219 protein-coding genes, 5 tRNA genes and 1 other RNA gene (1 of these 225 running past the window's edge) are annotated in these 229,400 nt (G+C 67.9%); 103 read left to right on the top strand and 122 right to left on the bottom strand.

Translation table 11 applies throughout. The annotated features are described in order from the left end of the window. Positions 1–79: 79 nt before the first annotated feature. The gene (locus V4U86_RS01670; RefSeq protein WP_395309573.1) at positions 80–727 is read left to right on the top strand and encodes a helix-turn-helix domain-containing protein; all 648 of its coding nucleotides are present in this window, start codon (positions 80–82) and stop codon (positions 725–727) included. Between the two features lie 464 nt (positions 728–1,191). Here the strand turns inward: V4U86_RS01670 and V4U86_RS01665 are convergent, their stop codons facing one another. Genes V4U86_RS01665 through V4U86_RS01650 form a run of 4 tightly spaced genes read right to left on the bottom strand, consistent with a single transcriptional unit; the run spans position 1,192 to position 5,482 of the window. Next, complete coding sequence (locus V4U86_RS01665; protein ID WP_395309572.1) at positions 1,192–1,737, bottom strand: hypothetical protein; 546 nt, start codon at positions 1,735–1,737, stop codon at positions 1,192–1,194. A 25-nt stretch (positions 1,738–1,762) separates the two neighbouring features. Further along, positions 1,763–4,465, bottom strand: coding sequence for a glycohydrolase toxin TNT-related protein (locus tag V4U86_RS01660; protein WP_395309571.1), 2,703 nt, complete (start codon positions 4,463–4,465; stop codon positions 1,763–1,765). A gap of 4 nt (positions 4,466–4,469) precedes the next feature. Beyond that, on the bottom strand, positions 4,470–4,760 hold the full coding sequence (locus V4U86_RS01655; protein ID WP_395309570.1) for a WXG100 family type VII secretion target: 291 nt from the start codon (positions 4,758–4,760) through the stop codon (positions 4,470–4,472). Continuing rightward, positions 4,760–5,482, bottom strand: a complete 723-nt coding sequence (locus tag V4U86_RS01650) for a WXG100 family type VII secretion target (RefSeq protein WP_395309569.1) — start codon at positions 5,480–5,482, stop codon at positions 4,760–4,762. The genes V4U86_RS01655 and V4U86_RS01650 overlap by 1 nt, the downstream gene beginning before the upstream one ends. A 231-nt stretch (positions 5,483–5,713) precedes the next feature. On the opposite strand from V4U86_RS01650, the gene leuA reads away from it, so the two are divergent. Continuing rightward, positions 5,714–7,537, top strand: coding sequence for a 2-isopropylmalate synthase (gene leuA / locus V4U86_RS01645; protein WP_395309568.1), 1,824 nt, complete (start codon positions 5,714–5,716; stop codon positions 7,535–7,537). 167 nt (positions 7,538–7,704) lie between these two features. Further along, a complete protein-coding gene (locus V4U86_RS01640) occupies positions 7,705–10,842 on the top strand; it encodes an NAD-glutamate dehydrogenase domain-containing protein (RefSeq protein WP_395309567.1) in 3,138 nt (1,045 codons plus the stop codon). Between the two features lie 65 nt (positions 10,843–10,907). Here the strand turns inward: V4U86_RS01640 and V4U86_RS01635 are convergent, their stop codons facing one another. After that, entirely contained in the window at positions 10,908–11,987 is a 1,080-nt protein-coding gene (locus tag V4U86_RS01635; protein ID WP_395309566.1) for an LLM class flavin-dependent oxidoreductase, read from the bottom strand. 354 nt (positions 11,988–12,341) lie between these two features. Here V4U86_RS01635 and V4U86_RS01630 point away from each other — a divergent pair, with 354 nt between their 5' ends. Next, positions 12,342–12,974, top strand: a complete 633-nt coding sequence (locus V4U86_RS01630; protein ID WP_395309565.1) for a TetR/AcrR family transcriptional regulator — start codon at positions 12,342–12,344, stop codon at positions 12,972–12,974. 15 nt (positions 12,975–12,989) lie between these two features. Here the strand turns inward: V4U86_RS01630 and V4U86_RS01625 are convergent, their stop codons facing one another. Further along, the gene (locus V4U86_RS01625; protein WP_395309564.1) at positions 12,990–13,307 is read right to left on the bottom strand and encodes a cupin domain-containing protein; all 318 of its coding nucleotides are present in this window, start codon (positions 13,305–13,307) and stop codon (positions 12,990–12,992) included. A 31-nt stretch (positions 13,308–13,338) separates the two neighbouring features. Beyond that, on the bottom strand, positions 13,339–13,842 hold the full coding sequence (locus tag V4U86_RS01620; protein ID WP_395309563.1) for a flavin reductase family protein: 504 nt from the start codon (positions 13,840–13,842) through the stop codon (positions 13,339–13,341). Positions 13,843–14,045: 203 nt separating this feature from the next. Here V4U86_RS01620 and V4U86_RS01615 point away from each other — a divergent pair, with 203 nt between their 5' ends. Next, the gene (locus V4U86_RS01615; protein WP_395309562.1) at positions 14,046–14,612 is read left to right on the top strand and encodes a 3,4-dihydroxy-2-butanone-4-phosphate synthase; all 567 of its coding nucleotides are present in this window, start codon (positions 14,046–14,048) and stop codon (positions 14,610–14,612) included. Positions 14,613–14,621: 9 nt separating this feature from the next. On the opposite strand, the gene V4U86_RS01610 is transcribed toward V4U86_RS01615, so the two are convergent. Then, positions 14,622–15,482, bottom strand: a complete 861-nt coding sequence (locus V4U86_RS01610) for a mycofactocin-coupled SDR family oxidoreductase (RefSeq protein ID WP_395309561.1) — start codon at positions 15,480–15,482, stop codon at positions 14,622–14,624. A gap of 329 nt (positions 15,483–15,811) precedes the next feature. Between V4U86_RS01610 and V4U86_RS01605 the strand changes: the two genes are divergently transcribed. Together V4U86_RS01605 and V4U86_RS01600 are read left to right on the top strand one after the other, a co-directional pair. Continuing rightward, positions 15,812–16,582 (top strand): SDR family NAD(P)-dependent oxidoreductase, encoded by a 771-nt coding sequence (locus V4U86_RS01605; protein ID WP_395309560.1) that lies wholly within the window; start codon positions 15,812–15,814, stop codon positions 16,580–16,582. 51 nt (positions 16,583–16,633) lie between these two features. Further along, positions 16,634–17,899: an ethanolamine utilization protein EutH gene (locus V4U86_RS01600; RefSeq protein WP_395309559.1), complete on the top strand. Its 1,266-nt coding sequence runs from the start codon at positions 16,634–16,636 to the stop codon at positions 17,897–17,899. Between the two features lie 65 nt (positions 17,900–17,964). Here V4U86_RS01600 and V4U86_RS01595 read toward each other — a convergent pair whose 3' ends face one another. After that, complete coding sequence (locus V4U86_RS01595; RefSeq protein ID WP_395309558.1) at positions 17,965–18,954, bottom strand: DEDDh family exonuclease; 990 nt, start codon at positions 18,952–18,954, stop codon at positions 17,965–17,967. A gap of 73 nt (positions 18,955–19,027) precedes the next feature. Here V4U86_RS01595 and V4U86_RS01590 point away from each other — a divergent pair, with 73 nt between their 5' ends. Together V4U86_RS01590 and V4U86_RS01585 are read left to right on the top strand one after the other, a co-directional pair. After that, entirely contained in the window at positions 19,028–20,251 is a 1,224-nt protein-coding gene (locus V4U86_RS01590; RefSeq protein WP_395309557.1) for a MurT ligase domain-containing protein, read from the top strand. A gap of 32 nt (positions 20,252–20,283) precedes the next feature. Continuing rightward, positions 20,284–20,955, top strand: coding sequence for a type 1 glutamine amidotransferase (locus V4U86_RS01585; RefSeq protein WP_395311878.1), 672 nt, complete (start codon positions 20,284–20,286; stop codon positions 20,953–20,955). 52 nt (positions 20,956–21,007) lie between these two features. On the opposite strand, the gene recR is transcribed toward V4U86_RS01585, so the two are convergent. Then, complete coding sequence (gene recR / locus V4U86_RS01580) at positions 21,008–21,619, bottom strand: recombination mediator RecR (RefSeq protein WP_073859248.1); 612 nt, start codon at positions 21,617–21,619, stop codon at positions 21,008–21,010. A 13-nt stretch (positions 21,620–21,632) separates the two neighbouring features. Next, on the bottom strand, positions 21,633–21,962 hold the full coding sequence (locus tag V4U86_RS01575; protein WP_395309556.1) for a YbaB/EbfC family nucleoid-associated protein: 330 nt from the start codon (positions 21,960–21,962) through the stop codon (positions 21,633–21,635). Positions 21,963–22,066: 104 nt separating this feature from the next. On the opposite strand from V4U86_RS01575, the gene V4U86_RS01570 reads away from it, so the two are divergent. Continuing rightward, entirely contained in the window at positions 22,067–22,834 is a 768-nt protein-coding gene (locus V4U86_RS01570; protein WP_395309555.1) for an Rv3717 family N-acetylmuramoyl-L-alanine amidase, read from the top strand. On the opposite strand, the gene V4U86_RS01565 is transcribed toward V4U86_RS01570, so the two are convergent. After that, positions 22,831–23,268, bottom strand: a complete 438-nt coding sequence (locus V4U86_RS01565) for an SRPBCC family protein (protein ID WP_073859246.1) — start codon at positions 23,266–23,268, stop codon at positions 22,831–22,833. The genes V4U86_RS01570 and V4U86_RS01565 overlap by 4 nt on opposite strands. A gap of 70 nt (positions 23,269–23,338) precedes the next feature. Between V4U86_RS01565 and V4U86_RS01560 the strand changes: the two genes are divergently transcribed. Both V4U86_RS01560 and V4U86_RS01555 read left to right on the top strand, forming a co-directional pair. Beyond that, on the top strand, positions 23,339–24,721 hold the full coding sequence (locus V4U86_RS01560; protein ID WP_395309554.1) for an FAD-binding oxidoreductase: 1,383 nt from the start codon (positions 23,339–23,341) through the stop codon (positions 24,719–24,721). Next, positions 24,718–26,022: a class I SAM-dependent methyltransferase gene (locus V4U86_RS01555; RefSeq protein ID WP_395309553.1), complete on the top strand. Its 1,305-nt coding sequence runs from the start codon at positions 24,718–24,720 to the stop codon at positions 26,020–26,022. Before V4U86_RS01560 ends, V4U86_RS01555 begins: the two co-directional genes overlap by 4 nt. Here the strand turns inward: V4U86_RS01555 and V4U86_RS01550 are convergent. The 4 genes from V4U86_RS01550 to ffs form a co-directional block, all read right to left on the bottom strand. Continuing rightward, the gene (locus V4U86_RS01550; protein WP_395309552.1) at positions 25,961–27,016 is read right to left on the bottom strand and encodes a GGDEF domain-containing protein; all 1,056 of its coding nucleotides are present in this window, start codon (positions 27,014–27,016) and stop codon (positions 25,961–25,963) included. The two genes, V4U86_RS01555 and V4U86_RS01550, sit on opposite strands and share 62 nt — an antisense overlap. A gap of 141 nt (positions 27,017–27,157) precedes the next feature. Beyond that, a complete protein-coding gene (locus V4U86_RS01545; protein WP_395309551.1) occupies positions 27,158–29,107 on the bottom strand; it encodes a DNA polymerase III subunits gamma/tau in 1,950 nt (649 codons plus the stop codon). Positions 29,108–29,146: 39 nt separating this feature from the next. Then, positions 29,147–30,427: an aminotransferase class I/II-fold pyridoxal phosphate-dependent enzyme gene (locus tag V4U86_RS01540; protein WP_395309550.1), complete on the bottom strand. Its 1,281-nt coding sequence runs from the start codon at positions 30,425–30,427 to the stop codon at positions 29,147–29,149. A gap of 60 nt (positions 30,428–30,487) precedes the next feature. Continuing rightward, positions 30,488–30,584, bottom strand: an RNA gene (gene ffs, locus V4U86_RS01535) — signal recognition particle sRNA small type. Positions 30,585–30,715: 131 nt separating this feature from the next. Here ffs and V4U86_RS01530 point away from each other — a divergent pair. The 4 genes from V4U86_RS01530 to V4U86_RS01515 all read left to right on the top strand — a co-directional run bounded on the left by V4U86_RS01530 (position 30,716) and on the right by V4U86_RS01515 (position 33,821). Beyond that, positions 30,716–30,801 (top strand) — tRNA-Ser (locus tag V4U86_RS01530). 70 nt (positions 30,802–30,871) lie between these two features. Further along, a complete protein-coding gene (locus V4U86_RS01525; protein ID WP_395309549.1) occupies positions 30,872–31,558 on the top strand; it encodes a hypothetical protein in 687 nt (228 codons plus the stop codon). Between the two features lie 83 nt (positions 31,559–31,641). Further along, positions 31,642–32,664 (top strand): S1C family serine protease, encoded by a 1,023-nt coding sequence (locus V4U86_RS01520; protein WP_395309548.1) that lies wholly within the window; start codon positions 31,642–31,644, stop codon positions 32,662–32,664. Positions 32,665–33,557: 893 nt separating this feature from the next. Beyond that, positions 33,558–33,821, top strand: coding sequence for a hypothetical protein (locus tag V4U86_RS01515; RefSeq protein ID WP_395309547.1), 264 nt, complete (start codon positions 33,558–33,560; stop codon positions 33,819–33,821). Positions 33,822–33,833: 12 nt separating this feature from the next. Here the strand turns inward: V4U86_RS01515 and ligD are convergent, their stop codons facing one another. From ligD to V4U86_RS01480, 7 genes are read right to left on the bottom strand one after another with little or no spacing between them, the layout of a single operon-like run. After that, positions 33,834–34,886 (bottom strand): non-homologous end-joining DNA ligase, encoded by a 1,053-nt coding sequence (gene ligD, locus V4U86_RS01510; protein ID WP_395309546.1) that lies wholly within the window; start codon positions 34,884–34,886, stop codon positions 33,834–33,836. Then, entirely contained in the window at positions 34,886–35,941 is a 1,056-nt protein-coding gene (locus V4U86_RS01505; protein WP_395312279.1) for an ATP-dependent DNA ligase, read from the bottom strand. Before V4U86_RS01505 ends, ligD begins: the two co-directional genes overlap by 1 nt. Positions 35,942–35,983: 42 nt before the next feature. Next, a complete protein-coding gene (locus V4U86_RS01500) occupies positions 35,984–37,351 on the bottom strand; it encodes a TRAP transporter large permease (RefSeq protein ID WP_395309545.1) in 1,368 nt (455 codons plus the stop codon). Further along, positions 37,348–37,866, bottom strand: coding sequence for a TRAP transporter small permease subunit (locus tag V4U86_RS01495; protein WP_395309544.1), 519 nt, complete (start codon positions 37,864–37,866; stop codon positions 37,348–37,350). Before V4U86_RS01495 ends, V4U86_RS01500 begins: the two co-directional genes overlap by 4 nt. Then, positions 37,863–38,942, bottom strand: coding sequence for a C4-dicarboxylate TRAP transporter substrate-binding protein (locus V4U86_RS01490; protein ID WP_395309543.1), 1,080 nt, complete (start codon positions 38,940–38,942; stop codon positions 37,863–37,865). Before V4U86_RS01490 ends, V4U86_RS01495 begins: the two co-directional genes overlap by 4 nt. A 1-nt stretch (position 38,943) precedes the next feature. Next, positions 38,944–39,741, bottom strand: a complete 798-nt coding sequence (locus V4U86_RS01485) for a carbon-nitrogen hydrolase family protein (protein WP_395309542.1) — start codon at positions 39,739–39,741, stop codon at positions 38,944–38,946. After that, the gene (locus V4U86_RS01480) at positions 39,738–40,517 is read right to left on the bottom strand and encodes an HpcH/HpaI aldolase family protein (protein ID WP_395309541.1); all 780 of its coding nucleotides are present in this window, start codon (positions 40,515–40,517) and stop codon (positions 39,738–39,740) included. The genes V4U86_RS01485 and V4U86_RS01480 overlap by 4 nt, the downstream gene beginning before the upstream one ends. Positions 40,518–40,610: 93 nt before the next feature. Here V4U86_RS01480 and V4U86_RS01475 point away from each other — a divergent pair, with 93 nt between their 5' ends. Beyond that, on the top strand, positions 40,611–41,312 hold the full coding sequence (locus tag V4U86_RS01475; protein ID WP_395309540.1) for a GntR family transcriptional regulator: 702 nt from the start codon (positions 40,611–40,613) through the stop codon (positions 41,310–41,312). Between the two features lie 23 nt (positions 41,313–41,335). Then, entirely contained in the window at positions 41,336–42,010 is a 675-nt protein-coding gene (locus V4U86_RS01470; protein ID WP_395309539.1) for an alpha/beta fold hydrolase, read from the top strand. 99 nt (positions 42,011–42,109) lie between these two features. Here V4U86_RS01470 and V4U86_RS01465 read toward each other — a convergent pair whose 3' ends face one another. Beyond that, on the bottom strand, positions 42,110–43,555 hold the full coding sequence (locus tag V4U86_RS01465; RefSeq protein WP_395309538.1) for an HNH endonuclease signature motif containing protein: 1,446 nt from the start codon (positions 43,553–43,555) through the stop codon (positions 42,110–42,112). Positions 43,556–43,896: 341 nt separating this feature from the next. On the opposite strand from V4U86_RS01465, the gene V4U86_RS01460 reads away from it, so the two are divergent. Together V4U86_RS01460 and V4U86_RS01455 are read left to right on the top strand one after the other, a co-directional pair. Then, entirely contained in the window at positions 43,897–44,997 is a 1,101-nt protein-coding gene (locus tag V4U86_RS01460) for a threonine aldolase family protein (protein WP_395309537.1), read from the top strand. Beyond that, positions 44,994–46,115 carry an ATP-dependent DNA ligase gene (locus V4U86_RS01455; protein ID WP_395309536.1) on the top strand — a complete coding sequence of 374 codons (1,122 nt, stop codon included), beginning with the start codon at positions 44,994–44,996 and terminating at the stop codon, positions 46,113–46,115. Before V4U86_RS01460 ends, V4U86_RS01455 begins: the two co-directional genes overlap by 4 nt. A 57-nt stretch (positions 46,116–46,172) precedes the next feature. Here the strand turns inward: V4U86_RS01455 and V4U86_RS01450 are convergent, their stop codons facing one another. After that, positions 46,173–46,622, bottom strand: a complete 450-nt coding sequence (locus V4U86_RS01450) for a DinB family protein (RefSeq protein WP_395309535.1) — start codon at positions 46,620–46,622, stop codon at positions 46,173–46,175. A 338-nt stretch (positions 46,623–46,960) separates the two neighbouring features. Here V4U86_RS01450 and V4U86_RS01445 point away from each other — a divergent pair, with 338 nt between their 5' ends. From V4U86_RS01445 to V4U86_RS01430, 4 genes are read left to right on the top strand one after another with little or no spacing between them, the layout of a single operon-like run. Beyond that, positions 46,961–47,605, top strand: coding sequence for an MBL fold metallo-hydrolase (locus tag V4U86_RS01445; protein WP_395309534.1), 645 nt, complete (start codon positions 46,961–46,963; stop codon positions 47,603–47,605). Positions 47,606–47,611: 6 nt separating this feature from the next. Next, a complete protein-coding gene (gene gluQRS, locus V4U86_RS01440; protein WP_395309533.1) occupies positions 47,612–48,472 on the top strand; it encodes a tRNA glutamyl-Q(34) synthetase GluQRS in 861 nt (286 codons plus the stop codon). A 44-nt stretch (positions 48,473–48,516) separates the two neighbouring features. Further along, positions 48,517–50,013, top strand: coding sequence for an ABC transporter permease subunit (locus V4U86_RS01435; RefSeq protein ID WP_395309532.1), 1,497 nt, complete (start codon positions 48,517–48,519; stop codon positions 50,011–50,013). Beyond that, positions 50,010–50,777, top strand: coding sequence for an amino acid ABC transporter ATP-binding protein (locus V4U86_RS01430; protein WP_395309531.1), 768 nt, complete (start codon positions 50,010–50,012; stop codon positions 50,775–50,777). Before V4U86_RS01435 ends, V4U86_RS01430 begins: the two co-directional genes overlap by 4 nt. A gap of 24 nt (positions 50,778–50,801) precedes the next feature. Here the strand turns inward: V4U86_RS01430 and V4U86_RS01425 are convergent, their stop codons facing one another. The 6 genes from V4U86_RS01425 to tgt all read right to left on the bottom strand — a co-directional run bounded on the left by V4U86_RS01425 (position 50,802) and on the right by tgt (position 57,832). After that, complete coding sequence (locus V4U86_RS01425) at positions 50,802–51,362, bottom strand: TetR/AcrR family transcriptional regulator (protein ID WP_395309530.1); 561 nt, start codon at positions 51,360–51,362, stop codon at positions 50,802–50,804. After that, entirely contained in the window at positions 51,359–52,708 is a 1,350-nt protein-coding gene (gene hpnE / locus V4U86_RS01420) for a hydroxysqualene dehydroxylase HpnE (RefSeq protein ID WP_395309529.1), read from the bottom strand. The genes V4U86_RS01425 and hpnE overlap by 4 nt, the downstream gene beginning before the upstream one ends. Positions 52,709–52,736: 28 nt before the next feature. Continuing rightward, on the bottom strand, positions 52,737–54,077 hold the full coding sequence (locus tag V4U86_RS01415) for an acetyl-CoA hydrolase/transferase family protein (protein ID WP_395309528.1): 1,341 nt from the start codon (positions 54,075–54,077) through the stop codon (positions 52,737–52,739). A 10-nt stretch (positions 54,078–54,087) separates the two neighbouring features. Then, the gene (locus V4U86_RS01410) at positions 54,088–55,293 is read right to left on the bottom strand and encodes a saccharopine dehydrogenase family protein (protein WP_395309527.1); all 1,206 of its coding nucleotides are present in this window, start codon (positions 55,291–55,293) and stop codon (positions 54,088–54,090) included. A 78-nt stretch (positions 55,294–55,371) separates the two neighbouring features. Continuing rightward, positions 55,372–56,595 (bottom strand): cytochrome P450, encoded by a 1,224-nt coding sequence (locus V4U86_RS01405; protein ID WP_395309526.1) that lies wholly within the window; start codon positions 56,593–56,595, stop codon positions 55,372–55,374. 19 nt (positions 56,596–56,614) lie between these two features. Beyond that, positions 56,615–57,832, bottom strand: coding sequence for a tRNA guanosine(34) transglycosylase Tgt (gene tgt / locus V4U86_RS01400; protein WP_395309525.1), 1,218 nt, complete (start codon positions 57,830–57,832; stop codon positions 56,615–56,617). 55 nt (positions 57,833–57,887) lie between these two features. Between tgt and V4U86_RS01395 the strand changes: the two genes are divergently transcribed. Together V4U86_RS01395 and V4U86_RS01390 are read left to right on the top strand one after the other, a co-directional pair. After that, positions 57,888–58,328 (top strand): lipoprotein LpqH, encoded by a 441-nt coding sequence (locus V4U86_RS01395; RefSeq protein ID WP_395309524.1) that lies wholly within the window; start codon positions 57,888–57,890, stop codon positions 58,326–58,328. A 118-nt stretch (positions 58,329–58,446) separates the two neighbouring features. Beyond that, entirely contained in the window at positions 58,447–58,965 is a 519-nt protein-coding gene (locus tag V4U86_RS01390; protein WP_395309523.1) for a lipoprotein LpqH, read from the top strand. 52 nt (positions 58,966–59,017) lie between these two features. Here the strand turns inward: V4U86_RS01390 and V4U86_RS01385 are convergent, their stop codons facing one another. Further along, a complete protein-coding gene (locus tag V4U86_RS01385; RefSeq protein ID WP_395309522.1) occupies positions 59,018–59,380 on the bottom strand; it encodes a DUF732 domain-containing protein in 363 nt (120 codons plus the stop codon). Positions 59,381–59,477: 97 nt separating this feature from the next. Between V4U86_RS01385 and V4U86_RS01380 the strand changes: the two genes are divergently transcribed. Continuing rightward, positions 59,478–60,881: a PE-PPE domain-containing protein gene (locus V4U86_RS01380; protein ID WP_395309521.1), complete on the top strand. Its 1,404-nt coding sequence runs from the start codon at positions 59,478–59,480 to the stop codon at positions 60,879–60,881. Here V4U86_RS01380 and V4U86_RS01375 read toward each other — a convergent pair. Next, on the bottom strand, positions 60,845–62,041 hold the full coding sequence (locus V4U86_RS01375) for a zinc-binding dehydrogenase (protein WP_395309520.1): 1,197 nt from the start codon (positions 62,039–62,041) through the stop codon (positions 60,845–60,847). The two genes, V4U86_RS01380 and V4U86_RS01375, sit on opposite strands and share 37 nt — an antisense overlap. A 113-nt stretch (positions 62,042–62,154) precedes the next feature. On the opposite strand from V4U86_RS01375, the gene V4U86_RS01370 reads away from it, so the two are divergent. After that, the gene (locus V4U86_RS01370) at positions 62,155–63,825 is read left to right on the top strand and encodes an alpha/beta hydrolase (RefSeq protein ID WP_395309519.1); all 1,671 of its coding nucleotides are present in this window, start codon (positions 62,155–62,157) and stop codon (positions 63,823–63,825) included. 54 nt (positions 63,826–63,879) lie between these two features. Here the strand turns inward: V4U86_RS01370 and V4U86_RS01365 are convergent. The 3 genes from V4U86_RS01365 to V4U86_RS01355 all read right to left on the bottom strand — a co-directional run bounded on the left by V4U86_RS01365 (position 63,880) and on the right by V4U86_RS01355 (position 65,041). Next, positions 63,880–63,970, bottom strand: a tRNA-Ser gene (locus V4U86_RS01365). Positions 63,971–64,076: 106 nt separating this feature from the next. Beyond that, positions 64,077–64,526 carry a nucleoside deaminase gene (locus V4U86_RS01360; protein ID WP_395309518.1) on the bottom strand — a complete coding sequence of 150 codons (450 nt, stop codon included), beginning with the start codon at positions 64,524–64,526 and terminating at the stop codon, positions 64,077–64,079. Further along, entirely contained in the window at positions 64,523–65,041 is a 519-nt protein-coding gene (locus V4U86_RS01355; RefSeq protein ID WP_395309517.1) for a tRNA adenosine deaminase-associated protein, read from the bottom strand. The genes V4U86_RS01360 and V4U86_RS01355 overlap by 4 nt, the downstream gene beginning before the upstream one ends. Positions 65,042–65,172: 131 nt before the next feature. Here V4U86_RS01355 and V4U86_RS01350 point away from each other — a divergent pair, with 131 nt between their 5' ends. Next, positions 65,173–66,078, top strand: coding sequence for a prephenate dehydrogenase (locus V4U86_RS01350; protein WP_395312278.1), 906 nt, complete (start codon positions 65,173–65,175; stop codon positions 66,076–66,078). On the opposite strand, the gene V4U86_RS01345 is transcribed toward V4U86_RS01350, so the two are convergent. Genes V4U86_RS01345 through V4U86_RS01325 form a run of 5 tightly spaced genes read right to left on the bottom strand, consistent with a single transcriptional unit; the run spans position 66,041 to position 70,132 of the window. Further along, positions 66,041–66,631, bottom strand: a complete 591-nt coding sequence (locus V4U86_RS01345) for a putative glycolipid-binding domain-containing protein (protein ID WP_395309516.1) — start codon at positions 66,629–66,631, stop codon at positions 66,041–66,043. The genes V4U86_RS01350 and V4U86_RS01345 overlap by 38 nt on opposite strands. Next, entirely contained in the window at positions 66,618–67,388 is a 771-nt protein-coding gene (locus V4U86_RS01340; RefSeq protein WP_395309515.1) for an ABC transporter permease, read from the bottom strand. Before V4U86_RS01340 ends, V4U86_RS01345 begins: the two co-directional genes overlap by 14 nt. Beyond that, positions 67,385–68,041, bottom strand: coding sequence for an ABC transporter permease (locus V4U86_RS01335; protein WP_395309514.1), 657 nt, complete (start codon positions 68,039–68,041; stop codon positions 67,385–67,387). Before V4U86_RS01335 ends, V4U86_RS01340 begins: the two co-directional genes overlap by 4 nt. A gap of 32 nt (positions 68,042–68,073) precedes the next feature. Then, the gene (locus V4U86_RS01330) at positions 68,074–69,183 is read right to left on the bottom strand and encodes an ABC transporter ATP-binding protein (protein WP_395309513.1); all 1,110 of its coding nucleotides are present in this window, start codon (positions 69,181–69,183) and stop codon (positions 68,074–68,076) included. Positions 69,184–69,190: 7 nt separating this feature from the next. Next, positions 69,191–70,132, bottom strand: coding sequence for an ABC transporter substrate-binding protein (locus V4U86_RS01325; RefSeq protein ID WP_395309512.1), 942 nt, complete (start codon positions 70,130–70,132; stop codon positions 69,191–69,193). Positions 70,133–70,262: 130 nt separating this feature from the next. Here V4U86_RS01325 and V4U86_RS01320 point away from each other — a divergent pair, with 130 nt between their 5' ends. Continuing rightward, positions 70,263–70,622, top strand: coding sequence for a LapA family protein (locus V4U86_RS01320; RefSeq protein ID WP_395309511.1), 360 nt, complete (start codon positions 70,263–70,265; stop codon positions 70,620–70,622). 4 nt (positions 70,623–70,626) lie between these two features. Here V4U86_RS01320 and V4U86_RS01315 read toward each other — a convergent pair whose 3' ends face one another. Together V4U86_RS01315 and V4U86_RS01310 are read right to left on the bottom strand one after the other, a co-directional pair. Continuing rightward, entirely contained in the window at positions 70,627–71,643 is a 1,017-nt protein-coding gene (locus tag V4U86_RS01315) for a phosphotransferase family protein (RefSeq protein WP_395309510.1), read from the bottom strand. Positions 71,644–71,668: 25 nt separating this feature from the next. Beyond that, positions 71,669–72,274, bottom strand: coding sequence for a histidine phosphatase family protein (locus tag V4U86_RS01310; protein ID WP_395309509.1), 606 nt, complete (start codon positions 72,272–72,274; stop codon positions 71,669–71,671). A 17-nt stretch (positions 72,275–72,291) separates the two neighbouring features. On the opposite strand from V4U86_RS01310, the gene V4U86_RS01305 reads away from it, so the two are divergent. Beyond that, positions 72,292–73,062: an SDR family NAD(P)-dependent oxidoreductase gene (locus tag V4U86_RS01305; RefSeq protein WP_395309508.1), complete on the top strand. Its 771-nt coding sequence runs from the start codon at positions 72,292–72,294 to the stop codon at positions 73,060–73,062. Here V4U86_RS01305 and V4U86_RS01300 read toward each other — a convergent pair. Genes V4U86_RS01300 through V4U86_RS01290 form a run of 3 tightly spaced genes read right to left on the bottom strand, consistent with a single transcriptional unit; the run spans position 73,059 to position 76,660 of the window. Beyond that, positions 73,059–74,936: an alkyl/aryl-sulfatase gene (locus V4U86_RS01300; protein ID WP_395309507.1), complete on the bottom strand. Its 1,878-nt coding sequence runs from the start codon at positions 74,934–74,936 to the stop codon at positions 73,059–73,061. The two genes, V4U86_RS01305 and V4U86_RS01300, sit on opposite strands and share 4 nt — an antisense overlap. A 39-nt stretch (positions 74,937–74,975) precedes the next feature. After that, the gene (locus tag V4U86_RS01295; RefSeq protein WP_395309506.1) at positions 74,976–75,821 is read right to left on the bottom strand and encodes an NAD(P)-dependent oxidoreductase; all 846 of its coding nucleotides are present in this window, start codon (positions 75,819–75,821) and stop codon (positions 74,976–74,978) included. Beyond that, positions 75,818–76,660, bottom strand: a complete 843-nt coding sequence (locus tag V4U86_RS01290; protein ID WP_395309505.1) for an NAD(P)-dependent oxidoreductase — start codon at positions 76,658–76,660, stop codon at positions 75,818–75,820. Before V4U86_RS01290 ends, V4U86_RS01295 begins: the two co-directional genes overlap by 4 nt. Before the next feature lie 98 nt (positions 76,661–76,758). Here V4U86_RS01290 and V4U86_RS01285 point away from each other — a divergent pair, with 98 nt between their 5' ends. Continuing rightward, positions 76,759–77,103 carry a winged helix-turn-helix transcriptional regulator gene (locus tag V4U86_RS01285; protein ID WP_395309504.1) on the top strand — a complete coding sequence of 115 codons (345 nt, stop codon included), beginning with the start codon at positions 76,759–76,761 and terminating at the stop codon, positions 77,101–77,103. Here V4U86_RS01285 and V4U86_RS01280 read toward each other — a convergent pair. Continuing rightward, a complete protein-coding gene (locus tag V4U86_RS01280; RefSeq protein ID WP_395309503.1) occupies positions 77,084–77,575 on the bottom strand; it encodes a metallophosphoesterase family protein in 492 nt (163 codons plus the stop codon). The genes V4U86_RS01285 and V4U86_RS01280 overlap by 20 nt on opposite strands. A gap of 91 nt (positions 77,576–77,666) precedes the next feature. On the opposite strand from V4U86_RS01280, the gene V4U86_RS01275 reads away from it, so the two are divergent. Next, complete coding sequence (locus V4U86_RS01275) at positions 77,667–80,009, top strand: putative bifunctional diguanylate cyclase/phosphodiesterase (protein ID WP_395309502.1); 2,343 nt, start codon at positions 77,667–77,669, stop codon at positions 80,007–80,009. Here the strand turns inward: V4U86_RS01275 and V4U86_RS01270 are convergent. Further along, a complete protein-coding gene (locus V4U86_RS01270) occupies positions 79,975–80,358 on the bottom strand; it encodes a nuclear transport factor 2 family protein (protein ID WP_395309501.1) in 384 nt (127 codons plus the stop codon). The two genes, V4U86_RS01275 and V4U86_RS01270, sit on opposite strands and share 35 nt — an antisense overlap. A 275-nt stretch (positions 80,359–80,633) precedes the next feature. Between V4U86_RS01270 and V4U86_RS01265 the strand changes: the two genes are divergently transcribed. From V4U86_RS01265 to V4U86_RS01255, 3 genes are read left to right on the top strand one after another with little or no spacing between them, the layout of a single operon-like run. Then, a complete protein-coding gene (locus V4U86_RS01265) occupies positions 80,634–81,557 on the top strand; it encodes a TIGR04222 domain-containing membrane protein (protein ID WP_395309500.1) in 924 nt (307 codons plus the stop codon). Further along, on the top strand, positions 81,554–82,420 hold the full coding sequence (locus tag V4U86_RS01260) for a DUF692 domain-containing protein (RefSeq protein WP_395309499.1): 867 nt from the start codon (positions 81,554–81,556) through the stop codon (positions 82,418–82,420). The genes V4U86_RS01265 and V4U86_RS01260 overlap by 4 nt, the downstream gene beginning before the upstream one ends. Beyond that, a complete protein-coding gene (locus tag V4U86_RS01255; protein ID WP_395309498.1) occupies positions 82,417–82,608 on the top strand; it encodes a hypothetical protein in 192 nt (63 codons plus the stop codon). Before V4U86_RS01260 ends, V4U86_RS01255 begins: the two co-directional genes overlap by 4 nt. A 1-nt stretch (position 82,609) precedes the next feature. On the opposite strand, the gene V4U86_RS01250 is transcribed toward V4U86_RS01255, so the two are convergent. Together V4U86_RS01250 and V4U86_RS01245 are read right to left on the bottom strand one after the other, a co-directional pair. Continuing rightward, positions 82,610–82,682, bottom strand: a tRNA-Arg gene (locus V4U86_RS01250). A gap of 25 nt (positions 82,683–82,707) precedes the next feature. Then, positions 82,708–82,796: transfer RNA gene (locus V4U86_RS01245), tRNA-Ser, on the bottom strand. A 118-nt stretch (positions 82,797–82,914) separates the two neighbouring features. Between V4U86_RS01245 and hisC the strand changes: the two genes are divergently transcribed. The 3 genes from hisC to V4U86_RS01230 are packed head-to-tail and all read left to right on the top strand — an operon-like array spanning position 82,915 to position 85,248. Next, positions 82,915–83,967, top strand: coding sequence for a histidinol-phosphate transaminase (gene hisC, locus V4U86_RS01240; protein ID WP_395309497.1), 1,053 nt, complete (start codon positions 82,915–82,917; stop codon positions 83,965–83,967). Then, the gene (locus V4U86_RS01235; RefSeq protein WP_395309496.1) at positions 83,964–84,410 is read left to right on the top strand and encodes a hypothetical protein; all 447 of its coding nucleotides are present in this window, start codon (positions 83,964–83,966) and stop codon (positions 84,408–84,410) included. Before hisC ends, V4U86_RS01235 begins: the two co-directional genes overlap by 4 nt. A gap of 28 nt (positions 84,411–84,438) precedes the next feature. Beyond that, a complete protein-coding gene (locus tag V4U86_RS01230) occupies positions 84,439–85,248 on the top strand; it encodes a crotonase/enoyl-CoA hydratase family protein (protein ID WP_395309495.1) in 810 nt (269 codons plus the stop codon). Here the strand turns inward: V4U86_RS01230 and V4U86_RS01225 are convergent. Beyond that, the gene (locus V4U86_RS01225; protein ID WP_395309494.1) at positions 85,235–86,143 is read right to left on the bottom strand and encodes an NAD-dependent epimerase/dehydratase family protein; all 909 of its coding nucleotides are present in this window, start codon (positions 86,141–86,143) and stop codon (positions 85,235–85,237) included. The two genes, V4U86_RS01230 and V4U86_RS01225, sit on opposite strands and share 14 nt — an antisense overlap. Further along, positions 86,144–86,527, bottom strand: a complete 384-nt coding sequence (locus tag V4U86_RS01220; protein ID WP_395309493.1) for a hypothetical protein — start codon at positions 86,525–86,527, stop codon at positions 86,144–86,146. A gap of 47 nt (positions 86,528–86,574) precedes the next feature. On the opposite strand from V4U86_RS01220, the gene V4U86_RS01215 reads away from it, so the two are divergent. After that, positions 86,575–87,963, top strand: coding sequence for a PLP-dependent aminotransferase family protein (locus V4U86_RS01215; protein ID WP_395309492.1), 1,389 nt, complete (start codon positions 86,575–86,577; stop codon positions 87,961–87,963). On the opposite strand, the gene V4U86_RS01210 is transcribed toward V4U86_RS01215, so the two are convergent. The 3 genes from V4U86_RS01210 to V4U86_RS01200 form a co-directional block, all read right to left on the bottom strand. Next, on the bottom strand, positions 87,934–88,959 hold the full coding sequence (locus tag V4U86_RS01210; RefSeq protein ID WP_395309491.1) for a linear amide C-N hydrolase: 1,026 nt from the start codon (positions 88,957–88,959) through the stop codon (positions 87,934–87,936). The two genes, V4U86_RS01215 and V4U86_RS01210, sit on opposite strands and share 30 nt — an antisense overlap. A gap of 35 nt (positions 88,960–88,994) precedes the next feature. Beyond that, positions 88,995–89,084, bottom strand: a tRNA-Ser gene (locus V4U86_RS01205). A 19-nt stretch (positions 89,085–89,103) separates the two neighbouring features. Next, positions 89,104–89,616, bottom strand: coding sequence for a MarR family winged helix-turn-helix transcriptional regulator (locus V4U86_RS01200; protein ID WP_395309490.1), 513 nt, complete (start codon positions 89,614–89,616; stop codon positions 89,104–89,106). A gap of 41 nt (positions 89,617–89,657) precedes the next feature. Between V4U86_RS01200 and V4U86_RS01195 the strand changes: the two genes are divergently transcribed. Continuing rightward, entirely contained in the window at positions 89,658–90,629 is a 972-nt protein-coding gene (locus V4U86_RS01195) for an NAD(P)H-quinone oxidoreductase (RefSeq protein WP_395309489.1), read from the top strand. A gap of 16 nt (positions 90,630–90,645) precedes the next feature. Here the strand turns inward: V4U86_RS01195 and V4U86_RS01190 are convergent, their stop codons facing one another. Further along, the gene (locus V4U86_RS01190) at positions 90,646–91,842 is read right to left on the bottom strand and encodes a cysteine desulfurase-like protein (protein ID WP_395309488.1); all 1,197 of its coding nucleotides are present in this window, start codon (positions 91,840–91,842) and stop codon (positions 90,646–90,648) included. Positions 91,843–92,106: 264 nt separating this feature from the next. On the opposite strand from V4U86_RS01190, the gene V4U86_RS01185 reads away from it, so the two are divergent. Genes V4U86_RS01185 through V4U86_RS01145 form a run of 9 tightly spaced genes read left to right on the top strand, consistent with a single transcriptional unit; the run spans position 92,107 to position 99,081 of the window. Then, on the top strand, positions 92,107–92,610 hold the full coding sequence (locus tag V4U86_RS01185; RefSeq protein WP_395309487.1) for a bacterial proteasome activator family protein: 504 nt from the start codon (positions 92,107–92,109) through the stop codon (positions 92,608–92,610). A gap of 6 nt (positions 92,611–92,616) precedes the next feature. Continuing rightward, positions 92,617–93,453 (top strand): galactan export ABC transporter ATP-binding subunit Wzt/RfbE, encoded by an 837-nt coding sequence (locus V4U86_RS01180; protein ID WP_395309486.1) that lies wholly within the window; start codon positions 92,617–92,619, stop codon positions 93,451–93,453. Continuing rightward, positions 93,446–94,351, top strand: a complete 906-nt coding sequence (locus V4U86_RS01175; protein ID WP_395309485.1) for a galactofuranosyltransferase GlfT1 — start codon at positions 93,446–93,448, stop codon at positions 94,349–94,351. The genes V4U86_RS01180 and V4U86_RS01175 overlap by 8 nt, the downstream gene beginning before the upstream one ends. Continuing rightward, the gene (locus tag V4U86_RS01170) at positions 94,348–95,178 is read left to right on the top strand and encodes a galactan export ABC transporter permease subunit Wzm/RfbD (RefSeq protein WP_395309484.1); all 831 of its coding nucleotides are present in this window, start codon (positions 94,348–94,350) and stop codon (positions 95,176–95,178) included. The genes V4U86_RS01175 and V4U86_RS01170 overlap by 4 nt, the downstream gene beginning before the upstream one ends. Positions 95,179–95,196: 18 nt before the next feature. Next, entirely contained in the window at positions 95,197–95,988 is a 792-nt protein-coding gene (locus V4U86_RS01165) for an alpha/beta fold hydrolase (RefSeq protein WP_395309483.1), read from the top strand. 10 nt (positions 95,989–95,998) lie between these two features. Next, positions 95,999–97,234 (top strand): DUF222 domain-containing protein, encoded by a 1,236-nt coding sequence (locus V4U86_RS01160; RefSeq protein WP_395309482.1) that lies wholly within the window; start codon positions 95,999–96,001, stop codon positions 97,232–97,234. A 36-nt stretch (positions 97,235–97,270) separates the two neighbouring features. Next, positions 97,271–98,353, top strand: a complete 1,083-nt coding sequence (locus V4U86_RS01155) for an IS110 family transposase (protein WP_395309165.1) — start codon at positions 97,271–97,273, stop codon at positions 98,351–98,353. Continuing rightward, a complete protein-coding gene (locus tag V4U86_RS01150) occupies positions 98,340–98,735 on the top strand; it encodes a hypothetical protein (protein ID WP_395309481.1) in 396 nt (131 codons plus the stop codon). The genes V4U86_RS01155 and V4U86_RS01150 overlap by 14 nt, the downstream gene beginning before the upstream one ends. Positions 98,736–98,772: 37 nt before the next feature. After that, on the top strand, positions 98,773–99,081 hold the full coding sequence (locus tag V4U86_RS01145; protein ID WP_395309480.1) for a zf-TFIIB domain-containing protein: 309 nt from the start codon (positions 98,773–98,775) through the stop codon (positions 99,079–99,081). On the opposite strand, the gene V4U86_RS01140 is transcribed toward V4U86_RS01145, so the two are convergent. The 4 genes from V4U86_RS01140 to V4U86_RS01125 all read right to left on the bottom strand — a co-directional run bounded on the left by V4U86_RS01140 (position 99,078) and on the right by V4U86_RS01125 (position 101,616). Beyond that, entirely contained in the window at positions 99,078–99,449 is a 372-nt protein-coding gene (locus tag V4U86_RS01140) for a hypothetical protein (protein WP_395309479.1), read from the bottom strand. The two genes, V4U86_RS01145 and V4U86_RS01140, sit on opposite strands and share 4 nt — an antisense overlap. After that, positions 99,446–100,162, bottom strand: a complete 717-nt coding sequence (locus V4U86_RS01135) for a TMEM165/GDT1 family protein (protein ID WP_395309478.1) — start codon at positions 100,160–100,162, stop codon at positions 99,446–99,448. The genes V4U86_RS01140 and V4U86_RS01135 overlap by 4 nt, the downstream gene beginning before the upstream one ends. Before the next feature lie 306 nt (positions 100,163–100,468). Then, positions 100,469–101,194 carry a phosphotransferase family protein gene (locus tag V4U86_RS01130; RefSeq protein ID WP_395309477.1) on the bottom strand — a complete coding sequence of 242 codons (726 nt, stop codon included), beginning with the start codon at positions 101,192–101,194 and terminating at the stop codon, positions 100,469–100,471. Next, complete coding sequence (locus tag V4U86_RS01125) at positions 101,146–101,616, bottom strand: carboxymuconolactone decarboxylase family protein (protein ID WP_395309476.1); 471 nt, start codon at positions 101,614–101,616, stop codon at positions 101,146–101,148. The genes V4U86_RS01130 and V4U86_RS01125 overlap by 49 nt, the downstream gene beginning before the upstream one ends. Positions 101,617–101,666: 50 nt before the next feature. On the opposite strand from V4U86_RS01125, the gene V4U86_RS01120 reads away from it, so the two are divergent. Beyond that, entirely contained in the window at positions 101,667–103,073 is a 1,407-nt protein-coding gene (locus V4U86_RS01120; protein ID WP_395309475.1) for a PLP-dependent aminotransferase family protein, read from the top strand. Here the strand turns inward: V4U86_RS01120 and V4U86_RS01115 are convergent. Continuing rightward, positions 103,063–103,686: an HD domain-containing protein gene (locus tag V4U86_RS01115; protein WP_395309474.1), complete on the bottom strand. Its 624-nt coding sequence runs from the start codon at positions 103,684–103,686 to the stop codon at positions 103,063–103,065. The two genes, V4U86_RS01120 and V4U86_RS01115, sit on opposite strands and share 11 nt — an antisense overlap. 30 nt (positions 103,687–103,716) lie before the next feature. On the opposite strand from V4U86_RS01115, the gene V4U86_RS01110 reads away from it, so the two are divergent. The 5 genes from V4U86_RS01110 to V4U86_RS01090 are packed head-to-tail and all read left to right on the top strand — an operon-like array spanning position 103,717 to position 111,481. Then, a complete protein-coding gene (locus V4U86_RS01110) occupies positions 103,717–104,148 on the top strand; it encodes a GtrA family protein (RefSeq protein WP_395309473.1) in 432 nt (143 codons plus the stop codon). Between the two features lie 41 nt (positions 104,149–104,189). After that, positions 104,190–105,602 (top strand): FAD-binding oxidoreductase, encoded by a 1,413-nt coding sequence (locus V4U86_RS01105; RefSeq protein ID WP_395309472.1) that lies wholly within the window; start codon positions 104,190–104,192, stop codon positions 105,600–105,602. A gap of 31 nt (positions 105,603–105,633) precedes the next feature. Continuing rightward, positions 105,634–106,413, top strand: a complete 780-nt coding sequence (locus V4U86_RS01100; protein ID WP_395309471.1) for a decaprenylphospho-beta-D-erythro-pentofuranosid-2-ulose 2-reductase — start codon at positions 105,634–105,636, stop codon at positions 106,411–106,413. Then, a complete protein-coding gene (locus V4U86_RS01095; protein ID WP_395309470.1) occupies positions 106,413–108,266 on the top strand; it encodes a galactan 5-O-arabinofuranosyltransferase in 1,854 nt (617 codons plus the stop codon). Before V4U86_RS01100 ends, V4U86_RS01095 begins: the two co-directional genes overlap by 1 nt. Next, a complete protein-coding gene (locus tag V4U86_RS01090; protein ID WP_395309469.1) occupies positions 108,266–111,481 on the top strand; it encodes an arabinosyltransferase domain-containing protein in 3,216 nt (1,071 codons plus the stop codon). The genes V4U86_RS01095 and V4U86_RS01090 overlap by 1 nt, the downstream gene beginning before the upstream one ends. Here V4U86_RS01090 and V4U86_RS01085 read toward each other — a convergent pair. After that, on the bottom strand, positions 111,478–112,968 hold the full coding sequence (locus tag V4U86_RS01085) for a GMC oxidoreductase (RefSeq protein ID WP_395309468.1): 1,491 nt from the start codon (positions 112,966–112,968) through the stop codon (positions 111,478–111,480). The two genes, V4U86_RS01090 and V4U86_RS01085, sit on opposite strands and share 4 nt — an antisense overlap. A 261-nt stretch (positions 112,969–113,229) precedes the next feature. Between V4U86_RS01085 and V4U86_RS01080 the strand changes: the two genes are divergently transcribed. Genes V4U86_RS01080 through V4U86_RS01070 form a run of 3 tightly spaced genes read left to right on the top strand, consistent with a single transcriptional unit; the run spans position 113,230 to position 120,889 of the window. Further along, positions 113,230–114,414 (top strand): alkane 1-monooxygenase, encoded by a 1,185-nt coding sequence (locus V4U86_RS01080; protein WP_395309467.1) that lies wholly within the window; start codon positions 113,230–113,232, stop codon positions 114,412–114,414. 5 nt (positions 114,415–114,419) lie between these two features. Beyond that, positions 114,420–117,662, top strand: coding sequence for an arabinosyltransferase domain-containing protein (locus V4U86_RS01075; protein WP_395309466.1), 3,243 nt, complete (start codon positions 114,420–114,422; stop codon positions 117,660–117,662). A gap of 35 nt (positions 117,663–117,697) precedes the next feature. Continuing rightward, the gene (locus tag V4U86_RS01070; RefSeq protein WP_395309465.1) at positions 117,698–120,889 is read left to right on the top strand and encodes an arabinosyltransferase domain-containing protein; all 3,192 of its coding nucleotides are present in this window, start codon (positions 117,698–117,700) and stop codon (positions 120,887–120,889) included. Positions 120,890–120,896: 7 nt separating this feature from the next. Here the strand turns inward: V4U86_RS01070 and V4U86_RS01065 are convergent, their stop codons facing one another. From V4U86_RS01065 to glf, 14 genes are all read right to left on the bottom strand, one after another. Beyond that, entirely contained in the window at positions 120,897–121,274 is a 378-nt protein-coding gene (locus V4U86_RS01065) for an RDD family protein (RefSeq protein ID WP_395312277.1), read from the bottom strand. Positions 121,275–121,476: 202 nt separating this feature from the next. Then, complete coding sequence (locus V4U86_RS01060; protein WP_395312276.1) at positions 121,477–123,033, bottom strand: acyl-CoA carboxylase subunit beta; 1,557 nt, start codon at positions 123,031–123,033, stop codon at positions 121,477–121,479. Positions 123,034–123,047: 14 nt separating this feature from the next. After that, positions 123,048–128,450, bottom strand: a complete 5,403-nt coding sequence (pks13, locus tag V4U86_RS01055; RefSeq protein WP_395309464.1) for a polyketide synthase Pks13 — start codon at positions 128,448–128,450, stop codon at positions 123,048–123,050. A 61-nt stretch (positions 128,451–128,511) separates the two neighbouring features. Beyond that, positions 128,512–130,401, bottom strand: coding sequence for a long-chain-fatty-acid--AMP ligase FadD32 (gene fadD32, locus V4U86_RS01050; RefSeq protein WP_395309463.1), 1,890 nt, complete (start codon positions 130,399–130,401; stop codon positions 128,512–128,514). Positions 130,402–130,617: 216 nt separating this feature from the next. Further along, positions 130,618–131,628, bottom strand: coding sequence for a cutinase family protein (locus V4U86_RS01045; RefSeq protein ID WP_395309462.1), 1,011 nt, complete (start codon positions 131,626–131,628; stop codon positions 130,618–130,620). Positions 131,629–131,692: 64 nt separating this feature from the next. After that, on the bottom strand, positions 131,693–132,196 hold the full coding sequence (locus tag V4U86_RS01040; protein WP_395309461.1) for a DUF732 domain-containing protein: 504 nt from the start codon (positions 132,194–132,196) through the stop codon (positions 131,693–131,695). Between the two features lie 74 nt (positions 132,197–132,270). Then, positions 132,271–133,158 (bottom strand): esterase family protein, encoded by an 888-nt coding sequence (locus V4U86_RS01035; RefSeq protein ID WP_395309460.1) that lies wholly within the window; start codon positions 133,156–133,158, stop codon positions 132,271–132,273. A 148-nt stretch (positions 133,159–133,306) separates the two neighbouring features. Next, positions 133,307–134,305, bottom strand: a complete 999-nt coding sequence (locus V4U86_RS01030; RefSeq protein ID WP_395309459.1) for an esterase family protein — start codon at positions 134,303–134,305, stop codon at positions 133,307–133,309. Between the two features lie 98 nt (positions 134,306–134,403). Next, entirely contained in the window at positions 134,404–135,378 is a 975-nt protein-coding gene (locus V4U86_RS01025) for an esterase family protein (protein WP_395309458.1), read from the bottom strand. A gap of 155 nt (positions 135,379–135,533) precedes the next feature. Beyond that, positions 135,534–137,501 (bottom strand): flagellar motor control protein ZomB, encoded by a 1,968-nt coding sequence (gene zomB, locus V4U86_RS01020; protein ID WP_395309457.1) that lies wholly within the window; start codon positions 137,499–137,501, stop codon positions 135,534–135,536. Next, on the bottom strand, positions 137,479–138,393 hold the full coding sequence (locus V4U86_RS01015; RefSeq protein WP_395309456.1) for a decaprenyl-phosphate phosphoribosyltransferase: 915 nt from the start codon (positions 138,391–138,393) through the stop codon (positions 137,479–137,481). The genes zomB and V4U86_RS01015 overlap by 23 nt, the downstream gene beginning before the upstream one ends. Then, positions 138,390–138,920 carry a phosphatase PAP2 family protein gene (locus V4U86_RS01010; RefSeq protein WP_395309455.1) on the bottom strand — a complete coding sequence of 177 codons (531 nt, stop codon included), beginning with the start codon at positions 138,918–138,920 and terminating at the stop codon, positions 138,390–138,392. Before V4U86_RS01010 ends, V4U86_RS01015 begins: the two co-directional genes overlap by 4 nt. Position 138,921: 1 nt before the next feature. After that, a complete protein-coding gene (locus tag V4U86_RS01005; protein WP_395309454.1) occupies positions 138,922–140,877 on the bottom strand; it encodes a glycosyltransferase in 1,956 nt (651 codons plus the stop codon). Beyond that, the gene (glf, locus tag V4U86_RS01000; RefSeq protein WP_395309453.1) at positions 140,874–142,088 is read right to left on the bottom strand and encodes a UDP-galactopyranose mutase; all 1,215 of its coding nucleotides are present in this window, start codon (positions 142,086–142,088) and stop codon (positions 140,874–140,876) included. The genes V4U86_RS01005 and glf overlap by 4 nt, the downstream gene beginning before the upstream one ends. Positions 142,089–142,354: 266 nt before the next feature. Here glf and V4U86_RS00995 point away from each other — a divergent pair, with 266 nt between their 5' ends. Both V4U86_RS00995 and V4U86_RS00990 read left to right on the top strand, forming a co-directional pair. Next, on the top strand, positions 142,355–143,332 hold the full coding sequence (locus V4U86_RS00995; RefSeq protein WP_395309452.1) for a hypothetical protein: 978 nt from the start codon (positions 142,355–142,357) through the stop codon (positions 143,330–143,332). Positions 143,333–143,478: 146 nt separating this feature from the next. Beyond that, complete coding sequence (locus V4U86_RS00990; protein WP_395309451.1) at positions 143,479–145,071, top strand: N-acetylmuramoyl-L-alanine amidase; 1,593 nt, start codon at positions 143,479–143,481, stop codon at positions 145,069–145,071. 6 nt (positions 145,072–145,077) lie between these two features. Here the strand turns inward: V4U86_RS00990 and V4U86_RS00985 are convergent, their stop codons facing one another. From V4U86_RS00985 to V4U86_RS00975, 3 genes are read right to left on the bottom strand one after another with little or no spacing between them, the layout of a single operon-like run. Beyond that, positions 145,078–145,896 (bottom strand): HAD family hydrolase, encoded by an 819-nt coding sequence (locus tag V4U86_RS00985; RefSeq protein WP_395309450.1) that lies wholly within the window; start codon positions 145,894–145,896, stop codon positions 145,078–145,080. Beyond that, positions 145,893–146,099: a hypothetical protein gene (locus V4U86_RS00980; protein WP_395309449.1), complete on the bottom strand. Its 207-nt coding sequence runs from the start codon at positions 146,097–146,099 to the stop codon at positions 145,893–145,895. Before V4U86_RS00980 ends, V4U86_RS00985 begins: the two co-directional genes overlap by 4 nt. A gap of 18 nt (positions 146,100–146,117) precedes the next feature. Continuing rightward, positions 146,118–146,891, bottom strand: coding sequence for a lysophospholipid acyltransferase family protein (locus tag V4U86_RS00975; protein ID WP_395309448.1), 774 nt, complete (start codon positions 146,889–146,891; stop codon positions 146,118–146,120). Between the two features lie 97 nt (positions 146,892–146,988). On the opposite strand from V4U86_RS00975, the gene V4U86_RS00970 reads away from it, so the two are divergent. After that, complete coding sequence (locus tag V4U86_RS00970; RefSeq protein ID WP_395309447.1) at positions 146,989–148,548, top strand: Rieske 2Fe-2S domain-containing protein; 1,560 nt, start codon at positions 146,989–146,991, stop codon at positions 148,546–148,548. Beyond that, positions 148,545–148,880, top strand: coding sequence for a hypothetical protein (locus tag V4U86_RS00965; RefSeq protein WP_395309446.1), 336 nt, complete (start codon positions 148,545–148,547; stop codon positions 148,878–148,880). Before V4U86_RS00970 ends, V4U86_RS00965 begins: the two co-directional genes overlap by 4 nt. On the opposite strand, the gene V4U86_RS00960 is transcribed toward V4U86_RS00965, so the two are convergent. The 4 genes from V4U86_RS00960 to serS are packed head-to-tail and all read right to left on the bottom strand — an operon-like array spanning position 148,877 to position 155,294. After that, positions 148,877–149,866: an MOSC domain-containing protein gene (locus tag V4U86_RS00960; protein WP_395309445.1), complete on the bottom strand. Its 990-nt coding sequence runs from the start codon at positions 149,864–149,866 to the stop codon at positions 148,877–148,879. The two genes, V4U86_RS00965 and V4U86_RS00960, sit on opposite strands and share 4 nt — an antisense overlap. A 7-nt stretch (positions 149,867–149,873) precedes the next feature. Beyond that, positions 149,874–150,677 carry a DUF5718 family protein gene (locus tag V4U86_RS00955; protein ID WP_395309444.1) on the bottom strand — a complete coding sequence of 268 codons (804 nt, stop codon included), beginning with the start codon at positions 150,675–150,677 and terminating at the stop codon, positions 149,874–149,876. Positions 150,678–150,692: 15 nt separating this feature from the next. After that, positions 150,693–154,007, bottom strand: a complete 3,315-nt coding sequence (locus tag V4U86_RS00950) for a BTAD domain-containing putative transcriptional regulator (protein WP_395309443.1) — start codon at positions 154,005–154,007, stop codon at positions 150,693–150,695. A 27-nt stretch (positions 154,008–154,034) separates the two neighbouring features. After that, positions 154,035–155,294: a serine--tRNA ligase gene (serS, locus tag V4U86_RS00945; RefSeq protein ID WP_395309442.1), complete on the bottom strand. Its 1,260-nt coding sequence runs from the start codon at positions 155,292–155,294 to the stop codon at positions 154,035–154,037. A gap of 113 nt (positions 155,295–155,407) precedes the next feature. Between serS and V4U86_RS00940 the strand changes: the two genes are divergently transcribed. Both V4U86_RS00940 and V4U86_RS00935 read left to right on the top strand, forming a co-directional pair. After that, positions 155,408–156,868, top strand: coding sequence for a septum formation family protein (locus V4U86_RS00940; protein WP_395309441.1), 1,461 nt, complete (start codon positions 155,408–155,410; stop codon positions 156,866–156,868). 16 nt (positions 156,869–156,884) lie between these two features. Continuing rightward, positions 156,885–157,223 carry a metallopeptidase family protein gene (locus tag V4U86_RS00935; RefSeq protein ID WP_395312275.1) on the top strand — a complete coding sequence of 113 codons (339 nt, stop codon included), beginning with the start codon at positions 156,885–156,887 and terminating at the stop codon, positions 157,221–157,223. Positions 157,224–157,478: 255 nt separating this feature from the next. Here the strand turns inward: V4U86_RS00935 and V4U86_RS00930 are convergent, their stop codons facing one another. Further along, on the bottom strand, positions 157,479–158,180 hold the full coding sequence (locus V4U86_RS00930; protein WP_395309440.1) for a histidine phosphatase family protein: 702 nt from the start codon (positions 158,178–158,180) through the stop codon (positions 157,479–157,481). Beyond that, entirely contained in the window at positions 158,177–159,103 is a 927-nt protein-coding gene (gene pheA, locus V4U86_RS00925; protein WP_395309439.1) for a prephenate dehydratase, read from the bottom strand. Before pheA ends, V4U86_RS00930 begins: the two co-directional genes overlap by 4 nt. Positions 159,104–159,217: 114 nt before the next feature. Here pheA and V4U86_RS00920 point away from each other — a divergent pair, with 114 nt between their 5' ends. From V4U86_RS00920 to V4U86_RS00905, 4 genes are all read left to right on the top strand, one after another. Then, entirely contained in the window at positions 159,218–160,009 is a 792-nt protein-coding gene (locus tag V4U86_RS00920; protein WP_395309438.1) for a DUF2470 domain-containing protein, read from the top strand. Positions 160,010–160,031: 22 nt separating this feature from the next. Then, positions 160,032–160,799 (top strand): CPBP family intramembrane glutamic endopeptidase, encoded by a 768-nt coding sequence (locus V4U86_RS00915; RefSeq protein WP_395309437.1) that lies wholly within the window; start codon positions 160,032–160,034, stop codon positions 160,797–160,799. 61 nt (positions 160,800–160,860) lie between these two features. Then, complete coding sequence (locus V4U86_RS00910) at positions 160,861–162,069, top strand: LCP family protein (RefSeq protein ID WP_395312274.1); 1,209 nt, start codon at positions 160,861–160,863, stop codon at positions 162,067–162,069. A 139-nt stretch (positions 162,070–162,208) separates the two neighbouring features. Beyond that, complete coding sequence (locus V4U86_RS00905; protein WP_395309436.1) at positions 162,209–162,754, top strand: ferritin; 546 nt, start codon at positions 162,209–162,211, stop codon at positions 162,752–162,754. 17 nt (positions 162,755–162,771) lie between these two features. Here V4U86_RS00905 and V4U86_RS00900 read toward each other — a convergent pair whose 3' ends face one another. From V4U86_RS00900 to V4U86_RS00890, 3 genes are read right to left on the bottom strand one after another with little or no spacing between them, the layout of a single operon-like run. After that, positions 162,772–163,575 (bottom strand): glycerophosphodiester phosphodiesterase, encoded by an 804-nt coding sequence (locus V4U86_RS00900; protein ID WP_395309435.1) that lies wholly within the window; start codon positions 163,573–163,575, stop codon positions 162,772–162,774. Between the two features lie 40 nt (positions 163,576–163,615). Continuing rightward, positions 163,616–164,617 (bottom strand): DUF4328 domain-containing protein, encoded by a 1,002-nt coding sequence (locus V4U86_RS00895; protein ID WP_395309434.1) that lies wholly within the window; start codon positions 164,615–164,617, stop codon positions 163,616–163,618. A 20-nt stretch (positions 164,618–164,637) separates the two neighbouring features. After that, a complete protein-coding gene (locus V4U86_RS00890) occupies positions 164,638–164,979 on the bottom strand; it encodes a rhodanese-like domain-containing protein (protein ID WP_395309433.1) in 342 nt (113 codons plus the stop codon). A gap of 476 nt (positions 164,980–165,455) precedes the next feature. Here V4U86_RS00890 and V4U86_RS00885 point away from each other — a divergent pair, with 476 nt between their 5' ends. From V4U86_RS00885 to V4U86_RS00870, 4 genes are all read left to right on the top strand, one after another. Beyond that, a complete protein-coding gene (locus tag V4U86_RS00885) occupies positions 165,456–165,608 on the top strand; it encodes a hypothetical protein (protein WP_097934192.1) in 153 nt (50 codons plus the stop codon). Positions 165,609–165,764: 156 nt separating this feature from the next. Continuing rightward, positions 165,765–166,388 (top strand): superoxide dismutase, encoded by a 624-nt coding sequence (locus V4U86_RS00880; protein ID WP_073857340.1) that lies wholly within the window; start codon positions 165,765–165,767, stop codon positions 166,386–166,388. Positions 166,389–166,569: 181 nt separating this feature from the next. Next, positions 166,570–167,103: a peptidase gene (locus V4U86_RS00875; protein WP_395309432.1), complete on the top strand. Its 534-nt coding sequence runs from the start codon at positions 166,570–166,572 to the stop codon at positions 167,101–167,103. A 458-nt stretch (positions 167,104–167,561) separates the two neighbouring features. After that, positions 167,562–167,960 (top strand): helix-turn-helix transcriptional regulator, encoded by a 399-nt coding sequence (locus V4U86_RS00870; protein WP_030137603.1) that lies wholly within the window; start codon positions 167,562–167,564, stop codon positions 167,958–167,960. Positions 167,961–168,024: 64 nt separating this feature from the next. Here V4U86_RS00870 and V4U86_RS00865 read toward each other — a convergent pair whose 3' ends face one another. The 3 genes from V4U86_RS00865 to V4U86_RS00855 all read right to left on the bottom strand — a co-directional run bounded on the left by V4U86_RS00865 (position 168,025) and on the right by V4U86_RS00855 (position 170,796). Further along, positions 168,025–169,209 (bottom strand): hypothetical protein, encoded by a 1,185-nt coding sequence (locus V4U86_RS00865; protein ID WP_395309431.1) that lies wholly within the window; start codon positions 169,207–169,209, stop codon positions 168,025–168,027. Next, entirely contained in the window at positions 169,206–169,697 is a 492-nt protein-coding gene (locus V4U86_RS00860) for an ImmA/IrrE family metallo-endopeptidase (RefSeq protein ID WP_073857343.1), read from the bottom strand. Before V4U86_RS00860 ends, V4U86_RS00865 begins: the two co-directional genes overlap by 4 nt. A gap of 91 nt (positions 169,698–169,788) precedes the next feature. Then, a complete protein-coding gene (locus V4U86_RS00855; RefSeq protein ID WP_395309430.1) occupies positions 169,789–170,796 on the bottom strand; it encodes a hypothetical protein in 1,008 nt (335 codons plus the stop codon). Between the two features lie 221 nt (positions 170,797–171,017). Here V4U86_RS00855 and V4U86_RS00850 point away from each other — a divergent pair, with 221 nt between their 5' ends. The 6 genes from V4U86_RS00850 (at position 171,018) to rraA (ending at position 174,988) form a co-directional block, all read left to right on the top strand. Then, a complete protein-coding gene (locus V4U86_RS00850) occupies positions 171,018–171,686 on the top strand; it encodes a DUF6474 family protein (RefSeq protein ID WP_395309429.1) in 669 nt (222 codons plus the stop codon). A 1-nt stretch (position 171,687) separates the two neighbouring features. Next, positions 171,688–172,227 (top strand): copper resistance CopC family protein, encoded by a 540-nt coding sequence (locus V4U86_RS00845; protein ID WP_395309428.1) that lies wholly within the window; start codon positions 171,688–171,690, stop codon positions 172,225–172,227. Further along, on the top strand, positions 172,224–173,141 hold the full coding sequence (locus tag V4U86_RS00840) for a CopD family protein (protein ID WP_395309427.1): 918 nt from the start codon (positions 172,224–172,226) through the stop codon (positions 173,139–173,141). Before V4U86_RS00845 ends, V4U86_RS00840 begins: the two co-directional genes overlap by 4 nt. A 61-nt stretch (positions 173,142–173,202) precedes the next feature. Continuing rightward, on the top strand, positions 173,203–173,694 hold the full coding sequence (locus tag V4U86_RS00835) for a hypothetical protein (RefSeq protein ID WP_395309426.1): 492 nt from the start codon (positions 173,203–173,205) through the stop codon (positions 173,692–173,694). Between the two features lie 53 nt (positions 173,695–173,747). After that, entirely contained in the window at positions 173,748–174,503 is a 756-nt protein-coding gene (locus tag V4U86_RS00830) for a MerR family transcriptional regulator (RefSeq protein ID WP_395309425.1), read from the top strand. Beyond that, positions 174,500–174,988, top strand: a complete 489-nt coding sequence (gene rraA, locus V4U86_RS00825) for a ribonuclease E activity regulator RraA (RefSeq protein WP_395309424.1) — start codon at positions 174,500–174,502, stop codon at positions 174,986–174,988. The genes V4U86_RS00830 and rraA overlap by 4 nt, the downstream gene beginning before the upstream one ends. A 6-nt stretch (positions 174,989–174,994) precedes the next feature. Here the strand turns inward: rraA and V4U86_RS00820 are convergent, their stop codons facing one another. Next, the gene (locus V4U86_RS00820) at positions 174,995–176,464 is read right to left on the bottom strand and encodes a flavin-containing monooxygenase (protein WP_395309423.1); all 1,470 of its coding nucleotides are present in this window, start codon (positions 176,462–176,464) and stop codon (positions 174,995–174,997) included. A gap of 78 nt (positions 176,465–176,542) precedes the next feature. Between V4U86_RS00820 and V4U86_RS00815 the strand changes: the two genes are divergently transcribed. From V4U86_RS00815 to V4U86_RS00805, 3 genes are read left to right on the top strand one after another with little or no spacing between them, the layout of a single operon-like run. Then, positions 176,543–177,175: a TetR/AcrR family transcriptional regulator gene (locus V4U86_RS00815; RefSeq protein ID WP_395309422.1), complete on the top strand. Its 633-nt coding sequence runs from the start codon at positions 176,543–176,545 to the stop codon at positions 177,173–177,175. 24 nt (positions 177,176–177,199) lie between these two features. After that, positions 177,200–178,420, top strand: a complete 1,221-nt coding sequence (gene dinB, locus V4U86_RS00810; RefSeq protein WP_395309421.1) for a DNA polymerase IV — start codon at positions 177,200–177,202, stop codon at positions 178,418–178,420. A gap of 48 nt (positions 178,421–178,468) precedes the next feature. After that, positions 178,469–178,759 carry a YiaA/YiaB family inner membrane protein gene (locus tag V4U86_RS00805; RefSeq protein ID WP_395309420.1) on the top strand — a complete coding sequence of 97 codons (291 nt, stop codon included), beginning with the start codon at positions 178,469–178,471 and terminating at the stop codon, positions 178,757–178,759. A 1-nt stretch (position 178,760) separates the two neighbouring features. Here V4U86_RS00805 and V4U86_RS00800 read toward each other — a convergent pair whose 3' ends face one another. Beyond that, a complete protein-coding gene (locus tag V4U86_RS00800) occupies positions 178,761–179,759 on the bottom strand; it encodes a PHP domain-containing protein (protein ID WP_395312273.1) in 999 nt (332 codons plus the stop codon). 38 nt (positions 179,760–179,797) lie between these two features. Continuing rightward, the gene (locus tag V4U86_RS00795) at positions 179,798–180,373 is read right to left on the bottom strand and encodes a TIGR03086 family metal-binding protein (protein ID WP_395309419.1); all 576 of its coding nucleotides are present in this window, start codon (positions 180,371–180,373) and stop codon (positions 179,798–179,800) included. 84 nt (positions 180,374–180,457) lie between these two features. Here V4U86_RS00795 and V4U86_RS00790 point away from each other — a divergent pair, with 84 nt between their 5' ends. Then, positions 180,458–181,318, top strand: a complete 861-nt coding sequence (locus V4U86_RS00790) for an LLM class F420-dependent oxidoreductase (RefSeq protein WP_395309418.1) — start codon at positions 180,458–180,460, stop codon at positions 181,316–181,318. Between the two features lie 378 nt (positions 181,319–181,696). Here V4U86_RS00790 and V4U86_RS00785 read toward each other — a convergent pair whose 3' ends face one another. Together V4U86_RS00785 and gltB are read right to left on the bottom strand one after the other, a co-directional pair. Beyond that, a complete protein-coding gene (locus V4U86_RS00785; protein ID WP_395309417.1) occupies positions 181,697–183,163 on the bottom strand; it encodes a glutamate synthase subunit beta in 1,467 nt (488 codons plus the stop codon). Further along, positions 183,156–187,745, bottom strand: coding sequence for a glutamate synthase large subunit (gene gltB / locus V4U86_RS00780; protein WP_395309416.1), 4,590 nt, complete (start codon positions 187,743–187,745; stop codon positions 183,156–183,158). The genes V4U86_RS00785 and gltB overlap by 8 nt, the downstream gene beginning before the upstream one ends. Before the next feature lie 509 nt (positions 187,746–188,254). Between gltB and V4U86_RS00775 the strand changes: the two genes are divergently transcribed. Together V4U86_RS00775 and aqpZ are read left to right on the top strand one after the other, a co-directional pair. Next, a complete protein-coding gene (locus V4U86_RS00775) occupies positions 188,255–189,064 on the top strand; it encodes a hotdog domain-containing protein (RefSeq protein ID WP_395309415.1) in 810 nt (269 codons plus the stop codon). A gap of 127 nt (positions 189,065–189,191) precedes the next feature. Continuing rightward, complete coding sequence (gene aqpZ / locus V4U86_RS00770; RefSeq protein ID WP_395309414.1) at positions 189,192–189,962, top strand: aquaporin Z; 771 nt, start codon at positions 189,192–189,194, stop codon at positions 189,960–189,962. Positions 189,963–189,965: 3 nt separating this feature from the next. Here the strand turns inward: aqpZ and V4U86_RS00765 are convergent, their stop codons facing one another. The 3 genes from V4U86_RS00765 to V4U86_RS00755 all read right to left on the bottom strand — a co-directional run bounded on the left by V4U86_RS00765 (position 189,966) and on the right by V4U86_RS00755 (position 191,843). Continuing rightward, positions 189,966–190,508, bottom strand: coding sequence for a Dps family protein (locus tag V4U86_RS00765; RefSeq protein WP_395309413.1), 543 nt, complete (start codon positions 190,506–190,508; stop codon positions 189,966–189,968). Between the two features lie 69 nt (positions 190,509–190,577). After that, positions 190,578–191,474 (bottom strand): DNA-3-methyladenine glycosylase family protein, encoded by an 897-nt coding sequence (locus V4U86_RS00760; protein WP_395309412.1) that lies wholly within the window; start codon positions 191,472–191,474, stop codon positions 190,578–190,580. 9 nt (positions 191,475–191,483) lie between these two features. After that, on the bottom strand, positions 191,484–191,843 hold the full coding sequence (locus V4U86_RS00755; RefSeq protein ID WP_395309411.1) for a DUF427 domain-containing protein: 360 nt from the start codon (positions 191,841–191,843) through the stop codon (positions 191,484–191,486). A 63-nt stretch (positions 191,844–191,906) separates the two neighbouring features. Between V4U86_RS00755 and V4U86_RS00750 the strand changes: the two genes are divergently transcribed. Beyond that, entirely contained in the window at positions 191,907–192,371 is a 465-nt protein-coding gene (locus V4U86_RS00750; protein ID WP_395309410.1) for an SRPBCC family protein, read from the top strand. A gap of 1 nt (position 192,372) precedes the next feature. Here the strand turns inward: V4U86_RS00750 and V4U86_RS00745 are convergent, their stop codons facing one another. After that, positions 192,373–193,743 (bottom strand): NAD(P)/FAD-dependent oxidoreductase, encoded by a 1,371-nt coding sequence (locus V4U86_RS00745; protein ID WP_395309409.1) that lies wholly within the window; start codon positions 193,741–193,743, stop codon positions 192,373–192,375. Between the two features lie 75 nt (positions 193,744–193,818). On the opposite strand from V4U86_RS00745, the gene V4U86_RS00740 reads away from it, so the two are divergent. Then, a complete protein-coding gene (locus V4U86_RS00740) occupies positions 193,819–194,301 on the top strand; it encodes a DUF4262 domain-containing protein (RefSeq protein WP_395309408.1) in 483 nt (160 codons plus the stop codon). Positions 194,302–194,405: 104 nt separating this feature from the next. Next, complete coding sequence (locus V4U86_RS00735; RefSeq protein ID WP_395309407.1) at positions 194,406–196,043, top strand: HNH endonuclease signature motif containing protein; 1,638 nt, start codon at positions 194,406–194,408, stop codon at positions 196,041–196,043. Here V4U86_RS00735 and V4U86_RS00730 read toward each other — a convergent pair. From V4U86_RS00730 to V4U86_RS00715, 4 genes are read right to left on the bottom strand one after another with little or no spacing between them, the layout of a single operon-like run. After that, on the bottom strand, positions 196,031–196,849 hold the full coding sequence (locus V4U86_RS00730; RefSeq protein WP_395309406.1) for a class I SAM-dependent methyltransferase: 819 nt from the start codon (positions 196,847–196,849) through the stop codon (positions 196,031–196,033). The genes V4U86_RS00735 and V4U86_RS00730 overlap by 13 nt on opposite strands. 31 nt (positions 196,850–196,880) lie before the next feature. Beyond that, a complete protein-coding gene (locus V4U86_RS00725) occupies positions 196,881–197,915 on the bottom strand; it encodes an NAD-dependent epimerase/dehydratase family protein (protein ID WP_395309405.1) in 1,035 nt (344 codons plus the stop codon). Further along, a complete protein-coding gene (locus V4U86_RS00720; RefSeq protein ID WP_395309404.1) occupies positions 197,912–198,409 on the bottom strand; it encodes a nuclear transport factor 2 family protein in 498 nt (165 codons plus the stop codon). Before V4U86_RS00720 ends, V4U86_RS00725 begins: the two co-directional genes overlap by 4 nt. A gap of 20 nt (positions 198,410–198,429) precedes the next feature. Continuing rightward, positions 198,430–198,867 carry a hypothetical protein gene (locus V4U86_RS00715; protein WP_395309403.1) on the bottom strand — a complete coding sequence of 146 codons (438 nt, stop codon included), beginning with the start codon at positions 198,865–198,867 and terminating at the stop codon, positions 198,430–198,432. Between the two features lie 68 nt (positions 198,868–198,935). On the opposite strand from V4U86_RS00715, the gene msrA reads away from it, so the two are divergent. Continuing rightward, a complete protein-coding gene (msrA, locus tag V4U86_RS00710) occupies positions 198,936–199,445 on the top strand; it encodes a peptide-methionine (S)-S-oxide reductase MsrA (protein ID WP_395309402.1) in 510 nt (169 codons plus the stop codon). Here the strand turns inward: msrA and V4U86_RS00705 are convergent. Next, positions 199,442–200,770: a cytochrome P450 gene (locus tag V4U86_RS00705; protein WP_395309401.1), complete on the bottom strand. Its 1,329-nt coding sequence runs from the start codon at positions 200,768–200,770 to the stop codon at positions 199,442–199,444. The genes msrA and V4U86_RS00705 overlap by 4 nt on opposite strands. Positions 200,771–200,870: 100 nt before the next feature. Here V4U86_RS00705 and V4U86_RS00700 point away from each other — a divergent pair, with 100 nt between their 5' ends. After that, on the top strand, positions 200,871–201,452 hold the full coding sequence (locus V4U86_RS00700) for a TetR/AcrR family transcriptional regulator (protein ID WP_395309400.1): 582 nt from the start codon (positions 200,871–200,873) through the stop codon (positions 201,450–201,452). Here V4U86_RS00700 and V4U86_RS00695 read toward each other — a convergent pair. Then, on the bottom strand, positions 201,449–202,018 hold the full coding sequence (locus V4U86_RS00695; protein ID WP_395309399.1) for a TetR/AcrR family transcriptional regulator: 570 nt from the start codon (positions 202,016–202,018) through the stop codon (positions 201,449–201,451). The genes V4U86_RS00700 and V4U86_RS00695 overlap by 4 nt on opposite strands. Before the next feature lie 54 nt (positions 202,019–202,072). Between V4U86_RS00695 and V4U86_RS00690 the strand changes: the two genes are divergently transcribed. Beyond that, positions 202,073–202,723 (top strand): class I SAM-dependent methyltransferase, encoded by a 651-nt coding sequence (locus V4U86_RS00690; protein ID WP_395309398.1) that lies wholly within the window; start codon positions 202,073–202,075, stop codon positions 202,721–202,723. On the opposite strand, the gene V4U86_RS00685 is transcribed toward V4U86_RS00690, so the two are convergent. The 4 genes from V4U86_RS00685 to V4U86_RS00670 all read right to left on the bottom strand — a co-directional run bounded on the left by V4U86_RS00685 (position 202,720) and on the right by V4U86_RS00670 (position 206,292). Next, positions 202,720–203,790 carry a prenyltransferase gene (locus V4U86_RS00685; RefSeq protein WP_395309397.1) on the bottom strand — a complete coding sequence of 357 codons (1,071 nt, stop codon included), beginning with the start codon at positions 203,788–203,790 and terminating at the stop codon, positions 202,720–202,722. The two genes, V4U86_RS00690 and V4U86_RS00685, sit on opposite strands and share 4 nt — an antisense overlap. A 1-nt stretch (position 203,791) precedes the next feature. After that, positions 203,792–204,526: a class I SAM-dependent methyltransferase gene (locus tag V4U86_RS00680; protein ID WP_395309396.1), complete on the bottom strand. Its 735-nt coding sequence runs from the start codon at positions 204,524–204,526 to the stop codon at positions 203,792–203,794. After that, positions 204,513–205,760 (bottom strand): glycosyltransferase family 4 protein, encoded by a 1,248-nt coding sequence (locus tag V4U86_RS00675; protein ID WP_395309395.1) that lies wholly within the window; start codon positions 205,758–205,760, stop codon positions 204,513–204,515. The genes V4U86_RS00680 and V4U86_RS00675 overlap by 14 nt, the downstream gene beginning before the upstream one ends. Before the next feature lie 67 nt (positions 205,761–205,827). Further along, entirely contained in the window at positions 205,828–206,292 is a 465-nt protein-coding gene (locus V4U86_RS00670) for a hypothetical protein (RefSeq protein WP_395309394.1), read from the bottom strand. A 155-nt stretch (positions 206,293–206,447) separates the two neighbouring features. Between V4U86_RS00670 and V4U86_RS00665 the strand changes: the two genes are divergently transcribed. The 5 genes from V4U86_RS00665 to V4U86_RS00645 are packed head-to-tail and all read left to right on the top strand — an operon-like array spanning position 206,448 to position 210,670. Then, the gene (locus tag V4U86_RS00665; protein ID WP_395312272.1) at positions 206,448–208,274 is read left to right on the top strand and encodes a hypothetical protein; all 1,827 of its coding nucleotides are present in this window, start codon (positions 206,448–206,450) and stop codon (positions 208,272–208,274) included. A 9-nt stretch (positions 208,275–208,283) separates the two neighbouring features. Further along, positions 208,284–208,433: a hypothetical protein gene (locus V4U86_RS00660; protein ID WP_395309393.1), complete on the top strand. Its 150-nt coding sequence runs from the start codon at positions 208,284–208,286 to the stop codon at positions 208,431–208,433. Beyond that, a complete protein-coding gene (locus V4U86_RS00655; RefSeq protein WP_395309392.1) occupies positions 208,430–208,798 on the top strand; it encodes a hypothetical protein in 369 nt (122 codons plus the stop codon). Before V4U86_RS00660 ends, V4U86_RS00655 begins: the two co-directional genes overlap by 4 nt. Then, positions 208,795–210,102 (top strand): hypothetical protein, encoded by a 1,308-nt coding sequence (locus V4U86_RS00650; protein WP_395309391.1) that lies wholly within the window; start codon positions 208,795–208,797, stop codon positions 210,100–210,102. The genes V4U86_RS00655 and V4U86_RS00650 overlap by 4 nt, the downstream gene beginning before the upstream one ends. A gap of 16 nt (positions 210,103–210,118) precedes the next feature. Then, positions 210,119–210,670: an isochorismatase family protein gene (locus V4U86_RS00645; RefSeq protein ID WP_395309390.1), complete on the top strand. Its 552-nt coding sequence runs from the start codon at positions 210,119–210,121 to the stop codon at positions 210,668–210,670. Here V4U86_RS00645 and V4U86_RS00640 read toward each other — a convergent pair. Further along, positions 210,660–211,457, bottom strand: coding sequence for an enoyl-CoA hydratase/isomerase family protein (locus V4U86_RS00640; protein ID WP_395309389.1), 798 nt, complete (start codon positions 211,455–211,457; stop codon positions 210,660–210,662). The genes V4U86_RS00645 and V4U86_RS00640 overlap by 11 nt on opposite strands. Before the next feature lie 65 nt (positions 211,458–211,522). On the opposite strand from V4U86_RS00640, the gene V4U86_RS00635 reads away from it, so the two are divergent. The 3 genes from V4U86_RS00635 (at position 211,523) to V4U86_RS00625 (ending at position 213,598) form a co-directional block, all read left to right on the top strand. Next, complete coding sequence (locus V4U86_RS00635) at positions 211,523–211,975, top strand: MarR family winged helix-turn-helix transcriptional regulator (RefSeq protein ID WP_395309388.1); 453 nt, start codon at positions 211,523–211,525, stop codon at positions 211,973–211,975. Continuing rightward, on the top strand, positions 211,972–212,793 hold the full coding sequence (locus tag V4U86_RS00630; protein WP_395309387.1) for an ABC transporter ATP-binding protein: 822 nt from the start codon (positions 211,972–211,974) through the stop codon (positions 212,791–212,793). The genes V4U86_RS00635 and V4U86_RS00630 overlap by 4 nt, the downstream gene beginning before the upstream one ends. Positions 212,794–212,857: 64 nt before the next feature. After that, positions 212,858–213,598, top strand: a complete 741-nt coding sequence (locus V4U86_RS00625) for an ABC transporter permease (RefSeq protein ID WP_395312271.1) — start codon at positions 212,858–212,860, stop codon at positions 213,596–213,598. Positions 213,599–213,606: 8 nt separating this feature from the next. Here the strand turns inward: V4U86_RS00625 and V4U86_RS00620 are convergent, their stop codons facing one another. Continuing rightward, positions 213,607–214,845 carry a maltokinase N-terminal cap-like domain-containing protein gene (locus tag V4U86_RS00620; protein WP_395312270.1) on the bottom strand — a complete coding sequence of 413 codons (1,239 nt, stop codon included), beginning with the start codon at positions 214,843–214,845 and terminating at the stop codon, positions 213,607–213,609. Between the two features lie 80 nt (positions 214,846–214,925). On the opposite strand from V4U86_RS00620, the gene V4U86_RS00615 reads away from it, so the two are divergent. Further along, the gene (locus V4U86_RS00615) at positions 214,926–215,729 is read left to right on the top strand and encodes a HugZ family protein (RefSeq protein ID WP_395309386.1); all 804 of its coding nucleotides are present in this window, start codon (positions 214,926–214,928) and stop codon (positions 215,727–215,729) included. 34 nt (positions 215,730–215,763) lie between these two features. Beyond that, on the top strand, positions 215,764–216,330 hold the full coding sequence (locus tag V4U86_RS00610; RefSeq protein WP_395309385.1) for an orotate phosphoribosyltransferase: 567 nt from the start codon (positions 215,764–215,766) through the stop codon (positions 216,328–216,330). A 13-nt stretch (positions 216,331–216,343) separates the two neighbouring features. Here the strand turns inward: V4U86_RS00610 and V4U86_RS00605 are convergent, their stop codons facing one another. Then, positions 216,344–217,453 carry an ABC transporter substrate-binding protein gene (locus tag V4U86_RS00605; protein ID WP_395309384.1) on the bottom strand — a complete coding sequence of 370 codons (1,110 nt, stop codon included), beginning with the start codon at positions 217,451–217,453 and terminating at the stop codon, positions 216,344–216,346. Between the two features lie 49 nt (positions 217,454–217,502). Between V4U86_RS00605 and V4U86_RS00600 the strand changes: the two genes are divergently transcribed. Both V4U86_RS00600 and V4U86_RS00595 read left to right on the top strand, forming a co-directional pair. Beyond that, a complete protein-coding gene (locus V4U86_RS00600) occupies positions 217,503–217,913 on the top strand; it encodes a TIGR03668 family PPOX class F420-dependent oxidoreductase (protein WP_395309383.1) in 411 nt (136 codons plus the stop codon). A 25-nt stretch (positions 217,914–217,938) separates the two neighbouring features. Next, positions 217,939–218,253 carry a hypothetical protein gene (locus V4U86_RS00595; RefSeq protein WP_395309382.1) on the top strand — a complete coding sequence of 105 codons (315 nt, stop codon included), beginning with the start codon at positions 217,939–217,941 and terminating at the stop codon, positions 218,251–218,253. Here V4U86_RS00595 and car read toward each other — a convergent pair. From car to V4U86_RS00550, 9 genes are all read right to left on the bottom strand, one after another. After that, positions 218,250–221,675: a carboxylic acid reductase gene (car, locus tag V4U86_RS00590; RefSeq protein WP_395312269.1), complete on the bottom strand. Its 3,426-nt coding sequence runs from the start codon at positions 221,673–221,675 to the stop codon at positions 218,250–218,252. The two genes, V4U86_RS00595 and car, sit on opposite strands and share 4 nt — an antisense overlap. A gap of 189 nt (positions 221,676–221,864) precedes the next feature. After that, on the bottom strand, positions 221,865–222,752 hold the full coding sequence (locus tag V4U86_RS00585; RefSeq protein WP_395309381.1) for a DMT family transporter: 888 nt from the start codon (positions 222,750–222,752) through the stop codon (positions 221,865–221,867). A 29-nt stretch (positions 222,753–222,781) separates the two neighbouring features. Then, positions 222,782–223,801, bottom strand: coding sequence for a phosphotransferase (locus tag V4U86_RS00580; protein ID WP_395312268.1), 1,020 nt, complete (start codon positions 223,799–223,801; stop codon positions 222,782–222,784). A 50-nt stretch (positions 223,802–223,851) separates the two neighbouring features. After that, the gene (locus V4U86_RS00575; protein WP_395309380.1) at positions 223,852–225,081 is read right to left on the bottom strand and encodes a cytochrome P450; all 1,230 of its coding nucleotides are present in this window, start codon (positions 225,079–225,081) and stop codon (positions 223,852–223,854) included. A 104-nt stretch (positions 225,082–225,185) separates the two neighbouring features. Further along, complete coding sequence (locus V4U86_RS00570) at positions 225,186–226,163, bottom strand: LacI family DNA-binding transcriptional regulator (RefSeq protein WP_395309379.1); 978 nt, start codon at positions 226,161–226,163, stop codon at positions 225,186–225,188. A gap of 7 nt (positions 226,164–226,170) precedes the next feature. Continuing rightward, entirely contained in the window at positions 226,171–227,520 is a 1,350-nt protein-coding gene (locus V4U86_RS00565; protein WP_395309378.1) for an MFS transporter, read from the bottom strand. A gap of 53 nt (positions 227,521–227,573) precedes the next feature. Continuing rightward, on the bottom strand, positions 227,574–228,572 hold the full coding sequence (locus tag V4U86_RS00560; RefSeq protein WP_395309377.1) for a TerC family protein: 999 nt from the start codon (positions 228,570–228,572) through the stop codon (positions 227,574–227,576). 199 nt (positions 228,573–228,771) lie between these two features. Next, on the bottom strand, positions 228,772–229,230 hold the full coding sequence (locus tag V4U86_RS00555) for a hypothetical protein (protein ID WP_395309376.1): 459 nt from the start codon (positions 229,228–229,230) through the stop codon (positions 228,772–228,774). Between the two features lie 22 nt (positions 229,231–229,252). Beyond that, positions 229,253–229,400, bottom strand: partial view of a ubiquinol-cytochrome c reductase iron-sulfur subunit gene (locus V4U86_RS00550; RefSeq protein ID WP_395309375.1) — the final stretch only. It continues 257 nt past the right edge of the window; only the last 148 of its 405 coding nucleotides appear in the window; its start codon lies off the right edge, out of view — the gene reads right to left on this strand; it ends in the stop codon at positions 229,253–229,255.

The raw sequence follows: 229,400 nt of genomic DNA, 5'->3' as shown, positions 1-229,400 counted from the left end.
GCACAACCCGAGGGCAGATGCACTTTGGAAATCGTGGTTCCCCTAGCAGGATGGAGGAGATCCGCGAGACAGGAGAGCCGTGAACGACCAACCGCTGCTTCGGAATGAGTCCGGGACCGCTCGTGAACGCAATCCGCACGAGCCGGTTGACGAGCTGGAGTTCGAAGCCGCGATCGGCCGGAATGTGCGGCAGCTACGCCAGCAGCATGGGCTCACGGTGGCGGATATGGCGGCGCGGGTCGGTATATCCAAGGCGATGATGTCCAAGATCGAGAACGCCCAGACCTCCTGCAGCCTGTCCACGTTGGCGCTGCTGGCGCGGGGGCTGGACGTCCCGGTTACCAGCCTGTTCCGCGGCGCGGATGTCGAGCGACCGGCGGCATTCGTGAAGGCGGGGACCGGGGCGGAGATCGTGCGCAACGGCACCAGACAGGGGCACGAATACCAGCTGTTGAGCTCGCTGCGTGGGGAGCACAAGCGTCTGGAGTGTCTGCACGTGACGCTCACCGAGAAGAGCCAGACCTACCCGCTGTTCCAGCATCCCGGCACCGAGTTCATCTTCATGCTCGAAGGGGTGATGGACTACAGCCACAGCCGGTCGGTCTACCGGTTGCATCCCGGCGATTCGCTCCAGATGGACGGCGAAGGTGCGCACGGGCCGGTGGATCTGGTGGAGTTGCCCATCAGGTTCCTGTCGGTGATCGCGTTCCCGGATTCGCAGGTCTAGCCCGGGGTACCGCGGCGGTGCCGGCTGCAGGAACAGGCGATGGTCCTGTTCGCGCCGCCGGCAGGACGCCTCCAAATCGATTTCCGTGGCTGGGTCTCAGAGGAGTCCGTCGAGTTCAGCGGACGAAAGCTCTTAGAGCTCCTCGTAATACACCATCCGATCACTCAGCGGGAAGGCCAGGTAAACGACGGCCGGATGCTGTCTCGGTGCCGATTACGTAGCGTGTTCCCGGAGACGAAGCGTCATCGACGTACATAACGGGCTCCTGCACCGTCCCCGTACCGATGTCATAAACGCGGTCGCGATCACCTGGAGCTGGAGGTTGTTCGAAGCGAACCACGTCGACGAAGTCCGGGCGCACCCTCCACTCCGTAGGCCGCCGGAATTTCTGCGGGCGTTCGCAGTCCGGCAACGGTGGATGAATGTCCGTCTGAGGTCCTCGCAACCAGCGCGGGAACGACTGGTCACCTGTCGACTTCAGGAAACCCTTTGAGCAGCATTTGCCCCAGGTCCTCGTAGGTCAGAAGTAGTAAGTGGCTGTAGGCTCGGTCACCACGAGCCATGACGCAATAGACTTCGTGATCCCTTCGTAGGCGGTACGTCACTCGACTATCGCTGCTGACGATCTCTTCCACTCCCGGCGGTACACCTTCGTCGTCCCAAGTCCAGCTAACGGGATCCAGACGACGATCGATCCGAAGGTAGTCGCCGATAGCAGCGATGACATACTTTCCGGCATCCTCAAACCTCGAGAAGTACCCTTGATGACTCGTTACTGGATCTGAACGTCGTTCTGTCGTCGCCTGCAGCAGATCGTATCCATTGCCGGTTCGCTCGATGACGAACGCAGACCAGTCAGGATTTGGGAACCCGTCTCGCAGCCACAGCCCACCATCCTGCCAATCAGGTTCATCGCGTGGCGGTTTGCCGAACCGCCCGTATATGTTTCTCCAAGCGTTGTAGTGCTGGAGAAAGCTCTCGGCACCGACAAACTCGTTGCGTTCGGACACTAGCGATGACCCCCGAGGTTGATCGTCATGGCGTGGTCTCCCTCAGCATCCTGGCACGAATAAGGTCTTCGACCTTCACTGGATAACCTGTACTCCTGTCGATTACAACCCACTGTTCCGCGCCCCCCGGTTGACCGAACGCTGACTTCACTGGCCCGTGTTGCACGACCCAGTCCTTGCCTTCTGGAACTGGTCGTCCGGTGCCCTCAAATGTGTGGTACTGCGCAGCGGGGCCAGGTGCCATTGCTCGCTCCGCCATCGGCGCTCCCTCGTCAGCCATGAAGCCACCACCATTGAACCCCAGTCGATCAAGCTGGTGGCCGGATGGAATGTTGTCCAATTCCACGGGCTCACCATCAAAGCCGTTATTTGGGGCCTGATTCTGCCAATCCCAAGCAAGATTGCCATTCTTATCAAGAACGGTAAATTCGTCACGAAAGTCGGCTAATTGGCGTCCAGCCAACGGATCGTAGCCCTCAAGCACGCTGTCCGGGATTCCGCCTTCAGATAGCCGTCGGATCTCAGCGGCCGGATCACTGAGGACCTGCATCGCATCTTCCGCTGGGAGTGCGAAGTCGACGCCGGGGACCCTTTCAGGTACCTGGGACGTAGGCGCGCCGTGTGACTCCGTCGATTCTGTGACGGCATGATCATTCGCGTCTTGATCGGATAGCTGGTCTTGCGTACCGGCATCTACCGTCTGTGAACTATCAGCAACATGGTCAGAGCTCTCTGCTGACAGCGGCGAGCTCTCCGCTGCAGGCGGACGATCGGAAGTGCTCGCTCCCGGCTCGCTGTTCGACGGGCCTCCCGAACCATCACCGCTGCCCGTTCCCGGTGCATCCGCCGACGGGCTAGCCGGCGGGGCCACCGGTTGGTCGGTGTCCCGCCCCGAGCCCGACCCACCCGACGAAGAGCTACCCGGCCCATCACCGTTGCCGGATGGACCTCCGCCTGAACCGGACCCACCAGACGACGAGCCACTCGACCCGTCACCCGCACCCGCCGCAACACCTGCAGGCACCGGCGCACCCGACGACGAACCCGAACCCGACCCACCACTCGACGAACCACCCGGCCCGTCACCCGCACCCGCCGCAACACCTGCAGGCACCGGCGCACCCGACGACGACCCCGGCCCCGACCCGTTGGGCGAGTCCCCGGTCGGCGCATGCCCACCGCCGGCTCCCGAACCCGGCGACGCCGAGGACGGCGAACCGGCGCCCGGATCCACGCTCTGCGGCCGCATTGGCGCGCCCGAACCACCGGGAGCCAGTACCGACTCCGGAATACCTGGCCGATCGAATTCCGGAACATCCGGCGCGCCAGGCGCTTCCGGCAGCTCGCCCATGTCCGGAACGCGGTTACCACCAAGCCCGGGCAGCCTGCTCGGCGATCCGCTGTCGATCTTGTCGAGCAGGTGCCGGGTCGCGCTCAGCCCCTTGGCGACCGAGCCTCCCTTGGCCAACGCCCCACCCGGGACGAACAACGACCCGATGTTGAACGCGGCCTCACCGAACCCCCGGCCCGGGTTGTCGCCCTGCCATTGTTCCAGTGCGATGAACTGACTGCCGATCTCCTTCAGCACATCATCGGTCTTCGAGGGGTCGTCGATGAGCATCATCGCGGTGTCGGCGAGACCTTTCCAGGTATCCGGATCGGCCATCGCCACGGTCCCGGAGACCAGATTGATCAACCCGGACGCCGCACCGACCTGGATGTCGGTGTACAGCTTGATGCCATCGGCCAACCGATTGCCGACCTGATCCCCGAAGGTCTCCACCAGGACTGGCCGTATCCATTTCTGGAAGGCGTCAGCGGCCTCACCGAGAAGCGTCTTGAGCTCCTCGAGCAGGCCCATGACGCCCTTGACCTGGTTCTGGAAGTTCTCCAACACCGTGCTGACATCGTCGGCTATCTCCCGCAGAACCCGGTCCCCGTCGCCGCTGAGGAATCCGGTGACGGTGTCCCACAACCCATCCAGCGAAATTCTGTTGAGCAGGTTACGAATAGCGTCCTGCGTCTCCTGCACTCCGGTGGCGAATTCGCCGATCGTGGTCGCCAGTCCGCCGGCGAACTTGGACAGGTCCGAAACCCGGGTACCCAACTCCTCAAGAGCCGTCTTGATGGTTCCCTTTTCCGGAATGTCCTGGGCATCGACGGACGCCTTGGCTCCCGCCATCGCCCCCTCGAACACAGATAATCCCTGCCCGATGTTGCGCCACTGCGCGGCAGTCAGATTCATCATCGCGGCATTACCCGACGGCCAGGTCATGGCCACTCCAGCCGCGATCCCGATGCCGGGAATCATCCGGAGGAACGGGGTGATCAGCCACCACTTGCCCGGCGGCGGCACATTGCTCCCGTTCGGACCGTATGGCGCGTCGCCGGCCGTCGTCCTGGCCTGCTCACCGCTGATTCCTCCGGATGGGCCGGGCCCGCCCGGGGTCGAGGCGGCGTCGGCGTTGCGGTAGTTGAACCCGGTCGCCTCCAACATCAGGCCGACATTCTTGAACGCGTTGGCCGCGTCCGCCAGCGCCTGACCGAACTCGTCGGCCTGCCGTCCGTAGGTGATGCCGAAGTTCAGGCCTGCCGGATCCGACCCTGATGCGATGCCGCCGGCCAACACCTGGCCCATCGCGTCCGACAGCGCACCGAGTTGGGTCCCCAGCGATCCGACGTGTTTTCCCGCACCGATCAGCTGCTGCGGTTCTACTTCGATCCGCACGCGATCAGCCCGCCCACATCTTTCCGTTCTTGTCGACGGCGTCGGAGTAATTCTTGTGTGCGCCCTCGGCAACCTTGCGCAGCTGTTCCAGGGCCGTCTTCATCTGCTCGGCACCGTCGTTCCACTGCCGTTGCGACTGCTCCTGGGCATCCGATCCGGATCCCGCCCAGTTGGCCCGCAACGCGGTCATCGCCTGCTCGATCTCTTCCAGCACCTCGGTGACGTCGCGGCCGAACTGCTCCATGTGATCGATGGCCCCCTGCAACTGCGAGAAGTCCACCACCAACTTCGTCATCACAGCTCCCGTTCGGCCGCGGGTTCTGCGTCGGGCTCCGCGGGCCGGCCCACCGGCGCCTTCTCGGTCGGCTCCTCACCAGCGGCCGCCTCCGCGCCGGTCTCGGCCTGCTGCGCCACCTCGGTCGCCATCTGCACCGCCTGCTGGGCGGCACCGGCAACAACCTGCCCGGCCTGGGTCAACCCGCCGGCCAGCTGTCCGGCCACCTGGGCGGGCATCCCCGCCGCCTGGGATATCGGTTGCATGACCTCCCCCAGGTTCATCTGTTGGGCGAGGTCCGGCTTCTGCCCCGCGCCGGAGGCACTGCTGCTTCCCGACGGCGCGGCCGCCTCTCCACCTGAGCCGGCCGACGCCCCGGACCCAACGGCACCCGCACCATCGGAAGTACCACCACCCGTAGCGGCACCACCACCGCCGCCCTGCATGGTCCCGTCCAGCGCTCCCCCGGCACTCTCGTCGGTCGCTGCGTAGTTCCGGGCGGCCACGTCGAGAGCATCGGACATGGTCTGCAGGGCGCGGACCACCTGGCCGGCACCGCTGTGCCACTGGTCCCAGTACTTCTCGAACGCCGTCGCCGCCTCGCCCTGCCAGCCGGATCCGAGGAGGTTGCTGGTCTCCAGATCCACCGAGGACAAACCGTCCTGCAGCCGCTGTCCAGCCCCCCGCAAACGGTCCGCTGCCAGGTGTAACTCCGAGGTCACGACCTCGACCGACTGCCCCATGCTCCCCCCGCAATCCATAGCCTGCCTAGCAGCCTAAGCCGAGTCCGGGCACCGCACCGACACCAAAATTGGGCTCCACGGGCGACCGGGAGTACAGTTGCCACCGTGCTGCGGGTGCTCCTTCTCGGACGCCGCGACGGGGTCTGATCCAGACTGGCCTCCCGTCGCGGGTTTTCGCGATGCGCCGGTCTGAATCCCACAGGATGAAACCAAGACCCCGGAGCCGAGATCATGACCACCCCTGATACCACTTCTTCTGCCGTTTCCCCGGACGCCTTCTCGTCGGTGCGCACCATCACCACCCCCAGCGGCGCCCCCAACCCCGGCCAGCCCGCCTGGAACACCCAGCGCGGCTCGTCGATGCCGGTGAACCGCTACCAGTCCTTCGCCCGAGAGGTCGAGGACATCACGCTGCCCGACCGCAGCTGGCCCGACAAAGTCATCGACCGGGCCCCGCAGTGGTGCGCGGTGGACCTGCGGGACGGCAACCAGGCGTTGATCGATCCGATGAGCCCGGCCCGCAAGCGCCGGATGTTCGATCTGCTGGTCCGGATGGGTTACAAGGAGATCGAGGTCGGATTTCCCTCGGCCAGCCAGACCGATTTCGACTTCGTCCGCGAGATCATCGAGGATGGTGCCATCCCCGACGATGTCACCATCCAGGTGCTGACGCAGTCCCGCCCCGAGCTGATCACCCGCACCTTCGAGGCCTGCCGTGGCGCCAAGAGTGCGATCGTGCACTTCTACAACTCGACGTCGATCCTGCAGCGTCGCGTCGTGTTCCGCGCCGACAAGGACACGATCAAGAAGATCGCCACCGATGCCGCCGAGCTGGTCCTGCAGGAGGCCAAGAAGTACCCGGACACCCACTGGCGCTGGGAGTACTCCCCGGAGTCCTACACCGGCACCGAGCTGTCCTACGCCAAAGAGGTCTGCGACGCGGTCACCGAAACCCTGGGCGCCACCCCGGAGAACCCGGTCATCCTGAACCTGCCCGCCACCGTCGAGATGGCCACCCCCAACGTGTACGCCGACTCGATCGAGTGGATGCACCGCAACCTGGCCCGGCGCGACTCGGTGATCCTGAGCCTGCACCCGCACAATGACCGCGGAACCGGCGTCGCCGCAGCGGAATTGGGCTACCAGGCCGGCGCCGACCGGATCGAGGGCTGCCTGTTCGGCAACGGTGAGCGCACCGGCAACGTCTGTCTGGTGACGCTGGGCCTGAACATGTTCAGCCGCGGTGTCGACCCGCAGATCGACTTCTCCAACATCGACGAGATCCGCCGCACGGTCGAGTACTGCAACCAGCTGCCGGTCCACGAACGCCATCCCTACGGCGGCGATCTGGTCTACACCGCCTTCTCCGGCAGCCACCAGGACGCCATCAACAAGGGCCTGGACGCGATGAAGTTCGATGCCGACGCCGCCGATACCGATGTCGACGACTTCCTGTGGCAGGTCCCGTATCTGCCGATCGACCCCAAGGACGTCGGCCGTACCTACGAGGCCGTGATCCGGGTCAACTCGCAGTCCGGCAAGGGTGGCGTCGCCTACATCATGAAGGCCGACCACGGCCTGGTGTTGCCGCGACGCCTGCAGATCGAGTTCAGCCAGGCGATCCAGCAGATCACCGACGGCGAGGGCGGCGAGGTCTCGCCCAAGGAGATCTGGGATGTGTTCTCCGAGGAGTACCTGGCCCCGATCCTGCCGCTGGAGCGGATGCGCCAGAAGGTGGTCGCCTCCGAGGTCGACGGCGGCACCGACACCATCACCGCGATCGTGAAGATCAACGGTGAGGAGCGCGAGATCGTCGGCGCCGGCAACGGTCCACTGGCGGCGTTCTGCGACGCCCTGGGCGCGGTCGGCTACGAGGTGAGCGTGTTGGATTACTCCGAGCACGCGCTGTCGGCCGGTGAAGAGGCGCAGGCCGCGGCCTACGTCGAGGCCTCGATCGGCGGCAAGACGGTCTGGGGTGTCGGGATCGCCACGTCGATCACCACCGCATCACTGCGTGCCGTGGTGTCCGCGGTCAACCGCGCCGCCCGGGACTGACCACCCGGGTTACACAGTGTATTGATCGCCGGTCAATCCGTAACGAAGTGATCCGGACCGTTTCACAATTTCCCCTGGAGACTCATAGCCGACGGCCCGCCGGGCCAAATCGGTTGTGAATCGCTAAAACTCGTGCCGCAACGACGCGGCACGCCCAGGAGGAATCCGTGATCCCGCACGCCTCGTTCTTCGACGCCGAACGTCAGACCGCCCTGGCAGGTGATGACATCGCGGTCGGTGTGACCGATACCGGCGAGGAGGGAAGACTCCGGTTCTCGCTGTCCGCGCTGCATCCGGTGCCGCTGCGCCGGATGCTGCCGGCGCTGGAGAGTATGGATCTCGAGGTCATCAACGAGCACACCAACTCCTGGACCCGGCCGGACGGATCGGTGTGCCATGTCTACGACCTGGTGCTGGACACGGACGGCCCGGTGGCCTCCGAGCAGATCTGCGACACCTTCCGCGCCGTCTGGGCGGGCCGGATCGAAGCCGACCGGTTCAATGCGCTGATCCCGGTGGCCGGTCTGCACTGGCGCCAGGTCGCGGTGCTGCGCAGCTACAGCCGCTACCTGCGGCAGCTGCCGATGCCCTACGGCCAGAACCGTATTCAGCAGGTGCTGTTGGACAACCCGGGTGCGGCCGCTGCCGCGGTCGCCCTGTTCGAGGCGCGCTTGCGCCAGGGCGGCGATTCCGCGGCGATCGCGGCAGCCGACGAGCGACTGGCTGCCGAGATCGACCGGGTCGCCCATATCGACGCCGACCGCGTGCTGCGTGCCTACCGCAACCTGATCAACGCGACCGTACGGACCAACGCGTTCCAGGACGGGGCATTCAGCCCGGAGGCGCCGTACCTGGTACACAAGTTCGACGCCGGCCAGATCGACGAACTGCCGCAACCCCGGCCACTGTCCGAGATCTTCGTCTATGCACCGGAATTCGAGGGACTGCACCTGCGCTTCGGCCTGGTGGCCCGCGGCGGCCTGCGTTGGTCGGACCGTCACGACGACTACCGCGCCGAGGTGCTCGGCCTGGTCAAGGCGCAAGCGGTGAAGAACGCGGTGATCGTTCCGGTCGGCGCCAAGGGTGTCTTCGTCGTCCGGCAGCCGGGTGCCGGCCGTGATGAGGCACTGCACTGCTATCGGCATTTCGTCTCTGCGCTGCTCGATGTCGTCGACAACGACACCGAGGGCGAGGACCCCTACCTCGTGGTGGCCGCCGACAAGGGCACGGCCACCTTCTCCGACGCGGCCAACGCCGTTGCCCTGGGGCGCGGCTACTGGCTGGGTGACGCCTTCGCCTCGGGCGGCTCCGCGGGCTACGACCACAAAGCCATGGGCATCACCGCCCGGGGCGCCTGGGTCAGCGGCGACAGCCATCTCGAGGAACTCGGAATCGACGCGGACACAGACGCATTCCGTGCCGTCGGCATCGGCGATATGAGCGGCGACGTGTTCGGCAACGGGATGTTGCTGCGACGCGGCACCCAACTGGTCGCCGCATTCGACCATCGGCACATCTTCGTCGACCCCGATCCTTCGGCCCAGGCGCGCGGTGAGCGGGAGCGGCTGTTCGCGCTGCCCCGTTCGTCCTGGGACGACTACGATCGCGGCCTGATCAGCGCCGGCGGCGGGGTCTGGTCCCGCGAGTCCAAGACCATCGCGGTGTCCGAACAGATGCGCCGGGCGCTCGACATCACCGAATCAGCCACCCACCTGACTCCCAACGACCTGATTGGCCACATTCTGCGGGCCCCGGTCGATGTGCTGTTCAACGGCGGGATCGGCACCTACGTCAAGGCCGGCGACGAGCAGCACAGCGAGGTCGCCGACAAGGTGAACGACGGCGTGCGGGTGAACGCCGCGGAGGTCCGGGCCCGGGTGATCGTGGAAGGCGGCAACCTCGGGGTGTCCCCGCGTGGCCGGGTGGAGTTCGCCCGTCTAGGAGGCCACATCAACACCGACGCCATCGACAACGCGGCGGGTGTGGACTGCTCCGATCACGAGGTCAACTTGAAGATCCTGTTGGCCGGCCGCTTCCCGTCCGCCGAGCGCGACGCGCTGCTGGCCGAGATGACCGACGAGGTCGCCGCCCACGTCCTGGCCAACAACACCGCCCACAACCGGTTGTTGCGTGACTCCCGTTCCGACGCGGCCGCGCTGGTGAGTGTGCACGCCCGGATGGTCACGATGTTGGAGGACAAGCGCGGATTACACCGCGAGCGCGAGCAGCTGCCCAGCACCGAGGAGTTCCTCGCGATGGCCAAATCCGGTGCGGGCCTGACCCGGCCAGAACTGGCCACCCTGATGGCGCACGCCAAACTCGACCTGAAGGCCGAGCTGTTGGCATCCGACGAGTTCGACGATCCGTACTTCACCGCGGCCCTGCACCGCTACTTTCCGGCGACGTTGCGCCGCCGGCTCGGTGCACAGGTCGAAGAGCATCCGTTGCGGCGCGAGATCATCGCCACCACGGTGGTCAACCACTTGCTGGCCACCTCCGGTCTGACCTACGCCTTCCGGCTGGCCGAGGAAACCGGCGCCACCGCGGGCGATATCGTGCGGGCACACGCCATCGTCTCCGAGGTCTTCGAGCTCGATCGGCTCTGGGACGACATCCATTCCGCGGCACTGGCGCCCGACCTCACCGCCGCGCTGATCGTGGAGAGTCGCCGCCTGCTGGACCGGGCATCCCGGTGGTTCCTGCTGAACCGTCCGCAGCCGCTGTCCATAGCCGACGAGATCGGCCGGTTCGGCCACACCGTTGCCACCCTGCGCGGCAAGCTGCCCGAGATGCTGCGTGGCGACGAGCTTGCCACCGCCGGCCGGATCTTCGATGATTTCGCCAATCGCGGGACTCCCGCCGGTATCGCCGGCCGGATCAGCGAATCCCTCTACGCCTACAGCCTTCTCGATATCGTCGACATGGCCCTTGCCGACGGCGAGGATGCCGCGGCCTTGGCGCACATCTACTTCGAACTCTCGGCGCACCTGGGGGTCGACCATCTGCTGCTGGCCGTCTCGGCGCTGCCGCGAAGCGGACGGTGGAACGGTCTGGCCCGGCTCGCGGTGCGTCAGGATCTGTACCGGTCGCTGCGCGACCTGGCCCGGGAAGTGAACCGGATGATCGGCGCCGGCCCCGGCCCGGTGGACACCATCGCCGAATTCGAGGCCTACAACCGGCCGCGGATCGAGCGGGCACGGCGCACGCTGCAGGACTTCCTCGCCGTCGAGAACCCCGACCTGGCGGTGGTCTCGGTGGCGGCCACCCAGATCCGCCGGCTCACCAACGCCAATCAGCCGGGCTGAGACATGAAACAGCCGGGGTGAGCGATGCTCACCCCGGCTGGTCCGGTCAGACTGTTGCTGACGCCTCAGGGCTTCAGGTGCGCGACCTGGGGCAGCACCTTGGTGCCGACGAGTTCGAAGCTGCGGCGGTAGACATCCGGGTTGTCGGTGTACTCGTGGCCGAAGGAGATCAGCGAGCCGAAGCCGCCGACCTCGTTGTACAGCTCCTCGATCTTGCCGGCGACCGTCTCGGGCGAACCCACGAAGTGGAAGTTGTCCACCATCCACTCGGCGGACAGCTCCTCCAGGGTGATGGTGCCGCCGGTCATCATCTCGCCGATGCCGAGCTTGATGAAGGTGGGGATGTTGTAGTTGCCCCAGAGGTCGCCCATCGCACCGTTGAGGTAGGCGTCGCGTGCCTCCGCGTCGGTGTCCGCGACGAACACATCACGACAGATGCGCCAGTCGGCGCGGTTCGGGGTGTGACCGGCGGCCTGGGCAGCCTCGGCGTAGGTGGCCCAGTGCTCCTTGAGCACCGAGTTGTGCACCTGCTGGCTCATCGGGAAGTAGCCGTTGCGTCCGGCGACGGCCAGGGTCGGCGACTTGGCCTGCATACCGGTCATGATCACCGGGATGCGGTCCTGCTTGGGCGCCAGGTGCGGGCCGTGGATGTCGTCGTCGTAGGCCGGCATGTCGACGGTCCAGTACTTGCCCTCGATCCGGAACGGTCCCTTCTTGGACCAGATGCTCTCGATGATCTCCAACGCCTCGGTCATCATCTCCGGGTTCTGCTTACCGGTGTTGAAGAGCTGGGCATCACTGGGGAATGCGCCGGGAGCGAAGCCCGCGATGTAGCGGCCCTCGGTCATGTGGTCCAGCCACATGATGCGGTGCGCCAGCGCGATGGGGTTGTGGTAGGCCAGCAGGTGGGCGGCGGCACCGAGCTTGATCTGCGAGGTGATCTGCGACGCGGCCGCGATCATGGCGTCCGGGGCCGGGCTGGGCTCGCCACCGAGGGTGTAGTGCTCGGCGAAGTAGGCCTCCGACCAGTTGTACTCATCCGCCCACTTGGTCAGCGTCAGATCCCAGTCGATGACCTGCTTGGCCGTGCGCTTGCCATGTGAATATGCGCGCGAGTAGGGGATGTTGAAGATGCCGAACTTCATCTCGGTGTCCTTCCGTAGGGGTGTGCGGAGAAATCGGGAAACCTTGCCGCCATGGGGATCTGCCCCGTTTGACGCGACTCGCACTTTTCGTACATTTGTAGAAACAAGGCGATAGCCGTCAACGTAGCGACGCTGTGGCGCGGGTGTCAACAGGTAGGACGAAGAAATCTTCTATTTACACAAGCCAACGGGCACAGGGGAATTCGCTCGACAGCCAACAAACATCAGGGCCACCGCAGCATGCGACGCGCTGACCTGGACTTTCTACATCCGTAGGGTTCCAACCGGCGCCCGCCGGGCCGCGGGTAATGGTTGCGGTACCCTCACCAAAACACGCACAGTCAGGAGTCGACGGTGAAGAGATCGGGCAGCCGCTCAGAGGCGACCGCCATGGCCCTCGTCGAGGCCGCACTGCAGATCATCCGCGAATCCGGGGTCAAGAGCGTCACACACCGCAAGGTGTGCAGCTACGCCGGCGTTGCCCTGGGGAGCAGTACCTACCACTACGAGAACCTCGACAACCTCATCCTCGACGCATTCGCGCATTACGTGGAGCGCGTCTCGGTGCGGTACGAGAAGCATTTCGAGGGCGCGACCTCGGACGACGACCTGATCGACGCGATCCTCACGCTGGTCAACGCGATGACGACCGATATGGGTAACGCGATTCTGGAATGGGAGCTGCTGGCCGAGGCGGGCCGCCAGGACGCCTACCGGGAACTCGGCCACAAGTGGTCGAGCCGTGCCCGCGGGGCCGTCGAGCGCTACGTGTCGCCGAAGGTCGCCCACATGCTGGAGACGATCTGGGACGGATCCACCGTCCAACGCGTGCTCAACGGCACCGAATTGGACGACGCCGGCCTGCGCGAGCTTCTCAGAGCTGCAATCGAGTTGGATCCTGCCCGGGGTTACCCCCGGCGTGAGGAGCCCGCCAAGCCGGCCAAGAAGCCGGCAAAGAAGGCGGCTACCAGGCGAAAGGCCTCGTAGCCGCCTCCGGCGCCGTCACGAGTTGATGACGAACACCTTGCGGATCTTCTCGTGCACGGTCCAGGTCATCTTCTCGCCGGGCTGACAGATGAAGACGTCACCCTGGCCGACCTCCACCATCTGCCCTGATTCGCCGACGACCGTGGCGCAACCCTGCAGGATCACGACGGTTTCCTGGCCCTGGTAGTCGCTGTGCACACCGGGCTCGGCCTCCCACACGCCGTGCTTCTGACCGTCCGCGGTATAGAGCACCGCCGAGCGTACCGGCGCGGTGCTTCCGGGCCGGTCAGTCTCGGCGAGGTCCACGGTCAACGGGTCATAACGCTTGATCACAGTTCCATCCTCATGGTTTGTCGGGTCATTGCTACAGATCCGGCGAGCCGAGCTGCCGGAAACTCGATCGGAAGAACACCAGCGGTTCGGACCGTTCGTCCTGCGCCAGTTGCATGCTCAGTACATCGGCGGTGATGATCACGTGGTCCCCACCGTCGAAGGTGTCCGCCACCTGCGCCTCGATCCAGGTGTGCGAACCCTCGATCATCGGCACACCCGTTTCCGGTGCTGGCGCCCAGCGCATTTCGGCGAACTTGTCGGTGCCCGATCTGGCGAAGGTCAGCGCGACTGCCTGCTGGTCCGAGGCCATCACGTTCACCACGAAGTTCCCGGTGGCCGCGATCAACGGCCAACTGGTCGACTTCCGATCCACCGACAACAGAATCATCGGCGGGTCAAGAGACAGGGACATGAAGGACTGAACGGTCAGTCCGACCGGCGTTCCCCCGGACAGGCCGCTGACCACCACCACCCCGGTCGGGAAGTTGCCCATCACCGTGCGGTAATCCGCACTCCGCTCCGTCTTTACGGGCATCTTGCTCCCCAATCTTCGAAGGACTCTTCACATTGCCGAGTTTCTACATATGATGAAACTACTAGTTGCGGGTGGCGTCAACCCGCGACAAAACGCTGGACCGAAAGGCCGATATGAACACGAAAATTCTTGCTACAGAACTGGATGAGCCGACACCGGTCTCGGAACTGGGCGCCGGACGGGTCCATCGGGCATGCAGCGCGATGGCAGCGGGCGAGCCGGTAGTGCTGTCCGATGGCACGGAATCCTCACTGGTGCTACTGAGCTCGGCGGCGACCCCCGCCGGGGTATCCCGACTGATCAAGGCCGGTTCGGGCCTGCTCTTCGTCGCCGTAGAACAAGATCGTCTGCGCCAGTTGCGTATTCCGCCGATGGCCGCCGACCACTACTCGTCCACCAGCCGATTCCACGTCGCCGTGGATGCTGCGGTCGGCATCGGGACCGGAATCTCGGCGACCGACCGCGCACGCACCGTTCGGCTCCTCAGCGATCCCCATTGCGGCATTGACGATTTCGTCCGCCCCGGGCATGTGATCCCGGTTGCCGCCGACATGACTCCCCCGCACGCGCCCGGCACTCCCGAGCTGGCACTGGCACTGGCCCGACTGGCGGGGCACGGTGTTCCCACCGCGACGTATTGCGCACTGACATCGGAGGGCGATCCACGCTCGGTGGCCGGGCCCGAGGAGGGCGCCGCGATCGCCCGGCAGAACGGGCTCGCATTCATCCTGCGCGAGGATGTGCTCGCCGCGTTCTACCGGGCGCGATAGCGCAGAACCTCAGTCGTTGGGAATCTTGAAGGGGCCCATGGCACCGGCATCGACCACCATGGCGGTGCCGGTGACATAGCGGCTGACATCGGAGGCCAGGTACAGCACCGCGTTACTGATGTCCTCGGGCTGCACGAACGGAATCGGCAGCGCGTTCATCCCCTTCAGAGCAGGAATCGAATCCTCCTGCGTCGCACCGGGTTTACCGCCCGAGAAGAGCGTATTGTAGGCGTCGTTGTTGATCATCAGGGTCTCGACGTTGGTCGGGTTCACCGAGTTGACCCGAATCCAGTGCGGGGCCAGTTCACCGGCGAGCGTGCGCATCAGCCCGTTGGCGCCATGCTTGGACGCCGCGTAGTGACCGACATTGAGTTCGGCCACCAACCCGGAGATCGAACTGATGATGATGACCGATCCGCCGCGATTCTGCTCGATCAGATGCGGCACGGTGGCCTTGATGGTCTTCCACACGCCGGTGAGGTTGGTGTCCAGCTGATCCTGGAACTGCTCCTCGGAGATTTCCCACATCGGCGCGATATCGTTGACCGTCCCGGCGTTGGCGACCACGACGTCAAGTCGACCCAGTTCCTTTATACCCTGGTCAACAAAGCTTTTCAGTGCTGCGAGATCGCGGACATCGACCTGTCCGGCAACGATGCGCCGGCCGGTCTCGCGCACCAGTCGCACCGTCTCATCCAGGTCGGCCGGCGTGGACATCGGGTACGGCACGGTATCGATCTGCTTGCAGATGTCGATGGCCAGAATGTCTGCGCCCTGTTCGGCCAGCTTGATCGCGTGCGACCGCCCCTGCCCGCGCGCGGCGCCGGTGACGAACGCGACCTTGCCGGTGAGGTCCAACGGGTTGCTCATGTAACTCCTACCTGCTCTTTTTCCCACATTTGTAGGAATTTAGTGCACGGTACGGACGGGCGCGGCCCATGTCAATGGTTTCCCGAGAAGTCGGAATCCCGCTGCTAGCCAACACTATTACGTCTATGTCGACGGGGACCCCCGCTCGACCGCCCCGTTGACACCCGCAGCGATTCGTGGTTATTGTCGGCTGGATCACACTTTCTACAAATGTCCATATTCGGGTCGCGGCATGAGCCATCCGCTGGCAGCATTCCCGGATATCCCGAGCGGCCGGTCACCGACAGACCGTGTCGCGTGGACCATCTCAGAGATAAGGAACACCCAGCATGACGACTCCTAGCCGACTTGTCGGACGCATCGCACTGGTTACCGGTGGCAGCAACGGACAGGGCGCCGCGCACACCCGCCGGCTCGCTCAAGAAGGTGCCATCGTCTACTTCACCGACGTCGACACCAAGAACGGCCCCGAGCTGGAGAAGGAGTTGCGCGCAGAGAATCTCGACGTCCGGTTCCACCAGCAGGACGTGAGCAGCTTCGATGCTTGGCAGAAGATCGCATCGGTCATCGAGTCCGAACAGGGCCGACTCGACATCCTCGTCAACAACGCCGGCATCGCCGACCTCTACACCGCGGAGGAGGCCACCGAAGAGTCCTGGCAGCGCATCATCGACATCAACCAGAAGAGCATCTTCCTGTCGTTCAAGGCTCTGCTGCCGCTGCTGCGCAAGAGCTCGGCCGCCTCGGTGATCAACACCTCGAGCATCTTCGGTGTGGTCGGGGCCGACGGCTACCTGGCCTACGTCGGCTCCAAGGGCGCAGTGACCATGATGACCAAGTCGCTGGCCATCTCCTACGGCCGAGAAGGCGTACGCGTCAACAGCATTCACCCCGGATACATCGCTACGCCGATGCTGGAGGAGGAACTGGCCGGACTGGGCGACGGCGCCGAGGAACGAATCCTCGCCACGATCCCGCTGGGACGCTTCTCAAGCGCCGACGAGATCTCCGGTTCGGTCGCGTTCCTGGCCTCCGACGACGCTTCCTATATCACCGGTGCCGAGCTGCTCATCGACGGCGGTCACCTGGCAGGCCGCTGAGTTCTCAGGAAACTCCGGCACACTACTTCTGATTTGAGAGGGTGATTCACCTTGGAACTCGTTGGACAGATCATCATCTGGATCATGATGGGATTCATGGTGCTCGGTGCGGGCGCCTACATCCTTCGCCCCGAGTCCCCGCTGGCGGGTGAGTTCCGGGACGGCATCTACACCATCGGACAGCTGTTCATCCCGGTGGCCGGCATGATGGGCATCATCCCGCTGCTGGTGCCCATGATCGACAGGTTCGTCGGCCCGGTCTACGAGTGGTTGCACTCGGACCCGGCGATCGCCATCAGCACCTTCCTGCCCAGCGACCAAGGCGCCTACGCGCTGTCGCTGGAGGTCGCCAACAGCCACTCGGCCTGGATCCTGGCCTTCACCGTCAGCCTCACCTCGGGCGCGGTGATCGCCTTCTCGATTCCGACCGGCCTGGCGATCCTGGACAAGAAGTACCACAAGTACATGGCGCTGGGCACCATGTGCGGCCTGTTGGCGATCCCGTTCACCTGTCTGATCATGGCGCTGCTGCTCATGCAGAGTGGTGTGCCACTGCGGGAGGGCATCGACACCTCAGGGGAAGGCACCAAGCCGTTCGACCTGTCCTTCGGTGAGGTCGTACTGAACCTGGTGCCGCTGGTCATCATCATGATCGTTCTGGCGTTGGCGCTGAAGTACTTCACCGACTTCATGGTCAAGGCGTTCCTGGTGTTCGGTAAGGCCATCGTGGTGGTGACCACCATTTCGATGACCGCCAACGTGGTCGAGTACTTCACCGGGGTGTTCTCGAAGGTCTTCGGTTCGTTCCCGCTGGCCCCGTTCATCGCCGACGCCGAGGATCAGTTCCGGGCGTTGGAGGTCGTCGGCTACATCGGCGTCATGCTGGCCGGAGCGTTCCCGATGGTGTACGCCATCCGTACCGGCCTCGCCGGGCCGCTGCAGGCGATCGGCAATCGGGTCGGCGTCTCCGAGGCCGGTATCACCGGCTTCCTGGCGGGTGCGACGAACATCCTGGCGCTGTACCGCGTCGTGCCGGTGATGCCGCCGCGGGACCGGGTGCTGACCATCGCGTTCGCGACCTGCGCCGGCTTCGCCATCGGCGACTACCTGGCATTCACCGCCAACTTCCAGCCGACCATGATCGTCCCGATGATCATCGGCAAGCTGGTCGGCGGGGCCATCGCGGTGGCGATCGCGGTCTGGCTGGCGGTGCCCTATCTGAAGCGCTTCGCGCTGGAGGACACCGAGAAGGACGGGCCGGCCACGGACGGAACGGGGAAGGACGACGACCCGGTCCTGGCAGATCGCACCGTATAGATCCGTTCCGAGCCCGCCGGCCGGTCCGCCCTCCCCCGAGGCGGATCGGCCGGTGTGCTTTCGGCTCAGAAAAGCGTGAACTGGTCGCCGTCGCCGGTGGTGTCGACGAACTCCTCCATATCGGTGCCGCCGACCACCTGATCGATCAGCGACATGAACTCCCGATCGGTGACCAGCGGGATGCCGTGCTCGGCGGCCTGATAACCCTTGCCCTGATCGGGGGCGGCCTCGTTGCAGATCACCAGGGAGGTCTGCTGGTCCACCGCCTCGGCGTAGCCCAGCCCGGCATGCAGGATGCGCTCGATGACCTCTTCGTGGGTGCGTGTCATCTCCGCCGACAACGCCACCCGCATGCCCTGCACCAGCGGTTGCCCCGGGACGTAGAGGCCCGGATTCTGGAACTCGCAGGGCAGCCGCGCCGCCAGCACCTTCAGCGGCCGCAACTCCTCGTGGGTCACCCGGCCGTTGGGCCATACCCGGCGGTTCACCGACCGGACCGGCAGCCACGCCCTGCGCTCCCGGGCCGCGATCAGCGCCGGCTTGAGGATCTGGGTGAGCACCAGTGCGTCGTCCAAAGCGTCATGCGGGCGCAGCTGGGTGGCCCCGTAGTGCCGTGCCAGTGTCTCCAGCCGCAGGTTTTCGGTGCCCAGGTCCAGCCGGCGGGCGAGCTCCACCGTGCACATGACGGTGTCGACCGGCAGCTGGGCCTCCACCAGTTCGGCCTCGGCGGCCAGGAACGCGTAATCGAACGCGACGTTGTGGGCGACCAGGGTCCGCCCGTGCAGGATCTCCATCAGCTGCGGCGCGATGTCCCCGAAGGTGGGTTGGCCGGCCAGCATCTCCGCGGTCAACCCGTGCACGTGCGTCGGGCCCGGATCCACCCCGGGATTGAGCAGGGACGACACGCTGTGCTCGATGCTGCCGTCGTCGCTGACCGCCAGCGCCGCGACACTCACAACCCGTGCCTGGCCCGGCCGGAAGCCCGTCGTCTCCACATCGACGACGGCCCATCCGGTGCCCGCCTCGGCCGACGGTCGGCCCCAGCACTGGCTCATACCCCGAGGATGGCACGGGGGTCTGACAACACCGAATCGCACCGCCGCGTGTCGGGCACCTAATATTCGCAGGATGGCTCTCACTAACCGCGGGAAGCTGGCGCTCGGTGCCGGTGCGGCCGCGCGCTGGGCCTCCCGCGTCACCGGACGCGGCGCCGGCGCGATGATCGGCGGTCTGGTCGCGATGACGATCGACAAATCCGTCCTCGCCCAGCTCGGGGCGGGCCGCAGGACCGTGGTGGTGACCGGCACCAACGGCAAGTCCACCACCACCAGGATGACCGCCGCGGCGCTGCAGACCCTCGGCCCCGTCGCCAGCAACAGTGAAGGCGCCAATATGGACGCCGGCCTGGTGGCTGCGCTGGCCGGTGCCCGCAAAGCCGAGCTGGCCGCCCTGGAAGTCGACGAGATGCACGTGCCGCACGTCAGTGACGCGGTGTCACCGTCAGTGATCGTGCTGCTCAACCTGTCCCGTGATCAGCTCGACCGGGTCGGCGAGATCAATCACATCGAACGCACGCTGCGCGCGGGACTGGCCCGCCACCCCGGCGCCGTGGTGATCGCCAACTGCGACGACGTGCTGATCACCTCGGCCGCCTACGACTGCCCGAACGTCGTGTGGGTGGCCGCCGGCGGCAGCTGGGCCGGCGATTCGGTGAGCTGTCCGCGGTCCGGTGAGATCATCGTCCGCGACGGGAACCACTGGTACTCCACCGGAAGCGATTTCAAACGGCCCACTCCCCAGTGGACCTACGATGAGTCCGATATCCATGGTCCAGAGGGCTTTTCGGCTCCGATGACGCTCGCGCTGCCGGGTGCGGTCAACCGTGGCAACGCCACCCAGGCGGTCGCCGCGGCGGTCGCGCTCGGTGCCGATCCGGTCGCGGCGGTCGCCGCGGTGTCGACGGTCGACGAGGTCGCGGGCCGGTACCGCACCGTCCGGGTCGGCGACCACACCGCCCGACTGCTGTTGGCGAAGAACCCCGCCGGTTGGCAGGAAGCGCTGTCGATGATCGACAAGGACGCTGCGGGAGTGGTCATTTCGGTCAACGGCCAGGTCCCCGACGGTGAGGACCTGTCCTGGCTTTGGGATGTCCGGTTCGAGCATTTCGAACGGACCCAGGTGGTGGCCGCCGGTGAACGCGGTACCGATCTGGCGGTGCGCCTCGGATATGCCGGCGTGGCGCACACCCTGGTGCACGACACCGTCGCCGCCATCGCCTCCTGCCCCCCGGGTCACGTCGAGGTGATCGCGAACTACACCGCGTTCCTGCAACTGAACAGGCGGATCTCGTGACCGTTCGGATCGGGTTGGTGCTGCCCGACGTGATGGGCACCTACGGTGACAGCGGCAATGCGGTGGTGCTGCGACAACGGTTGCGGCTACGCGGGATCGACGCCGAGATCATCGAGATCACCCTGTCCGACCCGGTGCCCGACTCCCTGGACATCTACACCCTCGGCGGCGCCGAGGACTACGCCCAGCGTCTGGCCACCAAGCATCTGATCCGGTACCCCGGTCTGCAGCGCGCGGCCGTGCGCGGCGCACCGGTGCTGGCCATCTGCGCAGCCATCCAGGTCCTCGGGCACTGGTACGAGACGTCGGCCGGAGAGCGGGTCGACGGTGTCGGCCTGCTCGACGTCACCACCTCACCCCAGGACGCCCGCACCATCGGCGAGGTGTCCTCCACGCCGCTGCCGGCCGGACTGTCCCAACCGCTCACCGGATTCGAGAATCACCGTGGCGGAACGGTTCTCGGCACCGACGCCGAACCGTTGGCCGCTGTCACCAAGGGTGCCGGCAACCGCGCCGGCGACGGTTACGACGGGGCCGTGCAGGGCAGCGTCATCGCCACCTATCTGCATGGGCCGTGTCTGGCCCGCAACCCGGAGCTGGCCGATCATCTGCTGTCCCAGGTGGTCGGCGAGCTGCCGCCGCTGAACCTGCCCGAGGTGGACCTGCTGCGCACCGAGCGGCTCGCCGCTCCGCGGCGCCCCTGACGTCTCTACGCCGTTTCCCGCCCAAACGAACGAACAAACGGGCGGGAAAAACTCAGACCATGGCGCGGCGGCCGGCCAGGGCGCGCCCCAGTGTCAGCTCATCGGCGAACTCCAGGTCACCGCCCATCGGCAGACCCGAGGCGATCCGACTCACGGTCAGGCCGGGGATGTCGCGCAGCATCCGCATCAGGTACGTTGCGGTCGCCTCGCCCTCGGTGTTGGGGTCGGTGGCGATGATGACCTCCGCGACGTCCACTCCGTCGACCCGCTCCCCGATCCGGTTGAGCAGCTCCCGGATGCGCAGCTGATCGGGCCCCACCCCGGACAGCGGATCCAGCGCCCCACCCAGCACGTGGTAGCGACCGCGGAATTCGCGGGTGCGTTCCACCGCCTGGATGTCCTTGGGTTCCTCCACGACGCACACCAGCGAAGCATCCCGGCGCGGGTCGTTGCAGATGCGGCAGCGTTCCTCATCGGAAACGTTGCCGCAGACCGCGCAGAAGGTGACCCCGTCGCGGATCCGTCCGAGCACGGCGGTCAGCCGGTCGATGTCGGGCGGTTCCACCGACAGCAGGTGAAACGCTATGCGCTGCGCGCTCTTGGGCCCGATACCCGGCAGCTTGCCGAGCTCATCGATCAGGTCCTGGACGGGTCCTTCAAACATCGCGGTGAATCAGTTACCCGGGCAGCCCGAAATTGCCCATCCCGCTGGCCAGCGGACCGAGCCGGGTCTGGGCCAGGATGGTGACCTGCTTGGCGGCGTCGGCGAGCGCGCCGACGATCAGATCCTGCAGGGTCTCCGGATCGGCGGGATCGATCACCTTGGGATCGATGGCCACCGCGATGACCTCACCGCTGCCCTTCATGGTGACCTGCACGAGGCCACCGCCGCCCTGACCGTGCACCTCGGCGTTGGCCAGCGCTTCCTGCGCCTCCATCAGTTGCTGCTGGACCTGTTGTGCCTGCGCGAGCAGCGCAGACATATCGGGCTGACCACCGGGTTGCATGACTGTCCCCTCTTGATTGCGACCTGGTCTCGACTTCATTTCACTCACGAGCCCGAGGCGGTTTGCCCTTCAACATTAGCCGCCGCCGCGACTACCGTGGCGGCGTGCACGTCCCCTCCCGTTTGCGTGTCGGCAGCCTACGAGTCGGCAGAGTCGCGGCCACTGTCCTGCTGGCCTCCGGCCTGTCCTGTTCCGCGGTTCCCGCGGCCGTCGCCGCGCCCAGTGCGATCGCCGGAAAGATCGTGTTCCTGGACCCGGGCCACAACGGTGCCAACGACGCATCCATCAGCCGCCAGGTCCCGACCGGCCGGGGCGGCACCAAGGACTGCCAGGCCAGCGGCACCACCACGAACTCCGGCTACCCGGAACACACGTTCAACTGGGATGTCACGCTGCGCGTCCGGGCGATCCTGGACGCCAACGGGGTCCGCACCGCGATGTCGCGCGGCAACGACGACGCCCTCGGCCCGTGCGTCGACGAGCGGGCGGCGATGGCCAACGCGCTGCGGCCGAACGCCATCGTGAGCATCCACGCCGACGGCGGGCCGGCCACCGGCCGTGGGTTCCACGTCCTGTACTCCTCGCCGCCGCTGAACACCGTGCAGGCCGGACCGTCGGTGACGTTCGCCGGAATCATGCGCGATCAGCTGCAGGGATCGGGGATCCCGCCGGCCACCTACATCGGCTCGAACGGCCTGAACCCGCGCTCGGACATCGCCGGGCTCAACCACGCCCAGTTCCCGTCGATCCTGGTCGAGCTGGGCAACATGAAGAACCCGGCCGACTCCGCCCTGATCGAGTCGGAGGCCGGCCGGCAGAAGTATGCCGAGGCGGTGGCGCGCGGAATCGCCACCTGGTTGGCCAACAGCTAGCCTTCGAGTTCCTTCTTGAGGTTGCCCAGCACCTCGTCCTGGATCTTGCGCAGGCCCAAGGGCGCGAACGTCTTCTCGAAGAAGCCCTTGACGCCGCCGGCGCCGGTCCACGAGGTCTTCACGGTGACGGTGGAGCCGGTGCCCGCAGGTGCGACCGTCCAGTTCGTCACCAGCGAGGAGTTGGCGTCCTTCTCGATCACGGTCTTGCCCGCGACGTCGACGGCGGCCTTTACATCGCGGGAACGCGACTTGGTGGCCTGCAGCTTCCAGGTCACCACGGTGCCGGCGCCCTGACCGCCTTCGAGCACGGAGTAATTGCTGTAGTGCGAGGAGAGAATCTTCGGCCGCACCGTCTGGTAATCGGCGACCGCGGCGAGCACAGCTTCCGGCGCGGCATCTATCAACACGGTGCTGGAAGCGCTGACCTGTCCCATGAGTGCAAAACTCCTGTCATCACGTATCGGTTCGGTCGCGTCGTCGGCGACCGAGGACTAGCGTATATGTGTGTCTGTTGTTGCAACCGACGCACAAGCTGTACACGGGGAGGGCGTGCAGCGTTTACTGGCGAGTTATCGCGCCATCCCCGCGACTGCGACTGTGCGACTGAGCAAACCCACGTCGAATCTGTTCCGGGCGCGGGAGCATAATGCTGCGCCGGGCCTGGACACCTCGGGACTGACCAACGTCATCGCGGTGGACCCGCAGGCGCGCACCGCCGATGTCTCCGGCATGTGCACCTATGAGGACCTGGTCGCCGCGACGCTGCCGTACGGGCTGTCCCCACTGGTGGTTCCACAGCTCAAGACGATCACGCTGGGCGGTGCCGTGACCGGGCTCGGTATCGAGTCCGCCTCGTTTCGTAACGGGCTGCCGCACGAATCGGTGCTCGAGCTCGACATTCTCACCGGCGCCGGTGAACTCGTCACGGCGAGCAGAGACAACCACCCGGATCTGTATCGCGCTTTCCCGAACTCCTATGGCACCCTCGGTTATTCGGTGCGGCTGCGTATCGAACTGGAGCCGGTGCTGCCCTTCGTCGCGCTGCGCCATCTGCGTTTCCACTCGATCGAAGAGATGGTCACGACGATGGACCGCATCATCGAAACCCGTGGATACCAGGGCGTGCCGGTGCACTACCTCGATGGCGTGGTGTTCAGCGCCCAGGAGAGTTATCTGTGTCTCGGCATCCAGACCGACACCGCCGGGCCGGTGAGTGATTACACCGGCCAGGACATCTACTACCGGTCCATTCAGCATGCCGACGGGGAACATCACGACCGCCTCACCATCGCCGACTACCTGTGGCGCTGGGACACCGACTGGTTCTGGTGCTCAAGGGCTTTCGGCGCCCAGAACCCGACGCTGCGGCGATTGTGGCCGCGACGCTTCCGGCGCAGCAGCTTCTACTGGAAGCTCATCGGGTACGACCAGCGCTTCGACATCGCCGACCGGATCGAGAGGCGCCGTGGCCGTCCCGCCCGGGAGCGGGTGGTACAGGACGTCGAGGTACCGCTGCAGGACTGTGCACCGTTCCTGAACTGGTTCCTGGACAACGTCCCCATCGAACCGATCTGGATATGCCCGTTGCGGCTGCGCGAGACCGGTGCGCAGTGGCCGCTTTATCCGCTGCAACCGCACCGCACTTACGTCAACATCGGGTTCTGGTCCTCGGTGCCGGCCGGACCCGTCCCCGGGCACACCAATCGGCTCATCGAGGCCAAGGTGTCCGAGTTCGGCGGGCACAAGTCCCTGTACTCGGAATCCTTCTACAGCGCCGAGGAATTCGATTCGCTCTACGGCGGCGAGACGTACAGGTCCGTGAAGAAGACCTACGACCCCGACTCGCGATTGCTCGACCTCTACGACAAGGCGGTGCGCAGGAAATGACGACCTTCAAAGAGCGCGCAGATCAGCGCCGGATGAACCTCGCCGAAATCCTGGAACTGTTTGCCTCAAGCAAACTTCCGTTGCGGTTCTCCGCCTACGACGGCAGCACCTCCGGCCCACCGGACGCCGCGGTGGGCCTGGATCTCAAGTCACCCCGCGGCACCACCTACCTGGCGACCGCACCGGGCGAATTGGGCCTGGCCCGCGCCTATGTCTCCGGTGATATCGAGCCGCTGGGAGTGCATCCGGGCGACCCGTATGACCTGCTGCGGGCACTGGCCGATCGGATGAAGATCAAGCGGCCACCGGCCCGTGTGCTGGCCTCGATCATCTCGTCGATCGGCATCGAACATCTGGTGCCGATCCCGCCGCCGCCGCAGGAGGCCCTGCCACGCTGGCGCCGGATCGCAGAAGGTCTGCGGCACAGCAAGTCCCGTGACGCCGAAGCGATTCACCACCACTACGACGTATCGAACGCGTTCTACGAGCGAGTACTCGGCCCGTCCATGACCTATACCTGTGCCTGCTACCCGGACAAGGACGCCACCCTGGAAGAGGCACAGGAGAACAAGTACCGGCTGGTGTTCGAGAAGCTGCGGCTGGGGCCGGGCGACCGCCTGCTCGACGTCGGCTGCGGCTGGGGTTCCATGGTGCGCTACGCCGCCCGCCGCGGGGTACGTGCAGTGGGCGTCACCCTCTCGGCCGAGCAGGCCGCGTGGGCCCAGCGCGCGATCGCCGACGAAGGTCTGTCCGATCTGGCCGAGGTGCGCCACGGCGACTATCGCGACGTCACCGAGTCCGGCTTCGACGCGGTCTCCTCGATCGGTCTGACCGAACACATCGGGGTGGCCAACTATCCGGCGTATTTCGCTTTCCTGCAGGCGAAGCTGCGCGTCGGCGGCCTGCTGCTCAACCATTGCATCACCCGGCCGAACAACCGGGCCGGGGCAACGGCCAACTTCTTCATCGACCGTTATGTCTTCCCGGACGGCGAGCTGACCGGTTCCGGACGCATCATCGCCGAGGCGCAGGACGTCGGTCTGGAGGTCCTGCACGAGGAGAATCTGCGCCGGCACTACGCATTGACGTTGCGCGATTGGGGCCGCAACCTGGTCGAGCACTGGGATGAGGCGGTCGCCGAGGTCGGCCTGCCCAGCGCCAAGGTGTGGGGCCTCTACATGGCCGGTTCGCGGCTCGGTTTCGAATCGAATGTGGTGCAGCTGCACCAGGTTCTGGCGGTCAAGCTGGACGATCAGGGGCACGACGGCGATCTGCCGATGCGGCCGTGGTGGACTCCGTAGGGTAGCCGACGCACATCGCTCCGCCGGCCCGCTTCGCCTCGTACATGGCCGCGTCGGCGTGCCGGACCACCGCGTCCAGGGTGAAGTGCGGCTCGGTCGAGGACATCGCCGCGATGCCGATGCTGACGGTGAGTTCCACGTCGCCGACCTGAACCCGCGTCAGCGCCCGCACCCTTTCGGCCAGATCCGCCAGGGCGGCCTCGTCGTCCAGCAGGGACACCAGCACCAGTTCGTCGCCGCCGATGCGAGCGGTGAACTCCTCGGGCCGGGTCACCTCCTGCAGCCGGGCGGCCAGGGCGACCAGCGCCGCGTCGCCCGCCGCGTGCCCGTCGGCGTCGTTGAGGCTCTTGAACCGGTCGATATCGCACACGGCCATCGCGACCGTCGTCCGCGGTCCGCGCGCCAGCGCCCGCCCCACCGATGCCTGTATACCGCGCCGGTTGCGCAGTCCGGTCAACGAGTCGCTGTGTGCCGACCGTGCCGTGCGGACGATGGCCCGTCTGCCAATATCGATCAGCACCGATCCCACCAGCGGAACGGCCACCACCCACACCAGCGCGGGCATGAAGTGGACGAACAGCTCGAACACGCTGTGTTGCTCGGCCAGCACCGCCCACGCGGTGATGCCCGCGATCACGGCACCGCCGACCACGCAGTGCACCAACAGGACCCGGGCTCCGAGCAGGAATCCGGCGAACCCACCGATGATGCCCATGTAGGTCATCGTGGACAGCTGGGCCGCGGCCGTGGACAGGGTGCCCGCGGTGAGGATGAGGGCGATGTCGGCCCACACCACGAACGCGATGGCCTGGCGGTAGGACGGCCACGGCCCGCGTATCCAGCGCCACCCCACCGCGACGGCCGACACCGCCACCAGCATGTGCAGGACCCGCACCGGCACAGCGGTGGGTCCGGCCGGGTGGAACTGCACGATGACGAGCAACGCCGCCATCCCGACACAGCACACCCCGGTCACCCGGGCGAACAGGCGCATGAACCGACCGTCGATCAGCGAGCGTGTCGCGAACCGGTACTCGCGTGCGCCCCAAGCGTCAGCAATCGGGTTGGCCACTGTTTACCTCTCGAAACCGGTTAGTCCGGCAAACAGATTAGCCTAACCGAAGAACCACTGCAGCTAACCCCGGTCGATGCGCTTGGCGCCCAGTTCGTTCTGCAGCAGCTCGATCGCCACTTCCTCCGGATCACGGCGCACCACTTCCGAGGTGTCGCTGCTGGCCTCGGCCAGCATGCGCTCCTCCTCGGCCTCGTGGTCCTGCCGCGGCACCGGACCGGTATCCGAGGGTGCGGGTTCCCCGGAATCCGGCACACAACGGATCTGCCAGTTCACCCCGAGGGCATCCTTGAGTGCTTCCCGGATGACGTCGGCGTTGCGTTGTTCGCTGAGCCGCCGAGCCAGCGGCGGTGCCCGGTGGCTGAGTACCAGGGTGTCACCGTCCAGCGCCCGGACGATCGCGTCCGCGAGCATGGCGTTGACCGGCTTGCTGCGGGCATTCACCTTCTCCCGCACGGTGTCCCACATGGCACGGACCGCGGCGGCGTCCGGCTGGCCGACCGCCGGGGCCGGTGGCGGCACCTCGACCGGCTGCGGAGCCGGTTCCGGCTCGGGGACCGGCGGCGGCGGGGTGGGCGCCACCGGCTCGGGCGCCGGGGCGGGCTCGGGCTGTGGCAGCGGTCGCGGCTGCGGCACCGGCGCCGGCGGGGGCGTCGGAACGGGTTCCGACGGGGGTGGCGGCTCGGGCGCCGGGGCGGGTGGCGGCGCGGGTGGCGGCGCGGGTGGCGATACCGGCGCCGGAGCCGCGGCGGGTGGCGGCGCGGTTTCGGCCGCCGCCTGCGCCCTGCTGGCCCGGACGAACTGCCGTGCCGGGGTCGGCGCGGTGGCCGGCGGACTGGCCCCGTCACCGGGGATGGCCATGTCCAGCCTGGTTTCGATCCGCTCGATACGTTGCAGCAGAGCCGATTCCGTATCGTGCGCCGAGGGCAGCAGCAGCCGGGCGCACACCACCTCGAGCAGCAGCCGCGGGGCGGTGGCCCCGCGCATCTCACCGAGGCCGGCGTGCACCACCTCCGCGTAGCGGGCCAGCGTGGCCGCACCCAGCTTGCCGGCCTGCTCCCGCATCCGGTCCAGCACAGCGTCCGGGGCGTCCACCACCCCGCGGTCGGCGGCATCCGGAACCGCTTGCAGCACAATGAGATCGCGGAAACGTTCCAGGAGATCGGTGGCGAACCGGCGCGGATCGTGTCCGGCGTCGATCACCGACTCCACCGCACCGAACAGCGCCTCGGCATCGCCGGCGGCCAGTGCGTCCACCGCCTCGTCGATCAGCGCGACGTCGGTCGCCCCCAGCAGGGACAGCGCCCGCTGGTAGACGACGTGGTTGTTGTCGGCGCCGGCGACCAGTTGGTCGAGTACCGACAGACTGTCGCGCGGGGACCCGCCGCCGGCGCGAATCACCAGCGGGTAGACGGCGTCCTCCACGGTGACGCCCTCGTCGCGGCAGATCCGCTCCAGCAGCGTGCGCATCGTCTTGGGCGCCAACAGCCGGAACGGGTAGTGATGGGTGCGGGACCGGATGGTGGGCAGCACCTTTTCCGGCTCGGTGGTGGCGAATACGAAGATCAGGTGGTCCGGCGGCTCCTCGACGATCTTGAGCAGCGCGTTGAAGCCCGCATTGGTGACCATGTGGGCCTCATCGATGATGAAGATGCGATACCGCGACTGGGCCGGCGCATAGAACGCGCGGTCACGCAGTTCACGGGTGTCGTCCACGCCGCCGTGGCTGGCCGCGTCCAGTTCGGACACGTCCACGTTGCCCGGGCCGTTGGGGGCCAGCGCCACACACGAATCGCACACCCCGCACGGGGTCGGGGTGGGACCCTGCTCGCAGTTCAGCGAGCGGGCCAGGATGCGCGCCGACGAGGTCTTGCCGCAGCCGCGCGGCCCCGAGAACAGATAGGCGTGGTTGATGCGTCCCGCGGACAGCGCTGTGGACAGCGGTGCGGTGACATGCTCCTGGCCGACGACCTCGGCGAAGGTTGCGGGTCGGTACTTCCGGTAGAGCGCCACGGTCAGCAGGTTACCGAGTGATGCCGACGTACCACGCGGTCAGTCACGTGCCAGCAGCGATTCGGTGGCCGCCAGCAGCGCGCAGGTCGACAGACCGTCGATCGCGGACCGCAGATCGGACTCCGCCGGGAAACTCGGCGCGATCCGGATGTTCTTGTCCTCCGGGTCGTTTCCGTAGGGGAACGACGCTCCCGCCGCGGTGACCGCGATGCCGGCGTCCTTAGCGAGCGCCACGGTGCGCTTCGCGGTGCCGGGCAGCACATCGAGGCTGACGAAGTACCCGCCCTTGGGGTCGGTCCAGGACGCGATCTTGGATGCGTCCAGGCGGTCGGCCAGGATCTCGGCGACGAGGGCGAACTTCGGCGCCAGCAGGTCCCGATGGCGCAACATGTGCGACCGGACGCCGTCGGCATCACCGAAGAAACGCAGGTGACGCAGTTGATTCACCTTGTCCGGGCCGATCGACTTCTTACCCGCGTGCTTGAGGTACCAGGCCAGGTTCTCCGCCGAGGCACCGAAGAAGCTCACCCCGGCACCGGCGAAGGTCATCTTGGAAGTGGAAGCGAACACCAGCGGCCGATTCGGTTTACCCGCGGCCGCCGCCAGGCCCAGCACGTCGATCGGCTCGACGAAGTCGGGCGTGAGGGTGTGCACCGCGTAGGCGTTGTCCCAGAACAACCGGAAGTCCGGTGCCGCGGTCCTCATCTGCACCAGTCGCGCGACGACGTCCGGTGAATAGGTGGTGCCGGTCGGGTTCGCGTAGACCGGCACACACCACATGCCCCGGACGGCCGGATCGGCGGCGACGAGTTCCTCGATCAGGTCGACGTCGGGCCCGTCCTCGCGAAGTGGCACCGGAAGCATCTCGATGCCGAAGCTCTCGGTGATGGCGAAATGGCGGTCATACCCCGGCGCCGGGCAGAGGAATTTCACACCCGGCTCCGCCGACCACGGCCGCGGCGAGTCCACCCCGCCGTGCAGCAGCGAGAACACCACGGCGTCGTGCATGAACTCCAAGCTGGCGTTGTTCCCGGCGATCAGGTTGGCGACCGGGATGCCGAGCAGCTCACCGAAGATCGCGCGCAGTTCCGGCAGGCCCTGCAGACCGCCGTAGTTGCGGGTGTCGGTGCCGTCACCGTCGCGGAAATCCTCCCGCCCGGGAAGCTCGAGCAGACCGTTGGACAGGTCCAGCTGAGCCGGGGACGGTTTACCGCGCGTGAGATCGAGGGCGAGACCTTTGGCCTGCAACTCGGCGTAGTTGCGCTGTTGCAACTCGTGCTGAACCGACAGTTCGTCGCGGCTCAGTGACTCAAACGACACGGTGGACCTTTCACGCGAAGCCGCGAACACCCAGGTGGTCAGAAAAACAGTGCCCAGAACACAAAGGGGACCCCGCGCACCCGCCAGAGCCCATTGACCCTTGCTGCCTTCCGGCCCTGGGGGAGTTCACAGGATGGACGCCGCGCGGGGTCCGGTGACCGAGTGTAGTCCCCCACCCCGAGAGGCAGCGGAGCGACCGGGGGATGTACCCGGCGGGCTGGAGCGAAGCGACCGGGGGATGTACCCGGTTGGTCGGGGCACCCCTGTCGGTCGGTTAGGATTGCCGACGGAGGATTCGCCTAGTGGCCTATGGCGCTCGCCTGGAACGCGGGTTGGGTTAATAGCCCTCAGGGGTTCAAATCCCCTATCCTCCGCAGTTGGTCCGGGGCGCGATCGGATATCGATCAGGTCGCGCCCCGGGACCACAAATCGTCGAGGAGGACTATGCGGCGCGGTATCGCATCGCTATGGCACGCGTCATCGCTGGTACTCGCCGGAGTTCTGTTCTTCCTGTTCGTTTTGCCGCGCTGGTTCGAGCTGACCGGGCAATGGCCGGTCGCGCTGGGCACCGTGATGCGCATCGTGTGCGGCCTGCTCGTCGGCCTCACCGCACTGCCCGTCGTCCTGACGCTGGTCCGCACCCGGAAGCCCGAACTCGGGACACCGACGTTGGCGCTGTCGCTGCGGGTCTGGTCGATCGTCGGTCACATCGCCGCCGGGTTGTTGATCCTGGGAGCGGCGATCAGCGAGATCTGGCTCGATCTCGACGAGGCCGGCCCATGGCTGTTCGGCATCTACGGCGCGGCCGCCGCGATCGCATTGCTCGGCGCATTCGCCTTTTATCTGGCGTTCGTGGCCGAATTGCCGCCGCCGCCGCCGAAACCGCTCAAGGTCAAGGCGGAGAAGCCCGGCACATCTCCGGCAGCGGAGCGCACCGAGTCGGCCGAGGCCGACGAAACCACGGAATCCGAAGCTGCCGGCGAGGACGCCGAGTCCGCTGCCGAGGAGCCGGTCGACGAGACCGAATCTGCCGAAGAAACCGCTTCTGAGCAGGGCAAACTGCGTAACCGTCGGCCTTCCGGAAAGTCTCGTCGCACCCGCACCCGCGGCGGCGTCGCCACCGAGAATTGACGCTCCGGACGGCTTTTACGTCGACAGTTCGCCGCGACCCCGTCAATATTGAGGTGACACCTCGGGCGCTCGGAAGGCGGCGAATGCGCAAGCTCCTCTCTTGGTGGTGGCTCACCGCCCTGCTCACCGCGCTCGCCGCCGTGCTCCTGGCGACGCCGGCCACCGCGACCGCCGACCCAGCGGAACTGTCGCTGGCGGCCGATCAGGTCGAGCCGTCGGTCGTGCGGTTGGACACCGTCGTCGACTACCAACACGTGATGGGCACCGGTACCGGCTTCGTGATCGACGGGGCGGGTCAGGTTCTCACAAATCACCACGTCGTGCAGGGCGCCGATGCCATCACCGCGGTGGTGGGCGGGCGCTCCTTCGACGCCGACATCCTCGGATTCGACCGCGGTCGCGACATCGCGGTGCTGCAGCTGCGCGGAGCGGGTGGGCTGCCGGTGGCGGCGCTGGGCGATTCAACCCGCATCGCGATCGGCGATCCGGTGATCGCGATCGGCAATGCCGGCGGCAGCAACAGCCCGCTGACCAGGGAACCCGGGACCATCACCGCGCTGGGCCGCACGATCAGCGCCGAGGACGAGCTGACTGGCGCCAAGACGCAGATGTCCGGGCTGTTCGAGATCGCCGCGCCGGTGCGCTCCGGTGACTCCGGCGGACCGGTGATCAACGCCGCCGGGCAGGTCATCGGCGTGACCACCGCGGCGACGGTGAATTTTCAGACCGATCCGGGCGGCGAGGGTTTCGCGATCCCCATCAACGAGGCGATGGCCATCGCGGGTCAGATCCGGTCCCGCACGCCGTCGGACACCGTGCACATCGGTCCACCCACCCTGCTCGGCGTCGGCGTGAGCAGCGCCGAGCAGCACGAGGCCTTCCCGGGCGTGCTGGTGCACGAGGTGCTGCCGGGTGGGCCGGCAGAATTGGCCGGCCTGGCCAACGGCGATGTCATCCTGACCATCGACGGGACGCCGATCGAGTCCGCCGCGGGCCTGACTCAGGTCCTGGATCGGCACTACCCGGGGGACGTCGTCGACCTGACCTGGGTGGACCGGGCGGGCCAGCACAGGACCGGAAAAGCCGCGTTGGGGGCGGGCGCGTAAACGCTGCCACCCCGCGACACGCCCGCTGAATCAGCCGGGCACGCCGGTCCGCAAGATTTATTTTTGAAATATTCGGCGGCGTCGATTCAGCACCGCGGGCGTTGCTCACGCAACCCTCGGCGACAAAATGTGACGTATTCGTCAAATTCTGCTCCCGTCTTCCCGGGGCCCCGATCCGTGTGGCAATGTAGAAAACGGTTGTTGTCAACATCGTGACGATCGGCCGTGAAAAGTGGTCGCCGGTGCCGCCCGCACCCCGCGGGGAACCGCGCGGTCGCGGCAGGATCGCACGTCAGGCATGGTTCGGCAACCGCGGGCGCGACGGCTCGGCCTGCGCTTGGGCAGCCGTGCCATTCGCGCACGTTTGTTGCGGCATTTGCGCGGATCTCGATCTGTTCTTGAATCCGTCAGTGCCATAAGCGCTTTCGCGCAACATCACATCCGACCTGGGCCACTGCGGAGCGTCTCTGCGGCGCGCCGGACCGCGGCGAATCGAGAGCCCGGGTCATCCGTTGACATGGCGCGCAAACACGCCCGAAACCCCGCAGGATCCAGACCGGCTCCGATCGCAGATCCGGCGCGGCGGCACCCATCGGTCCGGGCCCCGACGGCTAACGCCGATGCGAGCGGCTGGCAACGCTCGCCGAACCTGTCGGCGCGGCGCCTGCGCGACGGTCACGTTTCTTACATCTACGTCAGTTAGTTGCGAGAGCAACGGACCTGCCCGTTGCTGGGCGACTCACAAGGCCGCTGACCTGCGGGTTATCCATCCACAGCCAGGTGAGGAAAGCCTTTCCGACGTCGCAGTTCGGCGTTACATTGACTCCAAGAATTGCGGATCGCAGCTGTGCACGAGCAACAGTCTGTCCCGCGCCCGGCAAGGGGGAGACATCGTGGTCGAAACCGTCGTAGCGGCTTATCTGATCGGATGGGCGATCAGCGCGGTGGGGATCTTCGTCGCCAGCAGGCGGGTGGGCGGCCAAGACCCGGTGCCGTACCAGTTCGCCCTCAGCGCCGCCGCCGGCGCACTGTGGCCGCTACTGATTCTGGGTGCCGTCGAGTTCAGCTCGGTAGCCGCGGCCTCGAGCGCCGCCGCGCACCTCGATTCCCCGGAGCACCGCCTCCTGGTCAGCGCCCCGGTCGTACCGCTGCGCTGACCTCCGCTCCGGTCATCCGTTCTTGACCGGGTTTCCGTCCTCGTCCCAATTCTCGGCGACCTTCTTACTCGGCTGCACTCGCGGTGGTTCCCCCGGCATCTTCGGATAGCTCGGCGGATACGGCATATCCCCCAGCCCGCGGTCCTCATCGGCCTTGACCATATCGAGCAGCACCTGGATCGACTGTGCGTTGTCGTCGATGCCCGCCCACGGGTCGGGCCGGCCGGCGACGAAGTCCGGCACCGTCGAGATGGTGTAGTCATCCGGGTCCGCGGAACCCAGCTCTTCCCATGTCAACGGTGTCGATACGGTGGCGATCGGCGTCTTGCGCGCCGAGTAGGCCGAGGCGAACGTGCGGTCGCGGGCGTTCTGGTTGTAGTCGATAAACAGTCGCTTGCCCCGCTCCTCCTTCCACCAGGATGTCGTCACGGCCTCCGGAGCGCGGCGTTCGATCTCCCGTGCCAGCGCGATACCGGCGCGGCGCACAGCGATGAAGTCCCAGTCGGTCGCGATGCGCAGGAAGACGTGCACACCCCGGCCGCCGGAGGTCTTCGGGTAGCCCACCAGGCCCAGCTCGTCCAGCAGCGGTTTGAGGACGTCGACGGCCACGGCGGCGGCCTCGGCGAACCCGGTGCCGGGCTGGGGGTCCAGGTCGATGCGCAGCTCGTCGGGATGCTCGGTGTCCGGGCAGCGCACCTGCCACGGGTGCAACGTCACCGACCCCATCTGGGCGGCCCACGCGATGGCCGACGGGTGGGTGATCTTCAGCGCGTCGGCGGTACGTCCGGACGGGAAGGTGACGGTGCAGGTCTGCAGGTAGTCGGGATGCTTCTGCGGCACCCGCTTCTGGTAGATCTCCTCGCCCTCGATGCCGTCCGGAAAGCGCTGCAGGTGAACCGGCCTGTCCCGCAACAGGTCCACCATCCGGTCGGCGACGGCGAGGTAGTAGTCGAACAGCGCCCCCTTGGTGCCCTGGGCGCCCAGCTCCGGGAAGTACGGTTTGTCGCGGCTGGTCAGCCGCACCGAGACACCGTTGACGTCGACCTCTTCTGCCTTGCTCGCCATCAGTTCTTCTCCAGGACGTCGGACAGGTCGTAGTTCAGCGGCACGTCCAACTGCGCGAACGTGCAACTGTCCGGATCGCGGTCCGGTCGCCAGCGCAGGAACTTCACCGCGTGCCGGAATCGTTGCGCACCCGGCCCATTGCCTTCCATCTGGTCATAGGCCACCTCACATACCCGCTCGGCCCGCACCGGAATCCAGCGCTTGTCCGCCGCGGAGTTCCACCGGCTCGGTTCACCGTCGCGGACGTCGTCACCGATCCGCAGCGGTTCCAGGTCGGCCAGCAGCGACAGCCGCGCCTTGGCGGTGAAAGAGGCTGCGCCGCCGACCATCTGCAGTTCGCCGTCCTCGCGGTACAAACCGAGCAGGATCGATCCGATGCCTTCCCCGCTCTTGTGGATGCGGTACCCGATGGCCACGCAGTCCGCGTCGCGATGATGTTTGACCTTCACCATCTCCCGCTTGCCGGGCAGGTACGGGCCATCCAGGCGTTTGGCGATCACCCCGTCCAATCCGGCGCCTTCGAACTCCTGCAGCCACTGCACGCCGAGCGCGGGGTCCTCGGTGGTCCGGGTGACATGGCACCAGCGCTTCTGGTCGACGGAATCCAGGAGCGCGCGGCGGCGGGCGGTGAACGGATCCTTCATCAGCGACGTGTCCCCGACGGCGAGGGCGTCGAAACCGATGAAATGCGCCGGAGTCTCCGCCGAGAGCTTCTTGATCCGGCTCTCGGCGGGATGGATGCGCTGGCTCAGCGACTCCCAGTCCAGCCGGGTGCGGCCGCCGATCTCACGGGGCACCACGATCTCACCGTCGAGGACGCAGCGCGGCGCGAGTTCGTCGCGGACCGCGTCGATGACCTCCGGGAAATACCGGCCGAGGTCCTTACCGCTGCGGGACAGCAGCACGACGTCGTCACCGTCTCGGAACACCAGCGCCCGGAAGCCGTCCCACTTGGGCTCGAAGGACCAGACACCGTCATCGGTCGGCACCTTGGTCTGGGCCTTGGCCAGCATCGGCTCCAGCGGCGGTGAAACGGGGAGTCCCATGGGTTCCATAGTCACGTAGACCCGGGCACCCCCACAATCTCATCGCGCCGGCTATTGCGCCCCCGACATCGACGGCAGGAACGTCACGGTGGCGGGGAATGCGATGAGCAGCCCCACCACGACCAGGTCTGCCACCACGAACGGCACGATGCCCCGGAACACCCGGTCCAGGCCGGCCTCGCGTACCGCACCGGAGTAGACGAAGGCATTCATGCCGACCGGCGGGGTGACCAGTGCCATCTCGGCCACCTTGACGATCAGCACACCGATCCAGATGCCGTCGAACCCGTAACCGCTGAGGATCGGGTGCAGCAGCGGCGCGGCGATCAGGATCATCGAGATGCCGTCGAGGAACATGCCCAGCGGCAACAGCACCGCGAGGCAGGCAACCAGCACCACATACGGCGGAAGATCCGCCGCGGTCACCGCATTCACCAGGGAAGTGCTCGCGCCGCTGAGCGCCAGCACATAGGTGAACACCCCCGCCCCGGCCATCAGCAGGAAGGTCATCGCTGTCAACCCCACGGCCTCGCGCAGCGATTCCTCGATATTGCGCAGCCACGCCGAGGGCCGGCTGCGCAGCAGCAGGATGATCAGCGCGGCAAAGGCGCCAAACGAGGCGGCCTCGGTGGGGGTGGCCACGCCCAGGTAGATCGTGCCGACCGACACCGCGAAAATGACGACGAGATACAGGAATCCGGTGATGTCCCGGCTGGTCGGTTCCGCGGGTTCGTCGTCGGCGACATCGGTGGCCGGCCCGGATCCCGCACCGACGAGCACGCTGGCACGATCGGACGCGCGGCGGCGCTGCCACGCCACCAACGCCACGATGGTGACCGCGTAGGCGGCGATGGTGAGCAGCCCGGGGCCGATCCCGGCGATGAGCAGTTGCCCGATGCTCTCCTCGGTCACCACGCCGTACAGGACGAGCACGATCGACGGCGGAATGAGAACGCCCAGCGTGCCACCCGCGCAGACAACGCCCGCGGCGAGGCGGATGTTGTAGCCGGCCGCCACGATCGCATCGGTCGACACCCGCGCCATCGTCGCGACGGTGGCGACGCTGGATCCGGTGACGGCGGCGAACATCCCGGACCCGGCCAGCGAGGCCAGGGCCGGTCCGCCCGGCAGCCGCCGGAACGCCGAGGTGGCCAGATCGAAGGCGGCCTGGGCCAGTCCGGCCCGGACGGCGAACACCCCCATCACGATGAACAACGGGATGATCGTCAACGAGTAGTCGGCGGCGGTGGAGAACGGTTGGTTCGCCACCGTGCTCACGCCTGCTCCGGTGCCGCGCAGGATCAGCACACCGGCCAGGGCCGACAACATGAGGGCCAGTCCGACGTGCAGCCGGATCGCCAGCAGCCCGAAGAACAGCACGAGGACGACGATCAGGGCGCCGATGGTGGCTGCGGTCATCGCGACACTCCCGTCTGCTCGGATCGAATTTCCTTGAGGGTCAACGCCTCACGCCATACGGCGACGACGAAAAACGCGGCGAACGAGATCAGCAGGATCACCTTGGCCGGCCAGGTCGGCAGCCGCAGGATGTCATTGGTCGTCTCCCCCCGCTCGGCCGCACTGATCAGGACCTCGGTCAGGCCCCAGGTCATCAACGCGCCCAGACCCACCAGCAGCGCTGCCCGCAGCACGGAGAACACCGATCGTGCCCGCGCCCCCAACCGGCTTTCCACGAGTTCGACGGAGACGTGCCGTCCGTCGGCCTCCGCCGATGCCAGCCCCAGGTATGCGGTGGCGACCAGCAGCATCGTGGTGATGTCGACGGTTCCGACGATGGAGCGGTCGCGCAGATTCCGGCTGACCACGTCAGCGACGGTCAGCAGGATGATCGCCAACAGCAACAACCCGGCCAGCAGTCCGAGGCCCCGGATGAACAGGGTCAGCGGCCGCGGCAACGTGATTTCTGCACTCATCGGCCCTGTCCCTCCAGACACTCGATGAACGGATCGGCATAGTCCGAACGAGCGGATTCCTCGCGGATGATCCGGCGGTAGTCGGCCAGCACCCCTTGCGCGTCATAGCCGCGCTCGGTGTAGCGGTCGACCCACTGCTGTGCGATGCCGGCCCGCTCTTTCCACTCCGCGACCGCATCGGCGGGCATCGTCGACAGTTCGGTGCCGGATTCGCGGAGTTCGGTGCACGCGCGGTCGCCGAGCGCATCCATCTCGTCCAGCCCGTTGGGGATGGCGTTCTCCGATGCCTGCGCGAGGGCGTCCTGATACTCCTGCGGCATTCCCGACAGCAGCTCTGAGTTGATCACCACGATCGAGGAGGCGTAGCTGCCGATGCCCGGGTCCACCAGGTACGGCGTGTTTCGGGTGAGTCCGAAGGTCGGCAGGTTCGCGATAGCCAGGGACGTGTATCCGTCGACGACCCCGCGTTCCATCGATTCGTAGACGTCGGTGGCCGTCATCGCGACCGGGTTCGCACCGACCGTGAGCAGCGCCTCCGACGTCAGGCCACCCGAACGGATGCTGCGGCCGGCCAGATCGGCGGGCACCGCGGCGGGTTGTTCCAGCCCGACGACCGCGATCCCGAGCGGCAACGGGAACAGCAGCTGCACACCCTGACGGTCGAAATCGTCTCGGTAGGTGTCGTTCTCGTCGTAGAGCCGTTCGATCGCCGTCATCTGGACCTGCGGGTTGGTGGTCTCGAACGGCAGCTCGATGACGGTGTACATGGACAGATCGGAGGCGGCGTAGAGGGAGCCCACCTGGGCCAGATCGGCGCGCCCGTCCAACGTGGCCTGCACCGACTCGTCGGCCCCGACCAGGCTCTGCGAGTAATGGAACCGCACCTGCACACCGCCGTCGGTGAGCTCCTCGACCTCCTCGGCCCACCGCTGCACGGTCAGCGACTGATCCGAGGTAGGCGACGAATATGTGGTGTAGTGCAACACATATTCGCCGTCACGCTGAGCGCAGGCCACCAGCGCCGCTGCGGTCAGCGTCGCCAGTGCCGCGGCGGCGATGCGCCGGCCCGGACGCATCTCAGTTCCCCGGCTCGACCCGGTAACGCCGCAGCGTCAGGGCCGGGTTGATGGTGCGGACGTGAGCCAGCCGCGACTGATCCAGGACGGCGACGCCGATGCCTTCCGCCTCGCCGAGCGCGGCCAGCGGGATGCCCATCGGGTCGAGGATGGCGCTGTTGCCCGATCCGGCCGGCGAGATCTGGTCGGCGGCAAGCACATACACGGTGTTCTCGATGGCACGCGCCCGCAGCAGCGTGTTCCAGTGGTACTCCTTGAGCGGTCCGGGAACCCATTCGGCCGGCAGCGCGATGACGTCGGCACCGGCGTCGACCAGAGTGCGTGTGGTCTCCGGGAAGCGCAGGTCGTAACAGGTCTGCATGCCGATCGTGAACCCGTTGAGCTCGAGCAGCTGCGGTGTCGACGGGTCCGCGGCGATCACCCGGTCGGATTCCTTGTAGCCGAACGCGTCATACAGATGCACCTTGCGGTAGACGGCGGCGACGGCACCGTTCTGCAGCGCGACGAGGGTGTTGTGGATCTTGCCGTCGGCGGCGGATTCGTTGACCCCGACGATGACACTCAGCCCGAGATCGGCCGAGGCCTGCGCCAGCCGGGTCACCGACGGTCCGTCCAGCGGTTCGGCGCTGTCGACGAAGCGGTCGTCCATGGCAGGCACGGTGAACACCGCGTACTCGGGCAGCACCACCAGCTGCGCTCCGCGCGCGGCCGCCTGCTCCAGCAGACCGATCATGGTCTGCAGGTTCGCGGCCTTGTCCTCGGTGGGTGCGAACTGTGCGATCGCAGCAGTCAGGGTCATCGGGCACCCACCTCGGATCGGATCTGCGCGAGATTCTGTCTGGTCGCGGTGAAACCGGCCAGCATCGCGCCGTACTGCATGGAGGCGACGATCGTGTGCGCCCGCTCCTCGACGGCGAGCTGCTGTTCGGCCGCGCTCCAGGCGGGCAGCACCCACGGCTTGCCCGCGGAGTTGGCGGCGCGGGCCAGCGCCCGGATGTCGGCGAGGTCGGCCTCGGTGACCGAATAGGCGCCGCGGTTCCGGCGCAGCGACAGGTCCGAGGGGCCGATGAAGATCCCGTCGACGACCGGCAGCGCCAGGATGGCGTCGATCTCGTCGAAGGCCGAGGCATCCTCGATCATCGGATAGCAGTGGGTGTTCCGGTCCTGAGCGGTCACCCAGTCGTCGGTGAACCCGCGGTAGTCCGAGGTCCGGCCGCCGGCGAAGGATCGATCGCCCAGCGGGGGGAACTTCGCGAATCCGCAGATCTCGGCGGCGTGTTCGGCGGAGTCGATGTGCGGGATCGCCACCGCGTCGGCGCCGAAGTCGAGCGCCTGCTGGATGGGACCGCGCTCGGGGCCGAGCACCTTGGCGATGACGCGCATCTGCTTGGCCTTGATGAACGGGATGAGCGCGTCGAGGGCGCGCAGGTCGAAGCAGCCGTGCTCGATGTCGAGCACCACGGTGTCGTAGCCGGCCAGGCGACCCATCTCGACGGCCGCCGTCGACGGCTCGGTGAGCCAGATCGCGACGTGCTGGTCCGGGGTCGTCGGACCGCTCTCATGTGGCGATGACATTCGGCACCTCTCGTGACTATCGTGCGAAACACAACATGTAGACATGTTGTATACAACAAAAATGCACCGCGTGTAAATGGTTGAATGCAATGCATGTCCTCGACAACGCCACGCACCGATGCGGGGCCGGCCAAGACCTCCGCGGGCCAACGCGCCTACGAATGGATCCGCGACGCGATCCTGCGAGGCGACTTCGCCGAAGGCGAGTTCATCGACGAAGTGGCACTCGCCGCCCAGGTCAACACCTCACGGACCCCGGTGCGCGAGGCGCTGCAACGGCTGCAGGTCGAGCGCTACATCGAGCTCCTCCCCCGGCGCGGAGCGCAGGTCCGGGTGGTGACCGCGGTCGAGATGCGCGAGATCTACCAGGCCCGGTTCCTGCTCGAATCCGACGCGCTGCGCACCATCTGCACCCGCGGTGCGGGTGCTCCCGAGTCGGCCGAGGAACTGATCGCCGAGATGGAACGGGCCGGTGAGGCCCGCGACTGGAACCGGTTCGCCCAGCTCGACCAGATGTTCCACGCGGCGATCGTGCGCCATCAGCGCAACGCCGTCATCGCCGATCTCTACGATGCCCTGCAACCCCGCCAGGTGCGATTGGGCACCCGGACCCTGGTCGAGGCGCCCGGCCGCCTCACGACCATCGAGAAAGAACACCGCGAGCTGATCGCCGCGATGGTCGCCGCCGATGCCGATACCTGCGTCAGCGTGCTGCGGACACATCTGCGCGAGGTTCCCGAATTGGTGGACGCCTTCGGCGGCAACGGAATTCAGCCAACGCCCTCCGGTATCTGAGCGCAGGTGGCATCCTCACCTGCGTGACCGACTTCCTGCTGATACCCGGCGGAGGCTCCGATCCGTCGTACTGGCAGTACGTGGTGGCCGAATTGGCGCTGCGCGGGCATCGCGGGATACCAATCGACCTCCCGTGCGAGGACGACACTGCCGATCTGCACGCCTACGCCGATGCGGTGGCCGCGCAGCACACGGGCGCGGGACGACCGATCGTCGTCGCCCACTCGCTCGGCGGGTTCACCGGCCCGCTGGCCTGTCCCCGGGTCGACGCGGCCGCGCTGGTGTATGTGTCGGGGATGGTTCCGCGCCCCGGCGAGCGCCCCGGCGACTGGTGGGAGGCCACCGGGTGCGCCGAGGCGCAACGCCGGGCGGCCGACGCCGGAGGCTATGACGCCGACGATATGGGCGCGCTGTTCTACAACGGCGTGGACCCGGCGGTCATCGCCGGTGTGGTGGAGCGCGAGCAGTCCGATACGCCGATGGAGGCGCCCTGGCCGGGCGATGCGCTGCCGCAGTTACCCACCCACTTCGTGCTGTTCGCCGATGACCGCTTCTTCCCGGAACCGTTCATGCGCGCGACGGTGGCGCAGCGGCTGGGCGTCGAACCCGAGGTGATACCGGGCGGGCACATGGCGATGCTGTCGCATCCCGGGGAACTCGCCGACCGATTGGTCGCCGCGATCCCCTCGGACTCCTGATCCGACGTGCCACGGCGCGGCGGAACCTAGAGGATGGCACTCAGTGCGCGCACTCTTCGGTTCAGCACCGCCGCGAATATTCCCCGGCCCGGCGCGTTTCTAGGGAGGGGGTTCGTCGTCCCGTGGTCCGAGGAGGCGTTCGGGGTGGTGCAGGTTGTTGAGGTGGGCTTGGCCGGTGGTGGGATCGATCCATTCGAATCGGCCGTCGGGGCGGCGTCGGGTGGTCCAGCCGGTGTCTTCGATCATCTGGTTGGCGGGGCTGCAAGCCAGGGTCAGGTCGTCGATGTTGGTCTGCCCGTTGTGTTTCCAGTCCGCGAGGCCGTGGTGGGCCTCGGTGTCGTAGAAAGCGGCGTCGCAGCCCGGGCAGGTGCAGCCCCGTTCGCGGCCGAACAGTGCGAGTTTCTGTGCCCCGGTGGCGCATCGCTGGGCTCGTCCGAGGTGCAGTGCCATGGAGGTGTGGCCGTCGAAGACGGCGAGGTAGTGGTAGGCCCCGGCGGCGGCCATCGAGATCAGATCTCGTATCGGCAGCAGGGAGCCGCCGCCGGTGACGGCGAATCCGGCGCCGGCCTGGAGTTCCTGCAGGGTCGTCGTCACCACCACGGTGGTGGGTAATCCGTTCAGCCTGCCCAGGGTCTGGGAGCGCAGCAGCAGGTCGAAGGCAGCTGCGACCGCGTCGTGGAGGTACTGGGCCTTGGTGCGCCACTGGGAATCCAGCAGCGGGGTGGACGGTGGTGGCGTGAATGGATTGTCCTCGCCGGTAACGTCATCGGGCACGGGATCCGGTTCCGGTTCGGGTTCGTCGAACAGGTTGGGTTCGGCGGTTACGGGCTCGGGTTCGCGGGCGGGGTGGCGGCCGCGTTCAGCGAATTTGGCGAGGATGGGTTCGATCATGGCCCGCAGTTTCGGAGTGACCCACCCGGATAGGTAGCTCAGGCCGTCGGGTTGTTGAGAACCCAGGTGTAGACCCGCTTTGCGGGCGGCCGCGTCGGCGGGTTCGTCGCCGTCGGGGTGCAGCAGGGCCAGCAGGCGGATCGCCAGGACGGTCAACGAGTGCGGGTCCAGGTCGGCGGCGGCTGTGACCAGGGACTGTTCGGCTTGGGTGCGGGTGATCGGATCGACGGTGGTGGGCAGGGCGTGGAAGAACTTGCGGATCACCTCGAGGTGCTCCTCGCCGAAAGCGCCGCGGGTCAGTGCGGCGGCGGTGTGCTCCCATTGCGGTGCCATGTGCTGGCCCTGCAGTGTTCGCCGCGGTGCGAGTTGGGTGGCGCGGGTGAGGAGTTTGTGGGCGCGGCCCTTGCTCATCCGGTTGCGCAGGGTGAGCAGTTTCGTCCAGGAGGTCGCACCCAACTCGGCGGGATTGGATTCGCGTTGCAGGCGGGCCAGGATCGCGTACTCCAGCATGGGGACTCGGTGGGTGGCGGTCTCGAGGTCGGCGAACGCGGCGAGCAGTTCGCGGTGTGAGCAGGCGTCGACGTCGGCGGCCAGCAGTGCGTCCACACTCGCGGTGTAGGCGGCGACTGCAGTAGTCAAATCCGACGTTGTCATGATTCGAACATACGTGCGACCACCGACAGATCCGGCCGCCCGTGTGACTGATGAAACCAAAGGGGCAGAAGGTATTTGATCGAATCTCGTGGAACCTGCACTGCTACCAGGACACTACCGGCGGTAGTGTCGCGACTGCCTCCGTCACGGAGCGTGGGCATTGCGATGACGAGCGTCTACACCGCGACAAGATCAAGGCCACCAACCCGATGTAGCGTTTCGGCGACCCCGAGGAGGTGGCCACGGCGATCCGCTATCCCGGGTTCGAGGCGACGTACACGGCGGCGCCTCCGACCTCTGATCCATGCGCCGCACTTGCGCGCGCTGGGAGGATCGACGGCGTGCCTGTTCCCACACTTCACGATCCCGGCCGGCGCGGCTTCGCGAGCGACAACTACGCGGGCGTGCACCCCGAGGCACTCGCCGCGGTCGCGGCCGCCAATGGCGGTCACGAGATCGCTTACGGCGGGGATGCCTACACCGCCCGGTTGCGTGAGGTCATCCGCGGCCACTTCGGCGCTGCCGCACAGACGTTCCCGGTGTTCAACGGCACCGGGGCCAATGTCATCGCGCTGACCAGCATGCTGCCGCGCTGGGGTGCGGTCATCGCCGCGGACACCGCACACATCAACACCGACGAGGCGGGCGCCCCGGAACGGGTGACCGGTCTCAAGCTGCTCACCGTGCCCACCCCCGACGGCAAGCTGACCCCCGACCTGGTGGCCCGCCATGCGTACGGCTGGGGTGACGAGCACCGCGCCCAACCGCTGGCGGTGAGCATCACCCAGACCACCGAACTCGGCACCCTTTACACCCCCGAGGAGATCCGCGCTGTGGCCGACCACGCGCACGCGCACGGCATGGCGGTGCACATGGACGGGGCGCGGCTGTGGAACGCGGCCGCGGCACTCGACGTGCCGTTCCGCGAATTCACCACCGACGCCGGGGTCGACGTACTCAGCCTCGGCGGCACCAAGAACGGCCTGCTCGGCGCGGAGGCGGTGGTGGTGCTCGATCCCTCCTCGGCGGGCAGGAGCGCAGCGACCGGAGGATCGTCTACGGCGGACGGGCTGGTGTACCTGCGAAAGTTCACCATGCAGCTGGCCAGCAAGATGCGCTTCGCGTCGGCCCAGCTGTTGAGCCTGTTCGATGACGATCTCGGGCTGCGCAGCGCCCGGCATGCCAACGCGATGACGTCTCGGCTGCGTACCGAGCTGGAGGCCGCGGCGCTGCCCGGGCTGGCGTTCACCCAGCCCAGCCCGGCGAACGCCATCTTCGCGACGCTGCCCAACGACGTCGCGGACCGGATCCGCGAACGGGTTCGGTTCTACGACTGGGACCGGGCGCGCGGCGAGGTGCGCTGGATGACGGCCTGGGACACCACACCCGAGGACGTCGACGCATTCGTGGCCGTCATCGGCGAGGAACTGAGCACGGCGTGAAACTGCCCGTGTCACCGCCGGTGCTGCCGATGCTGGCCAAACCCGTCGCGGAGATCCCGGCGGGCGCCAGTTACGAACCCAAGTGGGATGGCTTCCGGTCCATCCTGTTCCGCGACGGTGACGAGGTGGAGTTGGGCAGCCGCAATCTCCGCCCACTGACCCGGTACTTCCCCGAACTCGTCGCCGCGGCCCGCGCCGAGCTGCCGCCGCGCTGCGTGATCGACGGGGAGATCGTGATCGCCGGCGAGCACGGCCTGGACTTCGAGGCGCTGCAACTGCGTCTGCACCCGGCCGCATCCCGGGTCCAGCTGCTGGCCGACCGGACACCGGCGGCGTTCATCGCCTTCGATCTGCTGGCGCTGGGCGACGAGGACCTGACCGGCCGCCCGTTCGCGCAACGGCGCGCCGCTCTGGTCGACGCGCTGACCGGATGCGGGCCCACGTTCCACGTCACGCCGGCCACAACGGATCCCGTGATCGCGCAACGGTGGTTCGACGAGTTCGAGGGTGCCGGCCTGGACGGGGTGATCGCCAAACCCCTGGACGGCAGCTACCAACCGGACAAACGGGTGATGTTCAAGATCAAGCACACCCGCACCGCCGATTGTGTGCTCGCCGGCTACCGGCTGCACAAGTCCGGAGACGATGCGATCGGTTCGCTGATGCTCGGCCTCTACGACGACGCCGGCACTCTGGCCTCGGTCGGCGTGATCGGCTCGTTCACGATGGCGCGCCGCCGCGAACTGTTCACCGAATTACAGCCACTGGTAACCACATTCGACGACCACCCGTGGAACTGGGCAGCGCACATACCGGTGGGGCCCGCTCAGCGCCGTACCGCGAACTCCCGGTGGAATCCCCAGAAGAGCCTGTCCTTCGTCCCGCTGCGCCCGGAACGGGTCGTGGAGGTGCGCTATGAGCGCATGGAGAACGGCCCCGGGGGCGAGCGAAGCGACGGGGGAAGACCCCGCTTCCGGCACATGGCACAGTTCAACCGCTGGCGCCCGGACCGCGATCCCCGTACGTGCGGCTTCGCCCAACTCGAACAACCACGCAGCTTCAATCTGGGCGACATCATCCCCGGCATCCGTCGCCGACACGATGAGGGCGACACGTGACCTCTCGACGGGTGAGTCACTGGCGTTACCGGCAAAGGCGGACGCGCCTGCGCCAGGTTATTCCGGCTCCGGGGCTTTCGGCCGGTCGATCTGTTCGCGAATAATATCGCCGTGGCCTGCGTGCCTGGCGAACTCCTCGATCAGCATCAGTAGCGTCCATCGCATACTCACTGTTCCTTCGCGCGGATTGTCCTTCGTCTCGTCCAGATCGAAGCGCGAGGCGATCAAGCGTGATTGTTCACCGGCGCGCTCGAATTCTGTGATCACATCGGCGAGCAGCTCATCGTCGCCGACCTCGAAGGTGCCCAGGTCTCGGTTCGAGTAGCCGTCAACCTCGGATTCCTCGAGTCCGGCCCAGAATCGTTGAAACCAGATTCGTTCCGCGGCGGCACAGTGTTTGATCAACGAAATCGGCGTCGTCAGCGACGAGACAAGCCGTCGACGACTGTCCGCTTCAGACAAGCCGCGAACGGTCGCGACGAGCGCTTCACGGTTGCGGTCCAGCATGTTCTCTAGCATCGCTCGTTCCGAACCATCTCTTATTACGTTGCCCATCAACGGTTTCCAACCCTTTCCAGTCGGTTTTGCAGGCATAGGTTCGCCACGCAGGCTGCGGCGAATGAGAGAACGTCCGGGATGAGCCGGCGCCTCATGAAGGATTGAGCCAGGCGAAGAAATGGGTGAGGCGAAAACCTCGCCCCGATGCAGGGTGATCCCCTGCCGCCTGTCCAGAACTGTCTCACGGAAACACGTCCTGCGCCAGGTGCTGGCCTGCGCCGATAAATCAGTTGACCTCAACAATGGTTGATGTTTAAGGCTGGGACCACATCGACCAGGAGGCAGACATGTTGCAGATCCGCTCCGACCTGTGGGAGACCCGACAGGACAACCCCTTCCCCGGCTTGAAGACCCACGCCTACCTGTGGACCGGTGGGCCCGACGGGAATGTGTTGTTCTACAGCCCACAGACCGACGCCGACTTCGCCGATCTGCACCGGCTCGGCGGAGTGTCCCACCAGTACCTGTCCCACCGCGACGAGGCCGGCCCGATGCTGGCCGTGATCGCCGAGCAGTTCGGCGCCGGCCTGCACGCACCGGCCGCCGAACTGCTCGATATCGGCAGACACGCCCACGTCGACGTGCCGGTCGCCGGCAGGCACGTCGACTCCTGCGGCATCGAGGTGATCCCGACACCGGGCCACACACCGGGCAGCACCAGTTACCTGGTGCCGGGCGCGAACGGGCAGACCTACCTGTTCACCGGGGACACCATCTTCCTGGGTGCGGACGGCCACTGGACGGCCGGCTACATTCCGCCCATCAGCGATCCGGTGCCGCTGGCGCACAGTCTGCGGATCCTCGGCGCGCTGACACCCGACCTCGTCATCTCCAGCGCCTTCGGGCACGAATCGGCGGTCCAGGCCCCCGGGCCCCGCCGCTGGGCGCAGTGCGCCGCACAGGCCCGCGAGAGACTGGCGGAGGTAGCCTGATGCAGCGTGGCACCCCTCTCCGGCCGGTTCGCGCCCAGCCCGTCGGCCGACCTGCACATCGGCAACCTGCGCACCGCGGTGCTGGCATGGCTGTTCGCCCGGTCGTCGGGACGCCGGTTCCTGATCCGGGTCGAGGACCTCGATGACCGCACGTTCAGCGATGTGGCTGCCCGCCAACTCGCCGACCTGAACGCCATCGGCGTCACCTCCGACGAGCCGCCGGAGTACCAGACGGCGCATACGGCCCGTTACGACGCCGTCATCGCGGAGTTGGCCGCGCGCGGCCTGGTGTATGAATGCTATTGCAGCAGAAAGGATATTCTCGCCGCACCGCGGGCCCCGCACGCGCCGGAGGGCGCCTACCCCGGCACCTGCAGGGACCGGCCGGCACCGCCCGACCCGACCCGGCCGCCGGCACTGCGACTGCGCAGCGACACCTTCTCCTACACGGTCACCGACATACTGCACGGCGAGTTCACCGGGGTCGTCGACGATTTCGTGCTGCGCCGCGGGGACGGGGTAACCGCCTACAACCTGGCGGTGGTGGTCGACGACGCCGCACAGAACATCGATCAGGTGGTGCGTGGGGACGATCTGCTGTCATCCTCGCCGCGGCAGGCGTATCTGGCCACGCTGCTGGGTTATCCCCCGGTGACCTACGCCCACGTCCCGCTGGTACTCAACGAGGACGGCAAGCGCCTGGCCAAACGCGACGGTGCGGTCACCCTGGCCGAGATCGGCGTGCAGCAGACCCTTGCCCTCATCGCGGGTTCCCTGGGCTACCGCGCCACCACACTGGACGGGATGCTGACCGAATTCGATCCCGTGTCTCTTCCCCGCGAGGCGTGGGTATACCGCCCCATGTGAGCGAAACCCTGTGCCCGGCCGATCGCGATTGCTACCGTCCGGCCGTGCTCGGAATTCTCCGGCGGGCGCTGCTCGCCATCCTCCTGGTCGCCGTGGTGATCGCCGGCGCCGTCGGTTGCGGCTCCGCCGGTGACAGCACCGACGACCCGATCAGGTCGGCCGGCGTGCTGCGGGTGGGCACCGAGGGCGTGTACGCACCGTTCAGCTACCACGACCCGAGAACCGGGGAACTCGTCGGCTACGACGTGGACGTCGCCAGAGCGGTCGGCGAAAAGCTGGGTGTCCCGGTCGATTTCGTCGAGACGCCCTGGGACTCGATCTTTGCCGCGCTGGAGGCCAACCGGTTCGACATCGTCGCCAACCAGGTCACCATCAACCCCGAACGCCAGGGCAAATACGATCTGTCCCAGCCCTACACCGTCGGCGAGGGGGTCATCGTCACCCGCGCAGACGACGACTCCATCACCTCCCTCGCGGACGTCAAGGGCAAGATCGCGGCCGAGAACGCCACCAGTAACTGGTCGGAGGTCGCCCGTAACGCCGGCGCGAAGGTCGAGGCCGTCGAGGGCTTCACCCAGGCCATCACGTTGCTCACGCAGGGGCGCGTCGACGTCGTCATCAACGACAGCATCGCGGTCTACGCCTACCTCGCCGAAACCGGAGACAAGGGCATCAAGATCGCCGCAACGGTGGGCGAGAAGAGCGAGCAGGGCTTTGCCGCCCGCAAGGACAGCGGTTACCTGCCCGAGCTCGATCGTGCGCTGACCGAGCTGCGCGCCGACGGCACGCTGAGCGAGATCTCACAGCGCTATCTGAGGGCCGACGCCACCGGCGCCGCGCAGGGCCCGGCCGGCACCGATCAGCAACCGCCGCAGTCACGTTCGGCGCTGCAGCTGGTCCTCGACAATCTGTGGCCGCTGGCCAAGGCCGCTCTGACGATGACGATTCCGTTGACGATCATCAGCTTCGCCCTGGGGTTGGTGATCGCACTTGCGGTGGCGCTGGCCCGGTTGTCCTCGAACCCGGTCCTGAGCAACGTGGCCCGGTTCTACATCTCCATCATCCGCGGCACTCCGCTGCTCGTGCAGCTGTTCATCGTGTTCTTCGCGCTGCCCGAGTTCGGGGTGCGGATCGACCCGTTCCCCGCGGCGGTGATCGCGTTCAGCCTCAATGTCGGCGGGTACGCGGCGGAGATCATCCGGTCGGCGATCCTGAGCGTGCCCAAGGGGCAGTGGGAGGCTGCCGAGACCATCGGCTACAACTACCCGGGCGCACTGCGGCGCATCATCTTGCCGCAGGCCACCCGCGTCGCCGTGCCGCCGCTGTCGAACACGCTGATATCGCTGGTGAAGGACACGTCGCTGGCCTCCACGATCCTGGTGACCGAACTGCTCCGACAGGCCCAGATCGTGGCGGCACCCACCTTCGAGTTCTTCGCCCTGTACGGCACCGCGGCGATCTACTACTGGGTGATCTGCCTGGTGCTGTCGTTCGGGCAGGCCCGGGTGGAACACCGACTGGAAAGGTACGTGGCGCGATGAGTGAAGCGCAGACCGAGCATCGGGTGGAAGCCACCGGCGTCACGAAGGCGTTCGGCGAGCTCAAGGTTTTGAAGGGGGTCTCCTTCAAGGTCCCGACCGGGACGGCCACCACCATCATCGGGCCGTCCGGGTCGGGCAAGACCACCCTGCTGCGCACCTTGAACGCCCTCGACCGGGCCGACTCCGGGGTGATCCGGGTGGACGACGTGGAGATCGACTTCGGCACGCCGACACCGAAAGCCGACGTGCGCCGGTTCCAGTCACGCAGCGGCTTCGTGTTCCAGGGACACAACCTGTTTCCGCACAAGACGGCGCTCGAGAACGTCATCGAGGGCCCGCTGATGGTCCAGAAGCGGCCGAAGGACGAGGTCGTCGCCGAGGCTATCGCACTCCTCGATCAGGTCGGCCTGGCCGACAAACGCGACCAGTACCCGTTCCAGCTCTCCGGCGGGCAGCAGCAACGGGTGGGTATCGCGCGGGCGCTGGCGCTGAAGCCGAAACTGGTGTTGTTCGACGAACCGACCTCGGCGCTGGATCCCGAGCTGGTCGGTGAAGTGCTCTCGGTGATCAAGGATCTGGCCGTGCAGGGCTGGACGATGGTGATCGTCACCCACGAGATCCAGTTCGCCCGTCAGGTGTCCAACCAGGTGCTGTTCACCGACCAGGGCATCATCCTGGAGAAGGGCACCCCCGAGCAGGTCATCGGCGACCCCAAAGAGGAACGCACCCGCCAGTTCCTGCAGCGCATCCTCAACCCGCTCTAACGGGCCTGGTCAGGGCGTGTCCGGCTACACCAGCGATGCCCGCTCGCGCGCCCAATCGACCAACGAGGCCAGATATTCCAGCACCAATTCGTCGGGATGCGCCTCGGGGTCCTCCAGGTGCAACCGGGCCAGCTCCTCGATGGACGCCAACAGGATCCGCGCGGCCGGGCCGTCCGGATCGAGGTGCAACGACCGGGCCGCGACGGCCCTGGCGTAGGCCCGCCCCAGCTCGATCCGCACCCGGGCTTCCGGCGGGGCGCCGTCGGGCGGTCGCAGGATGATCCGCCAACTCCTGGGCGCGGCGTGCAGGTAAGCCAGGATGCCGCGGCCCAGCTCGTCGATACCGCGCGCCCCCTCGACGCTGCCCATCCCGGCGAACGCGATCGCCGATTCCCGGTCCAGCAGCGCGGTCGTCAGACCGTCCAGATCCGTGAACTGTTGATAGACAACCGCTCTGGTGACATCCGCGGACCGCGCGACGCGGTCGATGGTCAACGCGGAGTAACCGTCAGCGGCGACGATATCGCGGGCCACATCGAGCAGCTGGTCGCGACGCTGCGCGCCGCTGAGCCGGCGGCGGGTCACTTCTTCAGCAGCAGGTCGACGGCCTTGGCCGCGCTTTGCACCGCGCTCTCCATGGTGGCCGACCAGTCGGTGGCGGTCCAGTCCCCGGCCAGCACCAGTGAGGGCACCGAGGTGCGCTGCGGCGGACGCAACCCGTCGGTGCCGACGACCTGAGAGAAGGTGGCCCGTGGCATCTTGACCACCTGCGCCTCCAGCACCTTCGCCTCCGAGGCTGCGGGATAGTAGCGCCGCAGCAGGGCCATCTGCTCGTCGACGATCTCCTCGTTGCTCTTGTGGATCTGCTCGTAGGCGCCGCTGGTGGTCAGGCAGTACAGCCAGGCCCGCTCGGTGCTGCGGCCGTGCATGATCTGCCGGTCGAAGACCTCGTCGATGACGCCGGTCCCGCCGATCAACCCTTCGAAGGCCGACTCGGTACCCAGCGGCCGGTCCAGGTAGAGATTGGTGCTGACGATCGGGGTGTAGCCGAGTTTGTCTGCGGCGGCATAGATCTCGGCATGCTCGGGGAGATCGTCGAGTAGTCCGCCGATGCTCGAGTTGGGCACCGCGCACACCACGGCATCCGCCGGGATCTCGGTGCCGTCGGCCAGCGCCACACCGGTGACCGCACCGTCGGCGATGTGGATCTTGCGCGCCACCGCCCGGTACCGTACGTCGACCCCGTGCTCCTCGAAGACCCTGAGCGCGCCCTGGATGTAGAGGGTGTCCAGGTCGACGGTCGGGTAGCCGATGGTGACCGGAGTGCGATGCCTGATCCCGAGCCGGATGCCGGTTCCGAGCACGTTGGCGAAGACCTTCGCCGACTCCTGCGCCACCGGTTCGGCGGCGATACCCAGAGCCAGCCAGTCCCACAACGCTTCTCGGGCCGGGGCCGGCATGCCGACCCGGTCGAACCACTGTTCTGTGGACAGGTCGGTCAGATCGGCCGGCTGCCGCAGCGCCTGCCAGCCCAACAGCATGGTCGCCCGCGCGGCACGCAGCTTGTCGGCCCAACTAGCATCCGGGTGCACCCCGAGCAGGGTCTTGACCGCACCCAGACCGGTGGTGTGCATGGTGACCTTGCGCCCGTCCGGCCAGCGCAGCGTCGAGGACTTCGGGAAGGCGATGTGTTCGCGGGTGCCGACGCTGCGCAGGTACCGGTACAGGTGCTGGTATCCGCTGGCAATGACGTGCTGACCGTTGTCGGGCACGTCATCGACGGCCTCGGCCCGCATGGCGTGCGCACGGCCGCCGAGGCTGCCGCGACGTTCCAGCAGGGTCACGGTGCAGCCGGCCTCAGCCAGCCAGATCGCCGAGGCCAAACCGGCCAAGCCGCCACCGATGACCACGAAACGCCGCGTATCCGTCATGCGGTGACCATAACTTACATTCTGTAAGTTACAGCAGGATCGTGCGATCCGGCACCGGCGAATTGCCCTTGGCTGCACGCGCAGCGGCTTCGAGCAGCCCCTTACGGAACTGCGGATCGGCGATCGCCGCGAGCGCCTCGCCTCGCTCGCGGACCGTCAGGCCCTCCAGTTCGGCGGTGCCGTGTTCGGTGACTATGACGTCCACATGGTGACGCGGGGTGGTGATCACCGCCCCGGGACCGAAGTAGGGGACGATTCGCGAGCGCAGTTCGCCGTCCTTGGTGTAGGTCGACGGCAGACAGATCAGCGACCGGTCTGACAGTTCCAGGCCGGCGCCGGCCACGAAGTCCTCGGCGCCACCGATCCCGCTGAACTGCGCACCGTTGATGGTGTCGGCGACCACCTGCCCCTGGATGTCGATGCCCAACGCGCCGTTGATGGTGATCATCCGGTTGTTCTCGGCGATCACCTCGGGAGAGTTGACGACCTCGACCGGCAGGAACGCCACCTCTTGATTGTCGTCCAGCCATTCGTAGAGTTCGGCCGACCCGAACGCGAACGTGGTCACGCTGACGCCGTCGAACTGCCCCTTGTGCACATTGGCGATCTTGCCCGCCCGGTGCAACCGCATGCAGCCGTCGGTGAACATCTCGCTGTGCAGGCCGAAGTCGCCGCCGTCGCCCTCAGCGAGCAGCGTGGCGATCTGATTGGGGATCGACCCGATACCGGTCTGCAGGGTGACCCCGGACGGCATGTAGGCCACGGCGTTCTTGGCGATCGCCCGGTCCACGTCATTGGGTTCCGCGTCAGCGCCGGGCAGCGCGAGCGGAGCTTCCGAGGACCGCACCAGGATGTCGATCTCGTCGACGTGCAGCGCGTGCCGGTACTTCTCGCCGAGACCGTAGGTCCTCGGGAAGGCATCGGAGGCCTCCACGATCAGCAATCGGTCGGGATCGGCTCCGGCGCGGTGCAATTCGTCGATGGTGCCGCCGGCGTGCAGCGACAGTGAGCACCAGCCGTCGGCGTCCGGGGGTGCCGTCACCGTCGTCATCACGCGTGGGGCCTGGCGTTGCAGCAGTGGCCCGAACCGCCGGAAGTCGGCGGGCGCGAAGTCGATGTCGCCCCCGCCGTCACGCACCGCCCGGTCCAGCGGGCCGAAGAAGCCCGACAGATAGCGCACGCCCTTGCGGGTGAACAGTTCGGTCATCACCGCGAGCAACGCGCCGTAGACCCGCAGATCGGTCCAGTCGTCGCGGTCACCCAGTGCGCGCAGGAAGGCCGGTGGCTGGCCGGGCCCCAGCGGGATGCCCAGGGTGTCCACGGACTGCAGTCGGGCGGCGGCCTGCTCGGCGGTGAGCTCTACTGGCATGGCCGTGACGCTACAGCTCCTTGATCCCCCATGGTGAGCCGTAGGCGGTCAACAACTCCAGGAACGGCACCGCGTCGAAGGCCTCCGGGCCCAGCACCCCGGCGCCCTTCCAGGTTCCGGTGGCCAGAAGTTCCAGGGCGACAACGGGATTGATGGCCGTCTGCCAGACCACGCATTGATGTCCGTACTCGGCCATCGACCATTCGTTGTCGACCACGTGGTAGAGGTAGGTCGAGCGCGCCCGGCCGTCCTTGCCGGTGCCGGTCACCCAGAGCCCCGCACAGGTCTTGCCCTTCATCTTCGGGCCCAGCTCTGCCGGGTTCGGCAGGCAGGCGGCGACGACGTCGCGTGGGCTGACCTGGACGCCCCCGACCGTCACCTTGTCGGTGCGGTCCAGGCCCAGCTTGTGCAGCGTCTTGAGGACGTCGATGAACTCTTCGCCGAGCCCGTATTTGAACGTCGCCCGCTTGCAGTCCACCCAGCGCGGCATCAATAACACCTCTTCGTGTTCGACGTTGACGCACTCCACCGGCCCGATACCCTCGGGGAAGTCGAAAACCTCTGGCTCACTGAAGGGTTCGGTGACGAACCAGCCGCGATCGGCCTCCCAGATCACCGGCGGGTTGAGGCATTCCTCGATGGTGGTCCAGATCGAGAAGGATGGCGCGAATTCGTAGCCGTCCACGGTGAGGTTGGAGCCGTCGCGGGTTCCGAGTTCCTCGATTTCGCCGAACAGATGGTCGGCCGCGTACCGGGCGAAGACATCCGACAGACCGGGTTCGACGCCGATACCGACCAATGCCAGCCGGCCCGCCGACTCCCAATCCTTTTGCACCGCGAACTGTTCGTCGCCGAGTTTCACCCCGGTCTGCTCGTAGGGCTTGTCCGGGTGGCGCACGGACAGGCTCATCGCCATGTCCAGGTAGTCGGCGCCGCCGGCGTATGCGCCGTTGAAGATCGGCATGACGAACCGGGGATCGACGGCGTTCATCACGTGCGTGATGCCGTGCTCGCGGACCAGGGCCGCGACGGCATCGGCGGAGGTGGCATCGACCTGGGCGGCGCTGAACCGGGCATCGCCGACCGCGTCGGCCGCCCGCTGCGCGCGGGAACCGTCGTAGTCGCTCACCATGATCTTCTCGAAGAAGTTTCGTCGCGCGGCGATCGCACAGAACGCCGAGCCGACGCCGCCGGCACCCACCAGGAGAATCCGCATGCCGACACCATACGGTGCCGAGATCGACGAAATGGTGACTTTCCCCCGCAGTTTTACACCGAATTGATCGTTTGTGCGCTAAAAACCAACTGAAAGCGAAGCCAGACCGCGAAGGGTGACGTTCGGTTTGTAGACCGGCTCGGCAGTCAGCCGGGCCTGCGGAAAACGGGCGGTGAGTTTGCTCAGCGCCACTCGACCCTCCAGCCGGGCCAGTGGTGCGCCCAGGCAGAAGTGCGGTCCGAGCCCGAAGGACAGATGCCGCACCGCACCCCGGTCCGGCCGGAACTCGTCGGGAGCCTCGTACATGGCCGGATCCCGCTGGGCCGCCGCCAGCAGTAGCAGCATGCTGTCACCCTTGGGGATCTCCTGCCCGCCGATCCGCATGTCGGCCCCGGCGATCCGCATCGACAACTGCACCGGCGGATCGAGCCGCAGCGTCTCCTCGACGATCGCGCCCGCCCGATCCGGATCGGCCGCCAGCGCCGCCCAGTGCTCGGGCATCCGCAGCATCTGCTGCGCCGCGTTGGCGATCAGGTTCACCGTGGTCTCGTGTCCGGCGATCAGCAGCAGGTTGCAGGTCGCGACGATCTCGTCGGCGGTCAGCTGGTCGCCGTCCTCCTCGGCGGCGATCAACGCCGAGATCAGATCCGCACGCGGGTGGGCACGGCGCTCCTCGACCAGGCCACCGAGGTATTCGCGCAGCCAGTCCCCCGCGGCGATGCGGGCGTCGGCCTGCTCGGCCGGCTCGCCGGTGATCGTCATGATCGGGTCCAGCGCCTGGGCCACCAGCGCTGCCGCGCTGCTGAACTCGGACTCGTCGGCGACCGGGACACCGAGCAGCCGGCAGATCACCGCGACCGGCAGCGGGTAGGCCAGATCGCTGATCAGGTCGGCCGATCCCGCCTCGGCCATCGCGTCGAGCAATCCGTCCACCGTGGCGGCGATCTCGGGCTCCAGTTCACGTACCACCCGGGGCGCGAACGCCTGCTGTGCCAGCTTGCGCAGCCGGGTGTGATCGGGCGGGTCCAGGAAGAGAAACCCCGGCGTGTTCCCGCGCGGCGGCACTGCTCCGGCGGCCAATTGCCGTTGCACCACAGTGGATTTCATACTGTCACTGCAGGAATCCGGGTGCCGTAGCACCTCGTCGCAGTCGGCGAACGAGGAGAACACCGCCATATTCGCTTCCGGCATCAGCAGCGGACCGTGTGCGCGGATCTGCGCGAACAGTGGATACGGATCCGCCCGGTTGGCCGGGTCGAGCATCTGGACCAGCAACATCTGCGCGTCCGCAGCACTCGTCATGGCTTTATTGTACAAATGTCTAAGAAGCGCTCGGGCTGCCGTAATACCGGCCCAGGACGTCCTCGCGCAGCTCGTCGAAGTCCCCGGAGACGATCGATTCCCGGATCCGGTCGACCAGTCGGATGATGAACCGCTCGTTGTGGATGGTGCACAACGTCGAGGACAGCATCTCCTTGGCCTTGAACAGGTGGTGGATGTACGCCCGGGTGTAGTGCGCGCAGGTGTAGCAGTCGCATTCGGCGTCGATGGGCGTGAAATCACGCTTGTACTTGGCGCCGGTGATGTTGAACCGCCCGCTCGCCGAGTACACCGCCGCGTTGCGCGCGACCCGCGACGGGGAAACGCAGTCGAAGGTGTCCGCGCCCGCGGCAACCGCCGCGAACAGGTCATCCGGCTCGCTGATCCCCAGCAGGTGCCGCGGTTTGTCGTCCGGCAGCTCGTCGGTGCACCAGCCGACGATGGTGGCCAGGTTCTGCTTCTCCAGCGCCCCACCGATACCGAAGCCGTCGAAGCCGAGGTCGGCCAGGCCGCGCGCGGCCTTCCGGCGCAGATCCTCGTATTGCGCGCCCTGCACCACCCCGAACAGGGCCTGATACGGCTTGTCGTGGCGCACCTCGGTGAGCCGGCGGTGCTCGGCCACGCAGCGCACCGCCCAGTCGTGGGTGCGGCGCACCGACTCTTCCTGATAACTGCGGGTGTTCACCAGCGTGGTCAGCTCGTCGAACGCGAAGATGATGTCCGCGCCCAGCTGATGCTGGATGCCGATGGACACCTCGGGGGTGAACCGGTGCACGGACCCGTCGCGGTGCGAGCGGAACGTCACCCCGTCCTCGTCGACGTGAGCCAACCGTTCCTTGCCCTCGGCGATGACGTCATCGGCCTGTACCCGACTGGCATCCATGGCCAGCACCTTCTTGAATCCGACGCCCAGCGACATCACCTGGAAGCCGCCGCTGTCGGTGTAGGTGGGTCCCGGCCAGTTCATGAACGCGCCGAGGCCCCCGGCCTCGTCCACGACATCGGGGCCCGGCTGCAGATAGAGATGGTAGGCGTTGGACAGGACTGCCTGTGCGCCAATGTCTTTCATGGTCTCCGGCAGCACCGACTTGACGGTGGCGGCGGTTCCGACCGCGATGAACGCCGGGGTCTGGATATCGCCGTGCGGGGTATGGATGGTGCCGGCGCGCCCGGACCGGCCGGGTAGTTCGGCCCGTACCTCGAAGAACTGCTCACTCACCCCGACATTCAACCAAGTCACTGTGCCCGCCCCCGCCCGGCCGTACATTCGGTCCATGAAATTCCGAGCGTTGTTCCTGATCGCAGCAGCCGGGGCGACCTCGGTCGCCTGCTCGTCCGACCGCGAAGCCGAGCCGCTGCCGGAGGGTGTGTTGCCGGCCGGTACGGCGCAGATCAGCATCGACGGCCGTGACGGCGGCACCACCCACGACGTGCACTGCTCGTCGACGGGCTTTCTGACCACCATCACCGCCGGCACCGACGCCTCCGGGCTGACCGCCCTGGTTTCCGGTGGCGACGGGCTCGTCGCCGAATCGGTCGGTATCCGCGACAAGGCCGGGTTCACCGGCAATTACAACGCGGGGTTGGGTGAGCCGGCTGCCGAGGTCTCCATGACCGGCCCCACCTATGTCATCACGGGCACCGCGACCGGCTTCCGGACCGACGCGCAGAGCTTCGTCACCGACGGAAAGTTCACGCTCCGGGTGTCCTGCTGACCACGGCGGCCAAGTCAAGTATTTCGCGCAAACTGATCATGAAGTGTCGACAGCGCACCATACTGCTCAAAGGCCGTCGGGGGGTCCTTGACGGGTAACACGGAAAAGGAGATCAGACGTGAAACGTGGCTTCGTAGTCGCCGTGGGTGGTGCCGCACTCGTGATCGCAGGTCTGTCCGGTTGTTCGTCGGACGACAAATCCTCATCGGCCACCACAACCGAAGAGACCACCGTAACGGCCACCACCACCGTCGAGGAGACCACCACGGCCGCCGAGTCGCCGTCCGTCACCACGGGGGCGGGCACCACCAAGGTGACCATCGACGGACAGGACAAGGCCGTCGAGGGCAACGTGGTGTGTGCCGCGATGGGCGGCAACGTCAACATCGCGATCGGTGAAGCCATGACCGGCATCGCCGCGGTGGTCAGCGAGGGCGACGCCCCGACCGTCAGCTCGGTCGCGCTCGGCAACGTCGACGGTGTCTCGCTGGGCTTCACCCAGGGTGCCGGCGGCGAAGCCACCGCCGAGAAGATCGGCAACACCTACAAGATCAGCGGGACCGCCACCGGCGTCGACATGGCGAACCCGACGACACCGTTGAACAAGCCGTTCACCATCGAGGTCACCTGCCCCTGATCGGGTAGCTCACAAGGACGGCGGCGCTCCGGCACGGGGCGCCGCCGTTCTGTCATCCGGTGTAGCCGGCGGCCGATTCGCGCAACTGCCAGATCTGGGCCGGGCACAGCTCGTTGACGGCCTGGTTGATCAGATAGCCCGCCTGGTAGTAGTCGCTGGTGTGGAAATCGGCCTTGAGCTGATTCACCAACTCCGCATACGGCATCTTCGCCGCGACCCGGTCGCAGACGCTGTTCCCGTAGGCGATGGCGACATCCCCGTTGGGGAAGTTGTATCCGGGGCGCACATGCACATTGACCAAGTAGGCCACCACATCCGCCCGGGCCGGTGGCGCGCTGTGTGCCGAGACACCCGCCATACCGGCCACTCCCGCCGTCACCGCAGCGGCCGCCACCAATACCCGAGAAGCCTTCATGCGCGCTGACTCTAATCCCCCGCCGATCGGGACGTGGCAAATCCCTCTTGCGATCCGCAATACCCCGGTACCGTCCTGATCGTCGAGGGGACATCACATGGCTGTAGGACTCCGCAGATCACTTCTCACGGCGCTGACCGCCATCGGGTTGTCGGTCGCCCTGGTGCTCGGGCAGGCGACCGGGGCGGCGGTGCATTCCCTGGTCACCTTGGTCAACACCGTCATCGGGATCGGTGGCGGTAAGGACACCACCTCGGAGCGGTTGCTCCTGAAGCTCAATGGAGCCGTCGTGCCACCCGGCTACTCCTACATCGGCAGCCCGTACCCGGCCACGCTCGACATGACCAACAGCGTCCGGGTCGGAATGCCGGCGCTACGCGAAAACCTGGACGACACGCTGGCGGGTTCGCCCGGGAAGATCCTCGTCGTCGGCTACTCCGAGGGGTCGCTGCTCGCCCAGCAACTCAAGCGGGACCTCGCCCGGTCGACGAACCCACCGTCACGGCTGGATCTGAGCTTCCTGGAGATCGCCACGCCCTTCATCCCCAATGGCGGCATCTACGCCAGGTTCCCGGGCCTGAACATTCCCGGCGTCATACCGGGCCTCGCAATACCCGGCATGGGCCCCGATCAGCCCACCCAGTACGACACCACCTTCATCATCAACGAATACGACCCGTACGGCGACTTCCCCGCCTACTTCAATCCGGTGGCGCTGCTGAACAGTCTTCTCGGCCATGAGTATGCGCATGTCGACCGGTCCTACAACCCGATGGACCCGTACGCCGAGGACAACCTCGTCAAGGAGGTGCCCAATGGGGCCGGCGGCACCGACACCTACATTCTGGTGCCGAATCCTCAACTGCCGCTGCTCGGCCCGTTACGCGACATCGCCGCCCGACTCGGTGTGACCCCGGTATCCGAGCGCTTCCTCGGGTTCATCGAACCGCTGCTGCGGGTCATCGTCGATATGGCCTACACCGACCGGTTGAACCTGAATCCCGAAGTCCGCAAGCCATTCTCGTTGATCACCCCGCCGCACAAGGTCCTGGAGGCGCTGAACGCCGTACCGGGGGCACTGCGCGAAGGGGTGCAGAATCTCCTCGGCAGGAAAAGCACGCCGGCCGTGCCGGAGCAGGAACCCGACCTCGCGGCCACCGGAACCCAGGACCGGACTGCACCGGTGACGTTGCGCAGCGTCCCCGATCCAGAACCGGCATCCGAGGCCGACCTTGAGGCCGAGGACGCAACCGAGGACAGTGCCGAACACCCGGTGACCACGGTCCAGAAAAAGAAGAAGTTCGCGGCCGGTCCGCTGGAGAAGGCGCTGCGCGGCACGATCCGGACGGTGTTCGGCGACAAGTCCACCACCAAGAAGCCGACGACCGAACCGACGGACACCCCCGACAACTCCGACAGCTCCGGTTCGGGGGCGTCGGAAGCGTCCGAGGCGTCCGGCTCCGATCAGGGCAGCCGGGACGGCGGCGCCGAGGCGGCCTGACCGGGGTCGACGGCTGCGCTACGCGGGTCGATCAACACCTTCGCGTGGGCTTCCGGATCGCCGAGCGCCCGGAAAGCCGCGGCCACCCCGTCCAGCCCGACGGTGCCGGTGACCAAGGCCGAGGCATCGACCTTGCCCTCGGCCAACAGGTAGAGGGTGTCCCGGAATTCCAGTGGTGTGTAGGCGAACACGAATCGCAGATCGATCTCCTTGCCGTTCGCCAGCGCCGGCCGGATCCGGTCGTCACCCATGCAGACCCCGACCACGATGACCCGGCTGTTGACCGGTGCGGCGGTGATGGCCCCGTCGATCATGCCCGGCACACCGACACATTCGAAGATGACGGGCCGTTTCGGTCCTGCGGCCCCCAGCTTCTCGGCAACCCGGTACAGATGAGCCCAGCCGGGCACCTTGCGCAGCTTCTCCATCGAGCCCATGCCGAGCTCGTACAGGTCGGGGGCAGCGGTGATGACGCCCTTCTGCCGAGCCACCCGGTCATACGGGGACTCGTGCGCGGGATCGACCACCACGTGCGCGCCGCACCGGCCCGCAAGCTCGCGGCGCGTGGGCGAGAAATCGGACGCGACGATGGTGGACACCCCCATCGCCTTGAGGTGGCAGATGACGGCCAACCCGACCGGGCCGCAGCCGATCACGATGGCGGTATCCCTACGTCCGATGTCGCTGCGCCGCACCGCATGCAAGGCGACCGCCATCGGCTCGGTGAGCGCGGCGATGTCGACATCCAGCCCGTTGGGCACCACGAAACTCATGGCGGCCTCACTGAGCACCTGCTCGGCGTAGCCGCCGGGCGCCAGCGGCGAGAGCCCGGTCAGGTGCACGCCGCCGTGTGCGCGCAGCAGCGGGAAGGACACCACGGTGGCGCCGACCTTGAACTCCTTGGCGACGCCATGACCCCGCTCGACGATATCCCCGCAGAATTCGTGCCCCATCACCACCGGCGTGTCCCCGCGCATGAAATCCGGGTATCCGACCGCGTCCATCACCTCGACAAGTTCGTCGGCGTGATCCTTGGCGTGCAGATCCGACCCGCAGATCCCGCATCTCCGCACGTCGAGAACCAACTGGCCGGGCGCCGGGCGCGGGGCGGGAAGATCGACCACCGACAGTTCGCCGGATACACAGCTGACAGCCCTCATAGGTATTTCCCTTCGTCAGTACCTGAGTATGGCGCTCTACCAAAACCGCCCGTGGCGGTTACCGCCCTGTCAATATGCGGAAGGAATTTCTTCGTCGAATGTCAGGGGGAAACATGGAGCGCCTCTCGGTGTGGGTCAGCACGGGGCTTCTGTCGGCCGGGGTCTCGGCGGCCGTGCTGGCCGGTGCGGGCGTGGCGGTGGCCGACGACGCCACCGCGGGCAACACAGAGGGGTCGTCGACGAATGCCGCGTCGGGTCCCGCCTCGGACTCGCCCGATTCCGGGTCACCGGTTTCCGGCCCGACCACCGATCCGGACACCAAGGCCGACGCCGCCACCGACAACGATGCCAACGACGATGCCGTGATCGAGGCCGCGCCTGCGCCCGAACCCGAGCCCGAAGCACAGACCCCGGCCGATGACCACGAGGACACCGTCGCCGAAGCCCCGAAGAAGCCCAAGCGCCACCTCTTCGCCCGGGCCGCCGGGTCGACGTCGCTCAAACCCCGCAGCGCGGCAGTGACCGCTTCGGCGCCCGAACCGGCCGCCGCTGAAGTCAGCTCCCCGGCCGCCGCCGACCCGCCGGCCGTGCTCACTCCCCACGCGGCCGACATCAGCTCCGCCCTCGCACCGTCGGCCGGACCCGGTGCATCGCTGGCACTGGCCGCCGTCCCGGCACAGACGGCGCCCGTGCAGGCCGCGGCCGCGCCGGGCGGGTCGCTGTTCCGCTGGATCGCCGGGGTGACCGACTCGGTGATGCGGGCGATCGGAGGGCTGGCCATAAACTCTCTGCAGGCGCTGGAGGCGCTGCTCGCCGGACCGCCGTCGCTGCCCGCGAAAAGTACGGTGACGGTGCGTAATTCGACCATCTCGCTGTCCAACGGCCAACGCCTGAAGGCGAACTGGTACTACCCCGAAGGGGATACCGTCCCGGACAAGCTGATCGTGCTGCAGCACGGATTCCTGGCACTCGGCCCGATGTACAGCCACACCGCGGCCAACCTCGCCGAGGCGACCGGCGCCATCGTGGTCACCCCGTCGATCCCGTCGAACTTCTTCGACCGCAACGACCGCTGGCTCGGCGGTGAGGACACCGCAATGGCCATCGCCGACCTGTTCACCGGCGACCGCAAGGCGCTGAACGACAGCGCATTGGCCGCCGGCTTCGCCACCCGCTACGGTCTCGACCCGGCCACCGCCAAGCTGCCGGTGAAGTTCGGCCTGGCCGGGCATTCGCTGGGTGGTCAGCTGGTGTCGGCGGCCGCGGGATACCTCGTCGACAAAGATGCCGCCGGCGATCTGGTCGGGGTGATCACCCTGGACGGGGTGCCCACCGGGGACACCATGGCCAACGCGCTGCGCAAGCTGCAGGACTACGAGGACGTCACCGGGCGCTACATACCGGTCCGGGAGATCGGCGCGCCGTCGAACGCGTTCAACTCCGTGAGCAACGTCAAGCAGGCACTGAACGAGGCGCGGCCGGGCCGGTTCAACGGGGTGGTGCTCTCCGGCGGCGTGCATATGGACTCGATGCGCGGCGGCAACCCGATCATTCAGTTCGCCGCCTACCTGATCGCGGGTTTCCCCAAGTCACAGAACCAGGCGGCCGTCGACATGCTGTCGGCCACCTGGTTCACCGACTGGTTCGCCGGGGACACCGACAACGGCGATGAGCTGGCACCGGGAAGCGCCATCTCGATCAGCACTCCGAAGGGCACCTCGAACGGCGTCGTCATCGGTTCGGCGCCGGTGCCCGCGGCGCGGTTCGTCACCCTCGCGGTCTGAGTGGGCCGTCTGAAAAACCAGAAGCCCCCGTCCGCATTCGGACGGGGGCTTTCATGGCGGTGGCGGAGGGATTTGAACCCTCGGACGGGGGTTACCCGTCACACGCTTTCGAGGCGTGCTCCTTAGGCCGCTCGGACACGCCACCGGCGAGAAGCTTACCGGGCGCGCGCGGCTGGCCATAATCGCGTCGATTTCTACGCCAGGGCTGCGGTCGACGCCCGCGCACGACCCTGGTGCAGAAACCGGCGATGTCAGCGCTGCCGGGCGAAGAACTCCTCCAGCGGGGCGGCGCACTCGGCGGCCAGCACCCCGCCGCGCACCTGGGGCCGGTGGGTGAGCCGACGGTCACGCACCACATCCCACAGCGATCCGACGGCGCCGGTCTTGGGTTCCCAGGCGCCGAACACCAGCACCCCGATCCGCGCCATCACCAGCGCCCCGGCGCACATGGTGCACGGTTCGACGCTCACCGCCAGCGTGCAGCCCTCCAGCCGCCATCCGTCACCGAGCCGGGCCGCGGCGGCACGCATCGCCAGGATCTCGGCGTGCGCGGTCGGATCACCCAGTTCTTCGCGGGCATTGGCGGCGCGGGCCAGCTCGGTGCCGTCGGGCGCGAACACCACCGCGCCGATGGGGACGTCGCGGGGCCCGGCCGCAGCCGCGGCGTCCAGGGCGGCCCGGATCAGTTGCTCGGGGTTCACCGACCGAGTTTGTCGAGCACCGCGACCAACTCGTTCTCGAAGCCCAACCGCTGGGCGATCGCGGTGATCTGTTCCTCGATCTCCATCTCCTCATCGGAGACGATGACGCCGAGCACCCCCTCGGGCAGTCCGACGTCGGAGAGCACGCCGAGGTCGCCCTCCTCGAACGGGTCCTCGTCCTCGAGGTCCTCGTCGTCGATATCGGAGTCCAGCTTGTCCAGCACCTCGGCGGCGATGTCGTAGTCCAGCGCGGCCGTCGCGTCCGACAGCAGCAGCCGGGTGCCCGCCGGGGCCGGCCGCACGATCACGAAGAATTCCTCGTCGACATCGAGCAGACCGAAAACCGCACCGGCGCTACGTAGTTCCCGCAGCTCGGTCTCGGCCGCCGCCAGGCTGTTCAACGCGGCCTTACGCATCGGAGTGCACCGCCACTTGCCGTCCTCGCGGACGACCGCCACTCCGAATCCACCGGGCAGGTTGGCAGCCTCCTGCGCCGGGGCACGCTGTGCTCCCATGGGCGATAACGGTAGTCCCCGGCCGGGGCGTTGACCACCTATTCACCACCCGCCGGAAGGTGTGCCAACCTAGACCGGTGACCGACACTCCGGTATGCGTGCTGGGCCTGGGATTGATCGGCGGATCGCTGATGCGGGCGGCGGCCGCGGCGGGCCGCGAGGTGTTCGGCTACAACCGTTCGGTGGACGGTGTGAAGGCCGCCCGGTTCGACGGCTATGACGCCACCACCGCGATCGACGCCGCGTTGTCCCGCGCCGCCGAGACCGGTGCCCTGATCGTGCTGGCCGTCCCGATGCCCGCGCTCGCCGTCATGCTCGACCACGTCCGGGCCATCGCCCCGGACTGCCCGCTCACCGACGTGATCAGCGTGAAGGGTCCGGTGCTGGCGCAGGTCGAGGCCGCCGGGCTGCGCCCGAAATTCGTCGGCGGGCACCCGATGACGGGCACCGCGCACTCCGGTTGGGCCGCGGGCAACGAACATCTGTTTGCCGGTACCCCCTGGGTGATCAGCGTGGACGACGACGTCGACGCCGGCGTGTGGGCCGAGGTGATGCATCTCGCCCTGACCTGCCGCGCCTTCGTGGTGCCGGCCCGCTCCGATGAACACGACGCCGCGGCGGCGGCGATATCGCACCTGCCGCATCTGCTGGCCGAGACGCTGGCGGTGACGGCCGGGGACGTCCCGCTGGCCTACGCCCTGGCCGCCGGATCGTTCCGGGACGGCACCCGGGTGGCGGCCACCGCCCCGGACCTGGTCCGCGCGATGTGCGAGGCCAACTCCGAGCAGCTGCTCACCGGACTGGACCGCAGCATCGAACTGCTCACCCGGGCGCGGTCGAACCTCGCGAAGCACAAATCGGTGGCCGATCTGGTGGAGGCGGGTCACGCCGCCCGGATCCGCTACGACAGCTTCAGCAGACCCGACATCCTGACCGTCACCGTCGGCGCCCCGCAGTGGCGCGAGGAACTCGCCGCGGCCGGCCGGGCCGGCGGAGTGATCAGATCCGCTCTGCCAGTCCGGGGTAGTCGAGGATGAAACCGTCGTCGTCGACGGTGATGGTGGTCTCGGCGACCGGCGACTTCAGGTTGATCCCGTTCGACCCGGCACCGGCGTAGCTGATCGTCTCCAACTCCACGGTCAGCTCCGGCAGCCGCACGTACACCACGGGCAGCTCCAGCGATTCCGCCCGCTGGTAGAGCCCGGTGCGCCGGATCGGCAGCGCGTTGAAGAACGGACTGAACACCACGTCGACGTCCAATGCGCCCTCGAAGGCGGCCCGGCTGGTCTGGTTCTGGTGATCCCGCACCAGCCACATGCCCTCTTCGTCACGGGCGATGGACAGCTGGCGTTCCCGCTCGGCCAGCGTCATGGTCAGTGACAGTCGTTTGGTGGCCCCGGACTCGTCGGTGACCAGATCGTAGGACGCGCTGAATGCGGGGTGTGACGATGTGGCGGCGGCCACGATACGGCCGTACGCCTTGATCCGGTTGCCGGACAACTGCACGCGCACCGACTCCATCCGCGGCACATCGTGCGCACGCCAGGTCAGGATCGCCGGCCACTTTTCGGCTGGTTCAGTCACCCTCATACCGTATGCGACCGCCCCCGGACTGCGTAGCCGCGTTGGGCGATTCGAGGGCCACCTCATCGTTGAGCAGCGGTTGCGGTAACCGGGCACCCCGCCCGAACCGGTCGGCACCCGGTTGGGACAACCACACCGCCAGGGCGAGCGCCGCGTCCAGGATCAAGGCCAGCGCGGTCACCATCAGGGCCCCGACCAGCGCAAGGTAGAACTCGCGCACCTTGATCCCGTCGATCAGGTACCGGCCCAGCCCGCCCAGACTGGCGTATGCCGCGACGGTGGCGGTGGCCACGATCTGCAGGGTGGCGGTGCGGAGGCCACTGAGGATCAGCGGCAGCGCGTTGGGCACCTCGACGCGCAGCAGGATCTGCCGCTCGGTCATACCCATGGCCCGGGCCGCGTCGACGACCGCACGGTCGACGTTCGCGATACCCGAATAGGTCCCGGCCAGCAGTGGCGGGATGCCCAGCAGCATCAGCGCGACCGTGGGTGGGATCAGCCCCAGCCCCCACAGCAGGACACCGAGCAGCAGCACACCCAGGGTGGGCAGAGCACGTAGCGCGTTGACGCCGGTGACCACCAGGAAGGTGCCCCGACCGGTGTGGCCGATGAGCAGCCCGACCGGGATGGCGATCAGCGCCGAGAACAGCACCGCGATCAGGGTGTACTGCAGATGCTCGGCGATCCGGATGCCCAGGCCGGCCGGCCCGGACCAGTTGGCCGCGGTGAAGATGTAGGACAGCGCCTCGTTCAGAAAGTTCACCGGGCACCGGCCTTCGCACGGGGGCGTCGGTCCCACGGGGTGAGCGCCTTGCCCGCCAACAGGATCAGCGTGTCGATCACCACGGCCACCACGAAGATCGCGATGATGCCGGCGATGATCTGTCCGCTCTTGTTGGCCTGGTAGCCCTCGGTGAACCAGGTGCCCAGCCCGCCGATACCGATCACCGAGCCGACCGACACCATCGAGATGTTGGTCACCGCCACGACTCTCAGGCTGGCGATCAGCACCGGGATGGCCAGCGGCAGTTCGACTTTGACGATCCGGGTCAGCGGTCGGTAGCCGACGGCGGTGGCCGCGTCGAGCACATCGGCGGGCACCGCGTCCAGCGCCTCGGGTACCGCGCGCACCAGCAGCGCGGTGGTGTAGAGCGTCAGCGCCACAAGGACGTTCGCCTCATCCAGGATGCGGGTCGGAATGACCAGCGGCAGCACCACGAACAGCGCCAGCGACGGGATGGTGAACACGATGCTGGCGATCACCGTGACGATCCGGCGCGGCGCGGTGGTCCGCTGGATGATCGCACCGAGCGGCACCGCGATGAGCAGTCCCAGCACGATCGGCACCAGGGACAGCCGCAGGTGGATCAGCGTCAGCGTCCACGCGTCGTCGAGGTGGGTCAGTAGGTACGTCATGGCTGTCGGTTCGCTCCGCAAGCGTCGCTCATCTAACCGACCTTCGGAACCCGGCGCTGCTGCCGCAGGGCGGCCAGCACATCGTCGGCCTGCACCCCACCGAGCAGCCGGCCGTCCTGGTCGACCGCCACCCCCAGCCCGGACGGCGAGGACAGCGCGGCATCCAGTGCGAGCCGCAGGCTGCCGCCGGGCCGGAAGAACGAGCCCCCGCCGATTGTGCTGTCGTAGAGGCTACTTCCGTTGCGGTGCACCTCCACGCCTTCGGCATTGATCCAGGCGAACGGCTTTCCGTCGGCGCGGGTCACCAGCGCCCAGTCCCCCGGTGCCAGCTGCAAGTGGTCGACGTCCTCCTCGGCGACCTGGCGGATGTCATGCAGTGGCAGACCGTTGGCCTCGAAGAACTGCAGCCCGCGGTACCCACGGTCGGCGCCGACGAATCCGGACACCGTTTCGTTGGCCGGGTTCGACAGCACGAAGGCCGGGTCGGCGTACTGCTGCAGCACGCCTCCTCGGCCGAACACCGCCACCTTGTCCCCGAGTTTGACCGCCTCGTCGATGTCGTGTGTGACGAACACGATGGTCTTGCGCAGTTCGCCTTGCAGCCGCAGGATCTCGGCCTGCAGTTCCTCGCGCACCACCGGATCGACGGCGCTGAACGGCTCGTCCATCAGCAGGATCGGCGGATCGGCGGCCAGCGCTCGGGCAACCCCCACGCGTTGTTGCTGACCACCGGACAACTGCGCGGGATAGCGTTGCGCCAGTTTCGGATCCAGACCGACACGCTCCAGCACCTGCAGGGCGGCCCGGCGTGCGCTGCGCCGCGACTCGCCCTTGAGCACCGGCACGGTGGCGACATTGTCGATGACCCGCTGATGCGGCATCAGGCCCGCACTCTGGATGACGTAGCCGATGCCGAGCCGCAACTTGACCGGGTCGACCTTGGTGACGTCCTCGCCGCCGACGGTGAGCGTCCCCGAGGTCGGCTCGATCATCCGGTTGATCATCCGCATCGAGGTGGTCTTACCGCAGCCCGACGGCCCGACGAAGGCCGCCAGGGTGCCCTCCGGAATGTCGAGGGTGAGGTCGTCGACGGCAACGGTGCCGTCCGGGTAGCGCTTGGTGACGTTTGTGAACGTGATCATCGCGTCCTCACTTACCCGGCAGCGGTTGGTCGAAACCGTGGTCTTTGATCCAGCTTTCGGCCGCCTCATCCGGGTCCACGCCCGCATTGCCCTCGACCGAGGTGTTCAGCGCGATCAGCGCCTCGGTGGTCAGCTCGGCGCTCACCGCATCGAGCACGGATTTCAGCGGGGTCGACATCTTCTGCGATGCGACCAGGGGCACCACGTTGGCGGCGAGGAAGACGCTCTCCGGGTCCTCCAGGACCACCAGATTGCTCTTCTCGATGGCGGGCGAGGTGCTGAAGATGTTGGCGGCGGTGACGGTTCCGTTGGTCAGCGCCTGCACGGTCGCGGGGCCGCCGCCGTCGCTGATCGCGATGAAGTTCGCCGGCGAGATGTCCAGGCCGTACTTCTCCTTCAGTCCGACCAGTCCGGTCTGGCGGGTCTGAAACTCCGAGGGTCCACCGACTTTCACCTCCGCCGAGTGGGTTGCGAGATCGGCGATGGACTTCAGGTTCCAGCGCTGCGCGGTCTCCTCGGACACCGCCAGGGTGTCCTTGTCCTCGGCGGGCGAGGGGTACAGGATCGACAGATCACCCGGCAGCGCCTTGAGCAGCGCGAGCAGCACGGCGTCCGAGGTCGTCGCGGTGGCTTTCGCGTCGAAATACTGCAGCAGGTTCCCGGTGTACTCCGGGATCAGATCGATGGAATGGTCCTGCACGGCGGGAATGTAGGTTTCCCGGCTGCCGATGCCGAACTGCCGTTTCACGGTGAAGCCGTTGGCCTCCAACGCCTGAGCGTAGATCTCGGCGATGATCTTCGACTCGGTGAAGTCCGCCGAACCGACCGTGATCGACCGCAGGTCACCGGATATCTCACCGCCGCCGAGCGGATTCGAGCTGCCGCACCCCGCGCAGAGCAGCACGAGCAAAGCGGTGCAGACGACGATCACTTTACGGATGCTGCGCATACCGTCCCCTCGGCCCTCATGCGTCGACGCGTGGCAATTTCACGACAGTAACGGGCCACGAGGCGACATGCCGGACTTTGATTCAGCGTGAGGGGCTTTCGCACGCCGGTAAAAAGGGCAAGATGGCAACATGAGCAATGATCCGTACGCGACCCCGTCCGACCCGGACTACCCGCTCGAACCCCTCGGACCGACCGATCCCGTTCCCCCGGTAACCGGTCCAGCAAACCTGGAACCCAAGAAGCCGGTGAAGTTCACCCGGGCCGCCGCACTGTGGTCGGCGCTGGTGATCGGCCTGCTGATCCTCATCGTGTTGCTGATCTTCATCGCGCAGAACACCGCTTCCGCACAGTTCGCCTTCCTCGGCTGGCACTGGAGCCTTCCGCTGGGCGTGGCGATCCTGGGCGCCGCGGTGTGCGGTGGGCTGCTCACCGTTGCCGTCGGCGCGATGCGGATGCTGCAATTACGGCGCGCCGCGAAACGCCGGTAGCGCGCTACAGCGCGGCAAGCCCCTCTGCGACCAGCGGCGCCACCGCCTCGCCGACCTGGGCGGGCGCATCCGAGCCCTCGCGGCGACGGAAGTCGATGCCGGCGGCGATGATGGCCAGCTTGAAATAGGCCAGCGCCATGTAGAAGTCCCAGTTCTGCAGCTCCTGGCCGCTGGCCACCGCGTAGCGCTGGGCCAGGTCGTCGGCCGGCGGCAGCAGTTCGGAGGTCCACGCCGCGCGCATGCCCAGCACATCGTCGAAGTTGGGATTGCGGTAGACGCACATCAGCGCGGCATCCGAGAGCGGGTCACCGAGGGTGGACAACTCCCAATCCAGCACCGCGCGCACCACGGTGGGATCGTCCTCGTCCAGGATGGTGTTGTCGATGCGGTAGTCACCGTGCACGATCGAGGCCCGGGGGCTGGCCGGAATCCGTTCTGCCAGAGCAGAATGCAGCCGTTTCACATCGTCGTCACGGGTATCGTCGGGCAGCCGGACGTGCTCCCACTGCGAACCCCAGCGGCGCACCTGGCGTTCCAGGTAGCCCTCGGCCTTGCCGAAATCGCCCAGACCGACCGCCTGTGGGTCGACGGCGTGCAGATCGGCCAGCACCTTGATCAACGCATCCACGGTCTTCTCGATCACCGGGGCGCCACCGGGCAACGCTTCGAGTTCCGAGGCGCTGCGGATCACGACGCCGTCGACGTTCTCCACCATCTGGAACGGGGCGCCCAGCACCGAGTCGTCGTTGCGCATGGTGATGGCGCGGGCCACCGGTACGGCACTGCCGGCCAGCGCGGCGACAACCTTGTACTCGCGGGCCATATCGTGCGCGGACGGGGTGAGCCCGTGCAGCGGCGGGCGGCGCAGCACCCAACTCGACGCATCGTCGGACACCCGGAAGGTCAGGTTGGAGCGGCCGCCGGAGAGCAGTTCGGCGCGCAGCTCCCCGGAACGCGCGACACCTTCGGCGCGCAGGTGGCGATCCAGGGCGTCCAGGTCCAGGCCGTCAAGATTGGTCACGGGGAATGTCTACCAGCGGGCACGGTCAGCGCGTGTTCCGGGGCAGCAGGTCCCAGACGTGCTCGGTCTCGTTGACCGATCCGACCATCAGCCGGCCCGAGCGCGACGACAGCACCCGGGTCACCGACACGTAGTCGACGTGGAAGGACAGCAGCCGCTCGGTGCCCAGGATGTGGTGCAGAGCCACGTTGATCACCCCGCCGTGACTGAACACCGCGACGGTGTCCTCGTGGTCTCCCGCCGCGACCAGGTCCTCGATGGCGGCGATGACCCGCCCTTTGAACTCGGCCTCGTCCACCGTGCTGGGCAGCTTCCCGGCGGCCAGTCGGGCCATCTCCTCGGGGTTCTCCTTCGCGATCTGCTCGATCGGCACGTAATGGCCCAGGTCGCGGTCGTACTCGGCCAGCCGCGGGTCGACCTGCACGCTGAGCCCGAGCTTCTCCGACAGCGGGCCGGCCGTCTGGATGGCGCGCCGCTGCGGGCTGCTCACCAGCCGGTTGACCGAGAACCGGGCCAGCGCATCGGGCAGTCGCCGGGACTGCTCGACACCTTGCTCGGACAGCTGCGGGTCGGAGCCCTCCCCGGGCTCGCTGCGCAATGGCAGCGCATGTCGGACGAAAAGGAGTTGCACCGTGCCACCATATGGCCATGGGCTCCGGCAAGGATTTTGTAGCCGATTTGTTCGACCTCACCGACCGCGTCGTACTGATCACCGGCGGCAGCCGGGGGCTCGGCCGGGAGATGGCCTTCGCGGCCGCGCGGTGCGGTGCGGACGTGGTGATCGCCAGCCGCAAGTACGACGCCTGCGTGGCCACCGCGGAGGAGATCACCGCCCAGACCGGGCGGGCGGCCTTCCCCTACCAGGTGCACGTCGGGCACTGGGATGAGCTCGACGGTCTGGTCGATGCCGCCTACGACCGGTTCGGCCGGGTCGACGTGCTGGTGAACAACGCCGGGATGTCCCCGCTCTACGACAAGCTGACCGACGTCTCGGAGAAGCTCTTCGACGCGGTGTTCAACCTCAACCTGAAGGGCCCGTTCCGGCTTTCCGCACTCGTCGGTGAGCGGATGGTGGCGGCCGGGCGCGGCTCCATCATCAACGTCAGCACACACGGCTCGTTGCGACCGCACCCGTCGTTTGTCCCGTACGCGGCGTCCAAGGCCGGCCTCAACGCCCTGACCGAGGCGCTGGCGCTGGCCTACGGCCCCACCGTGCGGGTCAACACGTTGATGCCCGGGCCGTTCCTCACCGATATCAGCGCGGCGTGGGACTTCGGTGAGCAGAACCCGTTCGGTCACAGTGCACTGCGACGCGCCGGGCAACCGCCCGAAATCGTCGGCGCCGCACTGTTTCTGATGTCGGATGCGTCGAGCTTCACCACCGGTTCGATCGTGCGGGCCGACGGCGGGATCCCCTAGGGCGTCACGATGGCGAAGTTCGGGTCGGGCCGGTCGAGCGCGCCGAGCAGGGTGGCCAACGCGGCGGTGTCGCCGGTGGTCTCGACACCGGGCGAGTCGGTGTCACCGGCGGCGAAGGCGAGCAGCCGGCCCTTCGTGGCGAAGGTGACGGTCGCCGTGGCGGTCGCCGGATCGGCCGGAACCCGGCGGTGCACCAGCACCCCGTTGCGCAGCGTCAGCCGGTAGTCGGCCGCCAGATCCACGAACGTCACGTCGATGGTCAGGTCGAGATCCCATGCGCGCGGGCCGTTCACGTTGATGGCGAAGGTGTCGAAGATCTGCTCGGGAGTCAACTGCCCCAGCAGCGAGGGGGACGCCGCCGTGGTGGGCGTGCCGAAGGCACCGTCGCGCAGTTCGGTGGCCCCGGACAGGAAGAAGTTGCGCCACACCGCGTTCTCGGCACCGTAGGCGAGTTGCTCGAAGGTGTCCGCGTAGAGTTCACGCGCACCGGCGTGGTTCTCGTCGGTGAAGATGACGTGATCAAGAAGTGTTGCAGCCCAACGGAAATCTCCGTCATCGAAGGCGACCTTCGCGAGTTCCACGACTTTGTCGACACCGCCGATGGCCGCGACGTAGCGCGGGCCCAACGTTTGGGGCGGGTGCTGCCAGAGCCGGCCCGGGTTGCCGTCGAACCATCCCATGTAGCGCTGGTAGACGGCTTTGACGTTATGGCTGACCGAACCGTAGTAGCCGTGGGTGTGCCAGGCCTTCTCCAGAGCGGGCGGCATCTGGAAGGTCTCGGCGATCTCGATGCCGGTGAAGCCCTGATTGAGCTGGCGCAGGGTCTGGTCGTGCAGATAGGCGTACAGATCCCGTTGCACCGACAGGTATTCGACGATGTCGTCGCGCCCCCAGGTGGGCCAGTGGTGCGAGGCGAACACCACGTCGGCGCGGTCACCGAAGGTGTCGATGGCCTCGGTCAGATACCCGGCCCAGCCGTGCGGGTCACGCACCAACGCACCGCGCAGCGTCAGCAGGTTGTGCAGATTGTGGGTGGCGTTCTCGGCCATGCACAGCGCCTTGAACTTCGGGAAATAGAAGTGCATCTCCGCGGGCGCCTCGGTGCCCGGCGCCATCTGGAACTCGATCTCGACGCCGTCGATGGTGTGCTTCTCACCGGTGCTACGCACGTCGACGGTCGGCACGATCAGCGCTACCTCCCCGGTCGAGCCGACCTGCCCCAGGCCGCAGCCGACCTGTCCCCGCGGGCCGCGCTCGAGCCGGGCCCCGTACATGTAGGACGCGCGGCGCGCCATCGCGGTGCCGGCGTAGACGTTCTCCTGCACGGCGTGCTCGGTGAAGCCCTCCGGCGCCAGCACCACCACCTCGCCGGCATCGACCGCTTCCTGCGTGGTCACCCCGAGCACACCACCGAAATGGTCGACGTGACTGTGGGTGTAGATGACCGCCCGGACCGCACGATCACCGCGGTGCGCCCGGTAGAGCGCCAGCGCGGCCGCCGCCGTCTCGGTCGAGATGAGCGGGTCGATGACGATGATGCCGGTGTCACCCTCGATGAAGCTGATGTTGGACAGGTCCAGTCCGCGCACCTGATAGATACCCGGAACAACCTCGTAGAGTCCCTGTCTGGCACACAGCTGGGATTGCCGCCACAGGCTCGGGTGCACGCTGTCGGGCGTGTCAGCCTCCAGGAATCGGTAGGAGTCGTTGTCCCACACCACTCTGCCGTCCGCAGCGGTCACCACGCACGGTTCGAGCTTCCCGATGAACCCCCGGTCCGCATCGGTGAAATCCCGGGTGTCCTCCAACGGCAGGGTGCTGCGATGCGCGCGGTTGGCGGCGGCGATGGCTTCGGTGGGCGGCTTGTGCTCCATGGGGCTCAACCCTGCCACGCATAGCCGCACCGCGCGCCGCTATGACGGTGCCAGCACGCTTATTTCCTGTGCACCGTGCCCGTCCGCCACAGCCCTGTCCACGATCCGTGCAAACGCCTCCAGCGCGCCGGTATCCGCGCCCACGTCCCGCGACGTCGCGATCAGGTGATGCAGGGAAGCCTTGACCGACGAGACCGGCGCACTGGCGTCACCGTGATGTCCGGAATCGACCCGTTCAACGATCTCGGCGAATATCGGGCCGAGGATGCCGACTATGCCCAGTGCATGCGGCAACAATTCTCCCGCTCCGATGCCGTGCGCCTTGCCGATCTCGAGGGCATGCAGGAATCCGCCGACCGACGTCCAGAACACGTCGAGCAGTGCCATGTCGTACGTCGCGGCACGATCATATTCGGCACCCAGCCAGGTAGCGGTGCCCAGCACGCCGAACACGTCGGCGCCGGCGTCGTAGTGATCCCGGGGGCCGGCGAAAAGGACGGCGGCGTCCGGAGTCCCGATGGTCGTCGTCGGCGTCATGATGGCACCGTCGAGGTAGCGCCCGCCGAGTTTGTCGACCAGCGCGGCGGTGCGGCGGGCCCGTTCGGGGGTGTCCGAACTCAAGCCCACGATCAGCTTGCCCGCGACCGCATCCCCCGCGGCGTCGAGCACCGTGTCGACGGCGGCATGGTCGACGACATTGATCAGCGTCAGATCTGCCGTCCCGACCGCCGCGGCCGGGTCGGCGGCCGCCTGCGCGCCGCGGACCAGCAACGGTTCGGCCTTGGCGGCTGTCCGATTCCACACGGTGGTACGAAGTTCGGCGTCGAGCAGGGCGCCGGCGATCGCCTGGCCCATTGGGCCGAGACCGAGCACGGCGACGTTCATGCCACCGCCCGCAGACCCTCGATGATGCGGGCGAAGCCTTCGGTACCGTGGCCCGCGTCGATCTGACGGTGGATGAGGCGTTGGACCACGTCGACCACTTCGGTACTCACCCCCTGATCGCGACTGGCGTCGATGATCTCGCTGATATCGGAGAACAGCAGACTCTGCTGGCCGGGTACCGTGTAATCGGTGCCGTCGATGACGGTCGCAAAATTTGGTAACGCCTCGGCGGTCACCTGTAGCCACGGCACTGCCATCGCCGCGAAGTCACCGGCCGTGACGCCCGACGCGGACAGCATCGCGGCGCCGTGGAAGAACCCGGCGAACATGACGTACATTGCCGACAGCAGCGCCAGGTCGTACAACGAGGCCACCCCGGCGTCGTCTCCGAAATATTCGGCGCTGCCCCACAGTTCGAGGACGGCGCGGTGATCCTCGAGCAACTGGGCGTCGCCGCTGTAGAAGATCCGGGATTCCGGTGTCCCGATCATCTCCGGTGTGGCCAGGATGCCGCCGTCGAGGTACGTCGCGCCGAGACCCGTTGCCCACTGCGCCAATTCGCGCGCCCCGGCCGGTGAGGTGGTGGTCAGGTTCAGGAGCCGGACACCCGCCAGCTGGTCGGCCACCGGGTCGAGCACGTCGTGCACCGACCGGTGATCGAACAGGCACACCACGACCAGATCGGCCTTGACGGCCTCCCCTACGGTGGCAGCCACCACCGGGAATCCCTCGGCCTTGGCGGCGCTGCGGTTCCACACCGTGACGCGGTGGCCGGCGCCCGCGACGGTCCGGGCCAGCGCCGACCCCATTTCTCCCAGTCCCACGAAGCTGATGTTCATGGCACCATCGTCGATAGCGCGCGGAGTATCCGGCAAGTACCCACTTTAAAGTGGGATACTTACCTTTACGTAAGCATTGGAGCTGAGCAGGAGCGATCATGACACAGCTTGGTGAGTTCACCTGCGGGCTCGACGCCGCGTTCGCCGTCGTGGACGGCAAATGGAAGCCCCTGATCCTGTGGGAACTGCAGGGCGGCCCCAAACGGTTCAACGCGCTGCATCGCAGCCTGCCCGGCGTCTCGCAGAAGATGCTGACCCAGCACCTCAAGGAACTGCAGCGCCACGGTGTGGTGCACCGCGAAAGCTACCACGAGGTGCCACCGCGGGTGGAGTACTCGATGACGCCCGCCGGCAAGAAACTCCTGAAAGCCCTTGAACCACTGAGCGACTGGGCCGAAAGTCACATCGAGTTGATCTGCGCGGCTATACCCGATGCAGGGTGACGTCGGTCAGCGTGCCCTCGACGATGGACGCGGTCATGTAGGTGCAGAACGGTTGACGCCGCCGGTCGGTCGGCGAACCCGGATTGAGCAGACGTAGGCCCGTGGAGGCCGTCGCGTCCCACGGGATGTGGCTGTGCCCGAAGACCAGGACATCGGTGTCGGGGTAAAGCCTGCCCATCCGCTCATCCCGCCCGCCGGACGCCCCCGTCTCGTGGGTGACGGTGAATCGCACCCCGTCGAGGGTGACGTCGGCGCGCTCGGGCAGTCGCGACCGCAACTCATCCCCGTCGTTGTTTCCCCAACACGCCACCAGCAACCGCGCCCGCTCCTGCAGCCGGTCCAGCAGATCCGGGGTCACCCAGTCACCGGCGTGCAGCACCACGTCGGCCTCATCGACCGCCTCCCACACCGCGGCGGGCATGTCCCGCGCCCGCTTCGGTACGTGGGTGTCCGAAATCAGCAAAAGCCGCACCCTTACCACGCTATCGCAGCCACATCGGGTTGCTGGACCGGCTGCGGCCAATCGCCACGCGAGTGCGCAAAACGGCTCTAAGCTGCATGTAATGCACATGAACGGCGCAAACCCATGCTATCCCGCCGGCCTGGCGGTGTATCTGGCGTTTGTTTGCTGGTTGGCGGTCGGCTGGGGCGGTGTGCAGGTAACCACGATTGTCAGCTCGGTCGGCTTCGTTGCGTTCAGTGGACTGGCCTGCGCATGCGCCGCCGCGGCCGCACACGCCGGACGCGGCACCATCCGGGCCGGGTGGGCCGCGGTCGCCGTCGGATTCCTCGGCTGGGTGGCGGGCAGCGTGATCTGGGCCTACTACCAACTCGTCCGCGGGGTCGAGCCGCCGGTCCCGTCCGCCGCCGACATCGGCTTCCTGGCCCTGCCCGTCGCCGTCGGCGTGGTGTGGGTGCTGCGGACCGCCAACGGCAGACTCTCGACCTTCCGGCAGCTGCTCGACGGTGCCGTCATCGCCTCCTCACTGTTCCTGCTGGCCTGGGTCACCGCACTGCACGACGTGTTCGGCCGCAACCAGATGGACGGCCTGAACTCCACGCTGACCGTTCTCTACCCGATCGCGGCGCTGACCATGGTCACCATGTCGATGCTGGTGTTGACCGCGGTCCCGCCGGGCCGTCGCTACATCCTCGGCCTCGTCACCGTCGGCCTGGTGGCGATCGCCCTCGGCCAGGTCACCACGCTGTACGTGCGGATGTACGACGTGTCCCCCGGCAACCACTTCCCGATCATCAGCAATGTCACCGGACTGCTTATGATCGCGGCGGCCGCGCACATGTCGGCCACCGAGAGACGTCCGCGCCACGCCGATGATCACCGCCCGCTGCGCACGACCATCCTGTGGTTACCGTTCGCACCCATGCCGTTCGCGGTGTTGGCCGCCGCAATCCACCTGTGGCCCAACGCCGGAAGCCGCCCGGTGCTGCTCGGCGCGGCGGTCCTGGTGATCGCCGCTCTGATCCGCCAGCTCACGGTGCTCTTCGAGAACCAGCACCTGCTGGAAGAGGTCGCCGAGCACGCGTTCCGGGACCCGCTCACCGGGCTGGCGAACCGCCTGCTGTTCACCGACCGCCTCGACCATGCGATGGCGTTGCAGCACCGCGACGGACGCCCGCTTGCGGTGCTGTCCCTGGACCTCGACGACTTCAAACTCGTCAACGACAACCTCGGGCACCACTGCGGGGACACGCTGCTGCGCGAGATCGCGGTCCGTCTGCTGCGCACCGTCCCGCCGGGCCATACCGTCGCCCGTCTCGGGGGCGACGAGTTCGCGATCATCATCGAGGCTGGCCCGGATTCCCCCGAGGAGCTCGCCGACCGCGTCATGCACGCCTTCGATCCCCCGTTCCACCTGGACGGGGAGGACCTGTACATGCATCCCAGCGTCGGGGTGGCCGCCGCACCCAACCCGTGGGAACCCCCGATCAGCACCGAGGAACTACTCAAACGCGCCGACGTGGCGATGTATGTGGCCAAGCGTTCCGGAGTGGGCGGGGTCCAGATGTTCGTCCCCGGCATGCAAATCGGCACCGGCGACGGCGACCCGGTCCGCCGGGACAGCGGCCCGATCCAACTGCCCGCGATCTCGGAGATCCGGATGCTCGGCCAGCTGCGCCGGGTCGTGGAAGGCCGCGAACTCCAGCTCGCCTATCAGCCACAGATCTCGCTGGCCACCGGTGAGATCGTCGGCGTCGAGGCGCTGGTGCGGTGGCCGCACCCCGAACTGGGCTTGCTGACGCCCAACCAGTTCCTGCCGCTGATCCGACGGAACAACCTGATGGGCGCGGTCACCGATCTGGTGCTCGAACAGGCGGCCCGCGACGTCGCGAGCTGGTACCAGCCCGGCATCCGGGAGATCCCGGTCGCGGTCAACCTGTTCGCGCCGTCCTTCAACGACACCACCCTGCCCGCCCGGATCGAGGCGGTGCTGGCCCGGCACGGGGTGCCGTCGGCGGCGGTGACCATCGAGCTGACCGAACACTATCTGTTGGCCAATGTCCGGCAGGCTCGGCACGTCATCGAGCAGCTGCGCGGGGCCGGGCTGAGGGTCTCCATCGATGACTTCGGCAGCGGCTACTCGACCATGAGCTACCTGCGCGACCTGCCGATCGACGAACTCAAACTGGATCGCAATTTCGTGGCCCCGATGCTGCACAATCCGCGGGCCGCCGCTATCGTGCATTCGGTCATCAAACTCGCCCACACGCTGGGGATCACCAGCGTCGCCGAGGGTGTCGAGGACGCCGAGACCGTCGAACTGCTGCGCGGGTACGGCTGCGCGGTGGCGCAGGGCAACTACTTCGCCGAGCCGGCGTTCAGTGCGGCGCTGCACGCCCAACTGGAGGCCTCTAGCCGGCGAGCAGCTCCGCCATCCGCGGTATGACCGCCTGCAGTCCCTTCAACGGCCGGATCATCACCTTGAACGAGACGATCTTGCCCTCGGCGTTCCAGTGGATCATGTCGATCCCGTCGACCACGATGCCGTCCAGGGTGGCGGTGAACTCCAGGATCGCCGAGTTCTCGCCCTGCCACTGCTCGACGTAGCGGAAGTCGGTGCCGCCGAAGACTTTCGCTGCGGCGTTCAGGTACATCGCGGTCTTGGCGCGGCCCTGCTGCGGGGTGAACACCGCCGGTGAGTAGAAGACGGCGTCCTCGGCCAGCATCTCGTCGAGTGCCGCCGGGTCGTGTGTGCCGATGAAGTCGATCCAGCGTTGGAGCACCTGCGCAGTCATGGACCCATAGTGCACGCACCGTGCGGTTGCGTGGACCCGAAATGGTATGAATCACGGCGTGTCACCGATTCCGGAAGCAAGCAAATCCGCAGGAAAAGCTTAAGGACAATCTGTGCATCTCGCGCAACCTTATGCGACGCATAACATCCGGTCCGAATCTTATGCTCCGCTCACCAAACCGACTGCTAGACATGGGGACCCAATCAAGATCGTCAACGATGACGCCCGAGGCCCGGGGCCGGTGACACGGCCCGAACCAGCAAGGGGGTGAAGCGATGTCGACACTGGACAGGATCATCGGTTTCTACGGCGGGGCGATGAACGGCGTGGCGTACGGAATTCTGGCCGCCCTGGCCGCGGCCACCGCGTTCGCGGTGGTGTGGCGATTCATCACGCCGGCACGCCCCACCGCGTCGACCGACGGGATCAGCGCCACCGAATTGGCCTATCTGCGATCGGACGCCGCTCCGGTGGTGACGGCACTGGCCGGGCTGCGCGCCCGCGGGCGGATCACCTCCGATGGCCGGGTCGACCCCTCGGTGCCCGCCGGCCCGGAGTCCGACTGGTTCACCCAACGCGTGCTGCAACGCGTCGCCGCCGACCCCCGACATACCGTGCGCAGCTTGATCATCGCCTCGCGCGGCGATCTGCCCACCCTGGAACGGTCACTGTGCGCCCGCGGTCTGATGCGACCGGCGGCCGAACGAACCCGGATCCGCCTGGGTGCGCTGCCGGCACTGGCCGTCACCGCCATGGCCATCGCCTATTGCGTGTATCAGCTGATACAGCTGCCCGCCCGCTCCAGCACCTGGGCATGGGTGACGATGATCATCGTAATCCCGTTTGCGCTGGTTGTGCTCCCCGCCCTGTTCAGCGTGGACCGGCGCACCCGCGCCGGTCGCAGACTGCTCAAGGTGCAGCAGAAGCAGCAGGAGTTCCTCCGGCCGGCCCGGCGCCCGGCGTTCACCACCTACGGTCCGGCCTCGGCCGCCGTCTCGGCGGCACTGTTCGGTACGGCCGCGCTGTGGATGCTCGACCCCGACTATGCGACCGCGGTGGAACTGAACGGCGATACCGACGGCGGTGGCGACGGCGCGAGTTGCGGGGGATCTTCCTGCGGCGGCGATGGCGGTGGCGGCGGGGGCGGCGGCGGCGGATGTGGTGGCTGCGGTGGCGGCGGCGGTGGGTGCGGCGGATGAGCACCGCGGCCCGCGCCGTGCCCGCGCTCGGCGATGTCGGGATCGGCTGGCGCAAGGAGATAGCCGGGGTGGTCGCGGACCTGCGTCCGGGATTCTGTGAAGTGATCGCCGAATCGGTACCCGTCCGTCGCGGCCGGGCCCGGCCCGACCCGCTGCTCACGAAACTGGTGAGCGCCCGGGTGCCGGTGGTGCCGCACGGCGTGGGGCTGTCGCTCGGTGGTGCTGAACCCGTGCAGCCCGCCCGGGTACGTCGTCTCGCCGCATGCGCCGAGGCACTGGCGGCGCCGATCGTCAGCGAGCATGTCGCGTTCGTACGTGCCGGCGGTATCGAGGCGGGTCACCTGCTTCCCGTGCCACGGACCCGGGAGGCGCTGGACGCGTTGGCCGCGAACATCGCACGCACCCGGGCGGAGCTGCCGGTGCCGCTGGCAGTCGAGAACATCGCCTCGTTCCTCGAGTGGCCCGAATCGGATCTCACCGAATCGGAGTTCCTCACCGAACTGGTGGACCGGACCGGGGTGCTGCTCGTGCTGGACGTCGCGAACGTCTTCGCCAACGCCCGCAACCGCGGGCGGGATCCGCACCGGGAGCTGGCCCGGTTACCGGTGGAGCAGGTCGCCTACAGCCATGTGGCGGGCGGGCATCAGGGCGAGCAGTTCTATCACGACACCCATACCGCGGCGACTCCGCCGCAGGTGCTGGAACTGGTCACCTCGCTTCGGCAGCGGGTGGACACCCCGTTCATGTTGGAGCGTGACGGTCATTACCCGCCGGCGGCCGAACTGTTCGACGAGCTGGATGCGATCGCCATGGCCGCCGGTGTCGCACCGGTGACCACCGAGGCACGAAAGGTGTGGACATGACGGAGCGGGCAACATTGGCGCAGCGCCAGGAGGCGCTGGTGCGGGCGTTGGTGGCCGGTGGCCCGGTACCGCCGGGTTTCGACCCGGCTGCCGTCGTCGCTGCGGGAGAGGTGTGCCGGCACAAACGGGATGCCCATGCGGCCCCGGCTTCGGGGCGTGCCCCGAAATGGCCGAGAAGGAAGAACTGAGTGCGCCCGAAGGGATTCGAACCCCTAACCTTCTGATCCGTAGTCAGATGCTCTATCCGTTGAGCTACGGGCGCTTGGTACTGCTATTCAACTATCCGGCGGAGGCGAGAGGATTTGAACCTCCGGTCCCCTGTAAGGGGGACAACTCATTAGCAGTGAGTCCCATTCGGCCGCTCTGGCACGCCTCCTGAACGATCTGAGGGTACCGGACCCCCGGAACCGCCGAGCGCAAAGATTACACAGGCCGGGCGGTCAAAGGCAAAGCGCGTCATCGGGCGCCTCGAGGAGCACCCCTAGAATGGCTGGGTGACCGCCCGTCTGCGACCCGAGCTGGCCGACCTGCCGGCCTACACTCCGGGACGCACCGTGCCCGGCGCCATCAAGATCGCGAGCAACGAGACCGTGCACGGTCCGCTGCCCAGCGTGCTGGAGGCCATCGCCGCCTCCGCCGAGACCATCAACCGGTATCCGGACAACGGCTACCGCGATCTGCGCGAGCGGCTGGCCAAGCACGTCGACTTCGCGCCGGAGAACATCTCGGTGGGGTCCGGATCGGTGAGCCTGTGCCAGCAGCTCATCCAGATCACCTCGACCGTCGGCGACGAGGTGATCTTCGGTTGGCGCAGCTTCGAGATCTACCCGCTACAGGTCCGCACCGCCGGTGCCACCCCGGTCGCGGTGCCGCTCAAGGACCACGTGCACGACCTGGACGCGATGGCCGCCGCGATCACCGACCGCACCCGGCTGATCTTCGTCTGCAACCCGAACAACCCCACCTCCACGGTCGTCGAGCCGGCCGCCCTGGAGGCCTTCGTCGAGTCGGTGCCGTCGGACATCCTGGTCGTCATCGACGAGGCCTACGTCGAGTACATCCGCGACGGCCTGCTGCCGGACAGTCTCGGCCTGGTCCGCAAGCACCCGAACGTCGTCGTACTGCGCACCTTCTCCAAGGCCTACGGGCTGGCCGGGCTGCGCATCGGTTACGCGGTCGCCGACCCGGACATCGTCACCGCACTGGGCAAGGTGTACGTCCCGTTCACCGCGACCACCATCTCCCAGGCCGCGGCCATCGCCTCGCTGGATGCCGCCGAGGAACTGCTGGCCCGCACCGACGCCGTGGTCGCCGAACGCGCCCGGGTCAGCGCCGCATTGACCGAGGCCGGTTACGAGGTGCCGCCCTCGCAGGCCAACTTCGTCTGGCTACCGATGCCCGGCCGGTGCGCCGAGTTCACCAACGCCGCGGCCGACGACCGACTGCTGGTGCGCCCGTACGGAGAGGACGGCGTGCGGGTGACGGTGGCCGCGCCCCACGAGAACGACGCGTTCCTGGCGTTCGCCCGGAAATGGATCCGGCAGTGATCCGGGCAGGGACAGCCGCCGCCATCGGTCTGGTCGCGCTGGGCCTGCTGACCGGCTGCGGGCGGACCACCGAGGGCACGGTGGCCCAGACCACCGAACCGGGACCGCCGCTGTCCTCGGCGCCCAGCCGCCCCGGGTTGCCGCAGTTGCCCACCTTCCCCGGGCTGCCCGACATCACTATCCCGAACTTCCCGATGCCCGGCCAGCAGCCCGATGTGCCGGACGTGCCGGCCCCGCCGAACGCGCTGACGATGAAGTGCACCGAGTTCAACAAGCTCGATGCGGCCACCAAGAAGGCCGTCGTCAACGCCATCCTGGAAAACGAACAGTCGATCCTGGGCCCGGACAACATCGACATCGCCCGATCGCTGGCCGAGGCGGTGTGCCAGTTCCTGACCGGCGCCACCGTCCGGGAGGTGCTGCTGGGCGGGCCCGTACCTTAAGGTTTCGCGCGCGGGTTAGCCTGACGCCATGGCATACGAATCCGTGACCGTGGACATCGCCGACCATGTCGCCCGGGTGACCCTGATCGGGCCGGGCAAGGGCAATGCGATGGGGCCGGCGTTCTGGGCCGAACTGCCCGAGGTGTTCGGCACTCTGGACGACGACCCCGAGGTCCGGGCCATCGTGCTGACCGGCTCGGGCAAGAACTTCAGCTATGGGCTGGACCTGGCCGCGATGGGCGCCACCCTGCCCGGTCTGGACTCCGGAGCCAAGGGCCGGCTGGACTTCCACAAGAAGCTGTCCACCATGCAGGGCGCCATCAACGCGGTGGCCGACTGCCGCACCCCCACCATCGCTTCGGTGCACGGCTGGTGCATCGGCGGCGGTGTGGATCTGATCAGCGCGGTGGACATCCGCTACGCCAGCACCGATGCCAAGTTCTCGGTGCGCGAGGTGAAGCTGGCCATCGTCGCCGATGTCGGCTCGCTGGCCCGGCTGCCGCTGATCCTCTCCGACGGCCACCTGCGTGAACTCGCCCTGACCGGCAAGGACATCGACGCGGCACGCGCCGAGAAGATCGGTCTGGTCAACGATGTGTACGCCGACGCGGACGCCGCCCTGGCGGCCGCGCACGAGACCGCCACCCAGATCGCGGCCAACCCGCCGTTGACCGTGCACGGGGTCAAGGACGTGCTGGATCAGCAGCGCATCGGCCGGGTCTCGGAGAGCCTGCGCTATGTGGCAGCGTGGAATTCGGCGTTCCTGCCGTCCAAGGATCTGGGTGAGGCGGTCACCGCGATGTTCCAGAAGCGCCCGCCCCAGTTCACCGGGGAATAGGGGTCCAGCCGAGGTCGGTCTTGGCGGCGGTGTTGGACAGCGGCAACCAGGCGGTGCCGAACGCGATGGCCGGATACGGGGCCACCAACCGCACCAGACGGCTCGACACCGGAATCGGCGGGGGCCTGCGCAGCCGCGAATTGAGTTCGCGCACATAGTCTGCGAACGATTGCGGCCGGTCGTCGACGATGTTGTAGATCTGTCCGGGCCGGCCCTTGTCCAGCGCATCGGCGGTGGCGCGGGCGACATCGTCGATGTGCACCCAGGACAGCACCCCAGTGCCCGTCAACGCCGGCATAGCCCACCATCTGGCCAGCTTGCGGAACAGATCATCGTGGGTCACCCCGGGACCGTAGAAGACGCCGTAGCGCAACACGATTCCCTCGGTCGCACTGTGCTTTCCAGACTCCAGCACATTGCGTTCCATCCCGCGCAGCGCGGCGAGCATCTCGTCGCCTCCGGGCGGCGGCGGCCCCGGGTAGGGATCGGATTCATCCAGCGGCGCCGGCCTTTTCGGCCCATATCCGTAGGCGAAGATCACCGATTCCGCGATCACCCGGCGCACCCCGGCACGCTGCGCCGCGGCCACCAGATTGCCCGCCCCGCGCGTCCACAGCTGTTTGGCCGGTTCGAAGTCCTTGATCCGTTTGGGCCCGAGCCTGGGCAGCGTGGTCAGCAGGCTCACCACCACCTCCGGCGCGAATTCGGCGACCACCGAGTCGATCTGGCCCGCATCGAGCACGTCGGCGATCACCGGCCTGGCACCCTGCTCCGATATCCGCGCAGCCTTGGCCTCTGACCGTGTCACGCCCAGGACATCGTGGCCCCGCCCCTTGAGTTCCCGCAGCAGCGGTATGCCCGGGACGCTGGTCGCCCCCGCCACCAGTACACGCATTTATCCGACCCCCACCTTCTGTTCGACGATGCTCTTGCTCAGCGCGATGGCCAACAGGCATGTGGTGAACACCAGCCCGGCCGCCTCCAGCCAGCCCACCCACTCACCTGCGCCGTGGTGCGGGTCGACGAGGTGGCTGACGGCGTGCAGCGCCCAGTGCGCGGTGGCGAAGGCCAGCGCCGGCACCCGCCAGCCCGGCAGCCGTACCGCGGCCAGCATGAGCAGGCCCAGCGGCAATTCGAACGACGCGTTGTCGAATATGTAGTGGTCGTTGCGCACTCCGAACGCACCCAGGGTCTCGAAGAACACGCCCGGTGCCACCAGCATGAAGATGCCCAGCACGACCGAGTAGATCCCGAAAACCAGCAGTACCACCTTCGGCATGCTGATCACGCTAGCCGCCCAATGGTGTCCGAGTAGGCTCCACTTTCATGGAGGTTTCGGGTACCAGTTCGGGTCCGGAGCTCTTGCTGGAGCTGGACCGGGGCCGGGCCGTCCCACTGCATCGCCAACTGGCCGACGGACTGCGCGAGGCCGTCCGCTCCGGCCGGCTGGCACCGGGGACGCGGCTGCCCTCGAGCCGGGTACTCGCCGCCGACCTGGGCGTCTCACGTCGCTTGGTGGTCGATGCGTACAGCCAGCTCAGCGCCGAAGGATTTCTGCACAGCAGGCACGGAGCCGGCACCCGGGTCGCCGCCGTCGACGCGGCGCCGCTCGCCCCGGCGGCACCGGCCTCCCGCGGGAGCTACCAGATCGATTTCCGGCCAGGCTCACCGGATCTGAGCAGCTTTCCCCGGGAAGCCTGGCTGCGCGCACTGCGCCAGGGCCTGGCCGAAGTCGAATCCGGGGCGTTCGGCTACGTGTCCCCACACGGCCTGCCCGCCGCACGCACGGCCGTCGCAGACTATCTCCGGCGGACTCGCGGAGTCATCGCCGACCCCGGTGACATCGTGCTGTGCTCAGGGGCCACCCAGGCCGTCGCCTTGGTGGCACGCATCCTGGAGGGTCCCCTGGGCGTCGAGGATCCGTGCTTCTGGTTGCACCGGATGGTACTGCGACACAACGGTATCGAGCCCGTACCGGTACCGGTGGATGCCTACGGGCTGGACGTGGCAGCCCTGGCGGCCAGCGGTGCCGCCGCGGTGCTGGCGACCCCGGCGCACCAGTCCCCGACCGGTGTCGTGCTCTCCGCGGACCGGCGTGCGGCACTGCTGGACTGGGCACGTGCCGGCCACCTCGTGATCGAGGACGACTATGACGCCGAATACCGTTACGACCGGGCCCCGGTGGGGGCGCTCCAGGGCCTTGCCCCCGATCGGGTCATCTACATCGGGTCCACCAGCAAGACCCTGGCCCCCGGGCTGCGCATCGGGTGGATGGTACTGCCCAGGCACCTGGTTGCGGCCGCACGCTCGGCGAAAAGCCTTGCCGACACCGGCAGCTCGGTGATGGACCAGATCGCTTTCAGCCGGTTGTTGAGCTCGGGCGGCTACGACCGGCACCTACGCCAGATGCGCAGGCGCTACGTGTCCCGGCGCAACGCCCTCATCGACGCGTTGGCGCGACATCTACCCGAGGCCACGGTGCTGGGCACCGCAGCCGGGGTACATCTGACCGTGGTGCTGCCCGCGGACTGGCCGGTCGACGCGATCGTGCGCCGGGCCGACGAGCGCCGGATGCGGATCGAGGCACTGGCGCCCTGCTATGCCGATACCGACTGCGCGCCACCGGGTTTGATCCTCGGATACGCCAACCTGACCGAAGCGCAGATCGAGTCCGGCGTTCGGATGCTACGAAGCGTCGTGTGCCCCGGCCTGTAGCTGCTGCAGCAGTTGCAGCGACAGGAACGTCATCGGACCCTTGTCCTCGAACCGGTCCGACACGTTGCCGGCGATGCCGCCCTGCACGGCCAGTTCACCGATCAGGTCCAGCTTGAGTTGCGGGCTGCCCTCGGCGAAGTCGAGATCGGCCAGGTCCACCCAGACGATGTTCGGGCGGGTGGTGGACTCGTAGACGTAGCGCTTGTTGGTCAGGTCGAGAACCACCTGCCAGATGGTCTGGGACGCATCGGGTTTGCCTGGGTCGGGGATGCGGAACGGCTGCGCCGCGTTGCGGATCACCGAGAACATCCCGGCAATCGCCTCGACCTGCCCGGCCGGCCTCGGTAACCGGCTCGCGTAGTAGCTCGCCCGCGCGAACCGGTCGGAGGCCAGCGTCGACCCCGGCAGCGGGTTCGATCCCCCGAGCCCGTCGAACGCTTTCACCAGCTCCAGCTGCTGGTCGAAGGTCGGCGAATTGGTCATCACCCGGTAGTCGCGGCCGTGGTAGACCTTCGCCTTGCCGTCGATGTATTCGATGATCGCCGAGTCCCCGGTGGCGTCGTCGAGCGCCAGATGGATGGCGGGCGGCTTGCCGCCGGTGGGGTCGTCCATCTGGACGACCTGCACATCGGTCTGCTCGATCCAGGCCACCGCATCGGCGACCGTGGCGAAGTTGTCCAGGAAGTACTGCAGCCAGATCGCCTGGCTGAGCTGGGTGCGGTCGGGATCCGGTGTGCCGAAGGTCGATTCGGCGAGCCAGAGCACATGCCCGGCCAGCCCGGCCTCGTTGAGACCGTCCACCGAGATGATGTCGAAGGCGGTGGCGATGACGCTGCCGTACCTGGAGGTCCACTGCAGCTTGCCGCTGACGCCGTCATCGCGCTTCACCCCGCGCGGCTGCTTCCACAAGTTGGTCATCAGATCCTTGTGGAAGTCCATGTTCCGTCCCACCAGGACCGCGTCGCCGGCGTCCGGCCAGATCACTCGGGTGCACACGCGCAACAGCCTAGCCGTGGCCGCGCACGAAAGTCTGGCGGTGGCGGAGGGATTTGAACCCCCGGACGGTGTTAGCCGTCTCTCGCTTTCAAGGCGAGTGCATTAGGCCGCTCTGCCACGCCACCGCGGAACAGCCTAAGCGGTCTACACCCGTCCGAGTTTGGCGGGCCGAGCATTGGACTGCAGCCCGGCACTGATCCGGCGGCAGTTCTCCCCCGTCGCGGTGATCTGCGAACGGGACAACCGGCCCAGATAGTGGTTGCGCACCCCGGCGCTGTAGGTCTGTCTCGCCTCGGCCAGCAGCGCCCGGCCCTCGTCGGTGATGGTGGCCAGCACGCCGCGCCGGTCGTCCGGGCTGGCGACCCGGGTGACCAACTGCAGCTTTTCCAGCCGATGGATCTGCCGGGTCACCCGACTGGGCAGGGACATCAGTCCCTCGGCCAGATCCCCCATCCGCGCCGAACCACTGTCCGAGGTGTCCAGAATGTCGAGCAGGCGGACATCATTGAGAGCCAGGCCATGAGTATCCACCAAGGACCTGTTCAGAGTCGCGTACAACCGTAACGCCGAGTCCAGAAAATTTTGCCAAGATTTCTGCTCAGCGATATCCAAGCCTGGCATGGTGCTTGCCGTGCGGCCACCGATGATCGCTTCCATGGCCAAATCTTAAGGTCCGAACACGTAGTAGCGTGAGCCGAATGCGGGCCATCATTGCAGTTTCAACCGAACGTATGACATGGCAAGAAGTTCCCGACGTCGCAGCTCACGCGGGTGAAGTGGTGATCAAGGTGGTTGCCGCGGGCGTGAATCGGGCCGACCTGCTACAGGCCGGAGGTAGCTACCCGCCGCCGCCGGGCGCCAGCGAAACCCTCGGCCTTGAGGTCTCCGGGACCATCTCCGAGGTCGGGCCGGGTGTCACCGGCTGGACCGTCGGCCAACCGGTCTGCGCTTTGCTGGCAGGTGGTGGTTACGCAGAATTCGTCGCGGTGCCGGCTGCCCAGCTGATGCCCGTTCCCGACGGGGTCGGGTTGGTCGAGGCGGCCGCTCTGCCCGAGGTGGCGTGCACCGTCTGGTCCAACCTGATGATGACCGCCCGCCTTCATCCCGGCGCATTACTGCTGATCCACGGCGGGGCGAGCGGTATCGGGACCCACGCCATCCAGTTGGCCCGCGCCCTGGGAACGCGCGTCGCGGTGACCGCCGGTTCAGCCGAGAAGCTCGCAGTGTGCTCGGAGTTGGGCGCGGAAATTCTGATCAACTACCGCGACGAGGACTTCGCCGAAAGGGTGCGCGAGGCGGGCGGCGCCGACGTGATCTTCGACATCATCGGCGCCAAGTACCTGGACCGCAACATCGATGCGCTGGCCGACGGGGGCCGGCTGGTGATCATCGGCATGCAGGGCGGAGCGAAGGCCGAATTGAACATCGGCAAGTTGCTCGGCAAACGCGCCGGGGTGATGGCGACGGCCTTGCGGTCCCGACCGGTGGACGGTCCGGACGGTAAGGGCGCCATCGTCGCCGAGGTGACCGCCAACGTGTGGCCGCTGATCGCCGACGGGAAAATCCGGCCCATCATCGGGGCGGAACTGCCCGTCGAGCAGGCCGCCGAGGCTCACCGGTTGCTGCACGACAGCACCGTGACCGGCAAGGTGCTGTTGCGAGTCGGCTGAGCACCCCGACTGCCCGTCAGCCCAGCGAGGCCAGCACCCGCACCAACTGGTCGATCTCGGCGGCGGTCGAGTAGTGCGACAGGCCCACCGTGATCGCGCCGCCGATGTCGTCCACACCGAACGCGTCCAGCACGCGGGAGTGCTCGCTGTGCCCGACCAGAACCCCGTTGTCGGCCAGGCGTGCAATCACGCGCTCCGCGGGAACCCCGTCCACGACCAGGCTCAGCACCGGGATGCGTTCGGCCGGGCTGCCCAGCACGAGCACCCGCGGCAGCGAGCGCAGTGAGGACAGCAGGTAGTTGAAGAGCCGGTCCAGGTAGAGCGCCGCCGATTCCATCGAGACCGCGAGCCGCTCCCGGCGGGACCCGGACGCGGCCTCGTCCAGGTTGGCGAGATATTCGACGCTGGCGACCACACCGCCGAGCAGGCCGTACTGGTGGATCCCGGTCTCCAGCCGGGCCGGCCCGCGGGCATGCGGGTTCAGCGATACGGAACTGAACTGCTCGATGACAGCTGGATCACGGAACACCAGGGCGCCGATCGGCGGGCCGCCCCAGGCGACCGCGTTCAGGGCGACCACGTCGGCATCGATGTCGTCGATGTCGATCATCCGGTAGGGCGCCGCGGCGGAATGATCGACGATCACCAGGCCGTTGTTCTCGTGCACCAGCTTCGTGACCGGCGTCAGATCGGTGACGGTGCCCAGCGTCGCCGAGGCCGACGTGATCGCCGCCAACCGGGTCGGCGGGGTGATCAGGCCTTCCCACTGCCAGACCGGCAGTTCACCGCTCTCGATGTCGACCTCGGCCCATTTGACCTTGGCGCCGTACCGATTCGCCGCGCGCAGCCAGGGCGCGATGTTGGCCTCGTCATCGAGCCGGGACAGCACGATCTCGTAGCCCAGGCCGACCCGCACCGAGGCGGCGTCGGCCAGCGAGGTCAGCAGCACCGCACGATCGGCACCGAGCACCACACCGTCCGGATCGGCCCCGACGAAGTCGGCGATCGCCTGCCGGGCCGCGGCGAGCACCGTCGCGCTGCGCCGGGCCGACGGGTGCGGTCCCGTCGTGGTCGGCTTGGAGCCGCGGAACGCGGTCGAGACCGTGGTCGCCACCGAGTCGGGCAGCAGCATCCCGTTCTGCGCGTCGAGGTGCACCCAGCCGTCGCCCAGCGAAGGGTGCAGCCCCCGCACCCGGGCAACGTCGTACGCCATGTCAGCCACCTTAGAACGTCCGTGAATCGCACAGACGAACACGCATTGGGTTAGGGGATCCGGCCGCCCCGCACGGGAGGGGCCTTGATCACATCGGCAGCCATACTAATGCAGCGGGCTCCACGACCGGGGCGCTAATTGCCCCGTCTGCTGCTGATGCAGCAAGCCGGTCGTTCGCGGGTCGGCGACGCCGGACGGACTAGTGTCGCTAGACAGCTCACGGTCGTGGACGAAGATCGATGACAACGGGACGACAGGAAAGCAATGACGATCAACCCGGACGACGACGACAACGTCGAGATCCTGACCGGCGGCACAGCCGACGAGGCCGCCGACGACGACAAGGCCCTGACCGACCTGATCGAACAGCCTGCCAAGGTGATGCGGATCGGGACGATGATCAAGCAGTTGCTCGAGGAGGTGCGGGCGGCGCCGCTGGACGAGGCGAGTCGAAGCAAGCTCGCGCAGATCCACAGCAGCAGCATCCGCGAGCTCGAGGAGGGCCTGGCCCCCGAACTGCGCGAGGAGCTGGAGCGGCTGACGCTGCCGTTCAGCGATGACGCGGTGCCCAGCGATGCGGAGCTGCGCATCGCGCAGGCCCAGCTGGTGGGCTGGCTGGAGGGCCTGTTCCACGGCATCCAGACCGCGCTGTTCGCCCAGCAGATGGCCGCCCGCGCCCAGCTGGAGCAGATGCGTCAGTTGCCTCCGGGGATGGCGCCGCCGGGACAACGCGGCCCCGGCCACCCGGGGACCGGGCAGTACCTGTAGCCGCCCGTGTCGAACGAACCGTTCATCTCCACCGAGAACGCCTGGGTGGAATTCCCGATCTTCGATGCCAAATCACGGTCGCTGAAGAAGGCGTTTCTCGGTAAGGCCGGCGGCACCATCGGCCGCAACGAATCCAACGTCGTGGTCATCGAGGCGCTGCGCGACATCACCATGTCCCTGCAGATGGGCGACCGGGTGGGGCTCGTCGGCCACAACGGCGCCGGCAAGTCCACGCTGCTGCGGCTGCTCTCGGGTATCTACGAGCCCACCCGCGGGTCGGCGACGGTGCGCGGCCGGGTGGCACCGGTGTTCGATCTCGGGGTCGGGATGGACCCGGAGATCTCGGGATTCGAGAACATCATCATCCGCGGCCTGTTCCTCGGCCAGACCCGTAAGCAGATGCTGGCCAAGGTCGACGAGATCGCCGATTTCACCGAACTCGGCGACTATCTGTCGATGCCGCTGCGCACCTACTCCACGGGTATGCGGGTGCGACTGGCCATGGGGGTGGTCACCAGCATCGACCCGGAGATCCTGCTGCTCGACGAGGGGATCGGCGCGGTCGACGCGGAGTTCATGAAGAAGGCCCGCACCCGGCTGCAGAGTCTGGTGGCCCGCTCGGGAATCCTGGTGTTCGCAAGCCATTCCAACGAGTTCCTGGCCCAGCTGTGCAAGACCGCGATGTGGGTGGACCACGGCACCATCAAGATGACCGGCGGTATCGAGGAAGTCGTCGGCGCCTACGAGGGTCCCGATGCGGCCCGGCACGTGCGTGAGGTGCTCGCCGAGAACGCCCGCGGCGATGAGTCGCTGGCGCGAAGAGCAGACAACACCGATGAGTGAGCAGGTGACGGCGGTCGTCGTCACCCATCGCCGGGTGGCCGAACTCGCCGTGTCGCTGCAGGCGGTGTGCGGCCAGACCCGCCCGCCGGATCACCTGATCGTGGTCGACAACGACGACGATCCGGCGGTGCGCGCGCTGGTGGCCGCCCAGCCGGTGGCGTCGACCTATCTCGGGTCGCACCGAAACCTCGGCGGCGCAGGAGGTTTCGCACTCGGCATGCTGCACGCGCTGAGCCTCGGAGCGAACTGGGTATGGCTGGCCGACGATGACGGGCGCCCCGCCGACCCGAGCGTGCTGGCCACCCTGTTGGCTTGTGCGGCAGAGCATTCGCTGTCCGAGGTGTCACCCATGGTGTGCGACCTCGACGACCCCAGCCGGCTGGCGTTCCCGTTGCGGCGCGGCCTGGCCTGGCGCCGGCACGTCGACGAACTGCGGGTCGATGGCGCCGGGGATCTGCTGCCCGGCATCGCCTCGCTGTTCAACGGTGCACTGTTCAGTGCGCAGGCCCTGGAATCGGTCGGGGTACCCGACCTGCGGCTGTTCATCCGTGGCGACGAGGTCGACATGCACCGTCGGCTGGTGCTGTCCGGGCTGCGCTTCGGCACCTGCCTGGAAGCGGTGTACCTGCACCCACAAGGCTCCGACGAGTTCAAGCCGATCCTCGGCGGGCGCATGCACACGCAGTACCCGTCCGACGAGGTCAAGCGGTTCTACACCTACCGCAACCGCGGGTACCTGCAGGCGCAGCGCGGACTGCAGCACCTGATCCCGCAGGAGTGGGTGCGGTTCGGTTGGTTCTTCCTGGTGACCCGCCGCGACCCGGCGGGGTTGCGCGACTGGCTGCGACTGCGGCGGCTGGGTAGGCAGGAGAAGTTCGAGAGGTTCAAACAGACATGACGATTCTTGACGCCGCGGCGCAGTCCAAGACGATGGCCCGGGCCTGGGGCGATCTGCGCGACGGGTTCGGCAAGCGGGAGCTGTGGCTGCACCTGGGTTGGCAGGACATCAAGCAGCGCTACCGGCGTTCGGTGCTGGGGCCGTTCTGGATCACCATCGCCACCGGCACCATGGCGGTCGCGCTCGGCGGGCTGTACTCGAAGCTGTTCAAGCTCGAACTCGCCGAGCATCTGCCCTACGTCACGCTGGGCCTGATCATCTGGAACCTGATCAACGCCGCCATCATCGAGGGTGCCGACGTGTTCGTCGCCAACGAGGGCCTGATCAAACAGCTACCCACACCGCTGAGCGTGCACGTCTACCGGCTGGTGTGGCGCCAGGTCCTGCTGTTCGGGCACAACATCATCATCTTCGTGATCATCGCGATCATCTTCCCGCAGCACTGGACATGGACCTCGCTGGCCTTCATCCCGGCGCTGGCGCTGATCGTCGCGAACTGCGTATGGGTGGCACTGGTTTTCGGCATCCTGGCGACCCGCTACCGCGATATCAGCCCGCTGCTGTTCAGCCTGGTCCAGCTGCTCTTCTACATGACGCCGATCATCTGGAACGACGAGACGCTACGCCAGCAGGGCGCCGAGGGCTGGGCGAAGATCATCGAGTTCAACCCGCTGCTGCACTACGTGGACATCGTGCGGGCGCCGCTGCTCGGCGCCGATCAGGAACTGCGGCACTGGATCGTGGTGCTGGCCTGCACGGCGCTCGGCTGGATCGCCGCCGCGTTCGCCATGCGTCAGTACCGGGCACGGGTGCCCTACTGGGTGTGATCGCCTAACGTGCTGTCGGTGGGCATCTCGCTGACTGCACCGGACGGCACCGAACTCGTCACCGAGGTCACCGGGTCGGGTCCGCCGGTGGTCTTCGTGCACGGCTCCAACGGCGGCCTGGACTCCTGGACCGATATCGGCGGCCGGCTGACGGGCTATCAGGTGGTGTGCTACGCCCGCCGCAACCATCTGCCCAGCGGTACCGGCCCGGCCCCGAACAGTTTCGCCCTCGAGGCCGGTGATCTGCAGGTGGTGCTCGACGCCGTCGGGCGCGCACACGTGGTGGGTGGTTCATACGGGGCCACCGTCGCACTGCACGCCGCCGCGGCCGATACCACCGGCATCCGTTCGCTGTCGTTGTTCGAGCCGCCGCTCCTGCAGTCGGGGCCGCACCTGGCGCCGGTCGTCGAGCAGTACCAGCGTCTCTACGTCACGGTGCGCTACGCCGACGCGCTCCAGCTCTTCCTACGGGAGGCCGCGCGGATGCCGGCCGAGCTCATTTCGGAGGGTCCGCCGATTCCCGATGACCCGGTGGTCGCCATGTCGGCGCTGGCCGATCTGGAGGCGATGGCCGGCGATACCGACGACGTCGACCGGTGGGCTGCGATAGACATCCCGGTCCTGCTGATGCAGGGCGCGCTGAGCTGGTCACCGCTCCCGGAGGGGATGGACCTGCTGGCCCGGGCGCTGCCCCGGGCGCAGCGGGCGGTCTGGCCCGATCAGTCGCATTTCGCGACCGCCACCGCTCCGGACATGGTGGCCGCGGCGCTGCAGGAATTCCTGGATTCAGTTGTCCGGGGTGCGGAGTAGTATCGAACACATGTTCGACGGATCAGGTGCGGTCACCCACCTGGACTCCGCGCGTGATCAGCTCCGCGCCGAACGCGCGGCGGTCGCGCACAAGCTCGTCGCCGCCGGGAAGTTCGCGTTGGCTCGGATGGCCGAGCTGGGGTACAGCTTCGACGACCTGATCGTCGACGACTGGGAACTGGCCGCCGCCGAACTCGGCGCCGAGCTCGGGATCAGCCGCGGCCGGGCCTGCACCCAGATGACCCACGGCCGGGACCTGCTCCAGCGGCTGCCCGAGTTCGCGAAGGTCTTCCTCACCGGCGCGGTGGACTTCCGGGTGTTCCTGATGATCTCCCGGCGGACCGCGTTGATCACCGACCCCGACATCCTGTCGGTCATCGATGGCCAGGTCGCCGAGCGGGCCCCGTCCTGGAATGCGTTGTCAGACGAGCGGATCGCCGACCTGATCGACTGGTTGGTCATCGAGGTCGATCCCGACGCCGTGCGCCGGGCGCGGGAATCCCGGCGCAACCGGCAGATCACGGTCGAGCCGGTCGGTGACGGCATGGTCGAGATCCACGGCCGCGTCGACGCTCTCAAGGGTGCCTTCTTCGACCAGCGACTGGACGCCCTGGCCCGTACCACCTGCCCCGACGATTCCCGCACCTTCGACCAGCGTCGCGCCGACGCGGTGGAACCGCTGGCCGCGGGAGCCGCCGTGCTGGCCTGTGAGTGCGGCAACGAGAACTGCCCCGCCCCCGGCAACGAGGCGCCAACCGGCCAGATCGTCATCCACATGCACGCCGACCGGGCCACCGTCACCGGGGAACAGCCAGTCGCCGATCCGGCGTCACGACCGGCTTTGTTGCCCGGCTACGGCACCGTCCCGGCCGAGCAGGTCCGCGACCTGATGCCGCGCAGTGTGGTCCAACCGGTGCCCGAGGGCGGGGAGTTGGGCACCGAGTCGGGCTACCGGCCATCGAAGAAACTCACCGGCTTCATCCGCTGCCGCGACCTGACCTGTCGCTGGCCCGGCTGCAACGTCCCCGCCGAGCGTTGCGATGTCGACAGAGAGGATAAAGGTGTCACTCGCGGTGACGGTCTGGCTCGGATATCGATTGACGCCGACAGGCTGTCCTTGTGTGGATCTGTCGGCCGGCGCCGCGGGTGGCGTCGTAAGCGTCACCGACGCGACGGCGGTGACCTAATAGGAGCTTGCGGCAACAAGCCACCCATCTCTGTCCTGTCCAACCGTCAACGCCGGTGACGTCACCATCCACCTGCAGAGGACGGTTGAACCAGCATGACAACTCAACAGCGATTCCGCCACGTCGTCATCGGAGTCGATACTCACAAGGCCACCCATCACGTGGCCGTCGTCGACGCCGGCACCGCCAAACTGCTTGGCGATCATGAGTTTCCTGCTACCGCAGCTGGCTACCGCAAGCTCCTAGCCTGGGTCCTCACCCTGGGCCAGTTGGTCAAAGCCGGTATCGAAGGAACCGGTTCCTACGGTGCGGGATTGAACCGATACCTCACGGCCCACGGTGTTGTCACAGTCGAAGTATCCCGCCCGAACCGTCAGGACCGTCGAGCGCGAGGTAAGTCAGATCCAATCGATGCCATCAACGCAGCCCGAGCCGTGGTCGCTGAAACTGCGACTGGCACACCAAAAGATCGTGACGGTTTCGTCGAAACCGTGCGAATGATCCGCGCCACCCGACGCAGTGCCGTCAAAGCACGCAAGGCAGCCCTACACCAGATCCACGGACTGCTGTGGTGCGCTCCTGAGGACCTGCGTAGCAAGCTGTCCCAGTACGACCGGGCAGCGCTCGTCGCCCGCTGCGCACGACTACGGCTCTCCTCGGCAGCGCCCGCCGATGACGCCGCCGCCGCAGCGCGCCGCATGCTGCGTCGCCTGGCCCGCCGAGTCCAATTCCTCGACGAGGAGATCGCTGAAGCCAATGTCGAACTGCAGGCGATCCTCCAGCAAATGACACCACACCTGTTGGCCGTGACTGGCGTCGGGACCGAGGCGGCGGGCCAGATCCTCACCACGGCCGGCGAGAACATCGACCGGCTCAAATCTGAGGCGTCCCTGGCGCGGATCTGCGGGGTCGCCCCAATCCCGGCCAGCAGCGGCGCCACGACACGGCACCGATTACATCGCGGTGGTGACCGTGATGCCAACAGTGCGATCCATCTGATCGTGATCAATCGCCTGCGCTGGCACGAGCCCACCAAAGCCTATGTTGCCCGCCGCACAGCCGAAGGAAAGACCAAAAAAGACATCATCCGCTGCCTTAAGCGTGCCGTTGTTCGCGAACTCTACCGTGCACTTCAGGCCGATTTATACCGTCCAAAACTGGTACTTGACGCTGCATAGGAGCATCCACACGACACCGTGGCCGTACGGCCCCACCCACCCGAGCAACACCAAACTGTATTGCCGGATCCACCACCTGCTGAAGACCTTCCACGGCGGGCCGGACGGCTGGACAGATCGCCAGAACAGCGATGGCTCCATCAATTTCACTGCACCCAACGGGCGCACCTACACCACCACACCGGGCGGGACACTGTTCTTCCCCCAGGCCGCCCGGGGCACCGGAACGCTGGTCCTGCCGCCGACCCCGCCGCGGCATCCGCTGCGCGGCCTGGCCATGCCGATCCGAAAACGCACCCGTGCGCAACAGCGAGCGTATCGGATCGCGCACGAACGGGCGCGCAATCGCGCCTTCCATGAGGCGAACCCGCCGCCGTTCTGACCGGGCACTTCCGCGGATCATCACGCGTTGTGCGCATATGAGCATCCCGCCATACCAGCCGCCGACGCCTCCCCCCTTCTCCGGTGGGGGCAACACCCTGCTGTGCCCGAAGTGCGCGGGGGTGATGAAAACCTACGAACGCAACGGCATCCATCTGGAGCAGTGCGACTCCTGCCGCGGCATCTTCCTGGACTTCGGTGAACTGGAGTCCCTGACCCAGATGGAAAACCGGTTCATGCAGTCGGCGCCTCCGCCCATGCAGCACGGCTACGGCCCGGACTGGGGACATCGCGGTAACAAGCACTACCGCAAGCAGGGCTTCGGACGGCTGTTCTTCTCCAGCTAGCTTTCGCGTCGACGCCCGAACAGCCAGCACGTCAAGCTGATCGATGCGGCGGTGACCAGTAGGGCGCCCGGCACGTGCGCGGCGAGGGTGGTCCCGTCGCCCAGATAGGCCTGCACGAAGGTGAACGCGAACAGTGCGGCGGCCAACCCGGCGGCCCACCATCCCGTGCGTCGCTGCCAGGCCAGACCCGCGAGAGCGACAGCCAGTGCACCGGTGGAGACGTGCAGTGCGATCGCCGCCGCGCCGTGGACATCCTCGAATTGGTGCGCCTGAATGAGCGCTCCCGCGGTGACGAACAGGATCACCACCACGGCCACCGTCAGCGCGGCCAGGCATCGGGACGCGGTCAGCCAGACGGCAGAGTTCACGACGCCATCTTCTCGCTCTCGACAGCGCTCGGGGCCGGTTTCAGGACAGCCGGACGAAACCGGTCCGGCAGGGCGTACAGGCCCGCGCCGAAGAGTGCGAGCAGCCCCGCGGTGGCTACCGCAATGATCCAGAACGGCGCGGTGGCGAACACATTCTCCAGCAGCATGAAGACGCCGAAGAGCAGGAACAGCGCGGCCGCCGCGATCTGGATCAGGCGCTCGGGCAGATGCTTGCCCGCCACGGCGCCCACCACGATCGCAAGCCCGTCGGCGACCACCATGCCCAGCGTCGACCCGATCCAGACGCCCAGCCAGTCGTTGTCCGCGGCCAGTGTGATGGTCGCCAGCATGGTCTTGTCGCCGAGTTCGGCGAGGAAGAAGGCCGAGGTCACCACGAAGAACGCGATACCGGAGGCGCGTTCCACCCGGCTCTTCTCGTCGTCGCTGAGTGCGTCTCCCCGCAGCGTCCACAGTCCGAAAAAGACGAACATGGCGCCGGCCAGGATGCCCAGTAGGTGCCCGGGCAGGGCAGCGCCCAGGTAGTGCCCGATGGCAACCGAGAGCACATGCACCAGAGTGGTCGCCACGGTGATCGCACCGAGCACGACCCACCACTTGTAGCGCAGCGCGAACGTCATTGCCACGAGCTGTGTCTTGTCGCCGAGCTCGGCGACAAAGATGACGGCGAAGCTCAGCAGTAGCGCGGAGACCACGGACAACTCCTCGATCGGTGGCTCCCGGCGAGGATCGACAGATTCCTCCGGCCGGCAACCGATACGGTTTGTACGGCCGAAGGTCTCGCCCACCGGCGGATGCCGGTCCGGTGACCGGGCTTCGCGGTGTCCGCTCAGCCAGTATGTCGATCAACCGATTTGGGGGCTACTCCCCTTCGCGCCACCCAGCTTGGCACACCATTGCCCGTCGCGCAAACGCTTGTGCTTGAAAGACGTTACGTATCAATAGTTTTCACAACCCATAGCGCAAAGTTCGAGTGCTCGAAAAATTCTGTTCCGAAGCTCTCAGGCCATCCGCGCGCAGGCTGCGACCAGCAGTTCGTCGTCGGGATGGTTGGCCGCGGCGGCGATCACGGCAGCGCGGGCGAACGGGTCCAGCGCGGGCCACGGGTCCCCGTGCCCCAACGCCGGTCCACCGGCGGACCGGTAAGCGTCGAGGAACGCATCCAGGTCCGTGTCCGGTAGCAGCCCGGCAGCCCAGAACCCGGCCGGTCGGGACAGATCCCAGCGAGGATCCCCGACGCCCAGATCGTCGACGTCGAAGAGCACCCAGGCCCGCCCGTCCCAGCCCAGTTGGCCGAGGTGGAAGTCGCCGTGCACCAGAGCGGGTGGCCCGTCCGGGATCTCCAGCGCGTCGGCGGCGCGGCGAATGACCTCGGCCGCGCCGTCACCGCCCAGCCGGTGCAGCGCCCGGGCCAGCCGCGCGGGTGCACCGTGCGGAACATCGAAGTCGTCCACCGGCTCCCGGTGCAGCCGCGCCAACAGTTCACCGGCCTGGGCCCACGGCAGGCGGACCGGATCCGGCTCGACCACCTCGACCCGCGGCCATCGGGTCAGCCATTGCGTGCCCACCGCTTCGGGTTCGATGACCAACGGCGACAACAACTCCGGACAACGCGCAGCGACCCGCAGGCGCTCCCGGAGCGCCTGCGGGTCGGTGCCGGGCGGATGGAGTTTGGTGATTACCGCCGGGGCGCCGGCATCCGGGTGGCGACGTTGAACCGGTTCCATGCATTGATGGTGACGGCCATCGCGATCACCTGCGCGAGTTCGCGCTCATCGAACACCGTGGCGGCCTTGGCGTAGACCTCGTCGGACACGTGACCGTGGTGCAGTTCGGTGACGGCCTCGGTGAGTTCCAACGCGGCGCGCTCCCGCTCGGTGAAAAGGTTTCCGGCCTCTTCCCAGGCTGCGATGAGCGCCAGGCGCTGCTCGGTTTCACCGTTCTTGCGCGCGTCGGTGACGTGCATGTCCAGACAGAACGCGCAGTGGTTGATCTGCGAGGCGCGGATCTTGATGAGCTCCCCGAGGGTCGGGTCGATGTCCTTGGCCGCGGCGGTGGACAGCTTCATCATCGCGTCGTACACCTCCGGTGACACCTTGTAGATGTTGAGGCGGTCGATGGCGGTGGGGTGGTCCAGTGTCTGCGTCATGACACTCACGCTAGGACCACAAAGACCCAGTTACATGGTTCAATTCTGATGTGACTTCATGGGCCAATTCCGGGCCGAGAGATCTGCACCTCGAGCTGCGTGAGGTCATCACCCCCGCCCTGCGTGGCGCCAGGAACACCCTGGTGGACGCCCTCCGGGAGGCCATCCGGTCCGGTCGGCTTACCCCGGGGGCGATGCTGCCGCCGTCGCGCAGCCTGGCCGCCGACCTCGGATTGGCCCGCAACACCGTGGCCGAGGCCTACGCCGAACTGGTCGCCGAGGGCTGGTTGGCCTCCCGCCAGGGCGCGGGCACCTGGGTGGCCAACGTCGGAACCGACCCGCTGCCGGCCCGCCCCCGCGGACGCCCCGGCGTCGCACTGCACAATCTGATGCCCGGTTCCCCGGATGTCTCCCAGTTCCCCCGCGCGGCCTGGCTGGCCTCGACCAAGCGGGCCCTGGCGACGGCACCCACCGAGGCGCTGCGGATGGGGGATCCGTTGGGCCGCATAGAATTACGGGAGGCACTGACCGAGTATCTGGGCCGGGTGCGCGGCGTCCGCACCAACCCGGACGAGATCGTCATCTGCGCGGGGACCCGCCACGCGGTGGAGATCCTGGGCAGGGTGCTGGGCGGCCCGATCGCCGTCGAGGCCTACGGGCTGTTCCTGTTCCGCGAAGCGCTGCAGTCCGTGGGCGTGGCCACCACCCCCATCACCGTCGACGAGGACGGCGCGGTGATCGCCGACCTCGACAGCACCGGGGCGCGAGCGGTATTGCTCACCCCGGCGCACCACTTCCCGCACGGCGTACCGCTGCATCCACGCCGGCGCACCGCGGTCCTGGACTGGGCTCGCCGCACCGACGGCTACCTGTTGGAGGACGATTACGACGGGGAGTTCCGCTACGACCGGCAGCCGGTGGGCTCGGTGCAGGGCCTGGATCCGGACCGGGTGGCCTATCTCGGCTCGACCAGCAAGAGCCTGTCCCCGGTCCTGCGGCTGGGCTGGATGGTGCTACCGGCGCCACTGATCGACCGGGTGGTGGCGGCACTGGGCGGTCAGCAGTTCTACGTCAATGCCCTGACCCAGCTCACCATGGCCGACTTCATCGCAAAGGGCAGCTACGACAAGCACATTCGCCGCATGCGAGTCCGCTACCGGCGCCGCCGTGATGTCCTGGCCAAGGCGCTGGAACCGTTCGACGTCGGCATCCGCGGACTATCGGCGGGTCTGCACCTGCAGCTGACGCTGCCCGAGGGCACCGAGGCGGAGGTGTTGCGCCGCGCCGGGGAGGCCGGCATCGCGTTGTCCGGTCTGCAGATCCTGCGCCACCCCGACGCCGGCCCAGAGGTTCCCGCCGCCGACGGGGTGGTGGTCAGCTTCGGCACCCCGGCCGATCACGCGTTCGGCGCGGCCGTCGACGCGCTGTGCCGGGTGCTGGCGGCCGTCACCCGTTGAGGGTGCGCAACTCGGCCGTCAGGTTCTCCCGGGCCGCGGCCTCCCACCGCCGCTGCCCTTGCGCGGTGCGGTACAGCGCCGGGGCGGCCAGCAACGCGGCGATGATGCGGGCCCGGCCGGCCCGGAAGTCCTCGTCGGGCACATGGCCGTACTCGGCACGCACCCGCGCGGTGTTGCGGCGGTACTGCTCGGAAGTCACCGCGAGCTCCGCCAGATCCGCATCCGAGAGCACCTGCCCGTTGCGGTCCTCCGGTCCGGGGTCGTGCTCGACGGTCAGCCGGACCAGTCGGGTGACCTCGTCCACCAGCGCGGCCGGCACCTGCAGCGAGCGCAGATCGGCCTCGGCGAGCAGCGCGCTGTTCTCCTCGTCATCGGGGGCGCCCGCGTACACCGCGTCGTGGTACCAGGCCGCCAGCCGCACCGCATCCGGGTCATCGGCGTGGTCGGCGAGCGCATCGACGGCGTCGAGCACACCCTGCAGATGTGCCGTGTCGTGGTAACGACGGTGCGGTTCGGACCAGCGGGCCAGCATGGTGGCGCCGACGGCACCGATGTCCGGTGATGCGGTGTGGCGCGCAAGCAGCACCAGCCACTCCTGGAGCAGATCGGTCACGCGCCCATTCTGGACCCGTAAGCTGCCCGCGTGGCCGACACCCCGGATAACGCTCCCCTGAGCCTGCGCACCCAGGCGGCGCGTTTCATCATCACCGGCGGGTTGTCCGCGATCGTCGACTTCGGGTTGTACGTCGCGCTGCTCGCGCTCGGCCTGCACGTCAACCTGGCAAAGACGCTGAGTTTCATCGCCGGCACCACCACGGCGTATCTGATCAACCGGCGGTGGACCTTCCAGGCGCCGCCCAGCCGCGCCCGGTTCGTCGCGGTGATGGCGCTCTACGCACTCACCTACGCCGTCCAGGTCGGCATCAATTACCTGTTCTACCTGGAGTTCGCCGGGCGGCCCTGGCAGGTCCCGGTGGCCTTCGTGATCGCCCAGGGCACCGCCACGGTCATCAACTTCGTGGTGCAGCGAGCGGTGATATTCCGGTGGGCAGGAGCGCCGCGACCGGGGGATTAATCAAGCTGGAGTGACCGCGAACGGTACCCTTCATCACTGATATGTCTACCGAAACGGGCACCACCCTGCCGCTGACCGCGCGCACCCTGACCGGCTTCGGCCGCACCGCGCCGAGCGTGGCCCAGGTGTTGTCGACACCCGATGTCGAGGTCATCGCCGACGCCGTCAAGCGGGTCGCCGACGCCTCGGCCAGTGATCCCTCCTACTTGAAGCGCGGCATCATCGCCCGCGGCCTCGGCCGTTCCTACGGTGATCACGCCTGCAACGGCGGCGGCATCGTCGTCGACATGACCGCGCTGAGCCACATCCACTCGATCTCCGGGGACACCGCGATCGCCGATGTGGACGCCGGGGTCAGCCTCGACCAGCTGATGAAGGCCGCCCTGCCCTTCGGACTGTGGGTCCCGGTCCTGCCGGGCACCCGGCAGGTCACCGTGGGCGGGGCCATCGGCTCCGACATCCACGGCAAGAACCACCACAGCGCGGGCAGCTTCGGGAACCACGTGCTGTCGTTGGATCTGTTGATGGCCGACGGCGAGGTCCGCACGCTGGAGCCCGACGGTGACACCAGCGAGCTCTTCTGGGCCACCATCGGCGGCAACGGCCTGACCGGCATCGTGATCCGCGCCCGGATCGCCATGACCCGCACCGAGACCGCCTACTTCATCGCCGACGGGGTGGCCACCGCCGATCTGGACGAGACCATCGCCGTGCACACCGATGGCAGCGAGGACGCCTACACCTACTCCAGCGCGTGGTTCGACCTGATCAGCCCGCCGCCGAAGCTGGGCCGGGCCGCCGTCAGCCGGGGCAGCCTGGCCAAGCTGGATCAGTTGCCCGCCAAGCTAGCCCGCAATCCGCTGAAATTCGATGCGCCGCAACTGTTGAAGGTGCCCGACATCTTCCCGGTCAGTGCGATGAACAAGCTGTCGTTCACCGCGATCGGCGAGGTGTACTACCGCCTGGGCGGGACGTACCAGGGCAAGATCATGAACCTGTCGCAGTTCTACCACATGCTGGACCTGGTCAGCGGATGGAACAACGCTTACGGCCCAAAGGGATTCGCGCAGCACCAGTTCCTGGTGCCGCCGGACGCGCTGGACGAGTTCAAGGACATCATCCGGTGGATCCAGACCCGCGGCCAGTACTCGGCGCTCAACGTCTTCAAGCTGTTCGGCCCCGGCAACCGGGCGCCGCTGAGCTTCCCGATGGCGGGCTGGAACGTCGCGATGGACTTCCCGATCAAGGCCGGCGTCAACGAGTTCCTCAACGAACTCGACGACCGTGCCATGGAGTTCGGCGGCCGGGTCTACACCGCCAAGGACTCCCGGGTCAGCGCGGAGAAGTTCCACCGGATGTACCCACGCATCGACGAATGGATCGCGGTGCGCCGTAAGGCCGACCCGCACGGCGTCTTCGCCTCCGACATGGCCCGCCGCCTCGAACTCCTCTAGCTTGAATATTCAGAAAGGCTGACGCCCCTACATGATTGACGCGACCGGAAACCCGCAGACGATATTGCTGCTGGGCGGTACCTCCGAGATCGGCCTGGCGATCGTCGAGCGGTACCTGCGCAACGCCAAGGCCCGGGTGATCCTCGCCGACCTGCCGGGTGCACCGCGGCGGGACGCCGCGATCGCCCAACTGCAGGCCGCCGGCGCGAAATCGGTGGAATACCTGGACTTCGACGCCGTCGACACCGCATCGCACCCCGCTGTCATCGAAGCGGCATGGGCAGGAGGCGATGTCGACGTCGCCATCGTGGCGTTCGGCATTCTGGGCGACGCCGAGGAACTGTGGCAGAACCAGGCCAAGGCGGTGCTGACCGCCCAGGTCAACTACACCGCCGCGGTGTCGGTCGGTGTGCTGATCGGCGAACGGATGCGCGCCCAGGGATTCGGGCAGATCATCGCGATGTCCTCGGTGGCCGGGGAGCGGGTGCGCCGCTCCAACTTCGTGTACGGCTCCACCAAGGCCGGCCTGGACGGTTTCTACCTCGGTCTCGGGGAAGCGTTGCGCGAGTTCGGTGTTCACGTCCTGGTCATCCGGCCCGGCCAGGTGCGCACCACCACGACGCTGGAGCACTGGAAGGCGACCGGAGCCAAGGAGGCACCCTTCACCGTCGACAAGGAGGACGTCGCCGAACTGGCGGTCGCCTCGGCGGCCAAGGGCAAGGAATTGATCTGGGCGCCCGGGCCGGTGCGGTACCTGATGACCGTGATGCGGCACATCCCGCGGCCGGTCTTCCGCAAGCTGCCTCTTTGATGCTGATCGCGAGGACGGCCGGCCAGATGGTCGCCGCGGCAGCGACGGCCGCGGCGCTCACCGTCGTCGCCCTGCTGGCCATCGCCCGCGTCGAGTGGCCGGCGTACAACTCCTCGAACCAACTGCACGCGCTCACCACGGTCGGCCAGTTCGCCTGCTTGGCGGGGATTTTCATCGCCGGTGTGCTGTGGCGCACCGGTCGCCGGATGTTCGCCCGGATCGCCGCGGTGGTATTCCTGTCCGCGTTCAGCGTGGTCACGCTGGCCATGCCGCTGGGCGCCACCAGGCTGTATCTGTTCGGCATCTCGGTGGATCAGCAGTTCCGCACCGAGTACCTGACCCGGCTGGCCGAGAGTCCGGCGCTGCACGATATGACCTACATCGGTCTGCCGCCGTTCTACCCGGCGGGCTGGTTCTGGGTCGGGGGCCGGCTCGCCGATCTGACCGGCATGCCCGCCTGGGAGATGTTCAAACCGTGGTCGATCATCTCGATCACCGCGGCGATCGCCGTCGCATTCGTGTTGTGGTCGGCGATGGTGCGCTTCGAGATCGCGCTCGCGGTGACCACCGCCACCGCGGCGGTGACGCTGGCCTACACATCGGCCGAACCGTATGCCGCGGTGATCACCGTGCTGCTGCCGGCGGTCTTCGTGCTGGCGTGGTCGGGACTGAAGGCGAACCGGCCCGCCTGGGGTGCGGTCGTCGGCGTCGGTCTGTTCCTGGGTATGGCCGCGCTGTTCTACACCCTGCTGGTGGCCTACGCGGCGTTCACCGTCACCATCATGGCGCTGTTGCTGGCCGTCACCCGGCGCTGCCTCGCGCCGCTGTTGCGGCTGCTCGTCATGGGCGTGATCGCCGGACTACTGGCGTTGCTCACCTGGGCGCCCGTGCTACTGGCGATGGTGCGGGGTGAACCGGTCGGAAGCGGGTCCGCATTCCACTACCTGCCGATGGACGGCGCCGAACTGACCTTCCCGATGCTGGACTTCACCCTGCTCGGCGCGCTGTGCTTGCTCGGCACGGTCTGGCTCGTCGTACACGCCCGCAGCAGCACCCGCGCCGGTGCGTTGGCTGTCGCGGTGCTGGCCGTCTACGCCTGGTCGCTGCTGTCCATGCTGACCACCCTGGCCGGCACCACGCTGCTGTCCTTCCGCCTGCAGCCCACCCTGTCGGTGCTGCTGGCGGCGGCCGGAACCTTCGGGTTCATCTGGGTGACCCAGGCCGCGGTGGCGAGCTACCAGCACCCGGGCCGGCACATCGTGGCGGTCGCCGCGACCATCGGCGCGATCGGCGCGGTGACGTTCAGCCAGGACATCCCCGACGTGCTGCGCTCGGACATCACCGTGGCCTACACCGACACCGACGGCTACGGCGAGCGTGCCGACCGCCGCCCGCCCGGCGCCGAGCAGTACTACCGGGCACTGGACGAACGCATCCTCGAGGTGACCGGCCGGCCGCGCACCGAGACCGTCGTCATGACCGCGGACTACAGCTTCCTGTCCTTCTATCCCTACTACGGTTTCCAGGGCCTCACCTCGCACTACGCAAACCCGTTGGCGCAGTTCGAGGCCCGGTCCGCGGCCATCGAGAGCTGGGCGCTGCTGAGCACCCCGGACCAGTTCATCACCGCGCTGGACGAACTGCCCTGGGAGCCGCCGACGGTCTTCCTGATGCGTCGCGGCGGGCCGGACAGCTACACCCTGCGGCTGGCCGCCGACGTCTACCCGAATCAGCCCAACGTCAAGCGCTACCAGGTCGAGCTCAACGCCGCCCTGTTCTCCGATCCGCGCTGGGATGTGACCACCAACGGGCCGTTCGTGCTGGCCATCCGCAAACCGCACGCGGTCCACTGATGCCCGGACAACTAGCATCTAGCCCCGTGAACGACACGCAGGCCAATCACCGCACCACCCGACTGGTCGCCGTCGTCGCCGGGTTGCTCGGCACCATCCTGGCCATCGCCACCCCGTTCCTGCCCGTCACCCAGACCACCGCGACGCTGAACTGGCCGCAGAACGGGACCCTCGACAGCGTCGACGCCCCGTTGATCGGGTACGTCGCGACCGACCTGAACATCACCATCCCGTGCAGCACCGCGGCCGGGCTGGCCGGATCGCGCAACGTCCTGCTGTCCACGGTGCCCAAGCAGGCACCCAAGGCCGTCGACCGCGGGCTGCTCATCGAACGGGTCAACAACGAACTGCTGGTCATCGTGCGCAACACCCCGGTGGTCAGCGCCCCCCTGAGCGAGGTGCTCAGCCCGGCCTGCCAGCAGCTGGTGTTCACCGCGCACGCCGACAAGGTGACCGGCGAGTTCGTCGGACTGACTCAAGGCCCGGACGACCGGGACCCCGGTGAACCGGTGCGCGGCGAGCGCGGCGGTTACGACTTCCGGCCCCAGATCGTCGGTGTGTTCACCGATCTGGCCGGCCCCGCCCCGCCGGGCCTGCAGTTCTCGGCCACCATCGACACCCGCTACAGCAGCTCGCCCACTCACCTCAAGACCGTGGTGATGGTGCTGGGCCTGCTGATGACGATCGCGTCGCTGATCGCGCTGCACCGCCTCGACATCGCCGACGGCATGCGGCACCGTCGCTTCCTGCCGCAGCGCTGGTGGTCGGTCACCAGACTCGACGCACTGGTCGCCACGCTGTTGGTGTGGTGGCATTTCGTCGGCGCCAACACCGCCGACGACGGCTACATCCTGACGATGGCCCGGGTGTCCGAACATGCCGGCTACATGGCCAACTACTACCGCTGGTTCGGTACGCCGGAGGCCCCGTTCGGCTGGTACTACGACCTCTTGGCGCTGTGGGCGCAGGTGTCGACCGCGAGCATCTGGGTCCGGCTGCCGACTCTGCTGATGGGTCTGGCCTGCTGGTGGATCATCAGCCGCGAGGTCATCCCCCGTCTCGGTGCCGCAGTCAAGAAGAGCCGCCCGGCGGCGTGGACCGCTGCCGCGATGTTCCTGGCGTTCTGGCTGCCGCTGAACAACGGCCTGCGCCCCGAACCGATCATCGCCGTCGGCATCCTGCTGACCTGGTGCTCGGTGGAGCGCGGGGTGGCGACCAGCCGGTTGCTGCCGGTCGCGGTGGCGATCATCATCGGGGCGCTGACCCTGTTCTCCGGGCCTACCGGTATCGCCGCTGTGGGCGCGCTGCTGGTGGCGATCGGCCCGCTCAGAACGATTGTGGCCGCGCATGTCTCGCGGTTCGGCTATATGGCCCTGCTGGCGCCGATCGCGGCGGCCGGCACCGTCACCATCTTCCTGATCTTCCGGGACCAGACCCTGGTCAGCGAACTGCAGGCCAGCTCGTTCAAGTCCACCATCGGCCCCAGCCTGGCCTGGTTCGACGAGCACATCCGCTACTCCCGGCTGTTCACCACCAGCCCGGACGGTTCGGTGGCACGGCGCTTCGCGGTGCTGACCCTGCTGTTGGCGCTGGCCATCTCGATCGCGATGACGTTGCGCAAGGGCCGGATTCCCGGCACCGCCATCGGGCCGGCCCAGCGGATGATCGGGATCACCGTCATCTCATTCCTGTCGCTGATGTTCACCCCCACCAAGTGGACCCACCACTTCGGGGTGTTCGCCGGCCTGGCCGGTTCCATCGGCGCACTGGCCGCGGTCGCGATCACCGCGGCGGCGATGAGCTCCAAGCGCAACCGCACCATCGTGACCGGTGCCATCCTGTTCGCGACGGCGCTGTCCTTCGCGACCGTGAACGGCTGGTGGTACGTCTCGAACTTCGGTGTCCCGTGGTCGAACGACTTCCCGCGCCTGTCCATCGGTTTCACCACCATCCTGCTCGGGCTGGCGGTGCTGGCGCTGCTGGTCGCGGCCTGGCTGCATTTCTCCGGCCGGGACTTCGGGGACCGGCCGTGGACCCGGTTCACGACGGCTCCGCTGGCCGTCGTCACCTGGGCGGTGGTGCTGTTCCAGGTGATCTCGCTGACGATGGCGGTCGTGGGGCAGTACCCCGCCTGGACCGTGGGTCGATCCAATCTGGATGCGTTGCGCGGCAAGACCTGTGGCCTGGCCACCGATGTGATGGTCGAACAGGACCCCAACGTCGGCATGCTGACCCCGATCGATACCCCGGTGTCCGAGGCGCTGGGCGCGGTCACCGCGGACAACTTCACGCCCAACGGCATTCCCGACGACATCGAAGCCGACCCGGTGTCCGAACAGCCCGGGGACAGCAACTTCGCCGATTCCGCGAACAGCGACGAGACGGGTAGTGAACCGGGCACCGAGGGCGGCGTCACCGCCGCGGCCGGGGTGAACGGTTCGGTCGCCCGGCTGCCCTACAACCTGGACCCCACCCGCACCCCGGTGCTCGGTAGCTGGCGGTCCGGCCCGCAGGCCCCCGCCGCGCTGCGTTCGGCGTGGTACCGGCTGCCTCCGAGTGACGAACGCGGTCCGCTGCTGGTGGTCGCCGCGGCCGGCCGCTTCGATCCGGGCGAGGTCCTGGTGCAGTGGGCCACCGAGGAGCAGGCCGAGAGCGGAAAGCCGGGCGGCACAATCGGTTTCGCGGATGTCGGCGCCGTGCCGGCATGGCGCAACCTGCGCGCCCCGATGTCCGCCATCCCGGCCGAGGCCACCCGGGTGCGCCTGGTCGCCTCCGACGACGACCTGGCCCCGCAGCACTGGATCGCCGTCACCCCGCCGCGCATCCCCGAGTTGCGCACCCTGCAGGAGGTCGTCGGGTCCACCGATCCGGTGATGCTTGATTGGCTGGTCGGCCTGGCGTTCCCGTGCCAGCGGCCGTTCTTCCACAACAACGGCGTGACCGAGGTCCCCAAGTGGCGCATCCTGCCGGACCGCTTCGGCGCCGAGGCCAACTCGCCGGTGATGGACTACCTGGGCGGCGGGCCGCTCGGCATCACCGAGTTGCTGCTGCGTGCGGTGCCGGTGCCCACCTACCTCAAGGACGACTGGTTCCGCGACTGGGGTTCCCTGCAGCAGCTGCGGCAGTTCTACCCGAACGCGAGGACCGCCGAACTCGAGCTCGGCACCGCCACCCGCAGCGGGCTGTGGAGCCCGGCACCGCTCCGCCCGAGCTAGCGGCGGCCCGCCAGGATCGCCTCGATGTTGCGTTCCGCCAGCGCGGTGATCGTCATGAACGGGTTGCAGCCGATGTAGCCGGGGATGAGCGAGGCGTCGTTCACGTACAGGTTCTCATGACCGTGCACGCGCCCGAACAGATCGGTGGCCTTGCCCCGGACGCAGCCACCGAGTGGGTGAACAGTGTTGGGCGCGAAGGCCTTTCCTTCGAACAAGTCGTCGCGGTAGTCCACCCCGTTGGCCTGGGTGACCCGGTCGAACACCAGCTTCGCCCGCGCAACCAGGTGATCGGTGTGGCTCTGCGGCCAGTCGATGCTGATCGAATCGGACTGCCGGTCATAGCCGATCACCGCCCGGTCGCCGGTGCGCACCATGGCGTAGTAGCCCAGCGCGTATGTCTCGACCGGCAGCGGCATCGAGAACATGCTGGCGTACACCGGATTGTCCGGATCGGACCGGCCGTCCAGGTTGATCATGCCCAGCAGTGACTGCTGCGTACCGGCCGGATCCTGCTCGGCCAGCATGTGCGAGACCATGATGTCGCCGTTGTTGCCGTACCCGTTGCCGAGTTCGTCGTCCAGGTTGGGCAGATCGCCGGTCTCCCGGGCGCGCAGCAGCAGATGGTTGGTGCCGAGCACCCCGGCCGCCAGATACAGCTGCTCACAACCGATCTCCTGGCGCGCGACCTCGGTGCCCCAGCGGTCGATCTCGCGGACGGACACCACGTACTCGCCGGAGGGTTCCTGGCGGATACCGGTCACCTCGGTGAGCGGCCGCAGGGTGACGTGGCCGGTCTGCAGCGCTTCGGCGACGTAGGTCTGGTCCACGCTGCCGAACCGGCCGTGGTTGTTGCCGTACTGCTGTTCCCAGTCCAGTGCCGAGCGCGGCACTTCGCCGGCGGCCTCGCGCATCATGTAGTCGAACGAGTAGGCGCTGCCGCTGTAGTCCACCCCGTACCCGGCGGCCGCGGCGTACTTGCGCCCCACCCGCGCGTACTGGAAGTACGGGGTCTGCTCGAACCAGTTCATATCGCGGTAGCTGATCCGCAGCGTGGTCTTGGCCCGCTCGACGTAGGTGCCCAGGAACTCCGCCGGGTCCATATCGGGGAACGCCGCGTGCACCTGGTCGGGGGTGGGCACCGCCGCGATGGCGGCGTTGACCATCGAGCCGCCGCCCACGGCGATGCCGCGGAACACGTCGTGGGCGCCGTAGGTCACCTTGTCACAGATCCCGGCCTGCACCGGCTGCGGAGACGGATTCTGCGCGGCCACCGCGTTCACCGACACGCCCATGAACGAGGGCACCAGGCTGGGCGGCACCTCCTTGAACCAGCCCGCCCGGGTGTCGGCCGGCAGCATCTTCGAGAAGCGCTTGCCGTCCTCGTCGGGGGTGTCCCACAGCCGGCCACGCTCCAGGATCAGGGTGTCCACCCCGGCCTGGCCCAGGCGCAGCGCGCTGACACCCCCGCCGTAACCGCTGCCCACCACGATGGCCCGATGGAATTGTCGGTTTGCCGGTCGCTCACCGGACGGGCTGGACTGGCATGCTGCAGTCAACCCCGCGACACCTGTGACGAGGCCGGTCGTAGCAACCAGGAACCGCCGTCTCGTCAGCATGACCTGCAACTACACTCCACATATTTCGTAGCAAACGTCAATTCAGCACGGTTCCATGTTTGCACGGCAGCAATAACACGGTTAAATAGGCGTTCGTACCGAAGACGACTATCCGACTGGCAAGGATACGAAGTGACAGACCCGCAGTCCGGCAGATCGCCCAGAAGGCTGGGTGCGTCGCGGTATCTGTGGTTGCTCAGCGCGGTCGTGCCGGGGTTGATCGTACTGGCCTGGATCCTGGTCCAGCTGACCGACCTGTCGGTGTTCTGGTGGACCGGCCCGATCATGGCGTTCATCCTAGTTCCCCTCGTCGACCAGATCGTCGATCTCCGTGCGGACATGTCGGAGTTGGATTCGCCACATCAGCTCGAAGACGACAAGTTTTACCGCTGCGTCACCTATCTGTACTTGCCGGGCCAGTATCTTTCGCTGATCTTTGTTTGCTGGCTGTGGAGTGGCGGCGGTTGGGTGACGATGAGCACCGTCGACAAGGTCGGACTGATGGCCACCACCGGCATCGTCGGCGGCATCGCCATCAACGCCGCACACGAATTGGGGCACCGGCGCGCGAGCGCTGAGAAACGCCTCAGCAAGATTGCCCTTGCGCAAACTGGATATGGGCATTTTTTCGTCGAACACAACCGGGGCCACCACCTGCGGGTGGCTACTGCCGAGGATCCAGCCAGCGCACGCCTCGGCGAAAGCGTCTACCGGTTCATCCCGCGGTCGGTGCTCGGCGGGCTGCGCTCGGCCTGGCAACTGGAGACCGCGCGGCTGGCCCGGGCCGGCAAGCGGTGGTGGTCGCCGGCCAACGAGATCCTAAACGCCTGGCTGCTGACCGCGACCCTGTTCGCAGGACTGGTCGCCTGGTTCGGCCCCGTCATCATCCCGTTTCTGCTCGGGCAGGCCGTCATCGGCGTCTGCCTGCTGGAGACGGTGAACTACCTGGAGCACTACGGTCTGCGCCGGCAGCGCCTCGACGACGGCGGCTACGAGCCCGTCGGGCAGCGGCACAGCTGGAACAGCGACACGCTGATCGCCAATGTGTTCCTCTACCACCTGCAGCGGCACTCCGACCATCACGCGAACCCGCACAAGCCCTACCAGACCCTGCAGCACTGCGATCAGGCTCCACAGCTGCCCGCCGGCTACGGGAACATGCTGGTGCTGGCCTGGTGCCCGCCGTTGTGGCGGTGGGTGATGGATCGGCGGGTGTTGGCCCACTACGGCGGCGACATTCGGCTGGCCGCGCTCAAACCCGCCGACGTGCCACGCGGGTCGTCCGATGATGCCGGGGGACGCGTCGCTTACCCTTGAGCCTCGTGCCCGATAGGACAGTCCGCCTCGTCGCCATCATCACGGGCCTTGTCGGCTTCCTGCTGTGCGCGCTCGTCCCGCTGCTGCCGGTCAGGCAGTCGACGGCCGCGATCCACTGGCCGCAATCCGCCGACGCCGACGGCTTCGCCGCGGACGTCACCGCGCCGCTGGTCTCGGGGGCGCCCAAGTCGTTGAACGTGACCATCCCGTGCCGGGCCGTGGCCACCCTGCCCGCCGACGGCGGATTGGTGTTCTCCACCATCCCGCCGGGCGGCATCGACGCCGGCCGCAACGGCCTGTTCGTCAACGCCAACTCCGACGTCGTGTACGTCGCGTTCCGTGACACCGTCGCCGCGGTCGCGCCGCGCGAGGCGGTCGACGCCGGCGCCTGCAGCGAACTGCGGATCTGGGCCGATGTGGGCGCGGTCGGCGCTGACTTCGTCGGCATCCCCGGTGCCACCGGCACGCTGAGCGTAGACAAACGTCCGCAGGTGGCCGGCCTGTTCACCGAGCTGCGGGTGGCTCCGGACTCCGGGCTGTCCGCGCACGTCGACATCGACACCCGGTTCATCACCTCCCCGACCGCGCTGAAGACGGCCGTGATGGTGCTCGGCGTCGCCGCGGTGCTGGCGTCCATCGTGGCGCTGGCAATGCTGGACCGCAGGGTCGGGCGCCGCGCGCCGCCCGCGCCACGCCGCCGGAGCCTGTCGGTGTGGCTGGCCGACACCGGCGTCATCGGCGCCCTGCTGATCTGGCACATAGTCGGGCCGCCGACCTCCGACGACGGCTACAACCTGACGATGGCCCGGGTCTCCGGCGAGGCCGGTTACATCACGAACTACTTCCGGTACTTCGGCGCCTCGGAGGCCCCGTTCGACTGGTATCAGAGCGTGCTCGCCCAGCTGGCGTCGATCAGCACCGCCGGCGTCTGGATGCGCCTGCCCGCCACCGCCGCCGCGATCGGCACCTGGTTGCTGATCAGCCGCTTCGTGCTGCCGCGCCTGGGCAGCCGGCTGGTCCGCAACCGGGCCGCCGTGTGGACCGCCGGCGCGGTGTTCCTGGCCGCCTGGCTGCCGTTCAACAACGGCCTGCGCCCGGAGCCGCTGATCGCCTTCGCTGTGGTGCTGATCTGGATGCTGGTGGAGATCTCGGTGGGCACCCGCCGGCTGTGGCCGACCGCCGCCGCCGTCGTCGTCGCCGCCTTCACCGTGACACTGGCCCCGCAGGGGCTGATCGCCCTGGCGCCGCTGCTGGTGGGCGCCCGCGCCATCACCCGGGTGATCGCCGACCGTCGCGCCGCGCACGGCGTGCTGGCGCCGCTGGCCGCGCTGTCGGCCGCCGCCTCGCTGATCTTCGTGATCGTGTTCCGGGACCAGACCCTGGCCACGGTCGCGGAGTCGGCCCGCATCAAGTACGTGGTGGGCCCCACGATCCCCTGGTATCAGGAGTTCCTGCGCTACTACTTCCTGACCGTCGAGGACAGCGTGGACGGATCGCTGACCCGCCGGTTCGCGGTCCTGATCCTGCTGCTGTGCCTGTTCGGGCTGCTGATGGTGATGCTGCGCCGCGGCACCGTGCCGGGCGCGATGAACGGGCCGGTGTGGCGGCTGATCGGCAGCACCGGGATCGGGCTGTTGCTGCTGACCCTGACCCCGACCAAGTGGGCGATCCAGTTCGGTGCATTCGCCGGTCTGGCCGGCGCGCTGGGCGGAGTGACGGCGTTCGCCCTGGCCCGGGTCGGTCTGCACAGCAGGCGCAACCTGGCCCTCTACGTGACGGCCCTGCTGTTCGTCCTGGCCTGGGCGACCTCGGGCATCAACGGCTGGTTCTACACCGGTAACTACGGGGTGCCATGGTTCGACAAGCAGCCCGTCATCGTCGGCTACCCGGTGACCACCATCTTCCTGGTGCTGGCCATTGCCGGCGGCCTGCTGACGGCCTGGCTGCACTTCCGCATCGACTACGCCGGGCACACCGAGGTCGCCGACACCGGCCGCAACCGGGCGCTGGCGTCCACCCCGCTGCTGGTGGTCGCCGTGATCATGGTGGTGCTCGAGCTCGGCTCGATGGTCAAGGCCACCGTCGGGCGCTACCCCGTCTACACCACCGGGTCGGCCGGCCTGGCGGCGCTGCGGTCGGGTCTTTCCGGAGACAGTTGCGCGATGGCCGACGCGGTTCTGGTCGAGGCCGACACCAACGCCGGCCTGCTGCAACCGGTCCCGGGTCAGCGCTTCGGGCCCTACGGTCCGCTGGGCGGGGAGAAACCGATCGGCTTCACCCCCAACGGTGTCAGTGACACCCTCGAACCCCCCGAACCCGTGGCCGGCAACCCCGGCACACCGAACTCCGACGGGCCGGTCGACAAGCCCAATGTCGGTGTGGGTTACGCGGCCGGCACCGGCGGCGGCTACGGCCCCGAAGGCGTCAACGGATCCCGCGTGTTCCTGCCGTTCGGACTGGACCCGGACCGCACCCCGGTGATGGGCAGCTTCGACGAGAACACCCTTGCCGCCAAGGCCACCTCGGCCTGGTACCAGCTGCCGCCGCGCACCCCGGACCGGCCGCTGGTGACCGTCGCCGCGGCCGGCGCCATCTGGTTCTACGAGGAGGACGGGTCGTTCAACTACGGCCAGTCGCTGAAACTGCAGTGGGGCGTGCACCGCCCAGACGGGACCTATCAGGCACTGTCGGAGGTCCAGCCGATCGACACCTTCTATCAGAAGGCCTGGCGCAACCTGCGTTTCCCGCTGACCTCGGCGCCGCCGGAGGCCAATGTCGCCCGCATCGTCGCCGATGACCCGAACCTGTCCGAGGACCAGTGGTTCGCGTTCACCCCGCCCAGGGTGCCGGTGCTGCAGACCGCCCAGGACTTCCTCGGCACGCAGACCCCGGTGCTGATGGACATCGCGACCGCGGCGAACTTCCCGTGCCAGCGGCCCTTCGCCGAGCATCTCGGGGTGGCCGAGCTGCCGGAGTACCGGATCCTGCCCAACTTCAAACAGATGGTGGCCTCGTCGAACCAGTGGCAGTCCGCCGATGACGGTGGACCGTTCCTGTTCATCCAGGCACTGTTGCGCACCGCCACCATCCCCACTTATCTGCGCGATGACTGGTACCGCGACTGGGGTTCCCTCGAGCGCTACATCCGGGTCGTGCCGAGCGCCGAGGCGCCCGACGCCGTCATCGAGGAAGGGACGGCCAACGTGTTCGGCTGGAGTCGCGGCGGACCGATCAGGGCCCTCCCGTGAACGAGCCGACCCGAGCCGTGAACGAACGGAACGCGATGAACGACGTGAAGATCGCCCGCTGGGTTGCCACGATTGCCGGCCTGCTCGGCTTCGTGATGGCGGTGGCCGTCCCGTTGCTGCCGGTCACCCAGACCACGGCGACCTTGAATTGGCCTCAGGGCGGCCAGCTCTCGAACGTCACCGCGCCGCTGATCTCCCAGGCGCCGGTGAGCCTGACCGCGACCGTGCCGTGTTCGGTGATCCGCGACATGCCGGCCGACGGCGGTTTGGTGATGGGCACCGCACCCGCGCAGGGCCGCGACGCCGCGCTGAACGCGATGCTGGTGACGGTCAGCCCCGAAGCTGCTGACGAACCCGCACGGGTGGACGTCATCGTCCGAAACGTGGTGGTGGCCAGCGTCGAACGTGACCGGGTCTCCGGTTGTTCGACGATCCGGATCACCTCCGACCACGACGGCACCTACGCCGACTTCATCGGGCTGACCCAGGACTCGGGAGAGAACGCGGGGTCCCCGCAGCGCACCGGCTATCCCGACCCGAACCTGCGTCCGGCGGTCGTCGGCGTGTTCACCGATCTGACCGGCGCTGCCCCGCAAGGGTTGTCGCTGTCAGCGGAGATCGACAGCCGGTTCACCACACAGCCGACCGCACTGAAACTCATCGCGATCGTGCTGGCCATCATCTCGACCGTCATCGCAGTGCTGGCGCTGTGGCGCCTCGACCGTGTCGACGGCCGGCGGATGCACCGGCTGATCCCGACCCGCTGGCGGACCCTGACCGTCGTGGACGTGTTCGTGGTCGCGGTCTTCGTGATCTGGTACATCATCGGCACCAACTCCTCCGATGACGGCTACCAGATGCAGATGGCCCGCACCGCGGAGCACTCCGGGTACATGGCCAACTACTTCCGCTGGTTCGGCGTTCCCGAGGACCCGTTCGGTTGGTACTACAACGTGCTCGCGCTGATGTCCCAGGTGAGCACCGCGAGCATCTGGATGCGACTGCCCGACCTGATCTGTTCGCTGATCTGTTGGTTGCTGCTGTCCCGTGAGGTGCTGCCCCGACTGGGGCCCGCGGTGGTCGCCAGCCGTCCGGCGCTGTGGGCCGCCGGTCTGGTGCTGCTGGGCTCGTGGATGGCGTTCAACAACGGCCTGCGCCCGGAGGGCCAGATCGCCACCGGCGCCCTGATCACCTACGTGCTCATCGAGCGGGCGGTCACCTCCGGCCGGCTCACACCCGCCGCGCTGGCCATCTTCTCCGCGGCCTTCACCCTCGGCATCCAGCCCACCGGGCTGATAGCGGTGGCCGCGCTGGTGGCCGGTGGGCGGCCCATCCTGCGGATCATCATGCGTAGGCGGCGGATCGTCGGTACCTGGCCGCTGCTGGCACCTCTGCTCGCGGCCGGCACCGTCATCCTGGCGGTGGTGTTCGCCGACCAGACGATCGCAACGGTCCTGGAGGCCACCAGGATTCGCACCGCCATCGGGCCCAGCCAGGAGTGGTACACCGAGAACCTGCGCTACTACTACCTGATCCTGCCCACCGTGGACGGTGCGATCTCGCGCCGGTTCGCCTTCCTGTTCACCGCGCTGTGCCTGTTCCCGGCGCTGTTCATGATGTTGCGCCGCAAACGGATCGCCGGGATCGCGCGCGGTCCGGCCTGGCGGCTGATGGGCATCATCTTCGCGACCATCTTCTTCCTGATGTTCACCCCCACCAAGTGGATCCACCACTTCGGCCTGTTCGCCGCGGTGGGTGGCGCCATGGCCGCGCTCACCACGGTGATGGTGTCCCGCACGGTGCTGCGCTCGGCACGCAACCGGGTGGCGTTCCTGGCGCTGGTGTTCTTCGTGCTGGCACTGTGCTTCGCCTCGGTCAACGGCTGGTGGTACGTCTCCAACTTCGGTGTGCCGTTCAACAATTCGGTCCCGGCGATCGCCGGCGTGACGATCAGTACGGTGTTCTTCGTCCTGTTCGCGATCACCGCGCTGTGGGCGTTCTGGCTGCACGTGTCCGGGAAACCCGATTCGCGACTGGCCGACCGGCTCACCGCCGCGCCGATCCCGATCGCCGCCGGATTCATGGTGTTGGTCTTCGTGGCCTCGATGGCCATCGGCGTGGTCCGCCAGTACCCGACGTATTCGAACGCCTGGGCCAACGTCCGCGCCTTCACCGGCGGCTGCGGGATGGCCGACGACGTACTGGTCGAACCCGATTCCAATGACGGGTTCCTGCGCGCGCTGCCGGGCGACTACGGCCCGCTGGGACCGCTGGGCGGCGCCGGCGCACCGGGTTTCAGCCCCAACGGGGTCCCCGACCGGATCATCGCCGAGGCGATCCGGCTGAACAACCCGCAGCCCGGCACCGACTACGACTGGAATCGTCCGATCCGGTTGTCCCGGCCCGGAATCAACGGATCGCGGGTGCCGCTGCCCTACGGGCTGGACCCGGCGCGGGTTCCGGTCGCGGGCACGTACTCCACCGAGGCGCAGCAGGAGAGCCGACTCACCTCGGCCTGGTACGAGTTGCCCCCGCCCGACGACGCCCACCCGCTGGTCACCATCACCGCCGCCGGCACCATCGCCGGCAGCAGCGTGGCCAAGGGCCAGACCTCCGGCCAGACAGTGGAACTGGAGTACGCGGTGGCCGGCCCGGACGGCGCCCCGGTGCCGTCGGGCCGGGTCAGCCCGTACGACATCGGCCCGACACCGTCCTGGCGGAACCTGCGCTACCCGCGCGAGCAGATCCCGGCCGACGCGATCGCGGTGCGAGTGGTGGCCGAGGACCTGTCACTGGGCCAGGGTGATTGGGTCGCGGTGACTCCGCCACGCGTGCCCGAGGTCCGCTCGGTGCAGGAGTACATCGGATCGGAACAGCCGGTGCTGCTGGACTGGGCCGTGGGCCTGGCGTTCCCGTGCCAGCGACCGATGCTGCACGCCAACGGCGTCACCGAGATCCCGAAGTTCCGGATCTCCCCGGATTACTTCGCGAAACTGCAGAGCACCGACACCTGGCAGCAAGGAACCGAAGGCGGACTGTTGGGCATCACCGACCTGCTGCTGCGGGCCTCGGTGATGTCTACCTACCTGTCCCAGGACTGGGGTCAGGACTGGGGTTCGCTACGGCGCTTCGACACCATCGTCGACGCCGAACCGGCACAGCTCGAGCTGGGGCGGGCCACCCGTTCCGGGCTGTACTCGCCCGGCGAGATCCGGATCGGCCCTTAGCCGTTCGCTACAACTTCACGTAGCCGACACGGCTGCCGAACACGATGTCCTGCAACGACCGTCGCCGGACATCGACCGCCGCCCAGAGCAGGCCGACGGGGAAGAGCACGCACACGGCGGCGCGTAGCACCGCGATCGCCGGGGCGATCCTGCCGCCGCGCCGACCGGTCACCCGCAGGCCCATGACCGCTGCGCCCGCGGTGCATCCCGACACTGCCCAGCAGACGGTCAGATAGCAGACCGCGACGGCGAACATGACCGCCGTGGAGAACACCGCGTTCAGCGTCGGGAAGCTGAATGTCGACGGGTTGAACATCAGCCGGAGCAGGATCAGGTCGATCCGCTGCCGCGCCAACGCATTCAGGTCGAGCTGGTCGAGCACCATCTCGATACCGGCGCCCAACACGTGCTCACCGCGGGCCTGCAGGGCACGGCGACCGCGGTTCAGCCGGGCGCCGACCACCGGGAGTTGCTCGGCGCCGCGGAAGACCAGTACGACAGCGTCACAGGCCGTCGCGACCAGTCCCAGGGCGACGGCCACCGCGGGCGGCACGGGTTAAAGGCACCGTTGCATCGTAGAGCGCCGGTTAGATCGGCGTCAGGCCGTGCTTTCGCTGCACCCGCTGGATCTGCTTGTCCCGCAGCAGCCGCATCGACTTGCGCAGCAGCAGACGGGTCTCGTGCGGCTCGATCACCCCGTCGATGTAGCCGCGCTCGGCGGCGATCCACGGCACCGCCATACCGGCGTTGTACCCCTCGATGAACTCCTTGCGGATCTTCTGCACCTCGGGTGCGGTGGGATCCGGGAAGCGCTTCACCAGCAGCTGGGCCGCGCCCTCGGCGCCGATCACGGCGATGCGCGCGGTCGGCCAGGCGAAGTTGAGGTCGGCGGTGAGCTGCTTGGAACCCATCACCGCGTAAGCACCGCCGTAGGACTTGCGCACCGTGATGGTCACCTTGGGGATGTCGGCCTCCACGACGGCGTTGAGGAACCGGCCGCCGCGCTTGATGATGCCGCCCTTCTCCTGCTCGACCCCGGGCATGAAGCCGGGGGTGTCCACCACGAAGACCAGCGGGGTGTTGAACGAGTCGCAGAACCGCACGAAACGGGCGGCCTTGTCGGAGGCCTCGTTGTCGATCGCACCGGACATGTAGGACGGCTGGTTGGCGATGACGCCGACCGGCCGGCCGTCGACCCGGGCGAAGGCGGTGATGATGGACGGGCCCGCCTGCTCGGCGACCTGGAACACGTCGCCGTCGTCGAAGATCCGCAGCAGGATCTCCATCATGTCGTAGGCCTGGTTGTCCGAGTCCGGCACGATCGCGTCGAGTTCCAGATCGTGCGGGGTGATCTCCGGTTCCAGGCCCGGGTTGACGATCGGCGGATCGTCGAAGGTGTTGCCGGGCAGGAAGCTCAGGTAGTCCCGGACGTACTGGAACGCAGCGGCCTCGGACTCCACCACCTGATGGATGTTGCCGTAGCGGGCCTGCGCGTCGGCCCCGCCGAGTTCGTCGAGGGTGACCTCTTCACCGGTGACGTCCTTGATGACGTCCGGACCGGTGACGAACATGTAGCCCTGGTCGCGGACCGCGACGACGAGGTCGGTCTGGATGGGCGAGTACACCGCGCCACCCGCGCACTTGCCGAAGATCAGCGAGATCTCCGGGACCTGCCCGCGCAGCAGCTCGTGCCGGCGGCCGAGTTCGGCGTACCAGGCCAGCGAGGTCGCGGTGTCCTGAATGCGCGCACCGGCGGAGTCGTTGATGCCGATGATCGGGCAGCCGACCATGGCCACCCACTCCATCAGCTTGGCGACCTTGCGGCCGAACATCTCGCCGACCGACCCCTGAAACACCGTCTGGTCGTGGCTGAACACGCCGACCGGGCGGCCGTCGATGGTGCCGTGCCCGGTGACCACACCGTCGCCGTAGAAGGCGTTCGGGTCACCGGGGGTACGGGCCAGCGCGCCGATCTCCAGGAAGCTGCCCGGGTCGAGCAGCGAGTGGATGCGGGCACGCGCACTGGGGATGCCGCGCTTGTCCCGCTTGGCCCGGGCCTTCTCGTCGCCGGGATCCTTTGCCAGTTCCAGCTTCTCGCGAAGTTCGGCCAATTTCTCCGCTGTGGTGGCCGTCTTCGGCTGCACGGCAGGGTTTTCGGTCACTGGTTTTCCTTCTGGCTCGCTTCGATGCGGTTGATGGCCTCGCTCAGGTGAGCGCCGACCTTCGCGATATAAGGCTCGTCGATGGCCTGGATGTGCTCGCCGCCGATGGGCACCACCTCCAGGTCGGCGACGGCCTCACCCCAGCCACCGTCGGGCTGGCGGGTGGCGTACGCCGGTTCGAAGACGATGGCGTCATCGTGGTAGCGGTCGGCCATGTAGAGCGTGACATGTCCGTCGTAGGGCCGGATTTCGATGGTGTCCAGCGCCCGGTTGTCCAAATACGAGGTGCGCTGGTGCTCGATGATGCCGCCCGGGATCTGCACGCCGCTCTGCGCCACGAGGTCGAGCACGTAGCGCACCTGACCCTCGTCGTCGAGCTTCTCCAGTTCCTCGTACGGGATCTCGGGGATCTCGACGTTGAAGGTGCGCTCGGCGAACCGCGCGTAGCGATCCCACCGGGCCCGCATACCGGCCTGGGTCTTGTCGATCGGCACGCCCGGACGCACGCAGTCGATGAGTCCGACGAACTGCACGTCGGCCCCGGACTGCTTGAGCCCGATGGCGCAGGCGTAGGCCAGTGCGCCACCCAGCGACCAACCCGCCAGCACGAACGGGCCCTTGTGCAGTTCGAGCAGCTTGGGCACGTACTCGGCGGCACGTTCCTCGATGGACCCCTCGACCCGCTCGATGCCGTACACCGGGATGTCGGTTGGCAGCCGCTTGATCAGCGGTTCGTACACCACGGTGGAGCCACCGGCTGGGTGGAACACGAAGAGCGGCACCGCGTTCGAGCCCTCGACCGGCGGGCGCAGGGTGCGCACGAACCCGTCGACCACACCGTCCTCGAGCTGGTTGCGCACGTGGGTGGCCAGCTCCTCGATGGTCTTGGCCGTGCTGACCTGCTCGACGGTGATGGGGCCCTCGGCCCGCTCGGACAGCCGGTCGGCCATCTTCGTCGCCGCCGCCTCGTCCAGCGCGGGCAACTCGTTGAAGATGCCGCCGGGCGACTTGCCGGTGACGATCGCCCAGGTGGCGAAGGTGACCCGCTCGGCGGCGTCACGCGGGGGCACGTCGGCGCCGAGCGCCTCGGTGACGGCCTCCTGGGTGAGCACCTTGGCCGCGGCCGCCGCCGCGGTGGCGTTCGAGGGGCCGCTCGGATTCGTGGGCGGAGCGGGGATACCGCTCGGATCGGTTGGCGGCGGCGGGATCTCGATCCCCACCTCGGCCAGCGACTCGGCGGTCTCGTCGGCCTTATCGGCCAGCGGGTGACCCGCCTCGGCCAGCTTGGCCTCCAGCTCGGCGACCGTCGTCGCCCCGCCCATCAGTTCGGCCTGGGCCGCTGCGATCTCCTCGGCGGTCTGGCCCTTCTGCGCCTCGGCGAGCTCGCCGACCTCGTCGCGGTGCTCGATCGCGTACTGGATCAGCTTCTCCACCGCGTACAGGTTGGCATCACGCACCGCGGTCAGCTGGATCGGCGGCAGATCGAAGTCGTACTCGACCCGGTTCTTGATCCGAACGGCCATCAGGGAATCCAGGCCCAGCTCGATCAGCGGCACCTCCCAGGGCAGATCCTCGGGCTCGTAGCCCATGGCGCTGCCGACGATGGTGCCCAGCCGGTCCGCGACGGTCTCACCGGAATCCGGTGACCACTTCGCGAAGCTCGCACCGAGATTCGCACCGGCGGTGAGGTTGTCGGCCTCGAACGCTTCGTCCGCGGGCTCCTCCGCCACCGCCGGGACGGCGGTGGTCTCGGCGAGCGTGCCTGCGCCCACCGCGGTCGGCAGCACGGCCTGCGCGCCGCCGCGGGTGACGATGGCGTCGTAGACCAGGGTGAACGACTCGTCGATGCGGGCATGCACCTGCACCGACGCTCCGCCCGGATGGCGGGTCACCGTGGTCACCAGCCGCGAGCCCGCGCCGGGCACCGCGCGCTGCTCGGAGGCGGTCAGCGTGGCATCCGGAAGCACCTGCGCGGCAGCTGCTTTCACCAGTGCAGCCAGGTCCGTCTCGCCGTCCGGCGCGTATTCGAAGACGTGCCGGCCGTCCGGGGTGGCCACATGGGTACCCGGCATGAGCACCGAGCTGTCCCCGGTGAACCGGGCATCGAGCCAGTGCTCCTTGCGCTTGAACCGGGTCAGCGGGATGTCGGCGTAGTCCAGCGCGCCGGCCAGACCGCGGGCGGTGCGCGGGAACAGGCTGCGCGGATCCAGGTCGTGGCCGTGCACGTAGAGGGTGGCCATCGCCACCGTCATCGAGTCGACCTCGTCCTGCTTGCGGGCCAGCGTCCCGATCAGCTGGGCATCGTGGAGGCCGGCGGCAGCCGTCGTCAGGCCGACCTGCATGAGCGCCACCGGATTCGGTGCCAGCTCCAGGAAGGTGGTGTGCCCGTTGTCGACCGCGTTGCGGATGCCGTGGGTGAAGTAGACGCTGTGCCGCAGCCCCTTCTTCCAGTAGTCCACATCGTGGATCGGCTCGGCGCCGGCCCGGATGAACGCGCCCTCGTGCACCGTGGAGTAGTAGCCCGTCTGCAGCGGGTGCGCCTCGATGCCCTGCAGTTCGGCGGCGAGTTCGCCGAGCAGCGGATCCATCTGCTGGGTGTGGCTGGCACCCTTGGTCTGCAGCTTGCGGGCGAACTTGCCCTCGGCTTCCGCGCGTTCGACGATCGCGTCGATCTGGTCGGGCGGACCGCCGATGACGGTCTGGGTGGGCGCGGCGTAGACGCACACCTCCAGCCCGGGGTAGTCGGAGAAGACCGTCTTGATCTCCTCGGCCGAGTACTCGACGAGCGCCATCAATCGGATGTACTCGCCGAACAGCATGGCCTCGCCCTCACCCATCAGGTGGGCACGCGAGCAGATGGTCCGGGTGGCGTCGGCCAGCGACAGGCCACCGGAGAAGTAGGCCGCGGCGGCCTCGCCGAGCGACTGCCCGATCACCGCGCCGGGGGTGGCACCGTGGTGGCGCAGCAGTTCACCGAGCGCGATCTGCAGCGCGAAGATGACCGTCTGGACGACCTCGATGGGGTATTCGCAGGTTTCGTTGGTGTAGTCGATCGAGTCGTCGAGGATCAACTCGACCACCGAGTAGCCGCGCTCGTCCTGGATCAGGGCGTCCACCTTGTTGATCCACTCGGCGAACACCTCGTTGCGCAGGTACAGGCTCTTGCCCATCTTGCGGTGCTGGGCACCGAAACCGGCGAACACCCAGACCGGGCCGTTGGTGACCGGGCCGTCGGCGGCCAGCACCAGCGGGCTGGGCTTGCCGTCGGCCAGCGCGCGCAGACCCTTGACGGCCTCGTCGTGATCGTGGGCCAGAACCACCGCGCGCGAGCGCCCATGGTTGCGCCGCGACAGCGAACGGCCGATCGACTCCAGCGAGGAGGCGCGGCCCGCCTCGCTGTCGATCCAGTCCGCCAGCTCGGCGGCCGCGGTCCGCTTGCGTGAGGTCAGGAAGCCTGAGACAAACAGCGGGACAACAGGATTAGGCTGTTCGCCGCTCTCTAGCTCCTCCCGGGAGACCTCGATGAGCCGCTTGGCCTCGTCGGTGAGGCCGGGCAGCTCGTACTCGCCCTCACCGTAGGTCGGGACTCCGTCACCGGCGGTGTCGTCCTCGTCATCGATGAACTCGCCGTACTCGTCCATCCGGACCCCGCCGACATACACCGCGTCGGCCTCGGCGGACGGCTTGTCCTCGACCGCAGGGGTTTCGGGCTCCGGCTCGACCAGGTCGGAGGCCAGCACCTCACGCAGCACCAGGTGCGCGTTGGCGCCACCGAACCCGAAGCCGGACACACCGGCGATGGCGTGGCCGCTGTAGCGCGGCCAGTCGCTGACGGTGTCGTTGACCTTCAGGTGTTCCTTGCCGAAGTCGATGTACGGGTTGGGCCCGGCGTAGTTGATCGACGGCGGCACCTTGTCGCGCTGCAGCGAGAGCGCCGTCTTGGCCAGGCTGGCCGCACCGGCTGCCGATTCCAGGTGTCCCAGGTTGGATTTCACCGCACCCAGCAGGGCGGGCTTGTCGTCGGCTCGGCCCAGGCCGACCACCCGGCCCAGGGCGTCGGCCTCGATCGGGTCGCCCAGGATGGTGCCGGTGCCGTGCGCCTCGATGTAGTCGACGTCGCGCGGGTTGATCCCCGCGTCCTTGTACGCCTTGCGCAGCACGGCGGCCTGTGCGTCCGGGTTGGGCGCCAGCATGCCGTTGGAGCGGCCGTCGTGGTTCACCGCGCTGCCGGCGATGACGGCGATGATCTCGTCACCGTCGCGGCGCGCGTCGGAGACCCGCTTGAGAACCAGCATGCCGCCGCCCTCGGAGCGGGCGTAACCGTTGGCGTCCGAGGAGAAGGACTTGCACCGGCCGTCCGGGGCCAGCACCCCGCCGACCTCGTCGAAGCCGATGGTGACGATCGGCGTCACCATGGCGTTCACCCCGCCGACGATGGCCACGTCGATCTCACCGGTACGCAGTGCGCGCACCCCCTGATGGGCGGCCACCAGCGAACTGGAGCAGGCGGTGTCGATGGACTCCGACGGGCCACGGAAGTCGTAGAAGTAGGACACCCGGTTGGCGATGATGGAACTCGTGGTGCCGGTGATGGCGTACGGATGCGCGGTGGTGGGGTCGGCGACCGCCAGGAACATGTAGTCGTTGTTCGAGCTGCCCACGTAAACACCGACATCGGCGCCGCGCAGGCTGGAGGCCGGGATCCGCGCGTGCTCGAGGGCCTCCCAGGTCAGTTCCAGGGCCATCCGCTGCTGCGGGTCGATGTTGTCGGCTTCCATCTTCGACAGCGCGAAGAACTCCGAGTCGAAGCCCTTGATGTCGGACAGGTAGCCGCCGCGGGTGTGCGCCTTGGCGACCCGCTCGGCGATGCGGGGCTCGCCGAGAAATTCCGACCAACGCCCTTCGGGCAGATCCGAACTGGCGTCGCGACCTTCGAGCAGGGCGGCCCACATCTCCTCGGCGCTGTTCATATCACCGGGGAAGCGGGTCGCGAGCCCCACGATGGCGATGTCCTCGACCCCGGGCTCGCGGCTCCAGTCCTCGTCGGCATCCACCACCGGCTCGGGCTCGCCCTCGATGATGACGGTTGCCAGCGCCTCGATGGTCGGGTTTCGGAATACCACGGTGGCGGTCAGCGTGACCCCGGTCAGGTCCTCGATGTCGCTGGCCATGGCCACCGCGTCGCGCGAGGACAGGCCCAGCTCGACCACCGGCGCGGACTCGTTGATGGTGTCCGGCGACTGACCGGTCGCGTTGGCCACCCAATTGCGCAGCCATTCACGCATCTCGGCCACCGTCATGTCACCACGGGCCGGGGCGACGGCGTCCGAGGCGGATCCGGAAACGGCCGGAAGTCCGGCGGCCTCTGGCTGGAGTGAATTATCTTGTGGTTCAGTCATTTTCACTATTCACTTTCGCCGCCGTGCGGCCTTGGTTGCGCGGCCGGAAACTCAGTCGGTCTCAGTCGGTCTCATCGGGGAAGTCGTTGGCGATCTTGCCGCTGCGCAGACTGCCGTCCAGGTACCCCGCCCGGCAGGCGCGCCGGCCGATCTTGCCGCTGGAGGTGCGCGGGATCGCGCCCGCCGGTGTCAGCAGCACGTCGCGCACGGTGACGCCGTGGCGCACCGCGATCGCGGCGCGGATGTCGTCGATGACCGGGCCCAGCTCCAGCTTGTGCGATCCCGGCGCCCGCTCGGCGACGATGACCAGCTGCTCGGAGGTGTCCTCGGGGTCGAACTTCAACCCGGTGTGCGAGTCCTCGAACACTTCGGCGGGCAGCTGGTTGGCAGGCACCGAGAACGCCGCGGCGAAGCCGGTGCGGACCGCCTTGCTGGCCTCCTGCGCCGAGTACTCCAGATCCTGCGGGTAGTGGTTGCGGCCGTCGATGATGACCAGATCCTTGACGCGGCCGGTGATGTAGAGGTCACCGTCGTAGAACGCGCCGTAGTCGCCGGTGCGCACCCAGGTGGCGTCGTCGGCGGCGCCCTCGGCGTGCGACGGGTTGGTGCGCGACTTGAGGATGTTCTGGAAGGTGTTGACCGTCTCCTCGGCCTTGCCCCAGTAGCCGGTGCCCATGTTGTTGCCGCTGATCCAGATCTCACCGATCTGACCGTCGGGCAACTCGGTGGCGGACTCCGCGTCCACGATTGTGGCCCACTCCGAGATACCGACCTTGCCGGCCGAGGCCTGCGCGACGGCCGTCGGCGAATCGGCGTCCACCTCGACGATCTGATTGTTGTTCAGCGCGTCGCGGTCGACGTAGAGGATCTTGGGCTCTTCGGACGCCGGGGTGGTCGACACGAACAGAGTGGCCTCGGCCAGCCCGTAGGAGGGCTTGATGGCCTTCGGCGAGAATCCGTACGGGCCGAAGGCCTCGTTGAACCGGCGCACGGTGGCCGCCGAGATCGGCTCGCTGCCGTTGAGGACGGCCTTGACGTTGGACAGGTCCAGCGGCGGCTCGCCGTCCTTGGGCAGCCCACGCGCGGCGGCGTGGTCGAAGGCGAAGTTCGGCGCCACCGAGATGACACCACCGGTGTCCTCGGGCTTACGGGCCATCTCACGGATCCAGCGGCCGGGACGACGCACGAAGGCGGCCGGGGTCATGAAGGTGAAGTTGTGACCGATCATCGGCGCCAGCAGCGCGGTGATCAGGCCCATGTCGTGGAAGAACGGCAGCCAGGACAGACCGCGGTCGCCCTCTTCACCCTCCAGGGCCTCGATGATCTGCACGATGTTGGTCGCCAGGTTCAGGTGGGTGATCTGCACACCGGTCGGGATGCGCGTGGAACCCGAGGTGTACTGCAGGTAGGCGACGGTGTCCTTGGTGACATCGACCGGAACCCAGGTGCCGGCGACCTCGTCGGGCACCGCGTCGACGGCGATCACGCGGGGACGCTGGTTGGCCGGGCGGCTGCGGAAGAACTTGCGCACACCCTCGGCGGCTTCGGTGGTGGTCAGCACGGCGGAGGGCCGGCAGTCGTCGAGCACGGCATGCAGGCGGCCGACGTGTCCGGGCTCGGACGGGTCGAACAGCGGCACCGCGACCCGGCCGGCGTAGATGGCGCCGTACATGGCCACCAGGTAGTTGAGGTTCTGCGGGCTGAGGATGGCGACCCGGTCGCCCTCGGCGGTGACCTGCTGCAGCCGGGCGGCGACGGCGCGGTTGCGGGCGCTGAACTCGGCCCAGGTCAGATCGCGGGCGACGCCGTCACGCTCGACCGAGTAATCCAGGAAGCGGTAGGCCAGTTTGTCGCCGCGGACCTTGGCCCAGCGCTCGACGTGCTGGACGATGCTGCCGTTGTCGGGGAGCTTGATCTGTCCGTTCTTGATGAACGGGTTATGGAACGGCATCAAAGACTCCTGTCACAGCACACTCAAATCTCGCACGATCGCAAAGACCTCCGGAATCGTACCGGGGCGGCGGCTTTCCACCTCCGGACGACCATGAGCCGACCGCGACCGCTCTTAGTTTTCTCTTAATGTTAGGTGACCGATTCCCGCAGGCCAAATCTGGTTACCGGCGAGTCGCGCCCGGGGCGAGCGGAGCGCCTGGCGGATGTAGCGCTCTCAACCGTGCTTCGGATGCGGCGCATTCTCGATCAGACCGCGCACCCAATCCAGCGTCCACTGGGTGGTGGTCTTGCCATCCAGTGTCCAGAACTGCGGCGTGTTGTACAGCGCGTGCACCGGCCCGGCGGCGCTGCCGATCAGGGTGCTCAGGGTGGCCGGCAGGTTGGTCACCGAGAACGCCGATTCCGGTGCCGCGCAGATCAGATCGCCCGCACCACAGATCTGGTAGGTGCGGTCGTCGAGCGCCCCGAAACCCCCGTCGCGGGGACCGGTCATCGACAGGCCCATCGCGGACAGCATCGGCAACTCGTGGAGGGTGATCTCCGCGCCCTGCCCCGGCGGGTTGGGGCTCAGGTTCTGGCCCACGCCGTCCTGGCGGCGGCCGTCTGCGATCAACATCACCCCGAGCACCAGATCCTGGTCCACCGGTCCGCGGCCGTTACCGATGTCACTGGCGAGGTCCCCGGCGATCACCGCGCCCTGGGAGAAGCCCACCAGCACGTAGCTGGTCAACGGGCACCGGTTGTTCATATCCGTCATCGCCCGCACCGCGGCGCCGAACCCCTCGGCCCGGCTGTCGTCATAGGACATCTGGCCGTCGGCGGAGAAGGGATTGTGGAACTGCGCGGTGTAGGGGACGGTGTAGATCTCCACCCGGTCGGTGCCGAACTCGGCGCGCAGCGGATTGGTGACATTGAGCAGCAGGGCGATCGGGAACTGCACCGGGTTGAACGGGTCCAGTTGCGGTGAGGACTCCCAGGTCCCCGGGATCGAGACCAACTGGACGTCCGGGCAACTGGCGTCCTGGAACTCCGGGCGCGGCTTGCTCGTCGGGGGCACAGCGCCGGGCTGCTCGGTGGGCGATGCGCCCGGGGGCAGATCGATCCTGTCGGGCTGGCGCAGGAAGACCACCACACCGGCGACAAGCACCGCCACCAGCACCGCGATCGCCCCGGCCGCGGCCAGCGCGAGAATGCGGTGCCGTTTACGTCGGCTCTTTTTCGCCATGGTGTCTTGACTCCTCACATGCGCCGACTCAACCGGCGGGCGGGTGGTGCGTGCTGCTGCTGGTTTAGCAGAGCCGTTCGGTAGCGATGCGAATGTAGTCAGCCGTTGCCGAATCGACCTCATCGATATCCGGGGCCACCGAGCCGGCATGGGCGTCGTCGACATCATCGCGGACCAGCGGCAGCACGAAGTCCCGGACCGCATGCTCGGACTGTCCGGCCGCGCGGGCCTGGCAGACGTAGGCGCCGATGCTCAGCGCCATGAGTTCATCGGAGGGGTGCACCCCGGCGTCGACCAACGCGTCGAGGTAGGCCTGCTGATCGGCGGTCACCGCGAAGTGTTTCTCGGGATGGCCGCCGGCCCGCAGCGCCCCCTGCAGACCACGCACCTGCTCCTCGGTCGACTCCGCCGCCGGTTGGCCGATGGTGGACAGCGTCCGGTCGCCGAGGGCGCAGCCGGTGGACAACGCGGTCACCGAGGCCAGCATCACCGGGGCTACCACGACCAACGTCGGGGATACCACCGGCCACTTTGCCAGGGTGTTCACCCACCGTCGGTTTCGCGCCACGAATCCCACGGTACCGGCTGCCGGAGGCCGTTTCCGGTACCCGGCTGTGACCGTTATCGCACCGCGATCACCGATCAGGCGATGGCTGCCACCAGGTCACCCCGCAGAGCCGCCAACTGTGCCGACCAGTTTCCCCAGTCATGTTGACCGCCGGTCGGGAAATCGAAGTGCCCGTTGCGGCCGCCGATCGAGCGGTAGTGCGAGTAGAAGGTGCGGTTGCTGCCCTGGGCCTGTGCGCAGTCGTTGATCATCGCGACCGGGTCGCTGCAGGTGGTGGTCTGGGGGCTGAAGATCCACAGCCGGGTGTTGTTGTCCACCAGCAGCTGCGCGTGCACATCGGGGTCGTGCCACTTCCACCGGCCGAACTGCACCGGGCCCCACATGTTGTGGGTGTTCACGCCGCCGAACTGCGCCATGCCCGCGGTGATCGCACCGTTCTCGAAGGTGCGCGACGGGGTCAGGAATCCCGACAGCGAACCCGCGTAGCGGAACCGGTCGGGATGGAAGGTCGCCAGCATCAACGCGCCGGTGCCACCCTGGGAGGCACCGACCACACCGTGCCCACCGGGGGCCAGGCCCTTGTTGGCGGCCAGCCAGTTCGGCAGTTCGGTGGCCAGGAAGGTCTCCCACTGCTTGCTGCCGTCCTGCTCCCAGTTGGTGTACAGGCTCCACGCGCCGCCGGCCGGCGCCGCCACCGAGACGCCGGATCCGGCGAAGGTGTTCATGGCGTTGCCCGCGGTCACCCAGTTGCTGACATCGGGGGCGGCGTTGAACGCGTCGAGCAGGTAGACCGCGTGCGGGCCGCCGGCCTGGAACGCGACCGGGATGTCCCGGCCCATCGCCGCCGAGGGCACCATCAGGTACTCGACAGCGTCGGCCTTGGCCGGGGTGTCCGCGTTGGCCGACACCGTCCACAGGCCCGTGGCCAACAGCACCGCGCCGAGTATCGCGCGCAGCCTCATATCCCACCTCATTCTTTGGTCAGCAATCTCCCCGCCACCGCGTTGTAGTGAATCACATCACCGCGGGGACGCGAGTTGGAAACGACCGACGGCGGCACCCCGCTGGGGCGCCGCCGTCGGCTGTGAGTTGTGGCTACCGCCGCAGCTGTCAGGCCGCGGGGGTGGCACCCAGCACGCGCTGGATGTCCGGCTTCATGGTTTGCAGCTGCTGACCCCAGTACGGCCAGTCGTGCGTTCCGCCCGCCGGGAAGTTGAAGACACCGTTGGTGCCGCCGGCGGCAAGGTAGTCGTCCTTGAACGTCTTGTTGGTACGCAGCGTCAAGCTCTCCAGGAACTTCGCGGGCAGGTTGTCGCCGGCCACGTTGCCGTTGACCTCGGCCGGCTTGCCGTTACCGCAGAAGATCCAGACGCGGGTGTTGTTGGCAACGAGACGGTCCATGTTGACCATCGGGTCGTTGCGCTTCCAGGCGCTGCTGGCGTCCTCGGTCTTGCCCCACATGTCATCGGCCTTGTAACCGCCCGCGTCACCCATCGAGATGTTGATCAGGAACGGCCACCAGCCCTCGGACGGGTTCAGGTAGCCCGACAGCGAGGCGGCGTACTGGAACTGCCCGGGATGCCAGATGGCCAGGGTCAGCGCGGCCGATCCGGCCATCGACAGACCGACGGCGGCCGTGCGGGTGCGGTCCACACCCTTGGCCTCCAGGAACGCGGGCAGCTCCTGGGTCAGGAAGGTCTCCCACTTGTAGGTGGAGCAACCGGCCTTGCCGCAGGCGGGCTTGTACCAGTCGGAGTAGAAGCTGGACTGGCCGCCGACCGGCATGACCACCGACAGACCCGAACCCTCGTACCACTCGAACGCCGCGGTGTTGATGTCCCAGCCGTTGAAGTCGTCCTGGGCACGCAAACCGTCCAACAGGTAGACCGCCGGCGAGTTCTCACCGCCGCTCTGGAACTGGACGCGGATGTCTCGGCCCATCCCGGCCGACGGGACCTCGAGGTATTCGACCGGCAGACCCGGCCGAGAGAAAGCTCCTGCCGTCGCCGAGCCGCCGACGGCGCTCACCAAACCGGGCAGCACCGCGACCGCTGCGGTCGCGACCACCACTCGGCGCGTGGCACCGCGCAACTTCGAAACGAAACTCATCAGCTTTCTATCCCATCTTTTCTGGCTCAAGTGCCCGTGTAGTCAACCACACCCGGGGTCGAGTTCTCTCTCCGGCGAAGTCACACCTGGTAGCCGTCTCAGCGATTGATCGTGGCGATCAGATCGGGCTTGAGAGCCTGCAATTGGGCCCCCCAGTATGCCCACGAATGGTTGCCGGCCGACGGGAAGTCGAAGGTCGCGTTGTGGCCGCCCGCGGCGGTGTAACGCTCCTGGAACTTCCTGTTGCTGCCGATCGCCAGCCCTTCCAGGCTGTCGGCGTTGAACTTCTGGCCGGGGTCGGCGTTCTCGTCCAGCTGCGTGGAACCACCTGGCGCACAGTAGATCCACAGTCTGGTGCCGGCGGCGACCAGTTTGCCGACCTGTTCGGTGGGGTCGTTGCGCTTCCAGGCCGGATCCCACGGCGGACCCCACATGTTGTCCACGTTGTAGCCGCCGGAGTCGAGCATGGCGACCCGGATGGCCTGCTTCATGAAGGTGGTCGACGGGTTGAGGAATCCCGACAGCGATGCGGCGTAGGTGAATTGGGCCGGATGGTAGGCGGCCAGGATGAGTGCCGCGCCGCCCGCCATGGACAGCCCGACCACGCCGTTTCCGGTCGGCGACACCTGCTTGTTGGCGGCCAGCCATTGCGGCAGTTCGCTGGTGAGGAAGGTCTCCCACTTGTAGGTGTAGGCCTGGTTGTTGAAGCTCGACGGCGAGTACCAGTCGGAGTAGAAGCTGGACTGGCCGCCGACCGGCATGACCACCGAGATCCCGGATTCATAAAACCATTCGAAGGCCGCGGTATTGATGTCCCAGCCGTTGTAGTCGTCCTGGGCGCGCAGCCCGTCGAGGAGATAGACGGCCTTGCCGCCCCCTTCAGCGCCTCCGCCTTGGAACTGCACCCGGATGTTGCGGTTCATCGAAGGGGAGAACACGTCGAGGTACTCGACCGGCAGACCCTCGCGGGAGAACGCGGCGGCAGTGGGGGCGGGCACCACGGTGATCGTCGCCGCGGCGGCGATCGCCACCACCGTGGCGCGCAGCAGTCTCGCGAAACGGGTTCTGCCCATCTGTTGTCTATCCATCCATGTCACAGGCGACGCGATAGCGCGCATCACCAGGGGCAACTCCCCCACGAGCAGGTGCGGGCATCGTCGGCCACGCTCCTTTATCGCCTCAACATAACCGCGCCGTTACCGCGGCCGCAAAACCGTAGTAACCCAGATCACGGTCCGGTGGCAGGCAGTCCGGTGTACTCCGGGGTCTTCGGCGGCGGGATGCCCAGACCGCATCGGCGCAGCTCATAGAGCGGGACCCGGTCGATCCGGTAGGAACCGAAGTCCAGCGCGTGCACGATGTTGGACAGGAACCGGCGCGGGCCCATCGGGGAACGCACCGCATTCAGTTTCGCCACGGTGTCAGGGCATTTCAGCGCGGCCTCGGCCTGGATGATCCAGTCCTCGTCGAGGTACGGCGGGATATAGGGCCGTTCCTTGAGGAACGGGCCCTCGGCCACCGCCCAGTCCGGGAACAGGTTCTTGTCGTGGCCGATGCGGGCGTCTTCCAGTCGCGCCGTGTGCGCGGCGAGCGGGTTGGTCAGCCCGATCTGGTCGATCACCCGGACGTTCAGACCCACATTCATGCCGAGCATGCCCATGTTCGTGAAAAAGACTGTGTGCGGGCCATTTTCGCCGGGTGGGCGGGGCATGTCCGGCGGTGGCGGGATGGCCGGCACCACGTCCCACACGTCGTAGTTGCCCGACGGCAGCAGCAGCGCGCCGTCGGGGGTGTTGCGCAGGGCCACCAGGACCGCCCGCATCCGCGGGTAGTCCAGGTAATCGGCCGCCGTCAACGGATGGGCGTGGCCGGTCGCCTGCGCGTAGAAGCGTCGTTCGTCGACGATGCCGGTGTAGGTAACCCGTGTCGCGTCGGCCCCCATGCCCGGCGAATTCGCCGCCCACAGTGACCATCCGGCGGTCGCCACCCACAGCACGCCGGTGGCGCCGGCAAGCAAGTAGCCGGTGCGTGTGCTGAACTTCTCCGTGCGCGGGACCGTGATAGGGATGACCGCCAGCGGCGCCAGCATCAGGAACACCGCCGTCAGCAGCACCCGGCCGTGCATGAAATCGCCGCCCTGCCGCACCCAGTACACCGCCTGTACCGCACCGCTGACGACGATGAAGATCACCACGGCTGTCGGGCTCTGCAATGCGCCGCGCCACCGCCGCGCACCGCGGGCGGGCGGCCGGAGCTGGGACACCGAGAGCAGGATGCCGATCAGGATCACCAGCACCAGCGGGATCCACAGCAGATAGGGGGCGTTGAAGTTGCCCAGATAGGTCAGGCCCTGCGACCATTTCGCGCCCGAGGCGTCCTTGGCGATCGCGGTCTGCGGCACCAGCAGTCCGTAGTAGCCCATCCGGAAGATCTGATACGCCACCGGCAGTGCGCCACCGGCGACCGCGATCAGCAGCCATTGGCGCCAGCCCGTCGCGGCGAGCACCATCAACACCAGCGCCCCACCGCCGACCAGTGCCAGCTCGGGGCGGACCAGCACGCTCAGCCCGGCCACGAAGGCCAGGCCCACGGTCAGGTAGTGCCCGGGCCGGGCACGCTCGATCGACGGGGCCTGCGACCAGCACACCAACAGCCACCACAGCAGCCCGATATAGGCCAGTACCAAACCGTTTTCGAGACCGGAGGAGGCGAAGTCACGGGCCGGCGGGATGGCGATGTAGATCAGCGCGCCGGCCGGCAACAGCAGTGCCCGCCGTCCCTGCAGTCGCGGCGCGTACAGGCGCGCGGTGCCCAGCATGACGAACACCACCCCGGCCACACTCAGCCCCAGGGTCAGTGCCAGCGTCACGTACTCCAGACGCATCGGCCCGGCCAGCCAGCTCGCCCCGGTGATCAGGTAGGTCCACAGCGTCGAGGTGTTCGACTCGACGCGTTCCCCCGCGTTGAACACCGGGCCGTTGCCGGCCAACAGATTGCGCACCGTGCGCAGCACGATCAGGCCGTCGTCGGCCATCCAGCGACGCTGCCAGGCACCCCAACCGAACAGTCCGGCGGTCACCAGGACCGACACCCACAGGCTCAGCCGAACCGACAGGCTGTAGCGGTAGGCGGGCCAGTCGCTCAGACGCGCCGCAATGGCGCGTCCGGCCCGGTCAACCGAAGTAAACCGCGGCACCGACGGTTCCGATCAACGCCAGAGCGAGCAGCTGCAGCACCCGGTCCCCCAGTGCGATCTCCTCGGGCTCGCCCGCGTCGCCGCCGTCGATGTCGACCGCGTAACGCAGGATGGCGATGGTGAACGGAATGATCGACACGGCCCACCACGATGCCGAACCGCCGTCACGTTCGAAGGCGAACAACGCATAGCAGAGCACCACCGCCGTCGCCGCCAGCGTCCACACGAAGCGCAGATAGGAACTGGTGTAGCTCTCCAGCGACTTCCGGATCTTTGCTCCGGTGCGCTCGGCGAGGTGCAACTCGGCGTAGCGCTTGCCGGCCGCCATGAACAACGACCCGAACGCGAACACCAGCAGGAACCATTGTGAGAGCTGAATGGACGCGGCCGCACCACCGGCGATCGCCCGGATCAGGAACCCGGACGACACGATGCAGATGTCCAGTACCGCTTGATGTTTCAGGCCGAAGCAGTAGGCGAGCTGGATGGCGATGTAGGCGGCCATCACGGTGGTCAGACTCGAGTTGACCTGCCAGGAGATGCCCAGTGCGGCGACCGCGAGCACCACGGCCAGTATGTATGCCAGCGACACCGGCACCACGCCGGCCGCGATGGGCCGGAACCTCTTGGTGGGGTGGGCCCGGTCGGCTTCCACGTCGCGGGCGTCGTTGATCAGATAGATGCTCGAGGCCGCCATGCAGAACACCACGAAGGCGATGCCCACATTCGTGAGCACCTCGCCGTAGTCCAGGTTGGCGTCGACACCGAACGCGGCCACCGGCGCGGCGAAGACCAGGACGTTCTTCACCCACTGCCGCGGCCGTAGCGCCTTGACGATTCCGCTCGCCAGGTTCTTCGGCGGACCGGCGACCGGAAGGGGCTCTTCGCTCACAGGGTTTTCTCCTTCGAAGGCGGGCCCGTGACGGCACCGACGGTCCGGGCGACCGTGGCGCCGACCGCGATTCCGGTCAGCACATCGGTCGGATAGTGCACCCCCAGCACCAGGCGGGACAGCGCCATCGTCGGAACCAGCAGCAGCGGCAGTCGGGTACCGGTGACCCGCGCCAGCAGGATCGCGGCTGCGGTGGTCGACGTCGCGTGGGCCGACGGGAAGCTCAACTTGCTCGGCGTGCCCACGTTGATGGCGATGGCCGGGTGATGCGGGCGCGGTCGCTTGACGACGCGTTTGATCACCACGGCGGCCGCGTGCGCTGCGAACGCGCCGACGCCGACGCCCAGCCATTCGCGGCGCCGTCGGGGCGAGAGCGCGGCGCCGATCGCCGAGACGCCGACCCAGCCGGCGCTGTGCTCACCGAAGTGCGACAGCGTACGCGCGGTGGCCAGCACTCCGGGGCGTCCGGTCAAAGCAGCCTGAACTGCTACCAGCGCCGTCTCTTCGGGCGCCAGATCGCCTGCCACGTCAGGCCTTTTCCAGGGCCGCGGGCACCGGTTCGGTGGCCAGGAGCACGGCTTCCCACCGCTGGGTGCTGGTCAGCTCGGGCAGCGCCTTGCGGTACACCTTGCGCATCTTGGCGAACTTGCGGCCCAGCTTGATCTGCCGGGTCACCGATTCCCGCAGCAGTTCGAACATCTTGGCGCGGTCCCGCTGGCGGTACACCACACCGCGCCCGTCGGCGGTGGTCACGGTGACACCGTCGACCTTGCACAACGAGAACCAGCGGGCGTCCTGGGTGGCGACGTTGACCTGCGGCCGGACGTGATGTTCCGGGTTGTGCACCGAGAGTTGGTGCAGCACACCCTGAGTCAGACGGATGAGGATCGCCGGCGCGTTGGTGGGAATGCTGACCTTGCGGCGCCACTTCTTGTCCGACGGGGCGGGCAGCACGGTCGCACTCTCCAGCACCACGGCGTCCGGGAACTGCTCGCGCAGCTTGCGGACGTCGGGCAGCGCGGACTCCAGGATGGAGAAGATGTGGTCCGGGCCGGCCAGGAAGTCGTCCATCGCCTTGTTCTGGATGGCGACCGTCGAGTACTCAAGGCAGAGAAGGTGTTTGAAGGTCGCCTTGAGGTGGCTGCGCAGCAGCCCGCTGATCTTGCCGTCCCAGTGCAGGGCCGCGACCACCAGCCGGTTGCGCAGGTGGAAGTAGGCCTGCCAGTCGATGGCGTCGTCCTTGTCGCTCCAGGCCATGTGCCAGATCGCCGCGCCGGGCAGGGTGACGGTGGGATAGCCGTGCTCGGCGGCCCGCAGCCCGTACTCGGCGTCGTCCCACTTGATGAACAGCGGTAGCGGCTGCCCCAGTTCCTGGGCCACCTGCCGCGGGATCATGCACATCCACCAGCCGTTGTAGTCGACGTCGATGCGGCGGTGCAGCAGCTTGCTGCGCTCCTGCTCCTCGTCGTTGAGCGGGTACTTGGCGAAGTTGTGGTCGTACTCGGTGTTGATCGCGCCGGTCCACATGAAGTTCTCCGAGTCGACCATCTCACCCATCACGTGCAGGTGCGACGGTTCCTGCAGATTGAGCATCTGGCCACCGACCAGCGTCGGCACCTTGGCGAACCGGTTGAATGCCAGGGCCCGCAGGATCGAATCCGGCTCGACCCGGATGTCGTCGTCCATGAACAGAATCTGTTCGCAGTCGGTGTTCTTCAGCGCCTCGTACATCACCCGGCTGTAACCGCCGGAGCCGCCGAGGTTGGGCTGGTAGCGCACCGACAGCCGGTCCCCGAGCGCAGCGGCGGCCGCCGCGAATCCGGGATGGTCCTTGGCCTGCCTGGTGCCCTGATCGGAAACGATCACCGCACTGATCACCTCGTCGACCAACGGGTCGGAGGTCAGCGCGGCCAGCGCGCTGACACAGTCCGCGGGCCGGTTGAAGGTCGGGATGCCGATGGCGACATCGGCCCGCCCGGGTGCCGGGATCGGGGCGTACCAGCCGGCACTGTGCACGTTCACCTTGGTGTCGGTGGTGATGTCGAACCAGATCCACCCACCGTCCTCGAACGGGGCCAGATCGACCTCGAATTCCACCACGGCCGGCTTGCCATCCTCGGCACCGACCGCCTCGGTGCCGCCGACGGTGATCCGCGCGCCGGTGGCCTTGGAGCGGTAGACGTCGACACGGGCGGTGCCGCTCAGTTCGACGCGCAGCACCACCGAACCCAGCACCGACCAGCGGCGCCAGTAGCTGGCCGGGAAGGCGTTGAAGTAGGTGGCGAAGGAGACCTCGGACTCGGCACCGATCTCCAGCGTGGTGCGGGTCGGCGCGTGTGCCCGGCGCGCATTGGTCGAGGATTCCTCGATGTAGAGCTTGCGCACGTCCAGCGGCTCACCGGGACGTGGAAGGAGCACCCGCGCCAACAGGCTCACCGCGCGTGACTGCACGGAGTCGAGTGCACCGGACGGGATCTCGCTCATGAACTACTGCCTTCGTCGTTGTCACTCAGGGCTGCCCCGTCGCGCAGGTGCGGCGCCAGAATGTTGTCGTACATGTTGAGGGCACTGGCGATCGCCATGTGCATATCGAGGTATTGGTAGGTGCCCAGCCGGCCGCCGAACAGCACCTTGGCCGCCGCGGTCTCGGCCTTCGCCCGGTCCCGGTACCCGGCCAGCAGCGCGCGGTCGGCATCGGTGTTGATCGGGTAGTACGGCTCGTCGTCGTCATCGGCGAAGCGCGAGTACTCCCGCATGATCACGGTCTTGTCGGCCGGGTAGTCCCGCTCCGGATGGAAGTGCCGGAACTCGTGGATGCGGGTGAAGGGCACATCGGCGTCGTTGTAGTTCATGACGGGGGTGCCTTGAAAGTCCCCGCAATCGCGCAGAACCTCGGTCTCGAAGTCCAGCGTCCGCCAGCCCAGCCGGCCGTCCACATAGTCGAAGTAGCGGTCGAGCGGACCGGTGTACACCACCGGGGCGTTCGGGTTCGCGGCGCGCAGCTCGTCGCGGACGTCGAACCAGTCGGTGTCCAGGCGGACCTCGATGTTCTCGTGGTCCGCCATGTTCTGCAGCCACGCGGTGTACCCGTCGACCGGCAGACCCTCGTAGGTGTCATTGAAGTAGCGGTTGTCGAAGTTGTAGCGCACCGGCAGCCGGCTGATCACGGCCGCGGGCAACTCCGTGGGATCGGTCTGCCACTGCTTGGCCGTGTAGTGCTTGACGAAGGCCTCATAGAGCGGGCGCCCGATCAACGAGATCGCCTTCTCTTCCAGGTTCCGCGCCTCGGCCGTGGCGATCTCGCTGGACTGCTCGGCGATCAACGCCCGCGCCTCGTCCGGGCTGAAGTAGCGCCCGAAGAACTGCGACACCAGGCCCAGCCCCATCGGGAATTGGTAGGCCTGCCCCTTGTGCAATGCGAACACCCGGTGCTGGTAGCCGGTGAAGTCGGTGAACTGCCGGACGTAATCCCAGACCCGCTGGTTGGAGGTGTGGAACAGGTGCGCGCCGTAGCGGTGCACCTCGATCCCGGTCTCGGGGTCCGGTTCGGAGTAGGCGTTACCTCCTATATGGGAGCGCCGGTCGACGACGAGCACTCGCTTGCCGAGTTCGTTGGCCACGCGTTCAGCGATCGTCAGGCCGAAGAATCCGGAGCCGACGACGAAAAGATCCACGTGATCTGGTTCAGCGGTCATCGGCAGCAAGGGTATCCGACCGGGACCGGCCGACCCGAAATGTGTGAGCTGCCCGGCACCGCGTTGCGTCTCGGCGCGGGCGGTGACAGGTCGCAATTAGCTCACGATTCCGCATCGTCACTCTAGACCCAGTAGTCACGGCAGTACCATCAACACGTCGGCAAAGGGCGGTAACCCGGGCACGAGAACCGTTCGCGCCGACGCGATTAACCAGCACATATGCACCACACCCGGAAAAACGTAGTCCATGTATTGAGGAGACTTCCGTGCCGAACCGACGTCGACGCAAGCTCTCGACAGCCATGAGCGCAGTCGCCGCCCTGGCCGTCGCAAGTCCAGTCGCTATTGCCGCCGTTTCCGAACTGTCCGAAGCGCAGGACGCCCCGCAGCAGCGCGAGTTCGTCCACGCCGCGATGATCACCGATCTGCCCGGTGAACTGCTCTCCGCCCTGTCCCAGGGGCTGTCCCAGTTCGGCGTCAACATGCCGCCGATGCCGACCGGCCTGCTCACCGGCTCGCCGGCCGCCAGCCCGACCCTGGTCTCGCCGGGGCTGACCTCCCCGGGGCTCACGTCCCCCGGTCTGACCTCCCCGGGTCTCACCACGCCGGGGCTGACCTCCCCCGAGCTCACCACCCCGGGCCTGACCACACCGGGGCTCACCACACCGGGGCTGACCACACCGGAACTGACCACCCCCGGGCTCACCACCCCGGGCCTCAGCACGCCCGAGTTGACCACGCCCGGCCTGAGCATCCCGCCGGTCGGCGCGGCGGGCCCGTCGCTGACCCCGGGAGCGTTGTCGCCGGGAACGCTGTCGCCGACCTCGCTCACCGATCCCGGGCTGACCAGCCCGATCGGCCTGACCGATCCGGCGCTGACCGGGGCCGGGCTGGGTCTGCCCGGTGAGGTCCCGATCGCGGCACCCATCGGCCTGGACCCGATGGCGGGCACGTACCCGATCCTGGGCGCGGACCCGACGCTCGCGGCCATGCCGGCGTCGACCGGGGGTGGCGGCATCCTCGGCACCATCAACCAGGCCGCCGAACAGCTCGGTGCGGGCCAGGCCATCGACCTGCTCAAGGGCATGGTGATGCCGGCCATCATGTCGGCGGTCAAGAGTGCCGCGCCCGCCGCGGCCCCCGCGGCCGCTGCCGCCCCGGCAGCGGCGACCGAAGCCGCCGTCGGCGCGGCCGAGGCCGCCACCGGCACCGCCGCAGCAGTCGCTTCGGCGGCCGGGGCCTGATCACCAGTACCTGTCACCTAACGGCACCGCAGAAGCCAGCGTCGGCTCTGCGGTGCCGTTGTGCGCGGGCGCCCCTGGCGAAACTTCCGCCTCACAGGACCGTGTCGCAACACTAGTAACAGTGGGCTCATACGTAACATCAGCTCGTGCTGCGTCGTCGTCCTGCGCCATCTCTGCTGCTCTCCGCAGTGCTGGGCACGGTCGCCATCCTGCCGTGGGCCATCAGCGGACTGCCCGAAGATTCGGCCACCGGGGACTGGTCGACCGCGATCAGTCAGCAGCCCCTGGCCGAGATCGGCGGCGGGGAGACCATCCGCGAGATCCACCAGGACACTCCGTTCTCGTTGGTCGCGTTGACCGCCGACAACCTCGACGGAACCAGTGCGCGGATCCGCGCCAAGCGCGGGGACGGTAGCTGGGGCCCCTGGTACGAGGCCGAAGCGCTCGAAGGCGTCGGCCCGGAGCAACGCGACACCCACGGCACCGAACCGGTGTTCGTCGGGCGCACCAACACCGTGCAGATCGCGGTCACCCGCACCGACCCGGCCCCGCCGCCGGCGGCCAGACCCCGCCCCGACCTCGGCTACATCCCGGCCAACGTCGAACAGCCGCTGCCACAGAACGTCAACGCCGTGCTCATCAGCCCGCCGGAAGCGCCGATGGACGTGCAGCCGCCGCCCACCGCGGCCACCGTCCCCGGCCAGGCGCCGCACATCATCACCCGCGCCCAATGGGGCGCCAACGAATCGATGAAGTGCGGAAATCCCATCTACGACACCGGGATCCGGGCAGGCGTCGTACACCACACGGCGGGCAGCAACGATTACACGCCGCAGGATTCGGCGGGGATCGTGCGGTCGATCTACGAGTACCACGCGCGCACCCTGGGTTGGTGCGACATCGCCTACAACGCCATGGTCGACAAGTACGGGCAGGTCTTCGAAGGCCGCGCCGGCGGAATGAGCCGGGCCGTGCAGGGCGCGCACACCGGCGGTTTCAACACCGACACCTGGGGTGTGGCGATGCTCGGCGACTTCAATGCCGAACCGCCCACCCCGATCCAGCTGCGCACCACCGGACGGTTGCTGGGCTGGCGGCTCGGCCTGGACCGCGTCGACCCGCGCGGCACCGTGGCACTGACCTCCGCGGGCGGCAGCTTCACGCTGTTCCCCCGGGGCGCCACCCCCACCCTGCCGAGCATCTTCACCCACCGCGACGTCGGAAACACCGACTGCCCCGGTGATGCCGCGTACGCGCAGATGGACCTGATCCGCGACATCGCGGCCCGGTTCAATCAGCCCTCGGGGCCGCAGGACCTCATCGACTCGCTGCGCGGCGGCGCCATCTTCACCAAGTGGCTGGCCATGCGCAGCGAGTCCGGCCCGTTGGGCATGCCGAGCTCACCGGAGGCCTCCGGGCTGGGCGATACCCGGTATGTCACCTTCGACCGCGGCGCCATGTACTGGTCACCGGTCACCGGTGCACAGCCCGTCACCGGCGCCATCTACGAGGCTTGGGGCACACTGGGATTCGAGCGTGGTGCGCTCGGCCTGCCGACCAGCGGCGAAATCCAGGAGCCGTTGTGGATCAAGCAGAACTTCCAGCACGGCACCCTCAACTTCGACCGCGAGACGGGGACGATCACCCGCGTCATCGACGGTGTGCCGGCGGAACTTCCGCGCCCCGATCACTCCCCCGTGCAACTGGAGCGGTTCACCCCGATCAGCAACCAGGCCTGAGCCGATCTAGGCGAGCCACCAGCGTTCGAGCACCCGCGCCAATCCGTCGTCGCTGTTGGGCATGGTGACCTCATCGGCGGCGGCCAGCGCTTCGGGGTGCGCATTGCCCATCGCCACCCCGAGCCCGGCCCAGCGCAGCATCGGGATGTCATTGGGCATATCGCCGAACGCGACGATCTCGGAGGCGTCGATGCCCAGCGGACCGGCGATCTCGGCGATGCCGGTCGCCTTGCTCAGCCCGCGCGGCAGCACCTCGATCAACCCGTTGTTGGTCGAATAGGTCAGGTCCGCCTCGGATCCGATGTGCGGAGCGAGCGCGGCGGCCATATCTCCGCTGCGCGCACCGGCTTTGCGGATCAGCAGCTTGACCGCGGGCGCACTCAGCAGATCCTCCAGCGACACCTCGGTGTTGTCCGGGTTCAACCAGGCGTGCTCATATCCGGGTGAGCTGACGAACTGCGGGGTCGCCGCGTCGTGCGCACTGCGACCCACCCGTTCGACGGCCAGTCCGGAGCCCGGGATGACCCGCGCCGCGATTTCGGCCAGCGAGGCCAGCTGCTGCACCGACAGCGTGCGCGCCGAGACGATGCGGTCCGTCGCCGGGTCGTAGATCACCGCGCCGTTGGCGCACACCGCCATCGGCGCGAAACCGAGTTCCTCGACGATCGGCGGCACCCAGCGCGGCGGCCGGCCGGTGGCCAGCACGAAACGGGTGCCGGCATCCACCGCGGCGCGGATCGCCGCCACGGTGCGGGGCGTCACCCGCTCGGAGTTGTCGAGCAGCGTGCCGTCCACGTCGGTGGCGATCAGTGCGGGCAGCATCATCGTCGCCCGGACCGGTCGTGCTTGTCGAGCAATGTCTGCATCGCCGTCCTCAACTCCCTCATCGTGTGCTCCACATCCGGCGTCGGATCCATCGGCGGTCCGATCGCCGCGGTGATGGGAATCTTGCTGCGGCCCATATTTTTCGGGTGGTCCTTGGTCCAGATCCGGTGTGCGCCCCAGACGATGACCGGGATGGTGGGCACCCGCGCGTCGATCGCACGCTACTCCGGCGCCTCACCCGGGGCATCGGCCCTACGCCTGGCCGCCTTCTCGGCAGCTTCCTCCATGTCCATCCGGTTCGCCTCGGCCAGCGTCGGCGCGCCGCCGCCCAACCGGTGCGGAACCCAGAACTCGCCCTGCGGATGCGGGCCGTAGGACTCCTGGACCTGCTCCAACAGATGCGCCATCCGGTGGTGCAACAGCGCCGTCAGCTCGGCCGGCGGCAGGGTCGGGTAGATCGGTTCACCGACGGCGATCGAGATGGGCACCTTCGGCCGGCGCATGTTGCGCGGCTGTCCCTTCGTCCAGATCCGCTGGGCGCCCCAGATGATGTGCGGGACGATCGGGACATCGGCATCGATGGCCATCCGGGCCGCCCCGGATTTGAAGCCCTTGATCTCGAAGCTGCGGCTGATGGTCGCCTCGGGGTACACACCGACCAGTTCGCCGGCCCGCAGTGCCGCACATGCCGCCGCGAACGAGTCGGCCCCACTGGCCCGGTCCACCTCGATGTGGCGCAGCTTGCGCATGATGGGGCCACCGATCTTGTGATCGAAGACCTCCTTCTTCGCCATGAAGCGGACCTTGCGCCCGCGACCCTGCCGGTAGGCGGGCAGGCCGGCGAAGGTGAAGTCGAAATAGCTGGTGTGGTTGACGGCGATCACCGCCCCACCGGTCACCGGCAGGTTCTCCACCCCGGTCACGGTGAACTTCAATCCCTGCAGCCGCCACACCAGTCGGGCGGCTTGAATGACAGTCCCGTATACCGGCTCCACACGCCCCAGCCTAGTTCCACCGGCCCGCCTCGACGGAACACAGCGCCCGCAGCGGATAGACTCGTACCCGGACAACACCCCCTCAGGAAGGTTATTCGTGCAGGTCACAAGCGTCGGACACGCCGGTTTCCGGATCGATACGGAAGCCGGCAGCATCCTGTGCGACCCGTGGGTCAATCCGGCCTACTTCGCGTCCTGGTTCCCCTTCCCGGACAACAGCGCACTGGACTGGGCCGCGCTCGGCGAGGTGGACTACCTCTACGTCAGCCACCTGCACAAGGATCACTTCGACCCGGCCCTGCTGAGCGCTCACGTCAACAAGGACGCGGTCGTGTTGCTGCCCGACTATCCGGTGCCGGACCTGCGCCGTGAGCTGGAATCGCTGGGCTTCCACACCTTCGTGGAGACCACCGATTCGGTGAAGCATCGGGTCTCGGGCCCCAAGGGCGACCTGGACGTGATGATCATCGCGCTGCGCGCCCCTGCCGACGGGCCCATCGGGGACTCCGGGCTGGTGGTCTCCGACGGCGTCACCACCGCCTTCAACATGAACGATGCCCGGCCCGTGGATCTTGAGGCCCTGGACACCCAGTTCGGTCACATCGACGTGCACATGCTGCAGTACTCCGGGGCCATCTGGTACCCGATGGTCTACGACATGCCGGCGCGGGCCAAGGAGGCGTTCGGCACCCAGAAGCGCCAGCGCCAGATGGATCGCTGTCGCCAGTACATCGCCCAGGTCGGTGCCACTTGGGTGGTGCCCTCGGCCGGTCCGCCCTGCTTCCTGGACCCCGAGCTGCGGGGTCTCAACGACGACCAGGGTGACCCGGCGAACATCTTCCCCGACCAGATCGTCTTCCTCGACCAGATGCGCCGGCACGGCCACGACGGCGGCCTGTTGATGATCCCCGGGTCCACCGCGGATTTCACCGGCTCGCAGCTCAACTCGCTGACCCACCCGGTCGAGGATCCGGAGACCATCTTCACCACCGGCAAGGCCGATTACATCGAGGCGTACGCGCAGCGGCAGGCGCCGGTGCTGGCCGCCGAGAAGGCGGCCTGGGCCCCGGCGCAGGGCGATGCCCAGCTGGAGTCCCTGCGCGCCCTGTTCGAGCCGATCATGCTGGCCTCCGACCAGATCTGCGACGGCATCGGCTACCCGGTCGAGCTGCGGCTGCCGGCCGGTGACAGCGTCGAGACCGTCGTCGTCGATTTTCCGAAACGGGCTGTGCGCGAACCTGTTCCGGACGAGAAGTTCCGTTACGGCTTCGAGATTCCGGCCGAGTTGGTGCGCACCGTGGTACGCGACCGGGAGCCGGATTGGGTGAACACCATCTTCCTGTCCACCCGGTTCAAGGCCTGGCGGGTGGGCGGCTACAACGAGTACCTCTACACCTTCTTCAAATGCCTCACCGACGAACGGATCGCCTACGCCGACGGCTGGTTTGCCGAGGCGCATGACGACAGCGCCTCGACGACGCTGGACGGCTGGGAGATCCAGCGTCGCTGCCCGCACCTGAAGGCGGATCTGTCCAAGTTCGGTGTGGTGGAGGGCTCCACGCTGACCTGCAACCTGCACGGCTGGCAGTGGAACCTGGACAACGGGCGTTGCCTGACCGCCAAGGGCCACCAGCTCAGGAGCGCGCGAACGTCATGACCACGGCGGTGTCCTACGACGACGGGTTGATCCAGTTGGATCGCCAGGCCCTGACGTTGCGCCGTTACCACTTCCCCTCAGGTACCTCGAAGATCATTCCGTTGCAAGCCATCCGGGGTTATCGCGCGGAGAGCATGGGGCTGGGCTTCGACCGGTTCCGGATCTGGGGGCCATCGGATGACCCACGCCGCTGGCTGCCACTCGATGTGTGGCGGCCGATCAAGTCCACGCTGGTGGTGCTCGACGTCCCCGGCACCCGTCCCAGCCCGGCCTTCACCCCGCTTCGGGTCAAGGAATTCCTGGGCGTCCTGGACGCGCTGCTCACCGACTAGCGCGGGCGCAGCACCGTCGCCTCCAGCAGCGACTGCGCGCCCCGGATCGCGGACTTACCCAACGCCGTCGCGGCGCGCTGGAAAGCATTGGGTGGCTTGCCCACCCGAACCTGTACCGGGTCGCCGACGCTGAGCACACCCGGGACCGACACGTCTGCGTAGACGCCCAGAAAACGGTCGGTGCGCTCGGCCAGCACCCGGGTGAGGCCCTTGTCCAGCTCGACGCCGGGCTGCGCGCGGGTCGGGACGACGCAACGGATGGTCGGGATGGCGACCTTCAGCCCTACCGTGCCGATGCTCAATTCGCTTCCCACCCAGAGCGTCTCGGGGAAGTCCTGATCCTCATCGACGATATCGACCAGCACGTTCGGGCGAAACCTGCGCACATCGTAGGGCGCCCGGTCGGCGGACAGCTGGCGCAGGCTGGCGGTGCTCAGCAGGTGCACCGGGCTGAGGTCTACGAAAGTGCCCGGCGGCGTCGAAAACCGGGCCAGCGTGATGATGTCCCTGGTGGAGAACACCGACGTATCCGGCAGATCCTCGGCCGCACCCAGCCCGAAATCCTGGCGCACCTGGGCGGCCCGGTAGTTCGCCAGCGCCTCGGACACCGACATCCTGTGCTGGCTGGTGTCGGTCACCGGAGGCAGCGCCACCAACCGCATCTCTCGGCCCACCAGCTCCGACAGCGCCACGTGGATCCCGGGATCGTCACTGGCCAGCTCGCGGCCGTCCGGGAAAGTCACCACCACCGCCGGGACGTTGCCCGGGCCGGCCGCCGGGCCGGGTTCGGTGAGATAGCGTGCCGAGCACCCCAGCAGCACCGGGACCCGCCGGGCCGAGGCCGTCACACCTTTCTTCATGTCGCGGACCGCCCACAGCCGGTCCGCGTGCACGCCGCGGCGATCGATACGCACCTGGTCCACCCGGCCGCCACCCATCGACTTGACCGGGAAGCGCCACAGCTCGCTCACCGTCGGCACGGACATGGTCGGCCTATCCCGAAACAGTCTGCCGCAGTTCGGAAACCGCATCCGAGGCGGTGTCGTACACCCGCACCACCGCCTCGTCCCCAGGCGACAGGTAGGTGGACTCGCCAAGCGGGGTGTACCGGGTCGCGCCGATGCCGATCAGGACCCGTTCGGGATGTCCGGCGGCGACCATCAGCGCACCGACGTCCTCCAGCGGGGTGTCGGGTGAACCCTTCTGGTTGTCCAGCCGCTCGGTGATCCAGTCCAGCAGGACCTCACCGTAGTAGGAGTAACCGAGCAACGGGCTGTCCACGCCGTACTCGTGCTGTTGCCCGTCGGCGCCGTGCAGGTAGCAGACCAGCCGCAAGGTGGCCGTCGGACCGTCCGGGGTGAGATCATGGGCGTCGAAGAACTGCCGCGCAACACCTTTGGAGGCCGGCCCCCAGTTCTTCTTGTAGCTGATCTTCGGTGCGCCCGGACGCCGGATCGAGCAGTCGTTGAAGGCGCCGAGTGCGAACGGCTGCAACGACACCACCGTGTCGCCCCGCCACGTCGCCTCGCAGGCCAGCCCGACCTCGGGCTCGATCTGCAGGTTCAGCGGGGTGTCGCTGGCCGGCAGGGTGATCGCGTCCTGGGACAGCGGGAACTCGCCGAGGAAGGTGTCGTTGCCCGGGGCGTACCAGGGGAAGATGCCCTTGGGGGCCGACCCCTGAGAGGTGACATTGACGAAATCGTCTGCCTCCCCGGCCTGTTCGAGGTGACCTGCGAAGTTTCCCGCCACCCCGAAGCCGAACCAGGAGCGGAGTTCGTCGAGCTCGATGTCGATCATGGCTGCAACCCTACGTCAGTCGATGAAGGCCAGGGCGTCATTGGCGAGCCGCTCGCGCAGCACCGTCGCGGCCGCCCGGTAGTCGCGCGCCTCGGCCGGCCGGCCGAGCGCGTCGGCGGCCACGGCGAGCGCTTCGTCCACCGGACCGAGCATCAACCCGTCCACCCCGAGGCCCGCGATCTGACCCGAGTACGGGAGCAGCTCGGCGGCCCGCGCCGCGGTCTCCTCGACATCGCCCAGGGCCGCCGCGGCGTTGACCCGCAGCACCGTGTAGGGCACCCAGAAATACGACCGTTCGATCGGGCGGCGGTCGCACCACAGCTGTTCGGCCTCGGCGTCGCGCCCGCGGGCGATCAGCGCCAGCACCGCGGCGTCCAGCGCCGCGACGGACACCTCCCGGTAGAAGTACACCAACTCGTCGGCCAGCTGTCCCAGGTCACCCAGGCAGAACTCGCCGGTCACCCGCCCGACCATGGCCAGCTTGGCGCCGTTGGCCGCGCCGTTCTCCACCATCCGCGCCGCCAGGTCGGTGTACGCGTGCACCGCTTCGTCCAATCGGCCCGCCAGCAGATACATCCGGGCCTTGAACAGTCCGAGCATGCCCAGCAGGTGCACCAACTGGCCGGTGCCGGCCCGGGCCACCGCCAGATCGGCATGCCGTTTGGCCGTGGCCAGGTCGCTGCGCTGTCCGGCCGCCAACGACAACAGCCAGTGCCCGACGGCCTGATAGTCGGCCTGCTCGGTGGCCTCCGCGACGCGTAGCAGTTCCGCGGCCAGCGCTTCGCGTTCGGAGTCGAGGTCGGGGCCCAGCGCGCAGTAGGCCCGCACGTTCAGCGCGGTGCACAGCAGCCGCCCGGTTGATTCCGGATGCTGGGCATGAGCCCGGCGGGCCAGTTCCAGCAGTTCGGTGCTGGCCGCCAGCGCCCCCTCGGGATCGGCACCCTCCAACTCCACGAACAGCGCCTTGAGCAACCGGATCCGGTCGGCCGTGGTGATTCCGATCGCCGCCCCGTCGGCCAGGACCCGCCGCAGCAGCGCGATCATCTGGCTGTCCGACTCGTCGTACTCGCGGTCGCGCCACACCAGCGGGGTGTCCCACGCGGTGAGTACCCGCACCACCAGGTCGTCGCGCGGGGTGCCGGTCAGCAGCGCCAGGGCACCCTTGCACTCCAGCCGCGCCGCAACCGCGTCACCCGATTGGGCGAGTGCCGCGATCAGCCCGCACCGCGCCTCGATCTCACGGTCCAGCGCGTCCGCCCCGGCCGCCAGTTCCAGCATCTGCAGCACCGCACGCCACTGCCGGACCGCCTCCGCGTGGGCACCGACCGCGCCCGCCTCACGAGCCGCGACGGTGGCGAAAAGGGCTGCGACGGAGGCGGTTTCCTCGGTCGCCGCAGCGACCGCGTGATAGGCCAGGGTGGCCGCGTCGACCACCCGGCCCGGGGCGCGCAGCAGGTCCAGTACCGCACCGTGCCACCGCGACCGGCGCAGCTTGGAGATGTCCTCGTACAGCGTGTCGCGGACCAGGCCGTGGGCGAACCGCAGCCGGCGTGGTTCTGGCTCGTCGAGCAGCCCCAGCAGGACGGCCGGTTCCAGTGCATCGAGCAGCTCGTCGGGATCGCTGCGCGCCAATTCGGCCAACAGGTCGACGTCGATGTCGTGGCCCAGCACGGCCGCCCGGCGCAGGGCCGTGACGGTCTGGCCGGGTAACCGGGCGAGGCGCCGACGCATCACGTCACGCACCCCGACCGGCACCGACGCGCGCACCGCGGCCGGCCCCTCCGCCGCGATAAGCCGGGCCAGCTCCCGGACGAACAGCGGGTTGCCGCCGGTGCGTTCGCGCAGCAGCCGCAGCACCTCCCCGCTGGCCGAGGTGAGCCCGCAGTCGGCGGCCAGCGCCGCGGTGGCCGCACTGTCGAGCCCGTCGAGTTCCAGATGCGCCGCGGTGCGCACCGTCAGGGCCGCCCGGGCCACCTCCAGTTCGCCGCGGTCCTCGGACGGGCGGTAGGTCCCGATGACCAGGACCCGGCAGTCGCTGATGCGGTCGGCGACCAGCCGCAGCAGTTCCAGGGTGAGCCCGTCGGTGCGGTGCAGATCGTCGAGGATCACGGCCAGCGGTTCCCGGCGGGCCACCGCGGTCAGCACGTCGGTGACCGCCTGGCCCAGCCAGAACGTGCCCGGTCCGGTCGATCCGCCGTCGTGCAGCAACGGGGCCAGGGCGTGGCGGTCGGTCACGTCGGCGGCGAGTTCGTCGGATGCGATGAGTTCACGGAGCACCTCGGTCCAGGCCCAGCCGGCCGGGGCCCCGTCGACCTCCGGGCAGCGACCCGCCACGATTCGCCAGCCCGCCGCGCGCAACCGATCCGACGCCGCGGCGGCCAGGGTGGTCTTGCCCGAACCCGCCTCACCGCCGATCCACACCACCGTGGCGCCTGCGGCGGAGCCGCTGTGCGCGGCGGCCTCGATGGCAGCGAGTTCCCCGGCGCGACCGTAGGCCGCGTGGTCCGGTGCGGCGGTCGCCACCTCCGGCGGTGCCTGTTGCGGAACCGGTTGCGCCCGAGCAGGTTCCAGATGTTCGGCGTGACGCAGGATGTCGCTTTCCAGATCACGCAGCGCCCGGCCGGGCTCCAGTCCGAGCTCGTCGGCAAGGTGTTCTCTGGTGCGCCGCAACACATCCAGCGCATCGGATTGGCGGCCGGACCGATACAGGGCGGTGGCCAACAGCGCGGCGGCGGACTCCCGCTCGGGGCACCCGCGCAGGTGCCGTTCCAGTGCCGCCACCGCCGTGCCGTACCGCCCGAGTTCGACGAGCGCGGCGGCGCGGTACTCCACCGCAGCCAGTCGCAGTTCGGTCAGCCGGGCCACCTCCGGGGTGGCCCACATGGTGTCACCGAATTCCGCGAAGGGTTCACCCGACCACTCGGTCAACGCCTCGTCCAGCAGAGCCAGCCGCCGGTTGGGATCGTTGTCATCGTAGGCGGCAACGACTTTGGCCTCGAAACGCCACGCGTCCACGGCGTCGACCGGAAGCTTCAGGCAGTACCCGGGCGCAACGCTGACCAGGATGCGCGCCGGTGTGCCACGATGGCGCCCCGGCTCCAGTCCGCGGCGCAGATGCGAGACGTAGACCTGTAACGCGGCCAACGCCTTCGGCGGCGGCTCACCCTGCCACAGATCGTCGATCAGCCGGTCCACCGACACCGTGTGACCGTGCTCGACGACCAACCGGGCCAACAACGCGCGCTGCAGCCGGGACCCCAGATCCACCTGGTCGGCTCCGGAGAATGCCTGCACCGCCCCCAGCACGGTCACCCGAACCGCAGCGTCCATCGACATGCGCCCCCGCCGCCGTGGTGGTCAGTTACCGGGCTCCAGCACCGAGGTACCGACGAACGGCACCAAGGCATCCGGGACCCGCACGCTGCCATCCGGCTGCTGATGGTTCTCCAGGATGGCCACCAGCCAGCGGGTGGTGGCCAGGGTCCCGTTCAGCGTCGCCGCGATCTGCGGCTTACCGTTCTCGTCGCGGTAACGGGTGGACAGCCGCCGGGCCTGGAAGGTCGAGCAATTCGAGGTCGACGTCAGCTCCCGGTAGGTGCCCTGGGTGGGAACCCAGGCCTCGCAGTCGAACTTGCGCGCCGCCGAGGAGCCCAGGTCTCCGGCGGCGACGTCGATCACCCGGTAGGGCACCTCGATGGCGGCCAGCATCTCGCGCTGCCACCCGAGCAGGCGCTGATGTTCGTCCTCGGCATCCTCGGGCTTGCAGTAGACGAAGGCCTCGACCTTGTCGAACTGGTGCACTCGGATGATGCCGCGGGTGTCCTTGCCATAGCTGCCGGCCTCCCGGCGGAAGCAGGACGACCAGCCCGCGTAGCGCTTGGGGCCGCCGGACAGATCGAGGATCTCGTCGCTGTGGTATCCGGCCAGCGGCACCTCCGAAGTGCCCACCAGGTACAGGTCATCGTCGTCGAGGTGGTAGATCTCGTCGGCGTGCGCGCCGAGGAAGCCGGTGCCCGCCATGACTTCCGGGCGCACCAGCACCGGCGGGATCATCAGGGTGAACCCGTTCGCGGTGGCCTTCTGCACCGCCAGCTGCAGCAGGCCGAGTTGCAGCAGGGCGCCCCGGCCGGTCAGGAAGTAGAAGCGGCTGCCCGACACCTTGGCGCCGCGTTCCATGTCGATCAGGCCGAGTGCCTCACCCAGTTCGAGGTGGTCGCGCGGATTCTCGATGGTGCGGGGTTCACCGACGGTGTCCAGCAGGGTGAAGTCCTGCTCGCCGCCGGCGGGCACCCCGGCGACGATGACGTTGGAGACCGCCATGTGCGCCGCGGTGAACGCGGCCTCGGCCTCGGCTTGGGCGACTTCGGCCGCCTTGACCTCGTCGGCGAGTTCCTTGGCGCGGGCCAGCAGCTTGGGGCGTTCCTCCGGCGTGGCCTTGCCGACCAGCTTGCTGGCCGCCTTCTGCTCGGCCCGCAGGGTGTCGGCCACCGAGATGGCCGATCGGCGGGCGGCGTCGGCGTCCAGCAGCGCGTCCACCCTGCCCGGGTCCTCACCGCGGGCACGTTGGGAGGCGCGCACCAGATCGGGGTCGTCACGCAGCAGTCTGAGGTCGATCACGGCGGTAACCCTACTTCCGTTGCGGGTAAACAGCCTGCGCGGGCCACAACCGCATAACGTTACAAGCGCATCACTTGTCACACATCGTGACACGCCTGTCACAATGGGAGGCGATGTCGGACGCACCAGATAGCCACGAACCGTTTCTGTATGACGCACAGAAACCGGGATCTCGTTGGCGCCGGGCGCTCTCCGTGAGCCACCCGCTGAGCCCCACCCGCCGCGCGCTGTTGCTGACAGCGCTGGGCGGGTTGTTGATCGCCGGTGTCATCACGGTGCTGCCCGACACCGCGGTCGGGGGCCGGCTGGCCGGGCTGAACTCCGGGACGAGCGCGCTGGGCGCGCGTACCAACAGCACCTTCGACAAGGCCAAGAGCGGCGACTGCCTGAACTGGCCGGAGCGCACCCCCGACGCCGCGCAGATCGTGGACTGCACCACCGAGCACCGGTTCGAGGTGGCCGAGTCCATCGACATGCGGACGTTCCCGGGCACCGAGTACGGTCCCGACGCCGCGCCCCCGTCGCCGGCCCGGATCCAGCAGATCAGCCAGGAACAGTGCCAGAGCGCGGTGCAGCGTTATCTCGGCGATCGCTACGACCCCAACGGCCGGTTCAGTGTCAGCCTGCTGTGGTCGGGTGAGAAGACCTGGCGCCAGGCCGGGGAACGCCGGATGCTGTGCGGTCTGCAATTACCGGGCGCCAACAATCAGCAGCAGGCGTTCCAGGGCAAGGTCGCCGACATCGACCAGTCCAAGGTGTGGCCGGCCGGCACCTGTCTGGGCATCGACCCGGCCACCAATCAGCCCACCGATATCCCGGTGGATTGCGCCGGGCCGCACTCCCTGGAGGTCACCGGCTCGGTCAACCTCGCCGAGAGGTTCCCGCAGGGCCTGCCCCCGGAGGGCGAGCAGGACACCTTCGTCAAGGAGAACTGCTCGCGGGTCACCGACGCCTACCTGGCTCCGCTGGAGCTGCGGACCACCACGCTCACGCTGGTGTACAGCACGATCGCCTTGCCCAGCTGGTCCGCCGGCAGCCACCAGGTGTCCTGCAGCATCGGCGCCACCCTCGGCAACGGCGGCTGGTCGACCCTGCTGAACAGCGCCAAGGGGCCGTTGATGATCAACGGACGCCCGCCGGTGCCGCCACCGGACATCCCCGATGAGCGGCTGAACATCCCGGCCATCCCGCTGCCGCCGGTCGACACCTCGTCGCAGATCACCTACGGCCAGTCCGACAGCGGCTCCAGTAGCAGCAGCAGCGGTGGCAGTAGCAGCAGTGGCGGCGGCGCCGGCAGTGACAGCCAGCAGAGCTCGTCCGATGAGCATCTGCCCGGGCAGACCGGCCAGACTCCGGCGACCGACACCCCCGCCGCTGAAGAGGCCACCGGCGGCAATACCTTCCTGAACGGCCCGCCCCCGCCGCCACCACCGCCGCCGGCCGGTGCGCCCATGGAGGGTGTGCCCCCGGGTGTCCCGCCGCCGCCGGGTGTCGCCCCGCCGCTCGATCCTGCGGTGCCTCCCGGCCCTGCGCCGGTCGAGCCCGTACCGCCGCCACCGCCGCCGCTTCCGTAGTCGCGTGCCCGTATCGATGAGTGCGCAGCGGTTCGACGAACTCGTCTCCGACGCGCTGGATCTGATCCCGCGGGAGCTGGCCGCCGCAGCCGACAACGTGGTGTTCCTGGTGCAGGACCGCCACCCCGAGGAACCGGACCTGCTGGGGCTCTACGAGGGCGTCGCGCTGACCGAACGCGATTGGTCCTACGCCGGGGCGCTGCCCGATGCCATCACCATCTACCGGGGCGCACTGCTGGACATTTGCGACAGCGAGGAAGAGGTGGTCGACGAGGTGGCCATCACGGTGGTGCACGAACTCGCCCATCATTTCGGGATCGACGACGAACGGCTGCACGAACTCGGGTGGGGATAGCGGCGAGCGAAGCGACGGGGGACAGTCCGGGCGTGGGAGCCACGACCTGTCGGTGGGCGGTGCCAGAATCGATCCCATGAGCGCGACATGTCGGGAATGCGATGTCGAGCACGAGCATTGCCATGGGACGGTGATCATGCACGTCGGGGAACGCCCGGAGTGCACCGAAGCCGATTGCAGCACACCGGAAGCCGTGCACGACTACTTCATAGACTGCTACGCGGTGGGTTGCCGGTGCGCGGAGTCGTCCGAGGATCAGCCCATCGGGCCGGCGGTGTCCAGTGTCTCCTCGTCGGTCATGGTGTCCGTGCGGGCCGGCTGAGCCGGCGGATAGAACGGCGGGGTCAGCGGCCCCCAGCGCAGGCAGCTCCACCGCCCGTCGGCGAGCGGGTCGAGCACCACCGATTCGGTGTTGTTGAGGTGATGGTCCAGCGCGAACGCACTGTCCACACCCGCCAGCACCGAGGCCACCAGCCGGATAGCTGCGCCGTGGCTGACCAGCACGATGTCCCCGTGGAACCGGTCGTCGTCGAGGTGGCTTCGGCGCAGCTCGGTCAGCACCGGGATCACCCGGTCCAGTACCTGGCGTCCGGTCTCCCCGCCCGGTACGGGCACGTCCAGGTCGCCGAAATGCCAACTGCGGTACACCGACTCGAAGGTCTTGATGGCCTCGTCGTCGTTTCGGTTCTCCAGGTCACCCACCTGCACCTCGTGGATGCCGTCGAATTCGCGGGCCGCCAGGTCGAGATGGCCGGCGATCCCGGCGGCCGTCTCCCGGGCCCGGGTGGCCACCGAATGCGCCACCATCGCGATGGGATCTGTCCAGTCCCGGGCGAACGTCCGGGCCTGTCGATGGCCGAGATCGGTCAGCGCCGCGCCGGGCGGCAGGGTGTCGAGCCGGCGCTCGACGTTGCCGTAGGACTGTCCGTGCCGAACCAGCACCAGCCGCCCCGTCATGCCGAACCTCCCGTGCGTCGCGCCTGCAGCCAGCGGGCCGCCTCGTCGAACTCCGGCGGCAGCGCGCCGACGGCAGCACCGGTCGGCCAGGAACCGAGGTAGCGGACCTCGGCGCAGCGCCGGTGTAGGGCCTTGAGCGCCTCCCCGACCGCCTCATCGGCGATGTGGCCCACACAGTCGAGGAAGAACTTGTAGGTCCCCAGTTCCGTCCGGGTGGGACGCGATTCGATGCGGGTGAGGTCGATGCCGCGGATCGACAGCTCGGTCATGGCGGCAACCAGCGCGCCGGGTTCGTTGTCCAGTCGCAGCACCACCGAGGTGCGGTCGGCCCCGGTCCGGGCCGGGGGTGTCCCCGGCGCGCCGACCAGGACGAACCGGGTGCGCGCATTGGCCTCGTCGACGACGTCGGCGGCCAGTTCGGCCAGTCCGTACCGCTGGGCGGCCAACGGGGTGCTGACCCCGGCATCGGCGGCACCGGCGGCCACGTCCTGGGCGGCGGCCGCGTTCGAGTACGCCGGCACCAGGCGGGCGTCGGGCAGTTCGGCAGCCAGCCACTTGCGCACCTGCGCCGCGGCGACCGGGAACGCGGCCACCGTCTCGATGCCGGCGGCGAGCGTCCCCGGCCGGGTGACGATGCTGAAGGCCACGTCGAGGGTGTGCTCGGCATAGATCTGCAGGGCCGAGCCGCTGGCGAGACCGTCGAGGGTGGGGATGACCGAGCCGTCGATCGAGTTCTCGATCGGCACGCACGCATAGTCGGCGTCTCCGGTCCGGATGGCTTCCAGGGCGGCGCCGGCACTGTCGCGGGGCAGCGGGGTGACGTCGCGGTCGGGCCCGGCCGGCAGCATGCCACCGTCGATCATCTGCAGCAATGCCGCCTCGGTGAAGGTTCCCTCGGGTCCGAGGTAGGCGATGCGGGGCACCCCACAACCCTAGTGGCTGCGCGACCGGGCTCCGGGGTACGTAGGGGAAACCTTGCGCATCCCGCCGGTGCTGTAGTTAAGTAAGGCTTACCTCACTTACTGGAAGGCGGGCAGATGACTACGACGGCACCGACCACGGCCGAGCGGATCCGCAGCGCGTGCGCCCGCGCCGGTGGCGCGATGCTGGCGGTGGAGGGTCTGGAACCCGCCGCCACGCCGGTCCATCATCTGCTCGGTGACGGATCGTTCGCCATCACCGTCCCGGCCGACGGGATGCTGGCCGCCATGGTGGTCTCCGCCGGTTCCGCGGGCGTACAGGCCGTTCTGGAGATGACCGACTACGCACCGCTGCCGCTACGGGAGCCGGTGCGCTCGCTGGTCTGGATCCAGGGCCGGATGTTCCTGGTGCCCGACGCCGAGGTCGCCGGAATGCTCGATCTGATCGCCACCGAGAACCCCAATCCGTCTCTGCTGCAGGTGAACAACGGCAATGCCGACGCGTCGAAGGGGGACACCCCCTATGCGCTGGCCCGGCTGGAGATCGAATCGGTCGTGGTGGCCGATTCGACCGGTGCCGAGTCCGTGGGCATCGGCGCACTGCTGGAAGCCCGGCCCGACCCGTTCTGCGGGCTGGAGTCCTGCTGGCTGCGCCATCTCGAGTCCGCGCACCGCGAGGTGGTCGAGCGGCTGGCCACCCGGCTGCCCCAGAACCTGCGCGGCGGCCGGGTCCGCCCGCTGGGACTGGACCGCTACGGCGTGCAATTGCGGGTGGAGGACGAGTCCGGCGATCACGACGTGCGGCTGCCCTTCGCCAAGCCGGTCGACGATGTGACCAGCCTGAGTCAGGCCATCCGGGTCCTGATGGGCTGCCCGTTCCTCAACGGGTTACGCGCACGGCGAGTCTGACCCGCCCATTAGCCTGGCTGCGATGACCGCCGCCGACCCCGCCCACGCGCTGCCCTCCCCGCGCGCGCTGCGTATCGAGATCGTCGTCGTCCTCGCGGTCACCTTCGGCCTGAGTGCCTATGTGGCGCTGCTGCGGCTCATCGAAGCGGTGCTGCTCGGCCTGGCCGGGCAGACGGTGGCCCTCAACGAACGTCGCTCCCCGTTCGACCTGATCGACCTCGGACTCAACCTCGCCTCCGTGGTGCAGCTGATGGCCTGGGGGGCACTGGGCCTGTACCTGTTGTGGCGCACCGGGACCGGGCCGGCCCAGGTCGGCCTCGGCCGGTTCCGCTGGCATCCGGACCTGACCGGCGGCCTGGGACTGGCCGCTCTCATCGGCATCCCGGGGCTGGCCCTCTACGTGGCGGCGCGCCTGCTCGGGTTGAGCGCTGCGGTGGAACCGGCGGAACTCAACGACACCTGGTGGCGGATCCCGGTACTTCTGCTGGTGGCCTTCGCCAACGGCTGGGCCGAGGAGATCATCGTCGTCGCGTTCCTGCTCACCCGCCTGCGACAGCTGCGCATCAGTCCCGCGGTGGCCCTGCTCATCTCGGCGGTGCTGCGCGGCGTCTACCACCTCTACCAGGGCTACAGCGCCGGCCTGGGAAATGTGGTGATGGGGCTGGTGTTCGGCTACGTGTGGCTGCGGACCGGCCGGCTGTGGCCGTTGATCGTGGCGCACGGCCTGATCGACGCGGTCGCGTTCGTCGGCTACTCGCTGGCGGCCGGCGAGCTGGACTGGTTGAGCTGAGAACGGCCCGCCGAGCAGTACATTCGCAGTTGTGAACGACACCCCGCCGCAGCGTCCCGGGATGCCCCGGCGGGAACCGTCACCGCAGATCCGCCGTGATCCCCGCCATCGCCCGCCCCCGGTGTGGCCGCCCAATCCGCCGACACCCCGGCAGCCCCCGCCCCGGCCGGCTCCGCCTCCGCCGCCCCCGCCCGTGCAGCGACGGCAACCACGCCCGGCCCCGCCACCTCCGCCACCCCGGCAGCCGCCCCCGCGAGTTCGGCAGCGCCCGCCCGCCCCGCCGCCCGCGGTGGCCACCAAACGACCGCGCCGTGCACGCCGATGGGGCGCGCTGTTGTTGGCCGCCGTGCTGGTGCTGTTGAGCGCCGGCGCCGCCGGTGGGGTCTGGCTGGACACGAAACTGCCGCGCGCCGCGGTCCTGGCCGACTATCCGGACCGGCCACCGGCGGGACGCGGCACCACCTGGCTGCTGGTCGGATCCGACAGCAGAGCGGGCCTGTCGATCGGCGAGCAGGACGCGCTGGCCACCGGTGGCGACACCGGCAACGGCCGGACCGACACGCTGCTGCTGTTGCACATCGGCGCGCCCTTCTCCGGTACCCGGCCGACCCTGGTGTCGCTGCCCCGCGACTCCTACGTGTCGATTCCCGGTTACGGCGAGGACAAGATCAACGCCGCGTACGCGTTCGGTGGCGCACCACTGCTGGTGCAGACCGTCGAGCAGGCGACCGGGTTGCGACTCGACCACTATGCGGAGATCGGGTTCGGGGGATTCGCCGCGCTCGTCGATGCCGTGGGCGGGGTGACGATGTGCCCGGTCGAGCCGATCAGCGATCCACTCGCCGGGATCGAACTGCCCGCCGGGTGCCACGAACTCGACGGCCGCAACGCGCTCGGCTTCGTCCGATCCCGGGCCACCGCCCGCGCGGATCTGGACCGGATGACCAATCAGCGGGCCTTCATATCGGCCCTGCTCAAACGCTCGAGCAGCCCATCGGTGCTGCTCAATCCCCTGCGCTGGTATCCGATGATGGACGCCGCGACCGGCGCGGTGACCCTCGACCAGGGCGGGCACATCTGGGACCTGGCCCGGTTGGCGTGGGCCCTGAAGGACGAGCCCACCGCCACCACCGTGCCGATCGCCGAGTACACCAGCAGTGACGTCGGCTCGATCGTGGTGTGGGACAGCGAAGCCGCCGGCCGGTTGTTCACTGCGCTGGCCCAGGATGCGCCGGTGCCGCCCGACGTGCTGAACACCGATCAACCCTGACGCCGGAATTGCGGCCAGGAAAGCAGCCAGCAAACTTTTTCCACGCAATGTAAGCGTCGTCACACGGGTTAGGAATGGCTAACCTGAATAAGGGTCACCTTCGATGACACGCCGTCTGACCTGCCCTATTGTGGTGATCATGAGCGACGCCAACACCCACGACACCAAATTCAACACGCTGCTCCGCGAGCAAATTCGTAGCGAATTCACCGCCTCGCAGCAGTACGTCGCCATCGCCGTGTACTTCGACGGATCCGATCTCCCCCGACTGGCGGCGCATTTCTACGCCCAGGCGGTCGAGGAGCGCAATCACGCCATGATGCTGGTGCAGTACCTGCTCGACCGTGACCTGGACGTCGAGATCCCGGGCATCGACGCCGTGCAGAACCAGTTCGACACCCCGGCGCAGGCCCTGCGGCTGGCCCTCGAGCAGGAGCGCACCGTCACCGAACAGGTCACCCGGCTGGCCAGCGTCGCCCGCGAAGAGGGCGATTACCTGGGCGAACAGTACATGCAGTGGTTCCTCAAGGAGCAGGTCGAAGAGGTCGCGACGATCACCACCCTGGTGCGCATCGCCGAGCGCGCGGGCTCGAACCTGTTCCACCTGGAGGACTTCGTCGCCCGCGAGATGTCGGCCGCTGGTACCGATCCGGTCGCGCCGAAGGCCGCCGGCGGCAACCTGTGATCAGTCCCGCGCTGTAATCAGTCCCGCCCGGCTCCGGTGAGCCCGTTCTCCAGCCAGTCCTTGGTACGGCCGGGATGATTCGTGGCGACCCACGCCACACCCACATCCCGGCAGTACCGGACGTCTTCGTAGTGGTCGACGGTCCAGCAGTACAGCGCCCGGCCCTGCGCGGCCGCGCGATCCACCAGCTCCGGATGTTCCCGGAGGGTGGCGATGGACGGGCCCACCGCGGTCGCGCCGACCGTGGTGGCGGCACCTCCGCCGAGGAACCGCGAGGTCTCGCCCAGCAGCACGGTCGGCAGCATCGGCGCGGCGCGGCGAATCCGCCAGACCGCGGCGGCCGAGAAGGACATCACCACCGCCCGGGCCAGGTCCGCCGAGGCCGGCGCCGCGATGCCGTACCGGTGCAGCAGGGCGAGCACCTTGCTCTCCACCAGCGCGCCATAGCGCACCGGATGTTTGGTCTCGATGAAGATCTTGACCGGCCGCTTGGAGTCCAGCACCAAGCCCAGCAGCGCGTCGAGCGTCAACAGCCCGGTGTCGCCACCGGCACCGCTGTCCCGCCATCCGCTGTGCCAGGAACCGAAGTCCAGCTCACGTAGCTCGGCGAGGGACATCTCCGATACCAGGCCGGTCCCGTCCGACGTCCGGTCCACCCGGCGATCGTGCACGCACACCAGATGCCCGTCCCGGGTCAGCCGCACATCGCATTCCACCGCGTCGGCGCCCTCTTGCAGGGCCAGCTCGTAGGCGGCGACCGTGTGCTCGGGGCGCTGGGCCGACGCACCGCGGTGCGCCACCACGAATGGGTGGCCTGCCATGGCCGGTCTGCTGGTTCCCGCGCCCCCCGCACTCATATGGCTATGCTGCCGGGTTCCGGTCCTCGGCCTCAACCGCAGCGACGGGTTCCGGCGACTCGGGCTGTCCGGCCGACACGATCACCCACCGCTTCGCCGGCAGGTGCACCGGCGAGCGCTCGAAGCCCTCGAACACCTTCATGACCAGCAGCAGGGTCGCCAGGCCCAGGAGGTACGCCATGATGGTGATCACCGTGTTGTCGGCGATGCGCTGCGCGCCGGGGTAGAAGATCGTCAGGATCGTGGTGGCGATCGACGCGATCGACAGCAGGTAGCCGACGAACCAGGTGATCCACCAACTCACGATGCGCAGTCCCGACCGCTGTTCGGCGCGGGCCAACTCGATCACGAACACCGGCGCCATCACCAGATTCACCAGCGGGATCAGGCAGCCGGCCAGCAGTTCCCGGGGTGAGCGGGGATCGGGACTGCCCAGGTGCGCGTACGCCGCTGCCCGCCGGCCGATCAGCCAGTTCGTCAGCACCAGCGCGGCGGCGACCAGTGCGAAGAACGCGAACACGCTGGACGCCACCGGCAGCCAGGTGGCGACCGCGGCCACGATCGGGTTGAGCAGCGTGGTCCGGTTGATCAGCAGCAGTGCATACCGGATCACGTGTAGCAGCGCGGCCGCCCCGAGCCCGATCATCGCGATGAGCAGTGTCCGGCGCACGGCCGCCGCCGTAGGGGCGTTGCGTTGCGCGTCGGCCTGACCGTCCTCGCCCTGGTCACCGAACTGTTCGTAGAGCCCCCAGCGTGGAATGACGGTGTATCGCGGGGTGGGCCCCAACGGCGCGCGGCGCCGCCGCGGCGGTGGCGGCGCCCCCGGCCGCACCGCGATCCAGCGGTAGCCGGCCGGCGGCCGGCTCGGCTGCCCGCCCACCGGCGGGCGAGAGGACGTGTCCTGGGCGCTCGGCGCCAGCAGCGTGCCGCGGCAGCGCGGACACCACACCCGCTGCCGGTCGCGCACATTCCACCGCGTCCCGCACTGGGCACAGACCTGGATCACCGGACCAGCCTACGGCGTGCTCAGACGGTGCCCGCGTGGCCGTCGTCGGTGCTCACCGGTCGCCCGGCCTGCGCCCAGGACAGCATGCCGCCGGCCACGTTGATCGGTTCGAAGCCATTGCGCGCCAGGTACTGGGCGACCCGTTGCGAGCGCCCGCCGGCGTGACAGATGACGTAGAGGGTCGCGTCCCGGTCGATCTCGTCGATGCGTGCGGGCACGTCACCCAGCGGGATGTGCTGCGCGCCTGCGACGTGCCCGCGCTGCCATTCGTCGGGCTCACGGACGTCGAGCAGGACCACCGAGTCGTCGAAGGTCAGGGGCAATCGATCGACCTCGATCTGGGCCACATCGTCGTCAGACATCGCTCACCAGTCTGCCGTCCGGGCTCGGGCACCGGAAGTTCCATCGCGTCATGGGTCCATGCTGGCATGCACACCTGGGGACTGCACCGGATTCACATGCGTCACAGCCACCTGCGCGGCATAGCAATTCCGGGCTATCCACAGTTTCCACAGGTTCATCCACAGGCTGCGGGACGCACACGCCGGGTGTTTTCCTGGACTTCTGTCCAGCGCCTGTGGATAACTCGGGCGCGGCGACGACCGTGATCAACAGCTCCGGAGGCGGGACGAGCAAAACAGCCTCGGCGTCAGTACCCGACCGGGCTGGGATCGGCAGTTCGGATCGGCTAGATTCCATTGCCGCAATACCCTGTGGCGCCGGGCCGAGACGGCCGATTTCGCTACCGGCGGAACAGGGTTTATGATCGGCGTCACAACAATCCGTGTGACAGATCTCACTTGGGGGATCGCTTGATCGTGCAGGTCAGGAGCTTGTGATGGCAGCACACCCGCTCGGGTCGGGTTCAGCGGGAACGTCGGGCTGGCAGCCCTCGCACCCGTACACCAACAACCAGGTCGTCGCGCTCATCCGCGGCACTGTGATCGCACTTGTGCTGCTCGGCGTCCTCGCCGCCATCGTCCTGCTCTGATCCCTTCCCGGTTTTCCGCCGGTTCCCACCGGGGCACCCCGGTCCTTGCGATGCGCGCGGGGATGGACCAAGGTTGACGTCGAGCTTGTTGTCGACATGCGCGACGCCGAACTCCGCGACCCGTGACCAGGGAATCCATGACTAGGAAGGAACCCAGTGGCTGAATACACACTGCCGGAACTCGATTACGACTATGGCGCGCTGGAGCCGCACATTTCCGGGCAGATCAACGAGATCCATCACAGCAAGCACCACGCGACCTATGTGAAGGGGCTCAACGACGCCCTGGCCAAGCTGGAAGAGGCCCGTGCCAACGACGACCAGTCGGCGATCTTCCTGAACGAGAAGAACCTCGCCTTCCACCTCGGCGGACACGTCAACCACAGCATCTGGTGGAAGAACCTGTCCCCCAACGGTGGTGACAAGCCCGAGGGCGAACTGGCCGCTGCCATCGACGACCAGTTCGGCTCGTTCGACAAGTTCCGCGCGCAGTTCACCGCTGCGGCGAACGGTCTGCAGGGCTCGGGCTGGGCGGTGCTGGGCTACGACAGCCTGGGCCAGCGCCTGCTCACCTTCCAGCTGTACGACCAGCAGGCCAACGTGCCGCTCGGCATCATCCCGCTGCTCCAGGTCGACATGTGGGAGCACGCCTTCTACCTGCAGTACAAGAACGTCAAGGCCGATTACGTGAAGGCGTTCTGGAACGTCGTCAACTGGGCCGACGTGCAGGACCGGTACGCCAAGGCCACGGCGAACACCGGCGGGCTCATCTTCGGCTGAGTTCCACAGCTTTCCGCAAGGGGCCCCGCGCGCTTCGGCGCGCGGGGCCCTTTTGCACGCCTGGCCTGCAACTTCTGGCACTCCCGTCCTCTTGCGTGCTAACCCGCCCCTGGAGCATCCTGTGCATCACGACCCACAGCAGTGTCGGAGAACGATCGACAAACACTGTTCGGAGGCCCAGATGGACACCGGATCCGGCAGGGCGGTGGAGATCGCCCCGTTTCATTCGCACGGGACCCTGAAGGGGTTCGTGGTGTCGGGCCGCTGGCCGGATTCCACCAAGGAGTGGGCGCAGCTGCTCATGGTCGCCGTGCGGGTCGCATCGCTGCCCGGCCTGCTGGACACCACGACCGTCTTCGGGGTGCGCGAGGAGCTGCCCGACCAACCCGAGCCCGGCACCGTGGGCCTGGTCCTGGCCGAAGGCCCGGTGGTCGGTGAGGCCGCCGTCCCGCCCGGATTCTTCGCCGAGCATCAGCCACCCGCGCTGCTCATGTTGCATCCGCCGTCGGAGACCACCCCATCTCTGCCCGAATGCGCCGGGGCGGCCTCCGGGTGCGTCCTGCTGCCCGGAATTCCGCATCTCGGCCTGGAGCACCGGGCCGCCTGGGTGGAGGCCGAGGCCGACGGCACCATCACCTCCATGGTGAGCCGGGTCGGCGTGGATCCGATCAGCCACCCGGACACCGCCATCCTGGCGATGCTGCTCGCCGCCTGAGCCGCCGACGGCATCGTTTCAGCAAACGGCCCGGCAACATTCCATACCTATTTGTACGTTCGGCATGTGCCGAGTTCAGGGTTCGTGTTATACGCGCTGCGGCGGCACCAGATCCAGCCGTCCCCGGCTTCGCCGGCATCATCAGCAAAGGTCACGCGGGCATTTGCTGTGCAACGCCACGCACCCACCGATCAGCTATGGGGTTGCTGTGACAATGTGTCAAGATCTGCCGATCTGGGCAAAACAGCACACCCGTCAGTTTTGCATTCGCCAGCGACCGCCCTTCCTGCGGGATTGTGAGGTTGACGTGCTGCTACAGGACCCTGCACTGTCCCCACAGGAGGGGTACTGTTAGTTTTCAGTGGTTTGCACTTGGTTGTGGCGCTAACAATCGCTACGATGATCAGCAAATACGAACCTATTGCAGACAGCTCGTAGGCCATGTGGAGGAAAGTTAGATGAGCAAGACGTTCGCCGCCCGACTGAACCGCCTCTTCGACACGGTTTACCCTCCTGGACGCGGCCCGCACACATCTGCCGAGGTGATCGGCGCGCTGAAGGCCGAAGGCGTCACCATGTCGGCTCCGTACCTGTCCCAGCTGCGCTCCGGCAACCGCACCAATCCGTCGGCCACGACGATGACTGCGCTCGCCAACTTCTTCCGTATCAAGCCGGCGTACTTCACCGACGACGAGTACTACGAGAAGCTGGACAAGGAGTTGACCTGGCTGGCCAACATGCGGGACGAGGGTGTGCGTCGCATCGCCGCCCGGACCGTCGGCCTGTCCCCGGAGTCTCAGCAGGACCTGGCTCAGAAGGTCGACGAACTCCGTCGCCGGGAGAACCTCGACGGCTGATCCCCAGCGGGATCATCGCCCACACGGTGTCGTCGCGCGTCAGCGCGCCGGCACCGTTTTGCTTTCAGGACCGGGTGCGGGACGTGCCGGTCTGCGCCGAGCCGACCGGCACGTCCGCCGCCATATCGCGGAACTGTTCGGCGATGGCCAGAATCCACTCCCGGTCCGAGAACGTCGTCGGCTGGCGCAACCAGTTCAGCCCGGGGAACTCGGCATGCGCGGCGGAGTCGCGGCCCGCGAAGATCCACCCGGCGATGCCCCGGGCCTGCTCGTCGGCGGGAACCGGCGGCGAATCGAGATCGGCGATGTCGGCGATGTTGAGAACCTCGTCCTCGTCATCGTCCCGATGTCCCGTCTTGTCCGCGGTGCGCATCCGGACCCGTTCGGCCGCGATGGCCTCCAGGTACAGCGAATCCGAGATCAGTGACATCTGCTCGGCGACCCGGAACAGCAGCGGCCCGCGCGGACGCACTCCGATACCGACGTCGGGATGGCGGGTGTGCAGTTCGGCCAGTAGCGGCTGGATGGTCCGCAGTTCCCGGCGCGCGCCGAACCAGTCCTCGATGCTGGGCAGCAGCGAGCCGCCCGCCACCACCAGCATCGCGCAGCCCAGCAGGGTCGCCGCCGCCCCCACGCCGAGCACATCGGTGTTGCCCACCGCCCGCAACAGGAAGAAGGCGCTCGCCAGCACCATCAGCACCATGCCGACACTGAAGACGAACAGCGCTCGGCCGCGGCGGGTGCGGTTGGAATGGCGCACCCCGGCCCAGGCGACCAGCGTCAGCGCCAACAACACGTAGAGCAGCGGCAGCAGCCAGGCCGAGGAGCCACCCGGCGCCAGGTTGCGCCGCATGTACTCCTCCGGCGCCATCTCCGGTTCCTTCTCGGCCCGGAAGAATGCCACCAGCGTGGCCACCGCGATGACGAACGCGACCGTGTACTGGCCGATCGCGAGACGGCGGATGACGGCCGGTTTACGGTCCGACGCCACCGTCGTGATCATCACGCAACTGCCTGCCGCACAACCGATCAGAGCGACCTGGCTGAGCGCGACCGCCACGTTCGGCCACCCCAGCGCGGTATCGATCAGCAGGGTCAGTGGCTGCCAGTTCAGCGCTGCGACGATCCCCAGACTGCCCAGCGCGAGGATCATCGCGGTACTCACCAGGGATTGCTTGTTGACAAGCGCCCACCCGATTCGCAAGCCGGTCGCCAGCCCGAGCAGACCGGCGATCACCCAGATGATCAACCAAACGCCTCCCCGAGCCGCACCTGAACGATCGAGGACCGATCGGACGGCAGACGGCCGAGACGGTAGATCAACAGGGCCGCGAAATCCTCGGCCTCCTGCTCGGCCTCCTCGCCGGCGGGACCCATGCACCCGGTCCGCTGGTTGAGCATGTAGCCGATGAGATCCGACCCGGCCAATTCCATGCGTTCGCGGGCCGCCTCCACCACCGGGGTGCCGGCGTGCCCGAGCACCAGGTGACCGAGTTCATGGGCCAGGGTCCGGTCCCAGGCCGGCAGCCCCTTCTGGATCAGGAACACATCATGGTCGGAGTACTGGCGCCACTGTCCGCACACACCGGACGGCAGATCCGCCATCTTGATCTGGATGGGTCGGCCTTGATCTTCGGCGACCGCCTCGACGAGCCGAGGCAGCGACACCTCGCCCCGGCGCGGAGCGAGGTCGAGCACGGCGCTGACTGCGCGCGTCACGCGGCGACTGGCTGGCATGACGTCACTCCTTTTCCTTCATGTCCGATTGCCCCATCTTCGTCCGATCTCAACTATCCCGCGATGGTCCTTCCTGGACGGCGGAATCCGGTCAACTCGAGAAGCGCCCCGCGGCACCGGCCCGGATCGCGTGCCCGGCCCGAGCCTGCCGGTAGCCGATGACCCCGCCCGCACCGGTGAGCAGCATGATCGCGGTTGCTCCCGGGACCGCGACCGCGGCGACCTGACGAATATCGGCGGTACGCAGATATTCGCGGTAACCGGCGCGGTAGGACGCCGGTACGGCGACGTCGGCGTCACCGGACCGGGCCGGGCGCTCCGCCGGCGCGCCGGGTGTGACAGGGGGTTCGCGGTCGCCGTCGGAACCCGCCGAACCACGGGAGTGGGCGCCCGTCCCGCCCTCACCGATACCGGGAACGACCGGAGGCAGCACGATGGCCGGAAGCGCCACGACCGGCGCCGCGACGAGCGCGGCCGGCGGGTCCAGGGCGTCCGGCACCACCGGGACCACCGGATTTTCCGGTAACAACTCGGGCAGAGGTGCCGTGTCGAGCCCGGCAGGCGGACCCGGCGGCAGCGCCACGGCCAGAGTGCCACCGTCGTATCCACCCCCGTCGGCAGACGCCGGCAAGCCGAGATCCGGCGGGAAGGGCCACCACCCGCCGCACTCGTCGTCGGGTTCCTCCCCGTCCCCCGCCCCGTCCTCGCCGGGCTCGTCGACGATGTCCTCGCCGGTCTCCTCGATGCCGGCGGGATCGGCCACCGGTTCGCTCGCGACATCCTCCGGCGGGGCTTCGACGGCCTCCGGTTCGCGCTGCGAAAGTTTGCTGTCAAACTGGGTCCCGGCCACTTCGACGGGCCACGGGGTCCGCGCCGGGGAGTGTGGACCCGAGATGGCCGACCGGGGCCCGGTGACCGTCCGGGACGCGGTCGGCGCGCTGCGGCCGGGCCTACCGGACGATTCGCCCGTGGTCGGACGTGCTGCGCCGGCTCCGGATCCGTCGCCGCTGCCTTCGGGCTCGGCGACCGCCACCGCACCGGAGGTGGCCCAGGCGATCAACCCAGACGAGACGAGACAGGCAGCCGCGGCGACTCGCATGCGCGAAACCACGTCGTCACCACCCCTCACGGCGTCTTGCAGCGCTCCGGTAACTCGTTTCGGCAATTGTCGCACACCGTCGGAAAACTGTTTGCTGCCGGATGTAACAGACATCCCGGTGAGGGCACCGCCGGTGGTACGCGCGGTGGGGCGATAGTGTTGGGCGCATCGTGGTGCCGTGTTCACGGCGATGCGGATGAGATCACCGGGAGGCAATGCCGATGGCCCTGTTCACGCGACGCAAGAGCCGGTCGGCTCGTCGAGCCGAGGCCCGGGCGATCAAACGCGCTACCAAAACCAAGGCGAAACTCGAGGCCAAGCTCGCCGCCAAGAACGACGCTCGGCGTATCAAGGCCGACCGCAAGGCCCAGGCGCACGCCCTCAACGCACAGCTCAAGGCGCAGCGTGATTCCGACCGCGCGGCCCTGAAAGTGGCGCAGACCCAGCTCAAGGCCGTCCAGGAGGGCAAACTGCTCTCTCCGTTGCGGATCCGCCGGTCACTGACGGTGGCCCGGCTGCTGGCACCGGTGCTGGTGCCGGTGGCCTACCGCGGCGCGATCGCGGCTCGCGGACTGCTCGACCAGCGCCGCGCGGATCAGCTCGGTGTGCCGCTGGCCCAACTCGGCCAATTCTCCGGACACGGTGCGGTGCTGTCCGCCCGCATCAACGGCGCCGAGCAGGCCACCCGGCGGGTCGCCGAGAAGAACCCGAAGGACGTCGAGACCAAGCAATTCGTGACCGCCATCAACGATCGGCTGACCGATCTGTCCGCCGCGGTCGCGGCCGCCGAGAACATGCCATCCGCGCGGCGGCGCGCCGCGCACGCGGCCATCAGCGACCAGCTCGACGGCATCGACGCCGATGTACTGGCGCGCCTCGGCCTGGGCTGAGATGACCATCACGACACGAGTCCTGGCCGGGCTGCTGACGCTGATGTTGACGGCACTCGCGCTGGCGGGTGCGGGGCCGGCGTCTGCGCATGCGGCCCTGATCTCGTCCAACCCGGCGGCCGACAGCTCCCTGCCCACAGCTCCGGCCGAGGTCAGCGCCACGTTCAGCGAGGATCTGCAGCCCGCGTTCGCGGCGATGACGGTGGTCGGCCCGGACGGCAACCTGTGGTCCGCCGGTGACGTGCGGGTCGACGGCCCGGTCGCCACGGTCGGTCTTCGTCCGCTCGGACCGGCCGGCACCTATACCGCGAATTACCGCGTCACCTCTGCCGATGGCCACGTCATCAACGGTTCGTGGTCCTTCGATCTCACCGTCGCCCAAACCCCCGCCCAGGTCCCGGGGGCCCCGGCCGCTCCGGAACCGGAACCTGCCGCGGCACCGGCCACCTCGACCGACGACGGGCTGCCGATCTGGCCGTTCGCGGTCGGCGCGGTGCTGCTCGTCGGTGCCGGCGTGTGGTGGAGCCGACGCCGCACGTGACGCGGACCCGGCGGGCGTGCCTCGGAGCCCTCGTCGTCACGCTGAGCACCGTGCTGGCCTGGGCGCTCGCCCGTCCCGACCATGCGACGGCGGCCATGCTTGCCCGCATCGCCGCCGACGGCGCCGCCGTCGTGGTGCTGGGTCTCGCGGTGGTGCCGCTGCTGGAGGATTCGCGGCACCGGGCCGAGCTGGCCCGTCGCAGCGCCGCCGTGCTCGTGGTCGCCGGCTGGGTGTGGCTGGCGGCCGAGCTGGTCCGTCTGCTGACGACGGCAGCGGCCACCGCCGCGGTGGCGGTGACCGATCTGGACGTGCGCACCACCGGGGAATTCGTCGTGGCAACGGCGGCGGGCCGTGCCGATCTGATCTGTGTGGCGGCAGCTGCGCTGGTCGTCGGGTTGAGCATCGCGGCGCGCACCCCGCACGTATCCGTGATCGCCGGGGCGGCCGCGATCGGAACGGCGGCGCGGACCCTGACCGGGCATCTGTCCGAGAGTGCGCTCGGCGGCGTCGCGGTCACGCTGCACGCGCTGGCGGCCGCATTGTGGTGCGGCGTGTTGGCGGCTCTCGTGCTGCTGATCGGCCATCGCGGGCAGTGGGCCCGGGTGCTGCCGCGCTTCTCGGTGCTGTCGCTGTGGGCAGTGCTGGTGTTGCTGGTCGGGGGTGTGATCAGCGGGGCGCTGCTACTGGGCTCGCCGGGTGCGCTGATCGGCACCGGTTATGGCCGGCTGCTGCTGGGCAAGCTGGTGGTGACCGCCGCTTTGATGGCGCTGGCCTGGCAGAACAGGTCGCGGTGGCTGCCCTCGGCGCGGGGTCACCGGAGCAGCGCCGAGGTGTCCACCCGCCGCTCCGACACCGAACTGGCGCTGATGGCGGTGGCGCTGACGCTGGCCGCCGCCTTGGCGGTGACGGGTTAGCGGCGTCCCGGGACTGGCATGATGGGACACACTGCGCAACGAACTGCAAAGGAGCAGCCCCATGGCCGACGAGCAGGACCTTCCCGATCAGAAGGCGCCCGCTGAGCAGGTCCCGGCCACGCCACCGGCCGGCGAGGCGCCTGTGAAGAAGGCTCCGGCGAAGAAGGCCGCGCCCGCCAAGAAGGCTGTGCCGGCCAAGAAGGCCGCCCCTGCGAAGAAGGCGGCCGCGAAGAAGGCCGCCCCCGCCAAGAAGGCCCCACCGGCCAAGGCCGCGCCTGCCAAGGCGATACCGGTGGAGACTACCCCGGCCGAGGCGGCAGCGGTTGCCCCCGAGCCCACCGAGCCCACCGAACCCACCGCAGTCGCCAGGGAAGCCGCCAGAGAGGTTGCCGCACAAGCGAAGTCAGCGGTCGCCGCGGCCGTGCCGACGCCGTCGTCGCTGTCGACGGCCGGGCCCGATCAGTCCCGGCTGCCCCTCGTGGCGGCCATCGGCGTCGGATTGCTGGCGATCATCGCGGTCCTGCTGGCCCGCCGCAGCTCCGATCAGGACTGAGTCCACCGCGCGGGGCTTGACCCTCACGCGACGTCAGGCCCGATAGTCGAGCCATGGACGAGAGGACCGTCGGCAGTGTCGCCGCTCTGACCGGCGTCTCCGTGCGGACGTTGCACCACTACGACCACATAGGTCTGGTGACGCCCAGCGTGCGGACGGCTGCGGGCTACCGCGGCTACACCGACGCCGACGTCGAGCGGCTGCACCTGGTGCTGAGCTACCGCGCCGCCGGTCTTCCACTGGACGAGATCCGCGTCCTGCTCGACGACCCCGAGGTCGACGAGCTGACCAGGCTGCGCCGCCAGCACGCTCTGCTCCTGGAGCGGGCCGAGGGGCTGCAGCGCACCATCAGGGCAGTGGAGGAACTCATGGACGCACATCGCAGCGGTATCCAGTTGACCGCGGAGGAACAGGTGGAGATCTTCGGTACCACGGCATTCGGCGAGGACTACGCCATCGAGGCCGAACAGCGCTGGGGTGACACCGAGGAGTGGAGGCAGTCCCAGCGCCGGGCCGCGCAGATGACGAAGCAGGACTGGATCGAGGCCAAGGCCGAAGGCGATGCCCTGCTGGCCGACCTCGCCACCGCGAAGCGCGCGGGCGTCGCGCCGGGCTCACCGGAGGGCGATGCCCTTGCCGCCCGGCATCGCGCGGCGATCGAGCGCTTCTACGAATGCGGCGGCGAGATGCACCGCGGCCTGGTCGAGATGTACCTGGCCGACGCCCGGTTCACCGCCTACTACGACGATGTCGAACCGGGACTGGCGCAATTCGTCCACGATGTGGTGCTCGCTAGCATCATGAGGTGAGCATCGAACCCCGCGCGACCGCTGACCTCGTCGACGAGATCTACCCCGACGTCCGCAGCTGCGATCTGCAGTTGCGCAATTACGGGGCGGTCCCCGCATTCGCCGGACGCATCACCACGGTGCGTTGTTTCGAGGACAACGCCCTGCTCAAGTCGATCCTGTCCACCCCCGGTGACGGCGGGGTGCTGGTGGTCGACGGCGGCGGCTCGCTGCACACCGCGCTGGTGGGCGACATCATCGCCGGACTGGCCGCCGAGAACGGGTGGGCCGGTGTGATCGTGCACGGCGCGGTGCGCGATGCGGCCACCCTGCGCACCATCGCCGTGGGCATCAAGGCGCTGGGCACCAATCCCCGCAAGGGCACCAAAACCGGTGCGGGCGAACGGGACGTCGAGGTGTCGTTCGGCGGCGTCACATTCGTGCCCGGCGAGATCGCCTACAGCGACGAGGACGGGATCGTCCTCGTCGCCGTTTCGCCGTCCTAGCGAGGGTCAGGCGTTGACCGCCGCCCGGTGCTTGGTGAACAGCAGGGAGTCCTCGTCGACCTTGCCGTGCCGGATCAGCCGCAGGTCGAAGAAGTAGTTCTGCTTGAGCTTCCAGGGCGCCTCGGATCCGGACTTGGGCAGCGTATCCATGGCCCGGCGGAAGTAGCCCGGGGTGAAGTCCATGAACGGCTGCTCGTCGACCGCGTCGCCGGGATGCTGCGGCTCAACCCGGTCGAAGCCATTGGCATCCATGTAATTGAGGACGCGGCAGATGAACTCGGAGACCAGATCGGCCTTGAGTGTCCAGGAGGCGTTGGTGTAGCCGAAGGTGATGGCCATGTTCGGCACCCCGGACAGCATGAGGCCCTTGTAGGTCATCGTCTTGGTCAGATCGATGGGCTCACCGTTGCGGGTGGCGGTCGCACCGCCGAACAGCTGCATGTTCAAACCCGTTGCGGTGATGATGATGTCGGCCTGCAACTCCGCACCCGAGGCGAGCTTGATGCCGGTTTCGGTGAAGGTCTCGATGGTGTCGGTGACCACGTCGGCCTTGCCGGACCGGATGGTCTTGAAGAAATCGCCGTTGGGCGCCAAGCAGACTCGCTCATCCCACGGGTCATACCGCGGGCTGAAGTGCTTGTCGTAGTCGAAGCCCTCGGGCAGCCGCCGGGTCGCCATGTCCCGCAGCGCCTTCTTGAACACCTTCGGGAACCGGCGCGCCACCTGGTACTGGCCGGTGGCCATGGCGATCGCCTTCCACCGGTTGACCACGTGCGCGACATTCTTCGGTAGGTACTTGTTGGCCTGCGCGGCAACGGGATCCACCAGCGGCAGCGCTCCGATGTAGGTCGGTGAGCGCTGCAGCATGGTGACGTGGCCGGCGCCTTCATTCACCAGCGACGGAATGAGCGTGATGGCGGTGGCTCCGGAGCCGATGACGACGATCTTCTTACCGGTGTAGTCCAGGTCCTCGGGCCAGTGCTGCGGATGGATGATCTGGCCCTTGAAGTCCGCGGCGCCGGGGAACTCGGGTGAGTAGCCCTCGTCGTAGTTGTAGTAGCCACTGCACACCGACAGGAACGAGGCGGTGAGCTGTTTGCGTTCGCCGCCGGCCTCGATGTTGACCGTCCAGCGGTTGTCGTCATCGGACCAGTCCACCGAGGTGACCCGGTGCCCGGTGCGGATGTGCTTGTCGATGCCGTTCTCTTGGGCGGCCTCGTTGATGTAGTTCCAGATCGACTGCCCGTCCGCGATGGCCTTGGCCGATGTCCAGGGCTTGAACCGGAATCCGAGGGTGAACATGTCGGAGTCCGACCGGATGCCGGGGTATTTGAACAGGTCCCAGGTGCCGCCGATGTTCTCGCGGCGTTCCAGGATGGCGTAGCTCTTGGTCGGGCAGCGGTCCTGCAGGTGCCAGGCCGTGCTGATGCCGGAGATGCCGGCGCCGACGATCACAACGTCGAGGTGTTCAGTCATGGTACCGACGGTATCAACAGGGTGTTGAGTCGGTCAACGCTGTGTCGATAAAGTCGACACGGTGTTAAGGTAGGGCCCGTGTCCATTGCCAGCACCGGTCGCGGCCGCCGGGCCGCCCGTCCCTCGGGGGATGAGCGGCAGCAGGCGATCCTGGACACCGCGACCCGGCTGATCGAGCGGCGGTCCTTCGCCGACATCTCCGTCGACGATCTGGCCAAGGGCGCCGGGATCTCCCGGCCGACGTTCTACTTCTACTTCGCCTCCAAGGAAGCGGTGCTGCTGTCGCTGCTGGACCCGCTGATCAAGCGGGCGGACACCGGCTTCGACGACGCACTGGACTCCATGCCGACCGAACCGCACGAGGCCATCCGCCGCGGCATCGAGATCTTCTTCAGTTCCTTCGGCTCGCATCCGGCGACCGCCCGGGCCGGCGCCGAGGCGGTGAACAGCAGCCCCGAGTTCCGCGCCGTCTGGGCCGGTCTGATGCAGAAGTGGATCAACCTGACGGCCGCGCTCATCACCGCGGAACGTCAGCGCGGAGCCGCCCCCGAGACGCTGCCCGCGCTCGATCTGGCCACCTCGCTGAATCTGATGAACGAGCGGATGATGATGGCTGCCCTGACCGATGAGCGCCCCTCGGTCCCGGCGGACCGGGTGGTCGACACCCTGACCCACATCTGGCTGACCAGCATCTACGGCCCGATCGGCTGATCTGTCGGCACGGCATGCGAACATATGTTCGTGTCCGGAGGGCGGGTTGTCGACGAGGCCCATATCCTGCACGCCGATCTCGACTCTTTCTACGCCTCGGTCGAGCAGCGCGATGACCCCACGCTGCGCGGTCGGCCGGTCATCGTCGGCGGCGGCGTGGTGCTGGCCGCCAGCTACGAGGCCAAGGCGTACGGCGTCCGCACCGCCATGAACGGCGGCCAGGCCCGGCGGCTGTGCCCGCAGGTGATCGTGGTCCCGCCCCGGATGCGGGCCTACACCGAGGCCAGCCGGGCGGTGTTCGAGGTGTTCCGGGACACCACGCCGCTGGTGGAACCGGTGTCGGTGGACGAGGCCTTCCTCGACGTCGGTGGCCTGGGCCGGTTATCGGGCACCCCGGTGCAGATCGGGGCCCGGTTGCGTGAGCGGGTCCGCGTGGATGTCGGGCTGCCCATCACCGTCGGGATCGCCCGCACCAAGTTCCTCGCCAAGGTCGCCAGCCAGGAAGCCAAGCCGGACGGGTTGCTGCTGGTGCCGCCGGACCGGGAACTGGCGTTCCTGCATCCGCTGCCGGTGCGCCGGTTGTGGGGAGTCGGGGCCAAGACCGCAGAGAAGCTGCGGCTGCACGGTATCCACACCGTCGCCGATGTCGCCGAGCTCAGTGAACCGGCGCTGGGCACCATGGTCGGGCCGGCCATGGGGCGGCAACTGTTCGCGCTGGCCCACAACATCGACCGCCGCCGCGTGGTGACCGGGACGCGGCGTCGTTCGGTGGGCGCCCAGGGCGCGCTGGGCCGGTCCGGAAACGCGATGTCCGCCGCGGAGATCGACGCGGTGGTGGTGAACCTCGTGGACCGCATCACCCGCCGGATGCGGGCGGCGGGACGCACCGGACGCACGGTGGTGCTGCGGCTGCGGTTCGACGACTACGGCCGCGCCACCCGTTCGCACACGCTGGCCCGCGCCACCGCCTCCACCGAGACGGTGCTCGCCGCGGCCCGCGAGCTGGTGGCCGCCGCCGGCCCGCTGATCGCCGACCGCGGGCTGACCCTGGTGGGTTTCGCGGTGGCCAATATCGACCGGGACGGCGCGGCTCAACTCGAACTTCCCTTCGCAGGCCCGGCGGATCCGATCGCGCTCGACGCCGCCGTGGACATGGTGCGGCAGCGGTTCGGCAATGCCTCGGTGACGCGCGGGGTGCTGCTGGGCCGCGACCCGGGCCTGGAGATGCCGATGCTGCCGGATTGAGTAGTTTCGCTCATCCGGCCGGCGCGACCCTGCGGCACGCTGGCCGACATGAACGCATTCAGCGACACAGCCAGGGTCACCGCGGCATTTTCGCTACAGGCCACCATCGCCTTCGGCGTCAGCTTCATCGGCGTCCTGGGCGGCATCGTCTTCCTGCCACTCGACATCTGGCAGCGGCTCTTCCTGAGCATGTCCGTGCTGTTCCTGGTCACCAGCGCCTTCACCCTGGCCAAGGTGATCCGCGATCAGCAGGAATCGGCCACCGTGCACGCGCGTCTCGACGAGGCGCGGATGGAACGGCTTATCGCCGAACACAATCCGTTCACCTCAGCCACCTGAATCAGTGCGCCCACTCCAGCAGCCGGTCCGCCGACCAGGTATTGATGATGCGCTCGGTCGGCACCCCGGCGTCCAGCGCGCGCTGGGCGCCGTAGCCCAGGAAGTCGAGTTGGCCGGGCGCGTGGGCATCGGTGTCGATGGAGAAGTCACAACCGATCTCCAATGCCAGATTCAGCAACCGGGTCGGTGGGTCACGACGCTCGGGCCGCGAATTGATCTCCACCGCAACGCCGTTGTCCCGGCAGGCGGTGAAGACCGTCTCGGCGTCGAAGGCCGATTCCGGCCGGATGCCGCGGTTGCCGGCCACCAGCCGGCCGGTGCAGTGGCCCAGGATGTCAGCCTGCCCGCCGGACACCGCGCGCACCATCCGGCGGGTCATGGCCGGAGCATCCATCTTCAGCTTGGAATGCACGCTGGCCACCACGATATCCAGGCGCTCCAGCAGTTCGGGGTCCTGGTCCAGGGTTCCGTCATCGAGGATGTCGACCTCGATCCCGGTCAGGATCTGCATCGAAAATCGTCCGCGCAGTTCGTCGATCACGTCCAGCTGCTGGCGTAGCCGCTCCGGGGACAGCCCATTGGCCACCGTCAGCCGGGGTGAATGGTCGGTCAGCGCGCAGTACTCGTGGCCCAGTTCCTGCGCGGCTTCCATCATCTCCGCGATCGGGGCCGAGCCGTCCGACCAGTTCGAGTGCAGGTGCAGATCGCCTTTGAGGGCGGTCCGGATCTCGCCTCCACCGAGGTCGGTTGCCGCCTCCCGCAGCGCCACCAGGGTGTCGGGTTCGCGGCCCGCCCACGCCTGCTCGATGACCGTCGCGGTCTTGGGCCCGATGCCCGGCAAGGTCTGCCAGCTGTTGGTCTTGCCGACCCGCTCGCGATGTTCGGGCGTCATGGCCTCGATGACGTCGGCGGCGTTGCGGTAAGCCATCACCCGGCGGGAGTCTTCCCGGGCCCGGTCCTTGTAGTACGCGATGCGGCGGAGTGCGCGCACGGGGTCCAAAGGCTCCATGCTCTCAGTGTGCCCGGGGTCCGGGCAGATCACACACGTCGCCAGGCGGGGTCGCGCCCGCTCAACGCGAGCGCCCGATCGAACTCGCTCTCGTCGCTTCCGACGTCGACCGCGGGACCGAAGAGTCCTTCCACCGGGCCCGCCGCGGTGAAAGCGGTCAGGTGCTCCAGTAATGCCGCGGCGGTGTCGGCGTCAACGACGTAGGGCTGCCCGGTGGCGACCGCGACATCCCAGCCGTGCACCACCACCTCGGTCAGGGCCACGAGTCCGCACACCTCCCCCGGGAGGTCGACCCCACCGACGCGGGTCATCCCTTCCCAAGCCTGCGTCGCCTGCCATGCCGCGGCGAGCGCGGCGAGGCGGGCGGGATACCGGTCGCGCCAGCCCTCCTCCAGGCGGTAGCCGTTCTCGCCGGGCTGGGTGTCGGTCAAGCCGCCCAGATTCTTGGCCGCCGCCGCCCCGAAGGCCGGTGCCAACTCGCCGAGGTGCGCGGCCATCTCACCTACCGACAGGTCCGTGCAGGGGGTCGGCCCGTCGAGTTGTTCCGCACGGATGCCGATGAGCACCTCGGCGGTCCGCGCGCATGCCGTCGTCATGTCGATCATGCCGGTACCGACTCGCGACGGACGAAGAACTCATCGCCACGGTGTCCCAGGAATTTCTCGGCAACCGGGACTAGTTTCCCAGGTGTGGACTTCGCCTTCAAAACCTCACCGCAGAACACGACCTGGTCCGACATGCTGGCCATCTGGAAGGCCGCGGACGATATCGACGTCTACCGATCCGGGTGGACCTTCGACCACTTCTATCCGATCTTCTCCGACTCGACCGGGCCGTGCCTGGAGGGCTGGACCACCCTGACGGCACTGGCCCAGGCCACCGAGCGGCTCCGGGTGGGCGTGCTGGTGACCGGTATCCACTACCGCCACCCGGCCGTGCTGGCCAATATGGCCTCGGCGCTGGACATCATCTCGGGCGGCCGCCTGGAGCTCGGTATCGGCGCCGGCTGGAACGAGGAGGAGTCCGGCGCCTACGGCATCGAACTGGGCAGCATCAAGGAACGTTTCGACCGCTTCGAGGAGGCCTGCGAGATCCTCAAGGGCCTGCTCAGTCAGGAGACCACCACGTTCGACGGAAAGTTCTATCAGCTCAAGGACGCCCGTAACGAACCCAAGGGGCCGCAACAGCCGCATCCACCGTTCTGCATCGGCGGCAGCGGAGAGAAGCGCACCCTCAAGATCACCGCCAAGTACGCCGATCACTGGAATTTCGTCGGCGGCCCGCCGGAGGAGTTCGCGCGCAAGCGCGACGTGCTGGCCGCGCACTGCGCCGATATCGGCCGGGATCCGAAGGAGATCACCCTGTCCGCGCACGTCCGGCTGGACGCCGACCGCGACTACGCCAAGGTGATCGAGGAAGCGGCCGCGCTGGGCGCCGAGGGCTTGGATCTGGCGATCATCTACCTGCCGCCGCCGTATGACACCGCGGTCCTGGAGCCCCTCGCCGAGGCCATCCGCGATTCCGGGCTCGCCACCGGCACCAAGAACTGACGGTCACGAAATAATCACGATTTGGCAAACGGCTGCCGCGGGTGTCGCCAGCACCGGGACCTCGCGGCAGTCCGGCCGATCAGACGCCGTAGCGCAGTAACTCGGCGGGTGTGATCAGACGCTCGTGCTTAGCTGGAAACTCCCGGCTTCGCATCGGATGACGGAGCCATGACCAGGCGATTCGGCTCATCCGGGACCGTGAATTGGGATTGTTGTACACGGCAGAACTCCTGCGGTCGGGCGTTTAGCTGCACCGTGGGGTCACTTTACCCGCACGACCCCTGCGCCACCATTAGATACCTGTGACGCGGCTAACACCACGAGGCGCGCCGACCGAAAAATCTGATGTTTCTGCCGTGACAGACGTTGCTGGTGTGCCTACCGCTGCGGCGCGGCCGTCGGCTCGATCGGACGCGGCAGCGCCGACTCACCCATCAGGTAACGGTCCACCCCGGCGGCCGCAGCCCGGCCCTCGGCGATCGCCCACACGATCAGGGACTGCCCGCGACCCATGTCTCCGGCCACGAAGACACCGGGGATGTTGGTCTGGAAGTCCTTGTCGCGGCCAACGTTGCCGCGGTCGGTCAGCTCCACGCCCAGATCGGTCAGCAGACCCTCCCGTTCGGGGCCGACGAAGCCCATCGCCAGGAACACGATGTCGGCGTCCAGGTCGAAATCGGACCCCTCGACCTTCTCGAACTTGCCGGCCTTCATCTCGACCTCGTGCACCCTCAGCGAGGACACCCGCCCATCAGTGCCGACGAACTGCTCGGTGTTCACCGAGAACACCCGCTCGCCACCCTCTTCATGTGCCGAGGCCACCCGGAACATCAGCGGGTAGGTCGGCCACGGGGTCGATTCGGCACGCGTCTCCGGGGGACGGGGCATGATCTCGAACTGGTGCACGCTCGCCGCACCCTGACGGTGCGCGGTGCCCAGGCAGTCCGCCCCGGTGTCGCCGCCACCGATGATGACGACCTTCTTGCCCTTGGCGGTGATCGGCGGCTCGCCGTCCGGGCCCGCCACATCGTCACCCTGCTGCAGCTTGTTGGCCCACGGCAGGTACTCCATGGCCTGGTGGATGCCGTCGAGCTCGCGGCCCGGGATCGGCAGATCGCGCCAGGCGGTCGCACCGCCGGCGAGCACCACGGCGTCGAATTCTTCGTCCAGCTGCTCGACGGTGATGTCCACGCCGACGTTGACGCCGGTGCGGAACTGGGTGCCCTCGGCCTTCATCTGATCCAGACGACGGTCGATGTGGCGCTTTTCCATCTTGAACTCGGGGATGCCGTAGCGCAGCAGGCCACCGATCCGGTCGGCACGCTCGAACACCGTGACCGAGTGCCCGGCCCGGGTCAACTGCTGGGCGGCAGCCAGACCGGCGGGTCCGGAGCCGACGACGGCGACCTTCTTCATCGTGCGCACCGTGGGGATCACCGGGGCGACCCAGCCGTTGTCCCAAGCGTGGTCGATGATCTCCACCTCGACCTGCTTGATCGTCACCGCGTCCTGGTTGATCCCCAGCACACACGCCGCCTCGCACGGTGCCGGGCACAGCCGGCCGGTGAACTCCGGGAAGTTGTTGGTGGCGTGCAACCGCTCGATGGCATCGCGCCAACGGTCCCGGTACACCAGGTCGTTCCACTCGGGAATCAGGTTCCCCAGCGGACAGCCGTTGTGGCAGAAAGGAATACCACAGTCCATGCACCGCGAGGCCTGATCCTTCAGGGTCTCGTCGGAGAACTCCTCGTAGACCTCTTTCCAGTCCTTGAGGCGCAGATCGACGGGCCGCCGGGCCGGGGTCTGCCGGGCGGTGTGCTTGAGGAAACCGTTCGGATCAGCCACGAGCGGCCGCCATGATCGCGTGGTTCACGTCTTCGCCGGCGGCTTCGGCCTCCGAGATCGCGCTCAGCACCCGCTTGTAGTCACGGGGCATCACCTTCACGAAGTGGCCCTGCTGCGCCGGCCAGTCCGCCAGGATCCGCCGGCCCACTGCCGAATCCGTGGCGTCGACATGCGCCACGATCATTTCCCGCAGCCATTCGGTGTCGCCATCGTCCACTCTGTCAAGATCGACCATCTCTCCGTTCACGTTGCCCGGCAGAGCGCCGTCCGGGTCGTAGACAAACGCGACACCACCGGACATGCCTGCCGCGAAGTTCCGGCCGGTCCGGCCCAGGATCACCACCCGACCGCCGGTCATGTACTCGCAACCGTGGTCACCGACGCCCTCGACCACCGCGTGCGCGCCGGAGTTGCGGACCGCGAACCGCTCGCCGACCACGCCGCGCAGGTAGGCCTGCCCGCTGGTCGCGCCGAAGAGGATCACGTTGCCGCCGATGATGTTGTCTTCTGCGACATAGGCACTGGGCGCCTTGTCGGACGGCCGGACCACGATCCGACCTCCTGAAAGCCCCTTGCCGACGTAGTCGTTGGCATCGCCGTACACCCGCAGCGTGATACCGCGCGGCACGAATGCGCCGAAGCTGTTCCCCGCCGACCCCTCGAAGGTGATATCGATCGTGCCATCCGGAAGACCCTGGGCACCATAGGCTTTGGTGACCTCGTGGCCGAGCATCGTTCCCACGGTGCGGTTCACGTTGGCGATCTTGGTGGTGAATCGCACCGGCGAACCGTCGTCGATCGCTTCCCGGCATTGCACGATCAGCTGCTGATCCAGCGCCTTGTCCAGACCGTGGTCCTGCTGCGAGCTGCAGTACAGATCCTGGTTCATGAACGCCGACTCGGGCTCGTGCAGCACCGGCGTCAGATCGAGCTTGTGCGCTTTCCAGTGCGCGGCGGCCTGCGTGGTGTCCAGCGCGCCGACCTGGCCGACCATCTCGTTGATGGTGCGGAAGCCCAACTGCGCCATGAGTTCCCGGACCTCTTCGGCGATGAAGAGGAAGAAGTTCTCGACGAACTCCGGCTTGCCGTTGAAACGCTCACGCAACACCGGATTCTGGGTTGCCACACCCACCGGGCAGGTGTCCAGGTGGCAGACCCGCATCATGATGCAGCCCGAGACCACCAGCGGCGCAGTGGCGAAGCCGAACTCCTCGCCGCCGAGCAGCGCGGCGATCACCACGTCGCGACCGGTCTTGAGCTGGCCGTCGACCTGCACCACGATGCGATCACGCAAGCCGTTGAGCAGCAGCGTCTGCTGCGTCTCGGCCAGGCCGAGCTCCCACGGGGCGCCGGCATGCTTCTGCGAGGTCAGCGGGGTGGCGCCGGTACCGCCGTCGTGCCCGGAGATGAGCACCACATCGGCGTGCGCCTTGGAAACGCCGGCCGCGACGGTGCCCACCCCGTTCTCGCTCACGAGTTTCACGTGGATACGAGCGGCCGGGTTGGCGTTCTTCAGGTCGTGGATCAGCTGGGCCAGATCCTCGATCGAGTAGATGTCGTGGTGCGGTGGCGGGGAGATCAGGCCGACACCCGGCGTGGAGTGCCGGACCTCGGCGACCCACGGGTACACCTTGTGCCCCGGGAGCTGACCGCCCTCACCGGGCTTGGCACCCTGGGCCATCTTGATCTGGATGTCGGTGCAGTTGGTCAGGTAGTGCGAGGTCACGCCGAAGCGGCCGGAGGCCACCTGCTTGATGGCACTACGGCGCCAATCGCCGTTCTCGTCGGGCTCGAAGCGGTCCACGCTCTCGCCGCCCTCGCCGGAGTTGGACCGGCCGCCGAGCCGGTTCATCGCGATCGCCAGCGTCTCGTGCGCCTCGGCCGAGATCGAGCCGTAGCTCATCGCGCCGGTCGAGAACCGCTTGACGATCTCGCTGGCCGGCTCCACCTCGTCCAGCGGAACCGGTTCTCGGACACCGTCTTTGAACTTCAGCAAGCCGCGCAGCGAGGCCATCCGCTCGCTCTGGTCGTCGACCAGCTTGGTGTACTCCTTGAACACCGAGTACTGCCCGGTGCGGGTGGAGTGCTGCAGCTTGAACACGGTGTCCGGGTTGAACAGGTGGTACTCACCCTCCCGGCGCCACTGGTACTCGCCGCCCACCTCGAGCTCGCGGTGCGCCCACTCGTCGGGCCGGTCCAGGTAGGCCAGCTCGTGCCGGGCCGCGACATCGGCGGCAATGTCGTCGAGGTCGATTCCGCCTGTGGGGCAGTGCAATCCGGAGAAGTACTCGTCGAGCACACGCTGGTTGATACCGATGGCCTGGAACAGCTGGGCGCCGGTGTAGGAGGCCAGGGTGGAGATGCCCATCTTGGACATCACCTTCAGCACACCCTTGCCGGCCGCCTTGACGTAGTTGGCCTTGGCCTGATCACTGGTCAGCCCGGTGATGACGCCGCGGTCGATCATGTCGTCGATGGACTCGAAGGCCATGTACGGGTTGATCGCCGCCGCACCGAAGCCGCACAGCATCGCCATGTGGTGCACCTCGCGGGCGTCGCCGGATTCGACGACCAACCCGACCTGGGTGCGGGTGCGCTCCCGGACCAGGTGATGGTGCACGGCGGCCACCGAGAGCAGGGACGGGATCGGGGCCAGCCACTCGTTGGACTCCCGGTCGGACAGCACGATGATGCGCGCGCCGTTGCGGATCGCCTGGGAGACCTTGGTACGGACGTCCTCCAGCGCGCGGCGCAGGCCCGCTCCGCCGTCGGACACCGGGTACAGGCAGCTGACCACGGCGGCCCGCATGCCGTGCTTGTGGCCGCGGATCTCGTGATCGGGGTCCACGTCGATGAGCTTGGACAGGTCGGCGTTGCGCAGGATCGGCTGCGGCAGCACGATCTGGCGGCACGAGTTCTGGTCCGGGTTGAGCAGGTCACCCTCGGGGCCGACGGTGCCCTGCAGACTGGTCACCACTTCCTCGCGGATGGCGTCCAGCGGCGGGTTGGTCACCTGGGCGAACAACTGCTGGAAGTAGTCGTAGAGCATCCGCGGCCGCGCCGACAGCACGGCGATCGGGGTGTCGGTGCCCATCGATCCCAGCGCCTCGGCGCCGGTGCGCGCCATCGGCGCGACGAGCAGGTTCAGTTCCTCGTAGGTGTAACCGAATGCCTGCTGACGCAACACCACCCGGTGATGTGGCATCTTGACGTACTTACCGGGGGGCAGTTCGTCGACGTGGAACAGTCCGGCGTCCAGCCACTCCTGGTACGGCTGCGCGGCGGCCAGCTCGGACTTGATCTCCTCGTCGGAGACGATGCGGCCCTGCGCGGTGTCCACCAGGAACATCCGGCCCGGCTGCAGTCGGATCTTCTTGACCACGGTGGACGGATCGAGGTCCAGCACGCCGGCCTCGGACGCCATGACGACCAGACCGTCGTTGGTCACCCAGATGCGGCCCGGACGCAGGCCGTTGCGGTCCAGCACGGCGCCGATCACGGTGCCGTCGGTGAAACACACCGACGCCGGTCCGTCCCAGGGCTCCATCAACGATCCGTGGTACTGGTAGAACGCCCGCAGCGCGGGGTCCATGTTCTCGTTGCGCTCCCAGGCCTCGGGGATCATCATCAGCATCGAGTGCGCGATGCTCCGCCCACCCAGGTGCAGCAGTTCCAGCACCTCGTCGAAGCGGGCGGTGTCGGAGGCGCCCGGCGTGCAGACCGGGAAGATCTTGTTCAGGTCGTTGTGGTAGCCGAAGACATCGGTGTGGATGAGCGCCTCGCGGGCCTTCATCCAGTTCTCGTTGCCGGTGACGGTGTTGATCTCACCGTTGTGCGCGACGCGGCGGAACGGGTGCGCCAGCGGCCAGGACGGGAAGGTGTTGGTCGAGAAGCGCGAGTGCACGATGCCCAGCGCGCTCTCCAGCCGGTCGTCCTGCAGGTCCAGGTAGAACGCCCGCAGCTGCGGCGTGGTCAGCATGCCCTTGTAGACGAACGTCTGACCGGAAAGGCTTGGGAAGTAGACCGTTTCGCGTCCCGGCCCATCCTGGCCCGGGCCCTTGGTGCCGAGTTCGTGTTCGGCGCGCTTGCGGATCACGAAGGCGCGGCGTTCCAGCTCCATACCGGATGCACCGCCGATGAACACCTGGCGCAGCGTCGGCATGGCGTCGCGCGCCAGCGCACCCAGCGAGGAGTCGTCGTGTGGGACGTCGCGCCACCCGAGCAGCTGCAGCCCTTCGGCCTCGACGATCTTCTGCACTGCCTCGCAGGCCAGCTTGGCGTCCCGCGCGGACTGCGGGAGGAAGGCGATACCGGTGGCGTAGCTGCCCTCGGGAGGGAGCTCGAAGCCCTCCTCCTTGCAGACCGCGCGCAGGAACTTGTCCGGCACCTGCAGCAGGATGCCGGCACCGTCACCGGTGTTCGGTTCGGCACCCGCAGCACCGCGGTGCTCGAGGTTCAGCAGCGCAGTGATCGCCTTGTCGACGATGTCACGGCTCCGACGACCGTGGATGTCGGCCACCATGGCCACACCACAGGAGTCGTGCTCATACGCGGGGTTGTACAGCCCGTTGGGTGTTCCCATCGGCAAGCCCACCTGACCTTTACTCTCAAAGCCCACAGAGGGGCTTCATGTACTGCCGGCTGTCTCCAGCGGCATACCGGCGGTCACCGGCCTGGCGATTGCGGTGCCTTCGTGCTGCACTGAACGACGGATTTGTCCCGCTCGCCACAAGTGATCAAAACGATATGACAAACACCGGGTGACGTGCCAACTTAGCCAGACCTAACTAGGGCTCCGTGCAGATCGGCGGTAATCGTTCCCCAGAAGGCGGTCCGGAAACGGAATACCGCTGGCCACGAACGGTTTTCGAGTGGAACACGAACCTACCGCCGCTCGGCGCGCGAACGCCGACAAACGAGACCCTCGTCACAGTAAGTTGCTATCTTGCACCTTTGGGTTGTTTACATGCGGAAATATCGATTTCGTAGTTAGCTGAAAGCCTGGTCGGATTCTTAGAGATCGCGCGCCGCTCCACGTTGCATACCCCCGCGGGGTAAACCCCTGATATCGCGGCGCGAAGCTGGTTCTCGATGACATATCCGCAGACCACCCCGCCCGGCCGCTTCGGAATCGTCGACGTCGAGACCGGCCCCACGGCGTTCGCCGCCGCCATGCCGGTCGACGGAATGCTGAACCCCTTCACAGGTTCGCCCTCCTTGGCGGCGGTCGCGGTGCTCGTGGACCACATCGCGGGCTTCGCCAACCACGCCAGGCGGCCCGACGATCACTGGACGGTGTCCAGCGAGCTGGCCCTCGAGTTCACGCCGGATGCCCAGGTCACCATCGCTCAGGAACCCACAGAGCCGGTGCTTGCCGTCAGCCGACCGGTGGGCGGCGCGGGCCGCACGTCGCTGTCGGAGTGCACGCTGACCCACCACGGCGTGGAGATCGGGCTCGCAACGGTGCGCACGTTCTACATCACTGCGGCCGTGCACACCCCGGGCGCGTTCGATCACTCCACCGAGTCCGCGGACCCGCTGCCCGACAGCCTGGCCGCCCTGCTCGCCGTCGAGGTGGCCGAGACCGCCGGAGCCGGGCCGGTGCTGAGTCAACTGGAGAACACGGCGGTGAACAACAGCCTGGGGGCGGTCCACGGTGGCGTGGCGGCGGCCGGCCTGGAACTGGTGGCGTCCGCCGCGCTCAACGCCGGCCGGACGGAAACGCCCCTGGTGACCGCGTCGCTGCGGATCAACTACCTGCGCCGACTCATCGGAGGCGGCCGGTCCCGTTACACGGCCACCGCACTGCATGCCGGCCGCAGCAGCGGTGTCGCGGAAGCCCACGGCATCGGCGACGACGGCAAGGTGGCCCTGACCGCGCGGCTCACCGCCTACCGCTGAGAATGCATAGCAAACGTATCCGCTGGGCGAAGATTTGGTGACAGCCGCGATCGGCCGTCGAAATCGTGGGATTCTGCCCCTGTAGCTTCATTTTTGAGCGAAGGGCAGGGCAATGTCGAATCGAACGATGACCACCCCAACGATGTCCCACAGACTGGCGGCCGAGTTCATCGGCACGTTCTGGCTCGTCCTCGGCGGTTGCGGCAGCGCCGTGTTCGCAGCCAAGTTCCTCTCCGATGACGGCGTATCGCTCGGTATCGGATTTCTCGGTGTCGCACTGGCTTTCGGCCTGACGGTACTCACCGGCGTGTACGCCTTCGGCACCATTTCCGGTGGCCACTTCAATCCCGCGGTCACCCTCGGTGCAGCGTTGGCCAAGCGGGTCGAATGGGTGGCCGTGGCACCTTACTGGATCACCCAGGTCATCGGCGGATTCGCCGCCGGCGCAGTGATATACGTCGTGGCCGGAGGCAAGGAAGGATGGACGGCCACCGGCAACATGGCGGCCAACGGATTCGGCGACCACTCCCCCGGCGGGTACTCGATGGTCGCGGTCCTCATCACCGAGGTCGTGCTGACCTTCATCTTCCTGCTGGTGATCCTCGGATCCACCGATGACCGGGCCCCGAAGGGGTTCGCGGGCTTGTCGATCGGGTTGACCCTGACGCTCATCCACCTGATCTCGATCCCGATCTCGAACACCTCGGTCAACCCCGCCCGGTCCACCGGCGTCGCATTCTTCAACGGCGACGGCGCACCGGGCCAGCTGTGGCTGTTCTGGGTCGCCCCGCTGGTCGGTGCCGCCGTCGCCGGTATCGCATACCCGCTGTTGTTCGGTGTCGCAGAGGAACTCGCGGACCGCCCGGTCCGCGACGACACTCTCGACCTCGACGACTAGCGGTTACTGGCGCGCGCTGCTCGCGGCACCCTTCTCGGTGTCCTGGCCGGCGTGGGCGAGTTCTCCGCCCGCGCTCTCCAGATGGGCGCGCACGAACCACTGGAACTTCTCCAGCTCGGCGGAATGACCGATCAGCATGTCCTGGGACACCAGATCGATGTCATCGAGCCGCTGGATGGACTTGCGGGTGTCCTCGATGATGCCGGTGTACACCAGGTCGACCGCCGCCAGGTGAGCCTGCACGTTGTCGCGGCCGACGGAGTAGTCGTCCCACGTGCGGTCCTTGATGATCGAGCCGGGCGTGCCCTTGGGCGAACCGCCCAGCGTCGCAATGCGTTCGGCGACCTCGTCTGCGTATCCGCGCACCAGCTCAACCTGGGGATCGATCATCTCGTGGACACCGATGAAGTTCGGGCCCACCACGTTCCAGTGCACGTGCTTGAGGGTCAGATGAAGATCGTTATAGGTACTGAGCTGTTTCTGCAGCAACTCGGCGACTTCGGCACCTTCCTTGTCGGACAACCCGGGGATGGTGAACGCAGTCATCGTGACTCCTTCGAATCGGGGGTAGGTCGTGTCTCCCAGCCAGGCATACCCCCGAAGGCGGATCGATAATCACAGCGCGCGCAGGTTGGGGATCGGCGCCCGGGGCCCACGACGTTGCCGGACCGCCAGCCCGCTGGCTTCCAGCAACCGCACCGCCCGATGCCGGTGCGGCCGTAACGGTTCGAGCAAGATCACCATCTCCGCGTCGTCGATGGGCCTGCCCAGCAGGCACAGCCCCACCATCTTCGCCAGGTGGTAGTCGCCGACCGAAAGTGCATCGGCATCACCGAAGGCGCGCTGCATGGTCTCGGCGGCCGTCCACACCCCGACCCCGGGCAGCGAGGTCAGACCCGTCGCCGCCTTCTCCCGGTCCAGCCGCTCCAGTGCGTCGGCCCGCTGGGCGCAGCCCACCACGGTGCGGGCCCGGCCGGGGTCGACGTTGGCCAGCTGGAACTCCCAGGACGGGATGCGCCGCCAGACATCGGCCGCCGGTGGCACCCGCATACCTGCCGGTGCCGGCCCGGGCGCGGGGGCGCCGAACTTCGTGGTCAGTAGCCGCCACGCCCGGAATGCGTCCTTGCCGTACACCCGCTGCTCCAGGACCGCCGGGATGAGAGCCTCCAGCACCCGTCCGGTCCGGCCCAGACGCAGGTGCGGCACCCGCCGCAACGCCTCGGCGACCGTCGGCTCCACCGGCTCGAATCCGGCGGTGTCGTCTTCGACCCCGAGCAACAGGGCCAGGTGATCGAGGAATTCGGCGGCGCCGGGACCCCACGCCTCACATTCCACGGTGTCCACGGCCGTCTTACGGATCCGTGCGGTCACCGCGCCGGTACGGGTCAACGACGTACGCCAGGTATCGGTACCGATCACCCGGAAACACGGATCGCCGCTGCCTCGGCGCAGCGGCGACAGCGTCAGGCCCGGACTCACGGGTCCGTCGAAGGTCACCGTCGCGGTCGGCACCTCACCAATCTAGGACAGCGTGATCTGTGCCTTGTCCGGGTAGAAGGCCACCGTGCCGGCGATCTCGGCGACCGCCGGATAAGGCTGCTCGTAGGCCCAGACGGCGTCCTGCACGCCGGCGGCGTGGTAGTAGCTCGCCTCGCCCTTGTACGGGCAGTAGCTGGTCGTCTCGCTGCGTACCAGCGCCGAGGCCTGCACATCGGCCAGCGGGATGTACTGCACGGCGGGGTAGCTGGCCTCCTGCAACGTCACGGCGCGGTCCGTCTCGGCGACTACGGCGCCGTCGATGCTGACGGTGACGTGCGCACTGGTGGGCGTCACCGTGATCGGATGCTCGGCACTCGGTTGCCAGACAGGACGCTCGCTCATGCAACACACAACGTCGTGCGTCGAACAGTGATTCCCGCCACGGTGGGTCGTTACGATCAGCGCATGACCGAGCCCGTGACCGCCTCTGTGACGATCGCCGCCGATCCGGCCAAGGTGTATGCGCTGATCACCGACCTGCCGACGTTGGCCTCGCTGGCCGAGGAGGCATACGCCATGCACTGGAAGAGGGGCACGTCGGCGACCCCCGGAGCGGTATTCAAGGGCGAGAACCGCAACGGCTCGAAGTCCTGGGCAACCACCTGCACCGTCACCCATGCGCTGCCGGGCCAGCGATTCGCGTTCGACGTGAAGGCAGCCGTGCTGCCGATCGCGCACTGGCGCTACGACATCGCCGCGACCGAGGGTGGTTGCACGGTCACCGAGTCCACCTGGGATCACCGGCCCGGTTGGTTCAAGAAGTTCGCGGGCCTGGCCACCGGAGTCAGTGACCGTGACAGCGCCAACGCCGAGCACATCCGGCTGACGCTGGAGCGGCTCAAGGAGCGCGCAGAGCGCAATCAGCCGTAACTCAGTGCGGCTTGCGGGTGACGATGTCGGCGACCCGGGCGATCGGGGAGGTGCTGCGCCGACCGCCCGTCTCGTGCCGGTCGGCCAGTTTGTAGGCGAGGTAGAGGCTGCGTACCCCGAGCCAGCGCAAGGGTTCGGGTTCCCAGTCACGCGACTGATGCCCGACCCACGGCAGGTCGGTGACCGGGGTGTCCCGGGCCAGCACCAGATCGGCCAGCGTGCGCCCGGCCAGATTGGCCGCGGTGACACCGTGCCCGACATAGCCGCCCGCCCAGCCCAGACCGGTATGGCGGTCCAATGCGACCCCGGCCTCCCAGTCCCGCGGGACCGCCAGCACCCCGCACCATCCGTGCGCGATGGGGATGTCGCGGACCTGCGGAAGGATTGTGTGCAGAACGTCGGTGAGCAGTTCGATGGTGCGGGTGGGCACCTGACCGTCGCGGTCGGTGCGTGATCCGAATCGGTAGGGCACGCTGCGCCCGCCGATGGCGATCCGGTCGTCGACCGTGCGTTGCGCGTAGAAGAACCCGTGGGCGGTGTCGCCGACGGTTTCGCGTCCCTGCCAACCGATTCGGTCCCAGATCTCGGCGGGTATCGGATCGGTGGCGATCATCGAGCTGTTCATCGGCAGCCAGCGCCGGTGCAGGCGGGGCAGTGCGGGGGTGAAGCCCTCGGTGGCGCGCAGCACGATCGGCGCGCGCAGTGTCCCCGACCGGGTGGTCGCCGCGCCCGGCTGGATGTCGATGACCGCCGACTGCTCGTGGATGGTGACGCCGAGGCGCTCGACGGCGTCGGCCAGACCGCGGGCCAATGCGGCCGGCTGGATCCGGGCACAGTGCGGGGAATGGTAGGCCGATACCAATCCGGCGAACTGGATCCGTTGCGCTGCTTCATCTTTCGTCAGCTCAATGACGTCATTGCCCCAGCGCCGCTCCTCGGCGACGGTGGCCGCCAGTCGAGCGGCCTGGGCCGCGTTGCGCGCGATCTCCAGGGTTCCACCTTTGACCGCACCGGCGTCGATGCCCTCCCGGTCGGCCACCTCGATCACCTCGTCGACGGAATCGTTGAGCGCCCGCTGCCAAGCCAGAACCTTGTCTCGGCCATGGGCTTTCGCCATCCGGTTCCGGTCGCCGGGGACCAGACCCGACAGCCAGCCGCCATTGCGGCCGGAGGCGCCGAAACCCGCGAAGCGCGCCTCCAAGATGGTGATCCGCAGCGAAGGGTCGGCGCGCTTGAGGTAGTAGGCCGTCCACAACCCGGTGTAGCCCGCGCCCACGATGCAGACGTCGGCGTCCCGGTCGCCGGGCAGCTTCGGGCGCAGCGCCGGCAGCTTGTCGAACCAGTGCGAGACCTGACCGTTGATCGGGGACACCCGGCAATTCTGTCAGGCCGGTTGTCGGTGGGGCGGCGGATGGTTGAGCCCAAGTAGCGACGAAAGGGGCACACCATGTGCTGGCAATGCGATCACCCGGGCGCAACCCGGCAGGACTACCTCGACGTGCTGCAGGGCACCGTCATCAAGAACGGTTGGGCAGTGCAGTACGTCGAGACGGAACCTCCGTTCGCGTACACGATCGGGCTGAGTGCGGCGGGTCTGCCGGAGCTACTGGTCACCGCACTCCCGCCGCGGCAGTCCATGCGACTGCTGAACGTGGTGGCCGATTACATGGTGCGCAAGACCGAACCGGCACCCGGTGACACCATGACGTTCCCGGGTGACCCAGCTGCCGAGTTCGTCGAGGTGACCGCGCCCGATGTGCACATGGGGTGGGCCGTGGCATTCCACGGCGGCCCCATCCGTGGCCTGCAGGTCGTCTGGCGGGACGAGCAGGGCCACTCACCCTGGTGCCCGGACTTCAACAAGGGAGGTCCGCGGCAGCCGGTGCTCGGGGTTCGCGGCCCGGTCGATCTGAAAGATCCTCCAAGATAGCCACATTCGCGCGAGCGATCTGTCTCAGAAATTTCTTTGGCCCCTTTAGTCTCTGGTGTCACATCCTGCCGTTTTCTGTCGGTGGTCGAACGTATGTTCTCACCATGAAGATGGATGTGGTGGCGAGTCGGGAGACGGTGCAGCACGCCCTCTCCGCTCGCACCGCGTCGGTCAAGGCGCTGCTGGATGCCGATTTCACGGTGTTCGATACCGCGGAGTTGTTGGCCATCCAGTCCGAGCGTGAGCTGCGGGCCCGCGCCGAGGCGGTGATCGACCACCGCATCCAGGCCGCGCTGATGGACCGGGCCACCCCGCATGAGATCGGCGGGAAATCCTGGATCGATGTGCTGGCCACCCGGATGCGGATCAGCCGCGCCGAGGCTGCCCGCCGGGTCTCTGGTGCTGAGGTGCTCGGGCCGCGGCACGCCATGAACGGCGACGTACTCGAACCGGTGTTGCCGGCATGCGCGGCCGCGCTGGCCGAGGGCAGCATCGCCGCCGAGCACATCGCGGTCGTGCGCGCGACCTTGAAGTCCGCGTCGGGGCGGCTCAGTGGTAGCGAGCTGGCGCAGTTGGAGGCCAGCCTGGTCGCCGCGGCCAAGACCACCAGCCCGGAAACGTTGAAAGAAGCCGCCACCCGGGTGCTCTACAAACTCAACCAGGACGGCGACGGCCCGGATATGGCCCGGCACCGGCGCGGGATCACCCTCGGCGCGCAGGACGCCGACGGGCTGGTCCGCATCACCGGCTGGGTGGATGCCGAACTCGCCGCCTATCTCGGTACCGCGCTAGAAGTCTGGGGCCGACCCGGGATCAACAACCCCGACGATCCCGAACCCAAGCTCAACCCGGACCCCAACCCACTCGACGACGAGGTCGTGCCGGAGGCCGATTCGGCCGGCGGGGAAGGCTCGGCTGCCGCCGAAGACGGTGCGGCAGGAGAGGATCGCGTCACCGAGGACGAACACGGGACCGCGGGCGCCGACAGTGAAGACGACGCCGCCGATAAGGGGCTCGCGGATCCGGCCGGTGAAGATCCCTTCGCCGACGCTGACATAGCCGGAGATCCCGACCCCAACCGCCCCGCCGATTTCGGGGCCCTCGCCGATCTGGCCACCGGCGATACCCGCACCCGCGCCCAGCGCCACCACGACGCCCTCAAAGCAATCCTGCGCGATGCCCTGATGGCCAAAAACCTCGGCCAACACAACGGCATCCCGGTCACCGTCGTGGTCTCCACCACGCTCGCGGAGTTGGAGGCCGGGGCCGGGATCGCGGTCACCGGCACCGGCACCCTCATGCCCATGCCCGACCTCATCCGCCTCGCCGAACAGGCCTACCACTACCTGGTGGTCTACCGAAAACACACCGCCGAACCCCTCTACCTCGGCCGCACCCGACGCCTGGCCAGCAAGGCCCAACGCCTACTGCTCTACAACCGCGACCGCGGCTGCACCCGCCCCGGCTGCACCCAAGCCGCCTGCCACTGCCAGGCCCACCACGCCCAGCCCAGCTGGAACAACGGCGGCCACACCGACGCCCCCACCCTCGCCCTGGGCTGCGGACCCGACAACCGGCTCGCCGAAATGGGCTGGACCACCCGCATCGACCCCGACACCGGACGCACCCACTGGTACCCACCCCCACTCATGGACACCGGCCAAGACACCCTCAACCACCACTTCCACCCCGAAGAACTCCTCGATCCACCGGGCAAGGACGACCCGTGTCAGAACGAATAACGGTGGTACTGCGCCATATAGCGCAGCGCGGGCACCCGCGACATCACCTTCGCCAGCAGCCGATACCCCGGGCCCACCATCCCGAACTCCTCGGTGTCGAACGGCGACAGCCATGCCAGCAGCCGGGTGCCGGGCACGGCCGACAGGATGTCCTCGGGACCGTCGATCGCCCAGGACAGCCTCGCCCCGGACCGGCGCACCACAGTGTTGGTCCATTGCGACTTGATGCCCGCCGTGTTGAATGCATCGAATTGCAGTTCACCGGAAGGGAATCGGTCCACCACGCGACGCAGCAGCGCCACGCCGTCCCGTTCGGTGAGGTACATCGTCAGTCCCTCACCGAGCATCAGCGTCGGCCGCTCGGCGGGAATGTCGGGCAGCCAGTCCGGATCGGTCACCGACGCGGCGAGCACCTGATAGCGCTCGGCCGACGGATAGAGCCGCTCACGCAACTGAGCCACCTCGGGATAGTCGATGTCATACCAGAGCACCCCCGGGCCCGGCCGCAGCCGGAAGAAGCGGCCGTCGAGCCCGCACCCGAGGTGCAGCACCACGGCCTCTGGGTGTACCGCGAGGAACTGGGCGGTCCAGCGGTCGAAGTGCGCCGTGCGGGTGGTCACCGCCGGCGATCTCGCGGCGGTGATGGACGTCTTGCTCCAGTCGTAGTCGATCCGCTCGGCGATCTCTCTGGCCAGTTGATCGCCGAGGATCGGCCGAGGCAGGCCGGCATCGAGCGCCTTCGCGTAGAAGGTCGCCAGCATGGTTTGCGGCGCCCCGGACAGATCGACCTTGAGCTTGTCTGCCATTCCTTCAGGCTAGGTGTCTCCGCGGTGGAGTTCAGCCGCTTTTCTGCGCGCGCCTGGCGTCACGCAGGCCCATCCAGAACCGGGCGGCCTCCCGAATGGAATCCTCCACCGGCGTTGGCTGCCAGCCGAGTTCGCGGACCGCCTTGCTGTGATCGACGGGCGCCTCGGCCCGCATCAGCCGTAGCGAGGCCAGTGACAGGCGTTCATCGGTGCGGCGCAGCCGGCCCTTGATGGTGCCGACGGTGGCCAGTAGGTAGGTCAGCGGCAATGGGATCGACCGCGCCGGCGGCGGTACACCGGCCTCCTCCGCCGCGATCCGGGCCACCTCGGCATTGCTGATCATCTTCTCCGAGATCAGGTAGCGCTCGCCCACGCGGCCCTTCTCCGCGGCCAGGATCAGCGCACGGGCGGCGTCGTTCACGCCGACGGCCTCGAGTTCGATCCCGCTCATCACGAACGGCAACTTCCCGAATACGGCGCCGGCGATGATGGCACCGTGCGGGGTACGCCCCCAGTCGGTGCCGCCGTACGTGGTCGATACGCACATCGCCACTGCGGGCAGCCCGCGATCGCGGGCGTACTGCAACACCAGTTTCTCGGCCTGCACCCGGGACCGCACATACGGCGTCAACCCTCGCTCGTCAGCGATGTCCTGCTCGGTGGCAACCTGGCCGCGCCGGCGACCGACCGTCGCGTAGCTGCTGGTGAACACGAACTTGCGCAGTCCCGCGACGATCTCGGGACGGGTCGCGATGTCCAGCACATGACGGGTGCCGTCGACATTGGTGCGGAACAGCGGGGACGGATCGCGCAACCAGCCCCGGGTGTCCACCACGCAGTAATAGATGTCCTCGACGCCGGTCATCGCCTCGGTCAGCACATCCGCGTCCCAGATGTCGCCGATGTAGCGCTGCACGTCCAGATCCTCGATGCCGACGGTGTTGGCGCCCTCGCGCACCATCACCCGAACCTCGCGCCCGTCACCGGCAAGCTGGCGCACCACGTGCGAGCCGAGGTAGCCGTTGGCCCCGATGACCAGGACCGGGCCGGCGGCAGGAGCCGTCACCGGACGCCCATCTGCTGCATCCACGACGCGGCTTCATCGGTCAACGTGCCCAGCTCCTGCGCCTTCTTGCACCACTTCTTCGCCGCGGACAGGAACCGCAGCGGGTTGTAGACATCCTCCTGGCGGCTCCACAGTCCGTCCCCCGCATAGGTCAGGATCGAAATGTTGGTGGCGCTGATGATGGTGCCGTCACCGGGATCGCGCATCGGATTGTCCAGCTCACAGATCACCCGGGAGGTCGACTCGTCGATGACCGTCCACAGCGCCGGAAACGACGTCATGTGGTTTCCGGGGAAGCTCTCCATGGTCTTCCAGATCCACGGCCGCACCTGTTCGCGTCCACGCATGGTGCCTGCCGCGTGCTCCACATAGTCGACGTCGACGGTGTACTGGTCGACCCACGGATCCCAGTTGCGGGTGCGGGCGGCCTCGTCGACCGTCTGCTCGAATGTCGCGAAGGCGTCTGTCAGCTCAGCTCGGGTGAACAGCGTCACGCCACAAAATAGAACACGTTCTAGCTGGGTTTGTCGAGGGTGACACCGACGTCCACGACCCGCCGGTCCCCCAGCGGCTCCTGCAGCACCACGGGCACGGTTCCGGGAACCGCCAGGGCGATGCACATCCGCCCGATCGCATCCGGCGGAACGCCGCCGTGCAGATCCAGCAAGACCTCCTCGGCGGTCTCGGTCGCGATCACATGCACGCCGAAGCAGTCGGCGGGTCCGGCGGTGAAGTTGACCGCCAACCCGCCCTCGGTGCGGCTCCAGGATTCGACACCGGTCGGGTGCGGGTTGAGGATCATCGGATTGTCGATGAACGCCGTGCGCCACGGCTCGGGCTGCACCTCGGGCGGCTCGACCACCGGGTCTGCCCAGGCCGCCGGCGACCCGGTTCCCAGCAGGCAGCCGACCAGGATTACGCCGGCGTGTGCTGTGGTTACAGCTCTACGCATGGGTACCACCGTAACGGCGGAGCACAATGGGTACCGGACTTGGACGACAGCTGAAGGAGTTGATGCGCATGACCGACAACCAGAAGGCGATCCTGGCCGGCGGCTGCTTCTGGGGCATGCAGGACCTGATCCGCAAGCAGCCCGGCGTGGTGTCCACGCGAGTGGGCTACACCGGCGGGGAGAACGCGCACGCGACGTACCGTAACCACCCCGGCCATGCCGAAGCGATCGAGATCATCTTCGATCCCGCCCAGACCAGCTACCGGTCGCTGCTGGAGTTCTTCTTCCAGATCCACGATCCGAGCACCAAGAACCGGCAGGGCAACGACATCGGCTCCAGCTACCGCTCGGCGATCTTCTACGTCGACGAGGACCAGAAGGCCGTCGCGCTGGACACCATCGCCGACGTCGACGCCTCCGGGCTGTGGCCGGGCAAGGTGGTCACCGAGGTGGTGCCGGAAGCCGAGTTCTGGGAGGCCGAGCCCGAGCACCAGGACTACCTGGTGCGCTACCCGACCGGGTACACCTGCCACTTCCCGCGCCCGGGCTGGAAGCTGCCCAAGCGCGCCGAGGTTTAGCTCCCGGCCCGCCGGGTCAGCACCACGCGTCCCCCGCGCTTGGGGGTGAAGGCCACTCCACGGGAGTGCACCTTCTCCCCGGGCGCGGTGGTGGTCGCGACGGTGAAGTGCCGCAGCACCGTCCGGAGAACGACGTCCATCTCGACGTTCGCGAACACCGCGCCCACACATCGGCGGGTGCCGCCGCCGTAGGGCACCCAGGCCAGCGGCGGACGGTTACCGATGAACCGCTCCGGATCGAACCGTTGCGGATCGTCGAATTCCAGCTCGTGCAGCTGGGACAGGCTGACGACGATCGAATAGCCCTGTGGCACAACCCATTTTCCGAGCTCGAAAGCCGGTGAGTACACATGCCTCCCGGAGAAGTCGATGACGGTACGGGCCCGCTGGGTTTCCAGGATGACGGCCTGGCGGTACTCGTTGCTGTCCCCGTCGGCTTCCTCGACCAGCCTGGCCAGCACCTCGGGATGGCGGCTGATCCGCTCGAACACCCAGGCCAGGGTGGACGCCGTGGTCTCGTGCCCGGCGGCCAGCAGGGTCAGGAGTTCGTCGGCGATGTCGGTGTGCGACATCGCCGATCCGTCCTCGTAGGTACTGCGCAGCAGCAACGCCAGCACGTCGTCACGCTCGGCCAGCCTGGGATCGGCAGCGACGTCGGCGATCAATCGGCCCACCACAGCGTCGTAACGGCGCCGGTAATCGGCCAGCCTCCCCCACGGGTGCCAGCGGCCGTAGTTGCGCTTCGGGGTCGGCAAGGTCGCACATCGCGAGCCCAGGGTCACCCAGGGCGGAATGATCTCGCGCAGTTCGTCCAGGTGTGCCCCGTCGGCTCCGAACACCGCCCGCAGGATCGCGTTCAGGGTGATCCGCATCATCGGCTCCAGAGTCGGAAACTCCTGTCCGATCGGCCAATTCGCGGCTTCCCGCAGAGTCTCCTCTTCGAAGATCCGCTCGTAGTTCTTGATGCTCTTACCGTGGAACGGCGGGGTGAGCAGCCGGCGCCGGCGCTTGTGGTCGGCCCGGTCCAGGGCGAACACCGATCCCGGCCCCAGGATCCGCGACAGATTGGGCTGAATGTTGCCGACGTCGTCGGTGTTGGCGGCGAACAACTGCTTGGCCAGCTGGGAGTCCGTGACGATCACCGTCGGCCCGAACACCGGCAGCTTCATGGTGAACGCCTCACCGTACCTCCGCGCCAACCGGGTGACGACCCGGCGACGGGCCAGCACGAAACCCGCTCCCTGCAGGGCGCTGCTCAGCTTCGGCCCGGGCGGCAACTGCGCGGCAGGGCTCACGGGACGTTCGGCAATGGTGGCTTCGTTCATGGAACGCACTCCAGACCGTCGTTGGTACTGCGCTGTACCGCAGGTGTCTGCGTTACGGTACTCCGCGGTACCGGGCGAGGCAATAGGACAGGGGAAAGCGATGGACGATGAACGGTCCTTTCGCACCAGATTGCTCGACGGCCTGGCGGCATCGATCGCCGAACAGGGTTACCGCACCACTACGGTGGCCGATATCGTCCGCCACGCCCGCACCTCCAAGCGCACGTTCTACAGCCAGTTCCCGGACAAGGAACAATGCTTCATCGAGCTGTTGCGGGCCGACCACGAGCAGCTGCTCATCGCCATCCGCGCGGCCGTGGACCCGGAAGCGGACTGGCGGGCACAGATCCGCCAGGCCGTGCTGGCCTACATCCAGCACATCGGCGCACGACCGGAGATCACCCTCAGCTGGATCCGTGAACTGCCCGGCCTCGGCGCCCCGGTGCGCGACATCCAGCGCTCTGCGATGAGCGGCCTGACCGACCTGCTCGTCGCGCTGTCGGACAGTCCGGGCTTCCGCCGTGGCGAGATCGCTCCGGTGCGTCGCGAAGTCGCGGTCATCCTGCTCGGCGGGCTGCGCGAACTGACCGCGCTGACCGTCGAGGACGGCCGCCCCACCGAGTCGATCCTGGAACCGGCGGTGACCGCGTCCGAAGCGCTGCTCGGTGCCGATCGCCCCTAGTTCAAAATCAGGCGCGCCGATTTCACCAGGCGCAGCGCGATCTCCGGGTAGGCCTCGTACCCCATTCCGGCCCAGACCAGCGTGCCCGCATAGAGCAGTTCGAGCGCCTCGATCACGTCCGGGTCCACCGCGGGCCCCAGCGCGGCGACCAGCCGGGCCCGGATGTCAGCGCCGATGCGCCCGCGCAGGACGTCGACGTCGGGATCCTTGCCCAGCAGCGCATTGGTGACCGCACCGGCGAACTCCGGCTCCCCGGCCACCAGCAGCGCGATCTGTTCGAGCACCTCAAGCACCCGGGTCGCGGGATCGTCGGATTCGTGGGCGGCCAACGGGGACTCGGCCAGCCTGCGCCAGAACACCTCGGCGACCAGATGTTCCTTGGAGGAGAAGTAGGTGTACGCGGTGGCGGCTCCGACACCGGCCTGCGCGGCCACCCGGCGTACCGTGAGCGCTGCAAAACCCTCGCGGCTCAACAGTTCCAGCGCGGCCTTGCCGAGCCGGTCGACGGTATCGGCCTGCTTGGCGCTCAACCTACGGCGCGTCGACTCCAGGGCCGTATCGGACACGTGTCCAGACACTACTGCACCCCCCGATCACCAGCAACGGTAGGTTTGTCAGCCATGAGCAATGCCGACACCGCCCTGCCCGCCGAGGCCGCCCGCTTGTTCGAGTTCGCCGAGCAGGTCATCGGCTTCATGCCCGCCGACGAGGGCCGCGCCCTCTATGACGCGGCCGTCCGCTACCTGCCCGGCGGAGTCGGCGTCGAGATCGGCACGTACTGCGGAAAGTCCACGGTGCTGCTGGGTGCGGCCGCCGCGCAGGTCGACGGGGTCGTCTTCACCGTCGACCATCACCACGGTTCCGAGGAGCACCAGCCCGGGTGGGAGTACCACGACACCTCGCTGGTCGACCCGGTCACCAAGCGCTTCGACACGTTGCCCACCATGCGGCACACGCTCGACCTCGCCGGCCTGGAAGATCACGTGGTGGCGATCGTCGGCAAGTCCCCCACCGTGGCCCGGTTCTGGGGCACCCCGGTGCAATTCCTCTTCATCGACGGCGGCCACACCGAAGAGGCCGCTCAGCGCGACTACGACGGCTGGGCCAAATGGGTGGCTCCGGGCGGTGCACTGGTGATCCACGACGTGTTCCCCGATCCGAACGACGGCGGCCAGGCACCGTTCCACATCTACCGTCGCGCAATCGATTCCGGCGACTTCACCGAGGTCTCCGCGACCGGCTCGCTGCGGCTGCTGGAGCGCGTCGGCTAACGGCCCGACGTCGCGCAGGCGCAGTCGAACTCGCCTTCCAGGCCGCGCGGCAGATCCGCGGCCCGGAAGATGCCGGCGGCGGCGCTGGTGGTGCTCAGCGCGTCGGCGGCCAGGATCATCGCAGCGCCGGTCCAGGTGGTGCGCTCCACCGGCCAGTGCTTGCCGTCGGAGAACACCAGGCCCGTCCAGTACGAACCGTCCGTCTCGCGGAGATGCTGCATGGCCGCGAACTGTTCGAGCGCGCGCTTGCGGTCGCCGATGGCGTCCAGCGCCATCACCAGCTCGCAGGTCTCCGCACCGGTCACCCAGGGCCGGTGATCCACGCACCGGATGCCGAGCCCGTCGACCACGAAATCGTCCCAGCGCCGGCTGATCCTGGACTCGGCTGCCTCACCGCGGACCGCACCGGTGAGCACCGGGTAGTACCACTCCATGGCGTGAGTGTCCTTGGCGGTGAACAGTTCCGGGTGTTCGGCGATGGCGTGCCCGAGCGCTCCGACGGCCACCTCCCACTCCGGCTGCGGGTCGTCGAGGTAGTTCGCCAGCGCCAGGCCGCACCGGATGCTGTGGTAGATGCTGGCACAACCGGTCAACAACGCCTCTTCCACGGGCCCGGCATCGCTTCTGGCCCAGCAGATTTCGCCACCGGGGCGCTGTAGGGTCAGCACGAAGTCGATGGCCCTGGTGACCACCGGCCACATCGTCTCGGCGAAGCCGCGGTCCCCGGTGATCAGTACGTGATGCCAGACGCCGGTGGCGATATAGGCGCAGAAGTTGGTGTCGCTGTTGGCATCCTCGATCACGCCGTTGCGCAACTGGATCGGCCACGAGCCATCCGGGCGCTGGGCCGTGCGGCACCAGTCGAATGCTCCCCGGGCCGGCTCCAACAGGCCGGCCACGGTCAGCGCCATGGCGTTCTCGACGTGATCCCACGGGTCCGTGTGTCCGCCCACCGACCAGGGGATCGCGCCGGTGCTCTCCTGGGTCTCGGCAATGGACACCGCGGTCTGACGGCACTGCTCAGGTGTCAGGACACCGGGAACCCCGGGGATCACGAACTCGGCCATGTCAGACCGCGTGCTTCGCGAAATCGGCCGGCTTCTCGAAATACAGAGCCACGCTTTTACCGATCAACGGGTTGAGCGCCGCTTCCGCCGTACGGGTCAGCCACGGCCGGCTCATCATGTCCCAGACCAGCAGTTTGTGATAGGCGGTCACCGCCGGATTGTCCGGCTTATCCACGCCGACAGCACATTTCAGCCACCAGAACGGCGCATGCAATGAATGCGCATGCTCGCTGTGGGCGAACCGCATTCCTCGCCCGACGACCTTGTCGCGCAGTACATCGGCGCGGTAGATGCGGATGTGCCCACCCTCGTTGGCGTGGTACTCGTCCGACAGCAGCCAGCACACCTTCTCGGGCAGCCAGCGCGGAACGGTGATGGCAAGAGCGCCACCGGGTTTGAGCACCCGGACCAGCTCCGAGATCGCCTTGTCGTCCTCGGGGACGTGCTCCAGGATCTCGGAGGCGATGACGCAGTCGAACGTGCCGTCGGCGTAGGGCAGCGCCAGGGCGTCCCCCTTGACCGCCTCCGCGCGGGCCGACGCCGGCGCCTCGCCCTGCTCCCTCATGGCCGTCAGGATGGCGTCCACGTCATTGAGGTCCTCGACGCTCTGGTCGAAGGCGATGACGTCGGCGCCCCGACGATAGGCCTCGAAGGAGTGGCGTCCCGCGCCACAGCCCACATCGATGACCGATGTCCCCGGCCCTACGCCGAGCCGGTCGAAGTCAACGGTCAGCACGCTGCGCATCCTTTCTGGTTCGTTCGATCGCCCGCTCGTAGACGGCCACGGTCTGTGCCGCCACGGACTCCCAGCTGAATACGTCCAGGGCCCGGCGCCGTCCGGCCGCGCCGAGACGGTGCCGTTCGGCGGGCGAGTCCAGCAGTTCGCCGAGTACATCGGTCAGCTCGTCGACGTCGGCGGGCCGGACCAAGCGGGCGCATTCCTCGCTCAACACCTCGGGCAGGGCCCCGGCCCGGCTTGCCACGATCGGCGTGCCGCTGGCCATCGCCTCCACGGCGGGTAGCGAGAAGCCTTCGTAAAGTGAAGGGATGCAGGCAATCTCAGCGGAGGCCAGCAACTCGGCCAGGGCCTCGTCGGTCAACCCGCTGGAGACGTTGACGATGTCGGAGATACCCAGTTCGGCGATCAGCTTCTCGGTCGGGCCGTTGGGTTCGAGCTTGGAGACCAGCTGCACATCCAGGTTGTGACGGGTGCGCAACCGCGCCACCGCGTGCAGCAGATTGCCGACACCCTTGAGCGGTACGTCGGCGCTGGCGATGGCGATGATCCGCCCCGGTACCCGGGTGTCCGAGGGCCGGAACAATGCGGTGTCGACACCCAGGGGCACCACCTGCAGCTGGGATTCACTGACGCCGAAGTCCTCGGCGATGTCGGCGGCCGAGGTCGACGAGACGGTCAGCAACTCCGGGATGGCGCGAGCCACCTTCTTCTGCATCTCGGCGAAGGCGTACCACCGGCGGACCAGCGGTTTGCGCCACCACTTGGCTGCGGCCAGTTCGAGGACCCGGTCCCGGGTGATCGGGTGATGCACGGTGGCGACCAGCGGCATCCCCCGCTCGGCGATGGTCAGCAGGGCCGAACCCAGGCTCTGGTTGTCGTGCACCACGTCGAACTCGTCGCCGCGCTCGGCCATGATGCGGGCGACCCGCAGGCAGAACGTCTTGGGTTCGGGGAAGCCCGACGACCACATGGTTGCCAGCTCGAGCAGATCGATACGGTCCCGGATCTCCCGCGGATGCGGGACGCGGAACGGATCGGGCTCGCGGTAGAGGTCCAGGCTGGGCACCTTGGTGAGCCGCACCCGCGGGTCCAGGCCTTCGGGATAGGGCTGGCCGGAGAACACCTCGACGTCGTGGCCGAGTTCGGCGAGGCCCCGGGACAGATGCCGTACGTACACACCTTGACCACCGCAATGAGTTTTGCTTCGGTACGACAGCAGGGCTATACGCACGTCAGCTCAATCCGCTGAACTGCGGCGCAAGCATACTGGACATGTGTCCAGACTATAGTTTGACGCGCTAGCGGGCGCAACGCGTCCCCGGTCCCGGCTGACCCGGTACGACGAACGCGAACGGCCTCCGGTAGCCCAGTCCGGTCAATCGCGCGCGGCGCACCGCGGCGGCATCCACCGATCGGATTGCTCCCGACGTCGGTTCGTAGCAACGCAATTCACCATCGCGGGCCCCGACGCCGACGAGCAACACCCAGTGCCGCGGGATGACGCTGCCCACCAGCATCGGCACCGGCAATCCCGACCGCAGCGCGGCCATGACGTCGTTCCGTGGCTCATGGCCGCTCCTGAGTCGCCAGCGGTAGCGGACCACGCTGTGCGCGTTGATCGCGCCGGCCAGCGCGCGCGGGGTCATCCCCAGCCGGCGTGGCCACGCCACGTTGGCCGACCGGTGCACCCGCAGCTGTTCGGCGTCGAACCAGCTCGCCGCGCCGGCTTCGTGCAGCGGGGCCCCGTAGTCCGGTCGCAACATCGCGGCAGCCAGCACCGCGACGGAAGGGCCGCAGCTTATCCCGTCACGTTGCCGCAGGTGTAGACCTGGTTTGAGAGTCCGGATTCTGGCAATATTACCGGCGAGTAAGGACCGCGCACAGCTAACCGGGGGTGCCAATGGCGGGCGGATTGTTCATGTCGGCGGGGTCGGTGCTGGCCGAGGCGGGCAGCGAAGGCGGCGGGGCGGACCTCGATCAGATCATCGGGGTCTCGGTGGCGACCGGCATCGTCACCGCCGCCCTGCTGTGGATCGGCGTGCTGCACCGCACCCGGCGGATCACCTGGTTGGACACCCTGGCCACCAAGGTCGGCACCAAGATGAAACGCCCACCCTGGGTCGCACTGCCGACCCTGCTGTTCACCTCGACGATCATCTGCGCGATGTTCGGCTTCATCTGGGACGTCAGCCTGCACATCGGCAAGGGCCGCGACTCCGGACCGCTGGCCAACCCGGCCCACTACTTCATCCTGGTCGGCCTGTTCCTGCTGTTCATCGCCGGGTCACTGGCCATCATCCTGCCCTACGAGAAGCCGGGCCCGGCCGCGCTGCGGATCACCCGGACCTGGTACGCGCCGGTCGGCGGCGTCCTGATGGCCGCGTGCGGGCTCTACGCCCTGATCGGATTTCCCCTCGACGATGTCTGGCACCGCCTCTTCGGTCAGGACGTGACGCTGTGGGGCCCGACGCACCTGATGCTGATCGGCGGCGCGGGCCTGTCCCTGATCGCGGTCCTGCTCCTCGAACACGAGGGCCGCATCGCGATGGGGCCCGACAACGAGGTCGCTCCGCGGAAGGTTCTGCGGTACTTCGCTTTCGGTGGTCTGCTCATCGGCCTGTCAGTGTTCCCGGTCGAATACGACTTCGGTGTCGAACAGTTTCGGCTGGTGCTGCACCCGATGCTGGTGGCGGCCGCCGCGAGCCTGGCACTGGTCGCCGCCCGGATCACGCTCGGCAAGGGCGCGGCACTGGCCGCGGTCGGTTTCGCGCTGCTGATCCGTGGGCTCGTCGCGATCGCGGTCGGCCCGGTGCTCGGCGCCCCGCACAGCTGGTTCGCGCTGTACCTGGGGTCGGCCGTGGTCGTCGAATTACTGGCTCTGACACCGCTTTTGAAACGCCCGGTGCTGTTCGGCGCTGTCGCCGGGGTGGGCATCGGCACGGTCGGCCTGTGGCTGGAATCCTTCTGGATCGACGCCGTGTTCAGGTATCCGTGGCCGACGAGCATGTGGGGCGAGGCGCTGATCATGTCCCTCCCGGTCGCGGTCACCATGGGCATGTGCGGCGGCCTGCTGGCCACCGTGCTCACCGGACGACCACTGCCGCGGCGCGCGGTCAGCGCCGGTCTGGTCGTGGCCACCGTGCTGACCGTCGGCGCCGCGACGGCCAACGGCCTGACCATCTCGGTACCGGAGAACGCCGCCGCTCAGATCACCCTCACCGAACTGCCCGGCCCGCCGGGAGAACGCCTGGTGAGCGCCGACATCCGGATCACCCCGGCGGACCTGATCAGCGACGACCCCGAATGGGTGTCCATGCTGTCCTGGCAGGGCGGTCTGGACAACGAACGCGGACTGATCGTCGATCACCTGGAGCACCTGGGCCCCGGCCACTACCGCACGACCCGCCCCATCCCGGTGTGGGGCAGCTGGAAGACCCTGGTCCGGATCCAGGACGGCCGCACCATGGCCGCGGTGCCGGTGTTCCTGCCCGCCGATCCCGGCATCGGCGCCGTGGAGCTTCCCGCCGAAGCCTCGATGACGCGCGACGTCACCGCGGAAATCACCGTGCTGCAACGGGAGCGGAATCTGGACGTGCCGAGCTGGCTGTTCACCGCCGCCTCGCTCGTGGTGTTGGCCTGCTCGCTGATCCTGATCGCGGCATTGAGTTGGGGTGCGGGCCGGATCAACGACCGGGAGATGCGCAGCCGTGCCGACACCGTTGTCGAGCAGCCCGCCAGGCTGTGACACCCCCCGATGACACTCCTCGCCGATCATTCACTGCTGCTGGCACTACCGGCCTTTGCGCCAGCGGTGGTGGTGGCCGGGGTCGTCGCGTGGCTGGCGATCCGCGATCGGCGCAACCCTGATCCGGACGACACCCTCCAGAGGAAGGACACCGATTGAGAACCCTGTTCATCGTCGCGGCGGCCGCCCTGTTGACCGCCGGCTGCGCCGAGACCGAGACCCCCGCGCCCCCGCTGCCGGATCAGCAGTCGCCGGCGCAACGGGTGGTCATCGACGTCACCATCGAGGACGGGCAGGTCACACCCACCAACCAGCAGGTACAAGCCGGGGTGAACCAGCCGATCGTCATCCGGGTGTCCAGCGACGTGCCTGACGAACTGCACGTGCACGCCACCCCGGAACACACCTTCGCGGTGAAAGCCGAACCACTGCAATCCTTTCAGTTCCAGGTCGCAGTACCCGGACGGGTCGACGTCGAGCTGCACGAGTCGCACCGCGTCGTCGCCACCATCGCGGTGCAGTGACGGTCGTCCTCGCGCACGGGCTCGGCGGTTCGGCCGACCTGCCGATCCCGTTCACCTACGCCGTGGTCGGCGCGGCGTGGACACTCACCTTCACCTTCGCGGTGGTGGCCCTGGCCTGGCGCACACCACGTTTCGACGCCGACATCCCGGGCCGACCGCTGCCGGACCGGCTGACCGCGGCCATCGACGCTCCGGTCACCCGGTGGGTGGTGGCCGGACTGGGTCTGGCGTTCACCGGCTGGGTGGCCGTGGCGGCCGCGGTCGGGCCGCAGGACGGCAGCAACGCCCTGCCCGGGGTGTTCTACGTGCTGCTGTGGGTGGGGCTGGTGGCGCTGTCGCTTCTCCTCGGGCCGGTGTGGCGGCTGATCTCCCCGGTGCGCACCGTGGCGCGGTTGCTCGGCGTCACCCGCGAGAGGCACATCCCCCGTCGCTTCGCTCGCCCCGACTACCCGCACCGGCTGGGTTACTGGCCAGCCGCGGCCGGCCTGTTCGCCTTCGTCTGGCTGGAGCTGGCCAGCCCCGATCCGGGATCGCTTACCGCGGTGAAGATCTGGCTGTCGATCTATCTGATGGTGACGCTGGCCGGCGCCGTGGTTTGCGGACCGCGTTGGTGTGCGCGCGCCGACCCGTTCGAGGTGTACAGCATGGTCGCCTCTCGGTGTTCGCCGTGGCGGCGTAATCCGGACGGCCGCATCGCGGTCGGCAATCCGTTCAACCATCTGCTGTCACTCCCGGTGCGCCCGGGAACCGTCACCGTGCTGGCGGTCCTGCTGGGCTCCACGGCCTTCGACAGCTTCTCCGCGATGCCGGCGTGGCGCACCTTCGTCGACACCCACACCTCGGGCGCCTGGGCCGCCACTGCGTTCAAGACCGCGGGCCTGCTGGTGTTCGTCGCCACGGTCGCGCTCACCTTCTCGCTGGCCGCCCGGGCTACCGGCGGCATGGACCGCGCCGGGCGCCGCGCCCTGCCCGGGCTGATGGCCCACTCGCTCATCCCGATCGTCATCGGTTACGTCTTCGCGCACTACTTGACCTATCTGGTCGAGAAGGGCCAGCAGACCGTCCACGCGCTGATGGGATCGCCTGACGCGCAAGTGTATTACCTGTTGTCCTCGCATCCGAGTGTGTTGGCCTCGGCCAAGGTCGGCTTCGTGTTGCTCGGCCATGTCGCGGCGGTGGTGGCCGCGCACGACCGGGCACTGCGGGTGCTGCCGCGCGGCCACCAGATGACCGGCCAGCTGGCGATGATGTTTGTGATGGTCGGCTACACGTTCACCGGGCTGTATCTGCTCTTCGGCGGCTGAGGGCTACGGTTGAGGTATGCGTGCGCTGATCGTGGTCGATGTGCAGAAGGATTTCTGCGAGGGCGGGTCCCTGGCGGTGGACGGCGGCGCCGCCATCGCCCGCGGCATCAGCCTGTTGCTGTCCGAACATGACTACGACCACGTGGTCGCCACCATGGATTTCCACATCGATCCGGGCGAGCACTTCTCCGACACCCCGGACTACCGGGTGTCCTGGCCCCGGCACTGCGTGGTGGGCACCCCTGGGGTGGATTTCCACGAGGACTTCGACGCGGCCGCCGTGCAGGCGGTGTTCACCAAGGGTGAATTCTCGGCTGCCTACAGCGGTTTCGAGGGCACCGACGCGGACGGGACGACGCTGACCGACTGGATGGCCCAGCGCGGCGTGAACAGCGTCGACGTGGTCGGCATCGCCACCGACTACTGCGTACGGGCGACCGCGGTGGACGCGGTGGCGGCCGGTCTGCGCACCCGGGTGCTGCTGCCGCTGTGCGCCGGAGTGGCCGCGGAGTCCACCGCCGAGGCGCTGGCGGTGCTGCGCGCCCGCGGCGTCGAGATCACCGAGTAGGGTCCACCCGCCGGCCGGTCCAGCGCGGCACGCGGCCGGCCAGTTGCGCCCGCACCCCCTCCGCCGCGTCCTCGTGCCCCATCAGTTGCAGGTGGATCTCGGTCTCGCGAGCGCCGACCTCATCGCGGCTGAGGTCGAAGGAGTCCCACAGCAACCGCTTACTGGCCGCGACCGACATCGGTGCGGTGTTGGTGGCGATGTCGTGCGCCACCTCCAGCGCCGCGGGCAGCACCTCCCCGGCCGGCAGCACCCGGCTGCCGAGACCCATCTGCACCGCGCGGTGACCGTCGAACATCGTTCCGGTCAACAGGATCTCGGCCGCGGTCGCGATACCGACCAGTCGCGGAAGCACCCAGTGCGAGTAGGCGTCGCCCACCACACCGCGGCGCACCTGCACGATGCCGTATTTGGCGTCGGCGGCGAAGAACCGGATGTCGCACTGCAGCGCCAAGGTCAGCCCGAGGCCGATCGCGTGCCCGTTCACCGCGGCGATCACGGGTTTGTTCAGCGTCCACGCCGGCACCGGGAAACCGGCCGCGCTGAACCCGGCCCCGGGTGCGCTGAAGGTCCGCTCCCCGGCGCCGAGATCGGCACCGGCGCAGAAGGCGGGTGGGGTGCCGGTCAGCACGATGGCGCGGATACCGTCATCGGTGTCGTACCGCGTCAGGGCGTCGGCGAGTTCGTGGCGCATACCGTCGCCGACGGCGTTGCGCTGTGCGGGCCGGTTCAGCGTGATGACGGCAACCCCGCCCTCGTCGGTGGTCAGCAGTGTTCGGTACTCGCGCACCTGGTCATCATCTCCCCGGTCGTCATCCCCGACATATACATCTGTAACAGAGGTATTCTTTCGGGGTGGATACCACCGTCGATCTGGCCGGCCGACTGTTCGGCGTGGTCGGCCGCTTCCGTCGGCAGCTGCGGCGGTCCACCGGTGGCGGATTCGACCGCACCGGGTTGACCCAGTCACAGGCCGAGCTGTTGCGGCTCGTCGGGCGCCGCCCCGACATCTCGGTCCGGGAGGCCGCCGCGGAACTCGGCCTGGCCGCGAACACCGCCTCCACCCTGGTGTCGCGGCTGTCGGCCGAAAATCTGCTGATCCGCTCGGTGGACAGCGCCGACCGGCGGGTCGGCCGGTTGCGACTCACCGAGGCCGCGCAGGACGTCGCCGACCGGTCCCGGCTGGCCCGCCGCGCCGCCCTGGCCGACGCGCTGCGGGCGCTCGACGACAACCAGATCGAGGATCTGACAAAGGGATTGGCCGTCATCAGCGAGCTGACCCGGTTACTCCAGGAGGAACGGTCATGACACTGCCACCGGCCATCGAATGCCGGGGCCTGACCCACCGCTACGGCAAGTTCACCGCGGTCTCCGGACTCGACCTGCAGGTCGCCCCCGGTGAGACGGTGGGACTGCTGGGCCCCAACGGCGCCGGTAAGACGACGGTGATCCGGGTGCTGACCACCCTGACGCCGGCGCAGGAGGGGGAGGTGCGCATCTTCGGCCTCGACTCCCGTCGGCACACGATGGATATCCGCCACAATATCGGCTATGTGCCGCAACAACTTTCCATCGAGTCCGCGCTGACCGGTCGGCAGAATGTGGAATTGTTCGCCCGGCTCTACGATGTGCCGCGCCGCGAGCGAGCCGACCGGGTGGCCGCGGCACTGGAGTCCATGGCGCTCTCCGAGGTGGCCGACAACCCGGCAGGCACCTACTCCGGCGGCATGGTGCGCCGGCTGGAACTGGCCCAGGCCCTGGTGAACCGCCCGTCGCTGCTGCTGCTCGACGAACCCACGGTCGGTCTGGATCCCATCGCCCGCGACAGTGTCTGGGAGCAGGTCGACCGGATGCAGTCCGAGTTCGGCATGGCCGTCCTGTTGACCACCCACTACATGGGCGAGGCCGACGCGCTGTGCGATCGTGTGCTGCTGATGCACCACGGCGTATTGCAAGCCGACGGCACCCCGGCCGAACTCAAGGCCGGACTCAAGGAGCAGGTCGGCCCGAACGCGACGCTGGAGGATGTCTTCCGGCACTACGCCGGAGCAGATCTCGACGCGGCCGCCCCGGCCGGGTTACGCGAGGTCCGCGCCGCACGAAGGACGGCCCGCCGTGTCAGCTGAACCCGCCATCACGTTGATCCGGGCGCCGCGGGGCTGGCGCCGGGTGCGCGGTCTCGGCACCCGGATGGGTGCCTTCGCACTCGTCGAACTGCAGAAGCTGCGCCATGACCGCACCGAATTGTTCACCCGGATGGTGCAACCCGCGCTGTGGCTGCTGATCTTCGGCCAGACCTTCAGCAATCTGAAGGTCATCGACACCGGGGACGTGCCGTACCTGGCCTTCCTGGCTCCGGGCATCATCGCGCAATCCGCGCTGTTCATCTCGATCTTCTACGGGATCCAGATCATCTGGGACCGGGACGCCGGCATCCTCGCCAAACTCATGGTGACCCCGGCCCCGCCGGCCGCGTTGATCACCGGGAAAGCCTTTGCCGCGGGCATCCGTTCGGTGGTGCAGGTCATCGGCGTGGTCGCGCTGGCCTACCTGATCGGGGTGCACATGACGATCAACCCGCTGCGCATCCTGGGCGCGATGGCGGTGGTGGTGCTCGGCTCGGCGTTCTTCGCCTGCCTGTCGATGACGCTGGCCGGATTGGTCCGCAACCGGGACCGGCTGATGGGCATCGGCCAGGCCATCACCATGCCGCTGTTCTTCGCCTCCAACGCCCTCTACCCGGTCGAGGTGATGCCGCAGTGGCTGCGCTGGCTGTCCGCGGTCAACCCGCTCAGCTACGAGGTCAACGCGTTGCGCACACTGCTGATCGGTTCCCCCGGCAATATCTGGCTCGACATCACCGTGCTGGTGGTGGCCGCCGTCGCCGGGGTGCTCACCGCGTCGGCCCTGTTGCGCCGTCTGGTGCGCTGAGGCCGGACCTACACCGCCAGCAGGCGTTCGATGGCCCCCAGCGGGATCGGCAACCAGGACGGCCGGTAACGGGCCTCATACCCCGCCTCGTAGACGGCCTTGTCCAGTTCGTAGGCGCGCAGCACACCGGCCGCCTGTCGCGGATCGATCGCGCTGCCCGCGATATAGCCCTCGCAGAAGGCCGCGCTGTTGCGCCGGGCCCATTCCCGGGCGGCATCCTGATCCTGCCCGGCGGTCTGCCGCTGGTGTGCGGCGTAGTCATAGGAGCGCAGCATCCCGGCCACGTCCCGCAGCGGGGAATCCGGGCGGCGCCGCTCCTGCAGCGGTTGCCCCGGCTCACCCTCGAAGTCGATCACCAGCCAGCCTGTCGGGGTGTGCAGCACCTGCCCGAGGTGCAGGTCTCCGTGGATGCGCTGTTCGGTGGACGGTTCGTCGGCCAGTTGCCGGTAGCGCTGCTCGATCTCGGCCACCCGGTCACGCAGCGCGGGCACCTGCACCGCGACCGCCCGCAGCCGCTCGATCATGGTCTGCACCGGGAAGGGTTTGACCCTCGTACCCAGCCGGTCGGCCAGATCCCGGTGCACCGATGCGACGGCCTGCCCGAGCCGATGCGATTCCTCGGTGAAATCCTCGCCGGACGCCGCGGTCACCAGCTGCCAGCCGTCGGTGGAGTCCCGCGCGAAAGTGCTCACCATGCCGAGCATGTATTGTTCTGTGTCCCAGTCTATTTCATACGAACCGAGCAGCGGGGTGATGTACGGGTTGCCGGCCAGCGCGCGGGTCAACTCGACGTCGGGGTTGATGCCCGGGATGAGCCGCCGGAACACCTTGAGAATGCTCTGCTCCCCGAACACCACGCTGGTGTTGGACTGCTCGGCACCCATCACCCGCACCGGAGTCCCCGGCCCCAGATCGGCGCCCGGCTCGCGCCGGAACCGCACGGTGTCGATCTGGTCGGAGGCGTCCAGCAGGGACAGCAGCCGCCCGGCCGCCTGCGGGTCGACCATCGCGTCGTAGCCGGTGCGTGTGCCGTCGGAGCCGATGCACGCCGACTCCGCTCCGGTGCCCCACCGCACCAGTACCTGATAGGTCTCGGTCGCACCGTCGGTGTATTCGACGCGCAGCACCGCCAGGTCCAGATCGGTGTCCAGCGCCACGACCGTCGCGGGCCGGGCCGTCGCGATCTCCCGCCCTCGCCCCGAGTACCAGCGTTGTGCGGGCAGCCAGCGGTCGAACGGCAGGTTCATGGTCATGATCTTTACCCGTACCCGGCGGGCCGGGGTCCCACACAGGCGATCGGGTCTCGGGATGTGGGTACAGTGCCGACGTGGCTGAATTGCGTGATCACGGTGACCCCGGCGACGCCCCGACCGTGCCGCCGCCACTGACGGCCGTGACGAACCCCCGGCGCCCGTCGGCCGCCGAGGAGGCCCGCACCATCGCAGCCTCCACCAACGCGGGGACGCTGGCCACGCTGACCGCCGATGGCGACCCGTGGGCCTCGTTCGTCACCTACGGCCTGCTCGACGGCGCCCCGGTGCTGTGCGTGTCGAACATGGCCGAGCACGGCCGCAACCTGGCCGGTGATCAGCGCGCCAGCATCGCCATCGTGGCGCCTGACGTGCCGGATGACCCGCTGGCCTCGGGCCGGGTCACGCTGGCCGGGACCGTGGTGCAGCCCGCCGCAGACATGCTGCGGGCGGCCCGGGAAGCACACCTGGCCGCGGTGCCGGCCGCCAAGTACTACATCGATTACAGCGATTTCACCCTGTGGGTGCTGCAGGTCGAGCGGGTCCGCTGGGTCGGCGGATACGGGCGGATGGATTCGACGAGCGGTGCGGAATACACCGCCGCCGCTGCCGACCCGGTCGCCCCGTACGCCGCGGGGGCGGTCGCACACCTCAACGCCGACCACGCCGACGCACTGACCGCGATGGCGCAGAAGCTCGGCGGATTCCCCGACGCCACCGCCGCGACCTGCACGGCGGCCGACCGGTACGGGCTCGATCTGCGGGTCACCACCGCCCGCGGTGTGGCCTACACCCGGGCCGGCTATCCGGAGCCGATCAACAGCATCGATGAATTGCGGTCGGCTGCAGTCGAATTGACCAAAAGGGCCCGGCAGGCCTGAGCTGTCGGGCCGACGTGCAATACGATTTCGGACTATGCAGCGCCCGCAGACCTGGCAAGCGGCTTTCGAGCTGATCAAAACCCGCGGTTACGAGCACCGCGAAGAGCCGTTCAAGCTCGTCAGTGGCCAGCTCAGCCATGACTACATCGACGGCAAGTACGCCATCGACAACGGTGAGCGGCTGTCCATCGTCAGCCGGGCGGTGGCCGACCTGGCCGCCCTGCACGGCATCGAGTTCGACGCGGTCGGCGGGCTCACCATGGGCGCCGACCCGCTGGCCCACGGGGTGTCGATGGTCACCGGCGCCGCCTGGTTCTCGGTGCGCAAGGAGCAGAAGTCCCGCGGCCGCGAACAGTGGATCGAGGGCACCCGCATCGAGCCCGGCACCCGGGTGCTGCTGGTCGACGACGTCATCAGCACCGGCGGTTCCACCCACAAGGCCTATGACCGGGTCACCGCCGCCGGCGCGGTGGTCACCGGGGTGATCCCGATGGTGGACCGCGGCGATGTCGCGGCCGAACTGTTCGGCGGGCTCGGCGTGCCGTTCGTCGCGCTGGTGACCTATCGGGATCTCGGCATCGAACCGGTCCAGGCCGTCTGAGTTCCTGCCCTGCTCAGCCGACGGCCGACGGCCAGTTGGCTTCCAGGTACCTCATCGCGGATTCGTTCTGCTCAATCGATACGAATGTTGCCGCCCCGTCCACCGGGGGCAACCCGCCGTAGACGACCCGGTCGATGCTGCCCCTGGTGACCATCGAGTCGGCCCGCACCGGCCGGGCGCCACCACCGAGGTACAGGTTCTGCCCTTCGTCGCTGTACAGGAACTCCTGCCACAGCCGGGCCGCGGCCGGGTGCGGGGCGTCGGCGTTGATGGCCTGGAAGTAGTACCCGGCGACCGCGGCGTTGTGCGGGATGATCACCTTCCAGCCCGGCACCTTCTTGGACTGCTCCACATTCAGGTAATCCCAGTCGATGACCACCGGGGTCTGGCCGGCGGCGATGGTGGCCGGGGTGGGGTTGACCGCCAGCAGGTTGCCCGCCTCGGCGAGCTTGGCGAAGAACTCCACCCCCGGCGCGATGTCATCGGGAGAACCGCCCTGGGCGATGGACACCATCATCACCCCCGAAAAGGCCGAACCGGCCTGTCGCGGGTCCCCGTTGAGCGCGACCTTGCCCGCGAACTCGGGCTTGAGCAGGTCGTCGACGCCGGCGACGACCGGCACCTTGGTCGAGTCGTACCCGATCGACATGTAGCCGCCGTAGTCGTTGACCCACAGCCCGTCCGGGTGCTTGAAGGCGTCCGAGATCTCGGCGAAGTGCTCGACCTTGTAGGCCGCGAACATATCGGTATTGGCCAGCGCCACCGACTGGCCCAGGTCGAACACGTCCGGCGCGGTGCTGCGCCCCTTGTGCTGCACCGCGGTGTCGATCTCCTCCTGGCTGCTGGCCCCCGGCTGTGCCGAGTTGACCTTGATGCCGTACTTCTGGCTGAAGCGCTCGATGATCTCGCCGTAGTTCGCCCAGTCGGGCGGCAGTGCGATCACGTTGAGTTCGCCCTCGGCCCGGGCCGCTTCGATCAGCCCCGCCATGCCACCGAAGTCGGCGGCCGAGGTGGCGATGCGTGCGTCTGCCGCGGCGGACTCCCGCTTCTCGGGCGTGGCACATGCGGCCAGGCCTCCGGTCAGCAGGGCTGCGGTGGCCAGACCCACCAGCGAACGCTTCATGGCCGAAACCATCGCAGCAATCGGTAACCGGCGCTACTACCATCGGGTTGTGTCCGAAGGTGTCGACCCGCTCGAACTGTTCGCCGGCGCCCCGGTGGCCGTGTTGGCGACCTGCGCGATCGATGCCGTTCCGCACGTGGTTCCGGTCGTTTTCGCGGTGGAGGGGGACACCGTCTACACCGCCGTCGACGCGAAGCGGAAATCCACGCAGAAGTTGCGCCGGCTGGCCAACATCGAGGCCAACCCGCAGGTCAGTCTGTTGGTGGACCACTACAGCGAGGATTGGGACCGGCTGTGGTGGGTGCGTGCAGACGGGGTGGCGGCCGTGCACCACGACGGCGAACAGATGGCCATCGGGTACAGCGTGCTGCGGGCCAAGTATCCCCAGTACGAGCGCACCGCACTGGACGGCCCGGTGGTGGCGATCTCGGTCACCCGGTGGGCGTCGTGGCGGGCATGACGCAATGACGAAAGAGGGCACGACCGTGAACAGGTACGCATTCGCCGCCGTGGGCGCCCTGGTGGCCGGCGTGATCGGGTCCGCCGCCACCGGCTTCATCGGGACGGCGGTGGCGGACCCGGACCCCGCCGGCAACGCCCAGCAGACCATCGACGAACTCCGGGCCCAGGGCTACCGGGTGATCGTCAGCCGGTTGAGCAGCCGGCCACTGTCCGAGGCGAACGTGGTGGGGGTCCGCCACGGCCAGGACTACACCCAGAACTGGATCGTCGACGACGAGGACCGCGACTACGTGTACAACGCCCTGGCCGGGCGGACCGTCTATGTGGACGTGAACTAGAGCAGCCCCAGCAGCTCCAGGTCGGTGACGTACTTGACGATCACATCGCGACTCACGTGCGGAATGTCCTTGTCCGGACCGATCTTTGCGTCCTGGACCGCGGCGCGGAACACATCGGTGGGCGCCATCGCCCCGTTCACCGGGACGCCCGGCGCGGCGTAGTTGTGCAGCAACGGCAGCAGTGACGCCTGCCGCTGACGGTCAGGAAGGGCCCGCAGCGCGGTCTCGAACCGGGCCAGCCAGTCGCCGTAGTCTGCGACCCGCTCGATCCGGTACCCGGCCTCGACCAGCCAGTCCACGAAGGTGTCCATGCCGATGCCGTCGTCGTACGGGTTCATCACGTGATACGTCTCGAAACTGCGGTCCTCCAGCGCCACCCGGGTCCCCAGGGTCGAGATGGCCTCGGCGATGAACTCCACCGGCAGCCCGTCGTAGTGGCTGCGCTGCGGATTGCCCTCGGCATCAAGCTGATTGAACGAACGCGGAGCGATCCCGGTGGCGACCAGGCTGAACATCATCCGGGTGAACATGTCGGGCAGGTTCAGCTGTCCGGCGTAGCTGGTATCGGCCAGGATCATGTCGCACCGGAACACCGAGACCGGCAACCCGACCCGGTCGTGCGCCTCCCGCAGCAGGACCTCTCCGGCCCACTTGCTGGTGCCGTACCCGTTGGCGTAGCTGTCGTCGATGACCCTGGTGGCCGAGATGTCCCGGATGTCGGCGTCCTCGACGAAGCGTCCCGCTTCGATGCCCGCACCGACCCCGATGGTCGACACGTAGACGAACGGCTTGATCTTGCTGGTCAGGGCGACCCGGATCAGCTCGGCGGTGCCCAGCGCGTTCGGCCCGAACAGCTCGCTGTAGGGCAGGACGTGGTTCACCAGTGCGGCGGGGTCCACGATGAGATCCACCGTATCGGCCAGCCGCTGCCAGACCGCCTGGTCCAGACCGAGATTCGCCTCGCCCTTGTCTCCGGCGATCACCTCGAGATGCTCGGCGGCGAGGTCGCGGTAGTGCGCGACGAGCTTCTCGTCGCCGGTGTCGAACGTCCGGTCCAGCCGGGCCCGGGCCTCGGCGTCGCTGCGCGCGCGGACCAGGCAGATCACCTTGCCGCCGACCAGACTCATCCGCTCCAGCCAATCCAGCGCCAGGTAGCGCCCGAGGAAGCCGGTCGCGCCGGTCAGCAGCACGGTGCGGATCTCACTCCCTACCTTCGGAAGCGACGGTGCGGCAGCAAGAGTCGCGGCGTCGATGAACTTGTCCAGGGTGAGGTCGGCGGCATGCACCTCGGTGGCGCCCGCCCCGTGGACCGACGCGAACGTGGGGCGGCCGGTCCCGCCGGCGCGCTGGGTCTCGATGTGCTCGGCGATGGTCCGCAGATCCGATGCCGGGCTCACGATCAGCGACACCGGCACCTCGACATCGAAGATGTCGGTGAGCAGGTTCCCGAATGTCAACGCCGACAGCGAATCTCCGCCCAGGTCGGTGAAGTGCGTATCGGGGGCGGCATCGGCGCTGGCCGCACCCAGCAGGGCGACCGCGGTGCGGCCGACGGTGTCCAGCACCGGCGCGGTGGCCCCGGCGGCGCGCAGCGCCTGCAGCTCCTGCGCCTGGCCGTCGGCGAGGTCTGTGTAGAGCTGCTCGAGCTCGGCCCCGTACCGCTCTTTCAGCCTGGGCCAGGCCAACTTCCGGATGCCGGTCAGCAGACCGTTCTCCACGGTGAACGGGGTGGCCTCGATGAGGAAGTCGCGGGGCAGCTCATAGGACTGCAGGTCGGCGGTGCGCGCGGCCTCCTGCAGCGCGGCGGCGATGTCCTGCTTGGTGGACGACGGATCGGTGGGGACCACCACGGCCAGCAGATAGGGCCGGGCGCTGTTGCCGTACAGATAGATCTGGTGCACCTGCGGCGCGGTGGTGAAGACGGCCTCCAGTTTGGACACCGTGACGAACTCCCCCTGGGACAACTTGAGGACGTTGTTGCGCCGGTCGACGTAGGCGACCTGATCGGGCCCGAGTTCGGCGACGATGTCGCCGGTCCGGTAGAAGCCGTCCGCGTCGAAGACCTGCGCGGTGATCTCGGGGCGCTTGTAATACCCGGGGAACATCTGCTCGGACTTGACCAGCAGTTCGCCGCGGGGATGCGGCACATCGGTCAGGCGGTAGCCGAGTTCAGGTACGTCGACGAGCTTGTACTCCAGCACCGGCGGCCGGGCGATGTGACCGTCGATGAAGACAGCCCCAGCCTCGGTGGAGCCGTAGCCCTCCAGCAGGTGCATGCCCAGCAGCGTCTCCACCCAGTCCCGCAGTTCGGGGGCGATCGGCGCCGAGCCGGTCACCGCGCTGACATAGCGGCCGCCGATCAGGTTCGTCCGCAAGTCCTCGAGCACTTCGGTTTCGTTGCCGCCGTGGGCAAGCCGGCTCTGGTACTCGTTGAACAGCATGTCCCAGATGCGCGGCACGAAGTTCAGCTGGGTGGGGCGGGTCAGGGCCAGGTCGTCCAGGAATGTCGAGAGATCGGCGCGGGCCGCGAAGTTCACGGTGCCACCGCTGGCCAGCGCGCCGTACAGGATGCCGCGGCCCATCACGTGGCTCATCGGCATGAAGCTCAGCACGATGGACGGAGCCACACCCTGGCTGTCATCCCAGTGTGAATTGGCCGCCGGCCGCCAGATGTCGGCGACCTTGCTCTGCGGGTACATCGCGCCCTTGGGCGCCCCGGTGCTGCCGGAGGTGTAGATGAGCAACGACAGCGGGTCCGCCTCGGCGGGCACCTCGGTGAGGTTCCCGGACCCGCCCCGCGCGAGCACTTCAGCGAGGGTTTCCACGGTGACCCGGTCGTCCAGCCGCGCGGTGGCGGCCGCATACGCGGCGCGCTGCGCATCCACCTCGGGGTGGTAGTCGAACACCACGAGCCGGGTCGCTGCCGACCCGAGCGCCAGTTCCACCGCGTCGGCGAGGTAGTCGATGCTCGACGCGATCAGGACGGGTTCGGTCTCGGCGATGATCGGGGCGAGCGCAGCCGTCGAGGCGCTGGTCTGCAATGGCACCGATACCGCCTCGAGCTGGGTCAGGGCGATGTCGACGACGGTGTAATCCACGCTGGTGAACCCGAGGATGGCGACCCGGTCACCGGGTTTCACAGGGGCGCCGCGCCATGCGTCGGCCAGCGCCCGCACCCGCTCGGCGAGTTGGCCGTAGGTGATGGTCTCGAAGCGCGGTTGCAGGGCGGCGACGGTGTCACCGGATTCGTCGGTGACGAACTCGACCGCGCGGGCGCCGAGGGCCGGCCGGTCGGCATAGCCGTCGAGCACGGTGCGCACGATGTCGGCGAGCCGCAGGCCGGGCGCGCAGGCGGCGGCATTCACCTCGGCACTCGGCGTGGCCGCCGCGAACTGGGGGTCGGTGGCGTACAGCTGGGTCATGCGCTGCTGGGTGTCAGGGGATTCGGTTTCGGGCAACACTTCGGGATCCTTCGGGACGTTCTTTCGGCTCTACCGCTATCTGCGGCCGGGGACATCACCGTCCACACCGACCGTCGGATACAACGTTAGCAAAACTAAAGATATGCCCGGCTGCCCGCGACCTGCCGATTACCTGTGAGAAGTTCCAGTTCAGACGGTGCGCGACTGCGCTTCGAGCTCTTCTTCGTAGGCGCCCTCATCACGGCCGAGTGCGATGGTGGCCGCCGTCATGGCCAGCACCGCAGCCGTCAGCACCACCGTCTCCCACCGGTTCGCCGTCAACGTCTCGCCGAGGATGAAGACCCCGAGCAGCACCGCGGCGATCGGTTCGACGACCAGCATGGTCGGCACCGACGTCTGCAACGACCCGGCATGGAACGCCGACTGCTGCAGCAGGGTGGCCAGCACCCCGAGTAGCACCAGGGCATACGGCAGCGGGGTTGCCAGCACGTGCGCGACGGGGTGCCTGTCCAGTTCCTGCATCAGGATCTTGGTGAGCACCGCGACCAGACCGAACATCAGCCCGACGGCCACCGCCAGCGGCACCACCCGCTGCCAGCCCGAGCGGCGCACCGCCAGCAGCACGCACCCGATCACCACCACCGAGCACACCGCCACCACCACCGCGATGGTGCGCACGGGCGCCACCTGCTCGGTGACCCGGGGGTGAGCCAGCAATATGAAGATCGCGAGGGACACGGTCAGCAGGACCGCCCACAACCACGCCCTGCGGGTGACCCGCCGGTGCGCGAGCCGGGCACTGAGCGGGAGCGCGAACAGCAGCGCCGACACCAGCAGCGGTTGCACGACGATCAGCGATCCGTTGTCCAGCGCCAGCGCCTGGAAGACGAAACCGGCCACCGCGGCCGCGGTCCCGGCCCACCACAGCGGACGGCGCAGCAGGGTCGCCACCATGACGACGCTGACGCCGTGTTCCTCCGGCACATCGAGCGTCGCCTGCTGGCGCACCACGATGCCGACGGCCGCGAAAATCGCTGCGCACAGGGCGAAGACAACGACGAGGACGTGGTCGATCACCGCCGGCGCCCTCTCGTCACGCCACCACCCTAGGTGGTGAGGACCTCCAGCGCCTGTGCGGTCTGCAGGTCCTCGTAGGCCGCGCTGTAGCGCTGCGCGAGGGCCAGCGCGATGTCCGGACGCTGCCACAGCTCGCCGGCGCTGGCGGTGGCCAGCCAGGTCATCAGCCCATGCGCCACCGAGGCGCGGTAGCGCAGCCAGATCTCCTCGGTCGACGGGAGTTCCTCGGCCGGCAGCCCGAGCGCGTCCCGGTACTCGGCCAACAGGTCCCGCTCGGCGGCCCGGCGGTCCTCGGTCCTCAGCGCGCCCTGCAGGAAGTAGCCCAGGTCCAGTGCGAAGTGGCCGTGCCGGGCGACCTGCCAGTCCAGGAAGCCGAGATCACCGTCCGGCAGCAGGTAGGTGTTGCCGATGTGCGGGTCCCCGTGCAGCAGGGTCTGCGGCACACCGGGGGCGGTCAGGGTCCGGATGAACGGTTTCCAGATGCCTTCCACCAGGTGGTCGATGCTCAGCGCCTGCACCGACGGGGGTGCGTCGTCGCCGAGCCGTTCCAGCGCGGCGGGCAGCGGCGCCCACTGCATCCCGTCCCAGGCCACGAACGGCTCCAACCATTCCAGGCCGGGCCGGGCCACCCGGTGGCCCCAGAATGCGCCGTGCAACCGGGCCAGTCCGCGCACCCCGTTGGCCGCCTGCTCGACGGTCAACGGCCGGGTGGCGTCCCGCGGATCCGCGTCCCGCGCGGTGAGATCCTCCATCACCAGCAGGAAGTCTTCGTCGGCCTCGTCGATCGGGGCCGCGTACACCAGCGGATGTTCCAGCGGCAGCGCGACGCCGGAGGTGAACAGCCGCGGCTCGTGCAACAGACCGCTGGTCATCTTGATCAGGGCCTTGTGGTCGGGATCGACGGCCTTGACGAACACCGTCTCCGGGCCCGGCCCCGCCGCGTAGGTCAGCGCCAGCCGGGCCCGCCGGTTGGTGCCGTCATCGCGCATGGCGACGGTCACCGTGTCGACCACCGCCCCGGGGATCTCCTGGGCCAGCGCGGCGGTCATCCACTCGGGGGTGACGTCCTCCCAGATTCTGGGAACCGATAGGCCGGTCGTCACGACACGATGAGCGGCATCGATTCCCAGCCGCGCACCGTGGAGGTCGGTGACAGCACCGCGTTGTCCAGATCGGTGTCCCACTCCGGGAACCGCTTGAGCAGTTCTTCCAGCGCGATGCGGCCCTCCAGCCGCGCCAGCGCCGAACCCAGGCAGAAGTGCGTGCCGACGCTGAACGCCAGGTGCTGGCGCTGCTCGCGGTGGATGTCGAAAACCTCACCGTCCGGCGGGAATTGGCGGCTGTCGCGGACCGCGGCACCGATCAGCATCATCATCGACGAGCCCTCGGGCACCGTCTGGCCGTAGAACTCGACATCGCGGGTCACGTAGCGCGCCACGTGAGGGGCCGGCGGTTCGAAGCGCAGGATCTCCTCGATGGCCTGTGGGATCAGCCCGGGGTTCTCGACCAGCTGGCGGCGCTGATCGGGATGTTCGGCGAGCACCTTGGCTGCCCACCCGATGAGCCGGGTGGTGGTCTCGTTACCCGCGCCGGCCACCACATTGATGTAGATGAGCAGTTCTTCGCGGGTGAGCTTGCGGGTGACGCCATGCTCGTCGGTGAACTCGACGTTGAGCAGGTCGGTCATGATGTCGTCGGACGGGTTGTCCTTGCGCCAGTCGATGTAGGTCTCGAAGATCGATCCGTCGACCAGGCCCTCCTCGGCGGCCTTCATCGGCTGGCCGGCCTCGGTGCGCATCTGCGCATTGGCGTGGTCGCGGATCATCTCCTGGTCGTCCTCGGGGATGCCGAGCAGCGCGCTGATCACCTGCATCGGCATGATCGCGCCGAAATCACCGATGACGTCGAAGCGTCCGGAACCGACCAGCGGGTCCAGGGCGCGGGCACAGAACTCCCGGATCTTGGGCTCCAGCGCGTTGATCTTGCGCGGGGTGAACATCCTCGACAGCAGTTTGCGGTGCGCGGTGTGGATCGGCGGGTCCTCGAAGATCAGTGCGCCGGAGGGGATCTCGATGTTGGCCTTGATGAGCTCGATGATCGCCCCGCGGGCCGAACTGAAGGTCTCGTGGTCGATGAGCGCCTTGTTGACGTCGGAGAAGCGGCTCAGTGCGTAGAAGTCGAACTGTTCGTTGTAGTAGAGCGGCGCCTCCTCCCGCAGGCGCGCGAACGCCGGATACGGGTCGGCGTTGATCTCGACGTTGTACGGGTCGAAATAGACATCGCCGACGGCGGTGCCGTCAGTCTGTTCCGTGCTTGCGTCCACCGTCACTGCTGCCACCTCTCACACCCCGGTTAACTTACTCGCGTAAGTTACGCGGGTCACAGGGTGCAGGGCAAGCTCGGATGTTTACAGGTCGGCGACGATCTGTCGCGTCAGGTGGACGCCCGCTGGATCAGATGGGCCACATTCTCGCTGCTGGGTTCCCGGCCGGCGGGGTAACCGAGCTCGGTCATCATCGCCGCCACCGACACCTCCACGATCGTCTTGGCATCCAGCCCCACCGAGGTCAGCGGCGGGCCGCTGACGGCACCGAGCGGGATGGCGTCGACGCCCATCACCGCGAGGTCCTGCGGGCAACGCAACCCCGCCTCCCGGATGCCGTGCAGCACCACCAGCGCGGTCTCGTCGCTCTGCGCGCACACCGCGGTCACCCCGGCATCGACCCAACGCCGCACCGCATCGGCGGCGTCGGATCCGTCGGCGGCGACGGTCGCGGTGTCGATCTCGGGCAACCCGGCCGCGGCCACCTGCAGTCCGGACAGCCAGTAGTCGCCCAGCGGACGCAGCGCCTCATCGCCGGCGTAGGCGAACGCCAGCCGGCGGTGACCGCGGGACACCAGATGCTCAACCCGCATCCGTCCGATGGTCAGATGGAGTTCGCCCATCGCGTGCAACTGGGCACTGCCCAGATGGATCTGCGGTATCCCGGCCGCGGTGACGGCGTCCAGCGCCGCGCCGGACAGGCCGAACACACTGGTCACCGCGATCGGGTTCAGGTCGGCGACGGCGTCGACCACATTGCGGCCGTCGTCGGTCTCGAACTGCAGCGAGAGCACCACCCCGTGGCGGGCCAGTTCGGTGGTCAGCCGGCTGCCGACCTCCAGCAGCAATTCGCCCAGCGAGATCCGCGGGACGATGTACAGCACCACCCCGCTGCCGCCCCGGGCCAGATTGCGGGCCGCCAGATTGGGCCGGTAGCCCAGCGCCTTGGCGGCGTCGCGCACCGCGGCGCGGGTCTGGGCCGAGATCGTCTGGCCCTTGACGTCGTTGAGCACGTAGCTGACGGTCGCCGCCGAGACATTGGCCAGCCGCGCCACATCGGCTTTGGTCGGCCGCGCCCCCGGTCTCATCGGCCCATCATCGCAGGCTCGGTTGTCCCTGGTCTCCGGTTACGGTCGCCGTCAGCGGCTTACCCGCGGATTCCCGCAGGGTCAGCACCGTGGACAGGGACAGCACCGCGGCGATCACCAGATAGAACGCGGCCGCCCGGGGGTTACCGGTCTCGGCCGTCAACCAGGTCACCACGTACGGCGTGGTGCCGCCGAACACCGCGACGCAGACGTTGTAGCCGACCGCGAAACCGCTGTAGCGCACCCGGGTGGCGAACAGCTCGACGCCCGCGGTGACGGCGGTGGAGATGTAGATCGACTCGATCGCCGCCAGCAGACAGTGCGCGGTGATCGCAGCGACCAGCGACCCCGAGGTGAGCAACAGGAACAGCGGATAGCTCAGCACCGCGAAGGCCACCGCACCGGCGATCAGCATCGGCCGGCGCCCGATCCGGTCCGACAGGGCGGCGAACGGCAGCGTCAGCACCAGCGCCACCAGGCTGGCCAACGTGATCGAGACGAAGGACGCGGTCTTGGAGAACTCGAGGGTCTTGATCAGGTAGGTCGGCAGGAAGGTGAACACCACGTAGTAGCCGACGTTGAAGATCAGGAACAGCCCGATGACCTGCAGGATGGGCTGCCACGACGTGGTCAGGGCCTCCCGCAGCGGCCGGTCGGCAACCTTGTCGGCGGTACTCAGATCGGTGAATTCCGGGGTGTCGTCCAGGCGCATCCGGATGTAGAGGCCGACCAGCCCGAGCGGCGCGGCGAGCAGGAACGGGATGCGCCAGCCGTAACTGTCCATCGCATCGGCGGCCAGCCCGGCCTGCAGCAGCGTCACGGTGATGGAGCCGAGCAGGAAGCCCAGCACGCCCGACCACACCATGAAGGTGACCACGAATCCACGCCGGCGGTCGGCGGCGTATTCGGCCAGGTACACCGCGCCGCCGCCGTACTCCCCGCCCGCCGAGAAACCCTGCACGCAGCGCAGCACCAGCAGCAGCAGCGGTGCCGCGACCCCGATCGCCGAGTAGGTCGGCAGCAAGCCGATGAGCAGCGTCGCCGCCGACATCAGCAGGATCACCAGGGCCAGCACCTTCTGCCTGCCGATCCGGTCACCGAGCGGGCCGAACACGAACCCGCCGAGCGGCCGCATGAAGAACGCCGCCGCGAAGATCGCGAAGGTGTTCAGCAGGGCGGCCGTCTCGTTGCCCGACGGGAAGAAGTTCGCCGCGATATAGGTGGCCAGGAATCCGTAGATGGCGAAGTCGAACCATTCCACGGCGTTGCCGATGGACGCGCCGACGACGGCCTTACGGACCGCTGCGGGTGCAGGGCGAGCGGAGCGACGGGGGATGGACTCCGAGGCGGACGGCATGCCGACCTACAGTAGTGAATTCCCTGCGCGCATAACGGGTTTGAGCGTATCGCTTAGTCCGCGGTGCGCTCCGACTCCTCGTCGGCCTTCTTGTCGACCACCCGCGTCTTGTACAGGCTCGCGACGGTGGTGATGACGAGGGTGACGATGATGACGCCGAGGCTGGCCAGCGTCGGGATCTCGGGCACCGGCACGTGCTCACCGCCGTTGATGAACGGCAGCTCGTTCTCGTGCAGCGCGTGCAGCAGCAGCTTGACGCCGATGAAGCCGAGGATGAACGACAGGCCCTGGGACAGGTACACCAGCCGCTTGAGCAGGTCACCGAGCAGGAAGTAGAGCTGGCGCAGCCCCATCAGGGCGAACACGTTGGCGGTGAAGACCAGGTAGGGCTCCTGGGTGAGCCCGTAGATCGCGGGGATGGAGTCCAGCGCGAACAGCAGGTCGGTGGTGCCGAGCGCGACGATCACCAGGAACATCGGCGTCATGACGCGCTTGGAGCCCTCTTTGACCGTCAGCTTGAGGCCGTGCCACTTGTCGGTGGTGTTGAGGTAGTTGCGCGCGAACCGGACGACGCTGTTCTCGCCGTCGTCCTCGTGGTCGGTGTCCTTGGCCAGCTTCCAGGCGGTGTAGATCAGGAACGCACCGAAGATGTAGAACACCCAGGAGAACTGGTTGATGGCGACCGCGCCGAGGGCGATGAAGATGCCGCGGAAGATCAGCGCCAGGATGATGCCGACGAGCAGCGCCTGCTGCTGGTAGATCCTGGGCACCTTGAAGCTGGCCATGATGATCAAGAAGATGAACAGGTTGTCCACCGAGAGGCTGTACTCGGTGAGCCAGCCGGCGAAGAATTCGACACCGTACTGGTGGCCGTGGAACACCCAGGTCCAGATTCCGAACGCGATGGCCAGGCCGACGTAGAAGGTCAGCGCGATGGACGTCTCCCGGGTGGACGGCTCGTGCGGCCGACGGCCGAACACGACGATATCCACCAGCAGGACGCCCAGGGTGACAGCGAGGGTGATGCCCCACTCGAGTGTGGACACGTTCATATGGTCGGAGCCTCCGGTCGTCGATCAACGGCCGAGGTCTCTTCCGCCCGCCGGACGTGACGCGGGCCTGCAGCACCGGTCGTCCGATGACAGACGACGTGATGACGACACCGCAGCGTTGGGAGTACTCCCCTCGGCGCTGATTCTGTCAGACGATCACATCCCCGGCTAATCGGTGGGTTAAACGCCGACGTCGGCGCTACCCATCCTGCTCCTCATCGTCGCTGCTCTGCGTGGTGGAGGCGAACGGGTTCAGGATGAACGGGTTCTCGTCGTCGAGGGTCGGTTCGGTCGTGTCCGTCGTGTCCTCGGAGGTGGTCTCCGAGGTCTCGTTCGTCGTCGTGGTCGTGCTCGTGGTCGTGGTCGTGCTCGTGGTCGTGGGGCTCGTCGTGGTGGTGCGCGACGTGGTCGTCCGCGAGGTGGTCGTCCGGGAGGTGGTGGTCTTGGCCGCGCTCGTGGTCGAGGGCGAGTAGTCGGTGTAGTACTGCGGGCCGTAACTCGGCTCCACCGAGCTCTGCGAGGTCTGCACCACCGCGTAGATCAGCACACCGATCACCAGCACCCCGGCGACACCGGCGCCGACCACGGCCCAGGACTCCTCGTACCACGGAATCTGGGCCGGGCCCGGGTCCGGCTCATCGCGCTGGTCGTCTGCCACAGGCGCTGATGGTAACGAGCTTTCAGCCCGCCACGATCGATTCACCCCGGACTGTGATCGCCGCCGGAGCCAGCGGTTCGCGGGCCGGGCCGGAGATCACCGCCCCGTCCAGCCCGAAGATGCTGTGGTGGCACGGGCAGATCACCTCGGCGCCGTCCACCTCGGATACC

Origin of the sequence: Mycobacterium sp. AMU20-3851 (assembly GCF_043974665.1) — a bacterium.
Taxonomy (GTDB): domain Bacteria; phylum Actinomycetota; class Actinomycetes; order Mycobacteriales; family Mycobacteriaceae; genus Mycobacterium.
Note: the sequence above shows the minus strand (reverse complement) of the source record. Positions and strands in the feature narration are given on the sequence as shown.

Coding starts and splice junctions, on each gene's coding strand:
- V4U86_RS01655 (WP_395309570.1), bottom strand. CDS start 4,760: ATGACGAAGTTGGTGGTGGACTTCTCGCAGTTGCAGGGGGCCATCGAT.
- V4U86_RS01650 (WP_395309569.1), bottom strand. CDS start 5,482: ATGGGGCAGTCGGTCGAGGTCGTGACCTCGGAGTTACACCTGGCAGCG.
- leuA (WP_395309568.1), top strand. CDS start 5,714: ATGACCACCCCTGATACCACTTCTTCTGCCGTTTCCCCGGACGCCTTC.
- V4U86_RS01635 (WP_395309566.1), bottom strand. CDS start 11,987: ATGAAGTTCGGCATCTTCAACATCCCCTACTCGCGCGCATATTCACAT.
- V4U86_RS01620 (WP_395309563.1), bottom strand. CDS start 13,842: ATGCCCGTAAAGACGGAGCGGAGTGCGGATTACCGCACGGTGATGGGC.
- V4U86_RS01615 (WP_395309562.1), top strand. CDS start 14,046: ATGGCAGCGGGCGAGCCGGTAGTGCTGTCCGATGGCACGGAATCCTCA.
- V4U86_RS01610 (WP_395309561.1), bottom strand. CDS start 15,482: ATGAGCAACCCGTTGGACCTCACCGGCAAGGTCGCGTTCGTCACCGGC.
- V4U86_RS01605 (WP_395309560.1), top strand. CDS start 15,812: ATGACGACTCCTAGCCGACTTGTCGGACGCATCGCACTGGTTACCGGT.
- V4U86_RS01595 (WP_395309558.1), bottom strand. CDS start 18,954: ATGAGCCAGTGCTGGGGCCGACCGTCGGCCGAGGCGGGCACCGGATGG.
- V4U86_RS01590 (WP_395309557.1), top strand. CDS start 19,028: ATGGCTCTCACTAACCGCGGGAAGCTGGCGCTCGGTGCCGGTGCGGCC.
- V4U86_RS01585 (WP_395311878.1), top strand. CDS start 20,284: ATGGGCACCTACGGTGACAGCGGCAATGCGGTGGTGCTGCGACAACGG.
- recR (WP_073859248.1), bottom strand. CDS start 21,619: ATGTTTGAAGGACCCGTCCAGGACCTGATCGATGAGCTCGGCAAGCTG.
- V4U86_RS01575 (WP_395309556.1), bottom strand. CDS start 21,962: ATGCAACCCGGTGGTCAGCCCGATATGTCTGCGCTGCTCGCGCAGGCA.
- V4U86_RS01565 (WP_073859246.1), bottom strand. CDS start 23,268: ATGGGACAGGTCAGCGCTTCCAGCACCGTGTTGATAGATGCCGCGCCG.
- V4U86_RS01555 (WP_395309553.1), top strand. CDS start 24,718: ATGACGACCTTCAAAGAGCGCGCAGATCAGCGCCGGATGAACCTCGCC.
- V4U86_RS01550 (WP_395309552.1), bottom strand. CDS start 27,016: ATGCGCCTGTTCGCCCGGGTGACCGGGGTGTGCTGTGTCGGGATGGCG.
- V4U86_RS01525 (WP_395309549.1), top strand. CDS start 30,872: ATGCGGCGCGGTATCGCATCGCTATGGCACGCGTCATCGCTGGTACTC.
- V4U86_RS01520 (WP_395309548.1), top strand. CDS start 31,642: ATGCGCAAGCTCCTCTCTTGGTGGTGGCTCACCGCCCTGCTCACCGCG.
- ligD (WP_395309546.1), bottom strand. CDS start 34,886: ATGGCGAGCAAGGCAGAAGAGGTCGACGTCAACGGTGTCTCGGTGCGG.
- V4U86_RS01505 (WP_395312279.1), bottom strand. CDS start 35,941: ATGGAACCCATGGGACTCCCCGTTTCACCGCCGCTGGAGCCGATGCTG.
- V4U86_RS01500 (WP_395309545.1), bottom strand. CDS start 37,351: ATGACCGCAGCCACCATCGGCGCCCTGATCGTCGTCCTCGTGCTGTTC.
- V4U86_RS01495 (WP_395309544.1), bottom strand. CDS start 37,866: ATGAGTGCAGAAATCACGTTGCCGCGGCCGCTGACCCTGTTCATCCGG.
- V4U86_RS01490 (WP_395309543.1), bottom strand. CDS start 38,942: ATGCGTCCGGGCCGGCGCATCGCCGCCGCGGCACTGGCGACGCTGACC.
- V4U86_RS01485 (WP_395309542.1), bottom strand. CDS start 39,741: ATGACCCTGACTGCTGCGATCGCACAGTTCGCACCCACCGAGGACAAG.
- V4U86_RS01480 (WP_395309541.1), bottom strand. CDS start 40,517: ATGTCATCGCCACATGAGAGCGGTCCGACGACCCCGGACCAGCACGTC.
- V4U86_RS01475 (WP_395309540.1), top strand. CDS start 40,611: ATGTCCTCGACAACGCCACGCACCGATGCGGGGCCGGCCAAGACCTCC.
- V4U86_RS01465 (WP_395309538.1), bottom strand. CDS start 43,555: ATGACAACGTCGGATTTGACTACTGCAGTCGCCGCCTACACCGCGAGT.
- V4U86_RS01450 (WP_395309535.1), bottom strand. CDS start 46,622: ATGCTGGACCGCAACCGTGAAGCGCTCGTCGCGACCGTTCGCGGCTTG.
- V4U86_RS01445 (WP_395309534.1), top strand. CDS start 46,961: ATGTTGCAGATCCGCTCCGACCTGTGGGAGACCCGACAGGACAACCCC.
- V4U86_RS01430 (WP_395309531.1), top strand. CDS start 50,010: ATGAGTGAAGCGCAGACCGAGCATCGGGTGGAAGCCACCGGCGTCACG.
- hpnE (WP_395309529.1), bottom strand. CDS start 52,708: ATGACGGATACGCGGCGTTTCGTGGTCATCGGTGGCGGCTTGGCCGGT.
- V4U86_RS01415 (WP_395309528.1), bottom strand. CDS start 54,077: ATGCCAGTAGAGCTCACCGCCGAGCAGGCCGCCGCCCGACTGCAGTCC.
- V4U86_RS01410 (WP_395309527.1), bottom strand. CDS start 55,293: ATGCGGATTCTCCTGGTGGGTGCCGGCGGCGTCGGCTCGGCGTTCTGT.
- V4U86_RS01405 (WP_395309526.1), bottom strand. CDS start 56,595: ATGACGAGTGCTGCGGACGCGCAGATGTTGCTGGTCCAGATGCTCGAC.
- V4U86_RS01395 (WP_395309524.1), top strand. CDS start 57,888: ATGAAATTCCGAGCGTTGTTCCTGATCGCAGCAGCCGGGGCGACCTCG.
- V4U86_RS01385 (WP_395309522.1), bottom strand. CDS start 59,380: ATGAAGGCTTCTCGGGTATTGGTGGCGGCCGCTGCGGTGACGGCGGGA.
- V4U86_RS01380 (WP_395309521.1), top strand. CDS start 59,478: ATGGCTGTAGGACTCCGCAGATCACTTCTCACGGCGCTGACCGCCATC.
- V4U86_RS01375 (WP_395309520.1), bottom strand. CDS start 62,041: ATGAGGGCTGTCAGCTGTGTATCCGGCGAACTGTCGGTGGTCGATCTT.
- V4U86_RS01370 (WP_395309519.1), top strand. CDS start 62,155: ATGGAGCGCCTCTCGGTGTGGGTCAGCACGGGGCTTCTGTCGGCCGGG.
- V4U86_RS01355 (WP_395309517.1), bottom strand. CDS start 65,041: ATGGGAGCACAGCGTGCCCCGGCGCAGGAGGCTGCCAACCTGCCCGGT.
- V4U86_RS01350 (WP_395312278.1), top strand. CDS start 65,173: ATGCGGGCGGCGGCCGCGGCGGGCCGCGAGGTGTTCGGCTACAACCGT.
- V4U86_RS01345 (WP_395309516.1), bottom strand. CDS start 66,631: ATGAGGGTGACTGAACCAGCCGAAAAGTGGCCGGCGATCCTGACCTGG.
- V4U86_RS01335 (WP_395309514.1), bottom strand. CDS start 68,041: ATGACGTACCTACTGACCCACCTCGACGACGCGTGGACGCTGACGCTG.
- V4U86_RS01330 (WP_395309513.1), bottom strand. CDS start 69,183: ATGATCACGTTCACAAACGTCACCAAGCGCTACCCGGACGGCACCGTT.
- V4U86_RS01325 (WP_395309512.1), bottom strand. CDS start 70,132: ATGCGCAGCATCCGTAAAGTGATCGTCGTCTGCACCGCTTTGCTCGTG.
- V4U86_RS01320 (WP_395309511.1), top strand. CDS start 70,263: ATGAGCAATGATCCGTACGCGACCCCGTCCGACCCGGACTACCCGCTC.
- V4U86_RS01305 (WP_395309508.1), top strand. CDS start 72,292: ATGGGCTCCGGCAAGGATTTTGTAGCCGATTTGTTCGACCTCACCGAC.
- V4U86_RS01300 (WP_395309507.1), bottom strand. CDS start 74,936: ATGGAGCACAAGCCGCCCACCGAAGCCATCGCCGCCGCCAACCGCGCG.
- V4U86_RS01295 (WP_395309506.1), bottom strand. CDS start 75,821: ATGAACGTCGCCGTGCTCGGTCTCGGCCCAATGGGCCAGGCGATCGCC.
- V4U86_RS01290 (WP_395309505.1), bottom strand. CDS start 76,660: ATGAACATCAGCTTCGTGGGACTGGGAGAAATGGGGTCGGCGCTGGCC.
- V4U86_RS01285 (WP_395309504.1), top strand. CDS start 76,759: ATGACACAGCTTGGTGAGTTCACCTGCGGGCTCGACGCCGCGTTCGCC.
- V4U86_RS01275 (WP_395309502.1), top strand. CDS start 77,667: ATGCACATGAACGGCGCAAACCCATGCTATCCCGCCGGCCTGGCGGTG.
- V4U86_RS01270 (WP_395309501.1), bottom strand. CDS start 80,358: ATGACTGCGCAGGTGCTCCAACGCTGGATCGACTTCATCGGCACACAC.
- V4U86_RS01265 (WP_395309500.1), top strand. CDS start 80,634: ATGTCGACACTGGACAGGATCATCGGTTTCTACGGCGGGGCGATGAAC.
- V4U86_RS01260 (WP_395309499.1), top strand. CDS start 81,554: ATGAGCACCGCGGCCCGCGCCGTGCCCGCGCTCGGCGATGTCGGGATC.
- V4U86_RS01255 (WP_395309498.1), top strand. CDS start 82,417: ATGACGGAGCGGGCAACATTGGCGCAGCGCCAGGAGGCGCTGGTGCGG.
- V4U86_RS01230 (WP_395309495.1), top strand. CDS start 84,439: ATGGCATACGAATCCGTGACCGTGGACATCGCCGACCATGTCGCCCGG.
- V4U86_RS01225 (WP_395309494.1), bottom strand. CDS start 86,143: ATGCGTGTACTGGTGGCGGGGGCGACCAGCGTCCCGGGCATACCGCTG.
- V4U86_RS01220 (WP_395309493.1), bottom strand. CDS start 86,527: ATGCCGAAGGTGGTACTGCTGGTTTTCGGGATCTACTCGGTCGTGCTG.
- V4U86_RS01215 (WP_395309492.1), top strand. CDS start 86,575: ATGGAGGTTTCGGGTACCAGTTCGGGTCCGGAGCTCTTGCTGGAGCTG.
- V4U86_RS01200 (WP_395309490.1), bottom strand. CDS start 89,616: ATGGAAGCGATCATCGGTGGCCGCACGGCAAGCACCATGCCAGGCTTG.
- V4U86_RS01195 (WP_395309489.1), top strand. CDS start 89,658: ATGCGGGCCATCATTGCAGTTTCAACCGAACGTATGACATGGCAAGAA.
- V4U86_RS01190 (WP_395309488.1), bottom strand. CDS start 91,842: ATGGCGTACGACGTTGCCCGGGTGCGGGGGCTGCACCCTTCGCTGGGC.
- V4U86_RS01185 (WP_395309487.1), top strand. CDS start 92,107: ATGACGATCAACCCGGACGACGACGACAACGTCGAGATCCTGACCGGC.
- V4U86_RS01175 (WP_395309485.1), top strand. CDS start 93,446: ATGAGTGAGCAGGTGACGGCGGTCGTCGTCACCCATCGCCGGGTGGCC.
- V4U86_RS01170 (WP_395309484.1), top strand. CDS start 94,348: ATGACGATTCTTGACGCCGCGGCGCAGTCCAAGACGATGGCCCGGGCC.
- V4U86_RS01160 (WP_395309482.1), top strand. CDS start 95,999: ATGTTCGACGGATCAGGTGCGGTCACCCACCTGGACTCCGCGCGTGAT.
- V4U86_RS01155 (WP_395309165.1), top strand. CDS start 97,271: ATGACAACTCAACAGCGATTCCGCCACGTCGTCATCGGAGTCGATACT.
- V4U86_RS01145 (WP_395309480.1), top strand. CDS start 98,773: ATGAGCATCCCGCCATACCAGCCGCCGACGCCTCCCCCCTTCTCCGGT.
- V4U86_RS01130 (WP_395309477.1), bottom strand. CDS start 101,194: ATGGAACCGGTTCAACGTCGCCACCCGGATGCCGGCGCCCCGGCGGTA.
- V4U86_RS01125 (WP_395309476.1), bottom strand. CDS start 101,616: ATGACGCAGACACTGGACCACCCCACCGCCATCGACCGCCTCAACATC.
- V4U86_RS01105 (WP_395309472.1), top strand. CDS start 104,190: ATGTCTACCGAAACGGGCACCACCCTGCCGCTGACCGCGCGCACCCTG.
- V4U86_RS01100 (WP_395309471.1), top strand. CDS start 105,634: ATGATTGACGCGACCGGAAACCCGCAGACGATATTGCTGCTGGGCGGT.
- V4U86_RS01095 (WP_395309470.1), top strand. CDS start 106,413: ATGCTGATCGCGAGGACGGCCGGCCAGATGGTCGCCGCGGCAGCGACG.
- V4U86_RS01090 (WP_395309469.1), top strand. CDS start 108,266: ATGCCCGGACAACTAGCATCTAGCCCCGTGAACGACACGCAGGCCAAT.
- V4U86_RS01070 (WP_395309465.1), top strand. CDS start 117,698: ATGAACGACGTGAAGATCGCCCGCTGGGTTGCCACGATTGCCGGCCTG.
- V4U86_RS01065 (WP_395312277.1), bottom strand. CDS start 121,274: ATGGTGCTCGACCAGCTCGACCTGAATGCGTTGGCGCGGCAGCGGATC.
- pks13 (WP_395309464.1), bottom strand. CDS start 128,450: ATGACTGAACCACAAGATAATTCACTCCAGCCAGAGGCCGCCGGACTT.
- fadD32 (WP_395309463.1), bottom strand. CDS start 130,401: ATGCCGTTCCATAACCCGTTCATCAAGAACGGACAGATCAAGCTCCCC.
- V4U86_RS01045 (WP_395309462.1), bottom strand. CDS start 131,628: ATGGCGAAAAAGAGCCGACGTAAACGGCACCGCATTCTCGCGCTGGCC.
- V4U86_RS01035 (WP_395309460.1), bottom strand. CDS start 133,158: ATGAGGCTGCGCGCGATACTCGGCGCGGTGCTGTTGGCCACGGGCCTG.
- V4U86_RS01030 (WP_395309459.1), bottom strand. CDS start 134,305: ATGAGTTTCGTTTCGAAGTTGCGCGGTGCCACGCGCCGAGTGGTGGTC.
- V4U86_RS01025 (WP_395309458.1), bottom strand. CDS start 135,378: ATGGGCAGAACCCGTTTCGCGAGACTGCTGCGCGCCACGGTGGTGGCG.
- V4U86_RS01005 (WP_395309454.1), bottom strand. CDS start 140,877: ATGAGCGAGATCCCGTCCGGTGCACTCGACTCCGTGCAGTCACGCGCG.
- glf (WP_395309453.1), bottom strand. CDS start 142,088: ATGACCGCTGAACCAGATCACGTGGATCTTTTCGTCGTCGGCTCCGGA.
- V4U86_RS00985 (WP_395309450.1), bottom strand. CDS start 145,896: ATGATGCTGCCCGCACTGATCGCCACCGACGTGGACGGCACGCTGCTC.
- V4U86_RS00965 (WP_395309446.1), top strand. CDS start 148,545: ATGACCACGGCGGTGTCCTACGACGACGGGTTGATCCAGTTGGATCGC.
- V4U86_RS00960 (WP_395309445.1), bottom strand. CDS start 149,866: ATGTCCGTGCCGACGGTGAGCGAGCTGTGGCGCTTCCCGGTCAAGTCG.
- V4U86_RS00955 (WP_395309444.1), bottom strand. CDS start 150,677: ATGATCGACATCGAGCTCGACGAACTCCGCTCCTGGTTCGGCTTCGGG.
- V4U86_RS00950 (WP_395309443.1), bottom strand. CDS start 154,007: ATGGACGCTGCGGTTCGGGTGACCGTGCTGGGGGCGGTGCAGGCATTC.
- V4U86_RS00940 (WP_395309441.1), top strand. CDS start 155,408: ATGTCGGACGCACCAGATAGCCACGAACCGTTTCTGTATGACGCACAG.
- V4U86_RS00935 (WP_395312275.1), top strand. CDS start 156,885: ATGAGTGCGCAGCGGTTCGACGAACTCGTCTCCGACGCGCTGGATCTG.
- V4U86_RS00930 (WP_395309440.1), bottom strand. CDS start 158,180: ATGACGGGGCGGCTGGTGCTGGTTCGGCACGGACAGTCCTACGGCAAC.
- V4U86_RS00920 (WP_395309438.1), top strand. CDS start 159,218: ATGACTACGACGGCACCGACCACGGCCGAGCGGATCCGCAGCGCGTGC.
- V4U86_RS00915 (WP_395309437.1), top strand. CDS start 160,032: ATGACCGCCGCCGACCCCGCCCACGCGCTGCCCTCCCCGCGCGCGCTG.
- V4U86_RS00910 (WP_395312274.1), top strand. CDS start 160,861: ATGCCCCGGCGGGAACCGTCACCGCAGATCCGCCGTGATCCCCGCCAT.
- V4U86_RS00905 (WP_395309436.1), top strand. CDS start 162,209: ATGAGCGACGCCAACACCCACGACACCAAATTCAACACGCTGCTCCGC.
- V4U86_RS00900 (WP_395309435.1), bottom strand. CDS start 163,575: ATGGCAGGCCACCCATTCGTGGTGGCGCACCGCGGTGCGTCGGCCCAG.
- V4U86_RS00890 (WP_395309433.1), bottom strand. CDS start 164,979: ATGTCTGACGACGATGTGGCCCAGATCGAGGTCGATCGATTGCCCCTG.
- V4U86_RS00885 (WP_097934192.1), top strand. CDS start 165,456: ATGGCAGCACACCCGCTCGGGTCGGGTTCAGCGGGAACGTCGGGCTGG.
- V4U86_RS00875 (WP_395309432.1), top strand. CDS start 166,570: ATGGACACCGGATCCGGCAGGGCGGTGGAGATCGCCCCGTTTCATTCG.
- V4U86_RS00870 (WP_030137603.1), top strand. CDS start 167,562: ATGAGCAAGACGTTCGCCGCCCGACTGAACCGCCTCTTCGACACGGTT.
- V4U86_RS00860 (WP_073857343.1), bottom strand. CDS start 169,697: ATGCCAGCCAGTCGCCGCGTGACGCGCGCAGTCAGCGCCGTGCTCGAC.
- V4U86_RS00855 (WP_395309430.1), bottom strand. CDS start 170,796: ATGCGAGTCGCCGCGGCTGCCTGTCTCGTCTCGTCTGGGTTGATCGCC.
- V4U86_RS00850 (WP_395309429.1), top strand. CDS start 171,018: ATGGCCCTGTTCACGCGACGCAAGAGCCGGTCGGCTCGTCGAGCCGAG.
- V4U86_RS00845 (WP_395309428.1), top strand. CDS start 171,688: ATGACCATCACGACACGAGTCCTGGCCGGGCTGCTGACGCTGATGTTG.
- V4U86_RS00835 (WP_395309426.1), top strand. CDS start 173,203: ATGGCCGACGAGCAGGACCTTCCCGATCAGAAGGCGCCCGCTGAGCAG.
- V4U86_RS00830 (WP_395309425.1), top strand. CDS start 173,748: ATGGACGAGAGGACCGTCGGCAGTGTCGCCGCTCTGACCGGCGTCTCC.
- V4U86_RS00820 (WP_395309423.1), bottom strand. CDS start 176,464: ATGACTGAACACCTCGACGTTGTGATCGTCGGCGCCGGCATCTCCGGC.
- dinB (WP_395309421.1), top strand. CDS start 177,200: ATGTTCGTGTCCGGAGGGCGGGTTGTCGACGAGGCCCATATCCTGCAC.
- V4U86_RS00805 (WP_395309420.1), top strand. CDS start 178,469: ATGAACGCATTCAGCGACACAGCCAGGGTCACCGCGGCATTTTCGCTA.
- V4U86_RS00795 (WP_395309419.1), bottom strand. CDS start 180,373: ATGATCGACATGACGACGGCATGCGCGCGGACCGCCGAGGTGCTCATC.
- gltB (WP_395309416.1), bottom strand. CDS start 187,745: ATGGGAACACCCAACGGGCTGTACAACCCCGCGTATGAGCACGACTCC.
- V4U86_RS00775 (WP_395309415.1), top strand. CDS start 188,255: ATGACATATCCGCAGACCACCCCGCCCGGCCGCTTCGGAATCGTCGAC.
- aqpZ (WP_395309414.1), top strand. CDS start 189,192: ATGACCACCCCAACGATGTCCCACAGACTGGCGGCCGAGTTCATCGGC.
- V4U86_RS00765 (WP_395309413.1), bottom strand. CDS start 190,508: ATGACTGCGTTCACCATCCCCGGGTTGTCCGACAAGGAAGGTGCCGAA.
- V4U86_RS00755 (WP_395309411.1), bottom strand. CDS start 191,843: ATGAGCGAGCGTCCTGTCTGGCAACCGAGTGCCGAGCATCCGATCACG.
- V4U86_RS00750 (WP_395309410.1), top strand. CDS start 191,907: ATGACCGAGCCCGTGACCGCCTCTGTGACGATCGCCGCCGATCCGGCC.
- V4U86_RS00740 (WP_395309408.1), top strand. CDS start 193,819: ATGTGCTGGCAATGCGATCACCCGGGCGCAACCCGGCAGGACTACCTC.
- V4U86_RS00735 (WP_395309407.1), top strand. CDS start 194,406: ATGAAGATGGATGTGGTGGCGAGTCGGGAGACGGTGCAGCACGCCCTC.
- V4U86_RS00730 (WP_395309406.1), bottom strand. CDS start 196,849: ATGGCAGACAAGCTCAAGGTCGATCTGTCCGGGGCGCCGCAAACCATG.
- V4U86_RS00715 (WP_395309403.1), bottom strand. CDS start 198,867: ATGCGTAGAGCTGTAACCACAGCACACGCCGGCGTAATCCTGGTCGGC.
- msrA (WP_395309402.1), top strand. CDS start 198,936: ATGACCGACAACCAGAAGGCGATCCTGGCCGGCGGCTGCTTCTGGGGC.
- V4U86_RS00705 (WP_395309401.1), bottom strand. CDS start 200,770: ATGAACGAAGCCACCATTGCCGAACGTCCCGTGAGCCCTGCCGCGCAG.
- V4U86_RS00700 (WP_395309400.1), top strand. CDS start 200,871: ATGGACGATGAACGGTCCTTTCGCACCAGATTGCTCGACGGCCTGGCG.
- V4U86_RS00690 (WP_395309398.1), top strand. CDS start 202,073: ATGAGCAATGCCGACACCGCCCTGCCCGCCGAGGCCGCCCGCTTGTTC.
- V4U86_RS00685 (WP_395309397.1), bottom strand. CDS start 203,790: ATGGCCGAGTTCGTGATCCCCGGGGTTCCCGGTGTCCTGACACCTGAG.
- V4U86_RS00670 (WP_395309394.1), bottom strand. CDS start 206,292: ATGTTGCGACCGGACTACGGGGCCCCGCTGCACGAAGCCGGCGCGGCG.
- V4U86_RS00665 (WP_395312272.1), top strand. CDS start 206,448: ATGTCGGCGGGGTCGGTGCTGGCCGAGGCGGGCAGCGAAGGCGGCGGG.
- V4U86_RS00660 (WP_395309393.1), top strand. CDS start 208,284: ATGACACTCCTCGCCGATCATTCACTGCTGCTGGCACTACCGGCCTTT.
- V4U86_RS00645 (WP_395309390.1), top strand. CDS start 210,119: ATGCGTGCGCTGATCGTGGTCGATGTGCAGAAGGATTTCTGCGAGGGC.
- V4U86_RS00630 (WP_395309387.1), top strand. CDS start 211,972: ATGACACTGCCACCGGCCATCGAATGCCGGGGCCTGACCCACCGCTAC.
- V4U86_RS00625 (WP_395312271.1), top strand. CDS start 212,858: ATGGGTGCCTTCGCACTCGTCGAACTGCAGAAGCTGCGCCATGACCGC.
- V4U86_RS00620 (WP_395312270.1), bottom strand. CDS start 214,845: ATGAACCTGCCGTTCGACCGCTGGCTGCCCGCACAACGCTGGTACTCG.
- V4U86_RS00610 (WP_395309385.1), top strand. CDS start 215,764: ATGCAGCGCCCGCAGACCTGGCAAGCGGCTTTCGAGCTGATCAAAACC.
- V4U86_RS00605 (WP_395309384.1), bottom strand. CDS start 217,453: ATGAAGCGTTCGCTGGTGGGTCTGGCCACCGCAGCCCTGCTGACCGGA.
- car (WP_395312269.1), bottom strand. CDS start 221,675: ATGACCCAGCTGTACGCCACCGACCCCCAGTTCGCGGCGGCCACGCCG.
- V4U86_RS00580 (WP_395312268.1), bottom strand. CDS start 223,801: ATGACCGCCGCGCTGGCCCAGGAGATCCCCGGGGCGGTGGTCGACACG.
- V4U86_RS00570 (WP_395309379.1), bottom strand. CDS start 226,163: ATGAGACCGGGGGCGCGGCCGACCAAAGCCGATGTGGCGCGGCTGGCC.
- V4U86_RS00565 (WP_395309378.1), bottom strand. CDS start 227,520: ATGCCGTCCGCCTCGGAGTCCATCCCCCGTCGCTCCGCTCGCCCTGCA.
- V4U86_RS00560 (WP_395309377.1), bottom strand. CDS start 228,572: ATGAACGTGTCCACACTCGAGTGGGGCATCACCCTCGCTGTCACCCTG.